Source organism: Streptomyces sp. NPDC042336 (assembly GCF_055581985.1).
On the sequence record NZ_JBVJEA010000006.1, the window covers coordinates 216800 to 419335 of the forward strand.

Below are 202536 nucleotides of genomic sequence, written 5' to 3' on the forward strand. Positions count from 1 at the left end.
GCTCCACCCGGACCGTGCGGCAGTTGCGCGACGCGGAGGGCAGGGTGCTCGCCGAGCTGAGCCTGGACGAGGTGCGGGCCGGCCCGGCAGCCGCCGGCGCCGGCCGGGCCGAGTGGGCCGAGCTGGAGGTCGAACTCGGCGAGGGTGTCCACGCCGGGCTGCTGGACCTCGTGGAGAAGAAGCTCCGCAAGAAGGGGATCGTCCGAGCCGACAGCCCGTCGAAGCTGGCCCGGGCGCTGCGGGAGACCGGGTCGGGCGTGGAACGGGCGCCGTCGCCGGAGGTGGTGGCCGCTTCACCCGGCGCGTACGTGCTCGCGTACGTGGCCGAGCAGGTCGGCCGACTGGTGTCGCTGGATCCCGCGGTCCGCCGTGACCTGCCCGACGCCGTGCACCAGATGCGCGTCACGTGCCGGCGGCTGCGCGGTTGTCTGCGCTCCTACCGGTCGGTGCTCGACCGCCGGGTCACCGATCCCCTGAGCGCGGAACTCCGCTGGCTGGCGGGCGAGCTGGGGGCCGCGCGGGACCAGGAGGTGCTGGGTGAGAGGATCGGCGCCGCGGTGGCGGAGCTGCCGGACGAACTCGTGCTCGGTCCCGTCGCCGCCCGGCTGCGCGCGTGGGAGGTGTCCCGGGGCGACGAGGTGCGCTCCCGGACGCGGGAGGCCCTGGCCACGTCCCGCTATCTGCGCCTGCTGGACGCGCTGGACACCCTGGTCCGGCGGCCGCCCCTGCGCGCCGGGGCCGCGGGGAAGCCCGCCCGCACGATGGCCCGGGCGGTGCTCAAGGAGTACGGGCGTCTCGCCGGGCGCATGGACCGGGCGCTCACGCGGCCTGCCGGGCGGGCGCGGGAGAGGGAGCTGCACGAGGCACGCAAGGCGGCCAAGAAACTTCGTTACGCGGCCGAGGTCGCGCGTCCCGCGCTCGGCAAGCCGGTCGCCCGGCTCGGCAAGCGCGCCAAGGCGGTCCAGAAGCTGCTGGGCGAGCACCAGGATGCCGTGGTGGCCCAGGACACCCTGCGGCGACTGGCGGTGGCCGCCCACGGGGCGGGCGAGTCCGCGTTCACGTGGGGACTGCTGCACGGGCAGGAACGGGCGGGGGCACAGGCCCGGCAGCGCGAGCTGCCCGGGGCGTGGCGGGCGGCGTCGGATCCGAAGCTGCGTGCCCCGCTCGAACACTGAACCCCGCCCACTGAAGGGCGGCGCGCCGTGTCCGGGGCGAACCGCCCTCACGCCGCGCGCGACCGCTGCGGCAGCGCGCGCGGCGACGACGCCGGGGTGCGGGCGGGGCTGACGCGGTAGGTGATCCGGTTCGGGTCGGCGAGCGGCTCACCGAGCGCTATCCGGCCCGCGGAGTGCAGCGAGTCGCACTCCTCGGTCGGCAGCGCGACGTAACAGCCTCCCCGGCCGGTGACGGAGTCCAGCGGGCGCCAGTAGCTGTATCTGCGCCGCCCGTCCGGGCGCACCGTGACGAAGACGGGCGTGCGCGCGTCGGCGATGATGCGCAGGATCTCGGCCTCGGCGGCACCGGGCCGGGCCCGCCCGGTCGCACGGAAGTCGGCGGTCTGCGGACGGACGGCGGTGAGGGGCATCGGCGGTGGCCTTTCCAGGTCAGTGACTCGAGAACGCCTACCCGGTCCGGCCGGTGTTGATCTCGATGCGCCGCATTCTTCAGCACGGCACTGACAAGTCCTGCCCGGACTCTTGCCGGATCAATGGCTCAGCACTTAAATCACACCTTGAACTAAGCCGCTGCGCCAAGCGGTTGACCGGTCCTGTCCGCATCCCCAGAAAGCGCCCGCATGAGACTGAGATCCTTGGGTGTCGCGCTCGTCGCCACGGCGGCGCTCGTCACCCTCCCCGCACCGATGGCGGCCACCGCGGCCGACACTCCCCTCTCCCAGGGCCGGACGGCCACGTCGTCGTCGGCCGAGAACGCCGCGACGCCCTCCGGCAACGCCGTCGACGGCGACACGGCCACCCGGTGGTCGTCGGCCGCGAGCGACGACCAGTGGCTCCAGGTCGACCTCGGCGCCACCGCCTCCGTCACCCGGGTGGTGCTCGACTGGGAGGCGGCCTACGGCAAGGACTACAAGATCCAGCTCTCCCAGGACGGGAGCACCTGGACCGACGCGAAGACGGTCACCGGCGGCGACGGCGGCACCGACGCGCTCGACGTCTCGGGCCAGGGCCGCTACGTCCGTATGCAGGGCGTCCACCGGGCCACCCCCTGGGGCTACTCCCTGTGGGAGTTCCAGGTCTTCGGCACCACCGGCGGCAGCACCCCGGGCGGCTCGTGCGACACGGCCGACGCCGCGCAGGGCAGACCCGCCTCCGCCTCCTCCGTCGAGAACGCCGGGACACCGGCCGCCGCGGCCTTCGACGGCGACGCCGGCACCCGCTGGTCCAGCCAGGCCTCCGACCCGCAGTGGGTGCGGGTCGACCTCGGCGCCGTACGTGACCTGTGCAAGGTGGACCTCAACTGGGAGGCCGCCTACGCCAAGGAGTTCCGGATCGAGGCATCCTCGGACGGACAGAACTGGCAGACGCTGAAGAGCGTCACGGGCGCCACCGGGGGCAAGGCCTCCTACGACGTCAGCGGCTCGGGCCGCTACGTCCGCGTCCACGGCACGGCCCGCGCCACCGGCTACGGCTACTCGCTGTGGGAGGTCGCCGTGCACACCGGCACCACCGGCACTCCCCCGGTCGAGGGCGGCGGGGACCTGGGGCCGAACGTCATCGTCGTGGACCCCTCCACGCCGAACCTCCAGCAGAAGTTCGACCAGGTCTTCGCCCAGCAGGAGTCCAACCAGTTCGGCAGCGGGCGCCACCAGTTCCTGCTGAAGCCGGGCACCTACAACGGGATCAACGCCCAACTGGGCTTCTACACCTCCATCTCCGGCCTCGGCCTGAACCCGGACGACACACAGATCAACGGGGACATCACCGTCGACGCGGGCTGGTTCAACGGCAACGCGACGCAGAACTTCTGGCGTTCGGCCGAGAACCTCGCCCTCACGCCGTCGAACGGCACCGACCGCTGGGCGGTCGCCCAGGCGGCGCCCTTCCGCCGGATCCACGTCAAGGGCGGTCTCAACCTCGCCCCCAACGGCTACGGCTGGGCCTCCGGCGGCTACATCGCCGACTCGAAGATCGACGGCACCGTCGGCCCCTACTCCCAGCAGCAGTGGTACACCCGGGACAGCTCGGTCGGCGGCTGGACCAACGGCGTCTGGAACATGACGTTCACAGGCGTCGAGGGCGCGCCGGCGAGCAACTTCGAGACCGGCCCGTACACCACGCTCGACACCACGCCGGTCTCGCGCGAGAAGCCCTTCCTCTACCTGGACGGCACCGAGTACAAGGTGCGGGTGCCCGCCAAGCGCACCAACGCGCGCGGTGTCTCCTGGCCCGCCAACGCCGGTGGCACCTCCCTGCCGCTCAGCCAGTTCTACGTGGTCAAGCCCGGCGCGACCGCGGCGACCATCAACGCCGCGCTGGACCAGGGCCTCAACCTGCTGTTCACGCCCGGCGTCTACCACGTCGACCAGACCATCGAGGTCGACCGTGCGAACACCGTCGTGCTGGGGCTCGGGCTGGCCACGATCGTCCCGGACGGCGGCGTCGACGCCATGCACGTGGCCGACGTCGACGGCGTGCGGCTCGCGGGCTTCCTCATCGACGCGGGGCCGGTGAACTCCGACACCCTGCTGCGGATCGGGACGCCGGGCGGGAACGCCGACCACTCCGCCAACCCCACCACCATGCAGGACGTGTTCATCCGCGTCGGCGGCGCGGGACCGGGCAGGGCCACCGACTCGGTGGTGGTCGAAAGCGACGACGTCGTCATCGACCACACCTGGATCTGGCGGGCCGACCACGGCGAGGGCGTCGGCTGGGAGACCAACCGCGCCGACTACGGCCTCAGGGTCAACGGCGACGACGTCCTCGCGACCGGGCTGTTCGTCGAGCACTTCAACAAGTACGACGTCTACTGGAGCGGGGAGCGCGGCCGGACCGTCTTCTTCCAGAACGAGAAGGCCTACGACGCCCCGAACGCGGCCGCCGTCACCCACGACGGCATCGTCGGCTACGCGGCCTACAAGGTCGCCGACTCGGTGAACGTGCACGACGCGGTGGCGCTCGGCAGCTACTGCAACTACACGTCCGACCCGACGATCGTCCAGCACCACGGCTTCCAGGTGCCGGTCAAGCCGGGTGTCAGGATGCGCAACCTCCAGGTGATCTCCCTGGGCGGCATGGGCCAGTACCGCCATGTGATCAACGACACCGGCGCGGCCACGTCGGGGACGGACACCGTGCCGTCCAAGGTCGTCCAGTTCCCGTGAGGGACGACGCGCCCCGCAGTGCTGCGGGGCGCGTCACCCGGGGAGTCCGGCGAGTCCGGGGACCCCTGGTGATCAGGCGAGTTGCGCAAGCAGGTCGCCGCCCTCGACCTGCTGGATGCGGTTGATGGCGAGCCTGGTCACCGTGCCGGCCTTCGGAGCGGTGATGGAGGCCTCCATCTTCATCGCCTCGATGGTGGCGACGGTGGCCCCGGCCTCGACCCGGTCGCCCTCGGCGACGGCGAGGGTCACCACGCCGGCGAACGGCGCCGCGACATGGCCGGGGTTCGCCCGGTCGGCCTTCTCCGTCACCGGGACGTCGGAGGCCGCCGAGCGGTCGCGGACCTGGATCGGCCGGAGCTGTCCGTTCAGGGAGGACATCACGGTGCGCAGGCCGCGCTCGTCGGCGTCGCCCACCGCCTGCAACTCGATGAGCAGCCGGACCCCGGGGTCGAGGTCGACCGTGTACTCCTTGCCCGGGAGCAGCCCGTAGAAGAAGTCCTTGCTGTCGAGGACGCTGGTGTCGCCGAACGAGGCGCGGTGCGTGTCGAACTCGCGGGCCGGCCCCGGGAACAGCAGCCGGTTGAGCGTCGCCCGGCGGTCCTTGTCCAGACCGGCGCGGTCGTCCTCGGACAGCTCGGCGGGCGGCTTGGCCCCGGCGCGGCCCCGCAGCGCCTTGCTGCGGAACGGCTCGGGCCAGCCGCCGGGCGGGGTGCCCAGCTCGCCGCGCAGGAAGCCGACCACGGAGTCCGGGATGTCGAACCGGTCCGGTTCGGCCTCGAAGTCCGCCGGGGAGACACCGGCGCCCACCAGGTGCAGGGCCAGGTCGCCGACCACCTTGGAGGACGGGGTGACCTTCACCAGACGGCCCAGCATCCGGTCGGCGGCGGCGTACATGGCCTCGATGTCCTCGAAGCGGTCGCCGAGGCCGAGCGCGACGGCCTGGGTGCGCAGGTTGGAGAGCTGACCGCCGGGGATCTCGTGGTGGTAGACCCGGCCGGTCGGGGAGGCGAGGCCCGCCTCGAAGGGGGCGTAGACCTTGCGCACGCTCTCCCAGTACGGCTCCAGGTCGCCGACGGCCTGGAGGTCGAGGCCGGTGGGCCGCTCGGTGTGGTCGGTGGCGGCCACGATCGCCGACAAGGACGGCTGCGAGGTGGTCCCGGCCATCGACGCCACCGCGCCGTCGACGGCGTCCGCCCCGGCCTGGATCGCGGCCAGATAGGTGGCGAGCTGACCGCCGGTGGTGTCGTGGGTGTGCAGGTGCACCGGCAGGTCGAACTCCCGGCGCAGCGCGGAGACCAGCGTCGCGGCGGCCGGGGCCCGCAGCAGACCGGCCATGTCCTTGACCGCCAGCACGTGCGCGCCGGCGTTCACGATCTGCTCGGCGAGCCGCAGGTAGTAGTCGAGGGTGTAGAGCCGCTCGGCGGGGTCGGACAGGTCGGCGGTGTAGCACAGCGCGACCTCGGCGACGGCGGTGCCGGTCTGCCGTACGGCCTCGATGGCGGGCCGCATCTGCTCGACGTCGTTGAGGGCGTCGAAGATGCGGAAGACGTCGATGCCGGTGGCGGCGGCCTCCTGCACGAAGGCGTCGGTCACCTCGGTGGGGTACGGGGTGTAGCCGACGGTGTTGCGGCCGCGCAGCAGCATCTGGAGGCAGATGTTGGGCACCGCCTCGCGCAACGCGGCCAGCCGCTCCCACGGGTCCTCGGCGAGGAAGCGCAGGGCCACGTCGTAGGTGGCGCCGCCCCAGCATTCCAGCGAGAGCAGCTGGGGCAGGGTGCGGGCGACGACGGGCGCCACGGCGAGCATGTCCTTGGTGCGCACCCGGGTGGCGAGCAGCGACTGGTGGGCGTCGCGGAAGGTGGTGTCGGTGACACCGATGGTGGACGACTCGCGCAGTCGGCGGGCGAAGCCCTCGGGGCCCAGTTCGGCGAGCAACTGGCGGGACCCGGCCCGGGGTTCGCCGGCGGGTACGGCCGGCAGCTTGGTCAGCGGGTCGATCAGCTCGGGGCGCTCGCCGTGCGGCTTGTTCACGGTGACGTCGGCGAGGTAGGTCAGCAGCTTGGTGCCGCGGTCGGCGGAGTGCCGGGCGGTGAGCAGGTGCGGGCGCTGCTCGATGAACGAGGTGGTGACCCGCCCGGCCTGGAAGTCCGGGTCGTCCAGGACCGCCTGGAGGAAGGGGATGTTGGTGGCGACGCCGCGGATGCGGAACTCGGCGACCGCGCGCCGGGCGCGGTTCACGGCGGTGGTGAAGTCCCGTCCCCGGCAGGAGAGCTTGACCAGCATCGAGTCGAAGTGCGCGCTGATCTCCGTACCGGCGTGGGTGGTGCCGCCGTCGAGGCGGATGCCGGAGCCGCCGGGCGAGCGGTACGCGCTGATCCGGCCGGTGTCCGGGCGGAAGCCGTTGGCCGGGTCCTCGGTGGTGATGCGGCACTGGAGGGCGGCGCCCCGCAGCGTGATGTTCTCCTGGGCGAGTCCGAGGTCGGCCAGCGTCTCACCGGCGGCGATGCGCAGCTGGGACTGGACCAGGTCGACGTCGGTGACCTCCTCGGTGACCGTGTGCTCGACCTGGATGCGCGGGTTCATCTCGATGAAGACGTGATTGCCGTCCCGGTCGACGAGGAACTCCACGGTGCCGGCGTTGCGGTAGCCGATCTGCCGGGCGAAGTTCACGGCGTCGGCGCAGATCCGCGCCCGCAGGTCCGGGTCGAGGTTGGGCGCGGGCGCCAGCTCGATCACCTTCTGGTGGCGCCGCTGCACCGAGCAGTCCCGCTCGAAGAGGTGGATGACGTCGCCCTCGCCGTCGGCGAGGATCTGCACCTCGATGTGGCGGGGTTCGACGACCGCCTTCTCCAGGAAGACGGTGGAGTCGCCGAAGGCGGAGGCGGCCTCGCGGGACGCCGCCTCGATGGCCTCGCGCAGCTGCGCGGGCTCCTCGACGCGGCGCATGCCGCGTCCGCCGCCGCCCGCGACCGCCTTGACGAACACGGGGAAGCCGACGTCGTCGGCGGCGCGCACTAGTTCGTCCACATCGGTGGAGGGCTCGGAGGAGCCGAGCACCGGTACGCCGGCCTCGCGGGCGGCGGCCACGGCCCGTGCCTTGTTGCCGGTCAGCTCCAGGATGTGGGCGCTGGGTCCGACGAAGGTGATCCCGGCATCCTCGCAGGCGCGGGCCAGCTCGGGGTTCTCGGACAGGAACCCGTACCCCGGGTAGACGGCGTCGGCCCCGGCACGGCGGGCGGCGCGGACGATCTCCTCCACCGAGAGGTACGCGCGCACCGGGTGACCCGGCTCCCCGATCTCGTAGGCCTCGTCGGCCTTCAACCGGTGCAGCGAGTTGCGGTCCTCGTGCGGGAAGACGGCGACGGTACGCGCACCGAGCTCGTAGCCCGCACGGAACGCACGGATCGCGATCTCACCGCGGTTGGCGACCAGCACCTTGCGGAACATTCTTGATCCCTTCAGCCTGCCGGGTGACGAGACCATGGTGTCGGCGCCGCCCTCGGTACGCCATGTGAGCCGGGCCACTCCCGGCCCCCTCATCAAGGCGTGCCGTCGCTGTCGGGTCAAGGGCCTTCGTCACCGCAGGGCGGCGGTCAGGCGATGGCGGATGCGGTCGACGCCGACCGGCGTGCGGGAGGGGGCGGCGGTGGTGCAGCCGGGCAGGACGGCCCTGGCCAGGGTGCTCAGCAGTGCCCGGGGCCCGCAGTCGACGTAGGTGGTGAAGCCGGCCAGGCGCAGCGCGCGCAGTGTCCGGTGGAAGGCGAGCGGCTCGCACAGGTGGGCGGCGGCCACGGTGCGCAGCTGGGCCGGGGTGCGGGCGGGTCCCGCCGTGGTGGCCGAGTAGACGGGGAGGGTGGGCGGGGCGACGGGTTGTGCGCGCAGGAGGCGCCGGAAGGCCCGGTGCACCTCGGTGAGCAGGGGGTGGTGGTAGGCGGTGCGGCTGGCCAGCAGGGTGGCGCGGCGGCCGAGCGCCTTGGTGGCGCGACGGAGGACGGCCAACTGGTCGTCGGGCCCGGCCAGGACCGTCTGGCCGGGGGCGTTGCGGGCGGCGATGCGTACCTGCGGCAGGTCCTCGGCGCCCAGCAGGTCGGCCGCCAGCTCGGCGGTCAGGTCGGTGGCCAGCAGGCCCGCCGCCGGAAGCGCCGCCTCGCGCAGCAGCCCGTCGCGGACGTGGAGCAGCCGGACGCCCTGTTCGAGGGTGATGACCCCGGCCACGGTGAGCGCCGCGAGGTCGCCCACGCTGTGGCCGAGCACCGCGTGGACGGGCGGCGCCGCGAGGTCGAGCAGGACGGTGGCGGAGGCGACCACGGCGGCGTAGGTGGCCAGGTCGAAGGCCAGGGGGTCGGTACGGACCAGGCGGTCGGGCTCGGGTGCCGCGGCGTCGGTGAGGAGGTGGCCGACGGGTGTGCGGGTGCCGCCGAGCGCGGTGCCGTGGGCGTCCACCGTCCGCAGTACCCGCGAGACGGACGGGACCTCGCTCAGGTGGCGCAGGGCACCGGGGAGGTAGGCCCCCTGGCCGGGGCACATCAGCACGGTGCGTGGTGTGCCGCCGGCGGGGGCCGGGTGGTCGTTCCTCATGAGGCGTCGGCGAAGGCGAGCGCGACGTTGTGCCCGCCGAAGCCCATGCTCGTGGTGAGGGCGGCCAGGGGACCCGACGGCAGGGCCGCCGGGTCGCGGCCGACGACGTTCAGACCGATCTCGGGATCGACCCGTTCGAGGCTGCACGCGGGCGGCGCGGTCCGGTCCCGCAGGGCGAGGACGGTGAGGACGGCCTCGATAGCTCCGGCGGCACCGAGGGTGTGCCCGAAGGCGCCCTTGGTGGCACTGACCGCCACGTCGTCCACTCCCTTGGCGAAGACGCTGTGCAGCGCCTGCGCCTCACCGAGGTCGCCGAGCGGTGTGGAGGTCGCGTGGGCGTTGATGTGCTGGACCTGCTCCGGGACGAGCCCCGCGTCGCGCAGCGCGGCGTCGACGGCCGCCGCACAGCCCGTGCCGCCGGGCGCGGGCTGGGCCACGTGGTGGCTGTCGTTGGTGATGCCCGCCCCGGTCAGCCGGCCGTGGACGCGGGCGCCGCGGGCGGCGGCGTGCGCGGCGCTCTCGACGACGAGCAGACCGGCCCCCTCTCCCATGACGAAGCCGTCCCGGTCGGCGTCGAAGGGCCTGGAGGCACCCTTGGGGTCGTCGTGGCGCCGGGAGAGGGCTTGCAGCCGCGCGAACCCGGCCAGGGCCAGCGGATGCAGCGCGGCCTCGGCGCCGCCCGCGACCACGATGTCCGCGCGGCCGTCCCGGATCATGCCGAGGGCCTGGGCGAGGGCCTCGGCGCCGGAGGCGCAGGCACTGACGGGGGCGTGCACACCTGCCTTCGCGCCCACCATCAGCCCCACTTCGGCGGCCGGGTGGTTGGGCAGCATGACCGGGATGGTGCGCGGGCTCACCCGGCCCGGGCCCTGCGTCTGAAGGCGGCGGTTCTGTTCCAGGATGCTGGTGAGTCCGCCCAGCCCCACCCCGACGACCACGGCCACCCGCGAGCCGTCCGCGGCGAGCGCCGACACGTCGGGGAACCCCGCGTCGCGAACGGCCTCGCGGGCTGCGACGAGGGCGAACTGCGCCGCGCGGTCGCAGTGTGCCGCCTTGGCGGACGACAGGACCGTCTTGGGGTCGACCGCCGCCGGGGCCGCGAGGTAGGGCTGCTCGGGCCCGTCCGGTTCTGCGAAGTCGACGCGCTCGACGCCGCACACGCCGTCCAGCAGGGCCCGCCAGGTGGAGGGGACGTCGCCGCCCAGCGCGGTGGTCAGCCCGAGCCCCGTGACGACGGCGGACCGCTCCTCGCCGCCCGGGCCGGCCGCGTGTCGTGGGCTCACGCGGTGCCGCCCGTGGGGGCGGCGACGGCCGCCGCGAGGTGGGCGGCGATCTCCCGCACCGTCGTGAGCCGGTCCGCCTGCTCCTGGGGCACCTGGATCTGCCAGCGGTCCTCGATCGCGGCGACCAGTTCCAGCCGGGCCAGCGAGTCGACCCCGAGGTCGTCCTGGAGGGAGGAGTCGGGTTCGATCTCCTCCACGGTCAGGTCCTCGACCGTGGCGGCCAGCAGGTCCCGCAGTTCGTCGAGCAGCTGTCGTTCGTCGGCGGTGGACGGCATGTCCGGTACCTCCTTGGTCGGTGCGCGGCGCGCCCGGAGGCGGTGGGCGGGAGGACCCGGTTCCTCGGGCGCGCCGGCGGTGTCCGGCGACCTGCCGGTGCACGCCGACAGGCTGTCCGGCCGTGCCGCACGGTAAGCGCCGGGTATGGGGGGACGGCGGAGCATCGGGGGCACGGGACGGGCTCCTGTGAGCACCCGTGTCCTTCCTTCACCTTGAAGCGCCCCGGGACGGACCGAGGGTGGCGGGCGGCGCGGGCGTAAGGGGGCGGGCGGGGCCGGACGCGGTGGTGCGGCACTTCCTCAACGGACTTTGGCGGCTCCCTTAAGGCTTTCTGAAGACGACCTTCGAACGGGCGTTTCCACGCCGGTCGGGTCCTAGGCTCTCGGACGCCCCCCACAGTCCCGGTGGGCGCGGTCGCGTCCACCGGGTACGGGGGCTCCGACAGCCGACCGACAAGCCGAGGTGTCCTGCGCATGGGTTCCCGCCGAGCCGCCCGCCCGTCCCGCTCCCACGCCCGCCCCCGCGGCGGTCTCAGGACCCGCGGTGCCGCGCTGGCGCTCGGCGCCGTCACCCTGACGGCGGGCGTCGGGATCACGCTGGCCGTCACCGACGGCGACGACGGCGGGGCCTCCGACCGCGTCTCCGCGAACGCCGCCGACCGGGCGCCGAACGCCGAGGACGCGGCGGGCGGTGCGGCACCGCTCGCGTCGACGCCGGCCGGCCCGAGCGCCACGGCGAGCGGTTCGCCGAGCCCGAGCGCCGAGCCGGAGAAGAAGCCCGAGAAGAAGACGGCGAGCCCGACGACCAGCGCCGCCAAGGCTCCGGCACCGGCTTCCGAGACTCCCGTCAAGGCCACCAGGAAGAGCGGCGGTGGCGGTGCCGGGTCCGGCGGTGGCAGTGGTTCCGGGTCGGGCAGTGGATCGGGTTCCGGCTCGGGCTCGGGCTCGGGCTCGGGCACAGGCTCCGGCGCGACGGGCGGTGCCGAGGCGCAGGTCCTCGCGCTCGTGAACCAGGAGCGGGCCGCGGCGGGCTGCTCGCCGGTCACCGCGAACGACAAGCTCACCCGGGCCGCCGACGACTACAGCGACGTCATGGCGAGCAGCGGCGTGATGTCCCACACGGGCCCCGACGGCTCCACCATGGCCGGCCGGGTCGAGGCCGCCGGTTACCAGTGGTCGACCCTGGGCGAGAACATAGCCCGTGGCCAGGCCGACGCCGCCTCGGTGATGGACTCCTGGATGAACAGCCCCGGCCACCGGGCGAACATACTCAACTGCTCCTTCAAGGAGCTGGGCGTCGGCGTCCACTTCGGCGACGGCGGCCCCTGGTGGACCCAGGACTTCGGCACCGGCCGCTGACGCCGGTCACCACCGCCCGGCCACGCCCGTCACCGTTCAGCCGCCGGCCGCACGCGCGTCCGCCAGCGCGAACGACACCGTCACCCGAGCGCCCCCGAGCGGCGCGCGGGCGATCGTCAGCTCGCCGCCGGCCGTGCGGGCCGCCCGGGCCACGATGTCCAGCCCCAGCCCGGTGGAACCGCCGACGCTGACGCCCCGGGTGAGGGCCGCCTCGGGGTCCGCGACACCCGGTCCGGCGTCGTCGACCGTGAGGTGCACGTGCCGGTCCCGGCGTTCCACGCGTACCACGAAGCGGGTGCCCTGGGGGGTGTGCCGGAAGACGTTGCCGATCAGGGCGTCGACGACGGCGGCGAGATCGTCCTCGGGGAAGGCCACGGGGGTCGGACGCGGGGTGAGGGAGCGCTCGAACGGCCGCTCCTGCTGGGCGGCGAGGACCGACCAGAAGTCCAGGCGCATGGCGACCACCTCGGCGACGTCGCACGGTTTCGCCGTGCCCGCCCCCGGCCCGGCGAGCTGTGCGGCCGCGAGCGGCGTGCGCGCCGCCGCGATGATCGAGTCCAGCTCGCGTTCCAGCTGGCCGGCCGCCTCCGTGACCCGCTGCGCGCTGGGCGTCGCGCCCATCCGGTCGGCCTCCAGGTACAGGGCGGTCAGCGGGGTGCGCAGCCGGTGCGAGAGGTCGGCGACCAGTTCGCGTTCGACGGCGAGGAGGTCGACGACCCGGTCGGCCATGGTGTTGAACGCCACTCCGGCCTCCTGGAGCTCGGGCGGGCCGTCCGGTTCCACCCGTACGCCGAGGTCGCCCGAGCCGAGGGCGAGTGAGGCGCGCTTGAGGCCCCGGGAGGAGCGGACCACCCGGGCGCCGAGCCGGTCGGCGACCAGTACCGAGCCGCCCACCAGCCCCAGGGCGAGCAGGGCCATCACCCCCCAGGAGGCCGTCACGCCCCGGGTGAGGTCCGCGGCGGGCACGTAGGCCTCGACGACCGCGACCCGCTCGCCCCGCAGGACGACGGGCTGGAGGTAGGCCCAGCCGTCCGGGGTGTCCACGGCGATCGTCTCGCGCCCCCGTACGGCCCGGTCGAGCGCCTCCTCGGGCGCGTGCGGGGTGCCGACGAAGCCGCCGTCGGGCAGCCGCACGACCAGCTGGTCGGCGGAGCCGAGTTCCGCGACGGCCTGCTGGACGTCGGCGCGCCGGGTGGTGAGGGCGAGCACCGGCGAGAGGGCCGCGGCGCGCTGCTCCGCGGCGGTGGTGACCCGGTCGCGTGCCTGTTCACGTACGAGGAGGGCGAGCGGGATGAGGAACGACAACGCCACCATGGAGGTGACGGCCAGGGCGATCCCGGCGAGGGCACGTCTCATGGCGCGCTGACCAGCTTGATGCCGATGCCGCGCACCGTGTGGAGGTAGCGGGGCTTTCGCGCCTTCTCCCCCATTTTGCGGCGCAGTGCGGAGAGATGGACGTCGACCGTCTGGTCCTCCACGTACGGCTGCTGCCACACCTCGGCGAGTATCCGCTGTCGCGAGATGACCTGGTCGGCGTTGGCGGCCAGGTAGGCGAGCAGGTCGAACTCGCGGCGGGTGAGGGACAGTTCCCGGCCGGCGAGGTGGGCGGTGCGTGCGGTGGGGTCGATGCGGAGGTCGGCGACCTGGAGGACGGGCAGCCGCGCGGCCCGCGGGCCGGCGGGCGTGGAGCGGCGCAGCACGGCGGCGAGCCGGGCCGCGAGCTGGCCGCCGGAGAAGGGCTTGACCAGGTAGTCGTCGGCGCCGGCGTTGAGCAGCCGGATGATCTCGCTCTCGTCGTCCCGGGCGGTGGCGACCAGCACCGGGACGCGGGATATCCCCCGGATCATCCGCAGCACGTCGAGCCCGTCGAGGTCGGGCAGGCCGAGGTCGAGCACGACGATGTCCGGCGGGCTCTGGGTGATGTCGCGCAGCGCCTCGAAACCCTGGTGTGCGGTCTTCACCGCGTAGCCGTGTCCGGTGAGGACCTCGATCAGCGCGGCCCGGATCACGGGGTCGTCCTCGACGACAAGTACGGAGGCCATGGGCAGGCACGTTAGCCGGTCGGTCACTATGGTGTCGTGTCCCGCCTCCTGCGCTACCTGATCATCTGGCTGTCCTGCACGGCGGCCAGTGTGACGGCCGTCATCATCACCATCCACTTCGTGGTGGGGTCGACCCGGCCGACCGCGCCGGTCGCCCAGACGGCGCCCAAGGAGTTGCCGGCCCCGCCCAGGCCGACCGTCTCCAAGACCGTGACGGCCACTCCCAGTCCGTCGCCGACCAGCCGCAGGCCCCGTCCGGTGCCGCCGCGCGCCAGCGCCGGGCCAACGCGGCCGAGCGCGACCCCCACGCCGACGCCGAGCCCCCGCACCACCGCCCCGCGACCTCCCGCGGGCGGGGGCGACCCCGGGTGCGAGGAGGGCGGGGCGGGTGTGTACACGGTGCCCTCCGAGGGCGGCAAGGCGACCGTGCGGTTCGGCGGTGGCGGGGTGTGCCTGATCTCGGCGGTGCCGAACCAGGGCTTCACGGCCAGCACGGAGCAGGGCGCGCCGCAGACGCTGAAGGTCACGTTCACGGCGGGCCGCCACCGCTCGGAGATCACCGCGACGACACAGCCGCAGAGCCGGGCCGACGTCCGCGAGGTGTCGTGGTGACGGTCACGTCGTGGCGCAGGAGGCCCCGTTCAGGCGGAACGCGGCCGGGGCCGTGTTGGTGCCGCCCTTCTGGCCGGTGAAGCCGAGGGTGACCGTGCCGCCGGCCGGGATGGTGGCGGTGTAGGAGGCCGGGGCGACGCTCACCGCGCCCGCGTTCTGGGTGGCGGTGCCGCCCCACATGTGGGTGACGGTCTGGCCGTCGGCGAAGGCGAAGGCGAGCGTCCACGGACCGAGGGCGGCGTTCCCGGTGTTGCGGACGGCGATCTCGCCCTGGAAACCGCCCGGCCACTCGCCCACGACGCGGTAGCCGACGGAGCACGAGGCGCCCGGGGTGCCGCCGCCCTCGTCGGTGGTGACCTCCACGGCGGCGGAGCGGGCGGACCGGTTGCCCGCCGCGTCACGGGCCAGGACGGCGAAGGTGTACGTGGTGCCGGCGGCGAGGCCGGTCACGGTGGCGGTGGTGGTGGCCGAGGAGGCGACCGTGGTGTCGGTGCCGTCGTCGACGCGGACGACGTCGTAGCCGGTGACGGCGGTGTCGTCGGTGGCGGCGGTCCAGCCGAGGGTGACGGAGGTGTCGGTGACCGCGGTGGCGGTCGGGGTGCCGGGAGCCGTCGGGGCCTGGGTGTCCGGGTCGCCGCCGCCGTAGACGGTGGCCTCCTTCGAGGTCCGGGCGATGCCGTTGGCGCCGTGGAAGATGCGTTCGCCCCAGTCGCTGAGCCTGCTCGGGTCGAAGTCGAGCGCCAGGTCCAGGACCGGGTCGGTGTTGCCGCTCCACGACCAGGCCAGGTAGCCGAGGTGGAGTCGCTCGGCGGTGGCCATCATGGTGTCCTCGTCCGGGTCGCCGTACTGGTCGGCCGGGCCGCCGAACTCCCCGATGAGGATGGGTAGTTCCGCGTCCACGAAGGCGTTCAGGTAGTCGGTGATCTCCTGGGCGGTGTCGAAGACGCTGTACATGTGGATGGAGAAGATCAGGTTGCCGGTGGGGTCGGCGTCGTAGACGGTCCGCGCGTTGGCGCGCATGACGCCCTGCCAGTCCTGGCCCCAGTTGGGGGCGTCCACCATGATCGTGTGCTGGAGCCCCGCGTCGCGCAGCTTCTTGACGGCGGCGACGGTCGGCTCGGTCCAGCCCGCGGGGTCGGTGTTGCCCCAGGGCTCGTTGCCGATGTTGACGACGACGTAGTCCTCCTGGCCGGCCAGGACGTCCTTGAGGCCGATCCAGTAGTCGGCGGCGTGGTCGAGGGTGCCGGCCGCGGCGTCATCGCCGTACCCGGTGGTGTCGTGCACCTCCAGCACGCAGATCAGCCGGTTGGCCTTGCACTGCTCGATGACGGCGGCGACGTCCTCGGGGCCGTTCTCGCTCCAGCGGTACCCGTCGGAGAGGACGACCCGGACGCTGTTCGCGCCCAGCGCCTTGACGTCGGCCAGCGACTGCGTCTCGCCGGGGTACCAGGTGTGGGCGTGGTTGACCCCGCGCATGACGAAGTCGTTGCCGTTGCCCTCCACCAGCCGGCCCTCGCTGATGTGCAGGCCGGCCGCCTGCGCACCGGCCGACTGGACGCCCGCGGCCCGCCCGGCCGGCGACTGGGCCACGGCGGCGCCCGGGCAGAGGGCGCCGACGACGACCAGCCCGATCAGTGCGGCGAGGCCGGCCACCAGGCGGGCCGCGAGGGTCTGCGGCGGTGCGGGGGTATCGCGTCTTGCTGTACGCACGGCGACTCCAGGACTGAGTAGTGCGGACACGGGGGCGGAAGACGGTGGGGGTGACGAAGTCAGAGTGTGGGAGCGCTCCCACAAAGTGTCTCCATGAAACTAACCATGCCGCGTACACGTCAAGGCTGCGGACAGAAATCGCTTGCCCCGCCGGAGATGGGGCGGGAACAGGGCAGCACCGGTCCGGCGTCAGTCCACCGTCACGACGACCGAGTGCCGACCGCTGGCGCCGTCGGGCACGGTGCGGGTGCGCCGCGCCGTCTGCACCTCGCCGGCCCGGTCGGTCGCCCGCACGCCGAGGGTGTGACCGCCCTTGGTGGCCCGCCAGGCGTACGACCACTGTCGCCAGGTGTCGCGCGAGTCCCCGGCTGCCAGGGTGGCCTCCTCCCAGGGGCCGTCGTCGACGCGGACCTCGACCTTGCCGATGCCGCGGTGTGGGCCCAGGCGACTCCGGCGACCATCACCGTGCCCGCCTTCGGCCGGGCGAAGGGCTTCGGGGTGTCGATCCGGGACTGCGTCTTGATCGGTGCCTCACGGGCCCAGTCGCGCTTGACCCGGTACGAGTCGTAGGCGTCGAACGTGGTCAGCTCGATGTCCTCGATCCACTTGCAGGCCGAGACATAGCCGCAGAGGCCGGGCACGAGCATGCGGACGGGGAATCCGTGGTCGAACGGCAGGGGCTCGCCGTTCATCCCGACGGCGAGCATGGCGTCGCGGCCGTCCATGACGTCCTCGACGGGGCTGCCGATGGTCATGCCGTCCACGGAGCGGGCCACCAGCTGGTCCGCGGGGCCGCCCGCCGAGGGCGGACGGACGCCGCACGCCTCCAGCAGGCCGGCGAGCCGGACGCCGATCCAGCGGGCGTTGCCGACGTACGGGCCGCCCACCTCATTGGACACACAGGTGAGGGTGATGTCCCGCTCGATCGGCTCCCGCCGCAGCAGGTCGCCGAAGGTCAGCGTCTTCTCCCCGGTGACCCCGTCGCCGTGCACGCGCAGCCGCCAGGTCGTGGCGTCCACCCTGGGGACCACCAGGGCGGTGTCGACCCGGTAGAAGTCACCGTTGGGGGTGACGAAGGGGCTGACCCCCGCCACCCCGACCTGTGCCCGTCGGGGCACCGCCGGTGCTGGTGAGCCGGGCGGCGGAAGGGTGACCTCTTCCCGGGAGGCGACCGCTTCCCGGCCGCCCGCGCCGCCCAGGGCCCGGCCCAGCACACCGGCCCCGGCCGAGGCCGCGGCGGCAGCCGTCGCCGCGATCACGAACCGGCGCCGGTCCCAGCCCGCGCCCCGCTCCCCCGGCGCCTCCCGGCGCGCTACCGGCAGGAGCCCGGCCGGCGCGTACAGGAGTGCCGCGCCGGCGATCGCCCCCAGGACTGAGGGGAAGGCGTCCGTCGCGCCGGTGGAGTCGGGCCTGCCGGGGGCCGCCGCGGCTCCGACGGCTCCGAAGAGGAGGACTCCCGCCGCGCCGGTGCGCCGGTGACGGGCGGCGAGCGCGCCGAGGGCCAGGGCGAACAGGGACAGCACGGCGAGGATGCCGAGCTGGAGCACCAGTTTGTCGTGGGTGCCGAAGGTGCGGATCACCCAGTCCTTCACGGCGGCCGGCGTACGGTCGATCGCGGCGGAGCCGACCGCGACGACCGGGCCGGCCTGCGGGCGTACCGCGGCCGCCGCCAACTCGGCGACGGCGAGCGCGGCACCGCCCGCCAGAAGACCGGTCAGCGCCCCCGGCCCGAGGCGTGTCCAGGTCCTGGCCGACGGTTCGCGCGGGGTCTTGCCGTGGTCGCTCACGCCGGTCATACGGCACCGGGCGGCGGGCGGATTGGTGGCGCGTCGCCCGCGGTCACCGTGCCCCCGTCCCGAAGGTGTGGTCCAGCACCGTGCGCATCGCCCGACGCACCGCCGTGCGCGACTCGTCGGTCACGTCGATGGTCTCGAAGCCGTGGTGGCCGTGCGGCACGTCGATCACCTCCACGTCCGCCCCGCACTCCTCGGCCGCGGCCAGGAACTCCTCGACGGTGGCGGCGAGTTCCGGCATCTCCCGTCCCACCCGGGTGAGCACGACGGGCAGTTCACCCGCCTTCGCCACGGCGGACGCCGGTCGCAGACGGGTCTCGGACAGTCCCCAGTTCGGCAGGGGCGCCAGCACGGGGTAGGTGGCCGCCAGGCAGCGCAGCCAGGCGGGGGGCTCGTCCAGCCAGTCGGCGGCGATCAGGCCCCCGCCGGAGAAGAACCACAGCGCGATCCGGTCCCCGTCCACCCGGGGATCGGCCCGCGCCAGCTCCACGGCGGCGGCCACGTCCGCCGCGGCCCGCTCGTAGTCGCCGAGGTCGTGCAGGCGGTGGTCGAGGAGGACGCCCACGGCTCCGTCCCCGGCCACGCCCCGCGCGTACCCGGTCAGGCCGGGCCACTCCCGCGGGGTCGGCCGGGCGTCGGCGGGGACCGGCCCGCCGTGCACGAACACCACGGCGGGCCGAGGCTCCTCGGCGTCGGGCAGGTAGAGGTCGACGTTCCCGTGCCGCTCCCTCGGGACGTCGGGCACATCCATCAGGAAGGGCCGCAGGTGCCCCGGTCCCGCGGCGTCGTCGACCGGCTCCAGCCGGTGCCCCTCACCCGCCGCGGCCCGCAGCAGGACGTCCGTCAGCTCTTCGGGGCGGGAGAGCATCGGCCAGTGCCCAGTGGGGAGTTCGAAGAAGGTCACCCGGGGGTCGGTCAGGGGGCGCAGCGCGGGATCGCCGAGGCGCACCAGCATCTGGACCAGCTCGATGCTCGTGCCGTTGCCGGTGCACAGCACGCCGGTGCTGGGCACCCGGCCGACCGCGCCGGTCAGCCGCAGCGGCTGGAGCAGGGTGCCCAGGGGCTGGGGCGCGGCGAGGGCGGTGAGCCGGTCCAGTGCGGCGTCGGGGACTCCCTCGGTGCTGCCCCAGCGCGGCCATTCGTCGTGCGCCGGGGGTGGCAGCACCCCCTCGGCCCGCTCTGCTCCGCCGGTTCCGGCGAGACGCTCGCGCAGGGACTGGTCGGGTACGGCGGCCAGGGCCGGGACGCCGTCCCTCGGCAGGCCCGAGTCCAGATGGACGATCCGCTGGATGCGCTCCGCGCGCCGGTCCGCGGCACCGACGGCCGGGTGGATGCCGTAGTCGTGGCCGACCAGCACGATCCGCCGGTCCTCTGTCACGCCCACCGAGTCGACCGCCGCGAGCACGTCCGCGATGTGGGTGTCCAGGTCCACGGCGGCGTCCGTGGCCGCGCGTGGTCCGTCGAGGCCGGTGAGGGCGACCGTGCGCACCTCGGCTCCCGCCGCGGTCAGGCGCGCGGCGGTGCCCTGCCAGATGTGTGTGCCGGTGAACATGCCCGGCACCAGGATGAACGCGGTCATCATCTGCTCTTCCCTCCGTCCGCGGCGGCGGCCCGGCCCGATCGCCGGGCCGCCGCCGGTACGGTAGGAACTCCCCCTGAGGGAGGTTCAAGTGTCCACGTCGAACGACGGCCTGTGCGGCATCGGCGAGCTGGCCGAGGGCGCGGGTGTCACCGTCAAGACGGTCCGCTTCTACTCGGACCGGGGTTTGCTGCCGGAGGCGTCCCGCAGCGCCGGCGGCCATCGGCGGTACGGTCCCGAGGCACTCGAACGGCTGCGGCTGATCCGCTCGTTGCGCGCCCTGGGCCTGGGCGTTCCCGAGGTACGGCGGATTCTCGACGAGCGGCAAGCGGAAGGCGCGGCGGGCGGCGGTGGAGGGGGCGGAGCGCTGGAGGCCGCGGTGGCGGGCCGGCTGCGTGAGGTCGGCTCCGAACTCAGGGCGTTGCGCTGGCGGGAGGCCGCGCTGCGGCTGGTGCAGGAATCCCCGCCCGGTGAACAGGCCGACCGGCTGCGGTTGATCGGTGCCGTGTCCGTCCCGCCCAGCACGGCGCCGCTGGTGCGGTTCTGGCGCGGCTGGCTGCCGGCGCGGATGCCGGCCCGGTCGGCCGGCGCGTTCCTGGACGTCGCGGTCCCGCAGCCGCCCGACGACCCGGCTCCGGCCCAGGTCCTGGCCTTCGCCCGCCTCAACGCCCTCACCCTCGCCCCCTGCCCGGGCACCGCCCGCCCCCAGCCCGAGGCGCACCGGGCCGCCGACGCCCGGGGGGCCGCCGTACTGTACGCGGGGCTCGCGGAGGCGTACGAGCTGGCCGCTGTGCACCTGCGCCGGGGCCGGGAGCCGCATCAGGGTGAGGCACTGGACGGGTTCGTCGCCGCCTACACGAGTGCGTACGGCGTGCGGGACACCCCCGGCTTCCGCCGCCGGCTGGCCGGGCAGCTCGCGGCCGATCCCCGCCTGGACGGCTACTGGGAGCTGGTGGCCGAGGTGAACACCGCGCCGGGCGGGCGGCCGGAGCCGACGCCCGGGACCGCGCACGACTGGCTGCTGGCGGCGCTGACCGCTCAGACGGGGGTGGTGCCGGATCAGCGCACGTCGCCCCGCCAGTCGAAGCGGCGGGCGTCGCCCGGCCTCGGGACGTAGACGGAGCGGCCGCCCGCCCCGTAGCGGCCTATCTCCGTCGCCAGCGCGACTCCTCGGCCGCGCTCCTGCTCCGTGAGGTCCGTGACGTCCAGCAGCAGGCCGTCCAGGGGGCCGCCCACCAGGTGCGCGTAGACCCGCCCGGCGCGCGGTCCGGGGCTGTCGTGGTCCGCGCCGTAGACCCTGCCCCGCATGAACTCCACCTCATCCATGAGGTGAAGCCTCGCATCCGCCACTGACAACGGCCCGCGCGCCCGGAACCGGCCGCCCGCTACAAGGGGGGTTCGTCCAGCAGTTCGAGGAGACAGCGGGCGACGGCCGCGGCCGTCGCGGCACCGGCGGCGCCGGACACGGTGGGGAAGAGCCTGCCGTAGGCGGCCGCGCGGTTCAGGGCGCTGAGCCGCCAGGCGAGGCTCACCGCGCGCCGCAGCTGCGCGGGCGTACGTCCGGTGCCCGTCCAGGGTTCGAGGTAGGCGTCGCGCAGGCGCGGCAGCACCCGCCTCCCGTAGCGCTCGCCCGCCCGGCGGGCGGGGACGGCGAGGCTGGAGAAGGGGTGGGCGACGACGGCGTCGCCCCAGTCGAAGAAGGTGAACCTGCCCGGCGCGGGGCAGAAGAGCTGGCCGTCGTGCAGGTCCGCGTGGTCGAGGGAGTCGGGGACGCCCAGGGCCGCGAGTTCCGCGCGCCAGTCCAGCAGGCGGGGGCGCAGTTCGCGGAGCGCGGCCCGGTCCCGGGACGGCAGCGGGGTCTCGTCGAGCCGGTCGAGGGCGCCGGGCAGCGCGTCGGCGGGCACGGCGGGCACACCCAGGCGTTCGATCTCGCTCGCGCGCGGGGTCAGGGCGTGCTGCACGGCCGCGTACTGGCGCAGGAGTTCCTCCCACGCGGCGGGAGTGACCGCCTCCCGTGCCAGGACGTCCCGGAAGAGCGGCCCTCCGTCGGGCAGCAGCGCCCAGCCCCGGCCGGGGTCCACCGCCAGCGGCTCCAGTACGTGCCCGGGGACCCAGCGGGCCAGCGCCGCGGTCAGCGCGCCCTCGAAGGCGCTGGCCGGCGGATTCGCCTTGAACCACACCGCATCGCGTCCCACGACGTCGACCCGCAGCAGGACGGACCACGGCCGCAGCCGCGCCCGCCAGGCTCCCGTGGGCCGCAGGCCGTGGGCGGCCAGGCGGGACTCGGTCCAGCCGATGGCCTCGGTGCGCCAGGCCGGTTCCTCCCAGGGGGTGACGGTGTCCTGGTACCGACCCCGGTCCACGGTCACCGGCGTGCCACTGAGCATCACGCCATCCCAGCACCGTGCGCCGCGCGCGGCCACCGGATTTCGCCCGGCCCGGGACGCCCTGGGGCCCCGGGCCGGGCGAAGGTCGATCAGACCAGGTCGAAGCGGTCGAGGTTCATGACCTTGACCCAGGCGTCGACGAAGTCGTGCACGAACTTCTCCTTGGCGTCGTCGCTCGCGTAGACCTCGGCGAGCGCCCGCAGCTCGGAGTTGGAGCCGAACACCAGGTCGGCGCGGCTGCCGGCCCACTTGACCTCGCCGGTGGCGGCGTCGCGTCCCTCGAAGGTGGTCTGGTCCTCGGACGTCGCCTTCCACGTGGTGCCCAGGTCGAGCAGGTTGACGAAGAAGTCGTTGGTCAGCGAGCCCGGCGTCCGGGTGAACACCCCGAGCTGGGACTGCTGGTGGCCCGCGCCCAGCACCCGCAGGCCACCGACCAGGACGGTCATCTCGGGCGCACTCAGAGTGAGCAGGTTCGCCCGGTCGAGGAGCAGGTACTCGGCCGGCAGCCGGTTGCCCTTGCCGAGGTAGTTGCGGAAGCCGTCGGCGGTCGGCTCGAGCGCCTCGAACGACTCGGCGTCGGTGTGCTCCTCCGTCGCGTCCACGCGGCCCGCGGCGAAGGGCACCTCCACCTGGAAGCCGGCTTCCTTGGCGGCCTTCTCGACGGCGGCCGAGCCGCCGAGGACGATCAGGTCGGCCAGGGACACCTTCTTGGCGCCCGAACCGGCGTTGAACTCCCGCTGGACGCCTTCCAGGACGCGCAGCACCTGCGCCAGCTCGTCGGGCTCGTTGACCTCCCAGCCGCGCTGCGGCTCCAGGCGGATGCGGGCGCCGTTGGCACCGCCGCGCTTGTCGCTGCCGCGGAAGGTGGACGCCGAGGCCCAGGCGGTGGTCACCAGCTGCGCCACCGACAGGCCCGACTCGAGGAGCTTGGTCTTGAGGGTCGCGATGTCCTCGGCGTCGATGGTCTCGCCCTCGGGCTCGGGCAGCGGGTCCTGCCAGAGCAGCGTCTCCTCGGGGACCTCCGGGCCGAGGTACAGGGACTTCGGGCCCATGTCACGGTGGGTCAGCTTGAACCAGGCGCGGGCGAAGGCGTCCGCGAACTCCTCCGGGTTCTCGTAGAACCGGCGGGAGATCGGCCCGTAGACGGGGTCGAGGCGCAGCGACAGGTCGGTGGTGAGCATCCGGGGGCGGTGCTTCTTCGACGGGTCGTGCGCGTCGGGGATGATCTCCGGGGCGTCCTTGGCCACCCACTGGTTGGCGCCGGCCGGGCTCTGTTCCAGCTCGTACTCGTACTCGAAGAGGTTCTTGAAGAAGCCGTTGCCCCACTGGGTGGGCGTGCTGGTCCAGGTGACCTCCAGGCCGGAGGTGATGGCGTCGCCGCCCTTGCCCGTGCCGTGGCTGCTCTTCCAGCCGAGGCCCTGCTGCTCCATGGCGGCGGCCTCGGGGTCGTCGCCGACGGCGTCGGCCGGGCCGGCGCCGTGGGTCTTGCCGAAGGTGTGGCCGCCGGCGATCAGCGCGACGGTCTCCTCGTCGTTCATCGCCATGCGGCGGAATGTCTCACGGATGTCGCGGGCGGCGGCGATCGGGTCCGGGTTGCCGTTGGGGCCTTCCGGGTTGACGTAGATCAGGCCCATCTGGACGGCGCCGAGCGGGTTCTCCAGCTCGCGGTCGCCGGTGTAGCGCTGGTCGTCGAGCCAGGTGGTCTCGGGGCCCCAGTAGACGTCCTCCTCGGCCTCCCAGACGTCGGCGCGGCCGCCGGCGAAACCGAAGGTCTCGAAGCCCATCGTCTCCAGGGCGACGTTGCCGGTGAGGACCAGCAGGTCGGCCCAGGAGAGGTTCTGGCCGTACTTCTTCTTGACCGGCCACAGCAGGCGGCGGGCCTTGTCGAGGTTGCCGTTGTCCGGCCAGCTGTTGAGCGGGGCGAAGCGCTGCTGGCCGGCGCCGGCGCCGCCGCGGCCGTCGCTGATGCGGTAGGTGCCCGCGCTGTGCCAGGCCATCCGGATCATCAGCGGGCCGTAGTTGCCGAAGTCGGCGGGCCACCAGTCCTGCGAGGTGGTCAGCACCTCGGCGATGTCCCGTTTCACGGCCTGCAGGTCGAGGGCGTTGAAGGCCGCGGCGTAGTCGAACTCCTCGCCCAGCGGGTTGGCGACGGCGGGGTTCTTGGCGAGGATCTTCAGGTTGAGCCGCTCCGGCCACCACTGACGGTTTCCGCCGCCCTGCGTGGGGTGGGCGGCGCGTCCGTGGGCGACCGGGCAGCCGCCCGTCTCCTCGGCCTTCGCGTCGGTCACGATGGCGTCGTGGTTCTCGGACATGGGAATCCTTCCGGACGGGGCGGATCAAGGTGCTGGGGAACTGCCGGGGGTGGAGCAGTCGGGGCACAGGCCCCGGTAGATGACCTCGGCCTCGTCTATCACGAAGCCGCGGTCGTCGGAGGCGGTCAGGCAGGGCGCGTCGCCGACGGCGCAGTCGACGTCGGCGAGGGCACCGCAGGACCGGCACAGGACATGGTGGTGGTTGTCACCGACCCGTCCCTCGAACCGCGCCGGGCCGCCGGGCGGTTCGATACGGCGCACGAGCCGTGCCGCGGTGAGGGCGTGCAGGGCGTCGTACACGGCCTGGAGGGAGACGTGTCCCACGCGTCGGCGCACCCCGGAGGTGAGCGCCTCGGCGTCGAGGTGATCCCCCGCCCGTACGGTCTCGAGCAGCGCGACGCGGGCGGCGGTCACCCGCAGTCCCGCCCGACGCAGCTCATCGGCGGTGGCCGGATTCCGGGAGTGCCGGGATGCCGTCATGGCGGCGAACCTACTCCCTGAGACACGAACCACTCAAGGAAACGAACGACTCCAGCGTGGTAAACAACGTGCGTGGCGGGCACTGGCATGGGATGCCGCCCCGTACAGCGCGACGACAGGAATGAGTGGCCGGTGCTTTTGAAGACGTTCCGCTGGGCCTTCGCCGTCACGGCCCTCGGCCTGGCGGCGGGCGTGCTCTACGACGGCTGGACCGCCCTCGGCATCGTGGCGATCCTGTCCGTCCTGGAGATCTCGCTGTCCTTCGACAACGCGGTGATCAACGCCGGGATCCTGAAGAAGATGAACGCCTTCTGGCAGCGGATCTTCCTCACCGTCGGCATCGTGATCGCGGTGTTCGGCATGCGGCTGGTCTTCCCGGTGGTGATCGTGGCGATCAGTGCCCGGCTGAGTCCCTGGAACGCGGTGCACCTGGCGCTCACCGACAAGGACCGCTACCAGGAGCTGGTGACGGACGCCCATCCGTCGATCGCGGCCTTCGGCGGCATGTTCCTGATGATGATCTTCCTCGACTTCGTCTTCGAGGACCGGGAGATCAAGTGGCTGGGATGGCTGGAGCGTCCACTGGCCAAGCTCGGCAGGGTCGACATGCTGTCGGTCTGCATCGCCCTGATCGTGCTGCTGGTCTCCGCGACCACCTTCGGCGCCCACGCCCACCAGCACGGCGGGGCGCATGCCGACAAGGCGGAGACGGTCCTGCTGGCGGGCGTCGCCGGTCTGATCACCTACATGGTCGTGGGCGGCCTCTCCGGCTTCTTCGAGCAACGGCTCGAGGACGAGGAGGAGCGTGAACAGGAGGCGGAGGAGGACGAGGAACGGGCCGGGAGGCCGTCCGGGTCCCCCGTCAGGCTGGCGGGCAAGGCGGCGTTCTTCATGTTCCTCTACCTGGAGGTCCTGGACGCGTCGTTCTCCTTCGACGGCGTCATCGGCGCCTTCGCCATCACCAACGACATCGTCCTGATGGCCCTGGGCCTGGGCATCGGCGCCATGTACGTGCGGTCCCTGACCGTGTACCTGGTCCGCCAGGGCACCCTCGACGACTACGTCTACCTGGAGCACGGCGCGCACTACGCCATCGGCGCCCTGTCGCTGATCCTGCTGGTCACCATCCAGTACGAGATCAACGAAATCATCACCGGGCTCGTCGGCGTGGTCCTGATCGGCGCGTCCTTCTGGTCCTCCGTGCGCCGCAACCGCGCGCTGCGGACCGCCTCTTGAGCGGTGGGGCCGGTGCGCTAGATTTTGCAGCGCCTTGACCTCGATCACTCACGATCCCTCACGCTACGGAGCCGGCAACGCCATGAGCGACATCGTCAACGGACTCGGCCGGGCCGCCGCCTACGGCGGCCTGGGTCTGGTCCTCCTGGTCCTCGGCATCGTCCTGGTGGACGTGCTGACACCCGGAAAGCTCGGCCGGCAGATCTGGGAGCAGCGCAACCGCAACGCCGCCCTGGTGCTCAGCTCCGCGCTGCTCGGGATCGGCGGCATCGTCTTCACCTCCATATGGACGACGTACGAGGACTTCGGCAAGGGCCTGGTCTCCACGGCCGTGTTCGGACTGCTGGGCCTGGTGATGATGGCGGTGGCCTTCCTGGTGGTCGACCTGATCACCCCGGGGCGGCTGGGCGCGACGCTGGTCGAGCCGGAGCCGCACCCGGCCGTGTGGGTGACGGCGTCCTGCAACCTCGCGGTCTCCGCCGTCATCGCGGCCTCGATCGCCTGACACCGCCGGGTGCCGTCACCGAAGGCGCCTGATGTCACCGCGCACCCGGTAGAAACCGCCCGACGCGGCGTGCAGCGCGTCGACCACGTAGCGCGCGCCCGGCTCCCGGATCGCCCTCGGGAACTGGACGTTCCAGGACCGGTCGTACCCTTCCGTCACCACGTGGATCCGGGTACGGCCGTTCTCCTGGACGCACTCCACCACGACGGAGCCCGCGGGCGCCGCGGTCACGGTCGTCACCGCGGCCGCGGCGGTGGCGGGCGCGTACGTCGGCAGGGTGGCGGCGAGCTTGACGTCCCGGGCGACGGGCACCGAGCCCTGCTGGGCGGCCGTCACCGCCGTCTCGCTCGCGTCCACGCACACCAGGGAACCGTCGGTGGTGACGAGGAACAGCCGCTCGTCGCGGTACTGCATGGACAGGGCGGAGCCGCCGCCCGTGCCCAGCTTCCACAGCCGGGTGCCGTCCCGGTCGAAGCAGTACACCGAGGACGCGGAGTCACCGGCGAAGACGAACCGGCCACCGGGAGAGGTGGCGCACGAGTACACCGGGCTGTCGCAGTGGTACGTCGCCTCAACGGCACCGGTGGCCTTGGACAGCCGCTGGACCGTGTGCCGCGCGGTGCCCGCGTAGACCGCGTCGTCCTCCTGCCAGCCGAAGAGCACGGCCCCCTGGGTGGGGGTGTGCCACAACTCGGCGCCGCCGTCCGGGGAGTGGGCGGTCACGCCGCGGGTGTGCCCGTGGTAGACGGCCCGGTCGTCGGCGCGCACCATCCAGGCGTGCTCACCGCGTCCGCCGCGCGACCACTGGTGTTCGTCCTCGTGGTCGATCACGGTGAGCCGTCCGGCGCGGTCCGCGACGTTCAGCACGCCCTCGTGGATGTCGAGCCAGAAGATGTCCACGTCGGCCGCGATGTCGTAGGCGGCGAAGGGCAGTTTGGACGACAGGTCGTACACCCGGCCGTCGTCGCAGCCGGCGTAGATCCAGAAGTCGTCGGCGACCAGGCACTTGACGCCGTCCGGCAGTTGGTAGCGGGCGAGGACCTCCCCGCCGTGGGCGAGGGTGTAGACGTCGCCCGCCTGGTTGCCCACCCAGCACTTGTCCTCGTCGATGTGGATGCCGAAGGCGGCGGAGCCGGTGCGGAACCGCCACAGGACCGGTGCGACCGCACGGGCGGTGGACGGCGCGGAGGCCACCTGCCGGCGGGTGACCGCGCGGGGCGCGCGCTGTCCCGGCACGGCGGGCTCGTAGCCCTTGCGCACCTTCTCGCCTATCTTCTTGGCGGCAGCGGCCTCCGCCTTCTGGGCGGTGGGGAAGGTCGACGTCTGGGTCTGTCCTGCCGCGCCGATCCTGCCGTAGCGCACCGTCACGACCTGTCCCTGGACGGTGACTTCGTAGAACTTGTGCGCGCTCCCGTCGTCCTGCGACAGCTCCAGGTACGTGCTCGACATGGCAGACCTCTCCCCGGCCGGTCCCGCGGCGTGTCCGCGAGTTCCACTGATCACACCGTAGGAGGTCCCACTGACAGTCGGCCGTGGCACCGGATCGGCCTGTGCGGTGGCTCAGGAGACGGTCGCGGGCGGCGGGGCCCAACGGCGGCTGCGGGCAGCGGCACCGGAGACGCCGTACTCCTTTCTCAGTTGCTCGGGGATGGCGTAGTGCATGACGCGTCCGCGCGTGAGGGAGGAGAGTTCGAGGGCCGTGGTGAGGTGGCCGAGCCGGTCCAGGGCCCACGCGCCCAGCGGTGAGCGGTCCTCGATCGCCTCCAGGACGCCGAGGAGGTGCGGGGCTGCCTTGACCAGGGTGTCCCAGGCCGTGCGGGGGACGTCCAGCCAGTCGGCGCACGTGTCGCCGACGAGGTAGCGGATCAGGGCGGAGACGACCGGGTCGAAGAGGGTGCCGGGGACGACTTCCTCGTACAGGTCGATCAGTTGCCGGGTGAGGTGGGCGCCCTCCTCGGAGGGACCCATGTGGCGGAGCATGTACAGGTCGAGGAACCGGCGTGCCTCGTCGAGCGTGGTGGGGGCGGCCGCCTGGTCGACGCCGAGCATGGCACCGACGACGCGCCAGGCGTAGTAGTAGGCGTCCGCGCCTTCGGCGGACATGTGGACGCCGAGTCGGTGCAGGCTGTCCAGGACGAGCAGGGAGAAGAACATCTGCCCGCCGATCATGTCCTCCTGGCAGATCGGTACGCCGAGGGCCTCGGTGTCCCAGCGGTTCTCCCGCTTCAGGTGGTGGCGGATGGCGGCGTGCAGCAGGCGCACCTTCTGGGCAGCCGGGATGAAGCGACCCCCGGCCTCGAACGCGTCGGGCCGCATGAGGTAGACGGTGAACTGGCCGGTCTCCGCCATCCGTTTGGAGGGGTAGTTCAGACCGTGGGTGGCCGACAGCAGCCGGGCCACGTGCGGGACGACGTAGCAGGCGGGCATGGACGCGAAGGACAGCGCGGTGGAGATGTGCACGTTGTTGTCGATGAAGAACAGGCGGGCCCGCTCCATCTCGTCCCAGTCCACCCAGTCCGGCGGGGTGCCGGTCACCCGCAGGTACTCCCGGGCGACGCCCGGGAGGCCGTCCGGGAGTTCCTGGCCGCTGGTGGAGACGTAACGCATCAGGGAGTTGAACGTGCCGACCTCGCCGCGTTCGAACAGGGTGGCGACGACGGCGTCGGCCAGTTCGTCGCCGTCGCGGCGCAGGGCGTCCATCGACTTCTCGGTGGGGGGCATCGCGGTCTCCTCGTCAGTGCGTCCGGTCGGTGGCCTGCTGGGCGAGTTCGCGCAGCGCCCGGCGCGCGTGCGGTGGTGTCCCGGTGGCGTCCAGGGCGCGGGTGGCGCGCTCCACGCGGGTCGCGATCAGCTGCTCGATCCGTTGCGGTGCCTTCAGCTCCCGCATGAGCTGGCGCACGTCGCGCAGATGGGTCGCGTCCAGGTCGTCGCGGCCCAGCAGGGCGCCCAGCCAGGCCCGTTGGGTCGCGTCGGCCGCCTTCCAGGTCTCGGCCAGCAGTGCGGTGGGCCGGTGGGCGCGCAGGTCGTCCAGACCCGACTTCCCGGTGCGTTCCTGGTCCCCGAACAGACCGAGCAGGTCGTCGCGCAGCTGGAACGCCTCGCCGAGCGGCAGGCCGTAGGCCCGGTAGGTGTCCCGCAGGGCGGGGGCGGCGCCGGCGAGCAGGCCACCGATGAGCAGGGGGTGCTCGACGGTGTACTTGGCGGTCTTGTAGCGGACGACCTTCAGGGAGGTGTCGGTGTCCGGCGAACCGCCGGTGTGCAGGATCTCCAGGCACTCGCCGGCGATGAGTTCGCGGGCGAGCGCGGTCCACAGGTCCCGGGCGCGGGCGAGATAGGCGGCAGGCAGACCGCTGGTGGTGAACAGGCGGCCCGCGAGGACCATCAGGTGATCTCCCACCAGCAGGGCCAGGGACCGCGCCGCCGTCCGGGCCCCTGGGCGGCCGTCCCGGGCGAGCACGGCCTCCAGGGCCATGTGGGCGGTGGGCAGGCCGTGGCGCAGGGCGCTGTCGTCGATGAGGTCGTCGTGCACGATCGCGGCGGCGTGCACCAGTTCCATGGAGGCAGCCGCCCGGACCAGTGCGTCGCTCTCCGGCTGTCCGGCCCCCCGCCAGCCCCAGTAGCAGAAGGCCGCGCGCAGCCGTTTGCCGTGCCCGGCCGAGTCCCGCAGCCGCTCGGCCACGGGAGCGAGGGCTTCGTCGACCGCCACGAGGTGACCGGCCTCCTCGGCCAGGAAGTCCCGCAGGACGCCGTCGACGCGCGACTTGAAGCCGGCCGGGTCCCAGCGGTCAGACATCGCCGTCGTCGGCTGCCCGGCGCGCCCGCACGTGCCGGGCGAGAACCTCCAGGTGGGCGGGTGGCACGTGCGCGTAGCGGTCCATGACCAGCCTGCCCCGGGCCTGGAGGTCCTCTTCCGCCTCCCGTACGAGGTCGGCGGTGTCCGAGCGGCCGAGGAGCCCGCGCAGCCCGCCCACCGCCGAGCCGATCGTGCTCACCGCCAGGTCGGCGAGTCCGGCGGCCAGCAGCACGGCCCGGTCGTCCTCGCCCGTCCCCCGTCGTCTCGAATGCGTCATTCTTCCGCCCCAGGTGGTCACGTGGTCACGGACGCGCCCGGTCGACGGCGCGTCCGATCAGAGCATGACCGGAGGGACGGGGCGGAAGATCCCGAATACCCCTTTGAGCGATGTGGGGAACAGGTGTCAGGAGGTCCGCTCGACGCTCCACCGCGGCAGCCGCTCGAAGAAGGCGACGGCGTCCTCGCGCCACCGCGGACGCCAGCCGGCCGCCACCTGGCGGGCCCGCTCGGCGTACTGCCGCATGTCCGCGCGCATCCGGTCGTCGACACCTGCGCGTTCGCCGATCGCGCGGATCTCGGCGACGGTCTCCGGTGCGCAGGCGGGGTCGCCCAAGGCCTTTTCCACGAAGGCCCGCTCGGGGCCGCTCACGGCCGACAGCAGGCGGACGACGGTGTACGTGTGCCGGCCCTCGCGGATGTCGGTACCGGTCGGCTTCCCCATCGCCTCCGCGTCGCCGAACAGGTCCAGGTAGTCGTCGCGCATCTGTCCGCAGATGCCGAGCAGGCGGGCGTAGTCGCGCAACTCCGTTTCGTGGGCGGCCGGTTGCTCTCCCGCGGCCAGGAGTCCGAGGCACAGGGGGGCGAGGACCGAGTAGCGGGCCGACTTGTGGTCGGCGACGGCGTGCAGCACGTCGTCGTCCGGGGCGGTGTCGGTGAAGTCGCGTTCCAGGTCGACGATCTGGCCCACGAAGGTGTCGGCCGCGGCCCGGGTCTGGACCTCGACCATCGCCTGCCGCACCTCGGCGGGCAGCTCGGCCTCCAGGAGCACGCGCAGGGAGAGGGCGAGGGCCAGGTCGCCCGCGAGCACGGTGAGGGCGAGCGCGGCCCGCGGGTGGTGGGGGAACCTCTCCCGGTAGGCGTAGTACGTCGTGGGTCCGCCCCTGCGGGTGGCACTGTCGTCGATGAGGTCGTCGTGCACCAGGCCGTGGGTCTGCAGCAGTTCGACGCTCAGCGCGGCGGCGTCCAGCCCTTCCACCGGCTCGGCGGTCACCAGTCGCGCCGCCTCGTGCAACAGCACGACCCGCATCCGCTTGCCGCCGCGCAGCGACAGGTCGCGCAGCAACTCGACGCAGTCCGGGGTGAAGCGGCTGAAGGACGGGGCGTCCAGTGCCGTGCCCAGCCTGTCGAAGTACTCGGCGAAGAGCGCGTTGAACCGGCGCTCGTATCCCGCGACGCGGGCCTGCGGCTGCTCGGTCATGACGAGGTCCTCCTGTGGACGGGACGGATGACGCGCTCCGCAGTGTGTCAGGGCATGCCGCGAGGCGTGCGGCGCGGGTCGGCGGGGCCGCTCGGCGCCCCCAGCCCGTGGCTACGGCGTCGACGTCGCCGGTTGCGCCCGTCTGCCGCGTCCGTACGCGCCAGGGCCCGGCCCCGCCGATCGCGGGGCCGGGCCGTGGAACGCGCGCACGCTCAGCCCTGGCGGGCCTTGAAGCGTGGGTCCTTCTTGTTGATCACGTAGGTCACGCCACGGCGGCGCACCACCTGGGCGCCGGGCCTGGCCTTGAGGGCGCGCAGGGAGTTGCGGACCTTCATGAGTGCCTCCTCGCTCGTCGGGCGCCGTTCAGCGTTCCTCGCGGAACGGCACGTGCTCCCCCGCCACCGGGTCGTACTTGCGCAGGACGAGCCGGTCGGGGTCGTTGAGGCGGTTCTTGCGGGTGACGTAGGTGACGCCGGTCCCGGCGGTCGACTTCAGCCTGACGACCGGGCGTGCGGTGCTGCGTGCCATGGTGCTCCTTCCGACCGCGGCGCGGGCTGCCGTTCTGTCCCGCGCATGTCAGTCACGCCGCACAACGCCGGCAGCCGCCGGGGCATTCCCCACCGGCCGTGCGCGTCAGCACTCCTGCCACAGCCGGGTCATCACCCGTACGCCGAAGCGCAGGCCCTCCAGCGGCACCCGCTCGTCGACGCCGTGGAAGAGGCGGCCGTAGTCGAGGTCGTGGGGCAGCTTGAGCCCCTTGAAGCCGAAGCACCGGATGTCGAGCTTGGTGAAGGCCTTGGCGTCCGTGCCGCCCGGGTTGCAGTAGGGCACGGGGTGGCCGTCGGGGTCCTCGGCGCGTACGGCGGCGCACATGGCGTCGACGAGCGGGCCCTCGAAGGCGGTCTCCATGGCGATGTCGTGGTTGACCCACTCGCGGGACACCGAGGGCAGGAGCAGCGCGTCGATCGTGTCGATCAGCTCCTGCTCGTGGCCCGGCAGGAAGCGGCCGTCCACGCGGGCCGTGGCCCGGCCGGGGATGACGTTGGTCTGGTAGCCGGCCGTGAACATGGTCGGGTTGGCCGAGTTGCGCAGCACGACCTGCATGAAGTCGGCCACATGTCCGAGCTTGGCCAGTTCGGCGTCCAGGTCGTCGGCGTCGAGGTCGAGGTCGATCCCCTTCAGGCGGGCGGCCTCGGCGAGCAGCGCGCGTACCGGTTCGATCAGCCGGACGGGGAAGGTGTGCCGGCCGATGCGGGTGAGGGACTCGGCGAGGTCGGTGACGGCGTTCTCGTCGTTCGGGGAGGAGCCGTGTCCGGCGCGGCCCGACGCCGTCAGCTCCATCCAGGCCATGCCCCGCTGGGCGTTCTCGATCGGGTAGAGGCGCCGGGTGTCGTCCAGGGCGTAGCTGAAGCCGCCGCCCTCGCCGATCGCCTCGGTGACGCCCGCGAACAGCTCGGGCCGGTGCTCGACCAGCCAGTGGGCGCCGTACTTGCCGCCGGCCTCCTCGTCGGCGAGGAAGGCGAGGACGATCTCGCGGGCGGGCCGGGTGCCGGTACGGGCGAAGTGGCGGGCGGTGGCCAGCATGACGGCCACCGTGTCCTTCATGTCGATGGCGCCGCGGCCCCACAGGTAGCCGTCCCGGATCTCGCCGGAGAACGGCGGCACCCGCCACTCGGCCGGGTCGGCCGGTACGACGTCCAGGTGGCCGTGGACCAGCAGGGCGCCGCGCGCCGGATCGGTGCCCGGGATGCGGGCGACGACGTTGGCGCGGCCCGGGGCGCTCTCCACCAGTTCGGAGGCGATGCCGGCCTCGGCGAGCCTGCTCACGACCCAGTCGGCGCAGGCCCGCTCGTCGCTGGTGGGGTTGGAGGTGTCGAAGCGGATCAGCTCCGCGCAGAGGTCGACGACTTCCCGCTGCGCCTCCTCGGAGGCGGGAACGGCCGGAACGGGGCCGGGGACGGTGGTGCTCACGGTGCTCCTACGGTGGCCGTGCCGGTGGCGGCCGCCGGGGTGGGTTCGGTGGTGTCGTCCAGGGCCGTGGTGCCGTACGTCCTGATCCAGCCGGCGAGGCCGAGGACGCAGTAGAGGACGAAGGCGGTCAGCAGGGAGTTCAGGGCGGGGATGCCGCCGTCGTAGAACTTGCCGACGCAGAAGGCGACCGCCCAGATGACCAGGGACATCGGCACCCAGGTCGGCGAGGTGGCGGGCAGGGTCTCCGCCTCGCGGGTGGCGTCCAGGGGCGCCCGCATCCGGCGCACCACCCAGTACTCGGCGACGATGATGCCGCCCACCGGCGGGATGGCGACGCCCAGCACGGAGAGGAAGTCGGTGAAGTGGGTCATGATGCCGACGGCGGAGAGCAGGGTGCCCGCGATGCCGAGGACGATGGTGACCGCGCCGCGGTGCACGCGCTTGCCGAAGACGACCTGGAAGAAGTTCACGACGCCGAGCGAGGAGCCGTACAGGTTCCAGTCGTTGATCTTCGCGGTGGACATCAGCACGACGAGGACGCCGAAGACACCGGAGGTGGAGAGCACGATCTGGGAGACCTGGCCGCTGCCGACCATGTGGCCGAGCAGCACGCCGGTCAGGCCGACGATGTACTCGGAGAGGATCATCGAAGAGGCGCTCTGCAGGAAGACGTGGCTGCCCTTGCGGTTGTAGCGGGTCATCTCCGGGGAGACGATCGCGCCGGTCATGAAGCCGCCCGCGATGGCGGTCGCGGCGACGGCGAGCGGGATGGTCTCACCGGGTGCCGGGGAGTGGACCAGCTCGGAGAACGAGTGGTCGCTCAGCGCGTCGGTGACCGACCAGGCGACCATGGCGAAGAACAGCGGCGTGACGATCTTCGCGAAGACGGCCATGTACCGGAAACCGAAGATGACCAGCACGGTGATGGCGACGCCGGCGGCCGTGCACCACAGCCAGGAGGGACCGCCGACGAGCGCGGACACGCTGTCGCCGAAGATCGTGTTCTGTACCCCGAACCAGCCGACGAGGCTGACCGAGATGACCAGGCTGACCAGTGCCGAGCCGTTGCGGCCGAAGCCCGCCCAGCGGGTGAGCAGCGGGGTGGCCAGACCCTCGCGCATGCCGGCAAGGCCGATCGCGAAGATCACGACTTCGAGGATCACCGCGCCGAGGGTGAACGCGAGGAACGCGTCGCCGAAGGTCATGCCGACGCCGATGGTGGCGCCGAGGGTGAACTGCGAGATGGAGCCGGACTGCGCGAGCCACTGCAGCAGCATGGTCCAGAAGCCGAGCCGCTTGTCGCGCGGGACTCGGGAGAGGGCGTAGTCGTCGCTGCCCACGGCTCCCGGGGCCGAGGCCGCCGGTTCTCCGGCGGGGTTCTTGTGCATGGCCATGATCACGACCCCCCGGGTTCGCGGCCGAGGGTCTGCAGCCGGGTCAGCGAGCCGTAGCGGGACACGAGGGCGTCGAACTCCTGGTCGTCGTGGAAGTCGAGCTGTCCGCCGCCGTAGGCCTTCGCGGTCTCGACGGCGAACCGGGCGGCGGCCGCGATGTCGGTCTCGTGGCTCGCGCCCGTCTGGCAGCCGGGCACCGCGGCCGCGGAGGTGATCGCGAGACCGACCACCGGTGCGGCCGTCGCCGTGGCCGGCTGCAGGATCGAATTGATGTGGTGTACACCGTTACCGTACGGGGTGATGTCCTGGGTGGTCACGGGGTACGTGACCAAGGGCTCACCGGTCACCACGGCCAGCAGCTCACCGAGCCGCTCGCTCACCTTGAGCACCCAGCCCTCCTTGACGGTGGGCGACAGGGCGAGGCCCTTGTGGTTGATGATCCGGTTGCCCTTGGTGGTGTCGACGGAGAGCACGGCCTCCATCTCGCCGGTGACCTCGTGCCGGTTCATGGTCGCGATGTCGACGGGCGAGTCCATGAACGGCACCGGGTCGTGCGGCGCGGTCGGGGCGTTCGGGCAGATGTGCGTGGCCACGATCACGTCACCGTCGAGCACGTCGCCCCGGCGCCGCATGTCGAGCAGCTTCGCGGCCGTGGCGAGCGCGGCGATCGCGCCGTCCGCGTCGGAGACCAGCCCGACGGCTTCCGGGCGCGCCCCGACGCCGCCGAGCCGCCCCACCACGCCCAGCGTCCGCGCGGAACCGCCGCTGCCGCGGCCGGCCCGGCCCGGTATCCGTACGAGCACGAAGTCCGTCGAGCCGCGCTCGCCGGTGACGGTGGTGACCTCGGCGCCGGAGCCCTCGGGGCCCGCTACGGAGTCGAGGTGGGCGGCGACGCGCTTGCCGTCGACGTCGGGATCGTCGAGCAGATCCACGAGGTCCAGGACGTACTTCAACATGGGCAGTTCTCCTGATCCGCACCGGGGGCGGTGCTCCCAGCAGGTTCGGGATGGACTAGCGTTGTCCGCAACTGTTTCCCGTTATCTGCAATACGGGTCTGCATGCTGAGATGTGAGGGAGAGGAGCCGCCATGTCCGGTCGCCCGGTGGAGCCCGTGGACCGCAGGACGCCGGCCGGGGCGCTGCAGACCGTCGACCGCGCCCTGCTGGTGCTGCTGGCGTTCGAGCGCACCCGCCCGGACTGGGGCGTCACCGAGATCGCCGCCGAGTTCGGCTGGGACACCTCGGTCGCCCAGCGTCTGCTGTCCACTCTCGCGGGCCGCGGTTTCCTGGTCTCCGACCCCGCGACCCGCCGCTACCGGATCGGCCCGGCCGCCCTGCGCCTGGGCCGGCTGTGGGAGCGTTCCGGCTCGCTGGAGCTGCTGGCCGAACCGGTGCTCCAGGAGTTGCGGGCCGCCACCGGGGACACGGTGCTCTTCTGCCTGCCCGACAGCTTCCACATGCGCTGTGTCGCGGCCGTCGAGGGCGAGGAAGGACCGCTGCGCTACTACCCGCTGGTCGGCGAGCTGTACCCGGCGCACGCGGGCGCCACCAGCAAGTCGTTCTACGCCTTCCTGCCCGACGAGCAGCGCCACCGGCTCTTCCGCGGGCGCCCGATGGCGCGCTTCACCGAGCGCACGGTCACCGACCCGGACCAGCTGGAGCGCGAGTTCCGCACCGTCCGCGCGCAGGGCTACGCCTGGACGGTCGGCGAGTACGACGCCGGCATCGGCACGGTCGCCATGCCGGTGTTCCTCGGCTCGGAGCCCTACGGCAGCCTCAGCCTCGGCGCCGCCAAGGAGCGCTTCCCCGAGGGGCCCGAGGACCGGCTGGAGGTGCTGCGCCGCGCCGCCCGGCTGCTGGAGCAGCGCCTGACCCACCCGCCCCAGCACCACCGGCGCCCGCGCGCCCCCCGTACGTCCTGACGCACCACCGATCCACCCCCGTCGACGAGGAAGACCCCCGTGAACCTCCTGCTCCTGTCCAACTCCACCCAGCACGGCCGCGGCTACCTGGAACACGCCCTCGACACCGTGACCGGCTTCCTGCCCGCCGGGGCCCGGCTGGCCTTCGTCCCGTACGCGCTGGCCGACCACGACGCCTACACCGCCCGGGTCCGCGGCGCGCTCGCCGGCGCCGGGATCGACGTGCGGGGCGTGCACGAGGGCGGCGACCCGCTCGCACGGCTCGGCGAGGCGGACGCCGTGTTCGTCGGCGGCGGCAACTCCTTCCGGCTGCTCGCCGCGCTGTACCGCACGGGGCTGCGGGATGCGCTGACCGAGGCCGTGAGCGGCGGGCTGCCGTACATGGGGGCCAGTGCCGGGACCAACATGGCGGCGCCCTCGCTGCGCACCACCAACGACATGCCGATCGTCGAGCCGCCGTCCTTCGAGACGCTCGGGCTGGTCCCGTTCCAGATCAATCCGCACTACCTCGACCCGGACCCCGGCTCGACGCACAAGGGCGAGACCCGCGAGCAGCGGCTCACGGAGTTCCTGGAGGAGAACGACGTGCCCGTGCTGGGCCTGCGGGAGGGTTCGTGGCTGCGGGTCGAGGGCGACCGGGCGGTGCTCGGCGGTGAGCGCGACGCCCGGCTGTTCCGCCGGGGCACGGCCCCGCGCGAGCTGGCGGTGGGCTCGGACCTTTCCGAACTGCTCACGGTGCGAGCCGAGTTCGACACCCGCGCCTGACGACGGCGACGCCGGAGGCCCGTACGGGGCTCCGGCGTCGTCCGTTCGGGTGCGGTGCGGTCAGCGCTTGATCTCCTTGATCTTCAGCATGCGCGTGATGACCTTGTCCAGTTCCTCGTCGTCGAAGACCTTCTTCCAGTCCTCGCGCACGATGGACTCCCGGCCGTAGTCCATGGCGATCAGGCAGGCGTCCGAGAAGGGGTTGGAGCCCTTCAGGGTGTTGGCGAGGGCGACCTGGGTGTGGCCGAGCAGCATCGCGCGGGCCGCCTTCTCGGGGACGCCGACGGTGTGGACGGTCTCGTGCAGGGCCTCGGTGAGCAGGGCGCCGACCATGCAGGCGATGGTCTCCACGAGGGTCGGCTCCAGCACGGCGAGCTGCTTGACGGTGACCCAGTGGACGTCGACGACCGGGGCGTACATGACGCGGACGACGGAGTCGGCGAGCTCCTGCTTGGCCGGGTCCCCGCCTTCGTAGGCGGCGACGACCTCCTGCGGGGCGGCGATGCCGCCGAAGGTGTCCTGCCACTCCTCCTTGGTGGTGCGCTCCAGGAACACCGAGGGGTGGCAGGGGTGGGCGCAGGCGTAGTGGATGTCGTCGCGGGCGAAGAGCAGTCCGGCGTAGGCGGCGGCCGGGTCGAGGGTGAGGACGACGGTGCCCGGCTTCATGAGCGGCACGAGTTCCTCGGAGACCTTGCCGAGGACCACGTCGGGCACGGCGAGGATGACGACGTCGGCCTCGGCCGCGGCGGCGGCGGATTCGGTCAGTTCCCGGCCGAGGTCGCGGATCAGCTCCTGGCCCTTGGGCGAGGCCTCGCTGAAGAGCACCCGGAAGTCGCTCCCGACCAGGTTGTTGGAGACACGCTGGCCCATCTTGCCGGCGGCCCCGATGACGGCGACGGTCTGCACGTCGGCGCGGGTCTGGATCTCGGTGGCCATTACTTGCTCCTCAGGAGGGTGTTGATGCTGTGCTGCGTCCACTGGTGTTCGAGCCGGGCGGTGGCGTCGTAGCCCTCGTCCTGCCACGGGAGCCAGTGCTCCACGATCTGGTTGACGCCGCGGTCCCCCGGCCGGGCGGCGTGTACGGCGGCGATCATGCCGTCGTGGTCCAGGAGGCCCTCCCCGAGCGGGCAGCCGGCGTAGGTGAAGCCGACCCAGCCGTCGCGGCGGGTGAAGGCGAAGTCCTTGACGTGGATGTTGACCACGTACGGCGCGGTGGCGCGGACCACGTCGGCGGGGCGTTCCAGCCGGGCGACGCTGTTGCCGGGGTCGAGGACGATGCCGAGGTGTGGATCGTCGACGGCGCGTACGACGCTCACCAGGTCGTCGGTGGCGACCTGCTCGTAGGTCTCCAGGCCGAGGGTGACGCCCGCGTCGGCGTAGCGGGCCACGGCCTCCTTCAGGAGCGTCACCGCCTCGGTGGTGTCCGGACGGTGGCCGGCCGTGTTGAGCATGGAGCGGACCAGGGTGACGCCCAGTTCGCCCGCCATGTCGAGGTAGGTGAGCAGGTGTTCGGGACGGACGCCCCGGGTGCCGAGTTCAAGGGTCAGTCCGAGGTCCGCGGCGGTGTCGCGGAGGTCGGTGAGCCGCGCGCGGTCGTAGGACTCGATGGGCGCGTAGTCGCAGATCTGGAAGACCTCGCCGCCCAGTTCCGCCGTGTCGCGGAGCATCTCCGGCAGGCTCATCGGCTCGGGGGCGCGGTCCGAGACGCGCCAGAAGTAGGCGTAGGTGCTGATGCCGTACGCCATCACGCCACCGCCGCCGGGGCCGGGGAGCGGATCTCGTCGAGGATCGCCTCCACGTTCGCCGGGTCGTGGGCGAAGCGGCCGAGGAACAGGCCCTCGGCGGTGCCGGCCAGCCGGGTCAGCAGGCCGGGGCCCGCGCTGCCGCCGTAGATGACGGTGGAACCGGCGTGCCCGGGGTGGGAGTCGAGCCAGCCGCGCAGCGCGGTGCACACGGCCGCGATGTGGTCGGCGGAGGCGGGCTCGGGGGCGCCGATGGCCCACTGGGGTTCGTAGGCGAGCACGACCGCGCCGCGCAGGCCGCCGAGCAGGCGTTCGACCTCGGCGACCGTGCGGGCGGCGGCGTCGGCCGGGTCGGCCTCGTCGCGTTCGCCGACGCACAGGACGGGGGTGAGGCCGTTGCGCAGGGCGGCGGCGGTCTTGGCGGCGACCACGGTGTCGCCCTCGCCGTACAGGCGGCGGCGCTCGGCGTGGCCGACCTCGGCGTAGCGGCAGCCGATCTCCTTGAGGACGGGGCCGCCGACCTCACCGGTGTAGGGGCCGCTGTCCTCGGTGGCGATGTCCTGGGCGCCGAGGGCGACGCCGTAGGGGGCGAGGATGCCGGTGGCGGGGACCAGGGCCGGGAAGGCGGGGAGGACGAAGAGGCGGGCGGCGCCGGAGGTGACGGCGGGGTGGTGCTCGGCGAGGGCGGCGATCCTGCGGGACCAGTTGAGCGTCTGGTGGTGGCCGAAGTACATCTTGAGGCTCACCCCCAGCAGCACGGGCGACGGTGCGGGGGCGGGCATCAGGCGGCCGCCCCGTCGCCGGCCGCGTTCGCGTCCGCCGCGCCGGCGTCGTCGGCGGTCTCGTAGTCGCTCATCAGCTGGACCTTGGCGGCCGAGGCGGAGCTCTCGTCGAAGCGGTAGGTGAGCCACTCGGCGGCCAGCCGGCGGGCGAGTTCGAGGCCGACGACGCGCTGGCCGAAGGTGAGCACCTGGGCGTTGTTGGAGAGGATCGCCCGCTCGACGGAGAAGGAGTCGTGGGCGGTGACGGCGCGGATGCCCTTGACCTTGTTGGCGGCGATGGCGACGCCGAGGCCGGTGCCGCACACGAGCAGGGCGCGGTCGGCCTCGCCCCGGGCGACCATCTCGGCGGCGGCGATGGCCACCTTCGGGTAGGCGGTGTGGCCGTCGGCGTCGACGCCGACGTCGGTGACCTCGGCGACCAGGGCGCTGGCGCGCAGGTCCTGCTTGAGGACTTCCTTGTACTGGTGGCCGGCGTCGTCGGAGCCGACGACGATGCGGAGCTTGTCGGTCATGGCGGCTTTCCTCAGTGGTGGTCGAGCAGTGCGCCGTGGACGGCGCGGGTGATCAGGGCGAGTGAGTGGGCTCCCGCGTCGGGAGTGCCGAGGGACTTCTCGGCGTGCGGGCGGGCCCGGCCCCTGCGGGGCAGCAGGTCCGCGGTCCCGGCGGCGGCCGCGGTGGCGGTGGTGGCGGCCCGGTCCCAGGCTTCGGCGAGGGCCAGGCCCTCGGCCGTGCCGGCGGCCAGCGTGTCGGCGAAGGGCACGAGGACGTCGACCATGGTCTTGTCGCCGGCCTCGGCCCCGCCCAGCCTGCGTACGGCGGCACAGGCCTCCGTCACGCCTTCGGCGACGCGGGCGGCGTCCGGGGCGTCCCGGTCGCCGAGGGCCGTGCCGAGGGAGCGCAGGATCGTGCCCCACAGGGCGCCGGAGGTGCCGCCCGCCTTGTCGGCCCAGGCGTCGGCGGCGCGGGTGAGGACGGTACCGGCGCCCGCGCCGAGCCCGTGGGCGTCGGTGGCGGCCCGGAGGGCGGCGGTGGAGCCGCGCCGCATGCCGATGCCGTGGTCGCCGTCGCCGGCCACGGCGTCGATCCGGCCGAGTTCGTCGGCGTGGGCGTCGACGACCCGGGCCACCGCGTCCAGCGCGGCCAGCACGGTGGCGGCGGTCCGGCGCGAGGCGTCCGAGGCGGCGGGTACGGCGGTGTCCGCGGATGCGGCGGCGTCCCGGGCGGCCGCGGTCACGGGTGTCCGGTCCTGATCCGGCTCCGGGGCGTCGAGGGCGCCCTTGCGGTAGGCGGGCGTGTCGGCCGGGGCCCGCCACAGCTCCTCCAGCCGGTCGTCCAGCCAGGTCAGCGTGAGCGAGATGCCTGCCATGTCGAAGCTGGTGACCAGTTCGCCGACCTCGGGGTCGACGATCTCCACTCCGGCGTCGCCGAGCAGGGCCGCGACCTTGCGGTAGACGACGAACAGCTCCTCGTACTTGACGGAGCCGAGGCCGTTGAGGATCACCGCGGCACGCTGTCCCGCCGGGCCGGCGACGTCCTCGGGGAGTTCCTTCAGCAGGGTGTCGACCAGCAGCCGGGCCGCCTCGTCGGCGGTGGGCAAGGCCTCCTCGCCGATGCCGGGCTCGCCGTGGATGCCCAGACCGACGGCCATCCGGGCCTCGGGGACGGTGAACAGGGGATGGTCGGCGCCGGGCAGCGTGCAGCCGGAGAAGGCGATGCCGAAGGAGCGGGTGCGGGCGCCCGCCCGTTCGGCGACGCGCAGCACCTCCCGCAGAGGCAGGCCCTGCTCGGCCGCGGCCGCCGCCGCTTTGAAGACGGGCAGGTCACCGGCGATGCCGCGGCGCTTGGCGGACTCGTCGGGGCCCGCGCTGGAGATGTCGTCGGCGACGGCGAACGTCCGGGTCTCGATGCCGTCGGCGGCCAGTCGTTCGGCGGCCTGTCCGAAGTGCAGGACGTCACCGGCGTAGTTGCCGTACATCAGCAGGACTCCCCCGCCCCCGTGCGCGGCCCTGGCCACGGAGTGGATCTGCCGGGCGGAGGGCGAGGCGAAGACGTTCCCGACGGCCGCGCCGTGGGCCAGACCGCGGCCGACCAGGCCGGAGAACGCGGGGTAGTGGCCCGAGCCGCCGCCGATCACCACGGCGACCTGGCCGGCCGGGGTGGCGGTGGCCCGTACGACGCCGCCGGTGACCGGCCGGACCCAGCGCCGGTGGGCGGCGGTGAAGCCCTCCAGCGCCTCGTCGGCGAAGGCGGCCGGGTCGTTGAACAGGCGGGTCATCGCAGGGCCTCCTCGGCCTGGGGTGCGGAAGCGGGGGCCGGCTCGTCGGTGCGGTTGCGGGCGGCGAGCAGGATCATCAGCGCGGCGGACAGCAGCATGAAGAAGCCGACGAGGTAGAGCGGCAGGTAGTAGGCGCCGCTCCAGTCCTTGAGCCAGCCCGTGATGTAGCTGGAGGCGAATCCGGCGACGTTGCCCGCGGTGTTGATCAGGGCGATGCCGGCCGCGGCGGCGGCGCCGGTCAGGAAGCGGGAGGGCACCGACCAGAAGACGGGCAGCGCGGCGAAGATGGCGCAGGCGGTCACGGTGATGACGGCGACGGTGGCGGTCGGGGAGCCCATGTAGAGGGCGAGCGGGATGGACACGCCGCCGACGACGGCCGGGCCTGCCACGTGCCAGGTGCGGGTGCCGTGGCGGGTGGCGTGCCGGGTCCAGAAGAAGAGGACGACGGCGGCGGGCAGGTACGGGATGGCGGTGATCCAGGCCTTGTCCATGACGCTGAAGGTGGTGTCGTACTGGTCCTGGAAGCCGTTGATGATCGTCGGCAGGAAGAAGGCCAGGGCGTACAGGCCGTAGACGAAGCCGAAGTAGACGGCGGCGAGGGTCCAGACGCGTCCGCTGGTGAAGGCCTTCCTGAGGTCGCCCTTGGCGTGCTTGCCCTCGTGGCCGGTCTTCTGCGCGTTCTCGGCGGCGAGCTCCGCGGTCAGCCAGTCGCGCTCGGCGGGGGTGAGCCACTTGGCGTCGGCGGGCTTGTCGATCAGGTAGAACCAGGCGATGACGCCCAGGGCGATCGCGGGCAGCGAGACGAACAGGAACATCACCCGCCAGCCCTCCAGCCCGAACAGTCCGTGCCGGCCGATCAGCCAGCCCGCCAGCGGGGCGCCGAAGACGGTGGTCAGCGGCTGGGCGAGGTAGAACAGGCCGAGGATCTTGGTGCGGTGGCGGGAGGGCACCCACTGGCTGAGGAAGAGGATGGCGCCGGGGAAGAAGCCGGCCTCGGCGACGCCGAGCAGGAAGCGCAGCGTGTAGAGCTGGCCGCTGCTGCTGACCCAGGTGAAGAGGAGGGAGACGATGCCCCAGGTCACCATGATCCTGGCCAGCCAGCGGCGGGCCCCGAAGCGGTGCAGGGCCATGTTGCTGGGGACCTCGAGCACGATGTAGCCGAGGAAGAAGATCCCGGACGCGAAGCCGAACTGGGCGGCGGTCAGGGCGAGGTCCTGTCCCATGCCGTTCGGTTCGGCGAACGAGACGGCCGTGCGGTCCAGGTAGTTCACGAAGAACATCAGCGCCACGAACGGCACGAGACGTACTGAGACCTTCTTGATGGCAGTTCTCTCGACTGCCGCGGATGGCGCTTGGGCACCCATGGGCGACTCCTCGGCTCGCCCGGACAACTCCGTCCGGGTTGGGTCACTCCGGGTGGTCCGCCACGGGGGCGGCCGACCGGTTCGCCTTCACGCTAAGCCTCCGGACCAAATTGGTCACCAATTTACCAGTGTGGCGAGCGTCATAGATCACCCGACGGCTCAACTCTTGACAAACCGCGGCCGAGCAGGCGATGAACTGCCTGGTCAGCGAGGCGAGTACGGCATCTGGTTCACTGGTGACCGTGACCAGTCAGCCTGATCAGCACAGCTCCGCCGACGCACCCGACCTCGCGCGGCTGCTGCGCCCCGTAGTGCGCGAGTCGTCCGTCAGCGAGGTCGCCAAGCGGCTCCTCGACCACCTCTCGGCCGGCGACATCAAGCCCGGCACCCGGTTGCCCGCCGAGCGGCAGCTGGCCGAGGCCCTGGGTGTCGCCCGGTCCAGCGTGCGCGGGGCCCTGTCGGCCCTGGACGTGCTCGGGATCATCGAGATCCGCCCCGGCTCGGGGTCCTACGTCCGCGAGGGCACCTCGGAGTTCCTGCCCCGGGCGATCAACTGGGGCCTGATGCTGGGCCAGCGGCGCACACAGGACCTGGTCGAGGTCCGCACGTACATGGAGGGCGTCTCGGCCCGGCTCGCGGCGGAGCGGGCCACCGACGCGGACGTGGCCAGGCTGGAGGAGCACCTCCAGCACATGCGCGACGCGGGCGGGGACGTCACGGCGTTCATCGACGCCGACATCGCCTTCCACCTGGAGACGGCCCGCATCGCCCGCAACACCGTGCTCAGCGACATCCTGCACAGCATCCGGGCGCTGCTCCAGGTCTGGATGGAGCGCGTCAGCGACATCGAGGGCACCGTCGGCGGCACGCTGTGCGAGCACGACGCGGTGCTCCAGGCCATCCGGGCCCGCGATCCGGAGGCCGCGGACCGGGCGATGGCCGAGCACATGCGGATGGCCAGCGCCCGGCTGCGCGCCTCGGTGGACGGCGGGGCCTGACCCGGCCCGAACCGCCTCGCCGCGCGGTCTGTCGGAGGTGCCGCCGCGTCAATAGCCTGGTGCGGCCATGCCGTTGCCGACCGAGGAGTCCCATGTCCACCGCGCAGCAGGTCCCCGACATCCTCTCCCCCGAGTTCGCGGCGAACCCGTATCCGGTCTACCGGATGATGCGGGACAGCGCGCCCCTGATCCGGCACGAGGCCACGAAGAGCTGGATCGTCTCGCGCTACGAGGACGTGGAACGCGTCTTCAAGGACCGCGCCGGTCAGTTCACCACGGAGAACTACGACTGGCAGATCGAGCCCGTGCACGGCAGGACGATCCTCCAGCTGAGCGGCCGGGAGCACGCGGTCCGGCGCGCCCTGGTCGCCCCGGCCTTCCGCGGGGCCGACCTCCAGGAGCGGTTCCTGCCGGTCATCGAGCGCAACTCCCGTGAACTCATCGACGCGTTCCGGCACACCGGCCGCGCCGACCTGGTCGCCGACTACGCGACCCGGTTCCCCGTCAACGTCATCGCGGACATGCTGGGCCTGGACAAGGCCGACCACGACCGGTTCCACGGCTGGTACACCTCGGTCATCGCGTTCCTCGGCAACCTCTCCGGAGACCAGGAGGTCGCGGCGGCCGGTGCGCGCACCCGGGTGGAGTTCGCCGAGTACATGTTCCCGATCATCCGGGAGCGGCGCGAGAACCCCGGCGACGACCTGCTGTCCACCCTGTGCGCCGCGGAGGTGGACGGGGTCCGGATGAGCGACGAGGACATCAAGGCGTTCTGCAGTCTGCTGCTCGCGGCGGGCGGCGAGACCACCGACAAGGCGATCGCCGGCATCTTCGCCAACCTGCTGGCCCACCCGGAGCAGTTGGCGGCCGTGCGCGAGGACCGGAGCCTGATTCCGCGGGCCTTCGCCGAGACGCTGCGCTACACCCCGCCGGTCCACATGATCATGCGTCAGACGGCGACGGACGTCACGCTCAGCGGCGGCACGATACCCGCCGGCGCCACCGTCACCTGTCTGATAGGCGCGGCCAACCGGGACGAGAGCCGCTACCGCGACCCGGACCGCTTCGACATCATGCGCGACGACCTCACCACGACGACCGCCTTCTCGGCCGCCGCCGACCACCTCGCCTTCGCGCTCGGCCGGCACTTCTGCGTCGGGGCGCTGCTGGCCAGGGCCGAGGTCGAGACCGGGGTCGGACAGCTCCTGGACGCGCTGCCCGACCTGCGGATCGAGGACGGCTTCGAGGTGGTGGAGCGGGGCGTGTTCACCCGGGGCCCGCAGTCGCTGCCGGTGCGCTTCACGCCCGTGGCCTGAGCGGCGGCGCGGGTCCTCAGGCCACCACAGGGGTGAAGAGCGCGGGCAGGGTGGTCAGACCGCGCATCCAGATGGACGGACGCCAGGTCAACTCCTCCGGCTCGACCGCGAGTACGAGGTCGGGCAGGCGTTCCAGCAGGGTCTCGACCGCGGTGCGGGCGATGACGTCGGCGAGCAGCGGCGCCGGGTACGGGCACCGGTGTTCGCCGTTGCTGAAGGACAGGTGCGCGGAGTTCTCGGCGCCGACGTGTGCCTCGGGCCAGAGCTGCGGGTCCGTGTTGGCCGCGGCGAGGCCGAGCACGAGGCAGTCGCCGGCCCGGATCTGCCGACCGCCCAGCTGGGTGTCGTTGACGGCCCAGCGGCCGATGAAGTTCTGCGTGGGGGTGTCCAGCCACAGCACCTCGTTGAGGGCCTCCCCCACGCTGAGGCGGCCGCCGGAGACGTTCAGGGCGAAGCGTTCGTCGGTGAGCAGCAGGCGCAGCGTGTTGCCGATCCAGTTCGCGGTGGGCTGCTGGGCGGCGGCGATGACCGAGATCAGGTCCTGGACGACCTCCTCGTCGGTCAGTCCCGCCGGGTGGGTCAGCATGCGGGAGGTGACGTCGGGTCCGGGGCGTTCGCGCTTGTGGCGGACCAGCCGGTGGATGCGCTCTCCCACGCGCGTGTAGGCTGCGACCGGGTCGTCCCCCTCGGCCGCGTCCAGGGAGATGCGCAGGTCTTCGACGAGCTGCTGGGTCTCGGCCCCGGTGTGCGGCATCCCGCACATGCGCACGGCGGCGCGCATCGGCAGGGGGTGCGCGTAGCCGCTCATCAGCTCGGCCCGGCCGCTGCCGGCGAAGGCGGCGATGAGCCGGTCGGCGAGCTGTCTGCAGTCCCGGGCCAGCTCGAACTGGTCGATGCCGGCCAGCGCCTGGGTGATGACGCCGGCCCGCCGCCGGTGCTCCTCGCCCTCGGTGAACAGGACGGACGGCTGGTGTCCGACGTAGGGCAGAAGGGGCCAGTCGGGCGGGATGCCGCCCCACTGGTTCCAGCGGCGCGAGTCCCGGGCGAACAGCTCGTCGTGGCTGGTCACGTAGCTGACCTCGGGGTAGCCCAGGACCAGCCAGGCGGGGATGCCGCCGTCGAGGAGCACGGGCGCGACGGCGCCGTGTTCGGCCCGCAGCCCTCGGTACAGCTCCGACGGCGTCTGCTGGTACTCCAGTCCGGCCAGCGGTACGGCGTCGGGGTGCGCGGGGCAGCCCGGCGCGGCGACGGGGTGGGGTGACGGGTCGATGTCGGTCACGATGCGCTCTCCTGGGCCAGGGCCAGTTGGTAGAGGTGGTCCACGAGGGTGACCAGCACGTGCTTGCCCGAGGTCCGCACCCGCGCGTCGCAGTCGATCAGCGGCACGTTGTCGGGCAGCGCGAGGGCCAGCCGGATCTCGTCCAGGGAGTGCCGGGCGGTGTCGTCGTCGAAGCGGTTCACGGCCACCACGAACGGGGTGCGGTGGTGCTCCAGCCGGTCTATCGCGTACCAGGAGTCGTCCATGCGGCGGGTGTCGACCAGGACGACCGCGCCGAGGGTGCCGGAGAACAGCCGGTCCCACAGGAACCAGAAGCGTTCCTGTCCGGGCGCGCCGAACAGGTACAGCACCATGCGGTCGTTGAGACTGATCCGGCCGAAGTCGAAGGCCACGGTCGTGGTGGTCTTGGACACGACCCCGCCGGTCTCGTCGACGCCGACTCCGGCCTGGGTCATGACCTCTTCGGTGTTGAGCGGCCGGATCTCGCTCACCGAGCGGACGAGGGTGGTCTTGCCGACTCCGAAGCCGCCCACGACGACGATCTTCAGCCCGGTCTCCGCGGCGTCGGCCAGGGGCTTGCGTCCGGAGGCGGCGGGCGCCGCGGAGGCCGGGGCCGAGCCGGCGGCGGTCCGTTCGGAGGATTCAGAGGTTGCGGAGCCCATGGAGCACCTCCTGGAGCAGGGCGGTATCGGGGTGCGACGCGGCGGTCTGCCCCAGGCGCGGGTGGCGGGCGGTGATGCTTCCGGTGACGAGCAGGTCGCCGAGCAGGATGCGGACCACCGTGATCGGCAGGGCCAGCTCGGCGGCGATCTCGACCACGGCCGTGGGGTGCCGGCACAGGTCGAGGATGCGGACGTGCTCCGACTGCATGCCGGCCGACGGCCCGCACTCGGCGACCACCAGGGTGACGAGGTCGAACGTGTCGTCGGCGCGGCTGCGCCCGCCCGTGACCGTGTAGAGCCGGTCGGGTGCGCCGGTGTCCACGGGCCTGCGCGTCACGACGGGCTGCCCCCGGGGACGGCGTGGCGCGGCTCGGCCCTGAGGTGCTCACCGATCTGCTCGACCAGCTCGGTCATCTGGTGGCCCACCACGCCCGGATCGGCGTCCTCCACCGCGACGACGGCCAGGTGCGCGCCCTCGCCCGCCTCCACGATGAACAGCAGGCCCCCGTGGAACTCGGTCATGGAGTGCCGGACGCCGCCGGTCCCGTTGCCGAACTCGACGGAGGCGCCCTGGGCGAGGGCCTGGATGCCCGAGCAGATCGCGGCGAGCTGGTCGGCACGGTCCAGGGTGAGGTGTTCGGTCCAGCAGAGCTTGAGGCCGTCGCGCGAGAGGACGAGGGCGTGGCGGGTGCCGGGGGTGCGGTCCAGGAGGTTCTGCAGGAGCCAGGTGAGGCTGTTGTCGGTGGTCTGCATGATGGGTGCGGGGACGGTGGTTGCAGGTGCTGCGGTCACCGGCCCGTTCCTCCAATCTCACGAGCGACACGGGCAAGAGGGGCGGGGCACCGGTACGGGGCCGTGCGGCGCGGGTGCGAGGGGGCGCGAGGGGGGCGTGGCCCGGTCGCCTAGCCCGGGGCGGGCGGTTCGGAGTCCGGTGTCCCGCCCGCCGCTCCTGACCGGCGCCCGCGATGGAAGGCGCCGAAGCTGGCCCCGGCGTCGCGGGAGGCCGACGCGGCCGGGTCGGCGGGCGGCCGCTGGTGGTCTCGGCGTTCCCGCTCGGCCTCCGCCTCGGCCATCGTGCGGCCTGGGGAGCGCATGGGCAGGCCGCCCGGCGTGGCGGACGCGGGGCCGGGGCGCACCGCCTGTTCGGGAAGGCCGGTCCGCTGTGCCGGGCGGACGTCCGGGACGCGGTGGGTGAACGCCGGGCTCTCCGCGGCCGGGGCGGGACCGGGGACGGTGGAGGCGCCCCTCCCGCCGAAGGTGCGGCCGGTCAGCACGGGTCCCGGGTCCCGCTGCTGGGCGAGCAGTTGGGGCGGCACCAGGACGACGACGCCCGTGCCGCCACGGGACGAGGGCCGGTAGCTCACGCCGACGCCGTACTTGGCGGCCAGCCGTCCCACCACGGCGAGGCCGAGGCGCGTGCCCTGCAGCGAGGCCAGGTCGTTCATCCGCCCCGACACCGCCTGTTCGGCGTGGCGCATGGCGGCGTCGGCCATCTTCAGGCCGCTGTCCTCGATGGTGATGACGATTCCGGCGGTACGTTCCTCCACGTAGACGTGGACCTCGTCGATGGGCGGCGAGAAGTTGGCGGCGTTGTCCATGAGTTCGGCCAGCAGGTGCATGACGCCCTCGGCCGCGTAGCCGGAGATGGCGGCGTCGGTGGAGCAGTGCATCCGCACCCGCTGGTAGGCGGCGATCCGGCCGACGGCGCCGCGCAGGATGCTCTCCATCACGATGGGTCTGTTCCACGCCCGGCTGGAGCGTCCGCCCATCAGGAGGGCCAGCCGGTCGGTGATGAGGCCGAGCTGCGAGGTGCTGTGGTCCAGGCGCAGCAGGTCTCCGAGGACCTCCTCGCCGTGGCGATCCTGCATGTCCCTCAGGTCGGCGAGCATGCTGACGGCCTTCGCCTGGACGCGGCTGAGGGACTTGGCGGAGGCGGCCTGCGCGGCGGCGGTGCGCCGTTCGCTGTGCGCCAGTTCCCGGACGAACAGCTCGGCGCAGGCCCGTGCCGGTGCTCCGCGCGGCCACTCCAGCTCAGCGAGGACGATCTCCGCCGAGGTGCCGTCCCGCAGCTTCTCCACCGCGGCGGGCAGGGTGCTGTTGGTCAGGTGCTCCAGCTCGGCGGTGCCCCGGCGCGCCTCCCGCAGTGCCTGCTGGCGCCGGGACTCGGCGTCCGCGGCGTGCCGTACGGCGTCCTCCACCAGGACGGCGAAGCTCTGCACGACCTGACGCAGGTGGGGGCCCGAGACGGGGGCGGTGTCGGCGACGGCCTCGTCCGCGCCGGTGCCGTCGCGCACCTGCTGGGCGATGCCCGGCAGCGCGACGTTGACCAGGTGCACGAGCCCGGCGTTCTCCTGCGCGAGCTGGGCCTTGAGGGCGCTGATCTCGGACCGGCGGGCCGCCGCGGTCCGGCGCGCCCGTCCGATCAGGTGGGAGCCGAGGACGACGGACACAGCCACGCACAGCCAGGACGTCACGGCGAGGGTGGCGGTCCAGCTCCGGGCGGTCTCGGGAGCGGCCGCCCAGGCGGCACCGGCGGCCGCGGCGGCGGCCGGCAGCACGAGCAGGGGGACGGCTGGGGTTGAGCGGTGAGGTTTCTGCGTCCGGGGCGGGGTGGGGGGTGCAGACACTGACATTCCGCGGTCCCTCGGGTCCTTGAGAGCGGGGAAAGGGCCGGTCGACCTGGGTCGGCCGCGGGCCGGAGCCGTGCCACCGTGAGTGGTGATCACTCCGGCGGGCTTGCGGCTCATGCTAGTCACCGGGTCGACCGCGCATGCCGGACCGGCCGCAGACCCCACCGAGGAGCGAACTTTCCCGACATCTCGCCAATCGAACTCACCGATGTGGTACAGGCGTTCTGCATGGGGCGGGTGTTCCGGGAAGAGGTCCGGGGCAGGACGCCGGGTGAGTTGCGCTCAGTCGCCCAGATGGCGGGCGAGCGCCCGGGCGACCTCCCGCGCGGCGGGTGCCGTCCAGCGCCTGCGGTGCCGGGCGAGCCGTACCGGCGCGTCCGGGAACGCGGGCCCCTCGACCCGTACCAGGCGCCCGCGCCGGAGTTCCTCGGTCACCGTGGTCAGGGGCAGCAGGGCCAGTCCCAGCCCGGCCGCGACGCAGTTGCGCGCCGCGTCGACACTGCCGAACCTGGTCAGCCGGGGCCCGACGTCCGGCACCTCCAGCAGCCGGCGGGCCAGCGCGTCGCTGTAGGAGCAGCCCTCCTCCAGCAGGAAGAAGCTCTCCCCGGCGAGCTCCGGCCAGCTCGCCGCGCGCTCCCGGGCGGCAAGGGGGTGTCCGGGCGCGGAGACGAGGACGAGCGGCTCGCGGCCGACCGGCTCCGAGGTCACGTCGGGGAACTCCGTCTCCTCCTCCAGCAGCAGGGCGAGGTCGAGCCGTCCGGACCGCAGCCCCTCGACGCTCTCCCGGGTCCCGGCCGCGTACAGGTGGACGTCCACCTCGGGGTGGCTCGTGCGCAACGCGGCGACCAGTTGCGGCAGGCGGCCGGCGCACAGCGACTCCGGGCTGCCGATCACCACCCGCCCCGACACGGCACCGGCCTCCGCGCTCCCGGCCCGCAGCCGCGCCACGGCGTCGAGCACCTCCTCGGCCCGTTCCAGGAGGCGGCGGCCGGCGTCGGTGAGCAGCGCGCCGGTGGGCAGGCGGTCGAAGAGCCGCACACCGAGGTCCCGTTCCAGGGTGCGGATGTGCACGGTGACCGTGGACTGGGCCAGGTGCAGCTCGGCCGCGGCGGCGGTGAAGCCGCCGGTGCGGGCGAGCACGGTGAAGGTCGTCAGCAGTCGGGTGTCCACGGACTCAGGATATGCGGTTTCGCGATGGAGAGGATCGTGAACGATCGTTGGACACGATCGGACGACACCTGGCAGCGTGTCCGCCATGACGACAGAGATCCTGCGCTACTCGGCCTTCACCCACGACCCGGCGGGCGGGAACCGCGCCGGAGTGGTCCTCGACGCCTCCGGGCTGGACGACGCGGCGATGCTGGCGATCGCCGCCGAGGTGGGCTACTCCGAGACCGCGTTCGTCACCGGCGGCGACGAGGAGCGACGGCGGTTCCGGGTCCGCTACTTCAGCCCGCTGGCCGAGGTGGCGTTCTGCGGGCACGCGACGGTCGCGCTGGCCGTCGCCCTCGCCGAGCGGCTGGGCCCCGGCGAGGTCGTCCTGGACACACCCGCCGGTGAGATCCCCGTGTCCACCGCGGCCGACGGGAACGGAGCGGTGCGGGCCACCCTCACCAGCGTGCCGACGCGTTCGCGCCCGGCTCTGCCCGCCGAACGCGACGCCACGCTCCGGGCGCTCGGCTGGACTCCCGCCGACCTGGACCCCGCCCTGCCCGCCCATGTCGCGTTCGGGGGCAACGACCACCTCGTGCTCGCCGCGGCGTCCCGGGCCCGGCTGGCCGACCTCGACTACGACTTCGACGCGCTCGCCGAGGTCATGCGGCGGTACGGCTGGACGACGGTGGACCTGGTGTGGCGCGAGTCGGCCGAGCGCTACCACGCCCGCAACCCGTTCCCCGTCGGCGGCGTCGTGGAGGACCCGGCGACGGGTGCGGCGGCCGCGGCGTTCGGCGGCTACCTCCGCGAACTGGGCCTGGTCACCCGGCCGGGCACGATCGCGATCCGCCAGGGCGAGGACATGGGCCGGCCCAGCGAGCTGCTGATCGAGGTGAGCCCGCGCGATCCGCGCACCCGGGTCACGGGACAGGCCGTGCCCGTCTCAGGGGCGTCGGTCTGAGACCACCCCCAACACCGTCTGGGCGACTGTGGGATGCGGTGGGGCCCGACTGCGGTTCGGATGGGTGCCATGCGCAGACCCATAGCCGTGGCGAAACGCCACTCACGCCTGCTCACCTCAGGCGTCATCCTCGCCGCCCAGTCACTCCTCCTGACCCTGGCCGCCGTCCCGGCCACCGCCTCCGCCGACGACACCCGGACGCCCGCTCGCGGCACCGCCCACATGGGCACCGGCGTCCTCGCCCACGAAGGGGTCCAGGGCCGCCCCGTCGGCACCCGCGTCGCCCAGACCGAGGGGGTGGACGTCTCCAGCCACCAGGGCAACGTCGCCTGGTCGACCCTCTGGAAGAGCGGCGTGAGGTGGGCCTATGTGAAGGCCACCGAGGGGACCTCCTACCGGAACCCCTACTTCGCCCAGCAGTACGGCGGTTCGTACGACGCCGGCATGGTCCGCGGCGCGTACCACTTCGCGACCCCGGACACCGCCGGCGGCGCCGCCCAGGCCGACTACTTCGTCGACCACGGCGGCGGCTGGTCCAAGGACGGCAAGACGCTCCCGGGCGTCCTCGACATCGAGTACAACCCGTACGGGGCCACCTGCTACGGGCGGACGCACAGTCAGATGGTGAGCTGGATCCGGTCCTTCCTCGACCGGTACGAGCAGCGCACGGGCCGGCACGCCGTCATCTACACCTCCACCAACTGGTGGACGCAGTGCACCGGGAACTACAGCGGTTTCGGCGCGAGCAACCCCTTGTGGATCGCCCGGTACGCCTCGACCGCCGGGACGCTCCCGGCCGGCTGGGACTTCCACACGATGTGGCAGTACACCTCGTCCGGACCGACCGTCGGGGACCACGACAAGTTCAACGGGGCGTTGGACCGCGTCAAGGCCCTGGCCAAGGGCTGACGCGATCCGCCGGGTCCCCGAGCCGACCGTCGCGTTCAGCGGCCGGCTCGGGGACCCAGTATGTCGGCGACCTGTTCGCGCACCACGTCCCGGGCCCCGACGGGCAGCGCGCCGAGGTCCGTCCGCTCCAGGGCGTCGAGGGCCCCGTCGGCGCCCGCGTCGCACCCGACGGCCTCGCTGAGCACGTCGTAGCCCTCGCGGACGGCGACGCGCAGCCGGTGCCGGCCGTCGCCGTCGAGGTGCACGGCGGTGGCGACCACCAGGGGCGGCGGACCACCCGCTTCGGCGGGCTGCTTGCGGTAGCCACTGGCCACCGGCGTGCGCCAGCGCAGGCCGAGCAGCAGGTGACGCTTCGCCATCACCTCGGCCAGATCGGTCTCGTAGGGTCGGTCCGGGCCCAGCACCGTGGCGCGGGCGTCCAGCACGAGGGCCGCGGGCAACAGGCAGCGCAGGCTGCTGCCGACGAGGTTGCCGCCGACCGTGGCCGTCCGGCGTACCGCTCCGGTGCCGACCGAGCCCGCCGCCCGGCGCAGCACCTCGGGCACCCGGTCGTCCACGCGGTGCAGTACCACGGCCGCGCCCAGCGACTCGGGTCCGACGACGGTCGCCTCCGGCAGCGCGCGCAGCGACATGGCCAGTTCCGGGAAACCGTCGCGCTGCCAGGTGGCCCACACGAGGGTGGCCCCGCCGATGGGCACCGCGCCCTGCGCCATGCACTCCTGCGCTTCGGTCACGGTGGTGGGCTGACGCAACAGCATGGCGATCGACCTGCTTCCCGGGAGTCGGCGGCCGGACGACACCGCGTCTTCCGCCGGGTGATCACGGTCACAGGGATTGTCCGTACCACGAAGGGGGCGCGTACAGGGCTCACTCGTTTCCCGCGTGCGCCCTCCGCGCGCCGATGGGCAGGGGAAGGCCCGGCTGCCGTCTCACGGGCCGATGAGCGCGTCGGCCAGCTCGGCACCCAGTCGCTCACCGTCCTTGCGGACCAGTTCGGGGACTTGCGCGTTCCATGCCGCCGCCGCGCGCTCCAGGGCATCGGCGCAGGCCCGCCGGGCGCGGCGCCCCAGCACCGCCGTGGCGAGGGGCAGCAGCGGGCGGGCGAAGGAGCGGCCCCTGACCCGTGCCCTCACGGTCACCCGCCATCTTCCGTCCGGGGCGGGGCGCGGTACGACCGTCACCGAGACACGGGCGAGGACATGCGTCACGGTCCCGCTCAGCGGGGCGCGGGACGGAGGCCGGCCGGGACTCGTCGCCTGCCACCACCGGCCGAGGTCGATGTGCAGGCGTCCGGTGCCGCCGAGGTACTTCGCCCACGAGTCACCGCTCGGGCGCAGCGTCGCCGACAGCCACGCCGCCCGGGGCCGTTCGGCGCTCGTGAGCCCGAGGGCGCAGACCAGCCGGACGGGGTGGGCCGGGTCGTCGTCGAGGGTGACGACCTCCAGCGCCGTCTCCCGGCGGCGGTCCCAGGAGACAACGGTGAGGCACTGGTCCGCGTCCGGTTCCCCGTCCTCCTCGCGCACGGGCCGGTACTGCGCGCCCGGCGCCAAGTGCCTCCCCCGTGCCAGGACCACACCGGGCAGCGGACGTCCGTCGGGCAGCCGCAGGCGCCCTTCCTCGGCGTCCGTGCCCTCCGCCAGGTCGTACAGCGCGGCCACGCACGACTCCCACCAGCGGCGGGGTACGGGGACGAGGGTCACGGTGTGCTGGAAACGGGCCATGCGGCGAGGATGGCCGCCCGGAGGGCGCCGCGTCATGGGTGTGACCGGGCAGTGACGGGGCGGCGTCGGCTGCCGGGTTCCCGGGGTGCCTTCCGGTGCCGGCGGCGTCAGTGTCCGTCCGCCTCCGGACGCCGCGCGACGAAGACGAACTCCCGTCCCGCCCGGTCCGGGGCGTCGCGCACCTCCCGTACCACGTACCCCTGTCCGGCCAGGTCGGCCGCCACCTCCTCCCGCTCCCGGAAGCGCAGCGTCGAGTCGGAGGTCAGCACCTCGCCGTCCGCGCCGAAGACGTAGGTCCACCGGAAGGTGACCAGCGGACCGCTCACGTCCAGCAGTCGGCACCAGCTCTCGACGCTGCCCGTACCGGGTACCTCCGTGATCTGGTGCGTGTGCTCGCGGGTCCACTTTTCCCAGGCGCGCCGGGCCGGGTCCCGGGTCTCGAACACGAGGTGTCCGCCGGGCCGCAGGGCCTCGTACGCGCCGCGCAGCGTCCCCTGCCACGAGGTCCGGTCGGTGATCGCCTGGGCGACGTTCGCCGTCATGGTCGCGAGGTCGAGGCGCAGCGGGGGGAGCGAGGTGGCGTCGCCCTCGATCCAGCGCACCCGGTCGGCGCCCGGCCTGCCGCGGGCCACGTCGAGGCTGGCCCCGGCGGGGTCGACACCGACGACGTCGAGGCCGCGGTCGGCCAGCAGCACGGCGAACACCCCGGTTCCGCAGCCGATGTCCAGCACGCTCCGCGCGCCGAGCTCCTCGGCCATGCGCAGATACGGGACCAGGTCGCCGCGGCCGGTTTCGAGCACGTCGTAGAGCGCGGCGAGCCGTGGATGCCGGAAGCACTCGTCAGCCATACGGCCGACGATAGCGTCGGGTCCGCCGGGGAACACGGGGAGGCATGCGCGCACTCGTGATCAACTGCACTCTCAAACCCTCCCCCCAGCCGTCGAACACCGAGGCGCTCGCCGCCACGGTCATCGCGGCGCTCAAGGGCCACGGGGTGGAGGTGGACGTCGTACGGGCCGTCGACCTCCACCTGAAACCGGGGGTCGAGACCGACATGGGCGACGGGGACGACTGGCCGGGCGTGCACGAGAAGCTGCTGGCCGCCGAGATCCTGGTCATCGCGTCGCCGACCTGGCTCGGCCGCCCGTCCTCCGTCGCCCAGCGGGTCCTGGAACGCATGGACGCCATGCTCGGCGAGACCGACGACGAGGACCGCCCGGTCGCCTACAACCGTGTCGCCGGTGTCCTGGTCACCGGGAACGAGGACGGAGCCCACCACGTCATCAGCGAGATCAGCGGCGGGCTCGCGGACCTCGGCTACACCATCCCCGGGCAGGCCTGGACCTACTGGCACCTGGGCCCCGGGCCGGGTCCGGACTTCCTCGACGACGAGCGCGGTCACGACTGGTCGGTCTCCACCGGCCGGGCCATGGCGTCCAACCTGGTGCACGCGGCGCGCGCGCTCGGCGCGATGCCCCTGCCGGCCCCGCCGTCCTGATCCGGAGGCCCCCCGCGCATGTCTGCCGGAGCCGATACGGGGCATTCGTGCACGAGCAACGACGTACGAAACGCATGAGGAGCTGAGGTCCGCCATGACGCACGACCTGACCCCGAAGTACACGGTCCCCGGCATCGAGCGCGAGGCCGCAGGACGGCTGATCGGTGTGCTGCGACTGCGCCTGCACGCCCTCAACGACCTGCATCTGACCCTCAAGCACGTGCACTGGAACGTGGTGGGTCCGCACTTCATCGCGGTCCACGAGATGATCGACCCCCAGGTCGACCAGGTGCGCGAGATGGCCGACGACGTCGCCGAGCGCATCGCCGCGCTCGGCGGGGTGGCCCAGGGCACGCCCGGGGCGCTGGTGGCCGAACGCAAGTGGGACGACTACTCCATCGGACGGGCCGACGCCATCGCCCATCTCGGCGCACTCGACGTGGTGTACACCGGCGTGGTCGAGGGCATGCGCGCGGCGATCGAGGAGGCCGGCAAGATCGACACGGCCACGGAGGACCTCCTGATCGGCCAGCTCAGGGACCTGGAGCAGTTCCAGTGGTTCGTGCGGGCCCACCTGGAGAGCGCCGGCGGCTCCCTTGCCACCGGCAGTGCGACGTCCGAGACGGAGGCGGCGGCACGCGGCGCGGAAGTCGCCTAGCCGGGCCACCCGGCAGCGACGGGGGCGGTGGCCCGGCCGCGTGGCCGCGCCACCGCCCGGGTTCAGCGTCGGCCGAGGCGGCGTTCGCCGCGGCTGCCCGGCTCGTAGGGCAGGTGATAGTGGGCGAAGACGGCGCCCTCGTCCTCGGCGGCCAGCTCACCGTCCGGGTCGATCCCGGGGGCGTCCTTGACCAGCGACTTGTCGTAGGTCACCTTCAGGTAGGACGGTCCTACGGTGGCCTTGTCCACCGGCACGAAGACCAGCCGCCGGCGGGTCGGCAGACCGATCGTGACCGTCGCGAACGCGGGCCGGTCGGTGAGGGTGTCGAAATAGATGGACTCCAGGGTTCCGATCTTGCGGCCGTCGTAGTCCACGACATCGAGGCCGCGCCAGTCACGAATGTTTTCGGCTTCAAACATGCCCAGTCTTCCCTTCCGAGGACGCGCTCAGTGTCTTGTTCCCCGCTTCGCCCCGCTGTCGCCCGCCTGTCCCCTCACCGGCGTAGGGCGCCCGGTCGGGATAGGCTGCCTGGCCGGAAGAAGCGCCCGGGCTCCCGCGGGTGCCCGGTGGAGTTCCGGAGGGGATCGAGTGTGGATGGCACAGGCGCCGAGGACGGCCCGGCCCGCACCCGGAGCGGTGCGCTGCTGGACGTGGGTCCTTTGCCCGGCCGGCCCGGCATCCGGGCCAGTGGTGAGATCAACGTGAGCACCCGGCTCTCCTGGGAGAACGCTCTCACCGAACTGTCCCGGCAGCACACGGACGTGTCCTACGTGGAGCTGTCGGGGGTGCGGTTCGTCGACGTGGCCGGGGTGACGGCACTGGCCGTCACGGCCCTGAACCTGCCCGTCGGCCGGGTCGTGGTGGAGCGGCCGCCGCCGCAACTGCCGCGGGTACTGGACCTGTTCTGGCCGTCCCTGCACCGGATCGAGGTGGCGCCACGATGAGCACGGCGACCACCGACGAGGCATTCACCCATCCGGCGCTGTTCTACCGCTCGGCGGCCGAGTACACCGACCGGACGGTGGCGTTCGTACGGGACGGGCTGGCCGCGGACGAACCGGTGGCGGTGGCCGTACCCGGCCCCAACCTGGAGCTGATCCGGGCGGGACTCGGCACGGACGCCCGGGACGTCACCTTCCTGGACATGACCGAGGCCGGGCGCAACCCGGGCCGGATCATCCCGGGCGTGCTGAGGGCGTTCGCCGACGCGCACACGCGGGCACGGGTGCGGATCATCGGCGAGCCCATCTGGGCCGGACGCAGCGCCGTGGAGTACCCGGCGTGCGCCCAGCACGAGGCGCTGATCAACGCCGCCTTCGCGGGCCGTCCCGCGACGATCCTGTGCCCGTACGACGAGACCCGGCTGGGCGCTGACGTGCTCGCGGACGCCCTGGTCACCCACCCGACGGTCATCACCGGGGGGAGTGAGCGGGTCAGCGAGGAGTACGACTGGCGCGCGGTCGTCACCCGTTACAACGAGCCGCTCGGGCCCGTTCCCGACGCCGGTTCCCTGGCCTTCGGGTCCGGGGAACTGCCCGAGGCCCGCCGTTTCGCGGTCGACCGGGCCGCCTCGCTCGGGCTGACCGGGCGGCGGCTGCAGGACGCGGAACTCGCGGTGTCCGAGCTGATCACCAACAGCGTCGTCCACGGCGGAGGCGACGGAACGGTCGCGGTCTGGGCCGAGGCGGGCCAGGTGGTGTGCGAGGTCCGCGACGCGGGCCGGCTCACGGATCCCCTCGTCGGCCGGCGGCCCCCGGAGCGCGGGCAGATCGGTGGCCGCGGCCTCCTGCTCGTCCACTACGTGGCCGATCTGGTGCGGATCCACACGAGCGACGAGGGCACCGCGGTCCGCTTCTACCTGGGCTTGTGAGGCACCGTCGCTCGGGCCTCGCACACATCGCGGCACTCCGCCATGTGTGCGAGGTCTGAGCCGGGGTAGGCGACGGGTCGTCGGCCGACTAGGTGACACGACGACCGATTTACCGGGAGGGCACATCATGACGACGACGACCGCACAGGCCACCGAGCACGCCACGGCGGAGATGCCGGAGATCGCGGACCCGTCCAAGGTGGCGCCCAAGGACGCGCGGGAGTTGTCGAAGCTGTTCTTCGAGCAGTTGACGGTGCTGGAGGAGGGCACGCCCGAGTACCAGTACGCGCGCAACACGCTGATCGAGATGAACATGTCCCTGGTCCGCTTCGCGGCCGGCCGGTTCCGCAGCCGCGGGCCGGAGGAGATGGAGGACATCGTCCAGGTCGGCATGATCGGTCTGATCAAGGCCATCGACCGGTTCGAACTGACCCGTGAGGTCGAGTTCACCTCCTTCGCCGTGCCCTACATCGTCGGGGAGATCAAGCGGTTCTTCCGGGACACCTCGTGGGCCGTGCACGTGCCCCGGCGTCTTCAGGAGGCCCGCGTCCAGCTGGCCCGGGCCACCGAGGAGCTGCGCAGCCGGCTGGGCCGCAACCCCACCACCCAGGAGCTGTCGGAGCTGATGAGCCTCCCGGAGGACGAGGTCGTCGAGGCCCGGCTGGCGGCCAACGGCTACAACTCCGCCTCCCTGGACGCGGCCATCAGCGGCAGCGAGGACGGTGAGTCGGCGCTCGCCGACTTCATCGGTGCCGACGACGCCGCCCTGGCGCTCGTGGACGACTTCCACGCCCTGGCCCCGATGATCGCCGAGCTGGACGAGCGCGACCGGCAGATCATCCACTGGCGGTTCGTCGAGGAACTCACCCAGAAGGACATCGGCGAGCGCCTCGGCGTCTCCCAGATGCACGTCTCCCGGCTGATCTCGCGCCTGCTGACCCGGCTGCGGGAAGGCATGCTCAGCACCGCCTGAGCGGTGGTCCGGCCTCAGGCCGCGGTCGTCTTCTTCTTCCGGCGACCGCGGCTCTCGCTTCCGCTGAGCGCGTCGACGAGTTGCTGGCGGCTCATCTTCGAGCGGCCGGGGATGTCCTGCTCGGTGGCCCGCTGGTAGAGCTCCGTCTTGCTCAGCTCCCGCAGCTCGCCCCGCGTCGGTGCGCTCCGCCGAGGGGCCCCGGCGGCCTTCCCCCGTGACCCGGCGGCCTTCTTCCGCGAGGCGGGCGGCTTCTTGTCGCCCGCGCCGCCGCCCCTGCCCTTCGCCTGTTCCAGGCTGCCGCGCAGGACGTCCATCAGGTCGACGACGTTGGTGGCCTCGGGTGCCTCCTCGGCAACGGCGATCTCCTCGCCCTCGGCCTTCGCCCGGACCAGCTCGCGGACCTTCTCCTGATAGGTGTCCTGGTAGCGGTCGGGCTCCCAGTCGCCGCTGAGGGCGTCGACGAGACGCAGCGCCATGTCCAGTTCCTTGCCCCGGCCGGCCCGGTCCGACGGCAGATCCGGAAGCTCCTCGACGGGGTCGCGGACCTCGTCGGCCCAGTGCAGCGTCTGGAGCAGCAGGACCCTGTCCTCGGCGCGCAGCACGGTCAGGTACTGCCGGTTGCGCATGACGAAGGTGGCGACACCCGCCTTGCCCGTCTCGGCGAGGGCGGTGCGCAGCAGTTCGTAGACCTTGAGGTACTCCTTGCCGCGCGGGGCGAGGTAGTAGGTGCGGCCGAAGTAGACCGGTTCGATCCGGTCCAGGTCCACGAAGTCGGTGATCTCGAGGGTGCGGGAGCGTCCCGGCGCGATCTCGTCGAGTTCACCGGGCTCCACGACGACGTACTCGCCCTCGCCCACCTCGTATCCCTTGACGATGTCGGCGGCGTCGACCTCCTCGCCGGTGCGCTCGTTGACCCGCCGGTTGCGGATCCGGTCCGAGGTGCCGCGCTGCAACTGGTGGAAGTGGACCGTGTGGTCCTCGGTGGCCGTGAACAGGCCGACGGGCACCGAGACCAGCCCGAAGGTGATGACCCCTGTCCAGATCGCCCGTGCCATGACCGTCCGCTCCGTCCGTCCCGCTCGCACCGCCCGGTCCCGCCACGCTGCCATCCGGCCCGGGGCCCCGCGCGCCGGACGGGGCACACGGGTGGGCGGCCGGCCGACAGCGCGCGGATCGGCCGCCGTCGTTGTTCCCTGTGAGGTGAGCGGGACGGCGGACACGCCCGCGGCCGGCCGTCTCCCCGCCGCACCGCCGCACCGCCGCACCGCCGCACCACCGGACGAACCGTCGATCGAAGCCGAACAGAGGGACCCCCATGAGCTGTCGTCTGAAGCCGATCACCCGCGAGGAGCATCTGCGCTTCGTCACGGCCCGGCCTTCCGTGAGCCACCTGCAAGTCCCCTCCTGGGGCGACGTGAAGCCGGACTGGCGGGCGGAGAGCCTGGGATGGTTCGACGAGGGCGGCGAGCTGGTGGGCGCCGGGCTGGTGCTCCTGCGGCCGCTGCCGCGGCTGAAGCGGTACCTGGCCTACCTGCCCGAGGGCCCGGTCATCGACTGGACGGCGGACGGGCTGGAGCGGTGGCTGGAGCCGATGCTCGCGCACCTGAGGGAACGCGGCGCGTTCACGGTGCGGATGGGGCCGCCGGTGGTGGCACGGCGCTGGAGCGCCGACGCGGTCAAGGCGGCGATCGCCGACCCGGGGGCCCGGCGGCTGGGCGACGTGGAGGCGACGGTGCGCGAGCCCGGGGCGGACGACATCGCCGAGCGGCTGCGCCGGATGGGCTGGCGGCGCACCGAGCCGGGCGGCGAGGACGGCTTCGCCGCGGGCCAGCCGCGCCACGTGTGCCAGGTACCGCTCGCCGGGCGGTCGCTGGAGCAGCTGCAGAACGGCTTCAACCAGCAGTGGCGGCGCAACATCAAGAAGGCCGAGAAGGCCGGCGTCAAGGTCGTCCGGGGAGACGAGGAGGATCTGCCCACCTTCTACGAGCTGTACGTGGAGACCGCGCGCCGGGACCGGTTCGTGCCGCGGCCCCTCGCCTACTTCCGGCGGATGTGGCAGGCGCTGACGGCCGAGGACCCGGACCGCATGCGCCTGTACCTCGCCCACCACGACGGGGAGGTGCTCGCCGCGGCCACGATGCTGACGGTCGGCGAACACGTCTGGTACTCCTACGGCGCGTCCACCAGCCGGCGGCGCGAGGTGCAGCCCAACAACGCCCTGCAGTGGCGGATGATGTGCGACGCCCGTGAACTGGGCGCGGCCGTCTACGACTTCCGCGGCATCACCGACACCCTGGACGAGGACAACCACCTGCTGGGACTGCTCCGGTTCAAGGTCGGCGCGGGCGGACAGGCCGTCGAGTACCTCGGCGAGTGGGATTATCCGCTGAACAGGGTGCTGCACAAGGCCGTGTCCCTGTACCTGGCCCGCCGCTGAGCCGGCCCGTCACGCACCGGGGCGGGCGGGAGCACCGGCCGGAGCCGGTGCGTCGAGCGGCGGTGCTGTGACACGGTGGGCGGACGACCCGCCGCTTCCCGGGCGGCGGGGTCGTGTCCGGCGACGAGGCGAAGCGGGGTGGGCAGATGTCGCGGCTCTTGGTGGTGCAGAACCATCGGGGCGGTGGGGCGGGCCGGTTCGGCGACTGGCTGGCCGCGGGCGGGGTGGCACTGGACGTGGTGCACGCGTACACCGGTGCGGCACTCCCCCGGCGTCCGGCGCACGACGGCGTGCTGGTGCTCGGCGGTGGCTTCCTGCCCGACGACGACGCGCGCGCTCCCTGGCTCGCCCCCACCCGGGCCCTGGTCGCCGAGGCGGTGGAGCGGGGCGCCCCGGTCTTCGGGATCTGCCTCGGCGGACAGCTCCTCGCCCGGGTCGCCGGCGGCACGGTGCGGGGGCAGCACGGTGAACCGGAGTTCGGCAGCACCCCGTTGACCCTGCGCCCCGAGGCCGGTGCCGATCCGCTCTTCGGCGGACTTCCGGAGCGGGTGACGGCGATCGAGCACCACCAGGACGCCGTCACCGCGCTGCCGCCCGGCGCGACGTGGCTCATGTCGAGCGAGCGGTGTCCGTACCAGGCGTTCCGGGTCGGTGAGCGGGCGTGGGGCGTGCAGTTCCACCCCGAGGCGGGGGCGGACCGGGTCAGGTCGTGGGACGCCGGCCGGCTTCGGGCCCGGGGTCTCGACCCGGTGGAACTCGCCCGCCGGGCGGAACGCGACGAGCCCGCGGCCGAGGCGGTCTGGCGCGAGGTGGCCAGGCGCTTCGCCGCGGTCGTCGTCGGGTCCTGAGCACGGGCTCATGGCGGTCAGCCGCTGAAGGCGCCCCGGTCGGCGAAGGCCAGCTCGGCGAAGCGTTCGCCGATGAGGCGGTGGGTGGCGGCGTCCGGGTGGACGTTGTCCGGCAGGGGCAGGTCTGCCACGTCGGTCTGCCCGTAGAGCTCGCGGCCGTCGAGGTAGTACAGGTTCTCGTCGTCGGCGGCCCGTTGGGCGACGATCCGGGACAGCTCGTCCCGGATGACGTTCAGGGTCAGTTTTCCGCTCGCGCGTTCCGCCGGGTCACCCGTGGCGACGAACCGCAGTCGCCCCTCGGCGATGCCGGAGAAGTCGGGGGCCAGGGGACCGGGGGTGTCCTCCTGGACGGGGCACAGGATGGGCGAGACGACCAGCAGGGGGACGGTGGGGTGGCCCTCCCGGACGGTGTCCAGGAACCCGTGCACGGCGGGGCCGAAGGCGCGCAAACGCATGAGGTCGGCGTTGACCACGTTGATGCCGATCTTGACGCTGATCAGGTCGGCGGGGGTGTCGCGCATGGCCCGTGCGGTGAACGGGTCGAGCAGCGCGCTGCCGCCCAGGCCCAGGTTGATCAGCTCGACGCCACCGAGGGAGGCGGCGAGAGCGGGCCACGTGGTGGTGGGGCTCGCGGCGTCGGAGCCGTGGCTGATCGAGCTGCCGTGGTGCAGCCAGACCCGGCGGCCCGGGTCGGGGGCGGGCTCCACGGGGGCGTTGGTGCGCAGGGCCACGAGTTCGGTGGTCTCGTTGTGCGGCAGCCAGATCTCGATGTCCTTGCGGCCCTCGGGCAGGTCCGTGAAGCGGAGGGTACCCACCTCACCGGGCTCGACGCCCGCGGTGCCGGTGGTCATGTCGATGGTCAGGACGTTGCCACCCGCGACACTGCCCCGGCCCGCCGGACGCCCGTCGACGAGCAGGTCGTAGACGCCGTCCGGGCGTGGCGGGACACCCGCGTAGACCCGCTTGGTGGGCAGGGTGTCCAGTTCGAGGGCGGTGGCGCGGGTGCGCAGGGCAAGGCGTACGCCGGAGGGCTGGGACTCGGCCATGGCCAGCTGTCCGTCGTTGTTCTGCGCACGGGCTCGGGCGGGCAGCCGGTGGGGCAGCAGACCGCGCTCGGTGCGCTCCAGGTCGAGGGCACCCCGCAGGAGGTCGGCGGTGATGGGCGTGGTGATCCAGTCGTTCGTGCTGCGCATGTCGTCTCCGGCGGTGGTGCGGCTGGGTGAGCGGCTTCTCCCTTCATGGATTGTGCACTGACCTAATCTCCTTAGGCAAATTGCTTATCGTGACAGGAATCCCTACTCTGCCTTCCGTGGCAGAAGTGACGGCTTCCAACGGGAAAACGCCACCCCTGCCGATCGCCGCCCCACCAGGAGGTACGTTCCGGCCATGCACACCGTCGCCGTCCTCGCGCTGGACCGGGTGATCCCGTTCGACCTGTCCACCCCGATCGAGGTCTTCACCCGGACCCGGCTCCCCGACGGCCGTCCCGGCTACCGGATCCGGGTGTGTGCCGAGCACCCCGAGATCGACGCCGGCGCGTTCACGATGCGCGCGCCCTGGGGACTGGACGGACTGCGGGAGGCGGACACCATCATCCTGCCCGGTACGGCCACCCCCACCGACCCGCTCTCCCCCGCCGTCCGCGACGCGCTGCGCACGGCCGCCGGGAACGGCACACGGATCGCCTCCATCTGCTCCGGCACCTTCCCGCTGGCCGCCACCGGGCTGCTGGACGGGCTGCGGGCCACCACCCACTGGATCGCCGCGAAAGCGCTGGCCGGCACCCATCCGGGCATCGACGTCGACCCGGACGTCCTGTACGTCGACAACGGCCAGATCCTCACCTCGGCAGGCGCCGCCGCGGGCCTGGACCTGTGCCTGCACATGATCCGGCGCGACTACGGCTCGGCGGTCGCCGCGCACGCCGCCCGGCTGTCGGTGATGCCGCTCGAACGCGAAGGCGGCCAGGCCCAGTTCGTCGTCCACGACTACCCGCCCGTGCCCCGCGGTTCCGCCCTCGAACCCCTGCTGACCTGGCTGCGCGAGAATCTGGCCCGCGACCTCTCCCTCGCCGACATCGCCGCGCACGCCGGGATGAGCACCCGGACGCTGATCCGCCGCTTCCGCGAGCAGACCGGCAGCACCCCGCTCCAGTGGCTGCACCGTGCCCGGGTCCGCCAGGCGCAGCATCTGCTGGAGACGACGGAGCACTCGGTGGAACGCATCGCCGCCCAGGTCGGCTTCGGCTCGCCGACGGCCTTCCGCGACCGCTTCAAGCGCACCACCGGCGTCAGCCCGCACGCCTACCGGCGCACCTTCGGCTGACGGCCGGCGGCCCGGCACCGTGTCCCGGGTGGGCCCCGCTCGGGTCGCGGGGCCGCCCGGGTGACCGTAGACAGAGGGCATGGGCGCAGGCAGCGAGGGAACCGGCGACGGCATGTCGCAGCCCCACCTGGTCACGTTCGGGCACGGCACCGCGGGCCGCGCGGAGCTGGCCGGACTGCTGCGCGGTGCCGGTGTCGCCTCCGTGGTCGACGTCAGGACCGCCCCCGGCAGCCGCCGCGACCCCGACCTGCTGCGGGACCGGCTGGCCCGCTGGATGCCCGAGGAGGGCCTCGCCTACCGGTGGGAGCGCCGCCTGGGCGGGTTCCGCAAGCCCGCGCCCGACTCGCCCGACGTCGTCTGGCGCAACGCGTCCTTCCGCGCGTACGCGGGACACACCCGGTCGCCGGAGTTCGTCGAGGCGATGGACGAGTTGCTGGCCCGGGCGGCGCACGAGCGCACCGCGGTCATGTGCGGCGAGTCGGTGTGGTGGCGGTGCCACCGACGCCTCATCGCCGACTTCGCCGTGCTGGCCCGTGACACCCCCGCGGACCACCTCATGCACGACGGCCGGCTGACGGCCCACTCCCCCACCCCGGGCGTGCGGCTGCGGTCGGACGGCCTGCTCGTCTACGACGACGTGGAGGCGGTGGCGAAGTAGGCCACACCGGCGCCGGGGCGGCCCCGACGGCTCACGAACGACGCCGAGGGACGGACGGTGACGGATGGACGGACGGCGGAGAACGAACGGCGGAGGACGGAGGGCGGAGGCCATGCAGCGCAAGGGCGGGCGTCGCCGGGACTCGGGCGGCCAGGACACGGAAGCGGTCGAGCAGGTCCTGGACGAGCTGTACACCACGCCTCCCTCCGCCTTCGTCTCCCGTCGTGAGGAACGCGCCGCGGCCGCCAGAACGGCCGGCCGCAAGGAGGACGCCCGCCGCATCCACGCCGCCCGCAGGCCCACGCTCGGCGCCTGGGCGGCGAATCTGCTGACCCGCTCCCGACCCGAGGAGACCCGGCGGTTCCTGGAGCTGGGGCAGGCACTGCGCGAGGCACACCGCACCCTGGACGCCACCGGGCTCAAGGAACTCTCGGCGCAGCGCCGGCGGATCGTCGCCGCCCTCTCCCGGCAGGCCGCACAGCTCGCCGGCGAGACCGGGCAGCGGCTCTCCCCGGCGGCGCAGCGGGAGGTCGAGTCGACCCTGCGCGCGGTCCTCGCGGACCCGGAGGCGGCCGAGCGATGGGCCGGGGGACGCCTGGAGGTCTCCCTGACCCCGCCCTCGGCCTTTCCCTCGGGCACCGCTCCGGCGGAACCCGCCCGGAGCGAACCAGGGGCGGCAGTACGCCCGAAGTCCCGCCGTACCGCCACCGGCACCCGGGCGAGGGACGAACTCGCCGAGCGGCGCCGCAGACGGCGTGAGGAACTGGAGCGGGCCGAGCAGGAGGCCGAGCGGGCCGAGGGGCACCTGCGGGACGCACGCGCCGAGCAGGCCGACGCGCGGGAGTCACTGCGCCGGGCCGACGACGAACTGTGCCGGGCCCGCGAGACGGTGGCCGCCGCCGCGGAGCGGCTGCGCGCGGCACACGAGGACCTCGACCGGGCCGAACGGGAACGGCACGAGGCCGAGGAGCGGGACCGTTCGGCCGCGGACGCCGTCGCGGGAGCCGAGCGGGAGGCACGGGCGAGCGCACGCCGGGTGGACCGTCTCGCCGGCCGGGACAGGTAATACGGCTCGTCCGATTGAGTACTCGTACTCATGAGGCGCTTCCCCCCGCCGGGGGACGCTTGCCGCACCAGCCACCCCCACCAGGGAGTCAACCGTGCGTACCACCCATCCGTTTCACCGACCGTCGGCCGCGTCCGCCGTCCGCACCGGACGGTCCGTCCGCGGTCTCGTCCTGGCCTGTGTGGCCGCCGCCGCGGTGCTGACCGGCTGCTCCATTCAGGAGGCCAGCTGCGGCGGCGGTGAGTACCCGGTCCTGAGCATCGGTGGCACGGGCAGTGCGTGTGTGCCCAACGGCGAGGAGCCGCCCCAGGGTTACACCCGCTACCCCGAGGGCAAGGTCCCGGAACACGTCGGCGACAAGTGGGACACCTACTGGCAGACACATACCGTCGACGAGCACGGGAAGGTCGTGGAGGTGCCCGAGGGCGGGTGACCGCCCCGCTCCGCGGTCCGAACACCTGCACGGGGTTGCGGCGGCACATACCACGACGGTGGCCATACGTGGTATACCGACTCGGCAGCGAACAGGGCATCAACTGAGGGCTGCGCGTCAGCCTTCACGGCCGCGAACCAAGGAGAGTCCACACATGTCCGAGAGCACGATGCAGTCCGCCACGGAACTGGCGTCGCAGTACAGCGTCCAGGTGACCGACGACCTGGAGCGCAACGTCAAGGAGCAGGAACGTGTCAGCGCGGAGATCACGGCTCTCCAGCAGCAACTGGCCGCGCTCCAGCACGACCACGCCCTGCTGGTGAACATGCAGCAGGCCCTCGGCATCACCTCGCCGCCGCAGTCCGCCGCCGCGACCGAGGCCGCCACGGTGCCGGCACCGCGCGGCGGTGCCGCCCCGCGGCCGGCCACCGGCAAGGCGACGCGGAGCAAGAAGGCCACCACCGCGCCCAAGCGCGCGGCGGCCTCGAAGACGACGGCGAAGAAGGCCGCCGGGGCGACCGCCACGACGACCACCGGGACGGCCGCCAAGACCGCCGACAAGGCGCCCGCGAAGACATCCGCCAAGACGGTGGACAAGGCACCCGCCAAGACGGCCGCCAAGTCTGCCGCCAAGACCGCCGGGAAGCCCGCCACCAAGACCGCCGGGAAGCCCGCGGCGAAGAAGGCGGCGGCGCGGGACGCCGACCGGCCGACCCTGGTGGAGCTGGTGCGCGAACACCTCGCCGGGCAGCGCGAGCCGCGGTCCGCCGCCGAGGTCACCACGGCCCTGGGCGAGGCCCACTCCGGACGTACCGTCAAGACCACGGTCGTGCGCACCACGCTCGAGGGACTCGTCGCCAAGAACCAGGCCCAGCGCACCAAGCAGGGCACCTCGGTCTACTACACCGCCACCGAGGCCGCCGCGCCCGAGCCGAAGCAGGACGCCGCGGCCGAGGCCCCCTCCGCGCCGAGCGGCAGCTGAGCGGACCCCGGCACCCCGGGCGTGACGCGGCGCGCGGCCGGGGGAGATCGGGGTGAGTATCGGTGGATGGGTGTTGTACTGCCGGTGCTCTTCGCACTGCTCGCCGCCTTCAGCAACGCGCTGGCCACCGTGCTCCAGCGGCGCGCCGCGCTGAGTGTGCCGCAGTCCCAGGGGTTCCGCCCCGGACTCGTCCTCGACCTGTTGCGGCGCCCCGTGTGGCTCGGCGGCATGCTGGCCGTCGTGGTGGCCGGTGTGGGGCAGGCGGTCGCCCTGGCGACGGGGCCGCTGTCACTCGTACAGCCCCTGTTCGTGCTGGAGCTTCCGCTGGCCCTGCTGCTGGCCTCGCTGCTGACCGGCAACCGGCTGCCGCAGGTCATGTGGCTCGCCGTGGGCGGGGTGGTGGTGGGGCTCGGTGTCGCACTGGCCTCGGCCGCGCCGGACGGCGGCGAGGCCGACGTGCCCCTGGACCGCTGGGTGCCGGCGCTGGCGGCCTGTGCCGGGGCGGCCGTACTGCTGGCCGCCGCCGGCCTGAAGCGCCCTGTCGGCAAGGCCCGCGCCGGTTGCCTCGGCGCGGCCACGGCGGTGTGTTACGCGCTGACGGCCGGTCTGATGAAGGACTCCATGCGCGTCCTGGACTCCGACGGCCTGGTGGGCTTCTTCACCGCCTGGCAGACCTACGGCTTCGCGGCGGCCGGGGTGTGTGCCGTGCTGCTGCTGGAGCACGCCATGCAGGGCGGTCCGCTGGTCGCCTCGCAGCCCGCCCTCACGCTGGGCGACGCGACGGTGAGCCTGCTGCTCGGCGTGGTCCTGTACCGGGAGGACGTACGGGGCGACTGGTGGGTCGTGCCCCAGCTGCTCGGTGTGGCACTGATCGTGGTGGGCGTGCTGCACCTGGCCCGGCGCGGCGCGGATCTGCGCACCGCGCAGTGAGCGTCCAGCGGACCGGGTGGCGAAGCGCGCCGCGCTCCCCCACGAACCCGCAGGTCAGCCATTTCCGCAGGTCAACGCGGGTGGCGTAACTTCGGCGAAACATGGTGCGGGTTACCGTGAGCGGCATGGACCACCACGGGGGACGGCCGCGCGCCGAGCGGGCCCGGCAGCTGGCCGACGTACTGCGGCAGCAGATCACGGACGGTGCCTTCGCCGCCGGCACGCTGCCCGACGAACGGGACCTGGGCCGCCGGTTCGGCGCCTCGCGCAACGCCGTGCGGGACGCCCTGGCCCTGCTGCGCGAAGAAGGTCTGATCACCCGGCGGCGCGGGGTCGGGACCACGGTGCTGCTGCCGAAGTACGGGCACGGTCTGGACCGGCTGACCGGGCTGGCCGAGGAGCTGACCGGACGCGGCACCGTGACCAACGAGGTGCGGGTCGCCGCGGAGGTGCCGGTGCTGCCCGCCGCGATCGCCGCCCGCCTGGAGGTGCCGTCCGGGGCGGGCGGGGTGTACGTGGAGCGGCTGCGGTGGCTGGACGGGCTGCCCTTCTCGCTGGACACCAGCTACCTGACCGCCGGCATCGGCCGTGCCGTGCTCGCCGGAGACCTGCGGGAGCGGGACGTGTTCGGCCTGATCGAGGAGGCCGCGGGCGTCCGGCTCGGGCGGGCGGAGGTGGCCGTGCACGCGGTCAACGCGGACCCCGGCACAGCCGGGTTGCTGGGGATCGAGCCCGGGGCGGCGGTGTTCGCCCTGGAGCGGCTGACCCGGCTGGCGGACGGTCGGCCGGTGGACACCGAGTCGATCCGCATCCGCGCGGACCGGATGACCCTGCGCGCCACGCTCCGGCGTGGTGGGCCGCGGACCACCTGAGAGGAGGCCGGCGATGGCCGGTGCGAGTCTGCCCGTGCTGGTGGCGCTGGGGCTGCTGGGTCTGGTCGGCGGGGTGGGCATCACCGCCGTCGGACCGGGCGGGGTGCTGCCCACCATCGGCCTGTTCGCCCTCACCGGTCTGACGCCGGCGGAGGTCGCCGGGACGGCCATCGTCACCCATGTCGCCACCGGAGTCCTCGCGACCGCCGCCTACACCCGCTCCGGGCAGCTGCGCGAGCCGGGGACCCGGCACACCGCGCTGGTCCTGGCCGTGACCGCGGTTGCCGGCACCCCGCTCGGCGTCCTGGCCAACTCGTACGTGTCCGAGCGGATGTTCGGGCTGGTGCTCGCGGGGTTCGTGGCGGGGGTGGCGGGCCTGGTGTGGTTCCGCGAGCGTCGCCGTCCGGCCTCCCCGCGGGCACACCCGCCGACGGCGGTGGTGGCGGGGCTGGGCGGCGCGGTGGCCGTCGCGGCCGGGGTCGTCGGCATCGGCGGACCGATGCTGACCGTCCCGCTGCTGGTCGCCCTGGGCGTGCCCCTGCTGGAGTCCCTCGCCTCGGCCCAGGCGCAGTCCGTCGTCATCGCCGGGGTGGGAACGGTGGGTTACCTGGCCCAGGGAGCCGTCGACTGGCCGCTGGCGGTGCTGGTCGGCGTGCCCGAGCTGGCGGGGGTGCTGCTGGGCTGGCGGATCGCCCACGCGCTGCCCACGCGCCGGCTGAAGTACGTCCTGATCGCGACGCTGTTCGCACTCGCCCCGTACCTCGCCCTGCACGGCTGACCGAGATGCCCGAAGCGCCCACCTGATGCACAGTGGTCCCAATCGAACGGTCCACCCGGAGGGACGGCATGTCGCAGGCCGCTGCTTCCGACGTCGACCGCGAGACCCCGCCCACCGCGAAGGTGGGGCTGTTCACCCTGACCGCCATGGTCGTCGGGTCGATGGTGGGCGCCGGGGTGTTCTCGCTGCCGGCGCGCTTCGCCGAGGAGACCGGCGTCGCGGGCGCGCTGATCGCCTGGGCGATCGCGGGCACCGGCATGCTGACGCTGGCTTTCGTCTTCCAGTCCCTCGCCGTGCGCAGACCCGACCTCGACGCCGGTGTGTACGCGTACGCCAAGGCGGGTTTCGGCGAGTACCTGGGCTTCTTCGCCGCCTTCGGCTACTGGGCCAGTTCGTGTGTGGGCAACGTGACCTACTGGGTCCTGATCATGTCGACCGCCGGGGCGGTCTGGCCGGAGCTGGGCGACGGGGACACGGCCGTGGCGGTCGTGCTGTCCTCCGCCGGGCTGTGGGCGTTCTTCTGGCTGATCCGGCGCGGGGTGAAGGAGGCGACGGCCATCAACCGGATCGTCACGGTGGCCAAGCTCGTCCCCATCGTCTTCTTCGTCGTCCTGGCCCTGGTGTACTTCGAACCGGGTGTCTTCGCGGACAACTTCGGCGGTGCCGACTACGCCGGCTCCCTGTTCTCACAGGTGCGCGGCACCATGCTGGCGACCGTCTTCGTGTTCCTCGGCGTCGAGGGCGCCAGCGTCTACTCCCGGCACGCCCGGCGCCGCTCCGACGTGGGCCGGGCGACGGTGCTCGGCTTCCTCAGCGTCTTCGCCGTCTTCGCGTCGGTGACCATCGTGTCGTACGGCATCATGCCGATGGCCGAGATCGCCGACCTGCGCCAGCCGTCCATGGCGGGCGTCCTGGAGGCGGCCGTCGGCACCTGGGGCCGGGTGTTCATCAGCGTCGGCCTGATCGTGTCGGTCCTGGGCGCCTATCTGGCCTGGACGCTGATGGCGGCCGAGGTGCTGTTCGTCGCGGCCAAGGACGACGACATGCCGCGCTTCCTGCGCCGCGCCAACGCCGCCGACGTGCCGGTACCGGCCCTGCTGATGTCCTCGCTGCTCACCCAGGTGGTGCTGGTCGCCACCAGCTTCTCCAGCGACGCCTTCGACTTCGCGCTCAACCTGACCAGCGCCCTGTCCCTGATCCCGTATCTGCTGGCGGCGGCCTTCGCGGTGCGGATCGGCAGCCGGGACGATCCGCTGACCGAGGGCGGCCGCACCTCGCGGCGCGAGCTGGCCGTCGGGGTCGTCGCCACGCTGTACACCGCGTTCCTGCTGTACGCGGCGGGCCTGAAGTTCGTCCTGGTGTCGTTCATCGTGTACGCCCCGGCGACCGTCCTGTTCGTGATGGCCCGCCGCGAGCAGGGCCGTCGGCTGTTCTCGCCCGGGGAACTCGTCGTCCTGGCCGTCTCCGTGACCGGCGCGGTGCTCGGCCTCGTCGCCCTGGTGGCCGGGTGGATCAGCCTGTGAGCCATTCCCCCCGTTCGTTTCCCCGCCTCGTACCGCATCCCCCAAGGAGGCCGTGTGACCAGCAACGAGAGCGCCGCGACGCCCGCGCTCGGCGTCCATTCCGAGGTCGGCAGGCTGCGCAAGGTCCTGGTGTGCTCCCCCGGACTGGCGCACCGGCGGCTGACCCCCACCAACTCCGACGAGCTGCTCTTCGACGACGTCATGTGGGTGGAGAACGCCCAGCGCGACCATGCCGCCTTCGTCGGTGAACTGCGCCGGCGCGGGGTGGAGGTGGTGGAGCTGCACGACCTGCTCGCGCAGATCATGGCGATTCCGGAGGCCAAGGCGTGGCTCCTGGACCGCAAGATCGTCGCCAACCAGGTCGGCATCGGCCTCATCGACGAGACCCGCGCCTATCTGGAGACCCTCTCGCCGCGGGAACTCGCCGAGTACCTCGTCGGCGGGCTCGCCACCACCGACCTGCCGGAGGACTTCCGCTCCCCGCACCTCGCGCTGGCCCGCGAGTCCACCGGCGCCCGCGAGTACCTGATGCCGCCGCTGCCCAACACCCTGTACACGCGCGACACCACCTGCTGGCTGTACGGGGGTCTCACCCTCAATCCGCTGTACTGGTCCGCACGGCACGACGAGACGCTGCTGATGAAGGCGATCTACACCTTCCACCCCGACTTCAAGGGCTCGACGGTGTGGTGGGGCGACCCCGAGCGGGACTGGGGCCAGGCCACCTTCGAGGGCGGCGACATCATGCCGGTGGGCAACGGGGTCGTCCTCATGGGCATGAGCGAGCGCACCTCCCGGCAGGCCATCACCCAGGTCGCCGCCGCGCTGTTCCGCAACGGCGCCGCCGAGCACGTCGTCGTCGCCGGGATGCCGAAACTGCGGTCCGCGATGCACCTGGACACGGTCTTCACCTTCGCCGACCGCGACGTGGTGACCCTCTACCCCCGCATCATGGACGCGGTGCACACCTTCTCGCTGCGCCCCGGCGACCGGGCCCCCGGCTTCGACGTGGTCGACGAGGGGACGACACCTTTCGTCGACGTCGTCGCCAAGGCGCTCGGACTGCCGAAGCTGCGGGTGGTGGAGACGGGCGGCGACGCCTACGCCTCCGAGCGCCAGCAGTGGGACAGCGGCAACAACGCCGTCGCGGTGGAACCCGGTGTGGTGTTCACCTACGACCGCAACACCCTGACCAACGCGCTGCTGCGCGAGGCCCGGGTGGAGGTCCACACCATCGTGGGCGCGGAACTGGGCCGGGGGCGCGGTGGCGGGCACTGCATGACGTGTCCGCTGGTGCGCGACCCCGTCGACTTCTGACCCCCTGCGGCGCGACGGCGGGGCAGGACGTCAGGGGCAGGGCCTCAGCGGCAGAACCCGTACGCCTGCTCCAGCCACCGGCGCAGTGCCGTGTGCACACTGCCGGGGAGCACGCTGAGCTGCTCGATGGCGGCCCGGTCCCCGGCCGAGGGCGCGATGCCGGCTGCGGTCAGCAGGGCGAGCAGGTCGAGGCGGCGCAGGTCGACGGGGTCGACACGGCAGGGGACGCGCCGGGCGGGGTCGGGCGGCTGGAGCAGGTAGTCGCCCGTGTCGCGGGCGTACGAGTGCGTCGGGGCGGCGGCGGTCGGAGCAGTCGTCGTGTGCATACCGCGGTCCTCCACGTGATGGGTCGCCTGGTTGGGTCGCCGTTCTTGACGTCATGAGACACCGGGGCGGGGACGGCGGTTGCGGGCCGCGGCGAGCACCACCCGGGGGATGCAATCGGCGTCTTGTCGCACGAACCGCGCGGGCCGGGGCCGGCGCGGCGGCCGGGGCCCCCGGGGGCCCCGGGGGCCCCGGGGGCCCGGGCCGCTGCTCCGTACGAGTGGTGCGTTCACGGACTCGGTCGTACGGTCGGAACGGAGAAGAACCACGGAACGACGGAGAAGGACGGAGAAGGACGGAGAAGGACGGAGCAAAGGGGAAAGCGCGGACAAGCGCCCCCGAGACGGCGGGAGCAGACATGGGCAGGAACCCGATGAGGGCAGCGGTCACACTCTGTGCCGCCGCCGCGCTCGCAATACCCCTGGGCACGGCCTCCGCCGCGCCGTCGGCGCAGCCCGCGGCACACAGCCGGCAGTCGCAGGACCCGGTGCTGGTCGACTGCTCCGGGCAGCCGCAGATCGGACCCGACGCGTACGTGCTCGCCTGCGGGGACGGCAACAGCCGCCTGGTCTCCCTGCGCTGGTTCCGCTGGGACCCGCAGGCCGCCGTGGGCCGGGGCACGAACGCCGTCAACGACTGCGACCCGTACTGCGCCGCGGGCGCCTTCCACTCCTACCCGGTGACCGTGCGGCTCGACATGCCGACGGACGGGGAACAGGGCACGGGCCAACGGCACTTCACCCGGATCACCCTCACCTACACCGACGGCAGGCCGGACGGGTCCCCCCGCACGGTGACCTACCCCCTGCCCGGCTGACGGGCCGGCGGGCCGGCGTGCTGCCGGTCAGTCCGGCAGCACCAGCCGGCAGGTGTCGCCCGGCTGGAGGCGCACCTCGCGGTCGGGCAGCCGGACGTCGATCGGCAGCGGTCCGGCGGCGGGCACGGCGATCTCCAGCCGGCCGTGCTCCAGCCGCAGCCGCACGCCCCAGTGGCCCTGGTAGCGCACGGAGAACCCGTACGACGACAGTTCCGGCAGCGGTACCGGGTCCAGCCACAGGGCGCCCGCACGGGTCTCCAGGCCGGTCAGGCCGCGCTGGACGAGGTCCAGGGTGCCCGCCATGGCACCGAGGTGGATGCCCTCGCCGGTGGTGCCGCCCTGGAGGTCGGCGACGTCGCCCTTGAGCGCCTCCTGGACGTACGTCCAGGCGTCGGCGCGGCGGGCGCGGGCCAGGATCCAGCCGTGGACGAGTCCGCTGAGGGTGGAGCCGTGGCTGGTGCGGGCCAGGTAGTGGTCGACGGTGCGCTGCCAGGTCCGCTCGTCGAGGCTGTAGCCCAACCGCCGGAACAGGGAGCGGAGTTCGGCCGGGGAGAACAGGTGGCCCAGCATGAGCACGTCGGCCTGTTTGGACGCCTGGTAGTTGTTGACGCTGTCGTTCTCGGCCTCCAGGAGACGGTCGAGGCGCCGGATGTCCCCGTACCGCTCGCGGTAGCCCGCCCAGTCGAGTTCGGCGAGGTCGCCGTACCCCTCGAACTGGCTGACGACGCCCTCGTGGAAAGGGACGTGGAGGGTGCGGGAGACGCTGTCCCACTGTTCCAGTTCCGCGTCGTCCAGGGCGGTCCGCTCGACGAGTTCCCGGCGTCGGGGCTCGGGCAGGTCGGCGAGGACTTCGAGGGTGCGGGCCAGCACCCAGGCGGCGGTGACGTTGGTGTAGGCGTTGTCGTCCAGGCCCGGCCGGTCGGCACCCGGATAGGCCTCGTGGTACTCGTCGGGGCCGACGACACCCCGGATGCGGTGCCGCCCGAGGCGCTCGTCCCAGGTGGCGGAGTCGGCCCAGAAGCGCGCGATCTGCAGCAGCATCTCGGCGCCCTTGGTGTGCAGGAACTCGGCGTCGCCGCTGGCCTCGCAGTACTGCCACACGTTGTACGCGATGGCGGAGCCCACGTGGTGCTGGAGGTGGGAGTGGTCGGGGAGCCAGCGGCCCGAGCGCGGGTTGAGGTGCAGTTGCTGGGTCTCCTCGCGGCCGTCGCTGCCGCTCTGCCAGGGGTAGAGCGCGCCGCGCCTGCCGATCGCGCGGGCCGCGGCCCTGGCCTTCTCCAGGCGGCGGTGCCGGTAGTGCAGCAGGGCGCGGGAGACCTCCGGGAAGTGCAGGTTCAGGTAGGGCAGGACGAACAGCTCGTCCCAGAAGACGTGGCCGCGGTAGGCCTCTCCGTGCAGTCCGCGCGCCGGTACGCCCACGTCGAGGTCGGCGGTGTGCGGGGAGAGGGTCTGCAGCACGTGGAAGAGGTGCAGGCGCAGGATGCTGCCCGCCTCCCCGGGGACGTCCAGTTCGGCGCGGCGCCACAACTGGCCCCAGGCGGCACGGTGCGTCACCAGCAGGTCGTCGAAGCCGGGGGCTTCGGCCACCCGGTCGACGGCGGCCTGGAGCGGGTCGCTGATCGCCGGGTCGCGTGAGGTGTGCAGGGCCACGACCTTGTCGACGGTGACGGTGCGGCCCGGTTCGGCGCGCAGGGCGGCGCGCTGGGTGACGCACAGGTGCTCGCGGGCCGAGGTGACCGGCGCGTCCGCGGTGGTGCGGGCGGCCATGCCGATCCGGATGTCCGAGGTGCGGGTCCGGCAGCGCAGCCACACCGTGTCGTCGGTGCTGTCGGTGTGCACGTGGGTGAGGTGGTGGCCGTCGAGGTCCCGGTACCGCGGCACCCCGGCGTTGGTGACGCCGCCGTCGAGGGCCGCCTCCACCTCCAGGTCGGCCGGGCCGCCCTCGACGGTGAACTCCGTGCGCAGGGCGGCCAGGTGGGGATCGGCCATGTGCACCAGGCGCAGCTGGCGCACGGACAGCAGGCGATCCCCGTCGAGCCCGAAGCGGGTGAGGCGTTCCAGGACGCCCGAGTCCAGGTGCACGGTCTGACGGTGGTCGAGCACCTTCCCCGTGTCCGGCGTGAGCCAGTCCCCTCCGGCGGTCCTGAAGCGCAGCGGCAGCCAGTTGGGGAGGTTGACCATGTCCTCGTTCTCCACCTCGCGCCCCGCGACGGCGGAGGTGAGGCGGTTGTAGCAGCCGGCCACGTAGGTGCCCGGGTAGTGCACGTCGTCGGCGGCGCACTCGGGCAGCGCGCCGCGGGTGGCGAAATAGCCGTTGCCGAGGGTGCACAGGGACTCCCGCAGCCGCTCCTCGGCGGCGTCGTAGTGGACGTAGTCCCAGGTCGACGGCGTCGCGGTCACCGCGGGGCCTCCCAGGTCCAGTCGGCGACCTCGGGCAGGTCCACGCCGTGTTCGCGGATCCACTCGTGGTGGCGCTGCCGGGCGTCCTCCATCCGCTGCCGTACCGCCGCCGCGCGCACGGCGAGGCCGGGCACGCGGTCGATGACGTCCATGACGAGGCGGTAGCGGTCTAGGTCGTTGCCGACCACCATGTCGAACGGCGTGGTGGTGGTCCCGATCTCCTTGTAGCCCCGCACGTGAAGATGGGCGTGGCCGGTGCGCCGGTAGGCGAGCCGGTGGATCAGCCAGGGGTAGCCGTGGTAGGCGAAGATCACCGGCCGGTCGGCGGTGAACAGGCCGTCGTACTCGAAGTCGCTCATGCCGTGCGGGTGTTCGCCGCTGGGCAACAGGCGGGCGATGTCCACGACGTTGACGACGCGCACGGCGAGTTCCGGCAGGTGGTGGCGGATCAGCTGGGCGGCGGCCAGGATCTCCTGGGTCGGTACGTCGCCCGCGCAGGCGAGCACCACGTCGGGTTCGCGGGTGCCGTCCTCGGTGCCGGCCCAGTCCCAGATGCCCGCGCCGCGCGCGCAGTGCGCCTTCGCCTGTTCCATGGTCAGCCAGTCGAAGCAGGGCTGTTTGCCGGCGACGATCACGTTGACGTAGTCGCGGCTGCGCAGGGCGTGGTCGGCGACGGAGAGCAGGGTGTTGGCGTCCGGCGGCAGGTAGACGCGTACGGCCTCGGGGCTCTTGTTGAGGATGTGGTCGACGAAGCCGGGGTCCTGGTGGGAGAAGCCGTTGTGGTCCTGGCGCCACACGTGGGAGGTGAGCAGGTAGTTGAGGGAGGCGATGGGCGCGCGCCAGGGCAGGCGGCGGGTGACGCGCAGCCATTTGACGTGCTGGTTGACCATCGAGTCGACGATGTGGACGAAGGCCTCGTAGCACGAGAACAGTCCGTGCCGGCCGGTCAGGAGGTAGCCCTCCAGCCAGCCCTGGCAGGTGTGTTCGGACAGGATCTCCATCACGCGGCCGTGCCGGTCCAGGTCCTCGTCGACGGGCAGCGTCCGCTCCTGCCAGGCCTTGCCGCTGGCGGCGTAGACGGCCTGGAGCCGGTTGGAGGCGGTCTCGTCGGGGCCGACGAGGCGGAAGTCGCGCCGGTCGGTGGTGGCGTCCATGACGTCGCGGAGCAGGTCGCCGAGGACCCGGGTGGGCTCGTGCATGCTCGCGCCGGGTTCGTCGACGGGCACGGCGTACTTCTCCAGCGCGGGCATGGGCAGCTCGCGCAGGAGGAGGCCGCCGTTGGCGAAGGGGGTGGCGCCCAGGCGGCGCGGTCCCTCGGGGACGGCGGCGAGGACGGCGGGCCGCGGGGCTCCGGCGTCGTCGAACAGTTCCTCGGGGCGGTAGGAGCGCAGCCACTGCTCCAGCTGCGCGAGGTGCTCGGGGTTGGTGCGGACGGCGGACAGGGGCACCTGGTGGGCGCGCCAGGTGTTCTCCACGGGCAGTCCGTCGACCTCGGCGGGGCCGGTCCAGCCCTTGGGGGTGCGCAGGACGATCACCGGCCAGCGGGGGCGGCCGCCGGCGCCCTCCTCGCGGGCGGCCCGTTGGATCGCGGCGACGCGGTCCAGGGCGGTGTCCATGGCGCGGGCCATGGCGCGGTGGACGGCGGCGGGGTCGTCGCCGGTGACGTGGATCGGGTCGTGGCCGTAGCCGCGCAGGAGCTCGTCCAGCTCGCCCTCGGGGAGGCGGGCGAGCACCGTCGGGTTGGCGATCTTGTAGCCGTTGAGGTGCAGGATCGGCAGGACGGCTCCGTCGTGCACCGGGTCGAGGAACTTGTTGGAGTGCCAGGACGTCGCCAGCGGGCCGGTCTCCGCCTCGCCGTCGCCGATCACGCAGGCGACCACCAGGTCCGGGTGGTCGAAGGCGGCGCCGTAGGCGTGCGAGAGCGCGTAGCCCAGTTCGCCGCCCTCGTGGATCGAGCCCGGCGTCTCGGGCGCGACATGGCTCGGTACGCCGCCGGGGAAGGAGAACTGCTTGAACAGCCGGGCCATGCCGGCCGCGTCCCGGGTGATGTCCGGATAGGTCTCGGTGTACGAGCCCTCCAGCCATGCGTTGGCCAGCACGGCGGGACCGCCGTGGCCGGGGCCCCAGACGCACAGGGCGTCGAGGTCGCGGGCCTTGATGACCCGGTTGAGGTGGGTGTGGACCAGGTTGAGGCCGGGTGAGGTGCCCCAGTGGCCGAGCAGGCGCGGCTTGACGTGCTCGGGGCGCAGGGGTTCGGCCAGCAGGGGGTTGGCCATCAGGTAGATCTGGCCGACGGCGAGGTAGTTCGCGGCGCGCCAGTGGGCGTCCAGGGCGGCGAGCTCCTCGTCGGTGGGCTCTGGGGGCGCCTGCTGCGTGTCGACGGACATCGGTGGTCCTTCCGTGTCGGGACAGCCGGTCGGGGCGCGCGGGCACGGAGTGCCCGTGCACATCCCAACCCTGCGCCGACCGGGCGGGTACCCGAGAGGGCCGTTCGGCTCACGTGGTGCTCCGAACGGGTCACGGAGCGCCGGTGCCGCGGAGTGCGGCTGCCGCGGGGCGGCGGGCGGCGGCGCGTGACGAGAACAGCACGGCCGTCACCGGCGCCGACCCCGGTGTCGACCGTGCTGGTGCAGCGGCTACCCCAACTTCGGCGTCGTACACAGGAGTTGTCCGAACCTCTCGCTCGACTCCGGTACGGCGGCCCGGCGGGCCCGCTTCGCCGCCGGATTCGTGGCGGGCTGTTCCTGGCTCCCGGCGCACGGGCGACCGTCCCCTTCGAGGGGACGCCGGCACGACCGGCGGGCTGATCCGCGCGGCGAACCGACGGGCGCCGATCCCTTCACGGGGGGGTCGGCCGTCAATTTTGCATGTCGTGCATCTTTGCATACCATGCAACTTATGTCGGAGAAAGGTGCCGCGGGGGGCGGTCTGCGGGAGCGGAAGAAGCGGGCCACACGTGCCGCTCTGGCCGAGGCCGCGGTACGTCTCGCCGCCGAACACGGGGCGGAGAAGGTCACCGTCGAGGCGATCAGCGCCGCCGCCGGGGTGTCCGTGCGTACCTTCTTCAACTACTTCGACAGCCGCGACGACGCCTTCGTGGTCATCGACGCGGACGCGGGCGCACGCATGCGGCGCGCCGTCCTGGAAGCACCGGCCGAACTCTCCCCGCTGGCGGCCCTGCGCGAGGCCATGGCGACGGAGCTGGCCGAGGCGGAACAGCAGCACGAGCTGTGGCGACTGCACGCCCAGGTCCTGCACGCCTCCCCGCACCTCCTGGCGCGCGGCGTCGGGGCCCACATGGCGGCCGAGGCGGACCTGGCCGACGCCATCGCCCTGCGCCTGCGCGGGGACGGCGGCACGGGCGGGGCCGGGCCCGGGCTCTACCCGCGCCTGCTGGCCGCGGTGGCGGGCGCCGCGGTGCGCACCAGCATGGACCACTGGTCCGCCCACCAGGAGGAAGCCGCCTTCCTCGACGTCTTCCACGAGGTGTTCACCCTCCTCGCCGCCGGACTCCCGGCCCCCTCCGCGTAGCCTCCGCGCCGGGCTCGCGACCCATCAGGACCCACCACACGAAAGAGATGCCGTGACCGCTACCCAGGCGCCCGCCGACGCGCCTCCCACCTCGATGACCCACCGGCAGATACTCCAGGCCATGTCGGGCCTGATGGCCGGCATGTTCGTCGCGATCCTGGCCGGCACGGTCGTGGCCAACGCGCTGCCCACGATCATCGCCGACCTGGGCGCCAGCCAGTCGTCCTACACCTGGGTCGTCACCTCCGAACTGCTGGCGATGACCGCGACGGTGCCCCTGTGGGGCAAGCTGTCCGACCTCTTCAACAAGAAGCTGCTGCTCCAGCTGTCGCTGGGCATGTTCGTAGTCGGCTCGCTGCTGGCCGGCTTCTCGCACGGCGTCGGCCTGCTGATCTTCAGCCGGGTGGTGCAGGGCATCGGCGCGGGCGGTCTGACCGCGCTCGCCCAGGTCGTGATGGCCTCCGTCATCCCTCCCCGCCAGCTGGGCAAGTACGCCGGCATCTTCGGTGCCGTCTTCGCCGTGGGCACCGTGGCCGGACCGCTGGTCGGCGGTGTCCTGGTGGACACCTCGTGGCTGGGCTGGCGCTGGTGCTTCTTCATCGGCGTGCCGTTCGCGCTGCTCGCCATCGCCCTGCTGCAGCGCACCCTGCGCCTGCCCACGGTGAAGCGCGAGGCCCGCATCGACTGGCTCGGCGCGTTCCTGATCGTCGCCGGGGTCTGCGCCCTGCTGATCTGGGTGTCGCTGGCCGGCAACGAGTTCGACTGGGCGTCCTGGCAGACCGGTGCCCTCACGGGCGGCGGCGTACTGCTGCTGGTCGCGGCGGTGTTCGTCGAGTCCCGCACGCCCGAGCCGGTGATCCCGCTCGGCATCTTCAAGAACCGCACGGTCACCCTGACCACCGTCGCCAGCCTCCTGGTCGGTGTCGCCATGTTCGGCGGGACGGTCTTCCTCTCGCAGTACTTCCAGATCTCCCTGGGCAAGTCGCCGACCGTCGCGGGTCTGATGAGCCTGCCGATGATCCTCGGCCTGCTGGTGTCGTCCACCGTCGCCGGACAGGTGATCAGCCGGACCGGCAAGTGGAAGCGGTACCTGGTGGCGGGCGCGGTGATCATGGCCGTCGGCCTCGCGCTGCTGGCCACGATCGACGCGAAGACCAGCTTCGGTCTGCTCAGCCTCTACATGGCGATCCTGGGTGTCGGCGTCGGCATGCTGATGCAGAACCTGGTGCTGGCCGCCCAGAACGACGTGGCCGCCACCGACCTGGGCGCCGCGACCTCCGTGCTGTCGTTCTTCCGCAGCATGGGCGGCACCATCGGCGTCAGCGTTCTCGGCGCGATCCTCGCCAACCGGGTCGCCAGCGAGACGGCCAAGGGGCTCAGCGACGCGGGTGTCACCGTCCCCGGTGGCGGTGGCGGCTCGGGCGAGGGCAGCGTCCCGGACATGTCCACGCTGCCCGCTCCGATGCGGACGGTCATCGAGCACGCCTACGCCGTCGCCACGGCCGACCTGTTCCTGGTCGCCACGCCGTTCGCGGTGCTCGCGCTGGTCGCCGTCGTGTTCATCAAGGAGAAGCCGCTGAAGACCACCAGCGGCATGGAGCGCCTGGCCGAGGAGGCCGGCGAGGGCCCCACGGCGCCGACCGACAAGGACCCGGTCGTCGCCTGAGGCACCCGGCGGGAACACAGCGGGGCCGCCCGTCCGGTCGGACGGGCGGCCCCGCTGCCGTGTGCGGCGACGGACCCGGGGTCAGCCGCGGGCCATCGCGATCGAACCGGCCAGCCGCTCCCCCGCCTCGTAGATCATGTACGGGACGCCGTGGTCGGTGCCGAAGGACGGGGAGGCCGCGCGGCCGTTCTCCGGCGCCGAGGCACGGGAGTTGTAGAAGACACCGAGGTGGTCGCGCCGGGAGAAGTCGTTGCCGACCTCCGTGATCATCAGGTCGCCGCCGCTCTCCTTGTCCTTGTTGTAGACGACGTACGTGCTGTTGTTCCGGTGCAGCAGGTGCGGGCCGCCGACGTTGACCGCGCCGACGTCGCCGTGGCGGACCAGGGGCTCCTGGGCGAACGTCCAGGTGCGGCCGTCGGCGGACCAGCCCCAGCCGATGTCGCGGTGGTTGGTGGTGTTGTTGAGCATGAAGACCATGACGTAGTGCGCGCCGCGCGAGGGCAGTTCGTGCGGGAAGACCCGGGCGTAGGAGGTCTCGGTGGTGCCGGACGGCAGCATCGAGGTGTTCAGCACGACCTTGTCGTAGGTGAAGTGGATGCCGTCGAACGAGCGGGCGAGCCTGGTCGTGGTGTTCTCGCCGTGGAAGTACAGCCACATCTCCTTGTTCCCCGCGTGCCACATCACGTGCGGCGAGGAGACGTGGCTGACGGAGTAGTGCGGCGACCATTGGTGGGAGACGATCGGGTTGTGCGGGTACTCCGTGAAGGGGCCCTCCAGGGAGTCGCCGTAGGCCAGGCAGATGCCGCCGGGGGCGTCGTGCGGGGCGTAGTAGAGGTAGTAGCGGCCCAGCCGGCCGCTCGCGGGCAGCCGGTCGTAGACGCCGCGGACGGTCGGGAAGATGATCTCGCCGGTGGGGTTGTAGGCGAGCTGGGACGGCGTCAGCAGGGTGCGGACGTAGGTGTAGTCGGGGAAGCCGCCGGGCGCGGCGGAGGCGGTGGGCACGGCGGCGGCGCCCAGCGCGAGGGCGGCGCCGGTGGCGGCCGTGCCCTTCAGGAACAGACGGCGGTCGAGGTGCGGCTCGTGCATGTCGACTCCTGGGTGAGGGGGGATGTCACAGGTACAGGGCGGCGGTGACGCACATGCCGCCCAGGGCGACCAGCCACACGTAGGGCAGGGTGCGGACCATGACCTGCTGTGGGCTGACGCCCGCGTACTGCGCGGCCCACACGGTCTGGGTGCTGGTCGGGTCGGCGACGCCGAAGACCTGGTTGTACGAGGTGGCCATGCCGAGGACGGCGACGGCCGGGTAGATGCCGGTGGCGATGAGGACGCCCGCGATGCCCGCGCCGAGCCCGAACACGTTGAGCGGGCCGCGGTACAGGCACAGCGGCACCAGCACGGTGAAGACGATGACGAAGAGCACCGGGTTCTGCGGGCTGACCGCCTTCATCAGCGGCTCCAGCGCGTCGACCGCGCCGGGGAGTTTGACGGCCGCGAGCAGGATGCCGATGGCCACGAACAGGGCCAGCGGCGCCGCGGCCACCTCGAAGCCGCCGTACAGGGTGCGCAGCAGCCGCTTGTTCATCTCGCCGGGCCGGGTGGTGGTGAACAGCGCGTAGAGCACACCGGCCAGCATCGAGGGGATGATGGCCACGTCCAGGCCGAGGGCCAGGACCAGCGGGACCACGGGGGCGAGCAGCGCATACCAGGGGGCGTCGCCGAGGCGTTCGCGGCGCGGGACCGGGCGGGCGGAGACCGACTTGAGCGACCAGGCGTGCTCGGTGCCGCGCCGCCGGTTCTCGATGACGACGTAGGCGACGGCGGCGACCAGTGCGAACGGGAACAGCTTCACCATGAAGCCGCGGACGGTGTCGACGGGCAGGTCGAGAGCGGTGGAGAAGAACTGCCAGACCGGCAGTTCGAAGGGGACGCCGACCGCGATGCCCATCAGCACCGTGCCCGCGGCGGTCACCTTGGGCACGCCGACGGCGACCATCGCGGGGATGCCGATGATGCCGGCCAGCATCGCGGCCGGCGCCGAGCCGGTGACGGTGCCGACGAGCGCGGAGACGGCGAGGACCCCGAGGGCGACGACGGTGGGCCGGTCGCCGCCGAACTCGACGATCTTGCGCACGAGGGTGCCGGCGATGCCGGTCTCGTCGAGCAGCTTGCCGAGCCAGGAGCCGAGGATGATGGCGACCATCGTCGCCGCGAGCGCCGGGGCGCCCTCCTGGAGCACCGTGTCCAGGACGCTGTTCTTGCCGGTCAGGGGCGCGCCGGAGAGGAAGGCGATGACCACGGCGAGCAGCACCAGCGCGAAGGCGGTGGGGAGCTTGCGGGTGAGCATCGCGGCGACGCCGGCCGCCATGACGAGGAGGATGACGACACCCATGGGTCAGTTCTCTCTTCTTGCGTCACGTGCGGGTGGTGGGGTGGTCCCGGATGCCGTCCCGGCCTCGGTCTCGGCGGCCAGGGCGGCGGTCAGCAGGAGAGGGCTGCGGCCAAGTCCGCAGACGGTGCGGGCGTAGGCGTGCGCGGCCACCTCCTCGGCCCCGGCGACATGACCGGGGACGCGCAGCCGGCCCAGGCGCAGGGCGCTGTGGCCGAGGGCGCGCTTCAGCTCGGCCTTCGCGGGGCCGTGATGCAGGTGGACGTGCACCGCCTCGTGGGCGAGGGCGGCCGCCCGTACGGAGCCGGGCGGGTACCAGTCGCGCCAGCCACGGGTGTCGACGACCCGTTCGGCGCGTTCGATGGTGTCGGTGTACAGCTCGACGGTGGGCGGTCTGGAGGTGTACCGGGCGAGCAGGCCGAGTTCGAGGCCGCCGTCGCGCTCGACTATCCGGGCCTCGCACGGCACGGGTGCGAGGGCGGAACCGAACGCGTCCGCCGCCCTCGCCCACCGGCACAGCAGCTCCGGGTCGCGGTGCTCGTGGGTGGGGGTGGCGGCCAGCAGCCGCACCGCCCAGCCGATGTCGTCGGTGGCGGCGAGGCCGGCCGTCACCGGCGCCTGTGACACGGTCATTCGCGCACCTCCAGTACGGCGACCACCGGTTCGTCGGCGGCGCGGGAGCGCAGTTCGCTGCGGGCCAGCGCGAGCAGCGGCTGCGGGTCCAGGACGCCGGAGAGGTCGGCGATGCGGGAGCCGAGCAGCAGCCGCACGGCGGGGGCGCGGACGCCTCCGTCGCCGTAGGAGGTGTTCTCGGCGACCAGCTTGGCGAGCACCTCGGGGGCGGCGGCGACGGTGGTCGCCTCGACCCGGGCGTCGGGTGCGTGGTGGCGTACGACCCCGTCGGCGTCGACGACCCGCACCGGGTGGCGGACGGGCCGGAAGCGGCGGTGGACCTCGGTGCCGTAGACGGTGTGCGCGGGGGTGCCCGCGAGGACGTGCACCTTCGACGGGTCGGTCTTGAGGCTGGTGGCGGCCAGCCGCAGGCGCTCGGCGTCGTCGGCCCGGTGGGCCCGGTCCTGGGTGCGCAGTTCGGTGGCACCGGTGGCGATGGCGCGTACGACGTTGGTCTGCGGGTCGACGGTGACCTCGACCTCGACGCCGTCGGCGGCGGCGCCCTGTTCGACCACGGCGCGCTCGGCCTCGGCGCGGACGGCGAGGATCTGCTCCTGGGTGGCGCCCGGCACGATCCGCTCGACCTGCTCGCGGACCAGGGCGAGGGCGACGCCGATGGGGCTGATGACCTCGTTGTGCCGGGCGATGCGGCCGGTCATGCCGGAGGAGGCGGCCAGGTGCGGGGTGACCGAGGCGGCGCCGCCGCCCCCGCCGACCAGGACCGCGGTGTCGGTGTCGAGGCGGTACTCGCGCACCAGGTCGTCCACGACGGCCTTCACCTGGTCGGTGCCGGCGTCCAGCAGCCGGGCGGCGGCGGTGGGCACGTCGGTGCCGAGGGCGGCGGCGAGCGGGGCCAGCGCGGCGCGGGCGGTGTCGGGGTCGGCGTGGGCGAAGTCCCCTTCGGGGACCCGGCCCAGCGCGTTGGCGGCGCAGGTCATGGTGAGGGCGAACCGGCCGCCCGCCGCGTCCAGGACGGCGTAGTCGGCGGGGTCGCCGGGCAGCGGACTGATCGTGGTCAGCTTGGCGTCCCGCAGGTCGGCCGGGTCGGCGTAACAGGCGTACGGCAGCCCGGCGATGTGCGCGCTGCGCGGTCCGGTGCCGGTGACCCGGCCACCCGAGACGCGCACCATGGAGCCGCCGCCGACGCCGACGGTACGGACGTCCAGGGCGTTGAGGTAGGAGGCCCGGCCGAGCAGGACGGCGTGCCGTACCGCGACCTTGCCGCGCCTGACGACGCTGATGTCGGTCGAGGTGCCGCCGGTCTCCAGGAACACGCCCTCGCTGACCCGTTCCTGCATCAGCGCCCCGGCGACCCCGGCGGCCGGCCCGGACAGCACGGTCAGCAGGGGCCTGCGGCGCATCTCGTCCAGGGACATCACTCCCCCGTCGCAGCGCATCACCATCAGCGGCGCGGTGACACCGGCCTTGGTGATGGAGGCGTCGACGAGGTCGGCGGTGGCCAGCATGCGCGGCAGGATCGCCGCGTTGACGACGGCGGTGCGGGTGCGTTTGCGCAGCCCGTACAGGGAGGTGATCTCGTGCGCGGCGGTGGTCGGCAGGCCGGTGGCGCGGGCCGCCTCGGCGACCGCCTCCTCGCCCTCGGGCCGGTCGACGCCGAAGGGCTCGCTGGCCACCAGGGCCTGGGCGCCGGCGGCGGTGAGCTGTTCGACGGCGGCCCGTACGGCGGGCGCGTCCTCGGGGTCGGGCACGTGCGCGTAGTGCAGCGGCAGCCGCTTGCCGGGGGTGAGTTCGAGCTTGGCGAGGGTGGCGAGCCTGCGGGTGAAGTACGTTCCGCCGCCGGTGCCGATGCCGAGCAGGCCGACGGTGGCGACGTCGCCCTCCAGCAGGGCGTTGGTAGCCTGGGTGGTGCCGTGTGCCAGGAAGGCCACGTCGGCGGGTGCGTGTCCGGTCTGCTTCAGCAGCCGGTCGAGCGCCTCGACGATGCCGTGCGCGACACCGTCCTCGTGATGGTGACTCGTGGGGACCTTCACCTGGCCCACGAGCCGGAGCGTCGTGGCGTCGACCGCCACGGCGTCGGTGAAGGTTCCGCCCACGTCGATGCCGACGCGGATGCGGTGGGTGGTCATGTCCGGGCACCTCCTTGTGCTGGGTCGGTCCACGCGCGGGCGGTCACCGGGCGGGGCAGGTGGTGCTGCCCCGCCCGAACTGCCGTCCCGCACGGGGTCGTTCAGTAGCCCCTGACGTCGGGCCAGTGACGCTGTACGCCGTCGCGGTCGAGCACCTTGGCGAACTCCTCGAACCTCTTGTCCTCGGCCTGCACCTGGTGCGGCTCGACGTCCTCGGCGAGGCAGTGGGCGGCGAGGGCTCCGGCGACCTCGCCGACGTTCCACTCCACCGGGTGCAGCCGGTAGCAGCCGTTGGTGATGTGGGTGGTGCCCAGGTTCTTGCCGGCCGGCAGCAGGTTGCGCACCCGGCGCGGGACGAGCGCGCCGAGCGGGATCTCGAAGGGGACGGAGCCGATGTCGACGTAGCCGTCGCCGCCGGTGGAGGGGTGCAGGTCGATGCGGTAGTTGCCGACGCCCACGGAGTCGCGGTGGCGGGTGCGGCCGTAGGGTCCGAGCAGGTCGATGGAGACGTCGTGCTCGGTGACAGTGGTGACGGCCTTGATACGGCGGGACTCGCGGACGTAGGCCGCCTTGGCGAGGCCGTCGGCGGTGCCGGTCACGTCGGGGCGCGGCCGCAGCCCGGGGAAGCCGGTGCCGCCGTCGGTGCGGGGCGCCTCGGTCTGCAGCCAGTACAGCACCGACAGGGACAACTGCCGTGCCTCGCGCAGGGCTTCGGTCTCCTGGCCGATGTAGGGCTTCAGCCAGTAGTCGTTGAGCGGCCAGTTCACGAGGGTGATGTCGGAGTCGAAGGCGCCGTCGGTGTGCAGCTTGCGGGCGAGGATGCGGCGGAAACCCCACAGTTCCTTGTCGCCCGCGTCGGCGCTCTGGTCGGCGCTGACGGCGAGCGGGTCGAGGTCGGGGTTGGGTTCGAAGGTGCGCGGCACCGGCTCCAGGGTGCGCGGGTCGGGGGCCTCGAAGCCGAGCAGCGGTCCCGGCCAGAAGTCGGGCTTGTAGTCGCGCCAGAAGTCGTAGTCGGCGGGACGGTCGATGGTGTGGTCCTCACCCTCGTGGTGGGAGAGGGCGAAGCAGACGGTGATGCCCTGCTGGTTGCCCGGCTGGGCCTGGTCGGGGGCGTGCGGTTCGTCGAACTCGGCCCGCGACTCGGCGCCGTTGACGTGCTCGACGCCGGCGAGGTGGAGCAGTTCACCGGTCTCGGTGGCGTCCAGGACGTAGCGCGCGGGGACGGTGCGGCGGGTGCCGTCGCGGAGGTCCTCCAGGGTGACGGCGCGCACGACATCGTTGTCGGCCTCGGCGGCCACCGGCCGGTGCTCGGTGAGGACGGTGAGCCGTCCGGCCGCCCGGTGCGGGGCGAGCATGCCCTCCAGGACGGCGAGGGCGACGCGCGGCTCGTGGCAGAGCTTGCTGACCCGGCCGGCGCCCGGGTTGAGGTCGGTGAGGGCGGCGGCCTCGGCGCGCAGGGGGTACCACTGCCGGTAGTACTGGCGGATGCCCTCGCGCAGTCGCCGGTAGGTGGCGGTGGTGCCGAACTGTTCGACCCACGGGTGCTCGTCGGGCGGCACGGCCTGGCTGGTGAGCTGGCCGCCGATCCAGTCCGTCTCCTCGGTCAGGACGACGCTGCGGCCGGCCCGGCAGGCGGCGAGGGCCGCGGCGACGCCGCCGAGTCCGCCGCCGACGACGAGGATGTCGGGTTCCGGTATCACGCTGCTGCTCCTTAGGTGGTGCGGTCGGTGCTGTGGGCGGGGTGGGTTCAGAGGGCGGCCGGTGGGCCGGCGGTCGTGCCCGGCCTGAAGGCGCAGGCGACGAGGGTGCCCTCGGCGGGCTGTCCGGCGATGCGGGCGGCGAGCAGTCGTACGGCCTCGGCGCCCAGTGCGGGGCGCGGGATGTCGAAGCCCATCGGCGCCGGTTCGTCCGCGAGGTCGGCGGGCGGGCTGCCGAGCAGCGCGAGCGACACCTGGCCGGGGCAGTCCAGACCGGCCGCGTCGACGGCGGCGCGCAGGGCCCGCCAGGCCGCGCCGGTGTCGGTCTCCTCGGCGACGAAGGCGGTGACGCCGTCGGCCACCCAGGCGCGGACCCGGTCGGCGGTGAGGTCGGCGCGCGGGTCGCCGGAGCGGAACACGGCGTCGGGTCCGGCGGGCAGGCCGCCGGCCAGGAGCCCGTCCAGGAAGCCGCGTTCACGGTCGGTGGAGGCGGGGGCGTCGTCGTCCTCGCGGACGAGGAGGACGCGCCGGTGACCGAGCCCGGCGAGTGTGGTGACGACCTCGCGGCTGGCGCTGACGTAGTCGGCACCCACCCAGGCGAGGCCCGCCGGCTCGTCGCACCGGCCGACATGGACGACGGGGAAGTCGTCGGCGACCAGTCGGCGCAGTTCGTCGGCGGGAGCGTGGCGGCCCAGGAAGAGGCAGCCGTCCGCCAGCCGTACCCGGTTGAGCGCGCCGGCTCCCCCCGCGCCCGCGCCCCCGGTGCTCGACCCGGTGAACAGCACCAGGTCGTAGCCCTGCGCGGCGGCTTCCTGCTCGACGCCGACGAGGAACGGGTAGTACGAGTGCCGCACGTCGGTCGGGAAGGTCGCGGTGAAGCTGAAGACGCCGAGCAGGTTGTTGCGGGCGGCGGCGAGCCGGCTGGCGGCGGGGTCGGGGACGTAGCCGAGGCTGTGTGCGGCGTCCAGGACCTTCGCGCGGGTCTCCGCCGAGATCGGCCGGCCGGTCGCGATGTCCCGTCCGGACAGCACCAGGGACACCGTCGCCTGCGAGACACCGGCGAGCCTGGCCACCTCCGCCTGCCGGGGCCGGGCCCGCCGGCCGGCCGGCGCGGGGGTCCTCCCCGGCCTGGCCCGCCCTGCGGCTTCCTTCGCCACCACCGCTCCTCTCCGTCGAGTTAATGCGCATTACCTAATGCGCATTAACAAGCAATGTGAAGGACGGCGGGCGTCGGGTCAAGGGGTTGCGCCGAAGAAATGCAGGGTGGCGGCGGAAGAGACTCCCGCCGCCACCCTGCGTGCCGGATCAGATGCCGAACGGCGCCGCGTACCGGACGGTGCCGGCGGGCAGCGGGTGGGCCGCGTCCAGGGTGAGGGCCATCAGCGCCTCGTCCGGGACGTCGATGCTCAGCCCGATGCCGTAGGCGCAGGCCCGGCCGAAGCCGAACCGGGGGTAGTACTCGGGGTGTCCGAGGACGACGACGTGGCGTTCGCCGAGACGCCCGGCGGCGGCGAGCGCGGCGCGGACGGCGGCCGTACCGGCGCCGCTCCTCTGGTGCTCGGGCCGGACGGCGACGGGTGCCAGGCACAGCGCGGGGCTGTCCCCGATGTGGCAGCGGGTCAGCAGGGCGTGGCCGGCCGGGCGGTCGGCGTCGTCGACCGCGACGAGGGACAGGCCCTCGATCCAGGCCCCGGGGTCGGCGCGCAGCGCGTCGACGAGGGCGGCCTCTTCCGGCGTGGGGAAGGCGGCGCGGACGATGTCGCGGATGACGGGGACGTCGGCGCCGGTCTCGGCGCGGGTGTTCCAGGAATTCCGGGAAGGGGACATGACGGGATGGAAGTCCGTTTCTGGTGTGCGTTCGTGGGAGGCGGGGTCAGGCCGCCGCTCGGGACGCGAGGGAGATCCGGGCGTCGCGAAGGACGGCGTCGAGCACGGTCATCAACCTCACCTCCCTTTCCTCCCGCTCCCCTGGAGCACGATCGAACGCGAACGGCGGCCACTCTACCCGTGGGAAGGTGGGCGTCGGAAGGCGTCACCCCGGTTCCACGCGGACCGTGACCAATCCGCGGGCCGTGACCAATCCGCGGACCGCGGCATGGCCCGCTGGGCGCTGGCCGCCTGTCTGGCCGCGGCGGCGGGCCTCGGCGGCACGGCGGTGTGGCAGTACGAACGCGCGCAGGACGCCGGGCAGCGGGCCGCGCAGGCCGAGCAGCGGGCCGAGACCCTCGCCGGGGTGCTGGCGGCGCCGGACGCCGAGTCCCGTACGGCGCGGCTGGCCGGCGGGGCGAGCGGGACGCTGGTCGTCTCCGAACGCCGGGACCGGGCGGTCTTCCTCGCCTCGGGGCTGGCCGAACCGCCGTGGGGCAAGGTGTACCAGCTCTGGTTCGACGACCACGGCACGATGCGCTCGGCGGGCCTGATGGAGACCGGCGGCACGAGTCGGGCGGTGCTGATGGAGGGCGCCGTCGACGGTGCGACGGGCGTGGGCATCATGGTCGAACCGGCGGGCGGCTCGAAGCAGCCGACCTCCGACCCGATCGCGCTGCTGGGCATGCCGGCCTGACGGGGTGGGGCCGCGTACTCGGCCCGTCCCGGGCGGTCCGCCGTGTGCCGCTCAAAGAGTCGCTTCCCGCTGCCGCCGACAGGCAGGTAGCCGGGCGTGCCCGACGGCCTCCAAGGCCGTCCCCACCGCCCGCACGACCGTTCCGGCCCAGGCCGGGACCGGCAGGGCCCCGGACCCGTACGTGGCGGCCGGGCGGGGCGGTGCACCCCGACCGGGTCCTTTCCCGAGCCGGTGCGGGAACCCGGCTGCTAGGCTGGTGGAGACGTTGATCGTGCAGCGAGGGAGTCGCGGACATGGTGGGTGACGACGACATCTCCGGGTGAGACCCGGTTCCGGTAGGCCGCAGCGGGCGTGTTCGAGCGCCGTCGCAGTGGCCCCGTCGTCGTTCCCTTCTCCCTGTCCTCCTCCCGGGCAGAGGTCTGATCTCTGCCCCTCACCGCCACGAGGTCGTCTCCATGTCCGACGCCGCTGTCCGCTGTTCCCACCTGTCCTTCTCCTGGCCCGACGACACCCCCGTCTTCCAGGATCTGTCCTTCACCGTGGGCGTGGGCCGTACCGGCCTGGTGGCCCCCAACGGTTCCGGCAAGTCCACCCTGCTCAAGCTGATCGCCGGTGAGCTGCGGCCCACCGGCGGTTCCGTGGCGGTGTCCGGCGTCCTCGGCCACCTGCCGCAGGCCCTCCCCCTGACGGGAGGCCTCACCGTGGCCGAGGTACTCGGCGTCGACGCCGTGATCCGGGCCATCGACGCCGTGGAGTCCGGTGACGTGGCCGAGGAGCACTTCGCCACCATCGGTGACGACTGGGACGTCGAGGAGCGCACCCGCGCCCAGCTCGACCGTCTGGGGCTCGGCACGCTCGCCCTGGACCGGCGGCTGAGCACGCTGAGCGGTGGCCAGATCGTCTCCCTCGGGCTCGCCGCCCAACTGCTGAAGCGGCCCGACGTGCTCCTTCTCGACGAGCCCACCAACAACCTCGACGCGGACGCCCGCGGCAGGCTCCACGACGTGCTGATGGACTACAACGGCTGCCTGCTGCTGGTCAGCCACGACCGGGAGCTGCTCGACCGCATGGAGCGCATCGCCGAACTCGACGGTGGTGAACTGCGCTTCTACGGCGGCAACTTCACCGAGTACGAGGAAGCCGTCCGCGCCGAGCAGGAAGTCGCCGAGAAGAACGTCCGCAACGCGGAGCAGGAGCTGAAGCGGGAGAAGCGGGAGTTGCAGCAGGCCCGCGAGCGCGCCGACCGCCGGGCGAGCAACGCCGCCCGCAACCTCAAGAACGCCGGCCTTCCCCGGATCTTCGCGGGCACCATGAAGCGCGGGGCCCAGGAGTCCGCCGGCCGGGCGGGCCAGACCCATGCCCACCGGGTCGGTGAGGCGAAGGCGCGGCTGGACGAGGCGGAGCGGTCACTGCGCGAGGAGCAGAGCCTCACGCTGGACCTGCCGGAGACCCGGGTGCCCGCCGGACGCACCCTCTTCCTCGGTGAGCGGCTGCGGATCCGGCTCGGTGACAAGAACGTCTTCGGGGACCGGGGCGTCGACCTGACGGTCCGCGGCCCCGAGCGGATCGCGCTGACGGGAGCCAACGGCACGGGCAAGAGCACGCTGCTGCGCCTGGTCGACGGCGGCCTGGTGCCGGAGGACGGCGAGATCAGGCAGGCCGACGGGCGCGTCGCGTACCTTTCCCAGCGGCTGGACCTGCTGGACGACGAGCGCACCGTCGCGGAGAACTTCGCCGCCTGGGCCCCGGACCGGCCGGAGGCCGAGCGGATGAACCTCCTCGCCCGCTTCCTCTTCCGGGGCGCCCGCGCCCAGCTGCCCGTCGGGGTGCTCTCCGGTGGCGAGCGGCTGCGGGCCACGCTGGCCTGCGTCCTGTGCGCGGAACCGGCCCCGCACCTGCTGCTCCTGGACGAGCCGACGAACAACCTGGACCTCGTCAGTGTGGGCCAGTTGGAGAGCGCCCTGAACTCCTACCGGGGAGCCTTCGTGGTCGTCAGTCACGACCGGCGGTTCCTGCGGGGGATCGGCGTCGACCGCTGGCTGCGGCTGGCCGGCGGCGAGCTGACCGAGACGGGGGCGCCCGACGAGTAGGCCGTCCGCCGACGGCGGCGGGGTGCACCTTCAGGGTGCCGTGGTGTCCGTTTGCGGTCGGAGGGTGCGGGGCGGCAGGCTGCCGGTGTGGCCACTTTGCTGATCGTGCATCACACGCCGTCGCCGAACTGCCGGGCGATGCTGGAATCCGTCGTGTCCGGGGCGAGCGCCCCCGAGATCGAAGGGGTGCGGGTGGTCCGGCGGGCGGCGCTGGCGGCCACGGCCGTCGACGTGCTGGAGGCCGACGGGTACCTGCTGGGCACCCCGGCCAACCTGGGGTACATGTCCGGTGCGCTCAAGCACTTCTTCGACCAGGTCTACTACCCCTGCCTCGACGAGACGCGCGGCCGCCCCTTCGGCTACTACGTGCACGGGGGCAGCGACACCACGGGCGCGGTGCGCGGCATCGAGTCGGTCACCACCGGGCTCGGCTGGCAGCGTGCGGCGCCCTCGGTGAACGTGACCGGTGAGCCCGGCAAGGCCGACCTGGAGGCCTGCTGGGAGCTGGGGGCCACGCTCGCCGCCGGCCTGATGGACGGCTGACCTTCTCCCGGGCACGTCTCGGCCCGGTGGCCCCTCGGACGGACCCTAGCCCGGCAGTGTGCCCAGGAAGCGCACGTGCGGGCGGTCGTCCGGGCCGGCGCGGGTGATCCGGGCGTCGACCCGGTAGACCTTCGCGACCAGGTCCTTTGTCAGGACCTCCGCCGGTTCGCCGCAGGCCACGACTCTCCCCTGGGAGAGGACGACGAGGTGGTCGCAGTACATCGCGGCGAGGTTGAGGTCGTGGAGGGCGACCACGCTGGTGACGGGCAGGGCGGCGACGAGGGCCAGCACGTCCAGCTGGTGCTGGATGTCGAGGTGGTTGGTCGGTTCGTCGAGCAGGAGTTCACGCGGCTGTTGGGCGAGGGCGCGGGCGATCTGGACGCGTTGGCGCTCACCTCCGGAGAGCGTGTGCCACAGCCGGTCGGCCCGACCGGTCAGACCGGTGCGCTCCAGGGCGTCGCTGACCGCCTCCTCGTCGGCCGCCGAGGCGGGCGTCCAGGCGCGGCGGTGCGGGATGCGGCCGAGCCGGACGACGTCCCGGACCGTCAGTTCCACCTGGGTGTCCGTCTGCTGTTCGACCAAGGCCACGCGCCGGGCGACGTCCCGGCGGCTCACCCGGTCCAGGGGGCGCCCGTCGAGGGTGACGCGGCCCGAGGCCGGGGCGAGCACCCCGGCCAGCAGCCGCAACAGGGTGGACTTGCCGGAGCCGTTGGGGCCGAGCAGGCCCGTCATGGCACCGGCCCGAGGGCTCAGGTCGACGCCGTCCAGGATCAGCCGGCCGCCCGCGGTGCGGGAGACCCGCTCGGCGTTCAGGGTCACCGTGCCCTCCCGGTGCGGTACAGCACCAGCACGAAGGCCGGCACGCCGATCAGCGAGGTCACCACGCCCACCGGAACCTCCTGCGGTTCGAGGACGGTACGGGCCAGGGTGTCGACCCACACCAGGAAAACGGCGCCGGCGAGCGCGCAGACGGGCAGCAGCCGGGCGTGTCCGGGTCCGGTGAGCGCCCGTACCGCGTGCGGCAGCACCAGGCCGACGAAGCCGATCGCGCCGGCCGAGGCGACCAGGGCGGCGGTGAGCAGGGCGGTGGCGCACAGCAGCACCAGCCGGGTCCGGGTCACGTGGACGCCGAGCGCGGCCGCCGCGTCCTGACCGAAGGCGAAGGCGTCCAGCGTCCTGGCGTGACCGAGACACACGGCCAGGACCAGCGACAGGACCGCCGCACCGGCACCTACGTCGCTCCAGCCCGCGCCGCCGAGCGAGCCGAGCAGCCAGAACAGCACACCGCGGGTGGTCTCGGCGTCGGCCGCGGTCATCACCACGAAGGAGGTGAGCGCGGAGAACAGCTGCATCGCCGCCACGCCCGCGAGCACCACCCGGTCCGTGCCGCCGCCGAGGCTGTGACTGAGCAGCATCACCAGCGCGAAGGAGCAGACCGCCCCGATGAACGCCCCGCCGGGGACGGAGAGCGCGCCGCCTCCCACGCCGAGCACGACGACCAGGACGGCGCCGGTCGAGGCGCCGGAGGAGACGCCGAGCACGAAGGGGTCGGCGAGCGGGTTGCGCAGCAGCGACTGGAGCACGGCCCCGCACACGGCGAGTCCCGCACCGCACACCGCCGCGAGGAGGGTGCGGGGCAGCCGCAGGTCCCAGACGATGCCGTCGCGGATCGGCGTCACGTCCCCGGCGCCGGTGCCGGCACCGAGGTGGGCGGCGATCACGGACCACACGTCGGCGACGCCGATGTCCGCCGGGCCGATGGTGACGGCTACGGCCACGGAGGCGCACAGGGCGACGGTCCCGGCCGCCGTCCACACCAGGGGCGCGCGGCGGGGCGCGCGTATGCCGGGGACGGACGCCGAGCCCGAGGCGGCCCGGCTCGCGGACGTCACTTGGCGAGCCCGAACTCGCGCAGGGCCGCCGCCACCTGTTCCACGCCCTCGACGGTTCGGATGGTGGGGTTCATGGCCTGCCCGCTGAGCAGTACGTAGCGCTTCTCTCGGACGGCGGTCATGTTCCTGGTCACGGGGTTGGACTCCAGGAACTCGATCTTCTTCGCGGCCGTCTCGGCCGTCTGGGACTTGCGCGTGAGGTCGCCGAGGACCAGGACGTCGGGGTCCCGGTCGGCGACGGTCTCCCAGCCCGCCTGGGGCCACTCCTCGTGGGTGTCGTCCATGGCGTTCCGGGCGCCGACCGCGCGGGTGATGACGCCGGGGGCGCCGCAGCAGCCCGCCAGGTACGGGGAGGTGGAGTTGGCGAACCAGTACATGAGGGTGACACCGGAGGCGTCGATGCCGGACGTCGCCGTGCCAACCCGGGACCTGAGGTCGGCGACGAGCTTCTCGCCGCGCTGTTCGACACCGAAGAGGCTGGCGAGGTCGCGGACTTCGCCGTAGACCGTGTCCAGGGTGAGGGGCTGGTCCCGGACACCGTCGCCGTCGCCGCCGTTGTCCTTGCCGACGCAGTCGGACGGGGACAGGTAGGCCGGCACCCCGAGTTGGGTGAACCGCTCGCGGGTGGCCACGCCGCCGGTGCCGAGCGTGGAGGCGAAGGAGGCGGCGACGAAGTCGGGTTCGGCGTCCAGGACCGTCTCGAAGGACGGCATGTCGTCGGCGAGCCGGGGGACGCCGGCGTTCGCCTTCTCCAGTCCCTTCATGACCGGATCGGTCCAGGTGGCGGTGCCCGCCATGCGGTCGGCGAGGCCGAGCGCGAGCAGGATCTCCGTGGTGCCCTGGTTGAGGGAGACCGCCCGGCGCGGCGGCGCGTCGACCCGGACGTCGCGCCCGCAGTCACGGACGGTGCGCGGGTAACCGGCCGGGGCGGCCGCGTCGTCGGTGGCCGCGCCGGACCCGCAGCCGGAGACCAGCAGGGCACCGGACAGGAGCAGGGCGGGACCGCGCAGGGCGCGGTGGGAAGGGAGGAGTCGTCGGGAGCCGACGGGGCGTGCTGCGGGCAAGGGAGGATCCTCTGGCGTCGAGGGCTCATGCGCGAAGCCCGTCCGTACGATGCGGCCCGCGCCGCACGCGGCACGGGTGCCAGCAGGTCTTCGGACTCGGGATCGACCGGACGGGACGCCTTCCCGGACGGCGTACGCCGCCCAGTGGCCCGTGTCCCGCCCGTCCCCCTCACCGCTGCGCGTCAGCTCCGGATTCGCACCGGATTCCCTGACCCACCAGGTGGGTTCGACTGGCTTGCGCAAGCTACCACAGGGTCACCGCCCCGCCGGGGGGGGGCGGGCCGCTGCCCGGCCCGCTCCCCCGGCCTTCTTGGGCCGCCACACCCGTTCGCGCGCCTCAGCTCTTCGGCATGAGGACAGTGTCGATGATGTGGACGTCGGCGTTCGCGGTCTTCACGTTGCCGCAGACGACCTTGGCGGAGTGGTTGACCTTGTACGACTCGTCCGAGCCCGAGGTGGTCAGCCGGGACTTCCGCAGCGTGTCGAAGGTGCCGTTCTCCAGGTCCGCGGGCGCGAGCTTCTGGCCCACGACGTGGTAGGTCAGGATGCCGGTGAGCATCGCCTTGTCGTTCAGGACCTTGTCCAGGTCGGCCTTCGGGATCTTGGCGAAGGCGTCGTTGGTCGGCGCGAACACGGTGATGTTCTCGGCGTTGTTGAGCGTGTCGACCAGACCGGCCTTCTTCACCGCCGACACCGGCGTGGACAGGGCCGGGTTGTTCGAGGCGGCCGTGGCGACCGGGTCCTTGGCCATGCCGCCGAACGAACCGGCGCCCTCCTTCGGCACCGTGGAGCAGGCCGGGCCGAACGGCTCGTCGGTGTCCGCCGCGCCGCCGGAGCTGTCGGCCGACTGGTCGTCGCCCGTCGCCGGGGCCGAGGAGGCGGCCTGGGCGGAGTCCGAGGAGCCGCTGTCGCCGTCGTCGGAACAGGCGGCCAGGGACAGGGGCAGGACGGCGGCCGCGACGACGGCGACAGCGGAGTGGCGGATACGGGCGTTCATGGAGGATCTCCCTGAAAACGGGCAGCACGAGGCTGCGTCGGTACGGAGCAGTGGTCGCGGCAGTGGTGCTGAGTGGTAGTGGTGCTGAGCAGTGGTGCGGAGTCGAAGTGGTGTGCGGCGGGTCGCCGAGTGCGCGATGCCGTTACGCGGCGACCGGCCGACCCGGATCCGGGGTCAGCCGCCGGTTCGCTGTCTGCGTGGTCTCGGTTCTTCCCTCACACGGGGAATCCGGAGCGGGCCCCGTTCCGGATGGGTCACTCACCCGATCGAGTGAGGAAGTTCCGGCGGCACTTCTGTGACCTGCGCGTTTCCCCGCCGGCTCGCGTCAGGGAGTGAAGGGCGCTCAGAACGGCGTCGCGGCCCGCAGGATGAGGAACATCGTGACGGCGGCGTTCGCGGAGGACATCGCCGAGACTGCGGTTCCGGCGGCCGCCGCCCACGCGGCCAGACCCACCGAGGTGAACACCGGGGGCCAGGTGCGGACGGTGGGAGCGGGCCCCAGCAGGGCAGCCACCCGGCGCGGCACCGGGCCGGGCGCCGCGAGGCCGGCGAGGGTGGCGACGGGGGTGCCGCGGGAGACGAGGGCCGCCTTGCCGATCGCGGTCGCCACCGCGCGACGGTCACCGACCGCCCGTGCGGCCGCCTCGTCCGCCCACCGCTCCGCCGTGTAGGACACGGCCGTCCGCAGGGGGCGCAGGAACGGGTTGGCCAGCGCGGCGAGCCGGACGGCGAGGAGGAAGCGGTGGTGACCGGCGGCGAGGTGGGCGCGCTCATGGGCGAACAGGGCGCGCCGCTCGCCCGGTTCGAGGCAGTCGAGCAGGGCCGTGCTCACCACCACGCGGTCCCGGCGTCCCCCGGGCAGCGCGTACGCGTAGGGCACGTCGTCCGGCAGTACGGCCACCCCCGTGCCCGGCAGCCCGGCCAGTGCGCGGTGGGCGCGGCGGCGCACCCTGCCGTGCCGCCACAGGGCCCGTGCCGAGGCCGCGACCACGGCGCAGAGCGCGGGAATGGCCGCCTTGCCGACGACCTCGTCGTAGGGCACCGCCGCCCGCACCTCGGGGTCCGACCAGCCGTCGGGCAGCGGGTTGCCGGGCAGTTGCGCGGTGCCGACCACCATCACCAGGGCCAGGCACACGGTGCTGCACAGAGCCATCACGGCGGCGACGGCGGTGAGCAGCCTGGTCGCGGTCCGCGGGTGCAGGTGCTGCTCGGCGAGCCTGGCGATCGGCCACGCCGTCAGCGGCAGGACCAGCGGCAGGAAGACGAAGACCCCCATAACGGTGTCAGCCGTCCTCCGCGGCGCGCGCCTGTCCGAGCAGTTCGCGCAGCAGCCGCTCGTCGTCGGGGTCGAGGCCCGTGACGAAGCTGGCCAGAACCGCTTCCCGGTCGCTCTCCGCGTCCAGCACCTTGCGCATCTTCCGCGCGGCCAGGCCCGCCTGGTCCGAGGCGGGTGTCCAGGCGAAGGACCGGCCCGCGCGCTCACGGCTGACGGCGCCCTTCTCGAGGAGCCGGGTCAGGATCGTGATCACCGTGGTGTAGGCGAGGTCGCCGCCGAGGCGCTCCTGCACCCAGCCGGCCGTCGCGGGGCCGTCCGCCTCACGCAGCGCGGACAGCACCAGCCCTTCCAGCTCGCCCTGGCCCCGTCGCCGCGGACGCCGGTCATCCGTCACGGCCCGCCTCCTTCCGCCGCCGATCGTCTTCCGGAGCGACATCGTATAGAAGCCTTTCTTCTACAGTGCTGTAGATTGACAGCGGGTACCCGGAACGCAGCGAACACGACGAGGACGAAGGAGAACACCGTGGGAGTTTCCCTGGCCAAGGGCGGCAACGTCTCGCTCAGCAAGGAGGCGCCCGGCCTGACCGCCGTGCTGGTGGGTCTGGGCTGGGACGTGCGCACCACGACCGGCACCGACTACGACCTCGACGCGTCCGCGCTGCTCCTCGACGCGTCGGGCAAGGTGATCTCGGACGGGCACTTCGTCTTCTACAACAACCTCACCAGCCCGGACGGCTCGGTCGAGCACACCGGTGACAACCTCACCGGTGAGGGCGAGGGCGACGACGAAGCGGTCAAGGTGAACCTCGCCACGGTCCCGGCCGAGGTGGACCGGATCGTCTTCCCGGTGTCCATCCACGACGCGGAGAACCGCGGCCAGAGCTTCGGCCAGGTCCGCAACGCCTTCATCCGGGTCGTCAACCAGGCGAACAACCAGGAGCTCGCCCGCTACGACCTGTCCGAGGACGCCTCGACCGAGACCGCGATGGTCTTCGGCGAGCTGTACCGGCACGGCGCCGAGTGGAAGTTCCGGGCCGTCGGGCAGGGCTACGCCTCGGGCCTCGCCGGCATCGCCGCGGACTTCGGCGTCAACGTCTGACGCGCGTCCCGGTCCCGTGCCCCGGAACGGGCCCGGCGGACTCAGTGGTCCGTGGCGCAGCAGCCGGACCCGCCACCGGCGGCCGGGAAGGTGTCGAGCCGGCAGAAGCAGGACGCCTCGACCGGTACGTCCGCCAGCGCGGCGGCGAGCTTCAGCTGCTGCGCCACGATCCGCGCCTGGCCCGCCCTGCCCAGCCGCACCAGGCACTCGTGGAGCCCGTGCAGCGCCCAGACGTTGTTCGGGTGCTGGAGCGGGCGGGGCAGGGTGTCGTCCAGGCCCAGGTCGGCCCGGTAGACCGCCTCGGCCTCGGTGATCCGGCCCTGTTCCAGGAGCAGGGCGCCGTAGGCGTGCCGGGTGGGCTGCATCCACCCCCAGGGCTCGTCGTAGGGGAGGCTGTCGTCCAGCTCGATCGAGCGTTCCAGGGCGGCGAAGGCGGCGGCGTGGTCGCCCCTGCGGTACTCCAGTTCGCCGTCGAGCATGGCCGAGGCGATGGCGAGGATGTCGGCACAGGTGTTGTTGAACAGCGTCCGGGACTCCGGCACCCGGGCGACGGCCTCGCGGAACAGTTCGCGTTCTGTCTCCGCCTGCGCGATCCGGCCGGTGGCCGAGAGGGCGACGCCGCGGGCGTAGTGCAGCATCGCGGTCGTCACGCAGTACAGGCGGGGGTCGGCCGGCCGGGGCAGGGCGAGGATGTCCGCCCAGCGGCCGAAGCGGATCAGGACGTGCACCCGCATGGCCAGGAAGCCCTCGAGCCAGTCGGCCATCGGCGGGCTCTCCACCCGCAGCAGTTCCTCGGGAACGGACGCCTCCAGGCGAGCCGCGGTGTCGAGGGCGACCCGGTACTGCCCCAGGAACATCGCCCCGTAGATCCTGAAGTGGTGGTTGTGCGCGCGGTAGAGGGTGTAGAAGTTCATCGCCCCCGACCGAGCGCGGTACTTCTCGTCGGCGGCGATCGCGGCCTCGTTGTCCGACACCACGCGGCGGTAGTCGCCGCACAGCACTTCGAGGTGCGACGGCATGTGCAGGAGATGTCCCGCGTCCGGGACCAGGCCGCGCAGCCGGTCGGCGACCGTGAGGGCCGCCTCGGGGGTGGGCGACATCTCCATCAGGTGGATGCAGAGGTGCAGTACGCCGGGGTGGTCGCGGCCTCCGTCGGCGGCCAGGGCCCGGTCCAGCACCTCCTTCGCCGCCAGGGTGCGCGCGCCCTCGGCGGGCAGCCCGGTGCGCAGGTCCCACAGCCGCCAGGGCGTCAGGTTCATCAGGGCGTCCGCGTAGAGGGTGGCCACGTCCAGGTCGTCGGGGGCCAGTTCGTACACGGCGCGCATGCTGTCGGCGTACGGCGCGTTCCACACCGAGCAGTCCTCGACGGCGCTCGCCTGCGGGTAGCGGGCGCGCAGGGCGCCGATCAGGGCCCGCTCGACCGGAGTGGCCCGGCCCGCCAGGCCGTGGGCGCGTTCGACGGCGGCGTGGGTGCGGTCGACGGTCCGGGTCAGCTCCTCGCTGTCGAAGGCATCCCAGGGCTTGTTGTAGTTGGGGCCGAGCGCGTGGGCGATGCCCCAGTGGGCCATGGCGCAGTCCGGGTCGGCCGCGGCGGCGGTCTCGAAGCACGCGACGGCCTCCTCGTGATGGAAGGCGTACGTCCACACCAACCCGCGGTCGAACCACCGCTGGGCCTCGGGCGACGAGGTCGTCACGGGGCGCCCGTGGCCACCCAGGTCGTAGTAGTCCATGAGGGGACGTATACCGCACCCGGGAGCGGACACGGGGCGGTTCGGGGGCACCGGTCGCACGACCGGTGCCCCCGCCGGGTGCGGCGCACCCGGCGGGGATGTGGGGGGAGTGACGCGGGTCAGCCGAACTCGACGTCGCTGCACAGGAAGTACGTCTGGTCCATGTGCGACGCCTGCCAGATCGTGTAGACGACGTGCCGGCCGCTCAGTCCCGAGGTGCTCACCGGGATCTCGTAGTTCTGGCTGGGCCCGTAGCTACCCGTGCGCGCGACCTGCTGGAGGTCTCCCCAGGTCAGGGCCTGCGTGGCGGGGTCGAAGCCCTGCTTGGTGACGTAGACCAGGAAGTAGTCGGCGCCGTGGCTGGCCTGGTCGTAGAGCTTGACGGTGAAGTCGTCGGTGACGTCGGTGGTCTGCCACGCGCCCACGGCGTCGAGGGAGTTGTAGCGTCCGCTCTCGGTCCGGCCGCCGCTGCACAGCTGGCCGTCGGGGACGACCGCCTGGAAGTCACCGGCCGAGCCGTTGCGGTACAGGCCGTTCCAGTTCCACATGGCGTTGGGGTTGTCCTGCCACGCCTGCCAGCACATGGGGTCCTCGTCGGCCATGGCCGGGTTCTGGAAGTCGTCGCCCCAGCGTTCCCAGCAGCCGTAGTTGCGGGAGGCGGGGTCGACGACCGAGCCGTGGGCGACAGCGGTGCCGCTCCAGGGGATCAGGGTGAGCAGGACCGCGGTCAGGGTGCTGAGGGCGAGGGTCGCCGCCCGGCGGGTCCTTCCGGATGACCTTTGATTGTTGTGATCATGACAAATCATGACGTCCTTCTCTCGCGTGGGGGGACTGCATGGAGCGGCGACATCGCGAGCGCGAGTGGGAGCGCTCCCAAGGCCGACTCGAAGACCAGGCTGCGCCTGGGTAAAGGAATTGGCAACACCCGATTCGAGTCACTTCCCGTTCCGCGATGGCGCGTTCGACGCGGCGGGTGGGCGGGGGACCTTCCCCCGCCCACCCGTCGTCATGCCGGTGACGCGGTCGTCACAGCGCACGCCGCCTGGAACGGATCAGCAGCACGCATCCACCGGCGAAGAGCACGCCGCCGATCGCCGCGGGCCACAGGCCGAGCCCGGAACCCGTCTCGGCGAGCCCGCCCTGCGCCTGCGGTTCGGACGCCGGCCCGGCACCGCCGGCGTTGCCATCGTTGCCGGTGTTCCCGGTCGCCCCGGTTGCGGCCGCGGCGCCGCTCACCTCGTCCGGGGTGTCGGTGGCCGGCGTCGCGGCCCTGGGCTCGGCGCTCGCGGAGGCACCGGCGTCCTTGCCCTCACCCGGGGGTGCGGGCGCGTCCCCGCCGGTCCGCCCTCCGTTCCGCTCCTCGTTCTGCTCCTCGTTCTGGGCGGGGGCCTTCCCGTCGTTCTTCCCGCCTGCCCGGCCGTCCTGCTGGTCCTGGCCGTCCTGGCCGGTGTCCGCGGGTGCCGAGGCCGTGGCGGTCTGCTCGGCCGGGGGCTCGGCGGTCTGGCCGCCGTCCTCGCCGCCCTCGCCGCCGGGCTGCTCCTCGCCCTCGCCCGGCTCGGACGCCGGAGGCGCGTCCGGGCCGCACTCGCGGCCGGAGTTGATGCACTCGACCATCTCGCGCATCAGGTCCTCGTCGAAGACGTTGATGAAGTCGCTGTGGTCGGTGACCGGCTTGTGCAACTGCTCCGGGAAGGAGTCCACGGCGAACAGCGGAACGGTCCTGCCCCCGTCCTCCAGGCTGGGCGCGGCCACGTCGTAGACGACCCGCTGCACCAGTCGCGGAACGGCCCGGAACCCGTCCGGGCAGCTGCCGTCGGCGGCGGCGAAGGCCATGTGGGTACGGTGGTTGGCGCTGTCGGTGTTGCGGCCGTCCCAGCAGCTCTGGAAGGTGAAGGTGCGCACCACGTCACTGCCCGGAGGGCACAGCGGGTACTTGTCCTTCAGCTGCCGGTCCTCGAACCCGGTGCAGCTCCAGGAGGCGTTCGCGTTGGTGTTGCCGTTGACGAACGCCTTGGCGTCCCCGGTGATGATGCGCAGCAGCCGCGGCATCTCCGTGACCTCGCCGCGCTCGTTGCCCTCGAAGGTGAGGGTGACCTCGGCCGGCGTGACGATCTCGCCCGCGTTGCCCTCGACGCCGCCGCCCGGTGACTGGGCGTCCTGCTCGACGGTGCCGTTCTGGAGCCGTAGCACGGGCCAGTAGTACGAGGACTTGTCGCCCTGGTCGGCACAGCTGGTGTCGGCGGCGGCCAGGTCCTCGTCGCTCGCGAAGGCGTCGTTGGCCTGGTTGCCGACGTAGTCGTGGAAGTGGTGGGCGCCGTTGCCGACGCCGGGGGCGGCGATCAGGTTGTCCGAGTTGAACCGGCCCTCGGCGTTGACTCCGCAGCTGGTGGCGAAGGAGCCGGTCGAGGCCGCCTTCTGCTGCCGGGGCGCCCGCACCACGTCGGGCTGGACGGACTCGATGTCGGCGTAGTCCGCCGCCACGGGGCCGTTGCCCGCCTGTCCGCCGTTGCCCGGCTGCTGCTGCCCGTCACCGGACCCTTCGCCCGCGCCGTCCTGCTGACCCTGCTCCTGGCTCTGGCCCTGACCCTGTTCCTGCTTCTGGCCCTGCGCCTGCCCCTCCTCCTGTCCCTGCTGGTCCGGGTCGCCGCTCCCCGCGTCCCCCGACGCGATCTCGGTGCGGCGCAGGGTGCACTCGGCCAGGGCGTCCAGGCCCTCGGGGCGGTCTCCGGCCTTGTCGACAGCGGCGGCGATGCGTCCGATCGTCGCCGCGCGCTCCTTCTTCAGGGGGTCGAGGATCGCGCCCTCGTCGAGGGTGCCGTCGTCCGCGGTGCGGGCGGCGTCCTGGAGGACCCGGTAGGCGGCGGCGATCTGTTCGTCGAGGTGGGCGAGTTCGGTGTCGACCTCGGGCCTGGCCTGCTCGGGAACGGCGGTGAGGCGTTCGGTCAGGTCGGGGCAGTCGACGGTGGCCGCGACTCCGGAACCGCCCAGGGGGACGGCGGCGTTGCCGGACTCCGTCGCCGAGGCGAACACGTTCACGGCCACCAGGCCGCTGCCCCCCAGTATCAGCGCGACCGCTCCGAAGGTCGCGCGCCGCGCCCCGGTCGGGCGTCTGCGCCTGTTGTGTCCCAAGGCGTGCTCCTGTGTCGTGACGGACTCGGACGTGAAATGCCCCCGGCTCCATACGGAACCGGGGGCAGGAGCGTTCAAGTGCCTCTGGAATTCTCAGCTTTCCCTCACGTCACGGGCGCAGGACCAGCCGGATCGGGTCGCCCTCCTTCTTCTCCAGCCGCGCGACCGCTGCGGCGGCCTCGGCGAGCGGCAGCACCCCGCTGACGGAACCGGAGAAGTCCAGCCGCCCGCCCTCGATCAGCCGCAGGAGCTGCGGCAGCGCCACCGGCATGTCGGAGCCGTAGTGGCCGAGGATGCGCTGCTGGAGGTAGCTGAAGCGGGTCCCGTCGGTGACGGTGAGCGGCTTGTCGGTCAGGCCCACCAGGACCAGCCGTCCCTTGGGCGCGAGGACGGAGACCGCCTGCTCCCGCACGGGCGGCACGCCCGCGAAGTCGAAGGCGGCGGCGAGCCCGAGGCCGGCGGTCGCCTCCCGGACCGTGCGGCGCAGCTCGGGGTCGGCGGAGTCCAGGGCGAGGTCGGCGCCGGCGGCAAGGGCGCGTTCGCGGGCGACGGGGCTCGGGTCGACGGCGATGACCGGGCAGGCGCCGATCGCCCGGAGCAGTTGTACGGCGTGGACACCGAGTCCGCCGACGCCCCACACGCCGACCGCCTCGGCGGGCCGGACCGCCCCGCTCTCGGTGATCGCGCCCCAGGGGGTGGACACCGCGTCCGGGATGATCGCGCCCTGCTCGAAGGGGATGGTGTCGGGCAGCGGTGTCATGGCGTCGGCGTCGGAGAGGGCGTACTCGGCCCAGCCGCCGTCGTAGTCGACACCGCGGGTGTAGACGACGCCGCCCCGGGTCTCACCGGCGTGCAGCACGACCCGCTGCCCCGGTGACCAGGCGGTGACACCGGCCCCGGTCTCGGCGACGGTGCCGGAGACCTCGTGGCCGAGGGTGACGGTGTCGCCCCTGAGGAGCAGTGGGGTGAGGGTGCCGTCGATGAGGTGCACGTCGGACAGGCACACGCCGGCCGCCTCGACCTTGACCAGCACCTCCCCCGGTCCGGGCTGCGGGCGGGGCACCTCTTCCAGCCGCAGGGTGCGGCTCGGGACGTGCAGGCGGGCGGCGAGCATCTGCGCCATGACGGGACCTCCTCGGTGCGGTGGCGACCCCGGACGGCCCCCGGCGGTCCATCGCAGGTCGACTTGCGTTAACCGTACACCCAACGCAGGACGACTTGCTTTACGCTGGTCCGATGAGCTCACCGGAACCCGTCGCCCCGCCCCTGCGCCGCCGGGGGGAGCGCATGCGCAGGGCCGTGCTGGCCGCCGCGGTGGACCTGCTGTCGAGCCAGGGCCTGGCGGGCGCGACGGTCGGCGCCGTGGCCCGCGCGGCCGGGGTGCACGAGACCTCCGTGTACCGGCGGTGGGGCACCCGCGAGAACCTGATCCTGGACGCGCTGACCACGGAGCTGGACGCCGCGCTGCCGGTCCCGGACACCGGGCGGGTCCGGGACGACCTGCTGGCGTTCTTCTCCGCGCTGGCCCGGCTCCTGGGCACCGCGCAGGGCCGGGCGCTGCTGCGGCTGAGCGTCGAGCGGGACGACACCCTGGAGGACCGGCGCGGCCCCTACTGGAGCGAGCGTCTCGGCCGTGCCGTGGTGATGGTCCGGCGGGGCGTCGAACGGGGCGAGCTGGCGGCGGACACCGATCCCGGGCTGCTGATCGAGGCGGTCAGCGGTCCGCTGTTCGTGCGGGTGCTGCTCAGCGGGGCGCCGCTGGAAGACGTACTCGTCCGGGGACTGGTGGACCTGGCCCTGGACGGGGCCCGTCCGAGGTGAGCGGTCGGTCCGGCCCGTAGGCGTTCGACGCCGTCATGAAGGGCCGCGGGAAGCTGGTCACCGGCTCGGCGAGGACCAGGGCCCAGGGGGTGGCGGACAAGGTGCTGCCGGACCGCGTCAAGGCAGCCGTACACACCGGATGGCCGAGCCGGGGACGGTGCGGGGCACCGACGAGGGCCGGCGCGTCCGGTGGCGTCTGTCGCCCGAAGGGCCCCTTGTGGGGGCTCGCTCCCGGTGGAACGATGCCCGGGCACCGGCTCACCGCACCGAAGGGAACGCCGTGACCGACGACCGGGAACGCCCACGGGCCGCCGCCGCGTTCGACGCGCTGGGCGTCGAGTACGAGAAGGCGTTCGCCGGGTCGAAGACGCACCGCCACTCGCTGGAGTGGCTGCTGGCGCGGCTCGCGCCGGGCAGCCGGGTGCTGGACGTGGGCAGCGGCACGGGCCGGCCCACCGCCGAGACCCTCGCGGACGCCGGGCACGAGGTGCTGGGCGTCGACGTCTCCCCGGTCATGGTGGAGCTGGCCGCTCGGCAGGTGCCGGCCGCCACCTTCCGGTGCGCCGACATCCGCGACGTGCCGCTGGCGGACGCCTCGTTCGACGCCGTCTGCGTGTACTTCTCCCTGCTCCAGCTGGACCGGGAGGAGCAGAAGGGCCTCGTACGGCACCTGGTGCGGTTGCTGAAGCCGGGGGGCTACCTGGTCCTGGCCACCGTGCCGCTGGACGTGGAGGGCGTCGACGCCACCTTCATGGGTCAGCCGGTGCGCGTCACCAGCTTCCCCGCGCAGGAGCTGATCGACCTGGCGGAGGAGTCCGGCCTGGAGGTGCTGGCGCAGGAGGCCACGATGTTCACCCCGGCCCACCCGGACGCCCGGCCCGAGCCGCACCTCTTCCTGCACTGCCGGCGTACGGGGCAGCCCCGAACGGGGTAACTGCACACGCGGGAACCGGGGTCCCACGGTCACAGTGGGCACATGACAGAACCTGGCGGGCGACGGCACCGCACCACTTCCACGACCACGCGCGAGCGTGACGTGCGGGACGCCCGGGACGCCGCCCGGCGCGCCGCCGACGCCCTGTCGGAGCTGATCCGGCACCACCTCGAAGGGGTCTCCGCGGTCTGCCGGAGCGAGGACGGCGGCTGGATCGTCAACGTGGACGTGCTGGAGGTGGCACGCATCCCCGACACCACCAGTCTGCTCGCCACCTACGAGGTCGAGTTGGACCCGGCGGGCGACCTGGTCCAGTACCGCAGGATCGCGCGCTACCGGCGTGGTGCCCAGGACCAGTGAGCGGGCCGCGAGGCCCGCATCCGGAAGGACCCCCGCATGATCACCTACGACGACGAGGTCGTCTGCGCGCCCCGCGCCGGAACCCTCTACGACGTCCTCGAACTCATCCTCGACCGCGGCATGGTGATCGACGTCTTCGTGCGCGTCTCCCTCGTCGGCATCGAGATCCTCAAGGTGGACGCACGCATCGTGGTCGCGAGCGTCGACACCTACCTCCGGTTCGCCGAGGCCTGCAACCGGCTGGACCTGGAGCACGACGTGCGGTCCAAGACCGTGCCCGAGATGTTCGGGAGCCCGGTGGCCAAGACCGTGGGCAGGGCGGGCGCCAGACGGACGGCACGCTCCCTGACCGACAAGGTGCGCGACGTCCTCGCGCCGGAGCACGAGCCCGAGCCCGAGGAAGAGGCGGACTCCGAAGCCCGTCCCCGCGAACACGCGGAGCGCGGCAGGAGCGCTCAGCGGCCCCGGAGCCGGCCCGCCGCACGCCCCCGCGACGAGGACGACCGCCCCCGTTCCCGCCCCCGCCGGCGCACCGAGGAGGAGGACCGATGACCGCGCCCGCCACCACCGACACGGCCGACGCACCGGCGTCCGCCCTCAAGGCCCTGTACGTCTACGGCATCGCCCCCGCCGGGGTCCGCACCCCCCGCTCCGCCGGCGTCGACGGCGCCCCGGTACGGCTGCTCACCGGGGCCGGACTGTGCGCCGCGGTGTCCGACGCGCCCCCGCGGCTGCGGCCCCGGCGCCGTGACCTGCTGGCCCACCAGGCCGTCCTGGACGAACTGGCGGCCCAGGGGCCGGTGCTGCCCATGCGGTTCGCGGTCCTCAGCCCGCGGTCCGACACCCTGCTCTCCCAACTGCGGTCGGACGCCGCTCACTTGGCGGCACAGCTCGACACGGTGCGGGGGTGCGTGGAACTCAACGTCAAGGGCACGGTGGTGCCCGGCCACTTCGCCGATCTGGTACGCCGGGACGACAAGCTGCGCACCCTGGCCCTGCGGACCCGGCGGCGGCCAGACTACGAGGCCAACGTGCGGCTGGGTGAGGCGATCGCCCTCGGTGTGCGCCGCGAGGCACGGCGCGCGGCCCGGGAGGTCGTCGACCAGCTGGCCCCGCTGGCCGTGCGTACGGTCCGGGGCACGACCGACGACGAGCAGGTGCTCAGCGCGTCGTTCCTGCTGCGCGCGGCCGACGAGGCGCGGTTCAGGGAGGCGGTGGCGGCGCGGGCCCGCGCCTGCGGTGACCGGCTGGCCCTCAGCGTGACCGGGCCTCTGCCCTGCTACAGCTTCGTCGACCCGGCCCCCGCGACGCCGGCCGGCCGGTGACCGCGTGGGCATCGTGAGCGGTCTCCTCCTGCTGCCCCTGGCACCGGTGCGCGGCACGGCGTGGATCGCCGACCACCTGCTCCAGGAGGCCCGGCGCCAGGCCCACGACCCGCGCGCCGTACAGGCGCGGCTGGCCGCGCTCAACCGGGCCTTGGACGAGGGCGCCGTCGACGAGGCGGCCTTCGAACGCGAGGAGGAACGGCTGCTCACCCTCCTCGAACGCCCGGCCCGGCCCACCGGACCCACGAACACCACGAATCCAGCGCGGAGACGACACGTATGAACGACAACAGGACGGCCATGGCGGCTGCCGTGGCGGGCGGATATCTCCTGGGGCGCACGAAGAAGGCCAAGCTCGCCTTCGCGGTCGGCTCCTACCTGGTGGGCCGACGCGTCGGCCTCTCCCCCGGCCAGGTGCTCGGCCAGGGACTGGGAAGCCTGCAACGGGCACCGCAGTTCCAGGAGTTGAGCGACCAGGTCCGGGGCGAGCTGCTGTCCGCCGGACGCGCGGCCGTCACCGCCGCGGCGAACCGCCGGCTCACCGGCCTCGCGGACAGTCTCCGCGACCGTACCGACGCGCTCACCGGCGAAGGCCCACGGGACGACGCCCGGGACGGCTACGACGACTCCTGGGACGAGGAGGCTCCGGACGAGGACGCCTACTTCGACGAGGAGGACCGGGAGGAGGACCGGCGGCCCGCACCGGCACCACCCCGGAAGACGGCCAAGAAGGCCCCGCCGCGCAAGGCGGCGCCGCCGGCGAAGAAGACGGCGAAGAAGGCGGCCTCGAAGAAGACCGCACCGGCGAAGCGGACGGCGGGCCCGGGCGACAGGCACGGAGGTGGGCGCGCATGACTCCCGACCGGCAGGGCGACGGCGGACCGTCGCCTCTCGGCGACCTCAAGGACGCCCTGGGCGGCTACCTCTCCGCCGCGGGGCACAGACTCGTCGGCAGGGCGGGGGAACGGATCGGGTCCCTGACGGACCGCCTGACCGAGTCCGCCGACGGCGGCGGTTCCACAGATGGCGGCGGTTCCTCAGGTGGCGGTGGTTCCTCAGGTGGCGGCGGTTCCTCAGGTGGCGGCGGTTCCTCAGGTGGCGGCGGCGGTTCGAAGAGCGGCGGCGGCAGCGTCAAGGCGACGCACATCATGGAGACCGTCGACATCGGCGTCCCCCTGCGCACCGTCTACGACCAGTGGACCCAGCTCCGGGACTTCAGCGGCTTCACCAAGGGCGTCCAGAGCGTCAGCCCGCACGACGAGGTGACCTCGGACTGGACCGCCAAGATCGCCTTCTCGACCCGCAGTTGGAAGGCGACCGTCCAGGAGCAGATCCCCGACCAGCGGATCGCCTGGACCTCCGAGGGCGCCAAGGGCAGCACCAACGGAGTCGTCACCTTCCACGAACTGGCACCCCGGCTGACCCGGGTCGTCGTGGTCGTCGAGTACTACCCGGCGGGCTTCTTCGAGAAGACCGGGAACCTGTGGCGCGCCCAGGGGCGCCGGCTGCGGCTGGACCTGAAGCACTTCGCGCGGCACGTGTCCCTGACGGACGGCGAGGAGGTCGAGGGCTGGCGCGGCGAGATCCGCGACGGCGAGGTGGTCAAGAGCCACGAGGAGGCGCTGGAGGAGGAGGACACCGACGCCGCCGACGACTCCAAGGACGCCGAGGACGCCGAGGACGAGTACGAGGACGACGAGGAAGGTGAGTACGACGAGGAGGAGCCGTATGCGGACGAGGAAGACGACGAGGACGACGAACGTGCCCGTCCGCGTCGCTGACGCCGCCGTCGCGGGGAGCGGACGGTGACCGAGCTCGACCACCGGTACCCGGGCCCGGGGACAGAGCCTTACGGGCCCCCTTCCGGCAGCCTCGCGGACCTCCTCGAACGGGTCCTCGACAAGGGCATCGTCATCGCCGGCGACATCAAGATCGACCTGCTCGACATCGAACTGCTGACGATCCGGCTGCGGTTGTTCATCGCCTCCGTGGACACCGCCAAGAAGGCGGGCATCGACTGGTGGGAGACCGATCCGGCACTGTCGTCCCGGGCCGCGCGGGATGCGCTCGCCGAGGAGAACGCGCGGCTGCGGGAGCGCCTCGACGCCCTGGAGGGGGCCGCCGAGGAGACGACGGGAGCCGTGCGATGAGTGCGACCCCCGCAGGACCGGCGGCCACCGGCCTCGTGTGCGCCTTCGCCGTCACCCGCACGCCGCCCGACCCGGCCGGTCTGGCGGCGGCCAGGGGGCACGAGGAGGGCGGTCCGCTGCGCGTCCTGAGCGTGGGCGGCCTGTGCCTGATCGTGCAGGACGTCCCCGCGGCCCTGTTCGACGAGGCGGCGCTGGCCGAGCGCCTCAACCGGCCGGACGACCTGGAGCGCTGCGCCCGCGCCCATCACCGGGGCGTCGAGGCCGCGGCGGGGCGGGGCCCCGTCGTACCGCTGCCGATGGCGACGCTGTACCGCGGCGACCTGACCGCCGCGCGGGCGGTGACCGCCCGGCAGCCGGTGCTGGACACCCTGCTGGACCGTCTCCGGGACCGTACGGAGTGGGCGGTGAAGGTGCACGCCGCCGAGGCCGCGCCCGAGGCCCCCGGGGACACCGGCCCCGGCGCCCCCACCGGCTCCGGCGGCGGGGGACGCGCCTACCTCAGCCGGGTCAGCGCACGGCGGCGCGAGCAGCAGGGTGCACGCGGGCGGGCGCTGGCCGAGGCGGAGGCCGTCGACGCGGCACTGCGGTGCCACGCCGTCGCCGCGACGCGGCACCGCCCGCAGAGCGAGCGGCTGACCGGCCGCCGGGACCCCCAACTGCTCAACGCGGCCTACCTGGTGACGGAGGCGCGGCGCGCCGACTTCACCGCGGCCCTGGCCCGGTTCACCGCCGGCGGGCACCCGGCGGTGCGCGTGGAGGCCTCGGGGCCGTGGATCCCGTACTCCTTCGCCCGCTGGGACGAGGACCCGCGGGCCGACCCGCAGGAGGAGGTCCCTTCATGACCGTCCCGGACGCCCGTACGCCGGGCCCGGCCCCCGTGCCCTGGGGCGGCCCGGAGCCGTACGCACCGGTCGGGGTTCCCCTGGTCGACCTGCTGGACCGGGTGCTGGCGACCGGTGTCGTGGTCAGCGGCGACCTGGTCCTGGCTGTCGCCGACGTGCCGCTGGTGCGGATCTCCCTGCACGCGCTGCTGTCGTCGGTGAACGAGCGGGTGCCCGCCCCCTGGCCGGACAGCGGGCCGCTGTGACCGGGCCCCGGGGCCGTGCCGCCCACGCCCTCGACCTGGACCCCGAGCGGGTCACCAACGATCTCGCCGCGCTGGTCCTCACCGTGGTGGAACTGCTGCGCCAGCTCATGGAGCGCCAGGCCGTGCGCCGCTTCGACGAGGGAACGCTGAGCGCGGAGCAGGAGGACCGGCTGGGCACGGCGCTCATGCTGCTCGACGAGCGCATGGACGACCTGTGCGCCCAGCACGGTCTGAGCCGCTCCGACCTGAACCTCGACCTGGGCCCGCTGGGCCCCCTCCTCTCCGACCCTGAACCGTAGGGACACCGGCACCCGGGGCGAGCGATCGTTATGATGGCGCAGAATCGCTCAAACGAACATTCTCGGGTGGGGAGACCTGATGCGGGAGCCGGTCGATCTCAGGCGCCAGCGGATACTGGCGGCGGTCCAGGCGCGCGGCACCGCGCGGGTGCGTGACCTCGCCGACGAGTTGCAGGTCTCGGTGGTCACCGTGCGCCGGGACGTAGAGGAGCTGACGCGCGAGGGCAGACTGAGCCGCGGGCACGGGGTCGTGCGGTCGACGCTGCCGGCCCGGGAAATCGTCGCCGAGGCGGTTCCGGCGGCCGGGGACCGGGTGGCCGTGGTCGTGCCCGTGCGGCACTCGTACCTGACCGAGACCCTGCACGGGGCCCGCACGGTGCTGGAGCGGGCGGGAGTGCGCATGGCCCTGCACCTGGCGCCGCAGGCGTCCGGTGCCGAACGCCCACTGGTGGAGCGGGCGCTGGCGGACGGCGCGGACGGACTGCTGATCGCCCCGCGCTGGCGCGGCCGGGCCGACGAGGAGGCCGACCACGAGTGGCTGGCCGGGGTCGGGGTGCCGACGGTGCTGATGGAGCGGCGCCCGTGGCGCGGCAGCGCACTGCACGCCCTGGACTCGGTGTGCTCGGACCACTGGTACGGCGCGCACCTGGCGGTGGAGCACCTGGTGGGGCTGGGGCACCGGCGCATGGTGTTCGCCACCCGGCACGACAGCCCCACCGCCCGCTCGCTGCGCGCCGCGTTCACCGGGATCGCCGGGGCGCATCCCCTGGTGGAGCGCTGGGCGTGGACGCTGGTCGCACGGGAGGCCGGGGCCGACGGGCCGTACTCCGGGGACGAGATGGCCGAACTGCCGGCGCTGATGCGCAAGGTGGGGGCGACCGCGATGGTGCTGCACGGCGACGTGGACGCGCTGATGGTCGTGCAGCGGCTCGCGGAGGAGGGGGTGCGGGTGCCGGAGGACTGCTCGGTGGTCGCGTACGACGATGTGGTGGCCGGTCTGGCCTCGCCGCCGCTGACCGCCGTGTCGCCGCCGAAGGCCGAGGTCGGGCACGCGGCGGCGGAGCTGCTGCTGGAGCGGCTGGCCGGGGCGCCCGGCAGCCGGCCGGGCCGGCGGGTGGAGCTCCTGCCGCGGCTGATGGTGCGCGGATCGACGGACCGGTTGACCGAACCAGTCGCCGAATGAGCGTTTGAGCGTTTCATTTTCTTCTGATCGATCTATTGACCGTTTGAGTCAGGGCGTTCAGGATTCCGGTGTCTCGAAGAGTCGTGTCCGCACCGACGCGGACCCGCAGGAGCCGCGGAGGCGCCATGCCCGGACGACCCAGCCGTCGCTCCGTGCTCGCCGCGATGACCGCCCTACCCCTGGCAGGAGCCGCGAGCGCCTGCAGTGGGGGGAACGGCGCATCGTCGGCCCGCACGGGCACCACCACGCGCATCACCTTCTGGTCCGCCCTGCGCGGCAGCCAGGAGGTGGTCGACGCGTTCAACCGCACGCACCGCACCATCCAGGTGGAGTTCCAGCAGATCCCCTCCGGTGGACAGGGCGGTTACGCCAAGCTCAGCAACGCCGCCCGGGCCGGAAACGCGCCCGACGTCGCCACCCTCGAGTATCCGCAGGTCCCCGGATTCGCCATCGACGGCGTCGCCCGCGACATCACCGACCTGATGAGCGACGGCCTGCGCCGCAAGCTGCTGCCGCAGGCGCTCGGCCTGACCACCTTCGAACGCCGGGTGTTCGCGGTGCCGCTGGACGTCGAGCCCATGGTGATGCACTACCGCGCCGACCTGTTCGACCGCTACGGGCTGGAAGTCGCCCGCACCTGGGACGAGTTCGCCGAGCAGGCCGCGACGGTACGCCGCAAGGCGCCCGACCGCCGCCTGGTGCTCTTCCCCACCGACGGGATGACCCAGTTCGCCTGCTACGCCTGGCAGGCGGGCGCCCAGTGGTTCGACACCTCGAAGGGCGCCTGGAACGTCTCGCTGGCCGACGCGCCCTCCCGGCGGGTCGCCGAGTACTGGCAGCGGCTGATCGACCGGGACGACGTCTTCATGAACGCCGTCGAGAGCAGGCAGTCCGACGCGCAGATCGGCAACGGGCTGGTCCTGACCCGCCTCAGCGGCGCCTGGGACGCCGGCGCCCAGATGAACGCGCGGCCCGGCCAGAAGGGCCAGTGGCGGATCGCGCCGCTGCCGCAGTGGGACACCGGCAGCCCCTCGGCCGGCACCCACGGCGGCTCGACCTTCGCCGTCACCGAGGACAGCGAGCACCCGGAGGCCGCGATGGAGTTCATCGAGTGGCAGGTCTCCCATCCCGACGCCCTGCGTGCCCGGCTCTCCAGCGGCACCAGTAGCCAGTACCCGGCCGCGCCCGGCCTGGTCGCGGTGGGCCGAGAGGCCTTCGACCGCTCGTACTACGGCGGTCAGGACATCTACGCCCTGTTCGAGCAGGAGGCCGAGAAGATCGGCGACCAGTGGCTCTGGGGCCCGCGGATGAGCGCCACCCAGAAGGTCATGCAGGACTCCTTCGCCCGCGTCAGCGGCGGCCAGGGCAGCCTCGTCGAGTCGCTGCGCACCGCGCAGGAGGGCACCATGCCCGATCTCAAGGCCCTCGGCCTGTCCACCACCCAGCGCAGCACCTGAGCCGACGAAAGGCAGGTGACACCCCCATGACCACGACGACCCCCGCACGGGTGGTGACCGGCACGTCCCGCGCCACCGCCCCGGACGGCCCCGCCTCCGGGCTGCGTGCCCGCAGAGCGGCCAAACGCCGTCAACTGACCGCCGCAGGCGTCCTCATGACGCCGTTCTTCGCCCTGCTGGTCACCGTCTTCCTGATTCCCGTCGGCACCGCCGTCTACCTCAGCTTCTTCAGCGACGACCAGCCCGGTCTCGGCTTCGGCCCCGAGCGCACGGTCTTCGTCGGACTGCGCTCCTACGCGGCCGTCCTCACCGACCCCACCTTCCTCGGCGGGCTCGGCACGGTCGCCCTGTACTGCCTCATCTACATCCCGCTGATGGTCGTCGGCGCCCTCGCGCTCGCCCTGCTGCTCGACTCCGGCGTGGTCCGGCTGCGCGCCCTCGCCCAACTCGGCCTCTTCCTGCCGCACGCGGTGCCCGGCATCATCGCGGCGCTGATCTGGCTGTACCTGTACACGCCCGGCATCAGCCCGGTCATCGAGCTGTTCGCGAAGGGCGACATCACGATCGACTTCCTGGGCGTGCACACGGTCCTCCCGTCCATCGTGAACATCGCCCTGTGGAGCAACCTGGGCTACAACATGGTGGTCTTCTACGCCGCCCTCCAGGCCGTGCCGCGCGAGGTGATCGAGGCGTCCGTCGTCGACGGCGCCGGGCCGGTGCGCACCGCCCTCCAGGTCAAGACACCGCTGGTGCGGGCCTCCATCGTGATGGTCGCGATCTTCACCCTGATCTGGGCGCTCCAGCTGTTCACCGAGCCGATGCTGCTCAGCCAGTCCTCCCCGATGATCAACTCGCGGTTCTCGCCCAGCATGTACATCTACGACGCGGCCTTCACCCGCAACAACTACAGCCTCGCCGCGGCCGCCTCGGTGGTCCTGCTGGTGTGCACCATCGCCCTGTCCTACGGCGTCACCCGCTTCACCAGCCGCGCCGACTCCGAGGAGGCCCGATGAGCGCCACCGACAGCTCCCTGCTCCGCCCCAGGCTGCTGGGCCGGGCGACCGTCAACGTGGTCGTCGCCGTCTCCGTCCTCTACACCCTGTTGCCGGTCCTGTGGCTGGTGCTGGCCTCCACCAAGAACCGGGACGCGCTGTTCAGCAGCGACCTGCTGTCCCTGAGCGACTTCTCCTTGCTGCGGAACCTCAACGACGTCTTCGCCATGGACGGCGGGCTGTACGGCCGCTGGTACGTCAACAGCCTGCTGTACGCGGTCATCGGCGCCGCCGTCGGCGCGCTGGTGAGCGTGGCCTGCGGCTACGCCTTCGACAAGTACCGCTTCCGGCACAAGGAGAAGCTGTTCGGCCTGGTGCTGGCGGCGGTCATGGTGCCGCAGACGGTGCTCGCGCTGCCGCTGTACCTGATGGCCTCCGAGGCCGGCCTGGTCAACACCTTCTGGGCGGTGTTCATCCCGGTGCTGTTCAATCCCTTCGGCGTCTACCTCGGGCGGATCTTCGCGCGGGGCTACGTGCCCGACGAGGTCCTGGAGGCGGCGCGCGTGGACGGGGCCGGGGAGCTGACCACGTACGCCCGGGTGGCGCTCAGAATGCTGGGCCCCGGCCTGATCACCGTCTTCCTGTTCCAGCTGACCGCGATCTGGAACAACTTCTTCCTGCCCATGGTGATGCTGTCCGACCAGGACCTGTATCCCGTCAGTCTCGGCCTGTACCAGTGGAACAGTTCGGCGTCCGTGTCGCCCGAGTACTACCCCGTGGTCATCATGGGCTCGCTGCTCGCCGTGCTGCCGCTCATCCTCGCCTTCGTGCTGCTCCAGCGTTTCTGGCGCAGCGGCCTGACCGCCGGAGCCGTCAAGTGACCGTGCACGCCCCCGGACCCGGCTTCCGGCCCCGTGCCGCCGTGGCCATGTCCCCGGACGCCGCCTCGGCCGTCCTCGACCCGCAGTCGCTCGCCGCCTTCCGCCGGGTCTGCGACCTCGCGCCGTTCCCGGTGCTCGACGACCTGACCACGGCGCGGGCGAGATCCGTGCTGGCGGACGTCGAGGTGCTGATCACCGGGTGGGGCTGTCCGCCGCTGGACGCGGAGGTGCTGCGGGCGGCGCCCCGGCTGCGGGCCGTGGTGCACACGGCGGGCAGTGTCCGCGGGCACGTCACGGACGCGTGCTGGGAGCGCGGGGTCGAGGTTTCCTCGGCCGCCGCGGCCAACGCCCTGCCGGTGGCCGAGTACACCCTCGGCATGATCCTGCTCACCGGCAAGCGGGTGCTGGAGCGGGCCCGCGACTTCCAGGTCTCCCGGACCCGCGGCAACTGGCTGCGCACCCCGCGCGGCGTCGGCAACTACCGCCGTACGGTCGGCATCCTGTCGGCGTCGCTGATCGGCCGCCGGGTCGTCGAGCTGCTGCGGGCGCACGACGTCGACGTCCTGCTGCACGACCCGTACGTCACGGACGCGGAGGCCGCCGGACTGGGCGTCGAGAACGTGACGCTGCCGGAGCTGTTCGCGCGCTGCGACACCGTCAGTGTGCACACCCCGCTGCTTCCCACGACCCGTGGTCTGGTGAGCCGTTCGCTGATCGAGGCGATGCCGGCCGACGCGGTGCTGATCAACACGTCCCGGGGCGCGGTGATCGACCAGGACGCGCTCACCGACGCCGTGCTGGCGGGCCGCATCCGCGCGGTCCTCGACGTCACCGATCCCGAGGTGCTTCCGCCGGACCATCCGCTGTGGGACTGCGAGCACGCCCTGATCACCCCGCACCTCGCCGGTTCCGAGGGCAACGAGTGGCGCCGTCTCGCCGACCTCGCGCTGGCCGAGACGACCCGCTGGGCGTCCGGTTCCGGCTTCCTCCATCCCGTACGACGCGAAAGGCTGGCGTTCCTGGCATGAGCATCCCGTTCGAACTGCCCACCGAGGACCGTGCGTCGAGCCCGTACACCGGTTACACCCGGGCCCACTGGGAGGCCGTCGCGGACGGGCTGCTGTGGGCCGCGTGGCGCTGGAGCACCCCGGGCCGCGCCCTGCTCGACCTGCCGGGACGGCCCTCGCGCTCGGGGGTGCGCTCCGACGGTCTGGAGGGCTTCGCGCGGACCTTCCTCGCCGCGGGCTTCCGCGTCGCGGGTGCGGACGGCGCGGACCCGCACGGCTGGCTGGACCGGTACGCCGAGGGCCTGGCATCGGGCACCCGCTCCCCCGGCCGCGACGACACCGAGTCCTGGCCGCTGATCCTCGACCACGACGTGCAGGGCCAGCCCATGGTGGAGTCGGCCTCGGTGGCGCTGGGGCTGCGGCTGACCGCGCCGTGGCTGTGGAAGCACCTCGACTCCGCCGTGCAGGACCGGGTGGAGGAATGGCTGCGCGGGGCGCTGCGGCACGTGCCGGCGCCGAACAACTGGTACCTGTTCCCCTATACGGTGGCCGGGTTCCTGGAGTCGGTCGGCCGGGGCGACGCCGAGACGGCCGCCGCCCGGCACCGGGCGCTGGAGCTGATGGAGGGCTGGTACCGGGGCGGGGGCTGGTACGCCGACGGCGACGGACGCGCCTTCGACCACTACAACGGCTGGGCGCTGCACCTCTACCCGGTGCTCGACGCCCACCTCGGCGGCGACACCGACGCCCTCGCCCTCTACGGGGAACGGTTGCGCGCCCACCTGGACGGCTTCGCCCTGATGTTCGGCTCCGACGGGGCGCCGCTGCACTTCGGCCGCTCTCTCACCTACCGTTTCGCCGCGTCGGCGGCCGTGGGCCTGGGCGCGCTGACCGGGCACACCCCGCTGACGCCGGGTGCCTCGCGGCGGCTGGTCAGCGGCAGCCTGCGGTACTTCGTGGACCGCGGGGCGCTGACGGACGAGGGGGTGCTGAGCGCCGGCTGGTACGGACCGCACGAAGCGACCCTTCAGTCCTACTCGGGTCCGGCCTCCCCGTACTGGGCGTCGAAGGCCTTCGTGTCGCTCCTGGCCCCGGCGGACCACCCGCTGTGGACGGCGCCGGAGGAGCCCGCGCCGGTGGAGGAAGGGGACCGGGTCCTCGCCCTGCCCGCGCCGGGGCTGCTGGTGCAGGCGACCAGCGGCGACGGGATCGTACGGCTGCACAACCACGGCAGCGACCATGTCCGCCCGCACGAGGGCGAGTCGGCCGCCGAGGACGACCCGCACTACGGCCGCCATGCCTATTCGACCCGGACGGGCCCCACGGCGCGGGAGAACGTGCCGGACAACCACCTGTCGGTCGGGGTGGACGGCCGGTCCAGTGTGCGACGCCGGATCCATCCGCTGGGGGCGGGGCACGGCGACGGCTGGGGCTGGGCGGCGTCCTGGCACCGGCCCGTCTTCGCGGCCGGGCCGCCGATGGTGCCGGGGCTGCGGGTGGAGAGCGTCACGGTGGCCCGGGGGCCGTACGAGCTGCGGGTGCACCGGGTGGTCGGGGCGCCGCCCGGGGCACGGGTCACCCACACCGGCTGGGCCACCGGTCCCGAGGAGCCCCTGACCTCCGCGCTGCACGGCCTGTACGGCTGGGAGCCCGAGGCGGAGACCGTGCGCGCCCCGCAGGGCACCGCGTACGTGCCGTGGGCGGAGCTGCCCCGGCTGTCCGGCGCGGCCGGCGGCACCTCCGTGCACGTGAGCCTGGCCGCGCTGACCGGCGATCCCGTGAGCGTCCCGGCGGCCGATGCCGTCGCGGAGGTGGTGCCGGGGAAGGACGGCGTGGAGGTGGTCTGGGCGGCCGACGGTGCCCGCACCCGGGTCTCGTTCGAGCCGGTGGGGGTGACGCACACCGAGGCGTAGGCCGGTACGCGTTTCGAGGGCCCCGACCCGTGTCCGCGGTCGGGGCCCTCCCGCATGCGCTCTCCCGCATGCGCCCCGTCTCATGCCCCTCCCCCGTGCGCGCGTCCCCGGTGGCGTGCCGCGCCCGGGCCGGTGACGCTGGGACGGCACCGGTGAGAAGGAGCCGTACCCATGCGCAAGTCGTCGTGCACCGTGATCGCGGCCCTGGCCGTGTCTCTCCTGGGCACCTCCGGGGCGCATGCCTCGATGCCGCGCGCCGCGCACCTTCCGGGCGATGTGACGGCGACCGAGTGCATCGAGGGCGGCGGAGTGATCATCATTTCGGCGGACGGGGACGGGACCGGCTCCTTCACGACGCTCTGCCGGGGCGGCACCCACGACGGACAGACCATCAGCTGAGCCGACCGCCTCCGTCGCTCGCGCCCGTGCCTTGAGTCCCGAACACTGGGTACGCGGTCACGGCCCACCACGGCAGTCGGTACTCGAACACGACCGGGCGCGTGCAACGGCCCGCCCAGAACGGAGAAAGGCCGATGAGCGAGGCCAATCCCCTCAAGCGAGCAGTCCGCAAGGTGACCGAGGGCCTGCACGGCGAGGCCGGTGGTCCGCCGGACGGGATTCCGGGCCGGCCCGGCCCCGAGTCGCCTCCCGTCGCCGAGCCCACCGAGCCCCGTGAGCCGCTGCCCCCGAAGCCGGACCAGAGCGGCCCGGACACCGTGTCGCCGACCGGTCAGCCCACGGGCGCCGACCAGGCCCGGGTGGCGCAGTCCGGCAGCTACCTGACGGACGCTCAGGGGACGCGGCTGTACGACACCGACCACTCGCTGAAGGCCGGGCCGCGCGGGCCCGTGCTGCTGCAGGACCACCACCTGCGCGAGAAGGTCATGCACTTCGACCACGAGCGCATCCCCGAGCGCGTGGTGCACGCGCGGGGCGCGGGCGCGCACGGGGTGTTCCAGAGCTACGGCACGGCGGCCTCGGTGACCAAGGCCGGGTTCCTGGCGGCGGACGTGGAGACGCCGGTGTTCACCCGGTTCTCCACGGTGGTCGGTTCCCGCGGGTCGTCGGACACCGTGCGGGACACCCGCGGGTTCGCGACGAAGTTCTACACCAGCGAGGGCGTCTTCGACCTGGTCGGCAACAACATCCCGGTCTTCTTCATCCAGGACGCCATCAAGTTCCCGGACGTCGTGCACGCCGCGAAGCCGCACCCGGACCGGGAGATCCCGCAGGCGCAGAGCGCGCACGACACCTTCTGGGACTTCGTCTCGCTGCACACCGAGGCGACGCACCACACCATCTTCTTCATGGGCGACCGCGGCATCCCGCGCTCCTACCGGATGATGGAGGGCTTCGGCGTCCACACCTTCCGGCTGGTGAACGCCGAGGGCGCCACGACGCTGGTGAAGTTCCACTGGAAGCCCAAGCTGGGCGTGCACTCGCTGGTGTGGGACGAGGCGCAGATCATCAACGGCGTCGACCCGGACTTCCACCGCCGGGACCTCGCCGACGCCATCGAGGCGGGCGCGTACCCCCAGTGGGAGCTGGGCATCCAGACCTTCCCCGACAACCCGGAGCAGACCTTCGAGGGCATCGACCTGCTGGACCCGACCAACCTCGTGCCCGAGGAGCTGGCGCCGGTGCAGCCGGTCGGCCTTCTGACCCTGAACCGCAACCCGTCCAACTTCTTCGCCGAGACCGAGCAGATCGCCTTCCACGTCGGCCACCTGGTGCCCGGTATCGACGTCACCGACGACCCGCTGCTCGCGGGGCGGCTGTTCTCCTACCTGGACACCCAGATCACGCGGCTGGGCGGCCCCAACTTCCCGCAGCTGCCGATCAACCGGCCGCAGGCGCCGGTCAACGACATGCTCCGGGACGGCATGCACCAGAGCGCCGTGCACCGGGGCGTGGCGCCCTACCGGCCCAACTCCCTGGACGGCGGCTGCCCGTTCACCGCGGGCGCGGACACGAACGCGTTCATCGAGGCTCCGGTGCGGGTGCCGGAGGGGAGGAAGGTCCGCGAGGCCCCCGAGTCGTTCGCGGACCACTTCAGCCAGCCGCGCCGGTTCTGGCTGAGCATGAGTCCGGTCGAGCGCGAGCACATCATCGGCGCCTACACCTTCGAGCTGGGCAAGTGCTACGAGCAGGCGATCCGGGAACGGACGCTCCAGGTCCTGGCCAACATCGACCCCGAGCTGTGCGCGGGCGTCGCCGAGGGCCTCGGCCTGCCCGCCCCGGCGCCGACCGTCCCGCTGGCGGACGTGGCGCCCAGTCCGGCGCTGTCCCAGGTGGGCGGTACCTGGCCGCTGGACGGCAGGGTGATCGGCATCGTGACCGGCGGGGCCGACCTGGAGGGCGTGGGCGCGGTACGGGAGGCGGTGCTGAACGCCGGGATGGTGCCGCTGGTCGTGGCGCCCACCGGCGGCACCCTCGGCTCCGGCGACGCCGCGCTGACCGTGCAGCGCAGCTATGTCACCGCGCGCTCGGTCGAGTTCGACGCGGTGCTGATCGCGGGGACGCCCGACATGGGCGGCGACGCCTACACCCCGCGCGACTACAAGGCCGGTCCGGCGCCCGCCGGGCCGGGGACGATCGACCCGCGGGTGAGCCTGCTGCTGTCGGAGGCGTTCCGGCACGGCAAGGCGATCGGCGTCTGGGCGGGCGGCGAGCCGGCGCTCCAGGCGTCGGGGGTGCCCGCCGACGCTCCGGGTGTCGTCGTCGCCGACTCCGGCACGGCGGCCCTGGAACAGGTGACGCAGCTGATGGGCTCGCACCGGGTGTGGGAACGCTTCACCACGCCACGGGGCTGATCCGACGGGCCGTGGGGCCGGGCGCCGACGGGCGTCCGGCCCCACGGTGTGTTCAGCACAGGACGCGCAGCGCGCCGGGCAGCACCCTGGCGGTGACTGGCACGACGGCCTCGACCTCGCCGTCGGCGCCGTAGGGTATCGCCCGGTCCGCCTCGATGCGGACCTCCCGGCCGCGCAGGACGCGTACCTGGGGCCGGTGGACGTGGGCGCCCGTGGAGAGTTCGTTCATCAGGGCGAAGAACAGCCGCCGCGGGGCCTGATGGATCATCACCACGTCCAGCAGGCCGTCGTCCACCCGGGCCGAGGGGGCGATGAGGCGGTCGAAGCCGTAGTAGCCGGAGTTGGCGGCCACCACCGTGTAGCCGGTGAAGGCGTGCTCCTCGCCGTCGACCGTGACGCGGTAGCGCGTCGCCCGCCAGCCCGCGACGGCCCGGACCGCCCCCGCGTAGTAGGAGGCGGCGCCGCGCAGCAGGCGCGTGGTGTTGGCGTGCCGGTTGGCGACCGCGTCGACACCGGCGTACACGCTGCCGAGGACGACGGTGCGGTCGTGGACGGCGGAGGTGACCTCGACGGTGTCGACCGGGCGGGGCTCGGCGCGCAGCAGCACCTCGGCCAGTTGGGCCGCTGCGGTGGGCAGCTTCAGGGCGCGCGCGAAGTCGTTGCCGCGCCCGGCCGGGATCAGTCCGAGCACGGTGCCGGTGCCGCTGAGGGCGCCGCCGATGCAGCCCGCCATGCCGTCACCGCCGACGGCGAGCACCACACGGCCCCGTTCCCCTGCCCGCCGGGCGAGTTCGCGGGCGTGCGCGAGGCTGTGGCTGTACTCGGTCTCCAGCCCGGCCCCCGCCTCCCGCAGCAGGCGGGCCACCCCGAGGAGCGCGGCGGCCGAGGTGGCGCCGCCCGCGGTGGGGTTGACGACGGCGGTGAACTGTCGCATCGATGTGCCTCCGGGCCGGCGGGTGGTGCCGGACTGTTGTCTCACGGGGTGGGCGGGTGCCGTGCGGCGGGGTCAGTCGGCGGGCAGCAGGACGCCGGGGCTGAGCAGTCCGGCGGGGTCCAGGCTCCGCTTGACGGCGCGCAGGGCCCGGACGCCGAGGGGTCCGGCCTCGCGGACGTACCAGGCGCGGTGGTCGGTGCCCACCGCGTGGTGGTGGGTGATGGTGCCGCCCGCGGCGAGGATGGCGTCGTTGGCCGCGTGCTTGGCCCGGGTCCAGTGCGCCACGGGGTCCTCGCCCTGGGCGGAGACGACCGTGAAGTACAGGGAGGCGCCGTTCTCGTAGACGTGCGAGATGTGGCACATGACCAGGGGCGGGGTGCCGGCCTCGGTGAGGGTGGCGGTGAGCGCCTCGCGGACCGCGGCGTACAGGGCCGGGAGGCGTGACCAGTGGGCAGCGGTCTCCAGGGTCTCGGCGAGCGCCCCGGCGTCGAGCAGGGAGTCGCGCAGGTACGGCGCCGAGTAGCGGCCGTGGGCCCAGCGCTCCCCCGGCTCCTCCCCGGCGAGGGTGCCGCCGCTCCGGCGCAGGACGGCCGCGGCTCCCTCGCGGCGGTGTGCGGTGTCCTCCTGCGTGCCCTCGAAGCCGACGACCGCCAGGCAGCCCGCGTCCCGGTGCTCCAGGGAGGCGCCGACGGCGTCGGGCTGGGCGAGGCCGATCAGGGTCTCGGTCTCGTCGGACAGCCGCAGCACCGTGGGGCGCGGGCCGTCCTGGGCGAGTCGGCGCAGGGCGGCGGCGCCCGCGTCGAAGGAGGCGAAGCGCCAGCCCTCGTAGCGGCGGACGGCGGGCACGGGCCGCACGCGCACGGTGACGGAGGTGATGACGCCGAGGGCGCCCTCCGAGCCGAGGACGAGCTGGCGCAGGTCGGGTCCGGCCGCCGAGCGCGGGGCGCGGCCCGTGTCGAGGGTGCCCTCGGGGGTGGCGAGGGTGAGGCCGAGGACCATCTCGTCGAAGCGGCCGTAGCCGGCGGATGCCTGTCCGCTGGAGCGGGTCGCGGCGAAGCCGCCGATGGTGGCCCATTCGTAGGACTGGGGGAAGTGGCCGAGGGTGTATCCGCGCTCGGCGAGCAGCGCCTCGGCCTGGGGGGCGCGCAGGCCGGGCTGGAGGGTGGCGGTGCGGGAGACCTCGTCGAGGTCGAGGAGCCGGTTCATGCGGCGCAGGTCGAGGGCGACGAACGGGCCCGCGCGCCCGGGGGCGAGGCCGCCGACGACGGAGGTGCCGCCGCCGAAGGGGACGAGGGCCAGACGGTGTTCGGCGCAGGCGGCCAGCACGGCGAGCACCTCGTCGTGGCTGTCCGGCAGGACGACGGCGGCCGGGGTGTCGGTGACATCGCCGGCACGCATCCGCAGCAGGTCGGGGGTGGACTTGCCGCGGGTGTGCCGGATGCGGCTCTCCGCGTCCGTGCGGACGTCCTGGGCACGCTGTCCGACGGCGGCCTCCAGCGCGCGGCGGGCGTCCCCGCCCAGTGGCGAGGCGGGGACGTCGATCTCCTCCAGCGGCAGGGGGGCGGTGTCGCGGGGTGTGACGCCGAGCAGCTCGCGCAGCAGCCCGGTCACCGTGTCGGGCAGCGGCGTCGCCCTGGCCGGGTCGCCCCAGCCGTTCCACAGCATGTCCATTGCCTGTCGTCCTCACGGTCGCTTCGAGGGATGCCGTACGCACGCTCCCTTGGGCGTTACACTGTTACACATGACGCCTAACCGTCACAACCATGCGAGCAGGCAGACCTCCTCGGACAACGACACGGTGCTGGACGCCGTGCGCGACTGCGTGATGGCCGTCGGGGTGCGGCGCACGACCATGACCGACGTCGCCCGCCGCGCCGGCGTCTCCCGGATGACGCTGTACCGGCGCTGGCCGGACGTGCGGTCCCTGGTCGGCGACCTGATGACGCGGGAGTGGATCGCGGTGGCCACCGGCGCGATCCCCGGGCCGGGAGAGGGCACCGACACCCGTCGGCGCATCGTCGAGGGCCTGGTCGCCGGGGTGGAGGCGTTCCGCGCCCACCCGCTCTTCCGGAAGATCGTCGACGTCGATCCGGAGCTGCTGCTGCCCTACGTCCTCGACCGGCGCGGGGCCAGCCAGGAGGCCCTGCTGGGGTTGCTGGCCGAAGCGCTGGAGGAGGGCCACGCCGACGGGTCGGTCCGCCGCACGCACACCGGGCGGCAGGCGCGGTCGGTGCTGCTGCTGGTGCAGTCCTTCGCCCTGTCGCTGCGGACCATGACGGACGAGGACGACGCCGAGCTGACCCCCGCGGCCCTCCTCGCGGAGCTGCGCACCATCCTGGAGAGGACCCTCACGCCATGAGCCCCGTCAGCCGCCCCGCCGCCGGGGCCTCCCTGTCCGCCGCACGGCGCGCGCGCGAGGTGGCCGACACCGTCGGCGGCCCCGTCGTGGACGTCCTGGTCGTCGGCCTCGGCGCGACCGGTGCCGGTGCCGCGCTGGACGCCGCGGCCCGGGGCCTGAGCGTCGTCGCGGTGGACGCCCACGACCTGGCCTTCGGCACCTCTCGCTGGAGCTCCAAGCTCATCCACGGCGGCCTGCGCTATCTCGCCTCCGGCCAGCTCGACGTCGCGCACGAGAGCGCGGTGGAACGCGGGGTGCTGATGGAGCGCACGGCGCCCCACCTGGTGCGCGCCCAGCCGTTCGTCCTGCCGCTCACCCCGCTGGTCTCCCGCGGCCAGGGCGCGCTGGCGTGGGCGGGGTTCCGGGCCGGGGACGCCCTGCGGCTCGCGGCGCGCACCGCACGGGCCACGCTGCCCGCACCACGCCGCCTGTCCGCGGTGGAGACCCGGCACCTCGCCCCGGCGCTGCGCTCCGACCGGCTGCGCGGCGGCCTGCTCTCCTGGGACGGCCGGCTCACCGACGACGCCCGGCTGGTGACGGCGCTGGCCCGGACCGCGGCGGCCCGCGGTGCGCGGATCCTGACCCGGGTCAGGGCGCTGGAGCTGACCGGGTCCGGTGCCCGCGTACGCGACGAGACGACCGGCGAGGAGGGCGTGATACGGGCCCGCGCGGTGGTCAACGCCTCCGGGGTGTGGGCCGGCGACCTCGTGGACGGCATCCGGATCCGCCCCTCCCGCGGCACCCACCTCGTCCTGCGCTCCGAGCGGCTCGGTCCGCTCCCGGCCGGCCTGCACGTGCCGATCCCCGGCGAGACCAACCGCTTCGTCCTCGTCCTGCCCCAGGGCGACGGCCGGGTCTACGTCGGGCTCACCGACGAGCCTGTGGACGGGGACGTGCCGGACGTGCCGGAGGTGCCCGAGACGGACGTCGGCTTCCTGCTCGACGTGCTCGGCTCGGTGCTTCGGGCGCCGGTCCACCGCGAGGACGTGGTGGGTGCCTTCGCGGGCCTGCGCCCCCTGCTCGACACCACCCCGTCGGACCGGCCCGGCGCCGGGCCCCGCACGGCCGACGTCTCGAGGCGGCACGCCGTGCTCACCTCGTCCGAGGGCGTGATCACCGTGGTCGGCGGCAAGCTCACCACGTACCGGCGGATGGCCGAGGACGCCGTGGACGCCGCCGTCGCCGCCCGCGGGCTGGCCGCCGGCCCGTCCCCGACCGCCGCGCTGCCCCTGGTCGGCGCCGCCGCCCCGCACACCCTGGCCGTGGTCCCCGCGCCCCGCCGCCTGGTACGGCAGTACGGCACCGAGGCACCGGCGGTCCAGGCCCTCGCGGCCCGGGAGCCACGCCTGGCCGAGCGCGTACTGCCCGGCCACCCCGTCACCGGGGCCGAACTGGTGTGGGCCCTGCGCCACGAGGGCGCCCTCGACGAGGCCGACCTGCTCGACCGGCGCACCCGCATCGGCCTGGTCCCCGAGGACCGCGCGGCCGCCCTGAACGCCGTCCGCGACCTCGTCGGCGAGGTCACGGCGGAATCGAGCTGACGCCGGCCGGCGCGGGCCGGGCCCGGGGGTCGGGCGGCCTCACACCGGCCGGTCCAGGGCGCACGCCCTGTGGTCCGCGGCTCGCAGCCGCTCGGCGGCCGGAAGGGGCCGGGGTCGGCCCCTCCCGTCAGGTGCTCCGGTCGTCCTCCTGGACGGCCCTGCGGAGCTTCGCCTCGATCTTGTGCCGGGACTGGCCTCCCTCCTTGACGTACTCTGCCATCGCCGTCCGCGCGTCCCGGTCCAGGTCGCGCCAGGCCCGTACGGCGGTCTCGTACGTGTCCGACTGCCGCGGGGTCCACTGGTGCTGCGTGGGAGGCCCGTACGAGTCGCGCAGCTCCTCGACCCGGTGCTGTGCCAGGTCGGCCGCGCGGCGCTTGTGCACGAGTTCCTCGAATGTGTGTACCACCACACCTCCGACCGTAGTCAGAGGAACGCCGTCGCGCGCGTCGAGCCCCCGCGGTCCCTCCGGCCGATGCGTTCCGGTCTGCTCAAGTGGACCACGCGGGCCGCCAAGGGCCTTAACATCAAGCCACCGACGACGGCCGGGGCATATGCGGCGCACACGAGAGACGAGGGCAGCGTGGCGGAGACCGAGGGAGCGGCAGTACCGGAGCGGCTGCTGATCACCCGTACCACCACGGGCGGCGGCGTCAGTCTCGTGAGCCTCGCCGGGGAGGTCGATCTCGACGGCAGCAGTCAGCTGCGCGAGGTCCTGCTGGCATCGGTGGAGTCGGCGCCGGGCACCGTGGTGGACTTCGGCGAGGTGGGATTCCTCGACTCCAGCGGCATCAACGTCCTCATCTCCGTGCACCGGGCCGCCGAGGCGCGCGGCGTCTGGTTCCGGCTCGCCGCACCGCGCGACCCCGTCGAACGGGTGCTGCGGCTGGTGGGCGTCGACACGCTCATTCCCTGCTACCCGAGCGTGGCGCAGGCCCTGGCCGCCTGAGCGGCGGGTCAGCCCAGCGGCAGGCGCGCGTACACCGTCTTCCCGGCCGCGTGCGGCTTGGTGATGACCTCGCCGCACAACCGGGTCACGATCTCCAGCCCGTGCCGGCCGACCCGCACCGGGTCACGGGGCAGGAACGTGGGGAAGGCGTCCCCCGTGTCCGACACCGCGAACTCCACCCGGTCGTCCACCAGGGTCAGCTCCAGCCGGCAGGGGCCGGGCGCGTGCCGCACTGCGTTCGTGACCAGCTCGGTCGCGACCAGCCGGGCCGCGTCCAGGAAGGCGTCCGTCAGGTCCAGGCCCCGTTCGGCGAGCCGCGCGACGAAGCCGTGCACGACGTCCCTTGAGGCGGGGATCATCGCCGCTCCGCCCCTGAACTCGACGACCGCGGACACGACGGAGGCATCCGCGGTGTCGGGTCCGTGCGCCGGAGTCATACCGAGCCTCACCGTCCGGTCCGGGGCCGAGTGGAAGGAGCGAAGGTCCCCGGGCCTCACGATACGCACCAGGACGCTTCCCACGAACCCTTTGCCCCAACTTCCGCCGGACGCGCCGTTTTTTGAACGAACCCGGGCCGTCCACGCCCGCGCCGGCGCCGTCCCCGTCGATACGGACGGGGACGGCGCCGGCCCCGGTCGGAGGGCCCGCCGGGACGACCGGGTCAGGAGGCGGTGCAGGTGCCGACCGTGGGCGCGGCGTCACTGCCGTTCTTCGCCGCGGTGAACCCGAAGCTGGTCGACGCGCCGGCCGCCAGGGTGCCGTTCCAGCTCGGCCGCACCGTCATGACGTTGCCGCTCCAGGTGGGCGTGCCGTTCCAGAGGGAGGAGACGGACTGCTGCGCGGGCAGGGTGACCGTCGCGGTCCAGGACCTGATCGGCTCGTCGCCCGCGGTGATGGTGACCTGGCCGTTGTAACCGCTGCTCCAGTCCGCGGTCCTGGTGTACGTGGCCGTGCAGCTCACGGTGCCCTCGCCCGGGTCGCCGGGGCCGCCCGAGCCGCCGAGGGCGGACAGGACGGCGTCGTAGGCCGGCTTCTCGCCGTAGTTGCCGTCGAACAGCAGCGGGGTACCGCTGCTGCGCCACGAGTACTTGTCGGTGACGCCCCAGACGGTCATGCCGGTGCAGCGGCTCACCGCGAGGCAGGCTTCCACCACCTTCCGGTAGTCGGCCGCCTGGGCGGAGCCGGAGCCCTCGATGTCCAGCTCCGTGATCTGCACGTCCACGCCGAGGTCGGCGAAGCGCTGGAGGTTCTGCCGGTAGTCGGCCGGGACCGGGGAGTTGCTGTTGAAGTGCGACTGGAAGCCGACGCAGTCGATGGGCACCCCGCGGGACGTGAAGTCCTTGACCATGGCGTAGACGGCATCGCTCTTCGCGTTGACGCCGTCGGTGTTGTAGTCGTTGTAGCAGAGCTTGGCGGCCGGGTCGGCGGCGCGGGCGGTGCGGAACGCCTCCTCGATGAACCCGTCGCCGAGCTTGTCCTGGAAGGGCGAGCTGCGCCGGGCGCCGCTCCCGCCGTCCTGGAACGCCTCGTTGACGACGTCCCAGCTGTGGATCTCCCCCTTGTAGTGGCCCATCAGGCCGTTGATGTGGTCCTTCATGGCCGTGCGCAGGTCGGAGGCGCCCAGCGGGCTCACCCAGGAGGGCAGTTGGGAGTGCCAGACCAGGGTGTGGCCGCGTACGTCCATGCCCTGGCTCCGCGCGTGGTCCACGATCCGGTCGGCCGAGGTGAAGGTGAAGGTGCCGCGGCTGGGCTCGGTGGCGTCCCACTTCATCTCGTTCTCGGGTGTCACCGAGCTGAACTCGCGGTCCAGTGTGGCGGCGTAGTCGGCCTCACCGAGGTGGCCCGCCGCGACGGCGGTGCCGAAGTAGCGGCCCTGACCGGCAGCCGCCGACCCGAGCGTGTCGGCGGCTTCGGCGGAGTGGGCCGCGGCCGTCAGCGCGGCCGCGGCCACGAGACCGGCGGTGACCGCCCTCGACAGGCGTCTCACGATCATGCTCATGTCATCTCGTCCTTGAATCGGTGTGCGGGGCCGTTCGGAAGGGCGATGCGGTTCGAAAGTTTCGGTCTGATTTCCGAATGTCGCGGAGGAGATTACGGACTCCCGTCCGTCAGGTCAACGCCCCGTCACCGCCACGTCACGCTCACCCGACCGCGTGCGCGACCCGGGGGAGGTGACGGCTTCTTGCTGCGCCACCCGGACGGACGCACCGCTACGCTCGACCTGCCCGGTGGGGTGGTGTTCGGGGTGGGCCCGGTACACGGACGGTCTCGTGGAGCGGCCCGGCACCGACACCGACGAGGGCGTCGCCGCCCCTGCGCCTCGCGCCGGCCGGGGCCGGTGCGCCCGCCCCGCGGGCCCCCGTGTCACGGGGGGTGCCCCTCGCCTCTCCGGGCCCGGCAGTGTAGACATGGGCACATGGTCCGACTGATGGGTCGATCGGGAGAACGGTCACCCCGTCGTCCCGGCGGCCCGCACGCCCGACACCGGCAGGACGCGGACCGGTCACGGCGGGGAGGGGACGCGGGGCGGCCTGCCTCGGCGGTGCGCTCGGCGCTGTCCGGGCGCAGTGTGGCCGGCCAGGTCTTCGTGATGAACGTCGTCATCGTGCTGCTCCTGGTGGTGGCCGCGGCGGTCGCGCTGGTGCTCCAGGTGCGGCACGACAGCACGGTGGAGGCCCGCAACCGGTCCGTCTCGGTGGCCGAGACCTTCGCCAACTCCCCCGGCATCCTCCAGGCGCTGCGCAGCCCCGACCCCACGGCAGTGCTCCAGCCCCGCGCCGAGGCGGTGCGCAAGGCCACGGACGTGGACTTCGTGGTCGTCACCAACCCCGAGGGCGTCCGCTACACCCATCCCAAGCCGGACCGCATCGGGAAGAAGTTCGTCGGGAACATCGCGCCCGCGCTGGCCGGGAAGACGGTGACCGAGGAGATCGAGGGCACCATCGGCCCGCTGGTCCAGGCCATCGTGCCCATCGAGGACCCCGGCGGGAAGGTGGTGGGCCTGGTCTCGGCCGGCATCACGACCGAGAACGTGGGCGGGGTCGCCGACCGCCAGCTGCCCCTCGTACTGAGCGCGGCGGCCGTCGGGCTGGCCCTGGCGACGGGCGGCACGGCCCTGGTGAGCCGTCGGCTGCTGCGGCAGACACACGGCCTGGGGCCGCACGAGATGACCCGGATGTACGAACACCACGACGCCGTCCTGCACAGCGTCCGCGAAGGGGTGCTCATCGTCGGCGGCGAGGGCAGACTGCTGCTCGCCAACGACGAGGCCCGGCGGCTGCTCTCCCTGCCCCCCGACGCGGAGGGCCGGCACGTCAGCGCGCTCGGGCTGCCGTCCGACCTGGCGGAGCTGCTGGCCTCGGGCCAGGCCGCCACCGACGAGGTGCACCTGGTCAAGGACCGGCTGCTGGCCATCAACCAGCGCCCCACGGACGTACGGGGCGGCCCGGCCGGCAGTGTCGCGACGCTGCGCGACTCCACCGAGCTGCGGGCCCTGTCCGGCCGGGCCGAGACCGCCCGCGAGCGCCTGGACATCCTCTACGCGGCCGGCGTGGGCCTCGGGACCAGCCTGGACGTCACCCGCACCGCCGAGGAACTGGGTGAGCTGACCGTCCCCCGGTTCGCGGACTACGTCACCGTCGACCTCTTCGACACCGTGCTCGCGGGCGGCCAGCCGGGCGGCGTGACGCCGCTGCGCCGCACCGCGCTCAGCGGCATCACCGACGACGTGCCGCTCTACCCGGTGGGCCGGCAGATCCGGTACGTGGACTCGTCCCCGCAGGGCCGCACGCTGCGGACCGGCCGGGCCGTGCTGGAACCCCGCCTCGGCGAGGCCCCGGGCTGGCAGGCACAGGACCTGGAGCGTTCCGCCCAGATCGTGGAGTACGGGATCCATTCGCTGATCACCGTCCCGCTGCGCGCGGGGACCCTGGTGCTCGGGGTGGTGAGTTTCTGGCGGTCGGTGCGGCCCGAGCCGTTCGACGAGGACGAGCTGGCGCTCGGCGAGGAACTGGTGGCGCGGGCCGCGGTCTCCATCGACAACGCCCGCCGCTACACCCGCGAGCACAGCATGGCGGTGACGCTCCAGCGCAGTCTGCTGCCCCGCAGGCTGCCCGAGCAGAACGCGCTGGACGTCGCCTACCGCTACCTGCCCGCGCAGGCGGGGGTCGGCGGGGACTGGTTCGACGTGCTGCCGCTGTCCGGGGCCCGCGTCGCGCTCGTGGTCGGCGACGTCGTCGGACACGGGCTGCACGCCGCCGCCACCATGGGCCGGCTGCGGACGGCGGTGCACAACTTCACCGCCCTCGATCTGCCCCCCGACGAGCTGCTCGGGCTGTTGGACGAGCTCGTCGGACGGATCGACCAGGACGAGACGGCCGACGACAGCACCGCCCCGGTGACCGGTGCGACCTGCCTCTACGCGATCTACGACCCGGTCGCCGGTTCCTGTGTGCTCGCCCGGGCGGGCCATCCGCCGCCGGCCCTGATCCGGCCGGACGGCACCGTGGAGTTCCCGGAGGTGCCCGCGGGGCCCCCGCTGGGCCTGGGCGGCCTCCCGTTCGAGACGACGGAACTGCGGCTGGCCGAGGGCAGCCGGCTGGTGCTGTACACCGACGGGCTGGTCGAGGACCGCGTGCACGACATCGACGTCGGCCTCGAACACCTGCGCCAGGCGCTGGAGACGGCCGGCGAGACGCCCGAGGAGACCTGCCGGACCGTCCTGGACGCGCGGCTCCCGGACCGGCCGGGCGACGACATCGCCCTGCTGGTGGCCCGGACCCGGGTGCTGGGCCCGGACCAGGTGGCCGAGTGGGACGTCCCGAACGATCCGGCGGCGGTCGCCGAGATCCGTTCCCAGGTCACCCGGCGGCTGGACGAGTGGGGCCTGGACGAGCTGGCGTTCACCACGGAGCTGATCCTGAGCGAGCTGGTCACCAACGCGATCCGGTACGGCGGCGAGACGGTCCACGTCCGGATGGTGCGCGACCGCAGCCTGATCTGCGAGGTGTTCGACAGCAGCAGCACCTCCCCGCACCTGCGCTACGCGGCCATGACGGACGAAGGCGGACGCGGCCTCTTCCTGGTCGCCCAGCTCGCGGAGCGATGGGGCACCCGCTACACGCCGGCCGGCAAGGTCATCTGGGCGGAGCAGCCGGTGCCCTGACGGATACCGGGAGGCGTGGTCGCCTTCGGTCCGTACCAATTTCGCGCCGGACGGGTGCCCAGTGCGCCGTTGTCTGGTAGGAAACTTTCCTGTCAGTGCCCGCACTCCCGACTCCCACTCCCCCCACCTCGTTTGGAGACCCCGTGAGGCACCCCTACCCCGACCCGGCACGCCCCGCAGGTCCCGCGCGCCGTACCGTGCTCGCCATGGCATGCGCGTCCCTGGCGACAGTCCCCCTGCTCATCCCCTCGCGGGCCGCGGCGTCCTCCGCGCGCGCGACGGGACTCGACGACCCGGCGAAGAAGGAGATCGCCATGCAGCTGGTGTCGAGCGCGGAGAATTCCTCGCTCGACTGGAAGGCGCAGTACCGGTACATCGAGGACATCGGCGACGGCCGCGGCTACACCGCGGGCATCATCGGCTTCTGCTCCGGCACCGGCGACATGCTCGATCTGGTGGAGCTGTACACCGAGCGCGGTCCCGGCAACGTGCTCGCGCCCTATCTGCCGGCCCTGCGCCGGGTCGACGGCTCCGACTCGCACGAGGGCCTCGACCCCGGCTTCCCGGACGACTGGCGCCGGGCCGCCGACGAGGACCCGGAGTTCCGCCGGGCCCAGGACGACGAGCGCGACCGCGTGTACTTCGACCCCGCCGTGCGGCGGGGCAAGGAGGACGGGCTGCGGACGCTGGGACAGTTCGCGTACTACGACGCGATGGTCATGCACGGCGACGGCGGCGACCTCGGCTTCGGCAGCATCCGGGAGCGCGCGCTCGGCCGGGCCCGGCCGCCTGCCCAGGGCGGCGACGAGGTCGCCTACCTGCACGCCTTCCTCGACGAGCGGGTGTGGGCCATGAAGCAGGAGGAGGCGCACAGCGACACCAGCCGGGTCGACACGGCGCAGCGCGTCTTCCTGGACGAGGGCAACCTCGACCTGGAGCCGCCGCTGGACTGGCACGTGTACGGGGACGCCTACCACATCGGCTGACCCGCGCCCAGGCTCGGACTTCGGCGCCCTGCCGGGGCGTCCGGACAGGACACGGGCCGCGGAACCGGCCGTCCGCCGGGTTCCGCGGCCCGTGTGCCGCCGGTTCCGTGCTCCGTGTCAGTGCCGGAACGCGTCCTTGCCCTTCTCCTTGGCCTGCCGGGCGTCGCCCTTGGACTGCTCGGCGCGGCCCTCGGCCGTCATCCTCTCGTTACCGACGGCCCGGCCGGCCGCTTCCTTGGCCTTTCCCTTGGCCTGCTCCATCTTGGCCTTGGACTTCTGGTTGCCGGCCACAGTGGCTCACCTCTCGGCGTTCGCGTGCGATGTCCTGTCCGGCGGGTCGCCCGGTGCGGCGGGTTCAAACGTGCGAACGCCCGGCAGGGGTGTCCGGCGGGGCCCCGGGTACGAGCACCGGCAGGACAGCACGCATGGCACGTCGTCGACTCGGAGGAACGTCATGGCCGGAGTACTGGACCGGATCAAGCGGTTCGCGCGCAGCCCGCAGGGGCGCCGGGCGACCGAACAGGTGCGCCGGGCCGCCTCGGACCCGCGCCGCCGCGCGCAGGCCCAGGAGATGCTGCGCAGGTTCGGCAAGCGCCGCTGAGCACCTCCGCGCGCCGGAGCCGGCGGGGCGGTCAGTGCTGACCGGCGTGGGTGTGGCTGTGGGACGTCTCCGGCGGGCAGTCCCGGTCGCCGCCGGGGCGGTCCCGGCGCAAGTCGCGGACCGCGACGGTCAGCGCGCACAGCATGGCGGCGACGCCGGTGCCCACCGAAAGGGCGACGGCCCGGTGGTAGTCGTCGTGGGTGGCGTTCAGCGTCAGGTAGAAGAGCCCCGGCAGCGCGGCGGTGCCCACGGCGCCGCCCAGCCGCTGGCCCGTCTGCAGGGCGCCCCCGGCGGCCCCCGCCATCCGCACCGGCACGTCGCGGAGCGTCATGGTGATGTTCGGGGAGATCACACAGCCGCTGCCGAGTCCGCCGAGCAGCAGGGCCGGGGCGGCGAGCCAGGCGGCCTGACCGGAGGGCGCGAGCCAGAGCAGCAGCGCGGTCGTGCCCAGGCCCACCATGACGGCGACCAGTCCCCAGACGGTGAGCAGCCGCCCCAGCCGTTCCACCAGCCGCCCCGCCACGGCGGCGGCGACGGCCGAACCCACGGCGAACGGGGTCACCGCCAGGCCGGACATGAGCGGTGTGTAGCCCAGGCCGTTCTGGAAGAAGAGCGCGAAGACGAGCCACACCCCGCTGAACCCCACGAAGTAGAGGGCACCCAGGCCCGCGCCGGTGGCGTAGCCGCGGGTCTCGGTGAGCAGCCCCGGCTCCAGGAGCGGCTGGCCGCCCCGCCGGGCGACGCGGCGCTCCCACCGCGCGAAGGCGATCAGGACCAGTGCCCCCGCCGGGAACAGCCACCACGCCTTGGTCAGGCCGCCGCCCTCGGCGAGGACCAGCGGCAGCATCAGCGCCAGGATGCCCGCGCCGAGCAGGGCCACGCCCACGGGGTCGAGCCGCCCCCGGCCGCCGGGCGCCACCCGGGGCAGCAGCCGGAAGCCGAGGATCAGCGCGAGCAGGCCGACCGGAACGTTCACGTAGAAGATCCATCGCCAGCCCTCGGGCCCCGCGAGGGCCAGGATCAGACCGCCGACGACGGGTCCCACGGCGCTGGAGACCCCCACGGTGGCGCCGAACAGCCCGAACGCGCGCCCGCGTTCCGCTCCCCGGAACAGTTGCTGGATCAGTGCCGAGTTCTGCGGCGCGATGCTGCCCGCGGCGACTCCCTGGGCGAGCCGGGCGGCCACCAGCAGTCCGATGCCGGGCGCGGCCCCCGCGGCGGCGCTGCAGAGCACGAAGGCGGCCAGGGCGACGAGGAAGACGCGGCGCCTGCCGAAGGCGTCGCCGATCCGGCCCGCGGTCACCAGGGTCAGGGCGAAGGCGAGCGCGTAGCCGGAGACGACCCACTGCACGGACGCCGGCGAGGTGTGCAGTCCCTGCTGCATGGAGGGCAGGGCCACGGCGACGATCGTCACGTCCAGCAGGGTCATGAAGCCGGCGACCAGGGTCACCCACAGGGCCCGCCAGCGGTTGGGGTCCAAGCTGTCGTCCGGACGCTGCACACGGGCTCCCCTCGTGAGGCGGCAGAGGACGCACCACTCCGTCCCCACGCCTGCGTCACCCGTGACCAGGGCTTCAAACCCGCGCCGGGCCGTTACGCGCACCCGGACCCCAAACCGGAACCATGAGATCCCATAAGATGTGCTTATGACCTCATAGACCGGACCCGCGTACCGACTTAGGCTTGCCTTAGCTTAGGCTTCGCGGAGAGTCGATCTGTCACCGCTCGAAGGGAACCTGAACATGCCCCGCCCTCTGCGGGTAGCCATCGTCGGATCCGGCCCGGCCGGGATCTACGCCGCCGACGCCCTGCTCAAGTCCGAAGTGGCCGCCGACCCCGGTGTTTCCATCGACATCTTCGAGCGCATGCCCGCCCCGTTCGGACTCATCCGATACGGCGTCGCGCCCGACCACCCGCGCATCAAGGGCATCATCACGGCCCTGCACCAGGTGCTCGACAAGCCGCAGATCCGCCTCTTCGGCAACGTGAACTACCCCACCGACATCAGCCTCGACGATCTGCGCGCCTTCTACGACGGTGTGATCTTCGCCACCGGCGCCACGGCGGACCGGGACCTGTCGCTCCCGGGCATCGATCTCGACGGTTCGTACGGCGCGGCCGACTTCGTCGCCTGGTACGACGGCCACCCCGACTTCCCGCGCACCTGGCCGCTGGAGGCGGAGAAGGTCGCCGTCCTCGGTGTCGGCAACGTCGCCCTGGACATCGCCCGCGTCCTCGCCAAGACCGCGGACGAGCTGCTGCCCACCGAGATCCCGCCGAACGTGTACGAGGGGCTGAAGGCCAACAAGGCGCTGGAGGTCCACGTCTTCGGACGCCGCGGACCGGCGCAGGCGAAGTTCAGCCCGATGGAGCTGCGGGAGCTGGACCACTCCCCCAACATCGAGGTCATAGTCGACCCCGAGGACATTGACTACGACGAGGGTTCGATCGCGACCCGGCGCGGCAACAAGCAGGCCGACATGGTGGCCAAGACGCTGGAGAACTGGGCGATCCGCGACGTCGGCGACCGGCCGCACAAGCTGTTCCTGCACTTCTTCGAGTCGCCCGCGGAGATCCTCGGCGAGGACGGCAAGGTGGTCGGCCTGCGCACCGAGCGCACCGAGCTGGACGGCACGGGCAACGTCAAGGGCACCGGCGAGTTCAAGGACTGGGACGTCCAGGCGGTCTACCGGGCCGTCGGCTACCTGTCCGACCAGCTGCCCAAGCTGCCCTGGGACCTGCAGACGGGCACGGTCCCGGACGTGGGCGGCCGGGTCCTCCAGGAGTCCGGCGAGCACCTGCAGTCGACGTACGTCACGGGCTGGATCCGGCGCGGACCGATCGGCCTGATCGGGCACACCAAGGGCGACGCCAACGAGACGGTGGCCAACCTGCTGGACGACTACGCGAACGGCCGTCTCCAGACGCCCGCCTCGCCCGCTCCCGAGGCCGTGGACGCCTTCCTCGCCGAGCGCGAGGTCCGCTTCACCACCTGGGACGGCTGGTACAAGCTCGACGCCGCGGAGAAGGCGCAGGGCGAGCCGCAGGGACGTGAGCGCGTGAAGTACGTCGAACGCGAGGACATGCTCCGCGAGAGCGGCGCCTGAGCCAGGACGTCCGGCACCGGCTGCCTCCTGGCGGGGCGCCGGCGCCGGACGTGTCCGCGAGGTCCGCGGCGGGCGAACGGGCGGTCGGGCTCAGACCTCCAGTTCGTTCTCGATGCGGCGCAGCTGGTGGCGGGCCATGGCCAGGTTGGCGCGGCTCGCGTCCAGCACCAGGTAGAGGAACAGCCCGTTGCCGCCGCGGCCCTTGAGCAGCCGGATCATGTGGTACTGGCTGCTCAGGGTGATCAGGATGTCCTCGATCTCGTCCTTCAGACCGAGGTGCTCCATCGTGCGCAGTTTGGACCGTACGACGTCGGTGTTCCCGGCGGCGGCGACCTCGAGGTTGAAGTCCTTGCCGCCGCCCAGGGTGCCGAGCGCCATTCCGCTGGTGTAGTCGACCAGCGCGACGGCGGTCGCCCCGTCGATGGAGCTGAGGCATTCCTTGAGCGAGGTCTCCAGGTTGGCCATGGTGTTTCCTTTCCGGACGTGATCGGTACGCGATCGGTGATCAGGTCGGCCGGTGGTGGCCGCCGGCCTGGGGGGTGGGCTGGTGTGCGGGCCGCTGGGGGGTGCGCACCGGCAGGGTGCCGATGGGGCGGGCCGGCTGAGCGGGGAGTGCGGCACCGTGCTCGTCGGCCGGGGCGCGGCCGCGTTCCGCCCCGATCCCGGCGGCGACCAGTTCCCCGATCCGCGCGCCGCTGCGCCGGCCCTCCAAATGCAGCCGGCCCACGTTGACCCGGCCGTCGGCGAGCAGGGTGAGCACGGCGGCCGGACCCGCGGCGTATGTGGCGACGTAGCCGTCGCTCCCGCGCAGCAGCAGTTCGCGGAAGCCGCCGCGCGCGGTGGCTTCGGCCATGCGGTGCGCGACGCCGAGGGCGGCCGCGGTGAGCGCGGCGAGGCCCTCGGGTTCGGTGCCCGGCGCGTCGTGGGCCAGGACGAGTCCGTCCACGGTGGCCGCGAGCGACCCGGTCAGCTGGGGCACGCGGTTGCGCAGCCGGTGCAGTTCGTCCAGGACGTCGCTCTCGACGGCCATGAGCAGTCTCCTTTCGTCGCGCCGGCGGCGCGCGCGGATCACAGGGCCTCCAAGGCGTCTCGAAGCCGTCGCAGCAGGGCCGTGTCGGGGTCGTCCCACACGACCGACCGCGGTTCGGGGCCGGGGGGACCGGTGGGAGGGGACGGGGCCGCGGGTGGCGCGGCACGGACGAGGCCGTCGGCCGCCAGACGCCGCAGTTCGACCAGGGTGTGGTAGGTGCGGCAGGCGAGCGCCGACGCGATCTGGGCGGCGGTGCGTACGCCGTCGACCTGGGTCAGGGTGCGACCGCGCCGCACGGGCAGCTCGGCGGTGTCCGTGCCCGGCACCCGGGCCAGGGGCTGGGTGTCGATGGCGGGGTCGGGCCAGATCCGGTCCAGCAGGGCACGCCGGCGCCCGGACTCGCGGACGACGACGTCCACCGGGACGGAGCGGACCGCGCCGAGCCAGTGCACCGCGCCGGGCCGGAAGCGCCGGGCGCGCGTGTCGTGGGCCAGCACGAAGTACGCGGCGTCGAACAGTGCGCCCAGGTGGCAGACCTCCAGCGCGCCCGCGGCGAGCCTGCCGCTGTCCACGAGCCGGTGGCCGACCCGGTGCTGGGCGCCGCCCCGGTCGACCGCGTCCCACCAGCCGTCCGGCGGGACCGCGCCGCTGCGGGTGAGCAGCGCGCCGAGGTCGGGCGTCAGGGCCGACTCCACGTGCACGACGCGGCCGGCCGAGAGGTAGACGATGCCCCGCTCGCCCGACAGGGCACCGGTCGCCCCTTCGGCCGCGAGGGCACCGAGGGCTTCCGACGTCGTCCCGTGCGTGGCCCAGGTGGTCGTCACCCGGGTCATCCGAGCACCAGCCGGTCCGCCATCTCGGCCAGCCGGATGCGGGCCAGGGCGAGGTTCCCGTCGTGGCGGTCCAGCCACAGGTGGAGGAAGACGGTGCTGTCGAACGGGGTGCTGACGAACCTGAGCAGGTGGTAGGCGTCGCCGGTGGTGGCGATCAGGTCCTCGACCGGGGGTTCCTTCCCGGGCTCGGCGGTGCCGCCCATCGCCAGGGAGCCGCTCTCCGCGACGTGCCGGCCCAGCTCCGCCGTCTCCGCGGCGGTCGCCTCCCAGTCGCCGCCCGGCGCCTCGCCGACGGCGCCGAGGGCGAGCCCGCTGATCCAGTCGACCAGGGACGCGCCGCGCGCGCCGGGCAGTCGCATGGCTTCCAGCAGACTCTCGTCGATTCCGGGCACGCCGGATCCCCTCCCCTGCACGGCTGTACCGCGAACGTGACGACGACACTACGGAAAGTGCACGCATCCGGTGAGGGCTTTGGCATTTTCCAGAGGAACGTGCGCGCGCTCGGGCATACTGCGGGGTTCGGCCCCTTCCAGGGCCGGTGAGGGAGCGTGCGCACGCCGAGACGGGCAACCCGGGGTGCATGGCCCGACTCCACCTCCCCCGCAGTGGGAAGCACACGAAGGACACCCCGGCGGACGCACCGGGCGGCGAGAGGACGGACCAGGACTACGGTCCCGACGCCGCCACCGAGGACGCCGCTCCCGACTCCCCCACCGAACTGCCCGGGCGTTCGTGGTCCGCGCTGGCGCGGCGCGTGGTCGCCGAGTTCAAGGACGACGAGCTGACCGACCGGGCCGCCGCCCTGACCTACTACGGCATCCTGTCGCTGTTCCCGGCCATGCTGGTGCTGGTCTCGCTGCTCGGCATCGCCGGGGAGTCCGCCACCCAGGAGGTCCTGGACAACGTACAGAAGCTCGCGCCGGGTTCCGCGCGGGACGTGATCACGAACGCCGTGGAGCAACTGCAGGCCAAGGCGGGCCTGGGCTCCGTGCTGGCCGTGGTCGGTCTGGTGGGCGCGGTCTGGTCGGCGTCCGGCTACGTGGCCGCGTTCATCCGCGCCGCCAACGCGGTCTACGACATGCCCGAGGGGCGCCCGGTGTGGAAGGTGCTGCCGCTGCGCGTGGCGCTGACGGTGGTGCTGCTCGTGCTCGCGGTGGTCAGCTCGCTCATCGTGGTGTTCACCGGAAGCCTGGCCCGGCAGGCGGGCACGGCACTCGGTGTCGGCGACACCGCGCTGACCGTGTGGTCGATCGCCAAGTGGCCGGTGCTGGTCCTGCTCGTCACCTTCATGATCGCGATCCTGTACTGGGCCGCGCCGAACGCCCGGGTCAAGGGCTTCAAGTGGATCTCTCCGGGCAGCCTGGTCGCGCTGCTGATCTGGCTGCTCGCCTCCGCCGGATTCGCCTTCTACGTGGCCAACTTCGGCTCGTACAACAAGACGTACGGCACCCTGGCCGGTGTCATCGTCTTTCTGGTGTGGCTGTGGGTGACCAACCTGGCGATCCTGCTCGGCCTGGAGTTCGACGCGGAGCTGGCCCGGCAGCGGGTCATCGACGGCGGTTTCCCGCCCGACGAGGAGCCGTACGTCGAGCCGCGCGACACCCGGGCGTGGAACGAGGCGGACCGGCGGCGCGCGGCCGAGGACGAGTGAGGCCGGCACCCCGGCGACGCCCCCGGCCTCGGCGTCGAACTCGACGACGAGGCCGCGGCCCGCTTCGGGACGCCGCCGGGTGGGGCCGTGGAACGCTACGGCAGGATCGAGTCGACGTATCCGCCGTCGACCCGGACGGCCGCGCCGGTGGTGGCCGAGGCGAGCGGGGAGCTGAGGTACACCACCAGGTTGGCGATCTCCTCCGGCTCGATCAGCCGCTGGAGCAGGGACTGCGGGCGGTGCTCGCGCATGAAGACGCGCTGTGCCTCGTCCCAGGGCAGGTCGCGGTCGACCAGCTGGTACACGAAGTCCTCGACGCCCTCGGTGTGGGTGGGGCCCGCGATGACGCAGTTCACCGTGACGCCGCTGCCCGCGGCCTCCTTGGCGAAGCCGCGGCCGACTCCGAGCAGGGCCGTCTTGGACACCCCGTAGTGGATCATCTCGGACGGGATCACGACGGCCGAGTCACTCGCGATGTACAGCACCCGGCCCCAGCCGCGGTCCCTCATCCGGGGGAGATGGGCGCGCGTCAGCCTGACGCCCGCGAGGACGTTGATCTCGAAGTAGCGGCGCCACTCGGCGTCGCTGATCTCCAGCGCGGGCGCGGCGCCGAAGACGCCGAGGTTGTTCACGAGGACGTCCACGTCGGGCAGCGCCTCCAGGGCCCGCTCGGCGCCCTCCCCGGTACCGAGGTCGGCCGCGACCGGCACGAACGCGCCGCCCGGCACCTCGGCCCGCAGCTTCTCGACGCTCTCCGCCAGGCGCCCCGCGTCGCGCCCGTTGACGCCCACGGTGGCACCGGCCCGCGCCAGCCCGGCGGCGATCGCCGCCCCGATGCCCTGCGAGGAGCCCGTCACCAGTGCGGTGCGTCCGCCGAGGTCGAGATTCATCACGTCGCTCCCTGTCGTGCCGTACGGTCGGTCGGGTTGCTCCTGCCCACCCTCGCTCACGACGCACCCGCGCCCCGGCCGCCCGCACCGTGCGCCGCGCCGCGGCCCGCCCGGTCGGCGGACCCCGGTGCTCTCGACTGACCTGCGGCGACGATACTTGCCTACGTCCGTGCCCCTGCTTCCAGATGGACCCATGCCGACCTCTCCCACCGCCCGCCCCACGCATCCGCCCACGCTGTGGGCCGCTCGCGGCCGCCATGTCGGCTCCGCGGCCGAGGACACCGTCCTGCGCCGGCTGCGGCGGCTCAAGGACGACCACGTCATCGACGACTTCCTGGAGCCGCCCGACGAGCCGGCGGCCGCCGCGACCCCGGGCCCCCGGATCTTCGAGGCGCGCTGGAAGGCCCCCGGGGCCGTCACCGTGCGGGCCAGGCTGATCCTGGAGCCCGGCTCGGCGGGCGGCCAGGAGTGGACGCTGCTCGCGGAGGCCGAGGAGGCCTGGGACCTCGCCTGGCCCTCCCCCGCCACCGTGTTCTGGCCGGACGACCCGGACGTCACCTGGGACCGGGACGCCGCCACGGGGTTGCGGCTGCGGGGCATCAACACCCTGCCCGACGACGACAAGGCGGTGCGCAGGCTGCTCAAGGAGGCCGGGCGCAGCCCGTGGAACATCCACGTCGTCGTGCACGAGGCAATGACCCCGGACCACCGCGGCCGGGTACCGCTGGCGCAGCGGCTGCCGCCCGGACTGCGGCACCGGGTGGTGGAGCACCGCGCCGCGCCGCAGCAGTTGCGGGTGGTGAACTGGGCCCTGGAGGACTTCGGCGTCCAGGTGCCGCGCGGCGGCGCCGTGGTGCTGCCCGGCACACCGGCTCCGGCCGACTTCGCCGCCGATGACTTCTCCGTGCGCACGGTCTTCCTGGACGGCTCCGAGCCCACCGGGCTGATCGCGGCGGTGACCTCCTTCGCCGCGCTGCCCAGGCCGCTGCCCGACGACGCGGTGGCGGCCCTCGGCTCGCTGCGGGAGGACTGGCGGCTGCTGACGCTGGAGGAGGAGCTGGAGCGCGAGCGCAAGCTGGTGGCGATGTACGCCGAGGCGCTCGAGGCCATGACGCAGTCCCGTGACCTGTACCGGGAGGCGGCGGAGCGCGCGGCCGAGGCCCTCGCCGTGTACCGGGAGTCCGCCGCGGCGGCACCGGCCGGACCCGCACCGTCCCAGACACCCCCGGCCTCCCCCTTGCGGAGTCTGACCCGCACGCTGGAGCGGTTCAGGGGCTCCGCCCGCACCCCACGCCCGGACGCCCCCGCCCGCGACACCCCGGAGCCTCCCGGCACCCCGGGGGCCGACGCCTGACCCCTCCCGTCCGCCCGACCGAACGCGCGGGCCCGGCCGGGAGACCCGGACCCGGGCCGAGGCGACCGGGGCCCCTGCGGCGGCCGCCCCGGAACGCCGCAAGCCTCGGCGGCTCCACCCGGTCAGCACCCCTGTGGCCCACGGCCAGCAGACACCGGGCCGCAGACACCGGGCCGCAGACACCGGGCCGCAGGCCGCAGGCCGCACGAGCGGACCGAACGAGCGGGCCGGCCCGGGCCGGGGGACCCGCGGAGACGGCCCCCGCACGCCGAAAGGCTCGGCTGCTCCAGAGGCACGGCCGCAACCCCCGTCGGACCGCCCCGGTCCCGCGGCTTCCCCCGGCGAATGCCGGACGGGCCGGCGGCCCCGGGCGCAGACCAGTCACGCCGATCGTGGACACCGCCCAGCGCCGGACGCCCACGCGGCAAGGGTGGGCGCGAGGGCGTGGGGTGAGGGCACCCTCACGTGTCATCCGCCGCGAGGTGGATACGCGGACGGCACAGGAGCACGGCCCGTCCCGGAAGGTCATCGACGCCATGGACAGCCAGCACGACAGCGCCCCCGCTTCCCGCCCACCGGAGTCCTCCCGTTCGCAGACCACGCTCCGCGTCAACGGCAAACCGCACACCCTCACCGTCGATCACCGTCGCGTCCTGCTGGACCTCCTGCGGGAGGACCTCGAACTCGCGGGCGCCAAGAAGGGCTGCGACCACGGTCAGTGCGGCGCCTGCACGGTCCTGGTCGACGGGCGGCGCGTCAACAGCTGCCTGCTGTTCGCGGTCGCCCTGGACGGCTGTGAGGTCACCACCGTCGAGGGTCTCGCCGGGGACGGCGAGGAGCTGCACCCGGTGCAGCGCGCCTTCCTGGACCGCGACGCCTTCCAGTGCGGCTACTGCACCCCGGGCCAGATCTGTTCCGCGGTCGGCGCGCTCGCCGAGGCCGCGGCGGGGCATCCGTCCCACGTCACCGACCCCGCGACACCCTCCGGGGAGCCCGTCGCGCTGGGCCGGGACGAGATCCGGGAGCGGCTGAGCGGCAACCTGTGCCGGTGCGGCGCCTATCCGCGGATCGCCGACGCGGTCGAGGACGTGATCCCGTGAAGCCCTTCGCCTACGTACGCGCGGACAGCGTCGAGGAGGCCACCGAGGCCTACGCGGCCCACCCCGGCGCCCGTTACCTCGGCGGCGGCACCAACCTCGTCGACCTGATGAAGCTCGGCGTGGAGACGCCCGCCGCGCTCGTCGACGTCACCCGGCTGCCGCTGGACACCGTGGAGGAGCTGCCGGACGGCGCGCTGCGGGCGGGCGCGATGGTCCGCAACAGCGACCTCGCGGCCCACCCGGCGGTGCGCGACCGCTACCCGGCGCTGTCCCAGGCACTGCTGGCCGGTGCCTCCGGGCAGTTGCGCAACGCCGCCACCACCGGCGGCAACCTGCTGCAGCGCACCCGCTGTCCCTACTTCCAGGACGTGTCCAAGCCCTGCAACAAGCGGGAGCCCGGCAGCGGCTGCGGCGCGCTGGAGGGCGTGCACCGCGATCACGCGGTCCTCGGCCACTCCGACCAGTGCATCGCCACCCACCCCTCGGACATGGCGGTGGCGCTGGCCGCCCTCGACGCGCGCGTGGAGCTGCACGGCCCCGAGGGCACCCGCAGCGTGCCCGCCGCCGACTTCCACCGGCTCCCCGGCCTGCATCCGGAGCGGGACACGGAGATCCACCCCGGCGAGCTGATCACCGGCGTGGTCCTGCCGGCGGCCACGGCCGGGCTGCCCTCGGCGTACCGCAAGGCCCGCGACCGGGCGTCGTACGCCTTCGCGCTGGCCTCCGTCGCCGTGGTGCTGCACCTCGCGGACGGGGTGGTGGAGCGGGCCGGGATCGCCTTCGGCGCGCTGGCGCACCGGCCTTGGCGGGCCCGGCGGGCCGAGGACGCGCTGCTGGGCGCGGCGCCCACCACGGCGGCGTTCGAGCACGCCGTCGACCTGGAGCTGGCCGCGGCGGAACCGCTGCGGGACAACGCCTACAAGGTGCCGCTGGCCCGCCGGCTGGCCCTGGACGTACTGGGCCGGCTCGCCCCGCCCGCCACGACCTGACGACCGAGGCGTCCACGAGGAGGACTCCATGACCGCCACCGATGCCGTCCTGGGCGCTCCCGTCGAGCGCCGGGAAGGGCGGGAGAAGGTCACCGGCACCGCCCGGTACGCCGCCGAGTACCCGGCACCGGGCCGCGCCCAGGCCTGGCCCGTGCCCGCGACCGTCGTACGGGGCCGGGTGACGGGCGTCGACACCGCGCCCGCGCTCGCGCTGCCCGGCGTGCTCGCGGTGCTCACCCACGAGAACGCGCCCCGGCTCGGCACCCCGGACGACCCGACGCTGGCCGTGCTGCAGGACCCGCACGTCCCGCACCGGGGCTGGTTCGTGGGCGTGGTGGTGGCCGAGACGCTGGAGGCGGCCCGCGCCGGAGCCGCCGCCGTCCGCGTCACCTACGAGACCGAGCCCCACGACGTGACGCTCACCGCCTCGCACTCCGGGGCGTACGTCCCCGAGTCGGCCAACGGAGGCTTTCCGGCCGTCACCGAGCAGGGCGACCCGGACGGCGCCTTCGCCTCCTCGGCGACCCGGGTGGACGTCGAGTACCGGGTGCCGCCGCTGCACAACCACCCGATGGAGCCGCACGCCAGTACGGCGCACTGGGACGGCGACCGGCTGGCCGTGCAGTGCTCCAGCCAGGGCACCACGGCGGTGCAGAAGGAACTGGCGCGCCTGTTCGCACTGCCCGAGGACCGGATCACGGTGCGCGCCGAGCACGTGGGCGGAGGGTTCGGTTCCAAGGGCACGCCGCGTCCCGAGGTGGTACTGGCCGCGATGGCGGCGCGCGAGACCGGGCGGCAGGTGACCGTCGCGCTGCCGCGCCGCTACCTGCCCGCCGTCGTCGGGCACCGCGCGCCGACCCTGCACCGGCTGCGCCTCGGCGCGGACCACGGCGGCCGGCTCACGTCGCTCGTGCACGAAGTGACGACGCACACCTCGCGCGTGAAGGAGTTCGTGGAGCAGGCGGCGGTCCCCGCGCGGGTCATGTACGCCGCTCCCGCCCTGCGTACGGTCCACCGCGTGGCGGCGCTGGACGTGCCCACACCGTCCTGGATGCGCGCTCCCGGCGAGTGCCCCGGCATGTACGCCCTCGAGTCCGCGATGGACGAACTGGCCGTCGAACTCGGCATCGACCCGGTGGAGCTGAGGATCCGCAACGAACCGGAGAGCGAGCCGGACAGCGGACGACCCTTCAGCAGCAGGCATCTGGTGGAGTGTCTGCGCGAGGGCGCCCGGCGCTTCGGATGGGAGGACCGCGACCCCCGGCCCCGCTCGCGCGAGGCCGGTCCCCTGCTCATCGGCAGTGGGGTCGCTTCCGCCACCTACCCGGTGCTGGTCTCGCCGTGCGTCGCCTCGGCGCGCGCCCGGCCCGACGGCGGTTTCCTGGTGCGGGTCAACGCCACCGACATCGGCACCGGCGCCCGGACGGTTCTCGCGCAGATCGCGGCCGACGCCCTCGGCGTCCCGCTGGACCGGGTGCGCGTCGAAGTCGCCGACAGCGGCATCGGGTTCGCCCCGATGGCCGGCGGTTCCTCGGGCACCGCGTCCTGGGGGTCGGCCGTCCACGAGGCGTGTGTCCGGCTGGCCGGCCGGCTGGCGGAGCACTCGGGCCCACTGCCGGACGAGGGGGTCACGGCCGAGGCCGACACCTCCGGGACGGCGGACGCGGAGAGCCCCTTCGCCCGGCACGCGTTCGGCGCGCACTTCGCCGAGGTGACCGTGGACACCGTCTCCGGTGAGGTGCGGGTGACCCGGCTGCTGGGTGTCTTCGCCGCGGGCCGCATCCTCAACGCGCGTACGGCCCGCTCCCAGTTCATCGGGGGCATGACGATGGGCCTGGGGATGGCGTTGACCGAGGACAGCACGGTGGACCCGGTGTTCGGCGACTTCGTCGAGCGCGACCTGGCGTCGTACCACGTGCCCGCGCACGCGGACGTCGCGGACGTCGAGGCGCACTGGGTCGACGAGGAGGACGGCCACCTCAACCCCATGGGCAGCAAGGGGATCGGCGAGATCGGGATCGTGGGCTCGGCGGCGGCGGTGGGCAACGCCGTGCGCCACGCCACCGGCGTCCGCTTCCGGGAACTTCCGCTCACTCCGGACCGGGTGCTCACCGCCCTGCTGGAGCACGAGCATCCCGCGGGCATGCTGGGCGTCTGACGGCACACGCGTGGTCCGCGCCGGTTCGTCTTCCGGCGCGGACCACGCGCTGTCGGGAGAGGGCGGCGCCGGTCAGTCCGCGGCGGTACGGCCCGGCACGGCCACGGAGCGGGCCGGCCGGCGCCGGGAGTCCTGCGAGGCCACCCGCACGCACAGCGCCGTCAGCGCGACGAGCGAGGCGACCACTGCCACGCCGACCGCGACCCAGACCGGTGCCAGCGTCAGGTCCGTGACCGGGGACACCCGCGCCGCGGGGGTGGCGCTGCCGTAGAGCTTGGCCGCGGCCAGCGCCGCCGGTCCCACGACCGCTACGGCGAGCAGCGGTACGGCAGGACGTACGGTCAGCAGCAGGGCCAGCACCAGGCAGAGCGCCGAAAGGCCGAGTGCCACCCCGTAGGCCTGCGCGGAGGCGTCGCCGCGGTGCAGCGGGAAGTAGGCCACGCCGCACCCGGCCAGCACCGCGACGGTCAGCCAGGCCGGACCGCGGGCCGCCCGCCGCGCCGCGCGGTCGCGCGCCGCACGGGCCGTGCCGCCGTCGCGCGCAGCACCGGATTCCGCCCGGCGCTCCGCACGGGGCCCCCGGCGGTCGCGCGCCGCGCGGGACTCGTCGCGGTCGCGCGCCGCGCGGGACTCGTCGCGGTCGCGGCCCCGGCGGAACGGGTGCGGCGGCCTGCGGCGTTCACGGCCGCGCCGGTCCGGTCCGTCGGCGTCGCCGGTGCGTCCCGCCGACCGGGCGGCGGGCTCGCGTCCCTCGTGCTCGCCGGCCGCGTCGTGGGCCGCCCGCGACCGCCGGGCGTCGGGCCGCTCCGGGCCCAGGTGTCCGTTCTCGGCGAGCCGGCCGATGAGTTCGACCAGTTCCTCCACGGGCCGGCCGGTGGCGGCGGCACGCACGGCCTCCTGCCCGCAGTGCGGTTCCAGCGGCGTGCGGTGCAGCAGCGCCATCAGCCGGGTCACGTCCTCCACGGAGCGGCACTCCGCCGCGGCCCGGATCGCCTCGTCCGCGCTGTCGGACTGTCGCGGCGGCCGGGTCAGCAGGCCGACCAGCCGGGTGACGTCCTCGACGGACCGGTTCACGCCGACGGCGCGGAGCGCGTCGATCGTGGCCTGCGCGTACTGCGGTGACCGTTCCAGCGTCGTGATCAGGTCGACGACCTCGTCCAGCGGCCGGTCGGCGACGGCGGCGCGCACCAGGTCGCCGACGGGATCGCCGTACGCGTGCGCCGCACCGTCGGCGGCATCGGCGTCCGCGTACGAGTCGGCGTCGGGGGCGGTCTCCGCGTCGGGGGCGGGGAGGTCGGGGTCGGGATCGAGTTCGGGGAGGTCGGCGTCGTCGAAGTCGACGTCCCAGATGTCGCCCTCCTGCTCGGGCGAGGGCCGGCCGGCGGACGTCCGGGCCGCGGGTTCCGCGCCCGGCGGTCGCGCCGTGCCGGTGGTCGTGGTCGTCTCCCCGGTGGGCAGGTCCAGGGCGGATATGGCGTACTCGGGCGAGCGGGGTGATGAGGAGCCGGTGGTCATGATCTCTCCGTGTGGTGGGGGTGCGGCCGCCCTGCGTCCCCGACATGCGACTCGCGCTGTGTGCTGCCATTACTAGGCAGGTCCATCGCGCCGTGCCACTCCGGTGGGCCACAGGGATGAGAGACCCCCTCACCGGGTCTTGCCGCGACCGCGAGCGGGCATCCGGGGAGGGAGGCGTGTACCGCGCGCCGAAGGAGGGGTCCGTGGATACGACCACAGTGATCGTCGTGGTGGTGCTGCTCGCGGCGCTGGTCCTCGCGGCGGCTCTCGCCGTCCTGGTGCGTCTGGTCCGCACCCGGCGGGACCTCAGGCGGGCCGGCCTGCCCACGGGACCGCGCTGGGTCTTCTGGGGGGCCGTCCTCTATCTGGTGCTCCCGGCGGACCTGTTGCCCGATCCGGTCTACCTGGACGACATCGGTGTGCTGCTCCTGGCCCTGCGCTCGGCGCGCGGCTCGATCGGCGGGCGGCGCGGCCCGGCGGACGGGCGGCGGGGCACCGGCCCGCCCGGTGACTACGCAGCGTAAGGAAACCAATCACCCGTTCGATTCGTATAAGTCTCTGGAAGCCGAAGGAAGTCGGCGGACCAGGTGACGGCGCACAGGGATCGTCGCCTGATCGGCGCAGCACCGACTAGGGAGAGACGATGCAACCGTTCGCGCTCAACTACGCACGGCCCGCAGTGGAGTTGGAAGCCACCACTCCGTACGTCTACGACTCCGGGCTGCAGTTGAACGTGCTCCTCGACGGGCGGGTGGCCGCCTGCGACCACGCGCTGCTGAGAGAACTGGGGACCACGACCTCCACCGCGGGGTCGAAGACTCACTTCGACGACTGAACACGGGTCGTCGAGGATGACCGTGTTGATCCTGACCAGTGAAGAGGACGTCACCGCGGACATGGTGGTGGTGCACCTGAACGCGTCGGGGGTACCGGTGGTCCGCCTGGACCCCGCCGACCTCACCGACTCCGTCGCGCTGTCCGGCGAGTTCGTGCACGGCTCCTTCCGGGGCCATCTGTCCTCGGGGGGCCGCCTGGTGAGCATCGGCGGGCTGCGGTCCGTCTGGGTGCGCAGGCCGGGGGCCGCGGCCACGCGGGCCGCCGAGCCGTCCGCGTGGCTGACCGAGGAGGCCGGCCAGGCGCTGTACGGCATGCTCCGCGGCTCGGAGGCGCGCTGGATGAACCAGCCCGACGCCGCGCACCGGGCCAGGTACAAGCCCTGGCAGCTGCGTCTCGCCCAGCGGTGCGGGCTGCCCGTCCCCGCGACGCTGATCACGACGTTTCCGCGGGCGGCGCGCGAGTTCGCCGAGCGCTACCCGGATCTGGTGGTCAAGCCCGTCTCGGGCGCCCATCCACAGGATCCGCCGCTGGCGGTGCCGACCAGCCGGGTCCCGCCCGGGGCCGACTTCTCCGCCGTCGCGCACGGCCCGACGCTGCTGCAACGCCGGGTCGCCAAGCGTGCCGACATACGGCTGACCGTCGTCGGCGAGGAGTTGCTGGCCGCCCGGAAGACGGCGCCGGCGAGCCTGGGCCCCGACGAGGTGGACGTCCGTTTCGCCGCGTCGGCCGAATCGTGGCGGCCGGCCGAGGTGCCGCCCCGCGTCGCCGAGCAGGTGCGTGCCTATCTCCGGGCGGCCGGGCTGGCCTACGGGGCCCTGGACTTCGCGGAGGACGGCGACGGCACCTGGTGGTTCCTGGAGTGCAACCAGTCGGGGCAGTTCGGCTTCGTCGAGGTGGACACCGGCCAGCCGATCGCCCGCACCATCGCCGAGTGGCTGGCCCGGCCCGGCGCCGAGGACGCGAGGGAAGCGGACGGTCCCGGCACGGCGGCGGCCGGGTGAGGTCCGGTGCGCCGGTCAGTGCGGGCGCGGGCCGGGCAGCAGGGCGGTGCGCTGCCAGCCGGCGCCGGGGGACGGCCGGCGCTCGGCGCCCGGCAGGTGCCCGGAGGCGCGCAACGGACGCATGACCACCTCCAGCTCCCTGCTCACACGCTCGGCGTCCCGCCGCACCTGCTCGGGGACGTCACCGCGTTCGGCGACGAGTCGGTCGTAGATGGGGGAATCCTGGAACACCCGTCAACGTGCCTTTCGTGTCGTCCGCCTCCGTACGGAGGCGCGACTGAGCAGTCTAGGCGCCCGTTCACGTGGTGGTGCGCATTCCGCGAGGATGTGAACGACCCCTCAGGCGCCGGTCGTGGAGCCGGGCCGCACGATCATGAGAATGGTCACGCTGGCCCACAGCAGGTTGAACAAGCCGGTGAACATGGCGAGCCGGACCGTGCGGGCCCGTTCGACGGGCTGCCCCTCGGCCAGTTGCTCCAGGAGTTCCTCCTGGCGCGGCAGGACGAAGGCGGCCAGCAGCCCGGCGGCGACGGCGGTGAGGGTGACGGACGCGATCAGCCAGGCGTCCGACAGGACCCCCATCGAGGCGGCGGTGGCGAAGCCGAGGACCGGCACCGCGATGCCGAGACCGGCGTAGACCCGGCAGATCCGGTGCAGCAGCCGGACGGTACGCACCTCCCCTGCGTCCCCCGCACCCGCGCCCCCTCCCCCGACGGACGCGGCCACCGGCACCCGGCGGGCGGCCGCCGGGAACATGCTGGCCGCGACGGTGACGGGCCCGACGGCGAGGATGGCCGCCAGGACGTGAAGGGACAGCAGGAACTTGGACATCGGTCGGGGCTCCCGGGAGGCAGGGTCGGGCAAGGCGGTGATCGAGAACCAAGGTAGGAAGACGGCGAGCGCTCGCACAGAGGCTGGAACGACAGCTTTCAACGGAATCCCGCCAGCGCCTCCACCAGGGAAGACGCACGTCACCCGAGTTCCGCGGAGGGCTTCTGCGACCGGCGGGAACGCGCCTATGGTGGCGCGCATGCACTCGGTGGCGATCCTGGTCCTCGACGACGTGGTGCCGTTCGACATGGCGGCACCCATGCAGGCGTTCGACTGGGCGCGGCTGCCCGACGGACGCAGCCCCTACCGGGTCGGCCTGTGCGCGGAGTCGGCAGAGGTGCGCACCGAGGGCCTCGCCCTCCGGATCGAGCGGGGGCTGGAGGCGCTCGAGACCGCGGACACGATCATCGTTCCGGGCCGCTCCGAGGAACACGGCCCGCCCTCCGACCGTGTCCTCGACGCGCTGCGTCGGGCGGCCGGCGCGGGTACCCGGATCGCGTCGGTGTGCGTGGGCGCGTTCGTCCTCGCGGAGGCCGGGCTGCTGGACGGGCTGCGGGCCACCACCCACTGGATCGCCGCGGCCGAACTGGCCCGCCGGCATCCGCGCGTGGATGTCCGACCGGATGTGCTCTACGTCGACAACGGGCAGATCCTCACCTCGGCGGGTGCCGCCGCCGGTCTGGACATGTGTCTGCACATGATCCGCCGGGACCTGGGGTCGGCGGTCGCCGCGCACACGGCCCGGATGTGTGTCGTGCCGCTGGAACGAGAGGGCGGACAGGCCCAGTTCATCGTGCACGAGCATCCGCCGCTGCCGCGGGGCTCCGATCTGGAGCCACTCCTGGAGTGGATCGAGGACAACCTGGCCGAGGAGGTCACCCTGGGCACGATGGCGGCGCGCTCGGGGATGAGCGAGCGTACGTTCAGCCGTCGGTTCCGCGAGCAGACGGGCACCACTCCGTTGCAGTGGCTGCTGCGGGCGCGGGTGCGGCGTGCCCAGTACCTGCTGGAGAGCGGGGACCACTCGATCGAACGGATCGCCCGCCAGGCCGGCTTCGGTTCGCCCACGGCCCTCCGGGAACGGTTCCGCCGGGTGGTCGGAACCACTCCGTACGCCTACCGCGCGGCGTTCCGGGCCAAGTCCTCCGCCGCGTCGGGCCGCCCATAGGTCCCGCGTTTCGCAACGTCCCGCGTCGCGGACGGGCGTGACCGGACCGTCCGCTCCACGACGCGGGCCCCGGCGGTGGTGTCACACGGCCAGCGACAGGCCGTTCTCGCCGTTGGCGTCCACCGGGTGTGCCTGTGGTGACACCTGTCCCTTGGCGAGCAGCAGTGCGTCCGCCTTCGCGACGGCGTCGTGGACGCTGGTGGTCGCCGTCATCACGCACAGTGTGTAGCTGACGTCGGCCAGCTCCCGTGCCGTCGTCGGCCGCGGCCGCTCGGCGTGAGCGATCCTCAGCGACGCGTACCGCGTCAGCAACTCCCTGACGACCTTCGGGTCCGGTTCAAGCACGAAACGCCCCTCTCTCGGTTGCGCTACGTATGCCCGGCCCCGGCGGGAGCAATCACATCCTTTTTCCCGCCGAGCGCAGTTGACGAGAATCCGTCGGAACCACCCCGGCCGTCACGAGGAGTTCCGGCGTCCGGTCAGGCGACCTGGCCGCTGTGCAGGGCGCTGTACGCGCCTCCCCCGGCCAGCAGTTCCTCGTGGGTACCGGTCTCCTGGATCCGGCCGTCGCCCATCACCACGATCCGGTCAGCGCCCCGCACCGTGGACAGCCGGTGCGCCACGACGAACGTGGTGCGCCCGCGCAGCAGCCGGGCCAGCGCCTGCTGGACCAGCGCCTCGGAGCGGGTGTCCAGCGCGGAGGTGGCCTCGTCGAGGATCAGCACCCGGGGGTCGCGGATCAGGGCGCGGGCGATGGCCAGGCGCTGGCGCTGCCCGCCGGACAGCCGCGCCCCGTGCTCCCCGACGAGGGTGTCCAGGCCCCGCGGCAACCGGTCGACGAACTCCAGGGCGTTGGCGTCGCGCAGGGCGCCGCGCACGGTCTCCTCGTCGGCGTCGTCCATGCCGTAGGCGACGTTCTCCCGGATCGTGCCGTCGAACAGGATCGACTCCTGGGGCACCACCGAGACGAAACGCCGGTACGTGCGCAGGTCGAGGGTGTTCATGTCGATGCCGTCCAGCAGCAGCCGTCCCGAGGTCGGCCTCAGGAAGCCGATCACCAGGTTGAGCACGGTGGACTTCCCGGCGCCGGACGCGCCCACCAGGGCGATGGTCTCGCCCGGTTCGACGGAGAGGGTGAAGTCGCTGACCGCGGGGCGCCCGTCGCTGTCGTAGAGGTGCTCGACACCCTCGAAGGTGACAGCTCCGCGCAGCGAGGTCAGCTCCGTCTTGCCCTCGTTGTCCTCCAGTTCGGGGGCCTGGAGCACCTCGCCGACCGAACGGACGGACTCCAGGCCCTTGGTGATGACCGGCGCCAGGCCCGCCAATGTGGTCGTGGAGTTGGTGAGGGTGGTCAGGAAGGCGCTGAGCATGACCACGTCGCCGGCGGTGACTCCCCAGACGTCGTAGTACGAGACCAGCGCGGCGCCCGCCAGCACCAGGACGCCGACCACGTTGAGCACCACCCAGGACAGCGAGCCGAAGCGGCCGTTGACCAGGTCGAGGCGCATGCCGGAGGTCAGCAGCCGGTCCAGGGTGCCGTCCATGCGGCGCAGCGCCTTGCCCTCCAGGCCGTGGGCACGGGTGACCGGGATGAGCCGGGTCATCTCCGTGACCCGCGAGGACAGGGTCTCGACCTCGTGGCGGAAGTGCTCGTTGTGGGTGCGCAGCCGGGCGCGGAGCCGGGCCACCAGCAGGGAGGCGGCGGGGACGACGACGAGGAAGACCGGCAGGAACTCCGGGGTGCGCACGGCGATGATGACCAGGCCGCCGGTGAGGACGGTGAACGCGCCGAGCCCGGTCTCGGCGGTCTGCTGCACCATCTGTTCCACCGTCTCCACGTCCCGGACGACCTTGGCCTGAAGGACGCCCGCGCTCACCCGTGAGTGGTAGCCGATGGAGAGCTGCTGCATGCGCGTGCACAGCGCCGAGCGGAGCGCGGTGCCCATGCGGCGCACACTGCCGTACAGGAGGCGCACGTACAGCAGGTGGAGCGGGTAGTTGACCACCAGGATGAACATGATGATCCCGGTGCTGGTCCACAGGTCGGAGATGGGCCCGTGCTGGACGACGGTGTCGATGATGGCGGCGGTGATCAGGGGCAGCAGCCAGATGGGGCTGTGCTTGACGGTGAAGACGGCGACCGCGCCGGCCAGTCGGCGGCGGTCGGCGCGGAACAGGTAGACGAGGGTGCGTATCGGGTGTTCGCCCCGGTAGCGGTGATCGAGCGGCTTTTCCATCGACGACGCCATCGGCGTGGTCCTCCTGGTGACCGAGTGGGGCAAGCGCTTGCTTCCCGCGCTTTCCTACCCGCTCGGCCGGGAGTGCGCCACACCGTTCCGCGCCTTGGAAGGGAACCCGCGCCTTCTCCCCCGTGGAGGGCGCGGGCCCCGGTCTCCGGGCGTGCGCGGGGCTCAGTCCCCGAGAGTGCGGGCGAGTTCGGTGGTGGCGCGGGTGATCTCGGTGTCGTCCTCGGCCATCAGCCGTTCCAGGCCGTCCCGCCGGGCGCGGACCGCCTGCCGCGCCGCGCGCTCCCAGGCCACCGGGTTCTCACGGTGGTTGAGCAGCTTGGGGTAGGCGGTGGCGGTGGTCTCCCACTGCCGGGCGTCGGCGATGTTCTTGAGCAGTTGGATGATCTGCGCCCGGCAGCTCACCTGGGGCCGCTGCGCCAGCTCCCACAGGAAGGGGACGGTCGCGGCGGTCGCCTGCTCGACGACGAAACCGTACTGGCAGATGCGCTTGCGCAGGTCGCCGAGGGCGGCGCGGGCGGTTTCGGCGTCGCCCCGGGCGACCTTGCGCAGCAGCCGGGGGATGGCCGCCGCCGAACCGGTGGAGTCCTGGATGTCGCTCCAGGGCACCCCGTCGAGTCCCGCGAGCAGAGTGGTGGTGCGGGGGGAGCCGGGCGACGTGTGACGGTCGGTGCGCTGGATGCTCGGCTCGGGTGTCGGAGCGCTGCGCATGGTGTGGGGCCCTTCCGCGGCAGTCGGGTCAGGTGAGGGGGCAGGTCGACAACGTGGCCCAGACCGTCTTGCCCGCCGGCGGGCGCGGGGTCCAGCCCCACTCCTTCGCGAGGGCGTCGACGATGCACAGGCCGCGTCCGTGCTCCCGGAGCGAGGAGGCGTCGGACGGGTGGAACACGGGCAGGTCGTCCCCGGGGTCGGAGACGCTCAGCGTCAGGTCGCCGGGGCCCAGGGCCAGTCCGAGCCTGATCTCCGGAACACCGGCCGCCGCCGACGGCACCGCGTGCGTCACGGCGTTGGAGACGAGTTCGGTGACCACCAGGACCGCGTCGTCACCGCGGTGGTCGAGCGACCAGCCGCGCAGTGTGTCCCGCGTGAAGACCCGGGCCCGGGCGAACCCCTCCCCGCTGCACGCGACGCGCAGCACGGCGGGCCCTCCGAAGCGGGTCGCCGCGCCTGCCACCGAGACGGATTCGCCGGGCGACCGGAGCGTTGAATGCGCAGGTGACGGCACAGCATCTCCCTGATGCGACGTCAGAACGGGGCATCGACCGAGGGGTTGACGCCACGGCTATTATCCACGCTTAGAGCGCTCGCGTGCAATTGCACGAGAAATTGCGCGAAAAAAATCGGATGGGGGCGCTCGGGGACCGGCACGCTTCGGTCCGCTCCCCCGAACAGCAAGGAGACCGCGGTGCCACCAGTGCGCAACGGAGTGCAGGCCAGCCTGTTGGACGCCTGCTGGAAGAAGAGTCGGCACAGCAACGCCGAGGGCAACTGCGTCGAGGTCGCCCTCGTGGACGGAGGCATCGCGATGCGCAACTCCCGCTACCCCGACGGCCCCGCGCTCGTCTACACCCCGGCTGAGGTGGCCGCGTTCCTGGCGGGGGCGAAGGAGGGCGAGTTCGACCACCTGCTGTAGGCCGGGGCGGCGCGGCGGCCGCCCGGGGGGGCGCGAACGGCGCGACGGCGCGTCGGTCCGGAAGCGGAGCCCAACTACCCGATTTCTTCAGGCGGATGCGGCGGGCGCCGAAGGGATGAGATAGTCTTTCCTTCAAGTCTGCCGGTCTGCTGGGAGCCAGGATGTCCGCCGCGTCGCATCGCATCTCCCGTCTCGAACCCTATCTGGACCGGGCCGAGCCGGCTCCGACCCTGCTGAAGATGCTCGTCGGCGTGCAGCTGGCGGGTTTCCGCGAGGACGCCGGCCTCTCCCAGGACCAGGCGGCACGCGAGCTGGGCTTCAGCGCCGCGAAGCTCTCGCGCATCGAGTCGGGCAAGGGCCGCAGGCCCCCTTCGGAGAAGGACGTCCGTGCGCTGCTCGATCGGTACGGCACCGATGCCTACGAAGCCTCGGTCCTCCTCAAACTGCTGCAGCGCGCGGGCGAACCGGGCTGGTGGCAGCGGTACGACAAGCGCCTGATGCCCGAGTGGTTCGACCGCCTGGTGGGCCTCCAGGAGGCCGCGGCGACCATCCGTACCTTCGAGATCCAGTACGTTCCCGGCCTGCTGCAGACCGAGGCGTACACGGAGGCCGTGGTCGAGCGCGGTCTGCCCAACGCCCCCGCGAGCGAGGTCCGGCGCCGCGTCGAACTGCGCAAGCACCGGGCGGCGTTGCTGGAGCGCAAGGACGCGCCGCAGCTGTGGGCGATCGTCGACGAGTCCGTCCTGCTGCGCGTGCTGGGCAGCCGTGAGGTCATGCGCGAGCAGCTCGAGCACCTGGTCACGATGGCGAAGCGGCCCCATGTGACGCTGCAGATCGTGCCGCTGGACGTGACGAACGCGTCGGCGCCGGCGATCCCCGTCACCTACTTGCGTTTCGGCGGCACCGACCTGCCGGACGTGGTCTACCTGGAGCACATCGGCAGCGCCAACTTCCTGGAGGACCGGGACGAGACCGAGCAGTACCGGGTCGCGCTGGACCGGCTGGCCGACGAGGCGCTGACTCCGCGCGAGTCGCTGGAGCGGCTGCGCGAGACGATGGCGGCGCGCTATCCCGCGAAGTAGCGCACGACGGAGGAGGGGGCCACGCGCACCGCGCGTGGCCCCCTCCTCCGTCGTGCGGAGCCCGGCTCGGCTCGTCCGCGGTCAGCGCAGACGGCCCAGTCCGCCGAACTCGATCCACTCGTCGGTGAGCTGACGCGGCGCCACCTCGGTGTCCGGACGCCAGGTGGAGACCTCCACCAGACCCGGTTCCAGGATGTCCATGCCCTCGAAGAGGGCCTCGACGTCCTTGGGCTCACGCACCCGGCCCCAGTGGCCCTGCGTCGCCTGGTCCATGAAGTCCGTGACGAACTTCCGCACCTCGGCGTCCTCGCTGACCAGCTGGCACATCACGGCGAAACTTCCGGGCACCAGCCGCTCGGTCACCCGGCGGACGACCGCCTTGGGTCCGTCGGTGTCGCTGTCCGGGATGCAGTGGAACACCGAGTTGAACAGGACGGCGACCGGCTGCGAGAAGTCGATCAGACGCTGGGTGTCCGGGTGGGAGAAGATCTCCTCGGTGGCACGCATGTCGGCGTGGATCACGGCGGTCTGGTCGTTCTGGTCGAGCAGAGCCCGGCCGTGGACCAGCACCATCGGGTCGTTGTCGACGTAGACGACGCGCGACTCGGGTGCGACGCGCTGGGCGACCTGGTGCACGTTGTCCTGCGTGGGCAGGCCGGAGCCGTGGTCGAGGAACTGACGGATGCCGTAGTCCTCGGCGAGGACCCGGACGACCCGCTGGAGGAAACGGCGGTTGTTCAGCGCCAGCCGACGCGTACTGGGGACGACCTTGTCGAGTTCGCCCACGGCCTCGCGGTCGGCCGCGTAGTTGTCCTTGCCGCCCAGGTAGAAATCGTACATACGTGCCGCTGTGGGCACGTTGGCGTCGATCTCCGTGGACAGCTGCTTGTCGGCTTGCATCGTTCCCCCAGCTCCGTACCGGCGCCAACTGGACTGGCATGACAGACAGTACATCCTAAAGACCTAGTGGTCAGCCAAACCATAGGCCGGATCAAGTGGCCGTCAAATCCGTTGTCCCCCAGACCAGTTGACGGCCACTCGACCGATCAGCCGCGCCCGGCCAGGTACGCGTCCACTCCGGGCGCCTCGTGGGCCTCCTCCACGCCGACCAGGCCGCCCACCGCCTTGGCGTCGGGCTTCAGCACGTAGGTGGACCGGCTGGCCGGGGCGGTCACGAGGGTGAAGTCCTGCGGGGTACCGAGTCCGGTGTCGGCGTTCTTCTGCGAACGGTGCGCCTTGACCACGTCCTGACGGGCGAGGCTCCCGCCCTCGCAGGCCTTCTTCAGGTCCGCGCCCGTCAGCTGGGCGGCGTTGTATCCGGAGAGCACTCCGGAGTCGACGGGCTCGCCCGGGTACGCCTTCTTGTAGGAGGCGACCATCTTCTTGACACCCGGCAGGTCGGAGCTGACCGCCGGTGCGGCGCTGACGACGTGGACCATGGCTTCCAGCGCCGCCGCCGCGGGCGTCTTGAGCAACTGCGGCGCGTAGCCGGGCGCGCTGCTGACGATCGGCACCTTCAGACCGCGGGCGGCGGCCACGCCGGCCAGGGAGGCGGTCTGGGCGGGGCCCGCGCTGGTCAGGATCGCCTTCACCCCGGCCTTGCTCAGGGCGGACACCTGCGCGGTCAGGTCGGTGTCGGTGGCCTTGATCTTCTGCCCGGCGACCTTCATCCCCGCCTGCTCGGCGGCCCACTCGGAGCCCTCCAGCGCGTTGGAGCCGTAGTCGCCCTCGAAGTAGACGTGACCGATGGTGTCGCCCTTGGCGATCTTCTTGGTGCGGGTGAGGAAGTCGACGGCGGCGATCATGTCGAGGTCGTAGGTGGTGCCGAGGACCTGGACGGAGTCCCGGCCGAGCAGACTGGCCGCCCAGGCCTGCGGGAAGGTCAGCAGGTGGTCCCGCTCGATGTCGTCGAGCAGGGCGGCGACCACCGGCGAGCCGATGACCTGGGGCAGGGCGACGACGTCCGGGGCGATGTCGGCGTAGGCGGTGACCGCCTTCTGCACGTCGTAGCCGTGGTCCTTGACGACGATCTCCACCTGGCGTCCGCAGATGCCGCCCGCGGCGTTGGTCTCGTCGGCCCACATCTGCTGGGCCTGCACGATGCTCTTGCCGAGCGTGGCGTAGGGGCCGGTGAGGTCGGTCAGCGCGCCGAGTCTGATGGTCTTCTCGGTGACTCCGGGGCCGGACTTGACGCCGTCGGCGGCGTCGTCGGCGCTCCCGCCGTCCGCCTTGGAGCTGCAGGCGGTGCCCGCGAGCAGCACGGCGGCCAGTGCCGCGGCCAGGGCGGCGGTCCGGGCGGTGCGGGGCCTGGGGTGCGTGACGTTCACGGGGTGTGCTCCTTGGCTCGTGCGGTGGTGTCGGTGGTGTCGGTGGTGTCGGAGGCGGTGCCGGGACCGGCGTGGGTGGGACCGGGCGAGGGCCCGGTTCCGGGCGGGCCGGTGACGGGTGGGCGGCGGCGCAGGCGGGCCCGGGTGCGGCGGGCCAGTCCGTGCAGGCCGTCGGGGGCGTAGAGGAGGATCACGACGATCGCCGCGCCGTAGAGGTAACGGGACGCCTCGGTCGGGCCGATGGAACCGCCGCCGGACCCGGGCGCCGCCACCAGGGGCAACTGGTCGGCGTAGCGGGTCATCAGCAGGGGCAGCGCGGTGACGAAGACGGCACCGGCGGTGGCTCCGGCCACCGAGCCGAGGCCGCCGATGACGATCATGGCGAGGTAGTCGACGGAGAGGGCCAGGGAGAAGTAGTCGGGCACCACGCGGCGGAAGGAGAGGGCGAGCAGGACGCCGGCCAGGCCCGCGTACATCGACGAGACGACGAACGCGGCCGAGCGGTACCGGGCCACGTGCACCCCCATCACGGACGCCGCGGTCTCGCTGTCGCGCAGCGCCACCAGGGCGCGTCCGGGACGGCCGCGCAGCAGTCCGCGCGCGGTGAACCAGGTGACGGCGAACAGGACGAGACCCAGGTACCAGAGTCGTTCCTCGGCGCCGAACGGCACGCCCAGGACGGTCAGTTCGGGGTCCGACTCGGCGAAGGTGAAACCGCCCAGCTCCAGCGGCGGCACCGAACGGCCGTTGAAGCCGCCGGTGACGGAGTCCGCGGTGAGCAGGAGGTGGTGGCCGAGGAAGACCAGGGCGAGCGTGGCGACGCCCAGGTAGATGCCCTTCACTCGTCCGGCGACGGGGCTGAACAGCCCGCCCGCCGCTCCGGCGAGGAGTACGGCGAGGACGGCGGCGACGGCGGGCGGCAGTCCGGGCCCCGGCTCGCCCGCCAGCCAGACGTAGCCGTAGGCGCCGACGGCGAGGAAGAAGGCGTGCCCGAGGGAGAGCTGTCCTGCGGTGCCGCTGAGCAGGCCGAGCCCGACCGCGCCGATCGCCGCGGCCATGGAGAACAGACCGATGCGCAGCCAGAAGGCGTCCAGGTAGAAGGGCAGGGCGCACAGGAGCAGTGCGGTCAGCAGGAGCGGGCCGCGCCGGAGGAGGAGGGGTCGCAGGTCAGACACGGGCCGCTCCCTTGGCCGCGAAGAGTCCGGCGGGGCGCACCAGCAGGACGAGCACCATCACGGCGTACGGCGCGACGTCGCCGAAGCCCTCGCCGAGGACGTGCAGGTCGGACTGGTAGCCGGCGACGAAGGCCTCGGTGAGTCCGATCAGCATGCTGCCGACCAGGGCGCCGACCGGGGAGGTCATGCCGCCGAGGATGGCGGCCGGGAATGCCTTCAGCGCGATCTGCCCGGTGGTGCGCTCCAGGCCGGGCGCCGGGAAGGCGACCAGGAAGACGGCGGCGAGTGCGGCGAGGGCGCCGGCCAGGCACCAGGCGACGGTGCGTACGCGGGTGAGCCGTACGCCCATGAGCGCGGCGGCCTCGCGGTCCTCGGCCGCCGCGCGCAGCGACAGGCCCCAGGGTGTGAACCGGAAGAGGGCGAAGGCGCCGCCGATGGCGACGGCGGACACCATGATTGCGGCGACGCGGCTGTCGGCCACGGTCACCGGCCCCAGGTCGGTCACGGCGTCGCCCCAGGGGTCGCCGAGCGGCAGCAGGTCGCCGCCGATGCGCCGGGCGAGGTCGGTGACCAGGACGATGTCGATGCCGATGGTCACGATGGTCTGGACGTGGGCGGCGTGCGGGTCGCTCCCGCCGACGCGTTGCAGCACCAGCCGGTCCAGCACCCCGGCCACGGCCGCCGTCACCAGGACCGCGACGGCCAGCGCGCCGGCGAAGCCGATGTCGTCGTGGAGGACGGCGACGAGGTACCCGCCGAGCAGCAGCAGCGACCCGTGGGTGAAGCTCAGGACGCCGGAGGCCTTGAAGATGGTGACGAAGCCGAGGGCGATCAGGGCGTACACGGAGCCCAGTGCCAGGCCGTTGAAGAGACTGTCGAGGAAGCCGGTCATGCCGCGTCCTCCCCCGTCGTGGTGCCGAGGTAGGCGCGGAGCACCTCGGGGTCCGCCCGGACCTCGTCGGGAGTGCCGTGGGCGATGGCCCGGCCGAAGTCGAGGACGGTGACCTCGTCGGCGAGCCGCATGACCAGGCCCATGTCGTGCTCCACCAGCACGACGGAGAGGCCGAGTTCGGCGCGGACCTCCCGGACGACCTCGGTCATGCGGATGCGTTCGGCGGCGTTCATGCCGGCCACGGGTTCGTCGAGCAGCAGTACACGGGGCTCCAGACAGAGGGCGCGGGCGAGTTCGACGCGTTTGCGGTCGCCGTACGACAGCAGCGCGACGGGTGAGTCGAAGTGGGCGCCGAGGCCGGTGAGTTCGGCGATCTCGCGGGCCTTGGCGAGGTGCTCGCGCTGTTCGCGCACGGCGCGCGGCAGGCGCAGGGCGCTGGCGGCGAAACCGGCGCGGGACAGGGCGTGCCGGCCGAGCATGAGGTTGTCGGCGACGGTGCCCTGGGTGGTGACGATGTTCTGGAAGGTGCGGGCGACGCCCAGGGAGGCGATCCGGTGCGGGGCGAGCCGGGTCAGTTCCGCGGCGCCGAGCCGTACGGAACCGGCGGTGGGGCGGTACAGGCCGGACAGGACGTTGAAGCAGGTGGACTTGCCGGCGCCGTTGGGGCCGATGACGGCGTGCACGGTGCCGGGGGCGACGGTGAAGGAGACGTCGTCGAGGGCGAGGAGACCGGCGAAGCGCACGGTCACGCCCCGCACGTCCAGCGTCGGCGGTGCGGCGGCGGGCGCGGAGGGGGTGGTCACGCGGCCCCCTTGCCTTCGGTGTCGTCGCCGGTCTCGCCCAGGTAGAGACGGCGTACGGCGTCCGTCCGCGCGAGGTCGGCGGCGTCGCCGGACAGCCGGATCTCGCCGACCTCCAGGACATGGGCCTGTCCGGCGAGCGAGAGCGCCATGCCGGCGTTCTGTTCGACGAGGAGGACGGCGGTGCCCTGGGCGTTGATCTCGCGGACGACCTCGGCGATGCGCTCGACCATCATGGGGGCGAGCCCGAGCGAGGGCTCGTCGAGGAGGAGGAGACGCGGGGCGGCCATCAGTGCGCGGCCGATGGCCAGCATCTGCTGCTCCCCGCCGGACAGCAGACCGGCGGCCTGGCGGGTGCGCTCGGCGAGCCGCGGGAACAGGGTGAAGACGCGTTCCCTGGCCTCGCGGACCTGGGCAGGGGCCCGCCGGTTGAGGCCGAGTCCGCCGGCTCGCAGGTTCTCGTCGACGGTGAGTCCGGCGAACACCCGCCTGCCCTCGGGCACCTGGACGACTCCGGCGCGTACGGCGGCGACCGGGTCCCGGCCGTCCAGGACCGTGTCGCCGTAGCGGACCCGGCCGGCCGTGATCGCGCCGCGGTGCAGGCGCAGGGTGCCCGAGACGGCCCGCAGCAGTGTCGTCTTGCCAGCGCCGTTGGCTCCGAGCAGGGCGACGACGGCGCCGTGCGGGACGGTCAGGGACACGGAGCGGAGGGCGGACAGTGCGCGCCCGTACGTCACGTCGAGGCTCTCGACGTGCAGCGCGGGCGCGCCGTCCGGTGGTGCTGCGGGCATCGCGGCTCCTTGGGACCGGGCCGGAACGGCACGGTGACGGGTGAAGGGGGGAGCTCACGACAACACGGGCACCGGGGGCCGTACAGGGACCCCGGGCAGGGTCGCTGCGGTGTCCCAGTCCGGGGAGCGCGAGTCTGTGCGGATGCCCAGGGGACCCGCCAAGGGCGGTGGCGGGGCAGCACCCGCCGCCCGCACCGACGGTGCGGCTTGGAGTGCCCGGGGTGCCCACGGTGTCAGAGGTGGCCGGGGGCTCCGGAGTGGCCTGTGCAGGCGGCCGGTCCTCAGGAACGCCCGGAGGGTACGTGGGGCGCCGGGATCACGGCGGTCCCGCCGGGGTGCGCCGGCCTCGACGACCGGTACGGCATCGGCGTGCGGATCGCCGGTGCCGTGGCGGGCCGCGCCCGCCCTCGGCAGCCGCAGCCGACGGCCGCGACGGGCCCCCCGCCGCACCCGGGCGTCCGTCAGCCAGGTGTGGGGCGGCAGCGCCCCCGAAGCCCCGAGCCGCCGCCGAGCGGCGCGGCGGCCGCCGGACACCGGGACCTCCCCGCCACCCGGGCGCGGGCCGCCGGGGCCGGGACGGGCGCCCACCGGCGCCGGCGCACCGGCCCGCCGCCGTCGTCCGCCTGCTGGGCCGCGAGGAAGTCGAGGGAGCGGACCAGACGCTCCGCGCCTCCGGGGCTGCGGGCCTGCCGGCCCCCACTGGGCTTCCGGGGCTTCCGGGGGATCGCCCCGGATCAGTCGTGCAGGACCCGTCGGGCCGTCAGGGCCAGGCTGAACTCGACGACGTCGGCCGGGCGGGCCAGGGAGCGGCCGGTGAGCTGTTCACAACGGCGGAGGCGGTTGAGGACCGTGTTGCGGTGGCAGTAGAGGCGCTCACCGGCACGCTGGGCCGAACCGTCGCAGTCGAGCCAGGTGGTGAGGGTGTCGAGGAGCACCTCGCGGTCGGCGGGCTCCAGGCGGAGCAGGGGGCCGAGCACCTTCTCGGCGAGGGCCCGGCCCAGCTCGGGGCTGGAGACGACCAGTGCGGCCGGGAGGTGGTCGGCCAGTCGCACGGTTCCGCCCGCCACCGGGCAGATGGCCAGGGCGGTGTCCGCGAGCCTGCGGGCGTCCCCGACGGCGGCGAGGCCCTCGACCGGGCTGCCGACCCCGATCCGGAGCCCCGGTACGGGGGCGGGGGGCGCGGTTGTCGGCTCGTGCGGGTCCGGGAGCCCCTCGCGGGCGCCGACCAGGACGATGCCGTAGTCGGCCTCCGCCCCGGCGTGCCAGTGGACCTGGCTCCCGGGCGGCACGGCGGCGGCGCGGACGGCCCCGGACCGGGCCGGTGGTCCGCCGGTGACGGCGACGACGACGTACCGGCCCTGTTCGGGGAGGCCGAGGATCCGGGCGGCCTCGGGCAGGTCGGCGATGCGGCCGGTGCCGTCGAGCAGGCCGGCCGCCAGCAGCCGGGCCCGGTTCTCGCGGCGCCGGCCGATCTGCCACTCGGTCTGCCGGTAGGCGTCCGCGACGAGGGTGCAGTGCTCGTCGACGAAGTTCCACACGTCGGCGGCCACGTGCACGAGGAGCCGCACGTCCTCCGGGGCGGCCCTGGACGTCTCCTCGACCAGCCGCTGCCACACCAGCGAGCCGCCCAGGCGGAAGGCGTGCAGCAGGGCGTCCAGCGGGAGCCCCTGCTCGGCGCGGGAGGCGCCGATCCGCCAGGAGCAGCGGCGGGCCGCGTCCCGGGCGCCGCGCGGATCGAGCAGGGAGGCCACGCTGTGCCGCAGCGAGCGGTGGGCCTCCTGCCAGGTGGCGGCGGGGTCCTTCGCGAGGGTGGCCCGGTAGGCGGGCTCCTGCTCCCGCAGCAGGGCCATCAGCCGGTCGGTCAGGTCGGGAAGGTCGTCGAGCAGGGCACGGGCGGCCCGGTGCAGGACCCGCAGGGCGTCGGCGTCGATCAACGACGTGACGCCCGGTGTCCGCGGGCGTGGAACGGGCGTCAGCCCGGTGCGGATCGCTGCTCGTGACCGTACGGCGTGCTGCATCGCGGTCCTCCCCGGGGCAGGGCTGGTGGAGGCGCCGCGCCGCGACGGGCCGTCCCGACGCGCCGGTCCTGCCCCCTGACTCGTCCTGCCCCGAAGGATGGCATACCGTCCGGTCGGTCCCTAGTGTTGTGCACCGGTCTTTTCCTGGGCCCCGGCCCGGCGGGCCCCTCGGGCCCCCTGGTCCTGGTGGGCCTGTTCGGCCTCCCCCACCATGCGGGCCAGCTCCAGGCGGGACCGTACGCCGAGGGCGGCGAAGACCTTGCGGAGGTGGTAGTCGACGGTGCGGGTGCTCACGCCGAGGGCCAGGGCGACCTCGCGGTTGGTGGCGCCCTCGGCGACGTGCCGCGCGATGCGCAGTTGCTGCGGGGTCAGGCGGCCGAGCCGGTTCGGCGTTCCGGCGCCGGTGGACTGCGGGGCCGCGCCGAGGGCGCGGAGTTCGTCGCGTGCCTGTGCGGCCCAGACGCCGGCGCCGCAGCGCTCGAACCCGGCCAGCGCGGTGCCGAGCCGGCCGCGGGCCTCGCGGGGTCTGCGGCGCCGGCGCAGCCACTTGCCGTACAGCAGCGCGGTGCGGGCCCGTTCGAAGTCGCCGCCCGCCTCGTCGTGCCGGTCGAGGGCGCGGCGGTAGAGGCCGTCGGCGTGCTCGGCGGGGGCGAGCAGGGCGTGGCAGCGGGCCAGTTGGGCGGCGGCCTGCGGGTCGGCGCCGAACGCCGCCCAGTCGGCGAAGTCCGGGAGGACCGCGCGGGCGTCTTCGTGGCGTCCGGCGAGCACCGCGGCCTCCACGAAGCAGGGCACGACCAGCCGCCACACCGCGAAGTGGCCCCGCCCGGGCCCGGGGAGGACCAGGAGCCCGAGCCGGTCGGCGGCGTCGAAGGGGCGGCCCCGGCCGAGGTCGGCGCGGGCCGCCGCCCACTGGGCGAGGGTGGCCGCCTGGGCCAGTCCGTGCCGGCGGGCCGTCTCCAGCGCGGCGGTGACGTGCCGGGCGACGACGTCCGGTTCCTCCTCGATCGACGCGGCGAGCGCCAGCACCGCCCGGTGGTGGGCCGCCGTGTTGCGCTGTCCGGCCCGCAGTGCGGTGCGCAGCCCCTCCTCCGCGTGGGTGCGCGCCTGCGGGTGCCGTCCGGCGCGCAGTTCGGCGTAGGCGAGGTACTCCAGTGCCTGCGGCACCAGCGCGTCCGACCCGAGCTGCCGCGCGGCGGCCAGGGCCCGGGCCCCGCCGCTGCGGGCGGCGTCCACGTCCCCGAGCAGCAGCGCGGCCGCCGCCGACCGAAGCAGCGTCTCCGGCCGTTCCTCGGTCCTGCCCCGCTCGACCACCTGTCCGAGTGGGGTCCCGGCCCGGTCGAGCCGTCCTTCGAGCAGCGCCCGCAGGCCGGCGCGGTGGTCACGTACGACGGCGGCCGTGCTCGCCGCGGGGCCGCGGGCGGCGGCGGGTCCGTCGGTCCCGGGTGCCCGGTCCTCGGCCCGGTGCGGCGGCGGTTCGGGGGCGAGCGTGGTCAGGCACGCGGGCAGGTCGCCCGCCGCCCAGGCCGCGTCGGCGGCGGCGAGGGCGGCGGTCGCGGCGTCGGCGGGCGCGTCCGCGGCGAGCAGCGAGGCGGCCAGCAGCAGGGACTGGTGGGCGTCGCCGACCGGACCGTCCCTCAGTTCCGTCACGCCGCGTACCAGCTCGGCGCGTCCCCGTACGGCGGCGGGGGCCGCGCGGTCCCGGGCCGCGGCGAGCAGGGGGCGGGCCCGTTCGGGGCTCCCGGCGAGCAGGGCCTGTTCGGCCGCGGCGGTGTACCGCTCGGCCCGTCTCGTACCGTCGGCCGTCAGCTCGGCGGCACGGGCGTACGCGCTCGCGCGCAGCCGGTGCGAGGCGGGCACCGCGTCGTCGGCCGCCACCGCCGCGAGCCGGTCCGCCAGCGCGGCGAGTCGGTCCGCCGGCGCGGGCGCGGGCTCCCGGCCGCCCAGGGACCACGAGCGGTGCAGCAGACCCGTGAGGCGGTGGCCGTCGCCCTCCAGCACGTCGGCCAGCGCGCGGTGCACGGCGCGGCGCCGCTCCGGACTGGCGGTGGCGTGCACGGTACGGCGGACCAGCGGGCTGCGGAAGCGGAGCCGGTCACCGGCCAGGACGAGTTGCCCGGGCAGCGGTTCCGCGCGGGGACCGGGTCCCGGGGCCGGCCGCAGGCGCCACAGCGCTTCCTGGACCAGACCGGCGTCGACGTCCGCGCCGTCCGCGGCCCGTCCGGCCGCCGCCACCGTCAGCAGCAGGTCCCGTGCGTGCGCGGACCGGCCGCTCGGGGCACCGCCCGCGACCTCGGCGAGGGCGGCCGCGTCGGCCAGCGGGTGGGGCAGCGGCCGGTGTCCGCGCAGCTCACCGGGTGACAGCCGGCGCACGAGGGCGACGAGGAGGGCCGGGTTCCCCTCCGCCTCGGCCAGGAGTTGCTCGCGGACGGCCGGGGCGGCGGCACCGTCGGTCACGTCGTCGAGCAGGGCGGCCGCCCTCGACGGGGCCAGCGGGTCCAGGTGGACGACGGGCAGCCAGGCGAACTCCGGGTCGACGGCGCGGTCCGAGGCGACGGAGAGCAGCAGGCCGACCCGGTCGGCGGGGTGCAGGTGCCGCGCCGCGCGTCCCAGTGCCGTCCGGGCCGGCGCGTCCCAGAGGTGGGCGTCGTCGACACACACCAGCACGGGCGCCGCGGCCGCCGCCGTCCGCAGGGTGTCGAGCAATCGTCCGGCGGTGACGTGCGCGCCCAGGTCCGGGCCCGGACCGAGGTGGAGTACCGGACCGGCTCGGAAGGAGCGGGCGGCCCACTGGAGCAGCGCGGTGCGGCCGAGCCCGGGTTCGCCGGCCAGGAGGAGTTGGCCGCCGTGGGAGGGCAGCGCGTCCAACAGTGCGCGCAGCGCCTTGCGTTGCGCGCTCCGGCCGTGGATCCGCCCGGCCGTGGGTACGGTCGTCTCTCCGGTCATTCCCGCGAGGTTACGCGCGCGTAACCCGAGGCGGAAGGCACCGGTCCGCCCGCGCCCGCCGCCGCTTCGGTGCCGTCACCTGCGGCTCTGTGCCCTGCGGGCGGCGCGGTCGCTGTGCCGGCGCCCAACCGGCCCCGGCCCCGGTCGTGCGCCGGCACAGCGGACCGGCGACGGCCGCGGTGTGCCCGCGACCGCCGCCGGTGGTGCCCCTGCGGGGCGAGAGGTGCCGTGCGCCGGGTCAGGAGCCGTGCGGGCAGTTGCCCCGGTACTCCTCGATCGTCAGGCTCGGCCGGGGCAGCGGGCACAGGAACTGCTCGTAGCGGGTGTCGTTGTCGATGAACCGCTTGAGCCAGGAGACGCTGTATTTCGCGATCGTCGTGTTGGACGTGTTGGGCGAGAAGTGGGTCGCGTTGTTCAGCTCCAGGTAGGCCCGGTCGGTCGCGGAGGGCAGGCCGGAGTAGAACGGCTCGGCGTGCGAGGCAACGGGGGCGACCGTGTCGCCGTCGGCGCCGACGATCAGCGTCGGGGTGCTGACCTCGGGCCAGCTCTTGTCCAGGTTCCAGGGGGTGAGGGGGATCGCGGCCTGGAGCGACGGCCGCGACTTGGCGGCCTCCAGAGTGCCGCCGCCGCCCATGGAGTGGCCCATGACGCCGAGTCGGCTGCTGTCGATCCGGCCACGGACGGAGCTGCGCTCGGTGAGGTAGTCCAGGGCGGCCAGCAGCTGCCGGCCGCGTGAGTCGGGCTGGTCCAGCGTGGTGTTGGTGTCGATGGTGAACACGACGAAGCCCTGGGAGGCCAGTCGCGGGCCGAGCCAGGCGATGGAGGACTGGTACGCGGTGAACCCGGGCGCGATCACGACGGCGCCGAACGTGCCGTCGCTCGTGCTGGTCGGGTAGTAGATGGTGCCGCCGCCGAAGCCGGTGACCGCGAGGGAGGAGACGCTGGTGTCGGCCACGGAGTAGGGGCCGCGCAGGGCCTCGATGCTGGACACGGTGGGCGCCGGGCCGCGCTCGTACGGGTTGTCGGCGGCCTGCGCGCCGGGGCCGGTGAGGGTGCCGAGCGCGAAGACCGCGGCCACGGCGGCCGTCAGGCCGGCGAGGCGCCGCCGGGTGCCCTGGAACGCGGGGCGTGCGGCGTGGGTGTGGGGGTGCTGCTGCACGAGGGATGGTCCTCTCGGTCGTGGCGAGCGGGCCGCCCGGTGATCGCACACGGCCCGGAACGCGTGGGGTCGCGTCCCGGGACATCCGCCGGGCGGGCCTCGCCGATGGGTTGGCCGTGCCACTGTCGAGCGACGGGACGGCCGGGGGGATCGGCAGAATCACCGGTCTCCTACGACGCCGGGAGCGGGCCGGTCCGCGGCGCGGGCTCCGGCGTCGGCCTCAGTGGCACGGAGCCGCCGGTTCCTCGGCGCCCTCCGCCCTGTCCATACGCTGCGTGGATGTGACACGCTCGACGTCGGCCGGGCGGTCGCAGCCCGGTCGTCATGGAGGATCGTCGGCGGGTCCGTGATCGGGCCGGCACCGCGGAGAGGCGACGGGATGCGCATCGGACTGCTCGGCACCGGCCCCTGGGCGGACATGGCGCACGCCCCCGCCCTGGCCGACCACGACGACCTGGACTTCGTGGGGGTGTGGGGCCGCCGCCAAGACGCCGCCGAGGAGCTGGCGGAGCGGCACGGCACACGGGCCTACGACGACGTCGACGCCCTGCTGGCCGACGTGGAGGCCGTCGCCGTCGCGCTGCCCCCGGCCGTGCAGGCCGACCTGGCGGTGCGCGCCGCGCGGACCGGGCGCCATCTGCTGCTCGACAAGCCGCTCGCGACGACGGTGGCGCAGGGGCGGGCCGTGGTGGAGGCGGTGCGGGCGGCCGGCGTCGCCTCGGTGGTCTTCTTCACCGCCCGGTTCCAGCCCGAGACGGAGGCGTGGATCACCGAACAGGCCGCCGGGGACGACTGGTTCACGGCGCGGGCGCAGTGGCTGGGCGCCCTGTTCGGGGGTGGCGACAGCCCGTTCGCCGCCTCGCCGTGGCGGCGGGAGAAGGGCGCCCTGTGGGACGTGGGGCCGCACGCCCTGTCCGTACTGCTGCCGGTCCTCGGTGACGCCCGGCGCGTGGCGGCGGCGGCCCCGGGCCCCGGGGACACCGTGCACCTGGTCCTCGACCATGCGGGCGGGACCTCCAGCACGCTCACGCTCAGCCTGACGGCGCCGCCCGCCGCGGCGGGCGCCACGGTGGAGCTGCGCGGCCGGACCGGGGTGACGCTGCTCCCGGAGGCCACGGAAGGTCCGGTGCCCGCGCTGCGGCGGGCCGCGGACGCGCTGCTGGCCGCCGCCGGTGGTGGGCGCCCGCATCCATGCGACGCCGCGTTCGGGCTGCGCGTCACCGAGATCCTCGCCGAGGCCGAGAGCATGCTGACGCGCTGACCTGCCGACGCGCCGGGTCGCCACTCGCTGACCCGCCGGGCGGGGTGGGCGCGGTCAGTCCCCCGCCCGCTCCGGCCCGAACGGCTCGTCGCTCCACCGGAACCAGGCCCGGTCGCCCTCGATGTGCAGCAGGAACTCGGCGACCGGGCCGTCGGGCGACACCAGCCGCACCCGCCGTTCGATCTCGGCGTAGACCGCCTCCCACCGCGTCCAGTGCTCGGTGTCGTCCGCTTCCGCCAGGGCGAGTTCGCGGGCGAACAGCTCGCGGACGGCACCGTAGGCCGGACCCGCCCGGAACCGGCCGGACAGCCAGGGGAAGTCGGCCTCCTCGATCACGATCTCCCCGATGTCGCCGGACTCCGCGTCGGCCGCCCGGCCCGCGTCCGGCGCCCGGCGCACGTGCCAGACCTCGCCCTCGAACCCCATGCCGCCTCCTCCGCACCGGTACCCCACCGGTCACCGTGCGGCCAGCATGCCACCCGGCACCGTCGACCGGCCGCCACCCGCCCCGCTCCCCCTTCCCTCGCCGTGGGTTAAGCGCGCCTTAAACACCGGTTAAGCGTCCCCTGCGCGAGGTCGCACACCCCAAGTCCCAGCAGGCTCAACGGGTTTGGAGCAGGAAGCGGATGGTTGGCCGGGCCCACGGTGCTGCGTACCATCGCCGCACCGCGTGAGAGCGCTCTCACGCCCTGTCAGGCCCCGATCACTGGAGACCCCCCACATGACTCCTCGTCACCAGCGTCCGCTCGCCCGCCGCAAGCTGCTCGTCGCCCTCGGCGGAGCCGTCGTGGCCGCGCCGGTCGCCGCCGCCGTCGCGCCGCACGCCCTCGCGGGCGTCGGCTCGGACGACCCGGCCCCGAAGGCCGGGGCCGACGGTGCCCTGCCGCTGACGATCGTCAACGAGACGGGCTCCTTCGGCAACGCCGACGTACACGTCTACATCGTGGGCAACGTGGACGGCCGCCAGGTGCGTGTCACCCCTGACGGCACCGTCGCCCCCGTGTCCCTCTCCGACAACGGCGCCGACGGCTACACCGACTACGCGATCGGCCTCTCCGGCAGCGGCGAGACCGAGCTGAGCCTGCCGCACCTCTCCGGCCGGATCTACGTGTCCCTGGGCGAGAAGCTGAAGTTCAAGGTCGTCGCGGACGGCGCGGGAAACGCCGCGCTGCAGTACCCGGCGGGCTGGGTCGGGTCCGACCCGAACTACGGGGTGCTGCACGACTGCGCGGAGTTCACCTACAACTCCGCCGGGATGTTCTGCAACACCACCATGGTCGACATGTTCAGCGTGCCGCTCGCCATCCGGCTGACCGGCGCCGACGACCAGACCACCGGCACGATACGTCCGGGAGGCCGCGCGGCCGTCTTCGAGGCGGTGCGGAAGGTGGCGGAGTTCGCGCCGCTGGTGGTGGACGACACCCGGGTGATCGCCCCCGGCCACGGGCTGGACGCCGGCCTGTTCCCCAAGGACTACCTCGCCCCTTACATCGACGAGGTCTGGAGCACCTACACCGGCAAGGACCTCAGGATCACCACCAACGCCGGGACCTTCACCGGCCGGGTGCGCGGGGACCGGCTGACCTTCGACGGGCCCGCCCAGGTGTCCTTCGCCAAGCCGTCCACCCGGGACGTGCTCTTCTGCGACGGCAACCTCGCCGCCCCCAACGACGGCACGACCGGTCCCGTCGCCGCGGTCCTCGGCGCCGGTTTCAACCGCTCCACGCTGGTCTCCTCGGCCGGCCAGCCCACGACCGACCCGGCGACGTTCTACCGGACCGCGCTGACCAACCACTACGCGAAGGCCGTGCACGCGGCCACCGAGGACGGCAGGGCGTACGGCTTCGCCTTCGACGACGTGGCCGACTTCGCCTCCTACATCCAGGACACGGCACCCACCGGCTTCCGGCTGACACTCGGCGCCTTCTAGTACCCCTCCGGAGCCGCCCGCCCGCTGCCCTCCGCGTGCGGGCGGCGCGGCGGCGTAGGAGCGTAGGGGTGTGCGAAAGGTGTCCGTCCCGCGGCCGCGCCGGGGCGAGGACCGGCGGAGCTGGCTGAGCGGGGCCCCGCCGCCCCGGTGGGTGCGGGTGCTGCCGCCGGCCCTCGTCGTGGCGATCTGCGCGGCGACCCTGCTGAGCGACGAGCCCCTGGAGATCGGGTTCCTGCTGGGTGCCATCCCGCCGCTGGCCGTGCTGTCCTACGGCCCGCTGGCGACCGCCCTGCTGGGCGGTGTGGTGGTCGCGCTGCTGCACATCCCGGCCCTCCAGCTCGACCGGCCGGGCGACGCCGACCTGCTGACCATCGTCTTCGTCTCCGTGCTCAGCGTCTTCGTGTCCTTCGTGCGCAGTCGCCGCGACGCCCAGCTGGGGCTGGAGCGCACGGTCGCCGAGGCCGCACAGCGTGCCGTGGCGCCGCCGCTGCCCGAGCGGGTGGGGGCGGTGCGCTGTACGGGGCTGTACCGGGCGGCGCAGCGCGGGACCCTGGTCGGGGGCGACTTCTTCGACGTGCGGGACGGCCCCTTCGGCGTACGGGTGGTGATGGGCGACGTGCAGGGGCACGGCCTGTCGGCGGTGTCGACGGTCGCCTCGCTGCTGGGGGCGTTCCGGGAGGCGGTGCTCGACCAGCCGGACCTGGCGTCGGTGGCGGGGCGGCTGGACCGCAGGCTGCTGGTGGACTCGGCGGACGCGCGGCACGCCGAGCTGTTCGCGACGGCCGCGCTGCTGGAGTTCTCCGCCGACGCCCTGGAGGTGCGTGTCGTCGTCTGCGGCAACCCGCCGCCCCTGCTGCTGCGGGGTGCGGACGCCGAGGAGCTGGAGGTCGCGCCGTGGACGCCGCTCGGGCTGGGGCTCGCGGACGCCGGGTCGATCGAGACGTGCACGGTGCCGCTGCGCCCCGGTGACCGGCTGTTCCTCGCCTCGGACGGTGTGGTGGAGGCGAGGGACGGCAGCGGCGCGTTCTATCCGCTGGCCGAGCGGCTGCGCTCCCTCGCGGGCGAGGATTCCGCCGCGCTCCCCGGCCTGGTCTGGGCGGACCTCGGGCGCTTCTGCCCGGACGTGCAGGACGACGTGACGATGCTGGTGCTCACTCCTTCGCCGCCGGCGCTCCGGATGCGCGGGCCGGTTCCGCATTGAATGGTGTTATCGGGATATTCGGGACCGACAACAGCACGGCACCGAAGCAGCGACCCGGATCCGAGGAGCACTGATCATGTCGACGTCACAGCCCGACGCCTCCCGACCCTCCGAAGCCCGCGCGGGCGAGGACCGCGCCACTCCGGACGACCTGCTCCACGCCCGCACCGGGACGGACGTGTCCCCGGAGGACCTGGTCCTGGCGGCCGGCCGGGACGTCACCCCGCAGAACCTGGAGTGGGCCAGGCGCAAGCTGGCCGAGGAGGGCCCCTCGGCCCTCGACAAGCTGCTGCCCTGACCGTCGGGAGCCCCGGCCGGACACAGTCGTCCGGCCGGGGCTCCCGACGTGGTCCTAGGACTCCGGCAGCTCCGTCTCGTCCTCCACCACGTGCACCGCGGCCTCCTCGGCCCCGGCGGCTCCGCCGTCGATGCCGACGTCCTCCGCGACGGTCTCCTTGGTGGTGTCGGTGCGTACGCCCTCGTCGGGGGCGACCAGACGGCCGGCCCGGCCGGTGCCCGCCTCGGGGTCGACCGGTTCGCCCTCGCCGCCGGGTTCGTCGCCGACACCGTCCCCGTCGGGTGCCGTCACGTCCGGCACCTCCTCGGCCAGCCGTTCGTCGAGGCTCTCGCCCTCGTGCTGCTCGGCGGCCGTGGTGCCGTGCTTGGTCACGCCCAGAGGCTTCTCCGGCGGGGAGTAGCCCTCGTCGAGGGTGTCGTCGTAGGTCCGCTCGTCGACGGCGTCCTGGAGGTCGAGGGGCGCGGCGTCCTCCTGCTCCTCGTTGGTTCCGGTGGGCTGGTAGGCGTCGTCGGCCATCGGGTCCGTGCCCATCGCTGCCTCCCTCTCGCGCTGCGTCGGCTCGTGGTCTCGCTGTCCGGTTCGCGTTTCCCGATACGCGATCTCTAACCCGGGGGTGCGATGCGGATCTCCAGGTCGGTGATGCGGTGCGGGGTCCAGTCGCGGGCGTAGCCGGGCGGGGCGGCGCCGGGTCCGGTGATGGCGGCGACCGGGATGCGCCGTGCGGTGTCCGTGATCTCGGCGGCGGTGGTGTTCTCGTTGTTGCCGCTCACCGAGCCGGAGGAGCAGCCCGTGTAGTAGCCGACCGGGATGGACTCGTGTCCGGTGATCAGGCAGGGCGGGCGGACCCCGAGCCGGTGCAGTTCGTCGGCGACGCGGGCCCAGTCCTCGCGGCTGTCGACGTTGCGGTCCACGGTGCCCACGAGCACCGAGAACTGCACCGCGAGGTGTCCGGCCACGGCGAGCGCGACCAGCGCCGCGGCCACCGGCCGCCACCGCTCCCGCCCGGTCCTGACCAGGTGCCACAGCGCGTCGGCGACCGGGACGGCGAGCAGGGCGTAGGCGGGCTGCAGGAAGCGGGGCGCCGCGTAGCCGATCATGAACAGGTACGGAGCCGCGGCCGTGACGGCGCAGGCGAGGGGGAGCAGTGTCGCGGTGGCGCGGCGGGCGCGGACCGCGACGACCGCGGCGAGGGCCACGACGACCGGGAGGAGCAGCCACCACAGGGTGACGACCGGGTGCGGCATCGCTCCGGTGCACGGGCGGCACAGGCCCCGTCCGCCCAGGCTGCGCATCTGGTCGTCGACGGCGATGTTCCAGCCGAGGCCGCCCTGGATCTCGGAGGCCCGGGACAGCCGCTCCCCGAGGCCCCCGTACCAGGCGTACGCCTCGATCGCCCATTCCACTCCCCCGGCCGCCAGGCCTCCCGCCAGCGCGAGCAGCAGCGGCCACTGGCGGCGTACGAGGACGAAGGCGAGCAGGGGTCCGGCCACCCAGACCGCGTCGGTGGGCCGCATCAGCGCCATCAGCAGGGCGCCGGCCGCCACGCCCCACAGCGCGCCCCTGCTGGAGCACCCCGGGCCGGCCCCCAGGACGCGCAGGGCGCAGCCGACCGCCACGAGGGCGCCGATCCCGACCCAGTAGTTGGGCATGGCCTGAGGGCCGTAGAAGAGGGTCACCCACAGGGTGGCGAGGAACGCGCCGGCCGTGGCCAGCACCCGGGCCGGGAACAGGCCCTTCCAGGCGCGCAGGGCGAGGTACAGGCCCAGTCCCGAGAGGACGGCGAGGTACACGCGCAGGAGTTCGGTGGAGGCCGACCAGGAGGCCACGGGTGCCGCCAGCAGGGAGACGCCCCGGGAGCGCGGCGCGCTGAAGAAGGCGGCGGGATGGTGGGTGGTGACCTGGCTGACGTACACGATCTCGTCCCAGCCGAGGCCCATCGAGGGGTGCACGAAGGCCAGTTGGGCAAGGACGAAGACGGCGGCCACCGCCGCGACCGGCGCGTCGCCGCGCAGCCGCCGGGGGGCGCCGGACGGGCCTCCCGCCGCACCGCCGCGTCCGCGTCTGCCTACGAGAGTCGCGTTCGCGCCGTCGGCCACCGTGCACCCCTCACCCCCGCTCGTCACGGGGCCGCTCGTCAGTCCACCTCCTGCCGCCTGTGGCTGGAGCCCGGAAGCCGCGGGAGCGCGGATTCCCGGAAATCATGGTCAAACTAACCCGCCGACCAGCGGTGTGCAGGGCGGAACTCGGCCAGTCGCGCGGTGTCATCCGTCACTCGGGACCGGCCGTTCGATGACGCCCGGGCGGCGGTGCGGGGGCTGTTCGGGGGTGGGCCGCCACTTCGGCGCGGAAATGCCGAGCGTGACGGGCTCGTCCCCGGTCACCCGCACCTCGTCCCCGTGGTGATGGATCGTCAGGGGCGGCCCGCCCAGCAGCGAGTACGACGCCCGGTCGGGCCCGATCTCCACTTGCAGGCACCGGCCGCGGAACTGGAGCCGGAAGGCGAGGCGGCTGAACTTCTCGGGCAGCCGGGGCGTGAAGTGCAGGCTGTCGCCCTCCCGCCGGGTGCCGCCGAACCCGGCGACCAGTGCCATCCACGTGCCGGCCAGCGAGGCGATGTGGAGTCCGTCGCGGGTGTTGTGCTCCAGGTCGGCCAGGTCCATCAGGGCGGCCTCGGTGGCGTAGTCGTAGGCCAGCCGCAGGTGGCCCGTCCGGGCGGCGACGACGGCCTGGCAGCACGCGGACAGGGAGGAGTCCCGCACGGTCAGCGGCTCGTAGTAGGCGAAGTTCGCGGCCAGCTGGTCCTCGTCGCAGTGGGCGTCGAACCAGCTGCCGCAGGTGTACATGGCGAGCACGAGGTCGGACTGCTTGACGACCTGCTTGCGGTAGATGTCGAAGTACGGGAAGTGCAGCATCAGCGGGTACTGGTCGGCGCCGGTGTTCGCGAAGTCCCAGCGCTGGTGGCGGGTGAAGCCGGCGTGCTGTTCGTGGACGCCGATCTCCTCGTTGTAGGGGATGTGCACGGCCTCGGCGGCGTCCCGCCATGCGGCGCTCTCCTCCTCGTCGACGCCGAGCCGGGTCGCCTCCTCCGGGTGGCGTTCGCACACGTCGGCGGCGGCGAGCAGGTTGGAGCGCGCCATGAGGTTGGTGTACATGTTGTCGTCGACGACGGCGCTGTACTCGTCCGGGCCGGTGACGCCGTCGATGTGGAAGACGCCGTGGTGGTCGTGGTGTCCCAGCGAGCGCCACAGCCGGGCCGTCTCCACCAGGAGCTCCAGGGCGGTCTCGCGTTCGAAGCCGGTGTCGCCGGTCGCCGCCGTGTAGCGCACCGCGGCGTGCGCGATGTCGGCGGCCACGTGGAAGGCGGCGGTGCCGGCCGGCCAGTACGCGGAGCCCTCGGAGCCGTCGATGGTCCGCCAGGGGAAGGCGGCGCCGCGCAGCCCGAGCTGGGTGGCGCGGTCGCGGGCGGCGGGCAGGGTGGCCTGGCGCCAGCGCAGCGCCTCGGCGACCGCCTTGGGCGCGGTGTAGGTGAGGACGGGCAGCACGAACATCTCGGTGTCCCAGAACGCGTGGCCGTCGTATCCGGAGCCGGTCAGTCCCTTGGCCGGAATCGCGCGCTGCTCGGCGCGGGCGCCGGCCTGCAGCACGTGGAACAGGGCGAAGCGGACGGCCTGCTGGATCTCCTCGTCGCCGTGCACCTCGACGTCCGCGCGGGCCCAGAAGTCGTCGAGGTACTCCCGCTGTTCGGCCACCAGGCCGTCCCAGCCGCCGTGCGCGGCGGCGGCCAGCGCTGCCTCGACCTGGTCGCTCATGGCGGGCCGGGAGCGGGCGCCCGACCAGCCGTGGGCGACCGTCTTCTGCACCCGCAGCCGCTGGCCCGGGTTCAGGACGGAGGTGATGGTCAGGCGGGACACGTCCGTGTTGCTCTCGCTGCTGGTGGTGATCTCGCCGGGCGCGTCGACGACGTGGTCGGCGGCCACGGCGACCCTGAGTCCGCTGCGCCGGGTGCGGTGGACCAGCCGCAGCCGGGAGCCGATGGCCAGGTCCTCCTCCGGCTCCAGCGGGGACTGAAGCGCCTGGGCCGCCCTGGGATCGCCGTCGGCGCTGGGCAGGCTCTCGTTGGCGACCAGTTCGGACTGGATGACGACGCGGGTGCGGCTGTCGACGGGCTCGACCTCGTACTCCACGGCGGCGATGGCGCGCTGGGTGAGGGAGACCAGGCGGGTGGAGCGCACCCGGACGGTCGTGCCGGCCGGGGAGGTCCACTCGCAGGTGCGCTCCAGCACGCCGCGCCTGAGGTCCAGGGCGCGTTCGTGCTTGCCGAGCCGTCCGTAGCGCAGGTCGAAGGGCTCGTCGTCGACCAGCAGCCGCAGCAGCTTGCCGTTGGTGACGTTGATGACGGTCTGGCCCGACTCGGGGTAGCCGTAGCCCGCTTCGGCGTACGGCAGCGGGTGGAGTTCGTAGACGCCGTTGAGGTAGCTGCCGGGCAGGCCGTGCGGTTCGCCCTCGTCGAGGTTGCCGCGCCAGCCGACGTGCCCGTTGGACAGGGCGAAGACGGACTCGCTCTGGGCGAGCAGGTCGAGGTTGAGCGCCGTCTCGCGCACCCGCCAGGGCTCCACGGTGTACGTCCGGTTGGTGATCACGCGTGGTCTCCCAGCTCGGCGAGGTCCTTGACGACGCGGTCGGCGCCGTGGGCGTAGAGGGCGTCGGTCTGGCCGACGCGGTCGACGCCGACGACGTAGCCGAAGTGGCCGGAGCGGCCCGCGTCCATGCCGGCCAGGGCGTCCTCGAAGACGGCGGCGCGGGACGGTTCGACGCCGAGGTCGCGGGCGGCGGCCAGGAAGGTGTCGGGGTGTGGTTTGCCCGGCAGGTTCCGCTCCCGGGCCACGACGCCGTCGATCCTGACGTCGAACAGCCGCTCGGCGTCGATGGAGTGCAGCACGTCGCGGGTGTTGGCGCTGGAGGAGACGATCGCGGTGGCGAGGCCGGCGGCGCGGACGGTGTCGATGTATCGCAGCGTGCCCTCGTAGGGCTCCACGCCGTCGGTGCGGATCTTCTCCAGGAGGAGTTCGTTCTTGCGGGTGCCGACGCCGTTGACGGTCCGCGCGTCCGGTGGGTCGTCGGGGGTGCCCTCGGGCAGCTCGACACCGCGGGAGGCGAGGAAGGACCGGACGCCGTCGGCGCGGGGGCGGCCGTCGACGTACTGGTCGTAGTCGGAGTCGGTGAACGGGCGGAAGTCCGCGCCGTCCCGCTCGCGCAGGAAGGCGTCGAAGGTCTCCTTCCAGGCGGCGGCGTGCACCACCGCCGTCCTGGTGACGACCCCGTCGAGGTCGAAGAGGCAGGCCTGGATGTCGTCGGGAAGTCCGAGCTGCGTCGTCATACCCCCACAGTTCCCCGCCGGGGCGGGTCCGATCAGGTGACACACTGTGCGGTGTGCCGCTGACTTTCGAGGGCCTGCTCACCCGTGCCCGCCGGCTCCCCCGGCGCGGGCGGCGCGCGATCCTGGGCATCGCGGGCAGTCCCGGCGCGGGGAAGTCGACGCTGGCCGGACAGCTGGTGCGGGAGCTGAACGGTACGGGCGAGCCGTGGGTCGCGCACGTGCCGATGGACGGCTTCCACCTCGCCGACGCGGAGCTGGTCCGGCTGGGCCGCCGGGACCGCAAGGGTGCGCCGGACACCTTCGACGCGGCCGGGTACGCCGCGCTGCTGGACCGGCTGCGCGCGGAGGAGGACGGCGACGTCGTCTACGCGCCCGGTTTCGAGCGGGTGCTGGAGCAGCCGCTCGCCGGGGCCGTGCCGGTGCCGCCTTCGGCCCGGCTGGTGGTGACGGAGGGCAACTACCTGCTGCTGGAGAGCGGGGCCTGGGCGCGGGTACGGTCCCGGCTCGACGAGGTGTGGTTCTGCGGGCTGGAGGAGTCGGAGCGCGTCAGACGGCTCGTGGCGCGGCACGAGCACTTCGGCAAATCGCCCGCGGACGCGACGGCGTGGGCCCTGGGCCCCGACCAGCGCAACGCCGACCTGGTCGCCGCCACCCGGGACCGGGCCGACCTGGTGGTGCCGGCAGAGGCGATGCCCGGCCGACCGCCGGGCGCCCGGGGCTCCGCGCGCTCAACTCCTGGCTGACGCGGTCACTCCTCGTCGAAGTCGTCGGGGCGGACGTGCGCCTCTTCGAGCGCCTCGCGCAGGGTCCGGCCGGTACCGCCCGGCGGGCGGGGCCCCTCCTCCTCGCGCTCGCGCTCGCGCCGACCGAGAACGTCGTCGGTGGTGTCGGTCTTCGGCCGGTTCTCTTCCGGGACGGTCATGACCTCGGCTCCTCGTCCGTGTCTGCGGTTCCTTCCGCGACGCCGGGTTCCCGGGCGACGCGGTGCTATCCCCGCCGGGGGTGACTCGTCCCGGGCGGTCGGGCCCGGGGGGTGGGCTATGTTGACCTCCGTGGGAGACATGGGAGACAAAGGAGCCGCACCCGTGCCATCACCGCAGCAGGCACGTGCCCAGGCGTCGGCGATCACCTCGGGACGGGCCGCCCCGCAGTCGGAGATCTCCCCCACCTCCCGGCTCAGGACGCTCTTCGACCGGCCCCGCCTCTCCCCGGGACAGCGGCGCATCGCCCAGTACCTCATCGAGCACCTCACCGAGGCGGCGTTCCTGTCGATCACCGACCTGGCCGACCGGGTGGGCGTGAGCCAGCCGTCGGTGACGCGCTTCGCCTCGGCGGTCGGCTTCAGCGGCTACCCGGCGTTGCGGGAGCAACTCCAGGCGATCGCGCTGGGCGGCCGCGGCGGGTCCGCGGCCGAGGAGTACCGGGGCAACGAACTCCAGGCGGCCGTGGACGCCGAGATCGAGAACCTGGAGAACCTGCGGCGCGACTTCGCCGACGCGGACCGGGTGATCGACGTCGGCCGCAAACTGGCCGCCTCGGCACCGCTGACCGTCCTCGGGCTGCGCATCTCCGTCTCGCTCGCCGAGTACTTCGCCTACGCGGCCCGCCGGGTCCACCCCGACGTGCGCCTGGTCACCAGGGGCGGCACCGTCGCCTACGACGCCCTGCTCCAGTCCCGCGAGGCGGGCGGCACATGGGTGCTGGCCTTCTCCATGCCCCGGCACGCCCACGAGACGCTGGGCGCCGTGCGGGTGGCACGCGGCGCCGGACTGAAGGTGGCGCTCATCACCGACCTGGCGCTCGGCCCCGTGGTGGACGAGGCCGACGTCACCTTCGCCACCGGCACGGGGTCCCGGCTGGTCTTCGACTCCTACGCGGCGCCGGGCGTGATGTGCGCGGCGCTGCTCCAGGCCATGACCGACGCCGATCCCGAGCGGACCCAAGCGCGGCTGGAGGAGTACGAGCAGGTCGCGGAGCAGCACCAGTTCTTCCTGCGGGACTGAGGGGCCCCGGCGACCGGCAGGAGCGGATGGGGCGGTCCCTGTCAAAGCAGGCATGAATGTTTTCATACGTCTTGCAAAGCGGATGGCATATATAAATACTGCTCACGGATCGCGACCCGGCCGCCCCGGAACGCGTCCGCACCTGCCGCGAACATCCCGGCCGCCGACTCCTACCCGCTCCGGCGCACCGGGTGTTCCGGACGGGCATCGCCTGCGCGAGCGCCCGCGGCGGTCCCGGTCGTCCCCTGGACCGGGACCGTCCCCCACCCGTCGCCCACCCCGTCGACGCCGCACACCCGGAAGCGATGATCATGCCCCTGACGACCACGCGCATCAGCCCGGACTGGCCCTGCCAGGTCAAGACCCCCGGCAGCTACGACTGGGAACGCTCGGCCATCAGGTGGCTGCGCGAGCTGGTCCCGGCACGCTACGCCGGCTATCCGGCGCTGATCCGGCACCCGGTGCTGCTCGCCCGCCATGCGCAGATCCAGGTCCAGCACGAGATCCGGGTGGCCCGCACCGCGCTGCAGACCGCCCGGGCGGACCTGCCGCGGCTCGGCCTGCACGAGGCGGCCATCGAGCACACCGTCAAGCTGTACGCGGCGGAGGTGCTCCAGTTGCAGCACATCGCGCGCAGCGTACGGGCCGTCACCGAGGCGCTCGCCGGACGCTGAACGGGAACGGACCGGCGCCGGCGGTGATGCGCGTCAGTCCACGGGATGCCCGGGCGGGACGGTGCGGGCGTCGGCGAGCCGCAGCAGCGGTCCGGCGGCCGGCTCGCGCCCGCCCCACTCGACCGGCTCCAGGACGAAACCGACGTGGTCGCCCCCGGCGGTCCGCTCCACGACCCGCCCGACGAACCACGCCTCCACGTCCTCCAGCACCGCGGCCCCGCCGTACCCCTCCCGCCAGCGGACCCGTCGGAACTTGTCGACGTCGTCGCCGGTCAGCCCACCGAAGAGCTCGGCCGTCTCGCGCTGGTCGCGGGCCAGCAGGTGGACCGCCAGGACCTCGGCGGACCGTGCGACGCGGAAGGTCCGGTTGACGTCGGAGATCCACACGACGTACCTGACGGGCTTCAGCGAGCACTGGGAGGAGAAGCCGACCAGACAGCCGGCCCGTTCACCGTCCGCGGCGGCCGTGACGACGCACATGTCCGGGTCGAGCCGGTCGAGGAACACGTCCATGGCCGCCATGCTAGGGCGGGAAGGCCGCTCAGGTGGCGAGCAGGCGTCGCAGGGCCGTGCGCAGGGCGGTGACGAAGGCGTCGCGGGCCGGCTCGTCGAGGGCGTCCAGGGACAGATAGGGGTTGAGGTCCTCCAGCTCGACCAGCAGCAGCTCACCGCCGGGGGCGCGGCAGGCGTCGACGCGCTGGATTCCGTGGTCGACGCCGTTCCACTCGATGAACCGCCGCGCGAAGTCCAGGTCGGCGACGGTGGCGTCGTACGGCTCCAGCTGCCAGCGCCGGTCGGGGTGCGGCGCGTAGAGGGCGTACTGGTAGTCGTGGTCGACGAAGTAGAAGGAGACCTCGTAGGCGAAGTCGACGCGCGGCTGGACGAGCAGGTCCCCGGTTCCGGCCAGCGCCTCGGGCACCCGGCCCGCCGGGACGATCCCGAGGCCCGCCGAGTCGGCGCCGAGCCTGGGCTTGACGACGTACTCGTCCGCGACGGGGAGCCGGTGCAGGTCCTCGGCACGGTCGACGGTGGGGATGACCGGGAATCCCGCGGCCGTGAGGTCGAGCAGGTACTGCTTGCCGACCATGTCCGCCCTGCCGGTGAGCTGGTTGTAGACGCGCATCCCGCGCTCGGCCGCGCGCTCGCGGAAGGCCTCGTGGGCGGCCCGGTACCCCTGCACGGGCCCGCTGTTGCGGACGACGACGGCGTCGAAGGCGTCCATCAGCGCGACGGCGTCCCGGGGATGACACAGGGCCAGGTCGAACTCCTCGCGCAGTCGCGAGGTCAGGTGGATGTCCTCGTCGCAGTAGCGCCGCCCGCGCGCCTGGTAGGCCAGGTCGGTGACGTACAGGATGCGGGGGCGGGCGAACGGCATGCGGGACTCCTCCGGGGATGATTGGAAGTGATCGTATGCGACCGGTGTGGCGAGATGGCCAGTGCACTCAGTTCCCTCCATTCACTGCACTGAGTGCCACCAACTTCGCCGGGCTGCTACTTTCGCCTTCATGAGCACCAGCAACGCGGCTCCCCGCCGCGGGGACGGGACGGACCCGGCACAGGTCCGGCCGCCGATGCGGGAGGCGCTGGTCGCGGCGGCGTTCCGGCTGTTCCTCGAGCGGGGGTACGAACAGACCACCGTGGACGACATCGTCGCCCTGGCCGGCGTCGGCCGGCGCTCCTTCTTCCGGTACTTCCCGTCCAAGGAGGACGTGGTCTTCCCCGACCACGAACGGTGCCTGGCCGACATGAAGGCGTTCCTGGACCGCTCCCCCGAGGACGCCGACCCGGTGCGGCGCGTGTGCGACGCGGCCCGCCTGGTGCTGCGCATGTACGCCGAGAACCCGGCGTTCTCCGTCCAGCGGTACCACCTCACCAAGAAGGTCCCGGGACTGCGCGCCTACGAGTTGTCGGTGGTGTGGCGCTACGAGCGCGCCCTCGCCGAGTACCTGCGCGGGCGGCTGGGCGGACGCCCGGACGGGATCCTGCGCGCCGACGTGATCGCGGCCGCGGTGGTCGCGGCGCACAACAACGCCCTGCGGTCCTGGCTGCGTTCGGACGGCCGCGACGACGCGGGCGCCGCGGTGGACCACGCCCTGGCGTACGCGCAGTCCGCCTTCGGCGACGTGCCCCTGCCGCCGCGCGGCAGCTCGCCCGAAGACGTGGTGGTCGTGGCCGCGCGCCGCGGGACACCGCTGTGGCAGGTGCTGCGGGAGGTCGAGGACGCGTTCGCGCACGACTGACGGCCGACGGACGACGGGGTCCACGGCTCACGCGCTCGCCTGCTCGCCGATTCGCTCAATCAAGGGTACCGAGTGCCTTTACGCGTGACACTGAGTGCCATAAGCTGTGGTGCGTGCACGGTGGCACGGTGAACCGCGCACACGCGTGCCCGGTGACCGCGCACGCGGGATTCCGGCCCGAGTGCAGGGAGTTGACCAGCGTGTACCACTCAGGAAACGTCGCTCAGCAGGCAGCCGGCCCCGCGATGGGCCTGCTCGACCCGAAGGCCGAGAGCCGGGCCCCGGAGACGGAGGCCGTCTTCTACCAGCGCTGCACCTGGTGCGGCACCGCCATGTACCACCGGGTGCTGTGCCCGGTGTGCCGCGGCAGCGAGCTGCGCACGGAGCGGAGCGAGGGCACGGGGACGGTGCGCCACGCGACGGTGGTGCACCGCAACACCCCCGCCGCACGCAATGTCTCCCTCATCGAGATGGCCGAGGGCTTCGTGCTGCGCGGCCGGGTCATGGGCCCGCTCATCGGCATCCACAGCGGGGACCGGGTGCGGCTGTCCACGGCCAAGGACCCGGTGCGCGGCGAGCCCGTCTTCCAGCTGGTCGACGAGCCGTACCGGGCCTGGACCTGAGGGCCGGTCAGTTCCCGGCCGTCGGGCCGGGCGTGAGCGTGATGCGGATTCCCAGGGTGCCGTCGAGTCCCCTGCGCAGCCGGCTGCCGAAGAGGGTGAGCCGGCCGACGACGCCGTACTTGCGGGCGAGCAGCCGCCGATAACGGGCAGTGGTGGCCGGGTCGCAGATCTCCGCCCTCCCCGGTACCTGTTCGCCGGTCGGCTTGCCCCGCACGTCGCAGGGGCCGACCAGGACGTCGGCGCGGTTGCGCACGCGCTTGACCTTCCAGGAGTCGGCCGCCGTCCAGGCGCCGAGCGCGTCCCCGTCCCGCACGACCCACACCGGGGTGGCGACCGGGGTGCCGTCCTTCCGGTACGTGGTGACCAGCAGGTACTTGCCGGCGCCGAGCCGGTCCAGTGACGCGTCGTCGTCCATGCCCGGAAGTCTAGGCGCTCCCGCGCCGCTGTCCCGCGCCGCCCGCGTCTCACTCCAGGACCGACGCCATCCTGCGCACCGCCTCCGTGAGCACCTGCGGCGAGGTCGCCAGGTTGAGCCGAACGTGCCCCGCTCCGCCGCTGCCGAAGGGGAGGCCGGAGCTGAGGGCCACCCGGCCCCGGTCGAGGAAGACCTCCGCCGGGTCGTCGCCGAGGCCGAGGGCGCGGCAGTCGAGCCAGGCGAGGTAGGTCGCCTCCCCCGCCCGGTGGACGACCCCAGGGAGGTGCTCGGCGAGCAGGCCGGTGAGCAGCCGCCGGTTCTCGTCGAGCCCGGCGAGCACGGCGTCCAGCCAGCCGGTTCCGTCGCGCAGGGCGGCCGTGTGGGCGAGGACGCCGACGTGGCTCGGCCCGTGACCGACCTCCTCGGGCATCCGTGCCAGGTCGTCGGCGGCGCCGGGTCCGGCGATGGCCAGGGCCGCCTTGAGCCCGGCCAGGTTCCAGCCCTTGGACGCCGACATCAGCGCGAGGCCGCGTTCGGCGCCGGGCACGCTCAGGTAGGGCACGAACCGCGCGTCGCCGGTGACGACCGGGGCGTGGATCTCGTCGGCGACGACCCGGACGCCGTACCGCTCCGCCAGGCCGGCGACGGCCGCCAGTTCGCCGGCGGTGTGGACGGTGCCGGTCGGGTTGTGCGGGCTGCACAGCAGGAAGGCCGCCCGGCCGCCGCCCGCCGCGGCCCGCCGGAACTCCTCCTCCAGCACGCCCAGGTCGATCCGCAGGTCCGGGCCGAGGGGCGCCTCGACCACCCGCCGGTCCAGGTGGGCGACGAACTGGTAGAACGGCGGGTACACCGGCGGGTTGACGATCACCGGGTCACCGGGCCCGGTGACGAGCTTGAGCATCTCGACGACGCCGAGCATCACGTCGGGCACGATGGCCGTGCGTTCCACGGCCAGGCCGTCCCAGCCCCACCGCTTGCCGGCGAAGCCGGCGAGGGCCTCGGCGTAGGCGGTGCCGGCGGGGTAGCCGGTGTCGCCGAGTTCCATGGCCCGCGTCACGGCGCGCACGACGGCCCCGGCGAGCGGCACGTCCATCTCGGCCACCCACAGCGGCAGTACGTCCGCGGGGTAGGTGCGCCACTTCATGCTCGTACGCCGGCGCAGCTGGTCCGGCGTGAGTGCGTGCAGGGGGTTCGGTTCACCGGACTGGTCCCGCGGGATGCTGGTCATGGGGCCAAGATAGGTCGCCGCGACGGCGCGGGGAACCGGAGGCCCGCCCGGTGAACACCGGGGTCGCCTCCCTCGTATGGGAGGAGGGCGCTCGACGTCCGGAGGCCCCCGCGGCGGCGACGCCGCGCGGTCGGTTCCGGGAGCGCACGCATGAGGCACGCACGACGACGCATGGTCCGGCGAGTGGCACGGCTGGCGGCCGTCGGCGGACTGCTGCTCGGGGGGACGATGGTCACCCGGGCCGTGGCGAGCGAACCCCCCGACGCGTCCGCCGCGCCGCCCACCCTCGCCCGGACCGCGTCCGGCGACGGCGCCGGCCTGGTCTCCCGGCTGGGCACCGACCGCACGGCGGGCCACTGGATCGGCTCCGACGGGCGGCCGGTGGTGGCGGTCACGGACGAGCGCGCGGCCGAGGCGGTGCGGCGGGCCGGGGCCACGGCGAAGCGGGTGCGGCACAGCATGTCCGAGCTGCGGTCGGCGACCTCCACGCTGCGCGCGGCACCCCGGGTGTCCGGTACGGCCTGGGCGCTGGACTACCGGTCGAACGAGGTGGTGGTGCGCGGCGACCGCACGGTCTCCGGGCCGGACTGGTCGCTGCTGACGCGTGTCGCGCAGGGCATCGGCGGGTTCGTCCGCATGGAGCGCACCGAGGGCACCTTCACCACCCGGCTGAACGGGGCGGAGCCGATCCTGTCCACGGCGGGGCGCTGCTCGGCGGGCTTCAACGTGACCGACGGCACGAGCGACTTCATCCTGACCGCGGGCCACTGCGGGCCGACGGGCTCCGTCTGGTTCGGTGACGGCCGGGGTGACCGGCAGATCGGCAGGACGGTCGCCGGCAGCTTTCCCGGGGACGACTTCTCCCTGGTCGAGTACGCGAACGGCAAGGCGGGCGACGGCGCCGACGTGGTGGCGGTGGGCGACGGCAAGGGGGTGCGGATCACCGGGGCGGGTGAACCGGCGGTCGGGCAGCGGGTGTTCCGCAGCGGGAGCACCAGCGGGCTGCGCGACGGCCGGGTGACGGCGCTGGACGCGACGGTCAACTACCCGGAGGGCACGGTCACCGGCCTGATCGAGACCGATGTGTGCGCCGAGCCCGGGGACAGCGGCGGGCCGATGTTCTCCGAGGGCGTCGCGCTCGGCGTGACGTCGGGCGGCAGCGGTGACTGCGACAAGGGCGGCACCACGTTCTTCCAGCCGCTGCCGGAGGCCATGGAGTCGCTCGGGGTCCGGCTCATCGGCTCCGGACGGCAGGGTGCCGCCGCGGGCGCTTCGGCAACCGCGTCACCGGGCGCCGCGGCCCCGGGGGCGTCGGCGCCCGTGACGGGTGTCGGAGGTTCGACCCTGCTCGCCCGGCTGGCGGACCGCAGGAACGTCGGCCCGGGGCTGCTGATCGTCGCGGGCAGCCTGGTGGCGCTGGTGGCCACGCGGTGGATCCGGGCGGAGCAGGACCGCAAGGCCTACCGGCGGCACTACTCGGCGACGTGGGGCTGACGGGAGCCGGTACGAGGTCCGGCCCATGAGGGCTGCCGGGGGCGGCCGGGACGGCGAGGAGTCCTGGGCGCCGGTCAGGCGGCGTTCACGGACTCCGGGGCCGCGGTGGCCCACTCCATGACGAGCCGCTGGTACTCCGCGCGCTGCTCGACGCTCAGTGTCCCGCCCGACCGGAGCCACAGGGCTCGGATCTCCTCGTTGACCTCGGCAGCCGATCGCTCGGAGGAGGGTTCAACAGTGGTGGACATGCTGTGAAGCATACGGCGCCCGGCGTGAAGACGATGTGAGTAATCACCAGCCAAACGGACATAACGGACCGTGTTACTGATCACGTCGTCGGTGCCATCTGTCAAGACCTGCGGGCGATTTCGTTCCCGCCAGATGTGTCCTGCCGCACACGGCCCCTCCGTTCACCTCCGCGCCGGGCGCCGGTCCCCGTCAGGTGCCCGGCTTGCGGCCGTACACGTAGACGTCGTCGCCCTTCTTCAGCAGCGACCAGTACTTCTTGGCGTCGGTCTTCGTCATGTTGACGCAGCCGTGGGAGCCCGGCGGGTTCCACATGCTGACGCCGACGGAGTGGAAGGCCTGGCCGCCGTCGAAGAACTGGCTGTAGGGCATCGGCACGTGGTAAATGGTCGAGAAGTGGTCGATGTTGCGCCAGTAGACCTTCTTCAGGCCGGTGCGGGTCTCGTAGCCGTTGCGCCCGGTGCGGACCGGCACCGGCCCGTACACCAGCTTCTTGCCGTCCTGGATCCAGCTCAGCTGGAGGCTGAGGTTCACACAGGCGATACGGCCCTTGTTGGTGGGACACTTGCCGGATTTGTTCGGGTTCTTGCCGACGGCCTTCTGCTTCGTCATCAGGTCCATCACCCCCCAGGTGACGGGGCCCGCGTAGCCGGCGTTGGGCTGGATGCCGTGCTTGGTCTGGAAGGCGCGGATCGCCTTGCAGTCGGCGGTGGACTGCTTGCCGTCGGCCTTGCGGCCGAGGAATTTCTCCACCTTCTTCTGGTACGGACCCGCCTTCGCGGTGCAGCTCGCGGCCTGGGCCGGTGCCGCCGTGAGCGCGAGTGTGAGCGGTGCCACCAGTGCGGTGACCGCGAGTGCGACGGCTCCCCGTCTGCGTGTGTCCCCCATGGTCGGTCATGCCTTTCGCGTCGAGGCGGTGCGCCGTGCGGAAGGTCGCCTTCGTGCGATCCCGGCATGCTAGACCGCCGTCCGGCGGCTTTGGTTGCGTGCCGCCGGCCGCCGCGACGCAACCGTGACAAACACCACCGGACCACCCTCGCCCGCCCGTTCGAACCCTTCAGCCGTCCCGACGGCCCGACTTGCCCGACTTGCCCGACTGAAGTCCCGGTCCCCCGGGGCGAAGGCCGGGTTATAGTCCCGGGGTCGCGCAAAACGGTGTCCCGCTGGTCCATCCGCCGGACATCGCTCGTACACCGATGCAGAGGCTTCTGATCGGTGAGCGTCTCCTCGCCGGGATCGGGCACCACGTCCGCTCGGCGCTGACCATCGCCGGCGCGTGCCGGCGCGACAGAGGAGCGCACCATGCGGAAGACCATCGCCGTCGTCGGAGCGGGACTGGGCGGGCTGACGCTCGCCCGGGTGCTTCAGGTTCACGGAGTCGCCGCGACGGTCTACGAGGCCGAGCCGTCGGCGACGTGCCGTACGCAGGGCGGCCTGCTCGACATCCATGAGGAGACCGGCCAGGTCGCGCTACGCGCAGCCGGTCTTCACGACGAGTTCCTCGCTCTGGTCCGCCCCGGCGAGGACGCCAAGCGTGTGGTCGACCGCCACGGCACGGTTCTGTTCGACAAGCCCGCGGACCCCGGTTCGGCCCGTCCCGAGGTGGACCGCGGCGAACTCAGGCGTCTGCTCGTCGACTCACTGGCGCCGGGCACGATCAGGTGGGGTCACAGGCTCACCTCGGTCCGGCCCCGTGTGGAGGGCGGCTACGAACTGGCCTTCGCGGAAGGCTCCGCCGCGCGCGCCGACATCGTCATCGGCGCGGACGGTGCCTGGTCGAAGGTGCGTCCGCTGCTCACCCCCGCCAAGCCGCTCTACAGCGGGACCTGCTTCATCGAGATCGCTCTCGCGCCGGCCGGCCGGAACAGCCGGGCGAGCGTGGCCGCGATCGGCGGCGGCACGCTGATGGCGGTCGCGCCGGGCAGGGGCATCATCGCCCATCGCTATGCCGACGGACACGTGCGCGGGTACGTGGCACTGAACAAGCCGGAGGAGTGGACGAGGTCGATCGACTTCGGCGACCCGTCCGCGGGCCTGTGCCGGCTCGCCGACGAGTTCGACGGATGGTCGCCGCTGCTCACCACCTTCGTCACACGGAGTGACGCGCGACCATGGCTCCGGCCCATCCACGCCCTGCCCGTCGGGCTGGAATGGGACAGGGTGCCCGGCGTGACCCTCGTCGGGGACGCGGCGCACCTGATGTCGCCCTTCGCCGGCGAGGGAGCGAACCTCGCCATGTACGACGGCGCGGACCTGGCGGGCGAGCTGGTGGAGCAACGTGACACCGAGTCCGCGCTCACCGCCTACGAAGAGCGGCTGTTCCCGCGAGGTGGCGACGCGGCCGGCCGCTCGGCGCGGAACCTGGAGGTCTTCTTCGGCCGGGAGGCACCGCGGAGCGTGGTCAGCCTGTTCGATCACTCCTGACTCCTCGGTCCGGGTTCACGGCCGCACGAGTACCCCTCCGCGTCGCCGTGGCGGATACCGTGCGGCCATGTCCGCGTTCCTGCAGCAACTCCCCGCTCTCATCGGCGTCGTCATCGGCGCGCTCGGCTCCTATCTCGCCGTGGTCCGCAGCGACCGTGCCCGGTTCGACCGGGAGACGGCGGCCCGCTGGGAGGAGCGCAGGCTCGCGGTGTACGCCGACTACGCGCGGACCCTGAAGGCCTCCGTCACGCTGACGTACCGGATAGCCGCCCATCTCGGCAACGACCCGCACCCGCATCCGCTGGCTCCCGCGGACGCCGCGCCCGCCCAGGCCGAGGCCGCCCTCGCCCGGGACCCGGCCGGTGAGGCACTGCTCCTGCTGGGCAGCAAGGACGTGGTGGAGAAGGCGCGGGCCTGGGTGGTGGCGGTGATGGAGATGGAGCGCTTCCTGCGCGAGGAGACCCACGACCCGGAGTCGTGGCGTGCCCTGCTGGAACGGCAGCGCGCCGCACGTGAGGGCTACTACACCGCCGTACGGGAGGACCTCGCGCTGCCGCCGGGGCACGGCGCGCGGTGGCCGTTGCCGCCCGTCAGCGGTAGCCGGTGACGTCGGCGGGCTTGTCCTGGTCCTGGACCTCGACGAGATAGCGCCAGGCGTCCGGGCGGCTGCCGTCGAGGTCGGTGAAGCCGTACTCCTGGGCGAGGCCGCCGCTGGAGAGGGACTGGCCGTTGAAGCGCGCCACACCCGGGTCGGCGGCGAGGGCCGTGACCGCGCGGCCGACGTAGCGGGGCGTCTCGGAGATGGCGAAGTGCGGGACGCGGTCGAGGGCGTCGCGCCAGTTCTCCTCGCGTACGCCGAAGTGGTCGAGCATGATCTCCGAGCGCAGCCAGCCGGGAGTCAGCGCGACGGCCGTGGCGCCGCGCGGCCCCACCTCGTGCCCGAGGGAGAAGGCCATGCGCAGGACGGACGTCTTGGCGAGGTCGTAGAAGAACGAGTTGCGGTAGTGGTCGCGGTTGTAGGCGTCGGTGCCGTCGGTGACCTCGACGACGAGTCCGCCGGGGCGGCGCAGCAGCAGCGGCAGGGCGTGGTGGCTGGTGATGGCGTGGGTCTCGACGGCGAGCCGCAGCAGCCTGAGCCCCTTGTCGAGGTCGTGCTCCCAGACCGGGCTGTCCCACTCGAAGAGGGTCTCGCCGCCCCAGATGTCGTTGACCAGGACGTCGAGGCGGGCCTGTTCGCTGGCGATCCGGTCGACGACGGCGGCCACCTGCGCCGGGTCGAGGTGGTCGGCGGGTACGGCGATGCCGTGGCCGCCCGCCTCGGTGACCAGGTCGGCGGTGTCCTCGATCGTCTCGGGACGGTCGTACTCCGAGCGCCGGGCGCGGGTGCTGCGGCCGGTGACGTAGACGGTGGCGCCGGCCGCGCCCAGTTCGACGGCGATGCCCCGTCCGGCGCCCCGGGTCGCCCCGGCGACCAGTGCGACCCTGCCCGTCAGCGGACCTCTCGATGACCCTGTCATGTCCGGCTTCCGTTCCTCTCCGTCACGTCCCGCACGAGCTCACGTACCGCACGAGCGATGTCGTGTTCGAGAGTGCCCGGGAAGCCGGACATCTTCTGTCACCTTTACCGCGTGTCCCCGGTTTACCGAGGCGATCGGGGACGCGGTCCGCGCCCCATCAGTGCCCGCGCTCGATCCACTCCTCCAGGTGCGGGGCCTCGGCGCCGATGGTCGTGGAGTCGCCGTGGCCGGTGCGGACCTCGGTCTCGGGCGGGAGGACCAGCAGCTTGTCCCGGATCGAGTCGATGATGGTCGGGAAGTGGGAGTAGGACCGGCCGGTGGCGCCGGGTCCGCCCTGGAAGAGGGTGTCGCCGGTGAAGACGGTGCCGAGGCCGGGGTCGTGGAGGCAGACCGCGCCGGGTGCGTGGCCCGGGGTGTGCAGGACGGTCAGGTCGGCGCCCGCGGCCTCGATGACGAGGCCGTCGGTCAGCCAGGCGTCGGGGTCCCGGTCCGGGTGGGTCTGCTGCCACAGGGGCAGGTCGTCGCGGTGCAGCCAGATGGTGGCGCCGGTGCGCTCGGCGAGCGCGGGCGCCGCGTTCACGTGGTCGTTGTGGGCGTGGGTGCACACGATGGCGATGAGCCTGCGGTCCCCGACGGCCTCGGCGATCGCGTCGGCGTCGTGGGCGGCGTCGATGACGACGACCTCGTGGTCGTCGCCGACGAGCCAGACGTTGTTGTCGACGTCCCAGGTGCCGCCGTCGAGGCTGAACTGTCCGGAGGTGACGAGGCGTTCGACGCGGGCGGCCATCAGAGCACCACCACCGAACGCAGCACGTCACCGGCGTGCATCCGGTCGAAGGCCTGCTCCACCTGGTCCAGCCGGATGGTCTCGGTGACGAACTTGCCGAGGTCCAGACGGCCCTGGAGGTGGAGGTCGATGAGCATCGGGAAGTCCCGCGAGGGCAGGCAGTCGCCGTACCAGGAGGACTTGAGGGAGCCGCCGCGGCCGAACACGTCGAGCAGCGGCAGCTCCAGCTTCATCTCGGGGGTCGGCACGCCGACGAGGACGACGGTGCCGGCCAGGTCGCGGGCGTAGAAGGCCTGCCGGTAGGTCTCGGGGCGGCCGACGGCCTCGATGACGACGTCGGCGCCGAAGCCGCCGGTCAGTTCGCGGATCGCGTCGACGGGGTCGGTCTCGCGCGAGTTGACGGTGTGGGTGGCGCCCATGCTCCGGGCGGTGGCCAGCTTGCGGTCGTCGATGTCCACGGCGATGACCTTCGACGCGCCCGCCAGGTACGCCCCGGCGATCGCCGCGTCGCCGACGCCGCCGCAGCCGATGACGGCGACGGTGTCACCGCGGCCCACATCGCCGGTGTTGATGGCGGCGCCGATGCCGGCCATCACCCCGCAGCCGAGCAGCCCGGCCACCTCGGCGGAGACGGCCGGGTCGACCTTGGTGCACTGTCCGGCGGCGACCAGGGTCTTCTCGGCGAAGGCGCCGATGCCGAGGGCCGGGGACAGCTCCTGACCGGTCGAGGCGAGGGTCATATTCTGCTCGGCGTTGTGCGTGTCGAAGCAGTACCAGGGCCGTCCGCGCAGACAGGCCCGGCACTTGCCGCACACGGCACGCCAGTTGAGGATGACGAAGTCCCCGGGGGCGACGTCGGTGACACCGGCGCCGACCGACTCCACGACGCCCGCGGCCTCGTGGCCGAGCAGGAAGGGGTAGTCGTCGCTGATGCCGCCCTGCTTGTAGTGCAGGTCGGTGTGGCACACCCCGCAGGCCTGGATCGTGACCACGGCCTCGCCCGGGCCGGGATCCGGCACGACGATCGTCTCGATCCGCACCGGCTCGTCCTTGCCCGGCGCGATCACGCCGCGTACTTCCTGCGCCATGGTCCTGACCCCTTCCTCGGCCGTTCGGTTTCCCCCCAGACCCTACGCGCAAGTGATCGCGAAGGAGCAGGTGACGGGGCGGTTAGCGGGGTACGGACGGACGGCCGTACACCGGCGGCCGGTGCCGCCGGGCGCCGACGTAGCCTGAGTGCCCCGTCCGCGTGCCGAAGGAGCGACGTGAGAACCGCAGAGCCGGAGTCCGGCCCGCCCGCCTGGCGGCAGCTCGTGTCGTACGTACGGCCGCACCGCACCGCCCTGTTCGCGGGCGCGCTGCTCTCCCTGGTCACCGGCGCCACGGGGCTGCTGCTGCCGCTGGTGGCGCGGGAGCTGATCGACGACCTGGCGCACGACCGGGCCATCACCGGTGCGCTGCTGGCCATGTCGGGGCTCGTGGTCGCCAACACGGCGCTCGGCGCGCTGGGTTCGTACGTGCTGCGGCGCACCGCCGAGTCGGTGGTGCTCGGGGCGCGGCGCACCCTGTCGTCGTATCTGCTGCGGCTGCGGATCGCGGCGGTGGACCGCACCGAGCCCGGTGACCTGATGGCCCGGATCACCTCCGACACGACCCTGCTGCGCGAGGTCACCACCGACTCCCTGATCGGCCTGGGCACCGGCGGACTGACGCTGGTGGCGACGCTGGTGATGATGGGCGTGGTCGACGCGGTACTCCTCGGGGTGACCCTCGCGGTGGTGGTCGGCGCGGGCACGGTGCTGGGGCTGATCGTGCCGCGCATCAACCGGGCCAGTCGGCAGGCGCAGGACGCGGTCGGAGTGATGGGCGCCGCACTGGAGCGGATCCTCGGCGCTTTGCGCACCGTCAAGGCGTCGGGCGCCGAGCCCCGGGAGGAGCGGGCACTGCACGAGGCGGCCGAGGAGTCCTGGCGGCAGAGCGTGCGCGCCGCCAGGTGGTCGGCCGCCGCGGGCAACACAGCCGGTCTCGCGATGCAGATCGCCTTCATCACGGTGCTCGCCGTGGGCGGGGCCCGGGTGGCGACCGGGGCGATCGACGTGGGCACGCTGGTCGCGTTCCTGCTGTTCGTCTTCTATCTGATGTCGCCGATCCAGCAGGTCGTCGGCGCGATCACCCAGTACCAGACGGGCCGGGCGGCGCTGGGCCGGATCCAGGACGCGCTGCGCCTGCCCGCGGAGCCGCCCGCCCGGCTGGTCCCGCTGCCGTCGCCGGGCGCGCGACCGGCGTCCGTCGCCTTCCGCGACGTCCGCTTCCGCTACGCGGACGACCTGCCGTACATCCACCACGGGGTGAGCTTCGAGGTGCCGGGCCGCGGGATGACGGCGTTCGTCGGCCCGTCCGGCGCGGGCAAGACCACGGTCTTCTCCCTGATCGAGCGGTTCTACGACCCGGACTCGGGGGAGATCACGCTGGACGGCCGGAGCCTCGCGGACTGGGAGCTGGCCTCGCTGCGGGCCGCGATCGGATACGTGGAGCAGGACGCCCCGGTGCTGTCCGGTTCACTGCGGGACAACCTGCTGCTGGGCAATCCGGAGAGTGACGAGGCGGCCCTCACCGCCGTGCTGAAGACGACCCGCCTGGACGGTCTGGTGGACCGGTTGCCGGACGGGCTGGAGACGCTGGTCGGGCATCGCGGCACCAAGCTGTCCGGGGGCGAGCGCCAGAGGGTGGCCATCGCCCGTGCGCTGCTGCGCCGACCGCGGCTGCTGCTGCTCGACGAGGCCACCTCGCAGCTGGACGCGGTCAACGAGGCGGCGCTGCGCGACACCGTGGCGGACGTGGCCCGGACGACCACGGTGCTGGTGGTCGCGCACCGGCTGTCGACGGTGACGACGGCCGACCGGATCGTGGTGATGGACGCGGGGCGCGTCCGTGCGGTCGGCACGCACCGGGAACTGGTGACCGCCGATCCGCTGTACGCGGAGCTGGCGGCCACCCAGTTCCTGTCGAACGGTGGCTGACGCGGGCGTCAGCCCAGGGCGGGGACCACACCGAAGACGGGCGAGACCAGGCCGGTGACCTGCTGGAGCTGCTGCAGGTCCTGCAGCCGGTTCAGCTGCTGGGAGGGGAGGGGCATCCGCGCCCGGTCCTGGGCGGGCATGTCGTTGACCGCGAGCGAGTCGAGGGTGTTCGTCACGCTGAGCTTTTCCGTGCCCAGCGGGCCCCCGCCTGCCGCGCTCGCCATCGGGGCGGCGAGGCCGGTGACACCGGCGGCGAGCCCGACGACGGCGACGATACGTCGTGTTGAGATCATGTGCTGAGCAACGCGGGCGCCCCGCGGACGGACACGGGCGGGCGGCGCCGCTCACCCGTGAGGACCAGTGTCACGGGTGCCGTTGCCGTGGGCGCCGGGACGGAGGAAGCTCGAAGGAGAGGGCCGTTGCGACCGTTCCCCGTTCGGGCCGCGGCCCTGCGAGGAGGTCGTCATGGGTACCACGGCAGGCCCCGGCTTCGACACCGAAGCGCTGCGCCGGGGCATCGAAGGAGATTCGGCGGCACCTCTGTTGTCGCTGTACGCGCGGGACGCGGAGGTCCGCATCGTCGACCGGTACGACCAGCCCAGCCGCCCCAAGGTCCTGCACGGCCGGGACGAGATCGCCGAGATGCTCGACGACGTCTACAGCCGCGACATGACCCACCGGATGGAACGCTGCGTGGTCCAGGGCGACCAGGTGGCGTTCAGCGAGGCGTGCACCTACCCGGACGGGGTGCGGGTCCTCTCCGAGTCGATGCTGTCGCTGCGCGACGGCGAGATCGTCGAGCAGACCATGATCCAGGCCTGGGACGAGTAGTCCGGGGCCGTCAGAGGCGGTGGGGTCAGCGTGTCCAGGCGCTGTAGTCCATGACGTCGCCCGCCGCGACGCCGTACTCCGGCTGTGCCTCGGTGAAGGTGGTCTCCAGACCGAGGACGGCACCGGTGTGCGGGTTCACGATCAGCATGCGGCGCACGCCGGTCACCTCGTGGACGTAGGCCTGGCCGTGCCGCCCGAGGCGGTCGGTGACCTCTCCGGCGGGGCGCAGTCCGCCGGTGTCCGCGAGGAGGCGGACGAGTGCCGCCGACTCGCGGGCCCCCAGGGTCCAGTTGTCGAGCAGCAGGTCGGCCGCGTCGAGCAACTGGGAGGTGTTCATCGAGTCAATGCGCTGGGCCTCCTCCAGGTAGGCGCGCAGCCGGTCGGGGTCGTGCGGCGGGCGGGAGTGGGGCGGGGCGTCGCTCCAGCTCGGCGGGTACGTGGTGTCCCTGATGACGTGCCCGTCCTCGACCTGGCGGGGGTTGCCGTCCTCGTCCTCGCCGATGACCGGGCGGCCGGGGTGGCGCGGGTCGGTGGCCACCACCAGCTCGGTCTGCCGGCCGTCGTCCGTCCAGCGCACGACGCGCTCCTCGGGCAGGGTGACCGGGGGTGCGTCGTCGGACATGCCGAGGCTCCAGGACTGTACGTGCGTGCCCTTGCGCAGGGGCGGCCCACCGTCCACCGCTGCGGCCTCGGCGCGCTCGGCGATCCGGTCGAGGGACACGGGCGTGGCGTCGGCGCGTACGGCGAGCGGGCGGGGTGCGGCGACGGCGGGCGGGGCGCTCGGGCCGCCGAGCAGCAGGGCCAGCGCCGTCACGGCGACGACGGCGGTGGCGGCGAGGCCCCAGGCCAGGCGGACGCCGTGGCGGCGGGATCGCGGGCCGGGCAGCGGCCCCCGGGAGGGCGTGGAGACGCTCCGCCCGTGCAGCAGCCGGTCCAGCCGGCGTTCGCCGTGGTGGTCGAGCGGCCCGTCGGCGAAGGGCGGGGCGTCGGCCGGTACCGGGTTGGCGCGGCGCAGGAGGTCGAGTTCGTCAGCCATGGCCGTGTTCCTTCGCGGGGGTGGCGTCGACGGTGGTCGCCGGGTGCGGGCGGTGCGGGGCTGCGGCAGGGGCCATGCGGTCGATCTCCGTTCTCAGCCGGGCGCGGGCGCGGTGCAGCCGCATCGACGCGGCCCGGCTGCCGCAGCCGAGGGCGACGGCAAGCTCGTCCACGCCGAGTTCCTCCCATGCCGCCAGCCTCAGGACCTCCTGGTCCTTGGCGGAGAGCCGGGCGAGGGCCTCGTGCACCCAGCCGCCGGGCGGCTCGGCCTCGGGGCCCGAGGCGATGTGCCGCCCGTGGGCGGCGTCGTCGTTGCCCAGCCGGGCCAGGAGCCGGCGGCGGCGTCCCTGGCCGCGTACCGCGTTGGCCAGGCAGTTGCGTGCCACCCCGTACAGCCAGGGCAGCGGAGTGGGCGGCAGTTCCGCTCGGCGGCGCCAGGCCACCGTGAAGACCTCCGCCACCACTTCCTCGACCTCGCCCGTGCGCCCGTCCAGCCGTCGCGCCACATAGCGGCTGACCGCCCAGTAGTGCTCCCGGTAGGCAGCGGCGAAGATCTCGTCGTTGCTCATGTTCCGTATCTGTCCGGCACCCTCGTGATCGTCACGGGTGTTTTCGTGACACTCGTCTCGTCCGTCGAGTGTGACGTGCGGGCCGGGCGCGGACACAGGCGGGGCGTGAGGAACCTCAAGAGCATCAAGTGGCTGACGACCACGGACCACAAGACGATCGGCACGCTGTATCTGGTGACGTCGTTCGCGTTCTTCGTGATCGGTGGTGTGATGGCGCTGTTCATGCGCGCCGAGCTCGCCCGGCCCGGTCTGCAGATCATGTCGAACGAGCAGTTCAACCAGGCGTTCACGATGCACGG

Annotated in this window: 197 protein-coding genes, 3 pseudogenes and 1 riboswitch (1 of these 201 running past the window's edge); of the genes and pseudogenes, 91 read left to right on the forward strand and 109 right to left on the reverse strand. The window is 73.3% G+C overall.

Features of this window, described 5'->3' with window-relative positions; translation table 11 throughout:
- Positions 1 to 1175: the 3' portion of a CYTH and CHAD domain-containing protein gene (locus tag ACZ6IM_RS15790; RefSeq protein WP_469557019.1), read on the forward strand. 352 nt of this gene lie to the left of the window's left edge; only the last 1175 of its 1527 coding nucleotides appear in the window; its start codon lies off the left edge, out of view; the stop codon is at positions 1173 to 1175.
- Between the two features lie 47 nt (positions 1176 to 1222).
- Here the strand turns inward: ACZ6IM_RS15790 and ACZ6IM_RS15795 are convergent, their stop codons facing one another.
- Positions 1223 to 1585: a hypothetical protein gene (locus tag ACZ6IM_RS15795; RefSeq protein ID WP_469557020.1), complete on the reverse strand. Its 363-nt coding sequence runs from the start codon at positions 1583 to 1585 to the stop codon at positions 1223 to 1225.
- A gap of 210 nt (positions 1586 to 1795) precedes the next feature.
- Here ACZ6IM_RS15795 and ACZ6IM_RS15800 point away from each other — a divergent pair, with 210 nt between their 5' ends.
- Positions 1796 to 4342: a discoidin domain-containing protein gene (locus ACZ6IM_RS15800; protein ID WP_469557022.1), complete on the forward strand. Its 2547-nt coding sequence runs from the start codon at positions 1796 to 1798 to the stop codon at positions 4340 to 4342.
- A gap of 72 nt (positions 4343 to 4414) precedes the next feature.
- Here ACZ6IM_RS15800 and ACZ6IM_RS15805 read toward each other — a convergent pair whose 3' ends face one another.
- From ACZ6IM_RS15805 to ACZ6IM_RS15820, 4 genes are all read right to left on the reverse strand, one after another.
- On the reverse strand, positions 4415 to 7789 hold the full coding sequence (locus tag ACZ6IM_RS15805) for a pyruvate carboxylase (protein WP_469557024.1): 3375 nt from the start codon (positions 7787 to 7789) through the stop codon (positions 4415 to 4417).
- A 129-nt stretch (positions 7790 to 7918) separates the two neighbouring features.
- A complete protein-coding gene (locus ACZ6IM_RS15810; protein ID WP_469557026.1) occupies positions 7919 to 8920 on the reverse strand; it encodes an ACP S-malonyltransferase in 1002 nt (333 codons plus the stop codon).
- Positions 8917 to 10203 carry a beta-ketoacyl-[acyl-carrier-protein] synthase family protein gene (locus ACZ6IM_RS15815; RefSeq protein WP_469557028.1) on the reverse strand — a complete coding sequence of 429 codons (1287 nt, stop codon included), beginning with the start codon at positions 10201 to 10203 and terminating at the stop codon, positions 8917 to 8919. Before ACZ6IM_RS15815 ends, ACZ6IM_RS15810 begins: the two co-directional genes overlap by 4 nt.
- The gene (locus tag ACZ6IM_RS15820) at positions 10200 to 10478 is read right to left on the reverse strand and encodes an acyl carrier protein (protein ID WP_052841408.1); all 279 of its coding nucleotides are present in this window, start codon (positions 10476 to 10478) and stop codon (positions 10200 to 10202) included. Before ACZ6IM_RS15820 ends, ACZ6IM_RS15815 begins: the two co-directional genes overlap by 4 nt.
- Before the next feature lie 474 nt (positions 10479 to 10952).
- Here ACZ6IM_RS15820 and ACZ6IM_RS15825 point away from each other — a divergent pair, with 474 nt between their 5' ends.
- Positions 10953 to 11837, forward strand: coding sequence for a CAP domain-containing protein (locus ACZ6IM_RS15825; protein ID WP_469557030.1), 885 nt, complete (start codon positions 10953 to 10955; stop codon positions 11835 to 11837).
- Positions 11838 to 11873: 36 nt separating this feature from the next.
- On the opposite strand, the gene ACZ6IM_RS15830 is transcribed toward ACZ6IM_RS15825, so the two are convergent.
- From ACZ6IM_RS15830 to ACZ6IM_RS15840, 3 genes are read right to left on the reverse strand one after another with little or no spacing between them, the layout of a single operon-like run.
- Positions 11874 to 13193: a sensor histidine kinase gene (locus tag ACZ6IM_RS15830; protein ID WP_469557032.1), complete on the reverse strand. Its 1320-nt coding sequence runs from the start codon at positions 13191 to 13193 to the stop codon at positions 11874 to 11876.
- Positions 13190 to 13879, reverse strand: coding sequence for a response regulator transcription factor (locus tag ACZ6IM_RS15835; protein ID WP_469557034.1), 690 nt, complete (start codon positions 13877 to 13879; stop codon positions 13190 to 13192). Before ACZ6IM_RS15835 ends, ACZ6IM_RS15830 begins: the two co-directional genes overlap by 4 nt.
- Before the next feature lie 53 nt (positions 13880 to 13932).
- Positions 13933 to 14277: a hypothetical protein gene (locus ACZ6IM_RS15840; RefSeq protein WP_469557036.1), complete on the reverse strand. Its 345-nt coding sequence runs from the start codon at positions 14275 to 14277 to the stop codon at positions 13933 to 13935.
- Here ACZ6IM_RS15840 and ACZ6IM_RS15845 point away from each other — a divergent pair.
- Entirely contained in the window at positions 14270 to 14491 is a 222-nt protein-coding gene (locus ACZ6IM_RS15845) for a hypothetical protein (RefSeq protein ID WP_052841406.1), read from the forward strand. The two genes, ACZ6IM_RS15840 and ACZ6IM_RS15845, sit on opposite strands and share 8 nt — an antisense overlap.
- Positions 14492 to 14494: 3 nt before the next feature.
- Here the strand turns inward: ACZ6IM_RS15845 and ACZ6IM_RS15850 are convergent, their stop codons facing one another.
- The 3 genes and pseudogenes from ACZ6IM_RS15850 to ACZ6IM_RS15860 form a co-directional block, all read right to left on the reverse strand.
- Complete coding sequence (locus ACZ6IM_RS15850) at positions 14495 to 16201, reverse strand: cellulase family glycosylhydrolase (RefSeq protein WP_469557038.1); 1707 nt, start codon at positions 16199 to 16201, stop codon at positions 14495 to 14497.
- 189 nt (positions 16202 to 16390) lie between these two features.
- Positions 16391 to 17997 (reverse strand): annotated as a pseudogene (locus ACZ6IM_RS15855) (molybdopterin-dependent oxidoreductase).
- 43 nt (positions 17998 to 18040) lie between these two features.
- Positions 18041 to 19573 carry an alpha/beta hydrolase gene (locus ACZ6IM_RS15860; protein WP_469557220.1) on the reverse strand — a complete coding sequence of 511 codons (1533 nt, stop codon included), beginning with the start codon at positions 19571 to 19573 and terminating at the stop codon, positions 18041 to 18043.
- A 91-nt stretch (positions 19574 to 19664) separates the two neighbouring features.
- Between ACZ6IM_RS15860 and ACZ6IM_RS15865 the strand changes: the two genes are divergently transcribed.
- Positions 19665 to 20690 carry a MerR family transcriptional regulator gene (locus ACZ6IM_RS15865; protein WP_052841292.1) on the forward strand — a complete coding sequence of 342 codons (1026 nt, stop codon included), beginning with the start codon at positions 19665 to 19667 and terminating at the stop codon, positions 20688 to 20690.
- On the opposite strand, the gene ACZ6IM_RS15870 is transcribed toward ACZ6IM_RS15865, so the two are convergent.
- The 4 genes from ACZ6IM_RS15870 to ACZ6IM_RS15885 all read right to left on the reverse strand — a co-directional run bounded on the left by ACZ6IM_RS15870 (position 20633) and on the right by ACZ6IM_RS15885 (position 24752).
- Positions 20633 to 20899, reverse strand: coding sequence for a hypothetical protein (locus ACZ6IM_RS15870; RefSeq protein ID WP_052841291.1), 267 nt, complete (start codon positions 20897 to 20899; stop codon positions 20633 to 20635). The two genes, ACZ6IM_RS15865 and ACZ6IM_RS15870, sit on opposite strands and share 58 nt — an antisense overlap.
- 59 nt (positions 20900 to 20958) lie before the next feature.
- Positions 20959 to 21960 carry a phosphotransferase gene (locus tag ACZ6IM_RS15875; protein WP_469557041.1) on the reverse strand — a complete coding sequence of 334 codons (1002 nt, stop codon included), beginning with the start codon at positions 21958 to 21960 and terminating at the stop codon, positions 20959 to 20961.
- Positions 21961 to 22049: 89 nt separating this feature from the next.
- On the reverse strand, positions 22050 to 24272 hold the full coding sequence (gene katG / locus ACZ6IM_RS15880) for a catalase/peroxidase HPI (RefSeq protein WP_052841289.1): 2223 nt from the start codon (positions 24270 to 24272) through the stop codon (positions 22050 to 22052).
- A gap of 24 nt (positions 24273 to 24296) precedes the next feature.
- A complete protein-coding gene (locus ACZ6IM_RS15885) occupies positions 24297 to 24752 on the reverse strand; it encodes a Fur family transcriptional regulator (protein WP_052841288.1) in 456 nt (151 codons plus the stop codon).
- 132 nt (positions 24753 to 24884) lie between these two features.
- On the opposite strand from ACZ6IM_RS15885, the gene ACZ6IM_RS15890 reads away from it, so the two are divergent.
- The gene (locus tag ACZ6IM_RS15890; RefSeq protein WP_469557044.1) at positions 24885 to 25988 is read left to right on the forward strand and encodes a DUF475 domain-containing protein; all 1104 of its coding nucleotides are present in this window, start codon (positions 24885 to 24887) and stop codon (positions 25986 to 25988) included.
- 82 nt (positions 25989 to 26070) lie between these two features.
- Entirely contained in the window at positions 26071 to 26493 is a 423-nt protein-coding gene (locus ACZ6IM_RS15895; RefSeq protein WP_052841286.1) for a DUF350 domain-containing protein, read from the forward strand.
- 15 nt (positions 26494 to 26508) lie between these two features.
- Here ACZ6IM_RS15895 and ACZ6IM_RS15900 read toward each other — a convergent pair whose 3' ends face one another.
- The 10 genes from ACZ6IM_RS15900 to ACZ6IM_RS15945 form a co-directional block, all read right to left on the reverse strand.
- Positions 26509 to 27942 (reverse strand): WGR domain-containing protein, encoded by a 1434-nt coding sequence (locus ACZ6IM_RS15900; RefSeq protein WP_052841285.1) that lies wholly within the window; start codon positions 27940 to 27942, stop codon positions 26509 to 26511.
- A gap of 111 nt (positions 27943 to 28053) precedes the next feature.
- Positions 28054 to 29214 carry an oxygenase MpaB family protein gene (locus ACZ6IM_RS15905; protein WP_052841284.1) on the reverse strand — a complete coding sequence of 387 codons (1161 nt, stop codon included), beginning with the start codon at positions 29212 to 29214 and terminating at the stop codon, positions 28054 to 28056.
- A gap of 13 nt (positions 29215 to 29227) precedes the next feature.
- Positions 29228 to 30286 carry a polyprenyl synthetase family protein gene (locus ACZ6IM_RS15910; RefSeq protein ID WP_052841283.1) on the reverse strand — a complete coding sequence of 353 codons (1059 nt, stop codon included), beginning with the start codon at positions 30284 to 30286 and terminating at the stop codon, positions 29228 to 29230.
- Entirely contained in the window at positions 30279 to 30563 is a 285-nt protein-coding gene (locus tag ACZ6IM_RS15915; RefSeq protein WP_052841282.1) for a hypothetical protein, read from the reverse strand. The genes ACZ6IM_RS15910 and ACZ6IM_RS15915 overlap by 8 nt, the downstream gene beginning before the upstream one ends.
- A 126-nt stretch (positions 30564 to 30689) precedes the next feature.
- Entirely contained in the window at positions 30690 to 31763 is a 1074-nt protein-coding gene (locus tag ACZ6IM_RS15920) for a polyprenyl synthetase family protein (RefSeq protein ID WP_052841281.1), read from the reverse strand.
- Positions 31764 to 31975: 212 nt separating this feature from the next.
- Positions 31976 to 32098: a type B 50S ribosomal protein L36 gene (gene ykgO / locus ACZ6IM_RS15925; RefSeq protein WP_003978293.1), complete on the reverse strand. Its 123-nt coding sequence runs from the start codon at positions 32096 to 32098 to the stop codon at positions 31976 to 31978.
- A gap of 28 nt (positions 32099 to 32126) precedes the next feature.
- The gene (gene rpmG, locus ACZ6IM_RS15930; RefSeq protein WP_019330754.1) at positions 32127 to 32291 is read right to left on the reverse strand and encodes a 50S ribosomal protein L33; all 165 of its coding nucleotides are present in this window, start codon (positions 32289 to 32291) and stop codon (positions 32127 to 32129) included.
- A gap of 105 nt (positions 32292 to 32396) precedes the next feature.
- Positions 32397 to 33734: a M20/M25/M40 family metallo-hydrolase gene (locus ACZ6IM_RS15935; RefSeq protein ID WP_052841280.1), complete on the reverse strand. Its 1338-nt coding sequence runs from the start codon at positions 33732 to 33734 to the stop codon at positions 32397 to 32399.
- Positions 33731 to 35128, reverse strand: a complete 1398-nt coding sequence (locus ACZ6IM_RS15940; RefSeq protein ID WP_052841404.1) for a cytosine permease — start codon at positions 35126 to 35128, stop codon at positions 33731 to 33733. Before ACZ6IM_RS15940 ends, ACZ6IM_RS15935 begins: the two co-directional genes overlap by 4 nt.
- A 2-nt stretch (positions 35129 to 35130) precedes the next feature.
- Positions 35131 to 36084, reverse strand: a complete 954-nt coding sequence (locus ACZ6IM_RS15945; RefSeq protein ID WP_052841279.1) for a DUF1177 domain-containing protein — start codon at positions 36082 to 36084, stop codon at positions 35131 to 35133.
- Between the two features lie 131 nt (positions 36085 to 36215).
- Here ACZ6IM_RS15945 and ACZ6IM_RS15950 point away from each other — a divergent pair, with 131 nt between their 5' ends.
- Positions 36216 to 37049 carry an IclR family transcriptional regulator gene (locus ACZ6IM_RS15950; protein ID WP_052841278.1) on the forward strand — a complete coding sequence of 278 codons (834 nt, stop codon included), beginning with the start codon at positions 36216 to 36218 and terminating at the stop codon, positions 37047 to 37049.
- A 39-nt stretch (positions 37050 to 37088) separates the two neighbouring features.
- Complete coding sequence (gene pepE, locus ACZ6IM_RS15955) at positions 37089 to 37814, forward strand: dipeptidase PepE (protein WP_052841277.1); 726 nt, start codon at positions 37089 to 37091, stop codon at positions 37812 to 37814.
- A 60-nt stretch (positions 37815 to 37874) separates the two neighbouring features.
- Here the strand turns inward: pepE and ACZ6IM_RS15960 are convergent, their stop codons facing one another.
- From ACZ6IM_RS15960 to ACZ6IM_RS15985, 6 genes are read right to left on the reverse strand one after another with little or no spacing between them, the layout of a single operon-like run.
- Positions 37875 to 38750, reverse strand: a complete 876-nt coding sequence (locus ACZ6IM_RS15960; RefSeq protein WP_052841276.1) for a phosphogluconate dehydrogenase C-terminal domain-containing protein — start codon at positions 38748 to 38750, stop codon at positions 37875 to 37877.
- Positions 38750 to 39559, reverse strand: a complete 810-nt coding sequence (locus ACZ6IM_RS15965; protein WP_052841275.1) for a sugar phosphate isomerase/epimerase family protein — start codon at positions 39557 to 39559, stop codon at positions 38750 to 38752. The genes ACZ6IM_RS15960 and ACZ6IM_RS15965 overlap by 1 nt, the downstream gene beginning before the upstream one ends.
- On the reverse strand, positions 39559 to 40338 hold the full coding sequence (locus ACZ6IM_RS15970; RefSeq protein ID WP_052841274.1) for a triose-phosphate isomerase family protein: 780 nt from the start codon (positions 40336 to 40338) through the stop codon (positions 39559 to 39561). The genes ACZ6IM_RS15965 and ACZ6IM_RS15970 overlap by 1 nt, the downstream gene beginning before the upstream one ends.
- Positions 40338 to 40850, reverse strand: coding sequence for a ribose-5-phosphate isomerase (locus tag ACZ6IM_RS15975; protein ID WP_052841273.1), 513 nt, complete (start codon positions 40848 to 40850; stop codon positions 40338 to 40340). The genes ACZ6IM_RS15970 and ACZ6IM_RS15975 overlap by 1 nt, the downstream gene beginning before the upstream one ends.
- Positions 40851 to 40861: 11 nt before the next feature.
- A complete protein-coding gene (locus tag ACZ6IM_RS15980) occupies positions 40862 to 42613 on the reverse strand; it encodes a dihydroxyacetone kinase family protein (protein WP_469557061.1) in 1752 nt (583 codons plus the stop codon).
- Positions 42610 to 43977: an MFS transporter gene (locus tag ACZ6IM_RS15985; RefSeq protein ID WP_052841271.1), complete on the reverse strand. Its 1368-nt coding sequence runs from the start codon at positions 43975 to 43977 to the stop codon at positions 42610 to 42612. Before ACZ6IM_RS15985 ends, ACZ6IM_RS15980 begins: the two co-directional genes overlap by 4 nt.
- A 236-nt stretch (positions 43978 to 44213) precedes the next feature.
- Between ACZ6IM_RS15985 and ACZ6IM_RS15990 the strand changes: the two genes are divergently transcribed.
- A complete protein-coding gene (locus ACZ6IM_RS15990; RefSeq protein ID WP_469557063.1) occupies positions 44214 to 44975 on the forward strand; it encodes a FadR/GntR family transcriptional regulator in 762 nt (253 codons plus the stop codon).
- Between the two features lie 92 nt (positions 44976 to 45067).
- On the forward strand, positions 45068 to 46291 hold the full coding sequence (locus ACZ6IM_RS15995; protein ID WP_052841269.1) for a cytochrome P450: 1224 nt from the start codon (positions 45068 to 45070) through the stop codon (positions 46289 to 46291).
- A gap of 16 nt (positions 46292 to 46307) precedes the next feature.
- Here the strand turns inward: ACZ6IM_RS15995 and ACZ6IM_RS16000 are convergent, their stop codons facing one another.
- The 6 genes from ACZ6IM_RS16000 to ACZ6IM_RS16025 all read right to left on the reverse strand — a co-directional run bounded on the left by ACZ6IM_RS16000 (position 46308) and on the right by ACZ6IM_RS16025 (position 52032).
- On the reverse strand, positions 46308 to 47570 hold the full coding sequence (locus ACZ6IM_RS16000) for a cytochrome P450 (protein ID WP_052841268.1): 1263 nt from the start codon (positions 47568 to 47570) through the stop codon (positions 46308 to 46310).
- Complete coding sequence (locus ACZ6IM_RS16005) at positions 47567 to 48232, reverse strand: GTP-binding protein (RefSeq protein ID WP_469557064.1); 666 nt, start codon at positions 48230 to 48232, stop codon at positions 47567 to 47569. The genes ACZ6IM_RS16000 and ACZ6IM_RS16005 overlap by 4 nt, the downstream gene beginning before the upstream one ends.
- Positions 48213 to 48569, reverse strand: coding sequence for a DUF742 domain-containing protein (locus ACZ6IM_RS16010; RefSeq protein ID WP_469557065.1), 357 nt, complete (start codon positions 48567 to 48569; stop codon positions 48213 to 48215). Before ACZ6IM_RS16010 ends, ACZ6IM_RS16005 begins: the two co-directional genes overlap by 20 nt.
- Entirely contained in the window at positions 48566 to 48985 is a 420-nt protein-coding gene (locus tag ACZ6IM_RS16015; protein WP_030189712.1) for a roadblock/LC7 domain-containing protein, read from the reverse strand. The genes ACZ6IM_RS16010 and ACZ6IM_RS16015 overlap by 4 nt, the downstream gene beginning before the upstream one ends.
- A 149-nt stretch (positions 48986 to 49134) precedes the next feature.
- Positions 49135 to 50865 (reverse strand): sensor histidine kinase, encoded by a 1731-nt coding sequence (locus ACZ6IM_RS16020; RefSeq protein WP_469557066.1) that lies wholly within the window; start codon positions 50863 to 50865, stop codon positions 49135 to 49137.
- A gap of 279 nt (positions 50866 to 51144) precedes the next feature.
- The gene (locus tag ACZ6IM_RS16025) at positions 51145 to 52032 is read right to left on the reverse strand and encodes a LysR family transcriptional regulator (RefSeq protein ID WP_469557068.1); all 888 of its coding nucleotides are present in this window, start codon (positions 52030 to 52032) and stop codon (positions 51145 to 51147) included.
- 85 nt (positions 52033 to 52117) lie between these two features.
- Between ACZ6IM_RS16025 and ACZ6IM_RS16030 the strand changes: the two genes are divergently transcribed.
- Together ACZ6IM_RS16030 and ACZ6IM_RS16035 are read left to right on the forward strand one after the other, a co-directional pair.
- Positions 52118 to 52978 carry a PhzF family phenazine biosynthesis isomerase gene (locus ACZ6IM_RS16030; protein WP_469557070.1) on the forward strand — a complete coding sequence of 287 codons (861 nt, stop codon included), beginning with the start codon at positions 52118 to 52120 and terminating at the stop codon, positions 52976 to 52978.
- 69 nt (positions 52979 to 53047) lie between these two features.
- Positions 53048 to 53887 carry a lysozyme gene (locus ACZ6IM_RS16035; protein WP_052841263.1) on the forward strand — a complete coding sequence of 280 codons (840 nt, stop codon included), beginning with the start codon at positions 53048 to 53050 and terminating at the stop codon, positions 53885 to 53887.
- Positions 53888 to 53922: 35 nt separating this feature from the next.
- On the opposite strand, the gene ACZ6IM_RS16040 is transcribed toward ACZ6IM_RS16035, so the two are convergent.
- From ACZ6IM_RS16040 to ACZ6IM_RS16050, 3 genes are all read right to left on the reverse strand, one after another.
- Positions 53923 to 54645: an FAD binding domain-containing protein gene (locus ACZ6IM_RS16040; protein ID WP_052841262.1), complete on the reverse strand. Its 723-nt coding sequence runs from the start codon at positions 54643 to 54645 to the stop codon at positions 53923 to 53925.
- Between the two features lie 171 nt (positions 54646 to 54816).
- Positions 54817 to 55608 carry a hypothetical protein gene (locus ACZ6IM_RS16045; RefSeq protein WP_469557072.1) on the reverse strand — a complete coding sequence of 264 codons (792 nt, stop codon included), beginning with the start codon at positions 55606 to 55608 and terminating at the stop codon, positions 54817 to 54819.
- Between the two features lie 107 nt (positions 55609 to 55715).
- Positions 55716 to 56456, reverse strand: coding sequence for a class I SAM-dependent methyltransferase (locus tag ACZ6IM_RS16050; RefSeq protein ID WP_469557074.1), 741 nt, complete (start codon positions 56454 to 56456; stop codon positions 55716 to 55718).
- Positions 56457 to 56500: 44 nt separating this feature from the next.
- Between ACZ6IM_RS16050 and ACZ6IM_RS16055 the strand changes: the two genes are divergently transcribed.
- Positions 56501 to 57106: a flavodoxin family protein gene (locus ACZ6IM_RS16055; protein WP_469557076.1), complete on the forward strand. Its 606-nt coding sequence runs from the start codon at positions 56501 to 56503 to the stop codon at positions 57104 to 57106.
- 94 nt (positions 57107 to 57200) lie between these two features.
- Positions 57201 to 57764 carry a Dps family protein gene (locus ACZ6IM_RS16060; protein ID WP_052841258.1) on the forward strand — a complete coding sequence of 188 codons (564 nt, stop codon included), beginning with the start codon at positions 57201 to 57203 and terminating at the stop codon, positions 57762 to 57764.
- Between the two features lie 62 nt (positions 57765 to 57826).
- On the opposite strand, the gene ACZ6IM_RS16065 is transcribed toward ACZ6IM_RS16060, so the two are convergent.
- The gene (locus ACZ6IM_RS16065; protein ID WP_052841257.1) at positions 57827 to 58183 is read right to left on the reverse strand and encodes a PRC-barrel domain-containing protein; all 357 of its coding nucleotides are present in this window, start codon (positions 58181 to 58183) and stop codon (positions 57827 to 57829) included.
- Positions 58184 to 58354: 171 nt separating this feature from the next.
- On the opposite strand from ACZ6IM_RS16065, the gene ACZ6IM_RS16070 reads away from it, so the two are divergent.
- The 3 genes from ACZ6IM_RS16070 (at position 58355) to ACZ6IM_RS16080 (ending at position 60607) form a co-directional block, all read left to right on the forward strand.
- Positions 58355 to 58708: an STAS domain-containing protein gene (locus ACZ6IM_RS16070; RefSeq protein ID WP_052841256.1), complete on the forward strand. Its 354-nt coding sequence runs from the start codon at positions 58355 to 58357 to the stop codon at positions 58706 to 58708.
- Complete coding sequence (locus ACZ6IM_RS16075) at positions 58705 to 59634, forward strand: anti-sigma factor RsbA family regulatory protein (RefSeq protein ID WP_052841255.1); 930 nt, start codon at positions 58705 to 58707, stop codon at positions 59632 to 59634. The genes ACZ6IM_RS16070 and ACZ6IM_RS16075 overlap by 4 nt, the downstream gene beginning before the upstream one ends.
- Positions 59635 to 59761: 127 nt before the next feature.
- A complete protein-coding gene (locus ACZ6IM_RS16080) occupies positions 59762 to 60607 on the forward strand; it encodes an RNA polymerase sigma factor SigF (protein ID WP_052841254.1) in 846 nt (281 codons plus the stop codon).
- Positions 60608 to 60621: 14 nt separating this feature from the next.
- Here the strand turns inward: ACZ6IM_RS16080 and ku are convergent, their stop codons facing one another.
- A complete protein-coding gene (gene ku / locus ACZ6IM_RS16085; protein WP_469557079.1) occupies positions 60622 to 61662 on the reverse strand; it encodes a non-homologous end joining protein Ku in 1041 nt (346 codons plus the stop codon).
- A 260-nt stretch (positions 61663 to 61922) separates the two neighbouring features.
- Between ku and femY the strand changes: the two genes are divergently transcribed.
- Positions 61923 to 63044, forward strand: coding sequence for a peptidoglycan bridge formation glycyltransferase FemY (gene femY, locus ACZ6IM_RS16090; RefSeq protein WP_469557081.1), 1122 nt, complete (start codon positions 61923 to 61925; stop codon positions 63042 to 63044).
- 146 nt (positions 63045 to 63190) lie between these two features.
- The gene (locus ACZ6IM_RS16095) at positions 63191 to 63892 is read left to right on the forward strand and encodes a type 1 glutamine amidotransferase (RefSeq protein WP_469557083.1); all 702 of its coding nucleotides are present in this window, start codon (positions 63191 to 63193) and stop codon (positions 63890 to 63892) included.
- A gap of 17 nt (positions 63893 to 63909) precedes the next feature.
- Here ACZ6IM_RS16095 and ACZ6IM_RS16100 read toward each other — a convergent pair whose 3' ends face one another.
- On the reverse strand, positions 63910 to 65085 hold the full coding sequence (locus tag ACZ6IM_RS16100; RefSeq protein ID WP_469557085.1) for a GDSL-type esterase/lipase family protein: 1176 nt from the start codon (positions 65083 to 65085) through the stop codon (positions 63910 to 63912).
- Between the two features lie 193 nt (positions 65086 to 65278).
- Between ACZ6IM_RS16100 and ACZ6IM_RS16105 the strand changes: the two genes are divergently transcribed.
- The 10 genes from ACZ6IM_RS16105 (at position 65279) to ACZ6IM_RS16150 (ending at position 74776) form a co-directional block, all read left to right on the forward strand.
- A complete protein-coding gene (locus tag ACZ6IM_RS16105) occupies positions 65279 to 66217 on the forward strand; it encodes a GlxA family transcriptional regulator (RefSeq protein ID WP_052841250.1) in 939 nt (312 codons plus the stop codon).
- 79 nt (positions 66218 to 66296) lie between these two features.
- The gene (locus ACZ6IM_RS16110) at positions 66297 to 66875 is read left to right on the forward strand and encodes a DUF488 domain-containing protein (protein WP_052841249.1); all 579 of its coding nucleotides are present in this window, start codon (positions 66297 to 66299) and stop codon (positions 66873 to 66875) included.
- A gap of 112 nt (positions 66876 to 66987) precedes the next feature.
- The gene (locus tag ACZ6IM_RS16115) at positions 66988 to 67941 is read left to right on the forward strand and encodes a hypothetical protein (protein WP_469557087.1); all 954 of its coding nucleotides are present in this window, start codon (positions 66988 to 66990) and stop codon (positions 67939 to 67941) included.
- A 94-nt stretch (positions 67942 to 68035) separates the two neighbouring features.
- Positions 68036 to 68374, forward strand: coding sequence for an SCO0607 family lipoprotein (locus ACZ6IM_RS16120; RefSeq protein ID WP_469557089.1), 339 nt, complete (start codon positions 68036 to 68038; stop codon positions 68372 to 68374).
- Positions 68375 to 68528: 154 nt separating this feature from the next.
- Entirely contained in the window at positions 68529 to 69356 is an 828-nt protein-coding gene (locus tag ACZ6IM_RS16125) for a hypothetical protein (protein WP_469557091.1), read from the forward strand.
- A 66-nt stretch (positions 69357 to 69422) separates the two neighbouring features.
- A complete protein-coding gene (locus tag ACZ6IM_RS16130) occupies positions 69423 to 70286 on the forward strand; it encodes a DMT family transporter (protein WP_052841245.1) in 864 nt (287 codons plus the stop codon).
- A gap of 125 nt (positions 70287 to 70411) precedes the next feature.
- Positions 70412 to 71158, forward strand: coding sequence for a GntR family transcriptional regulator (locus ACZ6IM_RS16135; RefSeq protein WP_469557093.1), 747 nt, complete (start codon positions 70412 to 70414; stop codon positions 71156 to 71158).
- Positions 71159 to 71171: 13 nt separating this feature from the next.
- Positions 71172 to 71936, forward strand: a complete 765-nt coding sequence (locus ACZ6IM_RS16140) for a sulfite exporter TauE/SafE family protein (RefSeq protein ID WP_052841242.1) — start codon at positions 71172 to 71174, stop codon at positions 71934 to 71936.
- 68 nt (positions 71937 to 72004) lie between these two features.
- Positions 72005 to 73459, forward strand: coding sequence for a basic amino acid/polyamine antiporter (locus ACZ6IM_RS16145; RefSeq protein WP_052841239.1), 1455 nt, complete (start codon positions 72005 to 72007; stop codon positions 73457 to 73459).
- Between the two features lie 54 nt (positions 73460 to 73513).
- The gene (locus ACZ6IM_RS16150) at positions 73514 to 74776 is read left to right on the forward strand and encodes an arginine deiminase (RefSeq protein WP_052841237.1); all 1263 of its coding nucleotides are present in this window, start codon (positions 73514 to 73516) and stop codon (positions 74774 to 74776) included.
- A 44-nt stretch (positions 74777 to 74820) separates the two neighbouring features.
- On the opposite strand, the gene ACZ6IM_RS16155 is transcribed toward ACZ6IM_RS16150, so the two are convergent.
- Positions 74821 to 75102, reverse strand: coding sequence for a hypothetical protein (locus ACZ6IM_RS16155; RefSeq protein ID WP_052841234.1), 282 nt, complete (start codon positions 75100 to 75102; stop codon positions 74821 to 74823).
- A gap of 356 nt (positions 75103 to 75458) precedes the next feature.
- Between ACZ6IM_RS16155 and ACZ6IM_RS16160 the strand changes: the two genes are divergently transcribed.
- Complete coding sequence (locus tag ACZ6IM_RS16160; RefSeq protein ID WP_469557096.1) at positions 75459 to 75917, forward strand: hypothetical protein; 459 nt, start codon at positions 75459 to 75461, stop codon at positions 75915 to 75917.
- A gap of 27 nt (positions 75918 to 75944) precedes the next feature.
- On the opposite strand, the gene ACZ6IM_RS16165 is transcribed toward ACZ6IM_RS16160, so the two are convergent.
- Positions 75945 to 78317 (reverse strand): glycoside hydrolase family 65 protein, encoded by a 2373-nt coding sequence (locus ACZ6IM_RS16165; protein ID WP_052841230.1) that lies wholly within the window; start codon positions 78315 to 78317, stop codon positions 75945 to 75947.
- Complete coding sequence (locus tag ACZ6IM_RS16170) at positions 78314 to 80704, reverse strand: phosphoketolase family protein (RefSeq protein ID WP_052841228.1); 2391 nt, start codon at positions 80702 to 80704, stop codon at positions 78314 to 78316. Before ACZ6IM_RS16170 ends, ACZ6IM_RS16165 begins: the two co-directional genes overlap by 4 nt.
- 502 nt (positions 80705 to 81206) lie before the next feature.
- On the opposite strand from ACZ6IM_RS16170, the gene ACZ6IM_RS16175 reads away from it, so the two are divergent.
- Both ACZ6IM_RS16175 and ACZ6IM_RS16180 read left to right on the forward strand, forming a co-directional pair.
- Positions 81207 to 81848, forward strand: a complete 642-nt coding sequence (locus ACZ6IM_RS16175; RefSeq protein ID WP_052841226.1) for a TetR/AcrR family transcriptional regulator — start codon at positions 81207 to 81209, stop codon at positions 81846 to 81848.
- Positions 81849 to 81942: 94 nt separating this feature from the next.
- The gene (locus ACZ6IM_RS16180) at positions 81943 to 83514 is read left to right on the forward strand and encodes an MDR family MFS transporter (protein WP_469557222.1); all 1572 of its coding nucleotides are present in this window, start codon (positions 81943 to 81945) and stop codon (positions 83512 to 83514) included.
- Between the two features lie 81 nt (positions 83515 to 83595).
- Here ACZ6IM_RS16180 and ACZ6IM_RS16185 read toward each other — a convergent pair whose 3' ends face one another.
- The 7 genes from ACZ6IM_RS16185 to ACZ6IM_RS16215 form a co-directional block, all read right to left on the reverse strand.
- Entirely contained in the window at positions 83596 to 84600 is a 1005-nt protein-coding gene (locus ACZ6IM_RS16185) for a twin-arginine translocation signal domain-containing protein (RefSeq protein ID WP_469557098.1), read from the reverse strand.
- Between the two features lie 25 nt (positions 84601 to 84625).
- Positions 84626 to 85906, reverse strand: a complete 1281-nt coding sequence (locus tag ACZ6IM_RS16190; protein ID WP_469557100.1) for a TRAP transporter large permease subunit — start codon at positions 85904 to 85906, stop codon at positions 84626 to 84628.
- Between the two features lie 3 nt (positions 85907 to 85909).
- Positions 85910 to 86536, reverse strand: a complete 627-nt coding sequence (locus ACZ6IM_RS16195; protein ID WP_469557102.1) for a hypothetical protein — start codon at positions 86534 to 86536, stop codon at positions 85910 to 85912.
- Positions 86533 to 88662: a hydantoinase/oxoprolinase family protein gene (locus tag ACZ6IM_RS16200; RefSeq protein WP_469557104.1), complete on the reverse strand. Its 2130-nt coding sequence runs from the start codon at positions 88660 to 88662 to the stop codon at positions 86533 to 86535. The genes ACZ6IM_RS16195 and ACZ6IM_RS16200 overlap by 4 nt, the downstream gene beginning before the upstream one ends.
- 101 nt (positions 88663 to 88763) lie before the next feature.
- Positions 88764 to 90362, reverse strand: a complete 1599-nt coding sequence (locus ACZ6IM_RS16205) for an FAD-dependent oxidoreductase (RefSeq protein WP_469557105.1) — start codon at positions 90360 to 90362, stop codon at positions 88764 to 88766.
- Positions 90363 to 90409: 47 nt separating this feature from the next.
- On the reverse strand, positions 90410 to 91519 hold the full coding sequence (locus ACZ6IM_RS16210) for a LacI family DNA-binding transcriptional regulator (RefSeq protein WP_469557106.1): 1110 nt from the start codon (positions 91517 to 91519) through the stop codon (positions 90410 to 90412).
- Positions 91520 to 91664: 145 nt separating this feature from the next.
- The gene (locus ACZ6IM_RS16215; protein ID WP_052841211.1) at positions 91665 to 92186 is read right to left on the reverse strand and encodes a GNAT family N-acetyltransferase; all 522 of its coding nucleotides are present in this window, start codon (positions 92184 to 92186) and stop codon (positions 91665 to 91667) included.
- Positions 92187 to 92424: 238 nt separating this feature from the next.
- Between ACZ6IM_RS16215 and ACZ6IM_RS16220 the strand changes: the two are divergent.
- The 3 genes and pseudogenes from ACZ6IM_RS16220 to ACZ6IM_RS16230 all read left to right on the forward strand — a co-directional run.
- Positions 92425 to 92922: pseudogene (locus ACZ6IM_RS16220) on the forward strand (anti-sigma factor); the annotation flags it as partial.
- A 455-nt stretch (positions 92923 to 93377) separates the two neighbouring features.
- Complete coding sequence (locus ACZ6IM_RS16225) at positions 93378 to 95012, forward strand: ABC-F family ATP-binding cassette domain-containing protein (RefSeq protein ID WP_469557108.1); 1635 nt, start codon at positions 93378 to 93380, stop codon at positions 95010 to 95012.
- An 87-nt stretch (positions 95013 to 95099) separates the two neighbouring features.
- On the forward strand, positions 95100 to 95555 hold the full coding sequence (locus ACZ6IM_RS16230) for a flavodoxin family protein (RefSeq protein ID WP_052841208.1): 456 nt from the start codon (positions 95100 to 95102) through the stop codon (positions 95553 to 95555).
- 45 nt (positions 95556 to 95600) lie between these two features.
- Here ACZ6IM_RS16230 and ACZ6IM_RS16235 read toward each other — a convergent pair whose 3' ends face one another.
- The 6 genes from ACZ6IM_RS16235 to ACZ6IM_RS16260 all read right to left on the reverse strand — a co-directional run bounded on the left by ACZ6IM_RS16235 (position 95601) and on the right by ACZ6IM_RS16260 (position 101220).
- On the reverse strand, positions 95601 to 96374 hold the full coding sequence (locus tag ACZ6IM_RS16235; protein ID WP_052841206.1) for an ABC transporter ATP-binding protein: 774 nt from the start codon (positions 96372 to 96374) through the stop codon (positions 95601 to 95603).
- On the reverse strand, positions 96371 to 97447 hold the full coding sequence (locus tag ACZ6IM_RS16240) for a FecCD family ABC transporter permease (protein ID WP_052841205.1): 1077 nt from the start codon (positions 97445 to 97447) through the stop codon (positions 96371 to 96373). Before ACZ6IM_RS16240 ends, ACZ6IM_RS16235 begins: the two co-directional genes overlap by 4 nt.
- A complete protein-coding gene (locus tag ACZ6IM_RS16245; protein WP_469557110.1) occupies positions 97444 to 98511 on the reverse strand; it encodes an ABC transporter substrate-binding protein in 1068 nt (355 codons plus the stop codon). The genes ACZ6IM_RS16240 and ACZ6IM_RS16245 overlap by 4 nt, the downstream gene beginning before the upstream one ends.
- Before the next feature lie 64 nt (positions 98512 to 98575).
- A riboswitch (cobalamin riboswitch) is annotated at positions 98576 to 98761 on the reverse strand.
- Between the two features lie 87 nt (positions 98762 to 98848).
- Positions 98849 to 99508 (reverse strand): fasciclin domain-containing protein, encoded by a 660-nt coding sequence (locus tag ACZ6IM_RS16250; protein WP_469557113.1) that lies wholly within the window; start codon positions 99506 to 99508, stop codon positions 98849 to 98851.
- 343 nt (positions 99509 to 99851) lie between these two features.
- Positions 99852 to 100784, reverse strand: a complete 933-nt coding sequence (locus ACZ6IM_RS16255) for a M56 family metallopeptidase (RefSeq protein ID WP_052841202.1) — start codon at positions 100782 to 100784, stop codon at positions 99852 to 99854.
- A 7-nt stretch (positions 100785 to 100791) separates the two neighbouring features.
- Positions 100792 to 101220: a BlaI/MecI/CopY family transcriptional regulator gene (locus ACZ6IM_RS16260; RefSeq protein ID WP_052841201.1), complete on the reverse strand. Its 429-nt coding sequence runs from the start codon at positions 101218 to 101220 to the stop codon at positions 100792 to 100794.
- 87 nt (positions 101221 to 101307) lie between these two features.
- Between ACZ6IM_RS16260 and ACZ6IM_RS16265 the strand changes: the two genes are divergently transcribed.
- The gene (locus ACZ6IM_RS16265) at positions 101308 to 101883 is read left to right on the forward strand and encodes a TerD family protein (protein WP_052841200.1); all 576 of its coding nucleotides are present in this window, start codon (positions 101308 to 101310) and stop codon (positions 101881 to 101883) included.
- A 41-nt stretch (positions 101884 to 101924) separates the two neighbouring features.
- Here the strand turns inward: ACZ6IM_RS16265 and ACZ6IM_RS16270 are convergent, their stop codons facing one another.
- From ACZ6IM_RS16270 to ACZ6IM_RS16285, 4 genes are all read right to left on the reverse strand, one after another.
- Positions 101925 to 103613 carry a tetratricopeptide repeat protein gene (locus tag ACZ6IM_RS16270; protein ID WP_469557115.1) on the reverse strand — a complete coding sequence of 563 codons (1689 nt, stop codon included), beginning with the start codon at positions 103611 to 103613 and terminating at the stop codon, positions 101925 to 101927.
- Positions 103614 to 103732: 119 nt separating this feature from the next.
- The gene (locus tag ACZ6IM_RS16275; protein ID WP_469557117.1) at positions 103733 to 104419 is read right to left on the reverse strand and encodes a lytic polysaccharide monooxygenase auxiliary activity family 9 protein; all 687 of its coding nucleotides are present in this window, start codon (positions 104417 to 104419) and stop codon (positions 103733 to 103735) included.
- Between the two features lie 220 nt (positions 104420 to 104639).
- Complete coding sequence (locus ACZ6IM_RS16280) at positions 104640 to 106742, reverse strand: DUF1996 domain-containing protein (protein WP_469557120.1); 2103 nt, start codon at positions 106740 to 106742, stop codon at positions 104640 to 104642.
- A 109-nt stretch (positions 106743 to 106851) separates the two neighbouring features.
- A complete protein-coding gene (locus ACZ6IM_RS16285) occupies positions 106852 to 107865 on the reverse strand; it encodes a zinc-binding dehydrogenase (protein ID WP_469557121.1) in 1014 nt (337 codons plus the stop codon).
- A 113-nt stretch (positions 107866 to 107978) separates the two neighbouring features.
- On the opposite strand from ACZ6IM_RS16285, the gene ACZ6IM_RS16290 reads away from it, so the two are divergent.
- The 21 genes and pseudogenes from ACZ6IM_RS16290 (at position 107979) to catB (ending at position 124964) form a co-directional block, all read left to right on the forward strand.
- Positions 107979 to 108563: a TetR/AcrR family transcriptional regulator gene (locus ACZ6IM_RS16290; protein WP_469557123.1), complete on the forward strand. Its 585-nt coding sequence runs from the start codon at positions 107979 to 107981 to the stop codon at positions 108561 to 108563.
- A 20-nt stretch (positions 108564 to 108583) separates the two neighbouring features.
- Positions 108584 to 108729 (forward strand): annotated as a pseudogene (locus ACZ6IM_RS16295) (SDR family NAD(P)-dependent oxidoreductase); the annotation flags it as partial.
- 114 nt (positions 108730 to 108843) lie between these two features.
- Complete coding sequence (locus tag ACZ6IM_RS16300; RefSeq protein WP_469557125.1) at positions 108844 to 109497, forward strand: class I SAM-dependent methyltransferase; 654 nt, start codon at positions 108844 to 108846, stop codon at positions 109495 to 109497.
- 42 nt (positions 109498 to 109539) lie between these two features.
- Complete coding sequence (locus ACZ6IM_RS16305) at positions 109540 to 109857, forward strand: gas vesicle protein GvpO (RefSeq protein WP_052841195.1); 318 nt, start codon at positions 109540 to 109542, stop codon at positions 109855 to 109857.
- 36 nt (positions 109858 to 109893) lie between these two features.
- On the forward strand, positions 109894 to 110409 hold the full coding sequence (locus tag ACZ6IM_RS16310) for a gas vesicle structural protein GvpA (protein WP_052841194.1): 516 nt from the start codon (positions 109894 to 109896) through the stop codon (positions 110407 to 110409).
- Positions 110406 to 111182 (forward strand): GvpL/GvpF family gas vesicle protein, encoded by a 777-nt coding sequence (locus ACZ6IM_RS16315; RefSeq protein ID WP_052841193.1) that lies wholly within the window; start codon positions 110406 to 110408, stop codon positions 111180 to 111182. Before ACZ6IM_RS16310 ends, ACZ6IM_RS16315 begins: the two co-directional genes overlap by 4 nt.
- Positions 111183 to 111186: 4 nt before the next feature.
- Entirely contained in the window at positions 111187 to 111465 is a 279-nt protein-coding gene (locus ACZ6IM_RS16320; RefSeq protein WP_052841192.1) for a gas vesicle protein GvpG, read from the forward strand.
- Positions 111462 to 112037, forward strand: coding sequence for a hypothetical protein (locus ACZ6IM_RS16325; protein ID WP_469557128.1), 576 nt, complete (start codon positions 111462 to 111464; stop codon positions 112035 to 112037). The genes ACZ6IM_RS16320 and ACZ6IM_RS16325 overlap by 4 nt, the downstream gene beginning before the upstream one ends.
- On the forward strand, positions 112034 to 112963 hold the full coding sequence (locus tag ACZ6IM_RS16330) for an SRPBCC family protein (RefSeq protein WP_469557130.1): 930 nt from the start codon (positions 112034 to 112036) through the stop codon (positions 112961 to 112963). Before ACZ6IM_RS16325 ends, ACZ6IM_RS16330 begins: the two co-directional genes overlap by 4 nt.
- Positions 112964 to 112987: 24 nt before the next feature.
- Complete coding sequence (locus ACZ6IM_RS16335; protein ID WP_052841189.1) at positions 112988 to 113332, forward strand: gas vesicle protein; 345 nt, start codon at positions 112988 to 112990, stop codon at positions 113330 to 113332.
- Positions 113329 to 114174, forward strand: a complete 846-nt coding sequence (locus ACZ6IM_RS16340; RefSeq protein ID WP_052841188.1) for a GvpL/GvpF family gas vesicle protein — start codon at positions 113329 to 113331, stop codon at positions 114172 to 114174. Before ACZ6IM_RS16335 ends, ACZ6IM_RS16340 begins: the two co-directional genes overlap by 4 nt.
- Positions 114171 to 114419: a gas vesicle protein gene (locus tag ACZ6IM_RS16345; RefSeq protein ID WP_016325204.1), complete on the forward strand. Its 249-nt coding sequence runs from the start codon at positions 114171 to 114173 to the stop codon at positions 114417 to 114419. Before ACZ6IM_RS16340 ends, ACZ6IM_RS16345 begins: the two co-directional genes overlap by 4 nt.
- Complete coding sequence (locus ACZ6IM_RS16350; RefSeq protein WP_052841187.1) at positions 114416 to 114718, forward strand: gas vesicle protein K; 303 nt, start codon at positions 114416 to 114418, stop codon at positions 114716 to 114718. The genes ACZ6IM_RS16345 and ACZ6IM_RS16350 overlap by 4 nt, the downstream gene beginning before the upstream one ends.
- A gap of 79 nt (positions 114719 to 114797) precedes the next feature.
- Entirely contained in the window at positions 114798 to 115901 is a 1104-nt protein-coding gene (locus ACZ6IM_RS16355) for a substrate-binding domain-containing protein (RefSeq protein ID WP_469557133.1), read from the forward strand.
- Between the two features lie 125 nt (positions 115902 to 116026).
- Complete coding sequence (locus ACZ6IM_RS16360) at positions 116027 to 117358, forward strand: ABC transporter substrate-binding protein (RefSeq protein WP_052841185.1); 1332 nt, start codon at positions 116027 to 116029, stop codon at positions 117356 to 117358.
- A 26-nt stretch (positions 117359 to 117384) separates the two neighbouring features.
- Positions 117385 to 118371 carry a carbohydrate ABC transporter permease gene (locus ACZ6IM_RS16365; RefSeq protein WP_052841184.1) on the forward strand — a complete coding sequence of 329 codons (987 nt, stop codon included), beginning with the start codon at positions 117385 to 117387 and terminating at the stop codon, positions 118369 to 118371.
- Positions 118368 to 119231 (forward strand): carbohydrate ABC transporter permease, encoded by an 864-nt coding sequence (locus tag ACZ6IM_RS16370; protein WP_052841183.1) that lies wholly within the window; start codon positions 118368 to 118370, stop codon positions 119229 to 119231. The genes ACZ6IM_RS16365 and ACZ6IM_RS16370 overlap by 4 nt, the downstream gene beginning before the upstream one ends.
- Entirely contained in the window at positions 119228 to 120259 is a 1032-nt protein-coding gene (locus ACZ6IM_RS16375; RefSeq protein WP_469557135.1) for a hydroxyacid dehydrogenase, read from the forward strand. The genes ACZ6IM_RS16370 and ACZ6IM_RS16375 overlap by 4 nt, the downstream gene beginning before the upstream one ends.
- A complete protein-coding gene (locus ACZ6IM_RS16380; RefSeq protein WP_469557137.1) occupies positions 120256 to 122151 on the forward strand; it encodes a DUF2264 domain-containing protein in 1896 nt (631 codons plus the stop codon). The genes ACZ6IM_RS16375 and ACZ6IM_RS16380 overlap by 4 nt, the downstream gene beginning before the upstream one ends.
- Positions 122152 to 122322: 171 nt before the next feature.
- A complete protein-coding gene (locus ACZ6IM_RS16385; RefSeq protein WP_052841181.1) occupies positions 122323 to 122550 on the forward strand; it encodes a hypothetical protein in 228 nt (75 codons plus the stop codon).
- Between the two features lie 134 nt (positions 122551 to 122684).
- The gene (gene catB / locus ACZ6IM_RS16390; protein WP_052841180.1) at positions 122685 to 124964 is read left to right on the forward strand and encodes a catalase CatB; all 2280 of its coding nucleotides are present in this window, start codon (positions 122685 to 122687) and stop codon (positions 124962 to 124964) included.
- Positions 124965 to 125016: 52 nt separating this feature from the next.
- Here catB and ACZ6IM_RS16395 read toward each other — a convergent pair whose 3' ends face one another.
- Both ACZ6IM_RS16395 and ACZ6IM_RS16400 read right to left on the reverse strand, forming a co-directional pair.
- Positions 125017 to 125898 carry a diacylglycerol kinase family protein gene (locus ACZ6IM_RS16395; RefSeq protein WP_052841179.1) on the reverse strand — a complete coding sequence of 294 codons (882 nt, stop codon included), beginning with the start codon at positions 125896 to 125898 and terminating at the stop codon, positions 125017 to 125019.
- A gap of 72 nt (positions 125899 to 125970) precedes the next feature.
- Positions 125971 to 127569: an FAD-binding oxidoreductase gene (locus ACZ6IM_RS16400; RefSeq protein ID WP_469557139.1), complete on the reverse strand. Its 1599-nt coding sequence runs from the start codon at positions 127567 to 127569 to the stop codon at positions 125971 to 125973.
- A 70-nt stretch (positions 127570 to 127639) separates the two neighbouring features.
- Between ACZ6IM_RS16400 and ACZ6IM_RS16405 the strand changes: the two genes are divergently transcribed.
- Positions 127640 to 128257: a TetR/AcrR family transcriptional regulator gene (locus ACZ6IM_RS16405; RefSeq protein ID WP_469557141.1), complete on the forward strand. Its 618-nt coding sequence runs from the start codon at positions 127640 to 127642 to the stop codon at positions 128255 to 128257.
- On the forward strand, positions 128254 to 129837 hold the full coding sequence (locus ACZ6IM_RS16410; RefSeq protein ID WP_469557143.1) for a glycerol-3-phosphate dehydrogenase/oxidase: 1584 nt from the start codon (positions 128254 to 128256) through the stop codon (positions 129835 to 129837). The genes ACZ6IM_RS16405 and ACZ6IM_RS16410 overlap by 4 nt, the downstream gene beginning before the upstream one ends.
- A gap of 127 nt (positions 129838 to 129964) precedes the next feature.
- Here ACZ6IM_RS16410 and ACZ6IM_RS16415 read toward each other — a convergent pair whose 3' ends face one another.
- Positions 129965 to 130219, reverse strand: coding sequence for a hypothetical protein (locus tag ACZ6IM_RS16415; RefSeq protein ID WP_469557224.1), 255 nt, complete (start codon positions 130217 to 130219; stop codon positions 129965 to 129967).
- A gap of 90 nt (positions 130220 to 130309) precedes the next feature.
- Here ACZ6IM_RS16415 and ACZ6IM_RS16420 point away from each other — a divergent pair, with 90 nt between their 5' ends.
- Entirely contained in the window at positions 130310 to 130783 is a 474-nt protein-coding gene (locus ACZ6IM_RS16420) for an STAS domain-containing protein (RefSeq protein ID WP_469557145.1), read from the forward strand.
- 8 nt (positions 130784 to 130791) lie between these two features.
- Here ACZ6IM_RS16420 and ACZ6IM_RS16425 read toward each other — a convergent pair whose 3' ends face one another.
- Entirely contained in the window at positions 130792 to 131220 is a 429-nt protein-coding gene (locus ACZ6IM_RS16425) for an ATP-binding protein (protein ID WP_052841173.1), read from the reverse strand.
- Positions 131221 to 131444: 224 nt separating this feature from the next.
- Entirely contained in the window at positions 131445 to 132782 is a 1338-nt protein-coding gene (locus tag ACZ6IM_RS16430; protein WP_469557147.1) for a glycoside hydrolase family 10 protein, read from the reverse strand.
- Between the two features lie 417 nt (positions 132783 to 133199).
- Here ACZ6IM_RS16430 and ACZ6IM_RS16435 point away from each other — a divergent pair, with 417 nt between their 5' ends.
- Both ACZ6IM_RS16435 and csnA read left to right on the forward strand, forming a co-directional pair.
- Positions 133200 to 135947 carry a SpoIIE family protein phosphatase gene (locus ACZ6IM_RS16435; protein WP_469557149.1) on the forward strand — a complete coding sequence of 916 codons (2748 nt, stop codon included), beginning with the start codon at positions 133200 to 133202 and terminating at the stop codon, positions 135945 to 135947.
- Positions 135948 to 136090: 143 nt separating this feature from the next.
- On the forward strand, positions 136091 to 136933 hold the full coding sequence (gene csnA / locus ACZ6IM_RS16440) for a chitosanase CsnA (RefSeq protein WP_469557151.1): 843 nt from the start codon (positions 136091 to 136093) through the stop codon (positions 136931 to 136933).
- A 117-nt stretch (positions 136934 to 137050) separates the two neighbouring features.
- Here csnA and ACZ6IM_RS16445 read toward each other — a convergent pair whose 3' ends face one another.
- Positions 137051 to 137224 (reverse strand): CsbD family protein, encoded by a 174-nt coding sequence (locus ACZ6IM_RS16445; protein ID WP_052841170.1) that lies wholly within the window; start codon positions 137222 to 137224, stop codon positions 137051 to 137053.
- Between the two features lie 163 nt (positions 137225 to 137387).
- Between ACZ6IM_RS16445 and ACZ6IM_RS16450 the strand changes: the two genes are divergently transcribed.
- The gene (locus ACZ6IM_RS16450) at positions 137388 to 137534 is read left to right on the forward strand and encodes a hypothetical protein (RefSeq protein ID WP_104633223.1); all 147 of its coding nucleotides are present in this window, start codon (positions 137388 to 137390) and stop codon (positions 137532 to 137534) included.
- Positions 137535 to 137565: 31 nt separating this feature from the next.
- On the opposite strand, the gene ACZ6IM_RS16455 is transcribed toward ACZ6IM_RS16450, so the two are convergent.
- Positions 137566 to 139035, reverse strand: a complete 1470-nt coding sequence (locus ACZ6IM_RS16455) for an MFS transporter (protein WP_469557153.1) — start codon at positions 139033 to 139035, stop codon at positions 137566 to 137568.
- A gap of 241 nt (positions 139036 to 139276) precedes the next feature.
- Between ACZ6IM_RS16455 and ACZ6IM_RS16460 the strand changes: the two genes are divergently transcribed.
- Positions 139277 to 140641, forward strand: coding sequence for an FAD-dependent oxidoreductase (locus ACZ6IM_RS16460; protein WP_052841168.1), 1365 nt, complete (start codon positions 139277 to 139279; stop codon positions 140639 to 140641).
- Between the two features lie 90 nt (positions 140642 to 140731).
- Here ACZ6IM_RS16460 and ACZ6IM_RS16465 read toward each other — a convergent pair whose 3' ends face one another.
- Genes ACZ6IM_RS16465 through ACZ6IM_RS16480 form a run of 4 tightly spaced genes read right to left on the reverse strand, consistent with a single transcriptional unit; the run spans position 140732 to position 142896 of the window.
- A complete protein-coding gene (locus tag ACZ6IM_RS16465; RefSeq protein ID WP_052841167.1) occupies positions 140732 to 141106 on the reverse strand; it encodes a roadblock/LC7 domain-containing protein in 375 nt (124 codons plus the stop codon).
- Positions 141107 to 141146: 40 nt separating this feature from the next.
- Positions 141147 to 141671 carry a roadblock/LC7 domain-containing protein gene (locus ACZ6IM_RS16470; RefSeq protein WP_052841166.1) on the reverse strand — a complete coding sequence of 175 codons (525 nt, stop codon included), beginning with the start codon at positions 141669 to 141671 and terminating at the stop codon, positions 141147 to 141149.
- A gap of 38 nt (positions 141672 to 141709) precedes the next feature.
- Positions 141710 to 142504 (reverse strand): hypothetical protein, encoded by a 795-nt coding sequence (locus ACZ6IM_RS16475; protein WP_469557155.1) that lies wholly within the window; start codon positions 142502 to 142504, stop codon positions 141710 to 141712.
- Positions 142501 to 142896, reverse strand: coding sequence for a hypothetical protein (locus ACZ6IM_RS16480; RefSeq protein ID WP_052841165.1), 396 nt, complete (start codon positions 142894 to 142896; stop codon positions 142501 to 142503). The genes ACZ6IM_RS16475 and ACZ6IM_RS16480 overlap by 4 nt, the downstream gene beginning before the upstream one ends.
- Before the next feature lie 188 nt (positions 142897 to 143084).
- On the opposite strand from ACZ6IM_RS16480, the gene ACZ6IM_RS16485 reads away from it, so the two are divergent.
- The gene (locus tag ACZ6IM_RS16485) at positions 143085 to 144155 is read left to right on the forward strand and encodes a YihY/virulence factor BrkB family protein (RefSeq protein ID WP_052841164.1); all 1071 of its coding nucleotides are present in this window, start codon (positions 143085 to 143087) and stop codon (positions 144153 to 144155) included.
- 95 nt (positions 144156 to 144250) lie between these two features.
- Here the strand turns inward: ACZ6IM_RS16485 and ACZ6IM_RS16490 are convergent, their stop codons facing one another.
- Positions 144251 to 145045: an SDR family NAD(P)-dependent oxidoreductase gene (locus ACZ6IM_RS16490; RefSeq protein WP_052841163.1), complete on the reverse strand. Its 795-nt coding sequence runs from the start codon at positions 145043 to 145045 to the stop codon at positions 144251 to 144253.
- A 193-nt stretch (positions 145046 to 145238) separates the two neighbouring features.
- Here ACZ6IM_RS16490 and ACZ6IM_RS16495 point away from each other — a divergent pair, with 193 nt between their 5' ends.
- The 4 genes from ACZ6IM_RS16495 to ACZ6IM_RS16510 all read left to right on the forward strand — a co-directional run bounded on the left by ACZ6IM_RS16495 (position 145239) and on the right by ACZ6IM_RS16510 (position 150646).
- Positions 145239 to 146399 carry a hypothetical protein gene (locus ACZ6IM_RS16495; RefSeq protein WP_469557156.1) on the forward strand — a complete coding sequence of 387 codons (1161 nt, stop codon included), beginning with the start codon at positions 145239 to 145241 and terminating at the stop codon, positions 146397 to 146399.
- 536 nt (positions 146400 to 146935) lie between these two features.
- Positions 146936 to 147499 (forward strand): 2Fe-2S iron-sulfur cluster-binding protein, encoded by a 564-nt coding sequence (locus tag ACZ6IM_RS16500; RefSeq protein WP_052841161.1) that lies wholly within the window; start codon positions 146936 to 146938, stop codon positions 147497 to 147499.
- Positions 147496 to 148488, forward strand: coding sequence for an FAD binding domain-containing protein (locus ACZ6IM_RS16505; protein WP_052841160.1), 993 nt, complete (start codon positions 147496 to 147498; stop codon positions 148486 to 148488). The genes ACZ6IM_RS16500 and ACZ6IM_RS16505 overlap by 4 nt, the downstream gene beginning before the upstream one ends.
- Positions 148489 to 148516: 28 nt before the next feature.
- Positions 148517 to 150646: a xanthine dehydrogenase family protein molybdopterin-binding subunit gene (locus tag ACZ6IM_RS16510; protein ID WP_469557159.1), complete on the forward strand. Its 2130-nt coding sequence runs from the start codon at positions 148517 to 148519 to the stop codon at positions 150644 to 150646.
- A gap of 72 nt (positions 150647 to 150718) precedes the next feature.
- On the opposite strand, the gene ACZ6IM_RS16515 is transcribed toward ACZ6IM_RS16510, so the two are convergent.
- Entirely contained in the window at positions 150719 to 152161 is a 1443-nt protein-coding gene (locus tag ACZ6IM_RS16515) for a hypothetical protein (protein ID WP_469557161.1), read from the reverse strand.
- Positions 152162 to 152364: 203 nt separating this feature from the next.
- Here ACZ6IM_RS16515 and ACZ6IM_RS16520 point away from each other — a divergent pair, with 203 nt between their 5' ends.
- The 3 genes from ACZ6IM_RS16520 (at position 152365) to tgmB (ending at position 153999) form a co-directional block, all read left to right on the forward strand.
- Entirely contained in the window at positions 152365 to 152685 is a 321-nt protein-coding gene (locus ACZ6IM_RS16520) for a YkvA family protein (protein WP_052841396.1), read from the forward strand.
- A gap of 119 nt (positions 152686 to 152804) precedes the next feature.
- Positions 152805 to 152996, forward strand: a complete 192-nt coding sequence (tgmA, locus tag ACZ6IM_RS16525) for a putative ATP-grasp-modified RiPP (protein WP_003978169.1) — start codon at positions 152805 to 152807, stop codon at positions 152994 to 152996.
- Between the two features lie 16 nt (positions 152997 to 153012).
- Positions 153013 to 153999 carry an ATP-grasp ribosomal peptide maturase gene (gene tgmB, locus ACZ6IM_RS16530; RefSeq protein ID WP_469557163.1) on the forward strand — a complete coding sequence of 329 codons (987 nt, stop codon included), beginning with the start codon at positions 153013 to 153015 and terminating at the stop codon, positions 153997 to 153999.
- Positions 154000 to 154014: 15 nt separating this feature from the next.
- Here tgmB and ACZ6IM_RS16535 read toward each other — a convergent pair whose 3' ends face one another.
- Positions 154015 to 154230: a hypothetical protein gene (locus ACZ6IM_RS16535; protein WP_469557165.1), complete on the reverse strand. Its 216-nt coding sequence runs from the start codon at positions 154228 to 154230 to the stop codon at positions 154015 to 154017.
- Positions 154231 to 154338: 108 nt separating this feature from the next.
- On the reverse strand, positions 154339 to 154830 hold the full coding sequence (locus tag ACZ6IM_RS16540) for a hypothetical protein (RefSeq protein ID WP_052841156.1): 492 nt from the start codon (positions 154828 to 154830) through the stop codon (positions 154339 to 154341).
- Between the two features lie 199 nt (positions 154831 to 155029).
- Here ACZ6IM_RS16540 and ACZ6IM_RS16545 point away from each other — a divergent pair, with 199 nt between their 5' ends.
- On the forward strand, positions 155030 to 155998 hold the full coding sequence (locus tag ACZ6IM_RS16545; RefSeq protein ID WP_469557167.1) for a GlxA family transcriptional regulator: 969 nt from the start codon (positions 155030 to 155032) through the stop codon (positions 155996 to 155998).
- 81 nt (positions 155999 to 156079) lie between these two features.
- Here the strand turns inward: ACZ6IM_RS16545 and ACZ6IM_RS16550 are convergent, their stop codons facing one another.
- The 4 genes from ACZ6IM_RS16550 to ACZ6IM_RS16565 all read right to left on the reverse strand — a co-directional run bounded on the left by ACZ6IM_RS16550 (position 156080) and on the right by ACZ6IM_RS16565 (position 159469).
- On the reverse strand, positions 156080 to 156343 hold the full coding sequence (locus ACZ6IM_RS16550; protein ID WP_052841155.1) for a DUF5133 domain-containing protein: 264 nt from the start codon (positions 156341 to 156343) through the stop codon (positions 156080 to 156082).
- Positions 156344 to 156477: 134 nt separating this feature from the next.
- The gene (locus ACZ6IM_RS16555; RefSeq protein WP_052841154.1) at positions 156478 to 158247 is read right to left on the reverse strand and encodes an ABC transporter ATP-binding protein; all 1770 of its coding nucleotides are present in this window, start codon (positions 158245 to 158247) and stop codon (positions 156478 to 156480) included.
- A gap of 162 nt (positions 158248 to 158409) precedes the next feature.
- Positions 158410 to 158955, reverse strand: coding sequence for a hypothetical protein (locus tag ACZ6IM_RS16560; protein WP_052841153.1), 546 nt, complete (start codon positions 158953 to 158955; stop codon positions 158410 to 158412).
- A gap of 28 nt (positions 158956 to 158983) precedes the next feature.
- Positions 158984 to 159469 carry an ATP-binding protein gene (locus tag ACZ6IM_RS16565; protein ID WP_052841152.1) on the reverse strand — a complete coding sequence of 162 codons (486 nt, stop codon included), beginning with the start codon at positions 159467 to 159469 and terminating at the stop codon, positions 158984 to 158986.
- A gap of 180 nt (positions 159470 to 159649) precedes the next feature.
- Between ACZ6IM_RS16565 and ACZ6IM_RS16570 the strand changes: the two genes are divergently transcribed.
- Positions 159650 to 159877, forward strand: coding sequence for a DUF397 domain-containing protein (locus ACZ6IM_RS16570; protein ID WP_052841151.1), 228 nt, complete (start codon positions 159650 to 159652; stop codon positions 159875 to 159877).
- A 161-nt stretch (positions 159878 to 160038) separates the two neighbouring features.
- The gene (locus ACZ6IM_RS16575) at positions 160039 to 160959 is read left to right on the forward strand and encodes a helix-turn-helix domain-containing protein (RefSeq protein ID WP_052841150.1); all 921 of its coding nucleotides are present in this window, start codon (positions 160039 to 160041) and stop codon (positions 160957 to 160959) included.
- 81 nt (positions 160960 to 161040) lie between these two features.
- Here the strand turns inward: ACZ6IM_RS16575 and ACZ6IM_RS16580 are convergent, their stop codons facing one another.
- The 9 genes from ACZ6IM_RS16580 to bdeA form a co-directional block, all read right to left on the reverse strand.
- Positions 161041 to 161859, reverse strand: a complete 819-nt coding sequence (locus ACZ6IM_RS16580; RefSeq protein ID WP_052841149.1) for an SAM-dependent methyltransferase — start codon at positions 161857 to 161859, stop codon at positions 161041 to 161043.
- A gap of 146 nt (positions 161860 to 162005) precedes the next feature.
- Positions 162006 to 163286 carry an ABC transporter substrate-binding protein gene (locus ACZ6IM_RS16585; protein WP_469557171.1) on the reverse strand — a complete coding sequence of 427 codons (1281 nt, stop codon included), beginning with the start codon at positions 163284 to 163286 and terminating at the stop codon, positions 162006 to 162008.
- Entirely contained in the window at positions 163283 to 164461 is a 1179-nt protein-coding gene (locus ACZ6IM_RS16590; RefSeq protein WP_469557173.1) for a branched-chain amino acid ABC transporter permease, read from the reverse strand. The genes ACZ6IM_RS16585 and ACZ6IM_RS16590 overlap by 4 nt, the downstream gene beginning before the upstream one ends.
- Positions 164454 to 165353 (reverse strand): branched-chain amino acid ABC transporter permease, encoded by a 900-nt coding sequence (locus tag ACZ6IM_RS16595; RefSeq protein WP_052841146.1) that lies wholly within the window; start codon positions 165351 to 165353, stop codon positions 164454 to 164456. The genes ACZ6IM_RS16590 and ACZ6IM_RS16595 overlap by 8 nt, the downstream gene beginning before the upstream one ends.
- On the reverse strand, positions 165350 to 166156 hold the full coding sequence (locus ACZ6IM_RS16600; protein ID WP_469557175.1) for an ABC transporter ATP-binding protein: 807 nt from the start codon (positions 166154 to 166156) through the stop codon (positions 165350 to 165352). The genes ACZ6IM_RS16595 and ACZ6IM_RS16600 overlap by 4 nt, the downstream gene beginning before the upstream one ends.
- Positions 166153 to 166944: an ABC transporter ATP-binding protein gene (locus tag ACZ6IM_RS16605; RefSeq protein WP_052841144.1), complete on the reverse strand. Its 792-nt coding sequence runs from the start codon at positions 166942 to 166944 to the stop codon at positions 166153 to 166155. Before ACZ6IM_RS16605 ends, ACZ6IM_RS16600 begins: the two co-directional genes overlap by 4 nt.
- A gap of 734 nt (positions 166945 to 167678) precedes the next feature.
- Positions 167679 to 168962, reverse strand: coding sequence for a PucR family transcriptional regulator (locus ACZ6IM_RS16610; protein ID WP_469557178.1), 1284 nt, complete (start codon positions 168960 to 168962; stop codon positions 167679 to 167681).
- 120 nt (positions 168963 to 169082) lie between these two features.
- Entirely contained in the window at positions 169083 to 171905 is a 2823-nt protein-coding gene (locus tag ACZ6IM_RS16615) for a helix-turn-helix transcriptional regulator (protein ID WP_469557180.1), read from the reverse strand.
- A 238-nt stretch (positions 171906 to 172143) separates the two neighbouring features.
- Positions 172144 to 173064 carry a bis(hydroxyethyl) terephthalate hydrolase gene (gene bdeA / locus ACZ6IM_RS16620; protein WP_052841141.1) on the reverse strand — a complete coding sequence of 307 codons (921 nt, stop codon included), beginning with the start codon at positions 173062 to 173064 and terminating at the stop codon, positions 172144 to 172146.
- A gap of 379 nt (positions 173065 to 173443) precedes the next feature.
- Between bdeA and ACZ6IM_RS16625 the strand changes: the two genes are divergently transcribed.
- Positions 173444 to 174325 carry a Gfo/Idh/MocA family protein gene (locus ACZ6IM_RS16625; protein WP_052841140.1) on the forward strand — a complete coding sequence of 294 codons (882 nt, stop codon included), beginning with the start codon at positions 173444 to 173446 and terminating at the stop codon, positions 174323 to 174325.
- Between the two features lie 54 nt (positions 174326 to 174379).
- Here the strand turns inward: ACZ6IM_RS16625 and ACZ6IM_RS16630 are convergent, their stop codons facing one another.
- The gene (locus ACZ6IM_RS16630) at positions 174380 to 174751 is read right to left on the reverse strand and encodes a hypothetical protein (protein WP_052841139.1); all 372 of its coding nucleotides are present in this window, start codon (positions 174749 to 174751) and stop codon (positions 174380 to 174382) included.
- Positions 174752 to 175046: 295 nt separating this feature from the next.
- Here ACZ6IM_RS16630 and ACZ6IM_RS16635 point away from each other — a divergent pair, with 295 nt between their 5' ends.
- The 3 genes from ACZ6IM_RS16635 to ACZ6IM_RS16645 all read left to right on the forward strand — a co-directional run bounded on the left by ACZ6IM_RS16635 (position 175047) and on the right by ACZ6IM_RS16645 (position 177754).
- Positions 175047 to 176255 (forward strand): glycoside hydrolase family 64 protein, encoded by a 1209-nt coding sequence (locus ACZ6IM_RS16635; protein ID WP_469557183.1) that lies wholly within the window; start codon positions 175047 to 175049, stop codon positions 176253 to 176255.
- A 70-nt stretch (positions 176256 to 176325) separates the two neighbouring features.
- A complete protein-coding gene (locus tag ACZ6IM_RS16640) occupies positions 176326 to 177456 on the forward strand; it encodes a PP2C family protein-serine/threonine phosphatase (protein ID WP_052841137.1) in 1131 nt (376 codons plus the stop codon).
- A 76-nt stretch (positions 177457 to 177532) separates the two neighbouring features.
- The gene (locus ACZ6IM_RS16645) at positions 177533 to 177754 is read left to right on the forward strand and encodes a hypothetical protein (protein ID WP_052841136.1); all 222 of its coding nucleotides are present in this window, start codon (positions 177533 to 177535) and stop codon (positions 177752 to 177754) included.
- Positions 177755 to 177808: 54 nt separating this feature from the next.
- On the opposite strand, the gene ACZ6IM_RS16650 is transcribed toward ACZ6IM_RS16645, so the two are convergent.
- The 4 genes from ACZ6IM_RS16650 to ACZ6IM_RS16665 all read right to left on the reverse strand — a co-directional run bounded on the left by ACZ6IM_RS16650 (position 177809) and on the right by ACZ6IM_RS16665 (position 183131).
- Positions 177809 to 178285 carry a DUF5709 domain-containing protein gene (locus tag ACZ6IM_RS16650; RefSeq protein ID WP_052841135.1) on the reverse strand — a complete coding sequence of 159 codons (477 nt, stop codon included), beginning with the start codon at positions 178283 to 178285 and terminating at the stop codon, positions 177809 to 177811.
- A gap of 71 nt (positions 178286 to 178356) precedes the next feature.
- Positions 178357 to 179850, reverse strand: coding sequence for a hypothetical protein (locus ACZ6IM_RS16655; protein ID WP_052841134.1), 1494 nt, complete (start codon positions 179848 to 179850; stop codon positions 178357 to 178359).
- Positions 179851 to 180015: 165 nt separating this feature from the next.
- Positions 180016 to 182394 (reverse strand): glycoside hydrolase family 65 protein, encoded by a 2379-nt coding sequence (locus tag ACZ6IM_RS16660; RefSeq protein ID WP_469557186.1) that lies wholly within the window; start codon positions 182392 to 182394, stop codon positions 180016 to 180018.
- The gene (locus ACZ6IM_RS16665; RefSeq protein WP_469557188.1) at positions 182391 to 183131 is read right to left on the reverse strand and encodes a beta-phosphoglucomutase family hydrolase; all 741 of its coding nucleotides are present in this window, start codon (positions 183129 to 183131) and stop codon (positions 182391 to 182393) included. The genes ACZ6IM_RS16660 and ACZ6IM_RS16665 overlap by 4 nt, the downstream gene beginning before the upstream one ends.
- Positions 183132 to 183184: 53 nt before the next feature.
- Between ACZ6IM_RS16665 and ACZ6IM_RS16670 the strand changes: the two genes are divergently transcribed.
- Positions 183185 to 183874 (forward strand): nucleoside/nucleotide kinase family protein, encoded by a 690-nt coding sequence (locus ACZ6IM_RS16670; protein ID WP_469557190.1) that lies wholly within the window; start codon positions 183185 to 183187, stop codon positions 183872 to 183874.
- A 5-nt stretch (positions 183875 to 183879) separates the two neighbouring features.
- On the opposite strand, the gene ACZ6IM_RS16675 is transcribed toward ACZ6IM_RS16670, so the two are convergent.
- Positions 183880 to 184053 (reverse strand): hypothetical protein, encoded by a 174-nt coding sequence (locus ACZ6IM_RS16675; RefSeq protein ID WP_469557192.1) that lies wholly within the window; start codon positions 184051 to 184053, stop codon positions 183880 to 183882.
- A 163-nt stretch (positions 184054 to 184216) separates the two neighbouring features.
- Between ACZ6IM_RS16675 and ACZ6IM_RS16680 the strand changes: the two genes are divergently transcribed.
- On the forward strand, positions 184217 to 185134 hold the full coding sequence (locus tag ACZ6IM_RS16680; protein ID WP_052841131.1) for a MurR/RpiR family transcriptional regulator: 918 nt from the start codon (positions 184217 to 184219) through the stop codon (positions 185132 to 185134).
- 305 nt (positions 185135 to 185439) lie between these two features.
- Positions 185440 to 185808 carry a hypothetical protein gene (locus tag ACZ6IM_RS16685; RefSeq protein WP_469557194.1) on the forward strand — a complete coding sequence of 123 codons (369 nt, stop codon included), beginning with the start codon at positions 185440 to 185442 and terminating at the stop codon, positions 185806 to 185808.
- Between the two features lie 33 nt (positions 185809 to 185841).
- Here the strand turns inward: ACZ6IM_RS16685 and ACZ6IM_RS16690 are convergent, their stop codons facing one another.
- Both ACZ6IM_RS16690 and ACZ6IM_RS16695 read right to left on the reverse strand, forming a co-directional pair.
- Positions 185842 to 186330, reverse strand: coding sequence for a flavin reductase family protein (locus tag ACZ6IM_RS16690; RefSeq protein ID WP_052841130.1), 489 nt, complete (start codon positions 186328 to 186330; stop codon positions 185842 to 185844).
- 19 nt (positions 186331 to 186349) lie between these two features.
- Positions 186350 to 187183 carry an ATP-grasp domain-containing protein gene (locus ACZ6IM_RS16695; protein ID WP_469557196.1) on the reverse strand — a complete coding sequence of 278 codons (834 nt, stop codon included), beginning with the start codon at positions 187181 to 187183 and terminating at the stop codon, positions 186350 to 186352.
- A gap of 130 nt (positions 187184 to 187313) precedes the next feature.
- Between ACZ6IM_RS16695 and ACZ6IM_RS16700 the strand changes: the two genes are divergently transcribed.
- Both ACZ6IM_RS16700 and ACZ6IM_RS16705 read left to right on the forward strand, forming a co-directional pair.
- On the forward strand, positions 187314 to 188048 hold the full coding sequence (locus tag ACZ6IM_RS16700) for a TetR family transcriptional regulator (RefSeq protein ID WP_469557198.1): 735 nt from the start codon (positions 187314 to 187316) through the stop codon (positions 188046 to 188048).
- A 245-nt stretch (positions 188049 to 188293) separates the two neighbouring features.
- Entirely contained in the window at positions 188294 to 188671 is a 378-nt protein-coding gene (locus ACZ6IM_RS16705; protein WP_469557226.1) for a Zn-ribbon domain-containing OB-fold protein, read from the forward strand.
- A 7-nt stretch (positions 188672 to 188678) separates the two neighbouring features.
- Here ACZ6IM_RS16705 and ACZ6IM_RS16710 read toward each other — a convergent pair whose 3' ends face one another.
- Both ACZ6IM_RS16710 and ACZ6IM_RS16715 read right to left on the reverse strand, forming a co-directional pair.
- Positions 188679 to 189086 carry a PPOX class F420-dependent oxidoreductase gene (locus tag ACZ6IM_RS16710; protein ID WP_052841126.1) on the reverse strand — a complete coding sequence of 136 codons (408 nt, stop codon included), beginning with the start codon at positions 189084 to 189086 and terminating at the stop codon, positions 188679 to 188681.
- A 49-nt stretch (positions 189087 to 189135) separates the two neighbouring features.
- A complete protein-coding gene (locus tag ACZ6IM_RS16715) occupies positions 189136 to 190314 on the reverse strand; it encodes a MalY/PatB family protein (protein WP_052841125.1) in 1179 nt (392 codons plus the stop codon).
- Positions 190315 to 190464: 150 nt separating this feature from the next.
- Between ACZ6IM_RS16715 and ACZ6IM_RS16720 the strand changes: the two genes are divergently transcribed.
- A complete protein-coding gene (locus ACZ6IM_RS16720; protein WP_469557201.1) occupies positions 190465 to 191808 on the forward strand; it encodes a S1 family peptidase in 1344 nt (447 codons plus the stop codon).
- Positions 191809 to 191882: 74 nt separating this feature from the next.
- Here ACZ6IM_RS16720 and ACZ6IM_RS16725 read toward each other — a convergent pair whose 3' ends face one another.
- Both ACZ6IM_RS16725 and ACZ6IM_RS16730 read right to left on the reverse strand, forming a co-directional pair.
- On the reverse strand, positions 191883 to 192068 hold the full coding sequence (locus ACZ6IM_RS16725; RefSeq protein ID WP_052841123.1) for a hypothetical protein: 186 nt from the start codon (positions 192066 to 192068) through the stop codon (positions 191883 to 191885).
- 178 nt (positions 192069 to 192246) lie between these two features.
- Positions 192247 to 192942 (reverse strand): L,D-transpeptidase family protein, encoded by a 696-nt coding sequence (locus tag ACZ6IM_RS16730; RefSeq protein ID WP_052841122.1) that lies wholly within the window; start codon positions 192940 to 192942, stop codon positions 192247 to 192249.
- A 414-nt stretch (positions 192943 to 193356) separates the two neighbouring features.
- Here ACZ6IM_RS16730 and ACZ6IM_RS16735 point away from each other — a divergent pair, with 414 nt between their 5' ends.
- Positions 193357 to 194478 carry an FAD-dependent oxidoreductase gene (locus ACZ6IM_RS16735; protein ID WP_052841121.1) on the forward strand — a complete coding sequence of 374 codons (1122 nt, stop codon included), beginning with the start codon at positions 193357 to 193359 and terminating at the stop codon, positions 194476 to 194478.
- A gap of 67 nt (positions 194479 to 194545) precedes the next feature.
- Positions 194546 to 195085, forward strand: coding sequence for a hypothetical protein (locus tag ACZ6IM_RS16740; RefSeq protein ID WP_052841120.1), 540 nt, complete (start codon positions 194546 to 194548; stop codon positions 195083 to 195085).
- On the opposite strand, the gene ACZ6IM_RS16745 is transcribed toward ACZ6IM_RS16740, so the two are convergent.
- From ACZ6IM_RS16745 to ACZ6IM_RS16755, 3 genes are all read right to left on the reverse strand, one after another.
- A complete protein-coding gene (locus ACZ6IM_RS16745; RefSeq protein WP_052841119.1) occupies positions 195069 to 195995 on the reverse strand; it encodes an SDR family oxidoreductase in 927 nt (308 codons plus the stop codon). The genes ACZ6IM_RS16740 and ACZ6IM_RS16745 overlap by 17 nt on opposite strands.
- Positions 195996 to 196152: 157 nt before the next feature.
- The gene (locus ACZ6IM_RS16750) at positions 196153 to 196782 is read right to left on the reverse strand and encodes an MBL fold metallo-hydrolase (RefSeq protein ID WP_052841118.1); all 630 of its coding nucleotides are present in this window, start codon (positions 196780 to 196782) and stop codon (positions 196153 to 196155) included.
- Positions 196782 to 197870: an S-(hydroxymethyl)mycothiol dehydrogenase gene (locus tag ACZ6IM_RS16755; RefSeq protein ID WP_469557204.1), complete on the reverse strand. Its 1089-nt coding sequence runs from the start codon at positions 197868 to 197870 to the stop codon at positions 196782 to 196784. Before ACZ6IM_RS16755 ends, ACZ6IM_RS16750 begins: the two co-directional genes overlap by 1 nt.
- Before the next feature lie 177 nt (positions 197871 to 198047).
- Between ACZ6IM_RS16755 and ACZ6IM_RS16760 the strand changes: the two genes are divergently transcribed.
- On the forward strand, positions 198048 to 199802 hold the full coding sequence (locus ACZ6IM_RS16760) for an ABC transporter ATP-binding protein (protein ID WP_052841116.1): 1755 nt from the start codon (positions 198048 to 198050) through the stop codon (positions 199800 to 199802).
- Positions 199803 to 199810: 8 nt separating this feature from the next.
- On the opposite strand, the gene ACZ6IM_RS16765 is transcribed toward ACZ6IM_RS16760, so the two are convergent.
- Entirely contained in the window at positions 199811 to 200095 is a 285-nt protein-coding gene (locus tag ACZ6IM_RS16765) for a hypothetical protein (RefSeq protein WP_052841115.1), read from the reverse strand.
- Positions 200096 to 200267: 172 nt separating this feature from the next.
- On the opposite strand from ACZ6IM_RS16765, the gene ACZ6IM_RS16770 reads away from it, so the two are divergent.
- Positions 200268 to 200633, forward strand: coding sequence for a nuclear transport factor 2 family protein (locus ACZ6IM_RS16770; protein ID WP_052841114.1), 366 nt, complete (start codon positions 200268 to 200270; stop codon positions 200631 to 200633).
- Positions 200634 to 200658: 25 nt separating this feature from the next.
- On the opposite strand, the gene ACZ6IM_RS16775 is transcribed toward ACZ6IM_RS16770, so the two are convergent.
- Positions 200659 to 201669: a CU044_5270 family protein gene (locus ACZ6IM_RS16775; RefSeq protein WP_469557207.1), complete on the reverse strand. Its 1011-nt coding sequence runs from the start codon at positions 201667 to 201669 to the stop codon at positions 200659 to 200661.
- A complete protein-coding gene (locus ACZ6IM_RS16780) occupies positions 201662 to 202237 on the reverse strand; it encodes an RNA polymerase sigma factor (protein WP_469557209.1) in 576 nt (191 codons plus the stop codon). The genes ACZ6IM_RS16775 and ACZ6IM_RS16780 overlap by 8 nt, the downstream gene beginning before the upstream one ends.
- 105 nt (positions 202238 to 202342) lie before the next feature.
- Between ACZ6IM_RS16780 and ACZ6IM_RS16785 the strand changes: the two genes are divergently transcribed.
- Positions 202343 to 202536: cbb3-type cytochrome c oxidase subunit I (locus ACZ6IM_RS16785; RefSeq protein WP_469557211.1), on the forward strand; the 194-nt coding region annotated here is incomplete at its 3' end.

Excerpts from the sequence above, each read along its gene's own strand:
- ACZ6IM_RS16290 (WP_469557123.1), top strand. The coding sequence starts at position 107,979 with ATGAGCTCACCGGAACCCGTCGCCCCGCCCCTGCGCCGCCGGGGGGAG.
- ACZ6IM_RS16135 (WP_469557093.1), top strand. The coding sequence starts at position 70,412 with ATGGACCACCACGGGGGACGGCCGCGCGCCGAGCGGGCCCGGCAGCTG.
- ACZ6IM_RS16285 (WP_469557121.1), bottom strand. The coding sequence starts at position 107,865 with ATGGCGCAGATGCTCGCCGCCCGCCTGCACGTCCCGAGCCGCACCCTG.
- ACZ6IM_RS16715 (WP_052841125.1), bottom strand. The coding sequence starts at position 190,314 with ATGACCAGCATCCCGCGGGACCAGTCCGGTGAACCGAACCCCCTGCAC.
- ACZ6IM_RS16720 (WP_469557201.1), top strand. The coding sequence starts at position 190,465 with ATGAGGCACGCACGACGACGCATGGTCCGGCGAGTGGCACGGCTGGCG.
- ACZ6IM_RS16270 (WP_469557115.1), bottom strand. The coding sequence starts at position 103,613 with ATGGACTACTACGACCTGGGTGGCCACGGGCGCCCCGTGACGACCTCG.
- ACZ6IM_RS16305 (WP_052841195.1), top strand. The coding sequence starts at position 109,540 with ATGACAGAACCTGGCGGGCGACGGCACCGCACCACTTCCACGACCACG.
- ACZ6IM_RS16325 (WP_469557128.1), top strand. The coding sequence starts at position 111,462 with ATGAACGACAACAGGACGGCCATGGCGGCTGCCGTGGCGGGCGGATAT.
- ACZ6IM_RS16710 (WP_052841126.1), bottom strand. The coding sequence starts at position 189,086 with ATGGACGACGACGCGTCACTGGACCGGCTCGGCGCCGGCAAGTACCTG.
- ACZ6IM_RS15915 (WP_052841282.1), bottom strand. The coding sequence starts at position 30,563 with ATGACGCATTCGAGACGACGGGGGACGGGCGAGGACGACCGGGCCGTG.
- ACZ6IM_RS16250 (WP_469557113.1), bottom strand. The coding sequence starts at position 99,508 with ATGAACGCCCGTATCCGCCACTCCGCTGTCGCCGTCGTCGCGGCCGCC.
- ACZ6IM_RS16470 (WP_052841166.1), bottom strand. The coding sequence starts at position 141,671 with ATGGCCGTCGAGAGCGACGTCCTGGACGAACTGCACCGGCTGCGCAAC.
- ACZ6IM_RS16385 (WP_052841181.1), top strand. The coding sequence starts at position 122,323 with ATGCGCAAGTCGTCGTGCACCGTGATCGCGGCCCTGGCCGTGTCTCTC.
- ACZ6IM_RS16630 (WP_052841139.1), bottom strand. The coding sequence starts at position 174,751 with ATGGGGTTCGAGGGCGAGGTCTGGCACGTGCGCCGGGCGCCGGACGCG.
- ACZ6IM_RS16485 (WP_052841164.1), top strand. The coding sequence starts at position 143,085 with ATGGCCCGACTCCACCTCCCCCGCAGTGGGAAGCACACGAAGGACACC.
- ACZ6IM_RS16340 (WP_052841188.1), top strand. The coding sequence starts at position 113,329 with ATGAGTGCGACCCCCGCAGGACCGGCGGCCACCGGCCTCGTGTGCGCC.
- ACZ6IM_RS16200 (WP_469557104.1), bottom strand. The coding sequence starts at position 88,662 with ATGACCACCCACCGCATCCGCGTCGGCATCGACGTGGGCGGAACCTTC.
- ACZ6IM_RS15980 (WP_469557061.1), bottom strand. The coding sequence starts at position 42,613 with ATGACCCGCCTGTTCAACGACCCGGCCGCCTTCGCCGACGAGGCGCTG.
- ACZ6IM_RS16145 (WP_052841239.1), top strand. The coding sequence starts at position 72,005 with ATGTCGCAGGCCGCTGCTTCCGACGTCGACCGCGAGACCCCGCCCACC.
- ACZ6IM_RS16170 (WP_052841228.1), bottom strand. The coding sequence starts at position 80,704 with ATGTCCGTCGACACGCAGCAGGCGCCCCCAGAGCCCACCGACGAGGAG.
- ACZ6IM_RS15810 (WP_469557026.1), bottom strand. The coding sequence starts at position 8,920 with ATGAGGAACGACCACCCGGCCCCCGCCGGCGGCACACCACGCACCGTG.
- ACZ6IM_RS15985 (WP_052841271.1), bottom strand. The coding sequence starts at position 43,977 with ATGGGTGCCCAAGCGCCATCCGCGGCAGTCGAGAGAACTGCCATCAAG.
- ACZ6IM_RS16175 (WP_052841226.1), top strand. The coding sequence starts at position 81,207 with ATGCAACTTATGTCGGAGAAAGGTGCCGCGGGGGGCGGTCTGCGGGAG.
- ACZ6IM_RS16155 (WP_052841234.1), bottom strand. The coding sequence starts at position 75,102 with ATGCACACGACGACTGCTCCGACCGCCGCCGCCCCGACGCACTCGTAC.
- ACZ6IM_RS16115 (WP_469557087.1), top strand. The coding sequence starts at position 66,988 with ATGCAGCGCAAGGGCGGGCGTCGCCGGGACTCGGGCGGCCAGGACACG.
- ACZ6IM_RS15950 (WP_052841278.1), top strand. The coding sequence starts at position 36,216 with ATGTCCGGTCGCCCGGTGGAGCCCGTGGACCGCAGGACGCCGGCCGGG.
- ACZ6IM_RS16725 (WP_052841123.1), bottom strand. The coding sequence starts at position 192,068 with ATGCTTCACAGCATGTCCACCACTGTTGAACCCTCCTCCGAGCGATCG.
- ACZ6IM_RS16435 (WP_469557149.1), top strand. The coding sequence starts at position 133,200 with ATGGTCCGACTGATGGGTCGATCGGGAGAACGGTCACCCCGTCGTCCC.
- ACZ6IM_RS16330 (WP_469557130.1), top strand. The coding sequence starts at position 112,034 with ATGACTCCCGACCGGCAGGGCGACGGCGGACCGTCGCCTCTCGGCGAC.
- ACZ6IM_RS16140 (WP_052841242.1), top strand. The coding sequence starts at position 71,172 with ATGGCCGGTGCGAGTCTGCCCGTGCTGGTGGCGCTGGGGCTGCTGGGT.
- ACZ6IM_RS15960 (WP_052841276.1), bottom strand. The coding sequence starts at position 38,750 with ATGGCCACCGAGATCCAGACCCGCGCCGACGTGCAGACCGTCGCCGTC.
- ACZ6IM_RS16690 (WP_052841130.1), bottom strand. The coding sequence starts at position 186,330 with ATGGCGGCCATGGACGTGTTCCTCGACCGGCTCGACCCGGACATGTGC.
- ACZ6IM_RS16615 (WP_469557180.1), bottom strand. The coding sequence starts at position 171,905 with ATGACCGGAGAGACGACCGTACCCACGGCCGGGCGGATCCACGGCCGG.
- ACZ6IM_RS16260 (WP_052841201.1), bottom strand. The coding sequence starts at position 101,220 with ATGTCGCTCCGGAAGACGATCGGCGGCGGAAGGAGGCGGGCCGTGACG.
- ACZ6IM_RS16635 (WP_469557183.1), top strand. The coding sequence starts at position 175,047 with ATGACTCCTCGTCACCAGCGTCCGCTCGCCCGCCGCAAGCTGCTCGTC.
- ACZ6IM_RS16580 (WP_052841149.1), bottom strand. The coding sequence starts at position 161,859 with ATGCAAGCCGACAAGCAGCTGTCCACGGAGATCGACGCCAACGTGCCC.
- ACZ6IM_RS16075 (WP_052841255.1), top strand. The coding sequence starts at position 58,705 with ATGAGCACGGCGACCACCGACGAGGCATTCACCCATCCGGCGCTGTTC.
- katG (WP_052841289.1), bottom strand. The coding sequence starts at position 24,272 with ATGTCCGAGAACCACGACGCCATCGTGACCGACGCGAAGGCCGAGGAG.
- ACZ6IM_RS16515 (WP_469557161.1), bottom strand. The coding sequence starts at position 152,161 with ATGACCACCGGCTCCTCATCACCCCGCTCGCCCGAGTACGCCATATCC.
- ACZ6IM_RS15905 (WP_052841284.1), bottom strand. The coding sequence starts at position 29,214 with ATGCCCCCCACCGAGAAGTCGATGGACGCCCTGCGCCGCGACGGCGAC.
- ACZ6IM_RS16180 (WP_469557222.1), top strand. The coding sequence starts at position 81,943 with ATGACCCACCGGCAGATACTCCAGGCCATGTCGGGCCTGATGGCCGGC.
- ACZ6IM_RS16080 (WP_052841254.1), top strand. The coding sequence starts at position 59,762 with ATGACGACGACGACCGCACAGGCCACCGAGCACGCCACGGCGGAGATG.
- ACZ6IM_RS16345 (WP_016325204.1), top strand. The coding sequence starts at position 114,171 with ATGACCGTCCCGGACGCCCGTACGCCGGGCCCGGCCCCCGTGCCCTGG.
- ACZ6IM_RS15895 (WP_052841286.1), top strand. The coding sequence starts at position 26,071 with ATGAGCGACATCGTCAACGGACTCGGCCGGGCCGCCGCCTACGGCGGC.
- ACZ6IM_RS16185 (WP_469557098.1), bottom strand. The coding sequence starts at position 84,600 with ATGCACGAGCCGCACCTCGACCGCCGTCTGTTCCTGAAGGGCACGGCC.
- ACZ6IM_RS16125 (WP_469557091.1), top strand. The coding sequence starts at position 68,529 with ATGTCCGAGAGCACGATGCAGTCCGCCACGGAACTGGCGTCGCAGTAC.
- ACZ6IM_RS15830 (WP_469557032.1), bottom strand. The coding sequence starts at position 13,193 with ATGAGACGTGCCCTCGCCGGGATCGCCCTGGCCGTCACCTCCATGGTG.
- ACZ6IM_RS16595 (WP_052841146.1), bottom strand. The coding sequence starts at position 165,353 with ATGACCGGCTTCCTCGACAGTCTCTTCAACGGCCTGGCACTGGGCTCC.
- ACZ6IM_RS16380 (WP_469557137.1), top strand. The coding sequence starts at position 120,256 with ATGAGCATCCCGTTCGAACTGCCCACCGAGGACCGTGCGTCGAGCCCG.
- ACZ6IM_RS16500 (WP_052841161.1), top strand. The coding sequence starts at position 146,936 with ATGGACAGCCAGCACGACAGCGCCCCCGCTTCCCGCCCACCGGAGTCC.
- ACZ6IM_RS16215 (WP_052841211.1), bottom strand. The coding sequence starts at position 92,186 with ATGTCCCCTTCCCGGAATTCCTGGAACACCCGCGCCGAGACCGGCGCC.
- ACZ6IM_RS15970 (WP_052841274.1), bottom strand. The coding sequence starts at position 40,338 with ATGCCCGCCCCCGCACCGTCGCCCGTGCTGCTGGGGGTGAGCCTCAAG.
- ACZ6IM_RS16645 (WP_052841136.1), top strand. The coding sequence starts at position 177,533 with ATGTCGACGTCACAGCCCGACGCCTCCCGACCCTCCGAAGCCCGCGCG.
- ACZ6IM_RS15835 (WP_469557034.1), bottom strand. The coding sequence starts at position 13,879 with ATGGCCTCCGTACTTGTCGTCGAGGACGACCCCGTGATCCGGGCCGCG.
- ACZ6IM_RS16365 (WP_052841184.1), top strand. The coding sequence starts at position 117,385 with ATGACCACGACGACCCCCGCACGGGTGGTGACCGGCACGTCCCGCGCC.
- ACZ6IM_RS15805 (WP_469557024.1), bottom strand. The coding sequence starts at position 7,789 with ATGTTCCGCAAGGTGCTGGTCGCCAACCGCGGTGAGATCGCGATCCGT.
- ACZ6IM_RS16540 (WP_052841156.1), bottom strand. The coding sequence starts at position 154,830 with ATGTCCAAGTTCCTGCTGTCCCTTCACGTCCTGGCGGCCATCCTCGCC.
- ACZ6IM_RS16035 (WP_052841263.1), top strand. The coding sequence starts at position 53,048 with ATGCGCAGACCCATAGCCGTGGCGAAACGCCACTCACGCCTGCTCACC.
- ACZ6IM_RS16110 (WP_052841249.1), top strand. The coding sequence starts at position 66,297 with ATGGGCGCAGGCAGCGAGGGAACCGGCGACGGCATGTCGCAGCCCCAC.
- rpmG (WP_019330754.1), bottom strand. The coding sequence starts at position 32,291 with ATGGCACGCAGCACCGCACGCCCGGTCGTCAGGCTGAAGTCGACCGCC.
- ACZ6IM_RS16395 (WP_052841179.1), bottom strand. The coding sequence starts at position 125,898 with ATGCGACAGTTCACCGCCGTCGTCAACCCCACCGCGGGCGGCGCCACC.
- ACZ6IM_RS16775 (WP_469557207.1), bottom strand. The coding sequence starts at position 201,669 with ATGGCTGACGAACTCGACCTCCTGCGCCGCGCCAACCCGGTACCGGCC.
- ACZ6IM_RS16060 (WP_052841258.1), top strand. The coding sequence starts at position 57,201 with ATGACGCACGACCTGACCCCGAAGTACACGGTCCCCGGCATCGAGCGC.
- ACZ6IM_RS15795 (WP_469557020.1), bottom strand. The coding sequence starts at position 1,585 with ATGCCCCTCACCGCCGTCCGTCCGCAGACCGCCGACTTCCGTGCGACC.
- ACZ6IM_RS16100 (WP_469557085.1), bottom strand. The coding sequence starts at position 65,085 with ATGCGCAGCACGAACGACTGGATCACCACGCCCATCACCGCCGACCTC.
- ACZ6IM_RS15910 (WP_052841283.1), bottom strand. The coding sequence starts at position 30,286 with ATGTCTGACCGCTGGGACCCGGCCGGCTTCAAGTCGCGCGTCGACGGC.
- ACZ6IM_RS16495 (WP_469557156.1), top strand. The coding sequence starts at position 145,239 with ATGCCGACCTCTCCCACCGCCCGCCCCACGCATCCGCCCACGCTGTGG.
- ACZ6IM_RS16130 (WP_052841245.1), top strand. The coding sequence starts at position 69,423 with ATGGGTGTTGTACTGCCGGTGCTCTTCGCACTGCTCGCCGCCTTCAGC.
- ACZ6IM_RS16560 (WP_052841153.1), bottom strand. The coding sequence starts at position 158,955 with ATGCGCAGCGCTCCGACACCCGAGCCGAGCATCCAGCGCACCGACCGT.
- ACZ6IM_RS16490 (WP_052841163.1), bottom strand. The coding sequence starts at position 145,045 with ATGAATCTCGACCTCGGCGGACGCACCGCACTGGTGACGGGCTCCTCG.
- ACZ6IM_RS16355 (WP_469557133.1), top strand. The coding sequence starts at position 114,798 with ATGCGGGAGCCGGTCGATCTCAGGCGCCAGCGGATACTGGCGGCGGTC.
- ACZ6IM_RS16685 (WP_469557194.1), top strand. The coding sequence starts at position 185,440 with ATGATCATGCCCCTGACGACCACGCGCATCAGCCCGGACTGGCCCTGC.
- ACZ6IM_RS16755 (WP_469557204.1), bottom strand. The coding sequence starts at position 197,870 with ATGGCGCAGGAAGTACGCGGCGTGATCGCGCCGGGCAAGGACGAGCCG.
- ACZ6IM_RS16310 (WP_052841194.1), top strand. The coding sequence starts at position 109,894 with ATGATCACCTACGACGACGAGGTCGTCTGCGCGCCCCGCGCCGGAACC.
- ACZ6IM_RS16005 (WP_469557064.1), bottom strand. The coding sequence starts at position 48,232 with ATGGGCTCCGCAACCTCTGAATCCTCCGAACGGACCGCCGCCGGCTCG.
- ACZ6IM_RS16735 (WP_052841121.1), top strand. The coding sequence starts at position 193,357 with ATGCGGAAGACCATCGCCGTCGTCGGAGCGGGACTGGGCGGGCTGACG.
- ACZ6IM_RS15870 (WP_052841291.1), bottom strand. The coding sequence starts at position 20,899 with ATGGATGAGGTGGAGTTCATGCGGGGCAGGGTCTACGGCGCGGACCAC.
- ACZ6IM_RS16545 (WP_469557167.1), top strand. The coding sequence starts at position 155,030 with ATGCACTCGGTGGCGATCCTGGTCCTCGACGACGTGGTGCCGTTCGAC.
- ACZ6IM_RS16030 (WP_469557070.1), top strand. The coding sequence starts at position 52,118 with ATGACGACAGAGATCCTGCGCTACTCGGCCTTCACCCACGACCCGGCG.
- ACZ6IM_RS16675 (WP_469557192.1), bottom strand. The coding sequence starts at position 184,053 with ATGACCGTCCCGGAAGAGAACCGGCCGAAGACCGACACCACCGACGAC.
- ACZ6IM_RS16420 (WP_469557145.1), top strand. The coding sequence starts at position 130,310 with ATGCGTTCCGGTCTGCTCAAGTGGACCACGCGGGCCGCCAAGGGCCTT.
- ACZ6IM_RS15875 (WP_469557041.1), bottom strand. The coding sequence starts at position 21,960 with ATGCTCAGTGGCACGCCGGTGACCGTGGACCGGGGTCGGTACCAGGAC.
- ACZ6IM_RS16770 (WP_052841114.1), top strand. The coding sequence starts at position 200,268 with ATGGGTACCACGGCAGGCCCCGGCTTCGACACCGAAGCGCTGCGCCGG.
- ACZ6IM_RS16315 (WP_052841193.1), top strand. The coding sequence starts at position 110,406 with ATGACCGCGCCCGCCACCACCGACACGGCCGACGCACCGGCGTCCGCC.
- ACZ6IM_RS16255 (WP_052841202.1), bottom strand. The coding sequence starts at position 100,784 with ATGGGGGTCTTCGTCTTCCTGCCGCTGGTCCTGCCGCTGACGGCGTGG.
- ACZ6IM_RS16460 (WP_052841168.1), top strand. The coding sequence starts at position 139,277 with ATGCCCCGCCCTCTGCGGGTAGCCATCGTCGGATCCGGCCCGGCCGGG.
- ACZ6IM_RS16015 (WP_030189712.1), bottom strand. The coding sequence starts at position 48,985 with ATGCAGACCACCGACAACAGCCTCACCTGGCTCCTGCAGAACCTCCTG.
- ACZ6IM_RS16780 (WP_469557209.1), bottom strand. The coding sequence starts at position 202,237 with ATGAGCAACGACGAGATCTTCGCCGCTGCCTACCGGGAGCACTACTGG.
- ACZ6IM_RS16575 (WP_052841150.1), top strand. The coding sequence starts at position 160,039 with ATGTCCGCCGCGTCGCATCGCATCTCCCGTCTCGAACCCTATCTGGAC.
- ACZ6IM_RS16450 (WP_104633223.1), top strand. The coding sequence starts at position 137,388 with ATGGCCGGAGTACTGGACCGGATCAAGCGGTTCGCGCGCAGCCCGCAG.
- ku (WP_469557079.1), bottom strand. The coding sequence starts at position 61,662 with ATGGCACGGGCGATCTGGACAGGGGTCATCACCTTCGGGCTGGTCTCG.
- ACZ6IM_RS16555 (WP_052841154.1), bottom strand. The coding sequence starts at position 158,247 with ATGGCGTCGTCGATGGAAAAGCCGCTCGATCACCGCTACCGGGGCGAA.
- ACZ6IM_RS16065 (WP_052841257.1), bottom strand. The coding sequence starts at position 58,183 with ATGTTTGAAGCCGAAAACATTCGTGACTGGCGCGGCCTCGATGTCGTG.
- ACZ6IM_RS15860 (WP_469557220.1), bottom strand. The coding sequence starts at position 19,573 with ATGACCGCGTTCATCCTGGTGCCGGGCATGTTCACCGGCACACACATC.
- ACZ6IM_RS15900 (WP_052841285.1), bottom strand. The coding sequence starts at position 27,942 with ATGTCGAGCACGTACCTGGAGCTGTCGCAGGACGACGGGAGCGCGCAC.
- ACZ6IM_RS16765 (WP_052841115.1), bottom strand. The coding sequence starts at position 200,095 with ATGATCTCAACACGACGTATCGTCGCCGTCGTCGGGCTCGCCGCCGGT.
- ACZ6IM_RS15940 (WP_052841404.1), bottom strand. The coding sequence starts at position 35,128 with ATGGCCATGCACAAGAACCCCGCCGGAGAACCGGCGGCCTCGGCCCCG.
- ACZ6IM_RS16695 (WP_469557196.1), bottom strand. The coding sequence starts at position 187,183 with ATGCCGTTCGCCCGCCCCCGCATCCTGTACGTCACCGACCTGGCCTAC.
- ACZ6IM_RS15920 (WP_052841281.1), bottom strand. The coding sequence starts at position 31,763 with ATGACCGAGCAGCCGCAGGCCCGCGTCGCGGGATACGAGCGCCGGTTC.
- ACZ6IM_RS15825 (WP_469557030.1), top strand. The coding sequence starts at position 10,953 with ATGGGTTCCCGCCGAGCCGCCCGCCCGTCCCGCTCCCACGCCCGCCCC.
- ACZ6IM_RS16050 (WP_469557074.1), bottom strand. The coding sequence starts at position 56,456 with ATGGCTGACGAGTGCTTCCGGCATCCACGGCTCGCCGCGCTCTACGAC.
- ACZ6IM_RS15945 (WP_052841279.1), bottom strand. The coding sequence starts at position 36,084 with ATGTTGAAGTACGTCCTGGACCTCGTGGATCTGCTCGACGATCCCGAC.
- ACZ6IM_RS15995 (WP_052841269.1), top strand. The coding sequence starts at position 45,068 with ATGTCCACCGCGCAGCAGGTCCCCGACATCCTCTCCCCCGAGTTCGCG.
- ACZ6IM_RS16045 (WP_469557072.1), bottom strand. The coding sequence starts at position 55,608 with ATGGCCCGTTTCCAGCACACCGTGACCCTCGTCCCCGTACCCCGCCGC.
- ACZ6IM_RS16745 (WP_052841119.1), bottom strand. The coding sequence starts at position 195,995 with ATGACAGGGTCATCGAGAGGTCCGCTGACGGGCAGGGTCGCACTGGTC.
- ACZ6IM_RS16510 (WP_469557159.1), top strand. The coding sequence starts at position 148,517 with ATGACCGCCACCGATGCCGTCCTGGGCGCTCCCGTCGAGCGCCGGGAA.
- ACZ6IM_RS16195 (WP_469557102.1), bottom strand. The coding sequence starts at position 86,536 with ATGACCGTGTCACAGGCGCCGGTGACGGCCGGCCTCGCCGCCACCGAC.
- tgmA (WP_003978169.1), top strand. The coding sequence starts at position 152,805 with ATGCAACCGTTCGCGCTCAACTACGCACGGCCCGCAGTGGAGTTGGAA.
- ACZ6IM_RS16040 (WP_052841262.1), bottom strand. The coding sequence starts at position 54,645 with ATGCTGTTGCGTCAGCCCACCACCGTGACCGAAGCGCAGGAGTGCATG.
- ACZ6IM_RS16705 (WP_469557226.1), top strand. The coding sequence starts at position 188,294 with ATGGGCCTGCTCGACCCGAAGGCCGAGAGCCGGGCCCCGGAGACGGAG.
- ACZ6IM_RS16425 (WP_052841173.1), bottom strand. The coding sequence starts at position 131,220 with ATGACTCCGGCGCACGGACCCGACACCGCGGATGCCTCCGTCGTGTCC.
- ACZ6IM_RS16160 (WP_469557096.1), top strand. The coding sequence starts at position 75,459 with ATGGGCAGGAACCCGATGAGGGCAGCGGTCACACTCTGTGCCGCCGCC.
- ACZ6IM_RS16405 (WP_469557141.1), top strand. The coding sequence starts at position 127,640 with ATGACGCCTAACCGTCACAACCATGCGAGCAGGCAGACCTCCTCGGAC.
- ACZ6IM_RS15965 (WP_052841275.1), bottom strand. The coding sequence starts at position 39,559 with ATGGCGTACGGCATCAGCACCTACGCCTACTTCTGGCGCGTCTCGGAC.
- ACZ6IM_RS16475 (WP_469557155.1), bottom strand. The coding sequence starts at position 142,504 with ATGACCCGGGTGACGACCACCTGGGCCACGCACGGGACGACGTCGGAA.
- ACZ6IM_RS16400 (WP_469557139.1), bottom strand. The coding sequence starts at position 127,569 with ATGGACATGCTGTGGAACGGCTGGGGCGACCCGGCCAGGGCGACGCCG.
- ACZ6IM_RS16700 (WP_469557198.1), top strand. The coding sequence starts at position 187,314 with ATGAGCACCAGCAACGCGGCTCCCCGCCGCGGGGACGGGACGGACCCG.
- ACZ6IM_RS16610 (WP_469557178.1), bottom strand. The coding sequence starts at position 168,962 with ATGCAGCACGCCGTACGGTCACGAGCAGCGATCCGCACCGGGCTGACG.
- ACZ6IM_RS16625 (WP_052841140.1), top strand. The coding sequence starts at position 173,444 with ATGCGCATCGGACTGCTCGGCACCGGCCCCTGGGCGGACATGGCGCAC.
- ACZ6IM_RS16650 (WP_052841135.1), bottom strand. The coding sequence starts at position 178,285 with ATGGGCACGGACCCGATGGCCGACGACGCCTACCAGCCCACCGGAACC.
- ACZ6IM_RS15800 (WP_469557022.1), top strand. The coding sequence starts at position 1,796 with ATGAGACTGAGATCCTTGGGTGTCGCGCTCGTCGCCACGGCGGCGCTC.
- ACZ6IM_RS15975 (WP_052841273.1), bottom strand. The coding sequence starts at position 40,850 with ATGACCGACAAGCTCCGCATCGTCGTCGGCTCCGACGACGCCGGCCAC.
- ACZ6IM_RS16225 (WP_469557108.1), top strand. The coding sequence starts at position 93,378 with ATGTCCGACGCCGCTGTCCGCTGTTCCCACCTGTCCTTCTCCTGGCCC.
- femY (WP_469557081.1), top strand. The coding sequence starts at position 61,923 with ATGAGCTGTCGTCTGAAGCCGATCACCCGCGAGGAGCATCTGCGCTTC.
- ACZ6IM_RS16730 (WP_052841122.1), bottom strand. The coding sequence starts at position 192,942 with ATGGGGGACACACGCAGACGGGGAGCCGTCGCACTCGCGGTCACCGCA.
- ykgO (WP_003978293.1), bottom strand. The coding sequence starts at position 32,098 with ATGAAGGTCCGCAACTCCCTGCGCGCCCTCAAGGCCAGGCCCGGCGCC.
- ACZ6IM_RS16360 (WP_052841185.1), top strand. The coding sequence starts at position 116,027 with ATGCCCGGACGACCCAGCCGTCGCTCCGTGCTCGCCGCGATGACCGCC.
- ACZ6IM_RS16465 (WP_052841167.1), bottom strand. The coding sequence starts at position 141,106 with ATGGCCAACCTGGAGACCTCGCTCAAGGAATGCCTCAGCTCCATCGAC.
- ACZ6IM_RS16020 (WP_469557066.1), bottom strand. The coding sequence starts at position 50,865 with ATGTCAGTGTCTGCACCCCCCACCCCGCCCCGGACGCAGAAACCTCAC.
- ACZ6IM_RS16105 (WP_052841250.1), top strand. The coding sequence starts at position 65,279 with ATGCACACCGTCGCCGTCCTCGCGCTGGACCGGGTGATCCCGTTCGAC.
- ACZ6IM_RS16190 (WP_469557100.1), bottom strand. The coding sequence starts at position 85,906 with ATGGGTGTCGTCATCCTCCTCGTCATGGCGGCCGGCGTCGCCGCGATG.
- ACZ6IM_RS16665 (WP_469557188.1), bottom strand. The coding sequence starts at position 183,131 with ATGACGACGCAGCTCGGACTTCCCGACGACATCCAGGCCTGCCTCTTC.
- ACZ6IM_RS15885 (WP_052841288.1), bottom strand. The coding sequence starts at position 24,752 with ATGACGGCATCCCGGCACTCCCGGAATCCGGCCACCGCCGATGAGCTG.
- ACZ6IM_RS16275 (WP_469557117.1), bottom strand. The coding sequence starts at position 104,419 with ATGATTTGTCATGATCACAACAATCAAAGGTCATCCGGAAGGACCCGC.
- ACZ6IM_RS15820 (WP_052841408.1), bottom strand. The coding sequence starts at position 10,478 with ATGCCGTCCACCGCCGACGAACGACAGCTGCTCGACGAACTGCGGGAC.
- ACZ6IM_RS16055 (WP_469557076.1), top strand. The coding sequence starts at position 56,501 with ATGCGCGCACTCGTGATCAACTGCACTCTCAAACCCTCCCCCCAGCCG.
- ACZ6IM_RS16740 (WP_052841120.1), top strand. The coding sequence starts at position 194,546 with ATGTCCGCGTTCCTGCAGCAACTCCCCGCTCTCATCGGCGTCGTCATC.
- ACZ6IM_RS16430 (WP_469557147.1), bottom strand. The coding sequence starts at position 132,782 with ATGAGCATGATCGTGAGACGCCTGTCGAGGGCGGTCACCGCCGGTCTC.
- ACZ6IM_RS16095 (WP_469557083.1), top strand. The coding sequence starts at position 63,191 with ATGTCGCGGCTCTTGGTGGTGCAGAACCATCGGGGCGGTGGGGCGGGC.
- ACZ6IM_RS16410 (WP_469557143.1), top strand. The coding sequence starts at position 128,254 with ATGAGCCCCGTCAGCCGCCCCGCCGCCGGGGCCTCCCTGTCCGCCGCA.
- ACZ6IM_RS16370 (WP_052841183.1), top strand. The coding sequence starts at position 118,368 with ATGAGCGCCACCGACAGCTCCCTGCTCCGCCCCAGGCTGCTGGGCCGG.
- ACZ6IM_RS16605 (WP_052841144.1), bottom strand. The coding sequence starts at position 166,944 with ATGCCCGCAGCACCACCGGACGGCGCGCCCGCGCTGCACGTCGAGAGC.
- catB (WP_052841180.1), top strand. The coding sequence starts at position 122,685 with ATGAGCGAGGCCAATCCCCTCAAGCGAGCAGTCCGCAAGGTGACCGAG.
- ACZ6IM_RS16750 (WP_052841118.1), bottom strand. The coding sequence starts at position 196,782 with ATGGCCGCCCGCGTCGAACGCCTCGTCACCTCCGGACAGTTCAGCCTC.
- tgmB (WP_469557163.1), top strand. The coding sequence starts at position 153,013 with ATGACCGTGTTGATCCTGACCAGTGAAGAGGACGTCACCGCGGACATG.